This window comes from Ulvibacterium sp. (assembly GCF_028285715.1).
GTDB lineage: Bacteria > Bacteroidota > Bacteroidia > Flavobacteriales > Flavobacteriaceae > Ulvibacterium.
In genome coordinates this window covers 692,058-885,186 of the sequence record NZ_JANQOO010000017.1, presented here as the reverse complement: position 1 = coordinate 885,186, position 193,129 = coordinate 692,058, and the positions used below count along the sequence as shown (strand labels likewise).

Below are 193,129 nucleotides of genomic sequence, written 5' to 3'. Positions count from 1 at the left end.
TACCATCGATGAGTTTACGGCCATCACTTAGTTCTATAGTACATTTTTTGGCCTTCTTTACGGGATAAACGGGCAAAGGTTCGATCATGGAGGTATAGGGGTGCCAAATATGATCTTTGTCGTATTCCAATAACTTTTGCATAGATTTCTCGATTAATTCCCGGGTTCAAATATCATACTTTTTAAGGGTATTTCGTTTTTACAAACGATTATAATGCTTCGTTATATACACTTTTTCTGGAAATCCAAGGTTTGGGAGGTGATCCTGCTCACCGGTATCTTGGGTACCCGAAAGCTTGTAAAATCATTGATCGTAGAGCGCCGATAGATTGAAAGGCGCAACTCCAGCATCGGAATCCGATGGTTTCTTGTCCTTGTCCCCTTGTTTGGATTCCCATTCCTTGATGCTTTTATCCCTTAAGCGAATGGCCCTTTGGGTGGAGCAGCCCATAAAAAGAATGCACGAGAAAGTTAAAGAGCCTACTATAATGGAATAGCGAAGCCGCCTTGATATTGGTTTGGACGCGATACCTGCAAAAGCTTTACTATCTGTATTTAATCTCATTGGAATGAAGCATTAAGGATGGGGCAAAAGTAGATTGCCACCTTCTTCTATCTATTGACCTGGGTCAAGAAATCGCTATAACAAAAAAAATACGAGCCCGGATGTGGACGGGATTTGCCATTAGCATATGGAGATTACAACATTTCCCTTTTTCCGTCCGGTCTCCACATAGCTATGGGCCTGGGCAGTCTGTTCCAAAGGGTAGTATCTGTCTATTACCGGTTTTATTTCCCCTGCCTCTACCAATTCCCTTAAGGCCATGAGGTCCTTTTTAATGATCTTGGCCGATCGGATATACGTGGCTGTGAGGATGGCTTTTTTATGGGGGAACAGGGACGTCCAAAACATATAAAAAAGAGTGGACAGTCCGGCGGCATCAAGATAGATTCCTTTTGGTTTTAAGGTGTTCTTGCAGATAGGAAAAGAATGTTTACCCAAAGTGTCAAAAATAATGTCATAGGTTTTGTCCGTTTGCGTAAAATCCTCTTGGGTGTAATCTATGACGGTATCCGCCCCAAGAGATTTGACCAGTTCCATATTTTTGGTACTGCAAACCCCGGTGACCTCCGCACCAAAATGTTTCGCAATCTGTATGGAAGCCGTACCAACAGATCCTGAGGCACCGTAGACCAGAATCTTCTGCCTTGGACTTATTTTTCCTTTGTTTTTAAGAAAGTTCAAAGCCGTTAAGCCGCCCTCAACGATGGCTACGGACTCTTCGTAGGTCGTATTGTACGGCTTTTTGATTATTGGGGCATCCTGGGGCAGACATATGTATTCGGCATGTGCGCCTAATGAGGGCCCAGTGATTCCAAAAACTTGTTCCCCAATTGTAAACGATCGTACATTCTTTCCAATGGCTTCAATCTCCCCGGCCAGCTCCATTCCCAAGATGCTTTTTTTTGGCCGGGTAAGGCCACTGAACAATCGGGTAAATATCGGTTTCCCTTTTCTACCAATAAGACCGGCCGTGGTTACCGCCGCGGCATGGATCTTTAGTAGCACCTCATCATCCTTTGGAATGGGTTTTTTGACCTCTTGGAGCCGCAGCACATCGGGTGTTCCATATGTGGTACAAATAACTGCCTTCATTTTCATCATTAAATGTGAATCTCATTTTGAGTCGGTAACTTCCAGGCAATTCGGATTATGGCCATGAATGCCGCGAACTCCATGATCATAAAAAATATATCGTCCAGATCTGCGGAGGGGACAAAACTCAATGCACCCAGAGCGGTAAAGGAAACGGCGATGATGTTTGTCCATTTGTTGGCTTTGTCCTTTAATATACGGGATAGGAGTACCATGAGAATCGGAACTTCGATTACAAATCCAAAGACAAGAACAAGTTCCTCGCTTACATCCAAAGACATTATTTCTTTAAGAAACCCCTTGTTTGCGAATTGGTGCAGATCTCTAAAAATCATATTGAACAGCACAAAGATCCACAACGTAGACAGAAGGGATTGGGCTTCAATTTTGTTACTTTTCATAGGTGTTACATTTTAAAGAGCAAAATTGAGGCACTAAAAGCGCTTTTTTATTGACTTGGGTTAAGAAATAACGAGGCTTTGAAATTGTGGATCTGTACTGGGCCAAGGAAGTATCCTAACTGCTTAGGATGCGCTTGCGAATTCTGCTGAGGGATTCCGGTTGAATCCCCAAGTAACTCGCTATTAAATATTGCGGGATTCTATTCAATAAATCCGGAGATTGATCTTGAAGATGTTGATATCGCTTTTCCGGGGTCAATTTTATGAAATTATCATATTTCATTCTTTGGGATGCCAATTCATCCTCCAGCAGGGTTGGACCAAGAGCGGCAAGTCTTGGTAATCTTTTCAGTAGTTCGGCACTTCTTTCTTGGGATCCAATGGATAGGATACAATCTTCCAAACATTCCAAATAATACTCGGAGGGCTTTTTTGTAGTGTAAGCAATTGGGGTAATCGGTTGTTTTTCTACGAAAAACTCGGTTACCTTAATATCGCCTTCCACCAAATAATAACTATAGATACAACCTTTAAGGATAAAAAAACATTCATGGGACATTTCTCCTTCCTGCAATAAGAGGGTGCCTTTTTTGAAGGATTTTATGAATTTTTGCCCGGATAGGATATCCTTCTCTTCCTGGGTGAGATCAATATATTTGGATAAAAAATCAAATATTACGTCGTCCATTGTTAGTAGCTATTGAATCATCCGGTGTTTTAGGGTTTAGCCAAAAATTCGTCGGGTCCGGAACCTTAAAAATAAGGAATTTATTCCTTTGATTTTAGGTGATGCCTTAGGCTTGGGGCAGCGCTTTTTAAGATGGACCAATGCCCAAGGCTTTGGCCGTGATACGCTAGTAATGCCAAAATGATGCAATTTAAAGGCAAATGAACTGTTTTTTTGGGGTAGCCTAAGGAAATGGGTAGGAAAAGCCAACAAAAAACCTTACTTTAAAATCGGTATCCCAAAGAGGGTCGCCCTTCATTGATTTTTTGTAATCCTTTTAAAAAGTGTAGAAAGCAAAACGTGTTCCTCCCATGCCGAAAGACTTATCCATTTATATCGTTTATGGCGTATTCCTATTACTTTCGCTGTCCTTGCCGGCCCAAGAATCAGGCTATATTGTCGGAAAACTTGTGGACGCCACAACCAACGATCCGGTTGTATTTGCCAATATCAGGATCAAGGATAGGGCCTTGGGCGTAATTACCAACGAGGACGGTAGTTTTAGAATTCCCTTACGGTATAAGGAATATGGTGACATTCTTGAGATATCCTCCATGGGATACAGAACCCGGGATATTTCCATTGCGAATTTGGAAGCGGAGAAACTGAACTTGATACGGTTAAATCCCGATGCCATAGTGCTGGACGAGGCCATAGTTAAGGCTAAGGGAAAGCGAAGAAATTATTCCGCGTATTCCATCGTAAAAATGGCCATTGAGGCCATACCCGAAAACTACCCATCAAACTCATTTTCTACAGTGGGCTACTATCGCGATTATCAATGGAAAAATGGGAATTACCTTAATTTAAACGAAGCCATCCTAGAGGTTTTCGACCAGGGTTTTGATCGAGAGGATTTTAGGACTTCCGAAGTACGATTGTTCGATGCGAAAATGAACAAGGATTTTGAGCGGGATACGCTCGCTTCCCAGAAATATGATTATAGTACCGGAAAGAAAATAATAGACAAGGCCTATTTGGAGAATTACGAAGGAAACGAGTTTACGAACTTAAGGATTCATGACGCCTTACGGAACTTTGATATCTATTCCTATGATTATGTGGGCAAGTTGGAAGAAGATTTTTTGGCGAACCACAAATTTTCGAAGAACAAGGAGACCTATTTGGGTAACGAGATATTACACGTAATCGATGGTAATGGGCAGAAACCGGGCTATAGGGCCCATGTAAGACTATATATATCCAAAGCCGATTATGCCATCCATAAAATGGCCTATACCCTATATGATACTACGGAAAAGAATACCTCCGGGATTAAAAATAAGCACGGTCACAAACGTAAAGTGATTTTTGATGTGCTGGTGGAATACAGTAGGTTCAATGAAAAGATGTACTTGAACTACATCTCCTTTCATAATAGTTTTCGGCTTAATCTTCCACCCCTATTTGAAATGACAACGGTAGACCTTTCCCTCTCAGAAGGTCATTTTGGATTAAAATTCAACAGGCCCGTTGATCCGCTTTACGCCAAAATCAAAAACAATTACACCATTACGTTTAAAGGGGTCCAATGGGAAGTCGGTAAAGTGGAGGTGTTCAAGGACTCGGTAAAGGTCTATCCTGATTTAAAAGAAGGAATTTTGTCCAAGACAATGCGGGAAATCGATGTTGCCGTAAAAAAGCGAACCTTTAACAGCGAACTGTTGGACATAAAGGTTAAGGATGTAAAGGATTTTGAGGGGAATCTTGTTAATACCCCAAGAGTTGAGAACTATATGCAATTCCGGGAATTTTTTGTGCAAAGGGTAAAATTGAAGGCTCACGCCCCATTTGATATTGAATACATGGACAAGAGAAAGCCCCTATTCGAAAACCAGCCCATTGAAAGACCAAAGGATTATAAGGAATATTGGATGAATACGCCTTTATTGGAGAAAATCAATTAGTATGGAAAGAAACATTTTTAGGAATTCCTTTTTTCTGCTATTCGTGTTGTTGTCGACTTCGGGCTTTTCGCAGAAGGAAGGTTTCATTTTTGGACAATTGGTAGACGCCACACAAAACGAAACGATCCCATTTGCCAGTATCCGGGTAAAGGATAAGGCTTTGGGTGTTATTACCAATATCGATGGTACCTTCAAGATTCCTATGCGATTCAAGGATTTGGGAGATATCATTGAAATTTCCAGTATGGGCTTTGAAACCAAGGAAGTGTTGATGGAAGACTTAATAGAAGGGGAAAGCAATATAATAACGCTCCGGCCTGGGTTATTTCAACTGAGTGAAGCGGTGGTCACGGCCAAGATTAAAGGGCTAACAGCTAAGGAAATTGTACGTATCGCCGTAAAGAATATTCCCCAAAATTATCCCGAGAGGCGTTTTGAAATCGTAGGGTACTATCGTGATTACCAGGTGAAAAATGGAAATTATATCAACTTAAATGAAGCCATCATTAACGTTCTGGACCCTGGTTTTGGGACCTGGGATATCCTGGAAAGTGAATACCAACTCTATTCGTATACCAAGAATCTTGATTTTGAAGTCGATAGGTTTGCCGGACAACCCTATGATTACAGGGAACAGGAGAAGGTGATTCCCGGCGCCGTAATGAGGAATGATGGTGGGAACGAATTCATAACCCTACGATTGCATGACGTTATTCGGAACTATGGATTAAAGTCATTTTCGTTCATAGATTCCCTCTCCACGGATTTCATAGAGAATCATCAGTTTAACATCCTGCGGAAAACCAACTACAACAAAGAAAGGGTTTACGAAATCGATTTGAAATATGAAAATTACGGCTATCGCGCCGAAGGCAAAATCTTTATCAATATGAATGGTTTTGCCATCCATAAACTGGACTATGCGGTATTCAAGAGAAGGCAACCGCTGTTTACCCGTGTCGCAGAAAATCACAGGGAAAGATTTTCCGATGGCTTTACCAAAATGAACAAGGAAATGCTGTACCATATTCAAATAGAATATGCAAAAGGTGCAGGAGACCAAATGTTCCTGAACTATATTTCCTTTTACAACAAGATTCTCCTTAAAAGACCTGCGATATTCAAGTCCAAACCCCTTATCGATTTGGAGGACAATACCTTCAAAATTCGGTTAAATAAATTTCCAGCCAAACCTCATAGAATAAAGCTAAGGGATTTTAAGGTACTTTATGGAAATGAGTCCCTACCACTAAGGAAATTTACCTTCCTGGAAGATGAAAGAACAATCATATTATATCCTCACTTAAAATATAAAAAAACGGAAGACCAATACAAATACCTATTTATGCCGAAAAAAGGCCTTCAAATTCCTAACTTAAAATTTACTTACCGGAATATCAAGGACAGTCTTGGAAACAAGTTGGATGAAAGAAAAGGGGAATATATCCATCAATATCGTGAGTTTTTTGCACAGGAAGCAAAACTCAGGCCCAAACAAGAATTGGATACACTGAGTCTTATGCAAAAGGTGCTGCCCTTGGATAATGTATTGCAACCCATAAACAAGGAAGGCCTTAAAAAGGAGTATTGGAAAAATACGCCGCTGCCAAACCTAAAAAAGTAGAAAGCCTTTTGGTTTAAAGTTTCGATCAAGTTTTCCCTATGGGGGGATATTTTTCACTTGGAGCCAAATGACTTTTTTTAAGTCCTGTAAACAAGTCAAGCCATAAGGTGCCTATGTTGATGGGGTATACTAAGTAATGCACTTTGGCACTACTGTATTTTGGACGGGCGGACCTAAGTAGTGCTGCCGTCCAAGACCCTATTGGTAATTCTCCTTTATATATGTGAATTTTTGGTTTAAGAGTAGTATATTTTCTTTTGCAAATGCTTTCAAGATAGATTGTTCAACAATCCGGGTATTCTTCCTTTGCCCTTTTTTGATAGCTGTAAGCGATAGTTTTATGGATGTATTGGTTATTCTTGCATATATTGGAATAGGTCAGGGTTTGTATTTGATACTTATCTGTTGGAAACTGACCTTTACCTTCAACACAAAACTTTCACTTTCCATAGTGATGGGGAGCCATATTTTCCTGCTACTTAATGTGATTTTTTATGAAATGGATTGGTTTGCCCTATTTCCTCACTTTATGTTTGTAAGAGTGCCCATACCTCTGTTAATCGGTCCTTCTTTCTATATACTTTATAAGAGCATTTTTTTTAAGGATGAAGGGTTTCGTCCCAAATTGTTGTTCCACTTTGTTCCATTTCTTTTATGCATTGCAGTCTTGGTTCCCTACTACATGCAACCGGCATCCGAAAAACTGGGCGGTCTGGGTCCGGAACATGTAATTGGGGTCAATTATTGGGTAGTGGAGCACTTAAGGATGTTACATTTGGTTGCATATCTCATCTGGATTTTTTACATCAATCGAACCCAGGTGCATGCATTGGATTATCTCAGTTTTCCGTTGCCCTACAAAAGAATGTTTTTGTGGGCATTGGGCTTCTATGCAACCATTGTATGCTTGGGCGTAGCCAATGCTATTATGTTTACTGAGGGGTTCGATTTTCTATATCTTACTGAATTAAGTATTGCAATTATCACCACTTTGTTGGTCTATTGGATAAGTTATGTATTCGTGAGATATGATAAGGAGTGGAGGAAGGTCTTTAAAAGGATAAGCGGTACAAAATCGAAAATTGGTAAGCAAATAATAGAAAAGTTAAAGGGGTTGATGGAAGAACAGAAAATGTATAGGGACTGTGAGCTTAAAATCGGGGATATTGCCGCCCAACTTGGAGTACCAAGACAATTTCTTTCCAAGATCATTAATCAAGAGTTGGGCGTAAACTTCCCGGAATTTGTTAACGGGTACCGGATTAACGAATTCAAATCCAAGGTTCTTGATCCCAAGGAGAGGAATAAAACGATACTAGGAATTGCCTATGAGTCAGGATTTAATAGCAAAACCTCTTTCCAACGTGTCTTTAAGGCAACCACGGGGATGACACCAAGCGCATACAAAAAATCTCAAATTAAAAAGGGCCCAGAATAGATTTTGGACCTTTTGGGGCATAGTATCGTCCTATTTTTGACAAAAATCAAAAAATGTTCAGGAGAGATAAATGCCCTAAGGAAGACCTAAAGAATCTTACTTCCCGTCTTCCATTCAGAAAAAACAGTGTGAAAGCGACTACAATTATACGTACCATGGTATTGGTACTATTGGTTCTATGCACATTAGGTTGCCGGGCCCAGGACAAGGAGTGGCGAGGGGACCTTGAGAAGTTTTATACGTTGGTCTTGAATGAATCGGGCCACATTTTCCAAAACTATGATTTCCGGCAATGGCGTAATGATTACGACCTGCTTTTAAGGCAGTCGGACACAATGTCCAAAAATGAAGTCAGGGTAGCTTTAATGGCCTTGGTCGCCAAATTAAAGGATGGCCATTCCGGTATCTGGATAAGGGATATGGTGTTCCCGGGAAATGGTACAAAATGGTTTCCTATCCGGATGTATTATTTTGAAGAAGGTCTGTATATAATCGCCTCGGACAAAAAGTATGCTGACTATGTAGGGGGCAAAGTAGAACAAATAGGGGCACTTTCGGTATCCGAGGTATCCCGAAAGCTCTTTGAAATATCCAATGGTGAAAATGAATATGGGGATATGTTCAAAGTACCTTTTTTTATGATTTATCCACCCATACTTGCAGGGCTGGGCATATTGGAAGATGAAACTGCGCCACTTACCCTAAAGGTTAGGCTATCCAATGGTTCCTTAGAAAAAGTTCAGGTTAATGCCGAGTCCTATGAAGGAGGTCTGGAGGATTTTTTTGATGAATTTCAGGCTCCTTCTTCCAATTCCGTCCGGTTGGATGAAAAGCTCGGAATTCAGTGGCCCTCTTCCAAATGGGATGTAAATCCTCCCTATCATTTGGAATATCTGGAAGACAAGGCCACCTTATACATGAAGCTTAATGTACTTAAAGATCCACCGAATCATTCAATAACGGATACATATACCGAGTTATGGGAGGTAGTGGAAAAAAAGGAAGTAGACAAGCTAATTGTGGATTTAAGAAATAACGGAGGTGGTAATTTATTCAACGCCTGGCCCTTTGTATTCAAGTTGCGGCAATTTCCAAGATTAAATAAGGAGAATAAACTGATCGTCCTGGTGGGTCGCAAAACGTTTAGTGCGGCTACGGCCTTTCTGAGCATGTTGGAAACACATACCAACGCCATTTTTATTGGTGAACCATCTGGCGGGAGACCCAATCAAACAGAGGGAACACCGGAATTTCCGCCTCCAAGCTTGGAACATATCGGAGTTGATGTACTACTGTCCAGGGGCAGGTGGTCCCACACAAATCCACGTGATGACCGCGAGTATATGGCGCCGGATATTCTGGTGGTTGAATCAATTTCCGATTGGATGAAGGGTGTGGATCGCGCATTTGATGAGGCCATCGGATTGAAGTAGTCGTACGGGCCACAAGATTATTTAGGGACTACTATATGACCGTTGGAGCTAATCTCTCTTTACCCTATAGGTTACCCGCCTATTGGTAATGATGCGTGTGGGGCAGCCTAAGCGCAGGGTATTGTCCTGTGCGGATCCCACAGTTTGCCCGGAACCGGCCGCCAAGGGAATACCATTATTTGGACTCGAAGGGTCGGTATCCACAGCTCCGGCCAATCGGTTGTTGGCATCCAGGTCGTTTTTGGTAAATACGGCACCGCCTTCCACGGCATCCGGGCAGGTATCGGCATCGCTATCCGTGTCCAAATGATCGGCGATACCATCATTATCGGTATCGATTTCCGTACAGGCGTTATTGCAACCATCTGCTTCATATATACTGGCCAATCCAAAGATGGGGCCTATTTCAGGGATTGAGGTGGTAATGGTCCTTCCCGAACTCCCCGTGGTAATATCGTCCAATAGGATGATAGTGTCTAATCCGCCATAAACCACTTGACAGGTCCCGGAAACGGAGGCTCCATACCCCCCTCCTGAAATAAGGGTCGGTGTAGAATGGCTTACGTAGTCATAGGTAACGGGATCTATGTCTATTTCAATCGAATAATTTATTGCGGGATTTCCGGGATGGGCCAGATAGTATAATTGCCCATTGACCAGGGAGAAATCCCCTAACGGAATGAAGCCGGGTACGGAAGCCCATGGCGTAACGGTAAAAGGGGATAGGGTAACCCTGTAAATCATAGGCGTGGTATAAAAACCGACCAGGGCCGACCCATCGGGAAGGAAGGACATGGCAACGGCCCCACCAACGGGGACCGTTCCTATAACGGTCTCCGAACAGCTACTTGTACCCACTCTTCTAATCTCTGAATCCGTGGGGGAAGCACCCCCAAGTTCAATGGTGTATATTTGGCCGTCCGGGGCTATCCCGATATCCCCGGAGATCTGCAGCCCGGAACACAAGACATTCACTGCGTTGGTCTCAAGATCATAGGTGGCAATTTCACCTAAGGCGGTGTTTACATAAACTTCCCCAAGTGTAATACCTGGGCATGTATGCCCCTCGTTTAAGTCTGTTATCCCGTCATTATCATCATCCAGGTCATTACAATCACGTATCCCGTCCCCATCGGTATCATTATCGATGAATAATCTGACCCCATCCAAGGCCATATACTCGTAGTTAAACCCGGTAGCATCGTTATCTACCGTAAAGGTCAGGTTCTGGGAAGTGGCCGTGGCGATAAAGGTCATTTCCTCCTCCATCCATATTTGGTTACCTTCCCCGAGATAGCCCATAGCCGTACTGGTAAAGGTCTGTGTTCCGAAGGTTACGCTCCAGCGTGCCCTTTGGGCAGGGTCTATTGGTGTGTTCCCGTCAATGCCCGCATTGGCCTGGTAAAACTTCAACACATAAATTTGGCCGATGTCCAATCCGGTTATGGTGGTTCTAAAAGATACGCCCAAATTCGAGGTAGTTACGTACCCCCCCACGAAAACGCCTCCATCCGGGGAAGAAGGCATTCCATCCGCGATTCCGGTAAAGAAATTCGACCCGGTAAGGGGCATCGGGGAAACCCATGTACCGCTAAAACCAATAACGGGAGACCATCCTGCTCCAGTAATTACGTTACTTAAGCTAAATGCATCGTTGCTGGCTACCCCGGACAAGGATTCAAAGGAGCCGTCAGCATCCGAACTAAAATTGAAAGGTGACAAGCACTGTCCCAACACGATGGAACAATTGGAAAGAAAAAAAAGAAGGGGAACTACCCAAATATTTTTTGAAAATAGATCTTTTGAGGTCATGGGTCGGTTATGGGGTTATGCCATATGCTTTTCCAGACCCATTAGTATTTGCTGTTTTATGGATTGTGGGACGGGAAAAACATTTTCATGGTCGTTACAAATCTAGCTGGGGAAGCCCGTAGATTTTGGTGCAATCCCCTAATCGGTAGGTTTCTTTAGGTAAACGGTAGCACGCAAAAAACAACGGTAAACCCCTATTTGCAGGGTTTTTTCGGGGTGTTTTCTTTTGTTTTATGAACAAAAATGTCGGTTTATCGGTTTCTTTTATTCTAAGGCTTTTGCAGCTATTTAGTGTTGTAACCCTGGTTGGCAAAATCCATTAGAAATTCCAGATTGCCTTTCCATTGAAGTATTTTTCCCTTATCCGATTCTCTTTCGGTTTCGGAGTTCGTAAAGGTAGACGGATTTTCAAAAGTGATTTGATCCGCTAAAGGAGCCGGGTTCGCTGTAATTTATCTTTACATACATGTTTTTGGTCCGGCCTGTTTCACGTTGGCGATTTGGGAACGGTTTGAAATTAAAAATCTACCACAATACCAATACTGGGAATGATCTGTCCTGTATCACTTTCGATTTCTATCAAACTCCGTGGTTGAATAATTGTGCCATTTGAATCCCTATTCAAACCATATTCCGCGGGTTGGGGAATATCTTGTCCAAGAATATTCTGTGCTTCGGCAAATACATTCAGCGAAAGTTTTGTGAAGTTCCATTTTTTGTCGATTCGTACATCCAACTGGCTAAAGACATTCAAGTTTTCCTCTCCCAATCGGTTATAATCCAGTACCACTTCAGGATAGTTTTCCAAGGTTTCTTCCAGATTTGTGGGCACAAAAGGTGTTTCACCCGCAAAACGGTATCTAGCGCTTATCTCCCAATTTCGTTTTAGCTTATAACCGCCGGTAAACGATATTAAATGTCTGCTGTCCCAGACCGAAGGGAGGAAAACGTTGCGGTCAAAACCTGTAAATTCGCTGTAGAACCAAGTATAGGCAAAAATACCATAGAAATTGTTGGACAGTTTTTGTTGAAACTGAAGTTCGGCTCCATAACTTCTGCCCCTACCTACCGTTTCGACGTCCTCGCTACCCAAAATCTCAAAATCAGCTCCTTTGTTCGCCAAGGAAACACCATCCAAAACGGATACGGGATAATCATCATAGCGTTTATAAAAACCTTCTAGGGAAATACTTGAAGAGGGGCCAAAATAATGTTGCAATCCAATTACAACATGGTCGCTCAAGGTATACTCCGAATCTTGATTGATCAAGATTCCATTGTTGTCCCTAAACCCGAGAATCGTATAGGGCGGTAATTTATAATAGCGACCCAGGGAGCCATTCAGCCTCCAATTTTCTGAAAATTCGTAGGAAAGCGATAACCTTGGGGAAAATGTGGAAAATAGATTGTCTTCTTCCGTAAAAGAGTCGTTATCCATTCTAAAGCCAAAAGAGACATCCAGTTTATCATCAAAAAAAGATTTTGTAAGATTTGAAAAGAAACCATATTTGAAAAAATCGATTTGTGTAGTAAAGGCTAGGCCATCCGTAATGTTCAGGGTCTCATTTTCATAGTCCGAATGTTGCAGATTAAATCCGGAAGTAAGCTTCCAGTCCCCGATAAACTTGGTCAGCGCATATCTAAGCTTTGTTTCCGATTCCCTGGCGTCATTACTGAAGATGACCCCGGTTTCATTTTCCGCGTCTTCGAATCTGGTAAAATCGTTCACCAGCGTATTGTTACTTAGTGTAGTTTCCATAAAACCACTACCATCCTTGAATCTATTTTTCCATGTGACCCCAATGGCATTGGTCCGCTGGTTAATAAAAGGGGCCTGTTCCAGTTGTGCTTGTTGTTCGGCGTCAAAATCATCGGGTGACTCTACCGAAAAGTCATCGATGGATCCAATTCCTATCAGACTGATGTCGTTATAGGTATTGATCTTATGGTTTATTTTATATTGATAATCCCAGTAATTGGGTCTAAAGGGCAATCCTATTGCTTCAAAAAGGAATTGCAGATAACTGCGCCTAACGGACGCCAAGAATGTGGTCTTTCCTTTTTCGCCACTTTTTTTAAATAACGGCCCTTCCAATGTTAGGGCCGCCTCACTTGCGCTAACACGAAAGTTGCCAGTGAAATTTCTACTATTACCATTACGTTGGCTAAACTGCAATACCCCGGAAAGGGGATTATCGTATTGAGCACCAAAGGCCGAAGTGGATAGGGTTACGTTGTCTATGAAGGATACATTGATTAGCCCAACCGGCCCGCCAGCACTACCCTGGGTGCTAAAATGGTTGATGTTGGGTATCTCCATACCATCCAAATAGTATACGGTTTCGTTTGGTGCCCCGCCCCGTATGATCAAGTCGTTACGGAACCCCCCAATAGATGGGGAAACGCCGGGTAAGGTCTGAGCCACCTGCACCACATCATTGTTACTGCCCGGATAGGTGGCAATCTCCACTGCCGATAAGGATTGCGTGGATAGCGGTGTTTCGCGAGGCCTACTGATTTTGTTGGCATTGGACACAACGACCTCTCCCAACTGTTGCACCGATTCCTTGAGAACAAAGTTATAATTGGGCGTTCCCTTGGAACGTACGATTATGTTATATTCGGTTTGGGTTTTGTAGCCTATGTAGCTAACGACCAGGTTGTATGAACCTGGAGTAATATTTTTTATGGTATAATTCCCGTCAAAATCTGTTTGTGCACCTTGTCCGGTGCCTTCAAGAAAAACCGATGCCCCAAAAATGGGCTGCCCAACTTCGTCCACCACAGTGCCGAATAAATTTGACGTAACCTGTGAAGATATTTTGGGGATGTTGCCAAAAAAAAGCGCAGATACGAAGATGGAGAGGGTAATTTTATACATATTGTTTAGTTTATATTTGCAAATATTAAACAAAAAACTATTAAAAAATAGTATATTTAATTAATTTAGTGTTAAATAGTTGTTTATGGAGGCATTTAATTTGGTTAAGGAGTTAGTCCTTTTGGTGGATGATTTTAAAAAAGAGAGTCTTGGTACCGCAACGGATATCGACACTTTTTTGGAATGGCTTGGCTCAAAAAGAGACTTTCCTTCCCAGCAGGAAAACTACAATATAACCGGCCATAGTCTTGAAGTGGAAATTGCCGCTTATATCGGAAGGATGGGTAGATATGGTAACACCTACATAAAAAAGACCCTTGAGGGATTGCCATTTTCGACCGATATGGAATTCACCTTTACGGCCATTCTAGATCGTGCCGGGGAGGTAGGTAAAACTGATTTGATCAGAATGATGGCTTATGATAAATCTTCGGGCATGGGGGTAATCAAACGCCTTTTGAAAAATGGGATTATTGAGGAATTCCCTAATCCGCAGGATAAAAGAGGTAAGCTTTTACGGTTGACAAAGAAAGGTAGGGAAAATGTACGAATCGCCTATCGGAAGGTCCCCAAGGCCGCTCATTTAGTCACTAAGGAACTTCATGTAGGAGAAAAACGGAGGCTACTTCGTTTGTTAAAAAAAATGGATGATTTCCATTACCCTATCTATCTCAATGAAATACTGCCCGCTGACTTACGACAGGACGACTTTTAAGAACTCGGGTAATATATTGATTCGGGTAGGACCCTAAGGAAGATTCTTTTCTGATTCTAGTTTTGATTAAAATACGTTAAAATTCAAACAAGAAACGTCCCCAAAAATTTCAGGGACGTTTCCTTTAGCTAATGGTCAGTTATAAACGGCTCTTAGCTTAGCGTTAATTTATGGGATTCACTTGTACGATTCGTGTATCGGCACTTGCCGGAGTTTCAGCTTCCATATAGGGGCTGGATTGCGGGAACTGGGATATCAGGTATTCCGCTAAGGCCTCTTGCTCGCCACCAGTATAACTAAATGAACTATTGGCTCCGGGATCATTGCCCAAATTGGCATCCGGATAATCAATTTCCTCACCGAAGCCCGTGCCTTCATAGAAATTAACCCGGTTGGGAGCACTCAAATCGGCATCCGTAAACGGATAGGAATCACCGCCATTGGCCAAGAAGTTTAGGGTAACCAGATTAAAGGTACGGGAAGCATCGCCTTGGATTGTACCTCCGGACACTACAACATCGGTACCTACAGTAAGTTCTGAAACCCGGGTGCCGTTACCTGCAGCGGTTCTTGGCATACCAGCGGTATCAAAGGTAAAGGAAAGTCCGGCCACTTGTGGGAACTGTCCTGGGGTAGCCCCGGATTCCGAGCCTGCAACGGCATGCTCCAAGATATCCTTGAGCTCTGCCGCCGTTACCGTTAATCGGACCAATCCATTGTCAAAACGTAATACGGCCCTAAGATTACCTTCGGAAATGTTTTCAGGTGCAGTGAATTCCACATCATTGGGATCCGTAGATCCCGGAGGTAATACGGCCGTGCCGATTTCGGTTCGAATTCCACCCCCATTCTTCAATGAAATCTGTACGGGCTCATCGGAAAGTAGATTGGCATACCACAAATTGGCGTCAGCGGTAAGGTTACCCAAATTGGTCTCCTGGGTCCTTACCTGACTTCTTCTACCATCCAGATACACGTCCGAAAAACCGAGGACATTGCTAAATTGTTCATCAATAACTGAATTCAAGGCATTTTGTAGGGTGGTAACCGTTGAAATCGGTGTCCCGTTCACTTGCGACACCACGGAGGCTATGGATGCGTAGGCACCATTGAGGTATTCGTCCAAGGTATTGGTATCCAAAACGCCATGGGCATCGAATCCGACGACCAATCGTCCCAGATATTTGTAATCTCCGTCTACATTCACCACAAGGGTGGGATTATCGCTGGCATCCTTGGTGATAAAGGGATAGGTTTCCTGAAAACCCCCATCTCCGGAGAATAAGCTGTCATCGTTATCGCCCATGCGGGTATTGGACCCCCCCGCAACGATAATATCCACACCGTCCAAAAGAGTGGCCAGTTCTTTTTCAATGGCAATTTGTTGCATATGGGCCAGAAGGACAATTTTGTTGACTCCCGCCCCCTTGAGGGCATCGACGGCGGGTTGGATCTCTGCGGCAAGGGCCATATTCCCACCTTCTCCGCTGACAATTAATGAACCGGTACTGGTAATGCTCGGTAGAGTGGGCGTGGAGGCCCCGACCAAACCAATTTGCTGTCCATTTACGGTGGCTATGGCATATTTGGCCACTTGGGTGCCCATGGTATTTGCTTCGGAGCCATCGGTGCCTATGGAAAAATCATCATCGGGGGTAAAATCTACATTGGCCGAAAGGAAAGGGAAGGCCGATCCAATAAATTCCGCTCCACCTCCGGCCTCGGCCTGGATGGCATCCGAAAATTCACCGGGACCTGCATCCAATTCATGATTGCCCAAGGCTGAGGCAACCACACCAACGGCATTGGCAAATGCAATATCGGCATGTCCGGGTTCGTTACTCCCCGTAACTGCACGGACGGCGGATTGTTCCGCTGCAAAAAATCGGGAACCTGGAATGATGATATCACCGGAACTGACCATCAAGGTTTGTGACCCGTAATCCGAATCATTGGTGAGGCCATTGACCAATGCAGAGAATTCATCGACGGCATCAAGAGCGGTTTCTTCGTTACCATCCACATCCGCGTAATGTAATAATTGAAGTACAAAATCCGCTTCGTCCAATGCCTTTTGGGCGTCGGGATCTACACCTGTGGGGTCTCCATCATCATCTTTGCCGCCTCCACCGACATAATCATCGGGGTAACAACCGTAAAAGAATGTTAGGACAACGGCGATCAATAGCAATTTATTTTTTCTCATTTTATTAAGGTTTTAGTTATCTAATAAAACTACCGCCTTAAAGACAGGATAATATTTTTGAATGGTTAAATAATCTTTATCAAAAAATGTATTTGGGCCCTAAAAATGATAATGATCGGAAGGTCGTGTCAATTTGGTCTTGATACACTGATTTTAAAGAGGAATTGAACAGATCGGGGCATGCATTGGAATACTATCAAAGGGCCCCCAGAACGTTGAATCTTAGTTTTAAGGAGGTTACGGAATGATACTGAAGGTAGGCTTGGCCAATTTGTATTCCGCTTGCGGTAAGGGATACTGGGAAGTAGAGGAATTTGGGGAGTTCGAGTTTTTAAATATGGTCAGAAATTTTGCTCATGGACCCCTTCCGCACCCCTTTTCATTGTTTAAAGAAGTCGGATAGTGTTAAAATTCATACCCTCGGCAATAGCGGATCTGCCTTTTCCCAATATCCATCATCTTAAAATGGAGTATGGCACAAGGCCTTTGTATGATGGGAGACCATTATTTAAACGAAAACAAACTTTGAACCTTTTCCTGTCTCAACCATAGGGCCAACCATAGGACGATGCCAAAAATTATGGGGAAAACCGTATTGAAAAGTGGATCTCCATTGATGGTATGCGTGGCTACGGCACCACCCAACCATCCCGTAAGTAATACGGCACCCAAACCCGAGGTTTTGGGATATGCATATAAAAGGGTACCTAAGAGCAAGACCAGTCCCATATAGCGCACCGAGGACTCAGGATAGCCCATGGCAACGGCGCCATCTACGGCCTGCTCCGTACCAAGAATATTCATTACCGCTCCCATTAGGAACATGAGCACTATAATGCCCTGAAGGATATAGGGCACCCATAAACGGCCTTTTGATAGTTGTTTTTTTGATTCCATTGGTCAGAAGTTTAAGATTATCAGTGACTTAAAGGTACGCATTATTTTTGCGGTGATCTTGATTATGCCATGCAGACGTTGAACTTCCCCTCCAGGTATTTGCAATAGGGTATCCCTTTAAGCCTTTTATCAATCGGCCCTTTAAATCGTATTGGAAAAATGAAATCACTGGATTTATACCACTAGTGGCCGAGTGCTAGGAAAACATAGATTGTTGCCATTTTTTTGGAGATTCCGGGCAAAAGGCAAATGGCTTTTGAAAACGTTATACCAGGTTTTTATATATTGTAGGGATGCAGGGAATGGATGGCACCTTACCTTTGAAGCTATACATGGGAGAAAAGGTTTTCCAATCCTCTTCTTTTTTTATAGCTTTTATGGCTGGAAATAAATAAGGCTTAATGCGGAAAATGCTCATTTTACAGATGCGGCCCGAAGATGAAGCGGCCGATAGTGAGTTCCAGGCCATTTTACGTGTGGGTGGATTGGGTCTGGATGAGGTGCGGCGTGTCCGATTGGAACAGGGCATTCCTGAGATTGCCATTGACGACTATTCCGCGGTTATTGCCGGGGGAAGCCCTTTTGATGTGAGTATGGACCCAAAAAAAAAGGGTAGAATTCAAAAGAATATTGAGGTCTTTTACGATACCTTGTTCGATCAGGTTGTTCCGGCGGATGTCCCATTTTTTGGGGCTTGTTCGGGCAATGGGCTTTTGGGGCAATATTGTGGGGCCCGGATATCCGGAAAATATTCCGAACCTGTTGGGAGCGTCAAAATAACAGTAACCGAGGAAGGTGCAAACGATCCTCTTCTAAAGGGCTTGGCAAGAACATTTTCTGCGTTGGTGGGTCATAAGGAAGCTTGCGATACGATTCCTCCGGGTGCCGTTCTTTTGGCTTCGTCCCAGACTTGCCCCGTTCAAATGTTCAGGGTCAAAAAGAACATTTACGCCACGCAATTCCATCCCGAGGCCGATGCGAATGAATTCATTTTGCGGATTAAGACCTACAAGGACAATGGTTATTTTACCCCGGAAGAAGCAAATGGACTGATTAAGACTATTCGCCCCACCAAAACCCCAATGGCAAAGGAAATACTCACGCGCTTTGTAAAACGTTACAGGTCACGGAGCCGGGAATAGGCATGTGCAATAGTTAGGGTATGCACCAACAAAGAATCTACAACCACAAATAGAGTAATGATGAAATTTGAACTAGACGAGGCCATTCCGATTTTAGAGAGAACCCCCACCGTTTTAAGGACCCTTTTACAGGGGTTGCCCAAGGAATGGGTTCAGGGAAATGAAGGTGAAGGCACTTGGAGCCCTTTTGATGTCATTGGACATTTGATCCATGGGGAAAAGACCGACTGGATGATACGAACGGCCCTTATTTTGGAAAAAGGCCCAAACCCTACCTTTGAACCTTTCGATAGATTTGCACAATTTGAAAATTCCAAGCACAAAACCCTCAAAAATCTGCTCGATGAGTTTGAAGAACTGCGAAAAGACAATCTTACGGAATTAAGCTCAAGAAACCTTGTTTCAAACGATTACGAACGTACGGGAATCCACCCGGAATTGGGTGAGGTTACGTTGGCCCAGCTTTTATCCGCATGGGTAGTACATGACCTTGGGCATATTGCCCAAATCTCAAGGACCATGGCCAAGCAATATAAGAACGAGGTAGGTCCCTGGCCCAAGTATCTTACGATTCTAAACTATACCCCAAAAGAATGATCAATATGCTCACCTAAGGAATGGAATGAATTACTATACCTTTGGTAAGTTGCAGCTATTGGTGGTTTTCCGTCCAGATTGTTTCAAATCTTTCACAAACGATAAGCATTTCTTCAGTGGGTTTCTTCCCACTCTCTTCCATGGCGTTTGCAAAAAATTCCCAATGTGCTTTTTTCCACTTTTTAAGAGGTTCGTTTTTTGTTCCCATATCCATTTCGGCATAAGCTTTGGAAATTTTATTGAATGGAACCGTATCAACCTTTTTGATCTCGATTATGGCTCGGGCTTTCCCATTGAAATCAGTTATAATATGTTTTGTTCCGACTTTTGGTAAATCTGCTTTAGCTTCCTCGTACCAAAAATATAAGCCGGAAGAAGCTTTCTTCTTTCCATTCAAAGTTAATTCTGCCAGTCGATTGGCATCTTCCTCATTATTATGGAAATACCAAGACTCCGGTAGTTCGTCATTTTTGAATTCGGGATTTGATTTTGTATAGCCGTTCCACATTTCATGAACGGTTCTGTCAATTCCGTCTTCGGCTTCCATTTCATTTTTTGAATCACTTTTACATCCGATTAAAGTCAAAAACAAAATGATGGTTATATATTTCATAGTTTATTTACTTGTACCGGCTACGGTTTTATTAAAGATGAAAATACATGTTTACTCCCCAATATCGATATAAATGTGATTCGTTTCATACTAACATACATAAACTTTCAACTGCGAGATTCGATATCATATCACTTTTCTTTTCTTGGGATATAACTAAATACCCAGCTTTTAGCTTGGGCGTTTGGCAAATATTTAATACGACCCCTATGCATTCGATATAATGGAATTTCGATATTCAGGAGGCAGAGGCAACATATTTAGATATATACTAATTCCAGAAAGTCCAGAAGCCGGAAAATTGAATTATTCAAACTATGAAGCGGTCAAGGCATTTTATAATATGTCTGAATGGCCAAAGAAATCAAACAAAAATCGCTACCTTGAAACGGATGTGCTTTTGAAGTAAATGTTTTGAGAGGCATTCAAGATCCAAGCACTATCCTTTTTCATTGGATTAAATTAGCTACTCAAATGAATATTGATGTTATGTTTAAGGAGCTTAGAAAATCCCTTGTACTCTTATTATTTTCCTTATTTCTTGCTGGATGCGGAAGTGATGATGGTGATAGCAGCGGACCGCCACCGCTTTCTGCATGCGAAACCGGTTCCAATCCCAACCTAAGTTTTACAACCCCTTTTACGGATCTTAACGGTATTGATCATATAGAGCCGCTTGGCGAAATACAAGCCTTTCATAACTTTTCGGCACATTCATACGTGTTCATTAAACCTGATGTAGCTGAGGTGCCCGTATATGCGCCTGTGGATATGGATTTGGTGAACGTTACGGATGACGGGGCGGACTTTGGATTGATGTTCCGCGCTAGCTGTGAGGTGGTACTCCGTTTTGGACATATAACGAATCCCATTACCGCAATCCGAAATCTGGCCACAAATCAAGGAATAAGTATGTTCGAAGGACAACCTCCCATACTGCTGCAAGTTTCGGCCGGAGACTTACTAGGAACCACTTCGGGCACGGTACAAGCCAAAAGCTTTGACTTTGGCGTATATCATAGTGAACGTCCGCTCAGCTTTTTGAACGATGACCGTTTTCATTCTGTAGAGACATTTAAATTCGCTTCTTGCCCCTATGATTACTACACTGGAGACTTGCGAAATCAGATGTACGACCTTTTCGGTCCTAGACCGTTGGTCCAATCCTTAAGTTGTAGGGGGCCAAGAGGGAAGGAAGGCACTATTGCCGGGACTTGGTTTGACACCGTGGAGGTATTTTCGACTCCCTATTTTGGCCAGACCGAATTTTCACCCGTGCATGTAGCAACGGCATTGAACGGGACGGTAAAGATTGTCCGAGGCACGGAATCCACGGTCCATCGGGTACCCTTTGGCGAGGCGACCCATGTAGATCCGGAAGAGGTGACCACGGAGCATTGCTACGAACTGGATTCCGGCGGCTACTTTTATTTCCAGCTACAACCGGATGGTACCTTATACTTGGCAAGGGAAACCACGGGAACTTGCCCTTCTGAATTTCCGGCTTCCGGATTTACGGTATACTATCGTTAGATAATTAATCGAATTGTAAAACCAAAATTTAGGAGTCTTGATTTGCCTGGTTTCCGTACCCTTTGAATGTCAGGGAATGAGCTGGATAAATCTTTGGTGGGGTCATATGCCAATGCTGGCACAATCCCTATCAAATTCAAAAACACTGAAGTAGTTGGTTATATTGAGAAGAATAAGGTATGCTGTAGGATTCAATCGGCCATCCTATTTTTCCAAGGCATTTAAGCAGTATTTCGGTTGTTCACCTTTCGAGTATGTTGAAAACGGATAGGTTATCTAGGGCTGTTATACCATTACTGCATAAGCCGTTGTTCCAAAAGTTGAATTACCTTCTTGTCCTCAACATCAAGACAAATTTTAATTTTAGGTCTGTTGCGCCAGGGCTCCAGGGCCTTGGCACCTTCGTGATCTGTTTCGCCTAAGGAGGGCCATGTCTTGCCTCGGCTGATACTGTGTTGTGTTTCTACGCGAATGGGGTACTCCACAGTTTTGTACAGGCTTCGGTCTATGAGATAGGCAAAAACGGAAGAGTCATGTACAAAGGTCCCATCGATTTTATTGGCTTTCATGAAAAAGTCCTGGTAAAACTGGTAGGCTTCCATTACAAAGTCGTTCAATGGTGAACGAAACAAGGAAATTTTGTTCAGGGTATCCCGGGAAAGTAAGGTTTTATGGGTAACATCCAACCCTACCATAGTCATGGGCCAATTCGCGCCCAGTACCCTATCGGCCGCTTCCGGATCTGAGAGCATGTTCGCTTCGGCGGCAGGCGTTGCATTTCCAGGGCAGAATGCATTTCCACCCATAAATACTACTTCCTTTACCTTATCCTGGATTTCAGGTTTCTTTTCCAAGGCCCGGGCAAGATTGGTCAATGGGCCTAAGGCAGCAAGCCGAACTTGGTTGGGATAGCGTAGTACTTGCTCAATAATAAATTCTTCCGCTCCGATGTCTATCGGTTTTAACGGACCGGCCGGTCTCCAGGTATTCCCCTGCCCATCATCACCATGAACAAAGGGTACCCCGCCAAGGAATTCTCCATAAACTGGTTTGGAAGCACCTTTTGCAACGGGAATATCCGCCCTTTGGGCCAAATGAAGTATACGTAAGGCATTTTTGGTGGTTTGTTCAATATCGACATTTCCGAACACCGTGGTAATTCCTAGAATATGAAACTCTTTTGAGGCCAAGGCAAACTGCAGGGCCATGCTGTCATCCACCCCGGGGTCGGTATCAATAATTAATTTGTCCATAAACGGCGGTTTTGCTAATTTCAAATCACGTACTTTTTTCGTTACCATAAAAGGACAATTGTCCTAAAAACTTACTATGATACGGACGAATAATGAACTACTTGATTTCTTCTCCCAATGGGATGACCGGAAGGAATATGAAACCTTTCGGGAAAGGCAATTTGTTCCCGGACAAAAGTTGATCGTGCAGGGAAAGAAGGGGAGATTGGTCCATATTATAAAAGAAGGGATTGCCAAATGCTATGTCAGCGAGGAAAACGGTAAGGAATTTGTACAGGAATTTTTTGGTGCAGGCGAACTGTTGGGCGAAATAGAGGTTCTAAACAACACTAGGACCTTTGGCAGTGTTATGGCACTTACCGATGTTACTACCTACTGCATAGGGAAGGATAATTTTTGTGCTATGATGAATAATATTCCAGGATTCAATTTGATGGTATCCCGGGCCCTTGCCACAAAATTAAGGGATACCGCAATTCGTACTTCCCGTCAGCAAACCTACTCCACGGCTCATAATTTGAATAAATTATCCCCACTTTTTTCCGAGGAGACCGGGATGTTTTCCAAAAAGGATATTGCGGACTATCTAGGGATAACTTTGCGAAGCCTTAACAGGGCCTTAAAGGAAATGGAACAAATGGACTTCCAAAAGGAATACAAATGAAAATTTTCCGTTCAATGGACCGATTCCCTTTCTAAAATGGGCCCGTTCATCGAAAAGTACCCTATAAAAGTCTCGCGAATAGGGATTTTGGCTATTTTCAACGAAAATTCCTACTTATGAACAACTATATCGCCCTCATCAGCTTTTTTGCCATCTGTTTCGTAGTCTCTTGTTTGGTCATCGCATTTACTTCATCCGATCCCGATTAACAAGCATAGCTTTTGGACATATTTTCAAGAATGAAGACTGCGCAAGGTCGACCTTAAAATGGAAAGGCTTAAGGTCTTAAAAATGCCCTAAACCATTTTCCGGATTTTTTGATAATCCTTTCTTGGGTGGTGAAGTCTACATATACCAGTCCAAATCGGGAGTGGTAGCCTTCGGCCCATTCAAAATTGTCCATAAAGGTCCAGGTAAAATATCCCGAGACCTCTAGCCCCTCTTTCTTCGCCCTCAGCACTTGTTTCAAGTAATCCTGTATGTAGTTTACCCTTTTTGGGTCGTCTACGGATCCGCTTTTTGGCTTATCCTCAAATGCTGCCCCGTTTTCAGTAATGATGATTTTTTTAATACCAGGATATGTGTTGAATTTAGCGATCATTTCATAAATACTGGGAGGATATACTTCCCAATCCATAACCGTAATAGGAACATCCCGTTCGCTGGCCTTTACGATTTTGGCCCGTAAATAAGGAACGCGATAACTGTGTTTTACGACCTCCCTCGTGTAATTCTGAATGCCGATAAAGTCAAACGAAAAAGCCATGTCCTTTTGGTCATTGGGCCCATGGTATCGTTCAAGACGTTTTAAGACGTTTAGATTTTCCATAGGATATCCCAGGCCTAGGGTAGGTTCTATAAATAGACGGTTTAATAGGGTATCCGCTTTTTTTGCCGCCCTCAAGTCCTTCTCATTTTTTGAATACGGGGAAATTTGCGAACATGAAAACGTAGTGCCGATACAGGATTGCTCAATATCTTCCTTTAATATTCTACCTCCAAGAGCCTGGCACAAGGTAGCGTGATGTACTGCCGGCAAAAAGCTTTTTAGCCCCTTACGACCCGGGGCATGGACTCCGAGAAAATATCCGGCGCCCGTAAAAACCATAGGTTCATTTAAAACCATCCAGTGTTTTACCCGATCACCAAAATACTTTGCACAAAGACGTGTATATTCACCAAACCAGCCTAAAATATCTCGGTTTGCCCAGCCTCCTTTGGCTTCCAGTGCTAAAGGTAGGTCCCAATGGTATAGGGTTACCCAAGGAGTGATGCCGCATTCCAGGCAAAAATCGATGACACGATTGTAGAAATCGACCCCGTCCTTATTTACTTCGCCATATCCCTTGGGAATTAATCTGGGCCATGAAATCGAAAATCGGAAGTTTTTGATATGCATGGACTTCATCAAAAGGATATCCTCCCTATAGCGATGGTAAAAGTCACAGGCGATCTGCCCGTGATGTCCTTCGAAAATTGTTTTTGGCTTTGCCGTGAAATCATCCCAGATGGACATTCCCTTGTGGTCTTTCAAATAAGCACCCTCGGTTTGATATGCTGCCGTGGATACGCCCCAAACAAAATCATCACCAAAATCGTTTTTCTTCAAATTGATAGGTTCGTTCTTTGGAATATTGCGCATTCGTGTTTTTAGTGCAGGACACCGGCGGTAGCCTCTTCAAGAATTCGGTCGATAATGGGTTCTGTAATATCGGGATAGTAAACCTCCACTTTTCGATTGCTCTCCACCCAATCCTGAAGCTTGCCAAGGTGTTTCATTTTTAACGATTTTAGTATCGGAACCCCCATTTCTTTCAATGCGGCTGCATTACACTGCTGCTCATACTGGCCTTTCATAGGTATGGCCATAAGCTTTTTGCCCAAATGCAATACTTCCGCAGGGGTTTCAAATCCTGCTCCACAGAGCATGCCTTGGCATGATGCCATACTTTGGATAAAGGCATTATTATTGATTTTACGAACGGAAATGTTGTTTTGAAAAAAATTGGTTCGGGTATGTTTGGAGAAAACTTCCCATTGTATTCCCTTCACTTTGGAGAGCATATTCAGAATCTTTTTATCGCTATAGGAGGGTAAATACACCGTGTAATGACTTTTTAAGCTTCGCGTAGTCTTCCGAATTTCTTGCCGTACAATCGGTGTATATATGTTTTTGTTGTATTCTTTAAAATGTAACCCGTATGATTTTGTTGTCGGGGCATATTTTCGAAGAATAAGCTTTCCCAAAGGGTCACTTTTCTTTGGTCTGGGTACTCCCGGTGCCAAAACGGCAGCTTGGTGGCTAAAACCGATGCATGCCTTGTTTTGCAATTTGCAAGCCCAAGCCGTGACAGGTTCAAAATCATTGATGATAAGGTCGTATTGGGTCACGGGAATGCTTTTTATTTCCTTTTGCAACCGTGCTGTATTGGTTCTTAAATATGTACGCCACATATCCACTCCTCCCTTTTTTCCAAAAATGAAACTCCATCCATTTAACTGATATTTAATGGGATAAGGAATAGGGATATCCGCTTGGGTACCGCTGACAAGGATATCAAGTTCTATTTTTTTTCGTCCAAGGATGGGAATGATATCCCTTGCCCGACTCAAGTGTCCGTTCCCCGTTCCCTGAATAGCATAAAGCACTTTCATTTGGAGTGATTCACATACTGTTTTGCTCAATATTCTTGAATTCCTGCAGTAGATGTTCAAAGAGTACATTTTTCTCCAGGACTTCAACGGGATCTGCGACATCCACCTCCGAGGCCTTGGTCGATACGTCCTCGTTATAACTGTACAGTTTCCATTTACCTCTATGATATTCCAGCGAGGTTAGGTTTTCCACCCAATCCCCCGAATTCAAATACACTACGGAGCCTTTATCGGTTTTTATCCGCTTAATTTCCGGTTGATGGATATGACCGCAGACCACATAATCGAATTTCTTTTCTATCGCAATATCGGCAGCTGTTTTCTCAAAATCGCTAATGAATTTAATGGCCGATTTCACCCCATTTTTAATTCGCTTTGACATGGAAACGGGCCCTTTCCCCATTTTTTTACTAACAAAATTGACAAAACGGTTCAAGAGAATAAGAAAGTCATATCCAATGGCGCCGAGCTTTGCGATCCACTTGGAATGCTGCATGGTTACGTCAAAGACATCTCCATGGAACATCCAAGCTTTTTTTCCTTTTAAAGAGAGTACCACCTTGTTCGATATGGTAAAGGATCCCAAACTAAAACCTACAAATTTCCGTAACATTTCGTCGTGGTTTCCCGTAATATAGTACACCTTGACCCCATTGGAAACCCATTGCATAATCAGTTTCACTACCTTCATATGGGATTTGGGCCAATACCGTTTGCTAAACTGCCAAATGTCTATGATATCACCGTTTAGTACAACTTGCTTGGGTTTTATGGACTTCAAATAGGCCAATAACTCCTTGGCGTGACATCCATATGTACCCAAATGCACATCTGAAATGACCACAAGGTCCACCGATCTTTTTTTCATAGGAAATAGGGGGTGTTGGTGTCTTTATGAAACCTGATTGTCAACGCAGTAGATATAGACCATGAAGCAAAACAGGGGAGGTACAATGACTTGCTGGACGCCAAAATTTGCTGTTTTTTCATGCCAAAACAATCAGGTTATTCAAAGTTTGTAAATAATCCTTTAGACTATTGCAAAGTTGGTTTTAAGGTTGCGTTAACTACAGGTTATCAATGATATCCCCATTTATGGCTTTCAACCATTGTCAAGTTCAGCGAAAAAAAAAGCGAATCCTAATATGTGGTGGGGTTACCGATTATCTAAGAGGCATATTGTGAAGGTGTTTTGCCGAAAAGCTCCTTAAAGCGTTTTGTAAAATAGGAAAGGTTGTTGAACCCTACCTGATAGGCAACTTCCGATACATTTCCGGCTTTGTCCCTTAGCAATTGTGCCGCCCTTTTTAGTCGGTAGTCGCGAACAAAGTCTTGGACGGTTTGATCGGTAAGCGCGCGCATTTTACGAAACAACTGTGTTCTGCCCATGCCTACCTCTCTTGCCAAATCCTCCACTCCAAAGGAGGAGTCGTCCAAGCGCTGTTCCAGGGTATGCATCACTTTTTTGAGAAAACGTTCATCCGTAGAGGTAACGGCCAATGCCTTGGGCTCCAAACGGAGCTGCCTGGTATATTTTTCCCGTAGCAACTGTCGTTGATCGATCAGGTTTTTGACCCGGGCCCTTAGCTCCTTCTTGTCAAAGGGCTTAACAATATAGTCGTCCGCTCCTGTTTCGATGCCTTTGAGCTTGGAGGCTTGAGAGGCCAATGCGGTAAGTAATATCACTGGGATATGACTCGTTTTCTCGTCCTGTTTTAGTTTTTCGCACAGTGTTGTTCCGCTCATTCCGGGCATCATTACATCGCTGATTATAATATCCGGGATTTTCTTTTGGGCCAAATCAAAACCGTCAACTCCATTGTTGGCCTCTTCAATTTCATAGGTGTCTTGCAATTGTTTCCGGATATACATTCGTACATCGGCATTGTCCTCTATAATCAACAAAATGGGAAGTCCCTTGGTTTTGACCTTTGGAACTTTGAAATCGCTGGCAGCCATGGAGGGGAGTATACTGCGCAAGTCCTGGACATTCTGGGGATGTTGATCCTCAAGTACGATGTTCTCTTCCTTGAACCGCTCCCTGGCTATGGGTAGAATAACCGTAAAGGTGGTCCCTTTGTCTTCCTCGCTAGCTACGGCAATATGTCCCTTATGCAATTCTACCAATTCCTTGGTCAAGGCCAAACCGATGCCCGTTCCTGTTTTTTCTTGGGTAGGAGGGCCCTTCACTTGGTAGAAACGATCAAAAATCTTTTCCTGTTCCGGACCTGATATGCCCAAGCCGTCATCCTTTACCGCTATTTTTAAGAAGGTGCCTTCTCCTGAAATTGTACCGTTCCCATCCGTTAATGACGCACTAAAGTCTATTTTTCCTCCTTCCCCAATATATTTAAAGGCATTGGACAAAAGATTGTTGATAATCTTTTCAAGGGCATCGGAATCAAACCAACCCGATGTTATTTCAGGTGCAACGTTTATATGGAATGAAATATCCTGAAAGTCGGCCAGCGAACTAAACGCCGCGGCCCGCGACCTCAAAAAAGTCTTGAGGTCGGCTTCCGTTAAACGCAAGGGCATATTGCCGGCCTCCAGTTTCGCAAGATCAAGTAACTGATTTACCAGATCTAAAAGCTTTTCGCCGTTTTGCTTCATTAATTGATAGCTTTGTTGATGTTCCCTGTTTTCCGGATTCGAGGATAACAAATCGTTCAAGGGCCCAAGAATTAAGGTAAGCGGCGTGCGAAATTCGTGGGATACGTTTGCGAAAAAACGTGATCTAAAGTTTACGAACTCCTGCTGTTTTCTGTTGACAAGTTCACGGGATTTAAGCTTTATAGTATAGTTTCGAAATAAAAGGAGAGAAATAATAATCAATGAGACAATTCCCCACATCAGTAGGTTCCTTTGAACGGAACGCTGCTTGATCAGGGCTTCCTTGGTAGCTACTTCGGCTTGTTGTAACTCCTTTTGCTTAACCAGAAGTTGTATCTGTTGGTCTTTTTTTGCAGTCTCGTATTGGATTTCCCGAGCCACAATGTTTTTGCTTGTTTCCTCATCAAAAATACTGTCCTTTAATACATAAAATTCTTCCAGATAAGAAAGTGCCCTGTTTTTATTTCCCATTTTCTTGTGCAGGTCATATAAGGCATAGGAAAGTTTGCTTTTAATGTCTTTGCTATCGGTTTGTCGGGAGATCTCCCATCCTTGCTCAAAAGCCTTTTTTGCCGCTGCCCATTGTTGCCCATTCGCGTGTAGGGTGCCGAGCTCAAACAGGCTTAGGGCAATGTTATGGTCATCCAACTCAATTGATTTTTTTAAGGAAATACTTTTGTTAAGAAATTCAGCGCCCTTTACCGGATCAGCATCGGCATACAGCACTCCTAAACTGTGGTAATTAAGGCTTACTAAATCCTTGAAATCACCTTCTTCCGATAGCCCCAAGCTTTTATCGAAATAGTAAAGTGCGGAGTCCCTTTGGGAACTTTTATCCATGGCCACACCAAGACTGTGATAGTTGGAGGCCGTAAGTCTTGCATTGCCAACCTCCGTGCTGTTTTCTAATGATGCCCTGTAGTATTTTAGTGCATTTTTATAGTTTTCCATGTTCTCGTATACCCCTGCGATGTTTTCCAAACAACTGGCCAATAGATAACGGTCGCCTTCCTGCTCAAAGATTTCCAATGCAGAGAAAAAATCGGTTAAGGCCAAGTCATAATTGCTATAGTTCCATTGTATGGTTCCAAGATTAAAATTCACCTTGGCTACGGATAAGCTATCACCGGCTTGGGTAAAATAGGGAAGGGAGGCCGTAAAACTTGAGTAGGCATTCTGGTTGTCGCCCTTATACAGGAAGACGGCTCCCATGTTTAAGTAACCATCCGCTATCCCCAAAGTGTCCTTGATTTGGTTTCGATAGTCAAAATCCTTTTGGTAATAGGTGATGGCCTTGTCATACTCGGCCAATGATACATGGAGAAGCCCTAGATTATAGTTAATGTCGTGTACCCCATCCAAATCACCTAATTTTTGAAATAAGTCCTGGCTTCTTTGATAGTAAAAAATGCAGCTATCTGTAATCCCGGAATAAAGAAAATAGGTCCCTCTTATTTTATCCGCCGAGGCCATGCCATATTCATGGTCGCTCGCTGAAGCTAGGTCGTATGCTTTTTTTGCATAGAGATAGGAAGTATCCAAACTAACCCCTCTATAGGCGTTGGCCACATCCAAAAGTAGTTGGATACGGGTAGTATCGCGGTCAGAACTAGCTTCGAGCAATTGTTCCAGACTATCGATTTTTGAGGCAAGCTGGGTATGGGCTGCCCAGCAGTTTAAACAGATAAAGCCAAAAACAATAAGCTTTCTCATATTGACCGGATAGGCGGTTGGTGCACCTACTAAGATAGGGGTAAAATCGGTCTTTTGTATAGCGAATCCTTAGATTTCCTTGATAATGAGTTCGATACGTGTAACATAGGTGTTAAAAATTGGAACATCCGTGGTAAACCCTCGCTTTCTATACAATTACTTTTGAGAAGGCATTGTGATTGTTGAAAGCATACTATTGCGGATAGTTTTATGTTGAATCAAAACAAGTTGAAATAATGAAAAACAAAGTTTTGGATTACTCGAATAGGAAAGTAAGGTCAATATTCTCCTTGGGTATTGTTCTAATAACCATTGCCATATCCCTTTCCTGTAGCAGTGATGATGAGGATCTGTCCATATCCTTGGATGGCCCTGTGCTTTCCGTTTCCGATTTTACTGGAAATTGGGTAGCTATAAGTGCAGTTTTTGAAAGTATTGATGTTTCCGGTACTCGATTGGACATTATTGAGGAGGGCGGAAGTGCTACGCTGACCGTCCAAGCCAATGGCCGATTTGCCATCACCATCAACACTCCCGGGCTAGGCTCGGAAACATTTTCCGGGGAACTTGGTTTTAATGGTGAGGAGTATGGAGACCTATTGATAATCGTCTTTGATGGTGATGCCAGGGACGATTATGAATTGTTCAATATCGCAATCGAAAACAATGTGTTGTTTCTAAGCGGTATAACCACTTTTGATTTTACAGGGAACGGAACGGAAGAATCTGCCGTAATCGATTTGGGTTTGGTAAGAAGTTAGCGAATGTACCTATGTACAGCGCGAAGAATGACCAATTTTTTAAGGGGTAAAAACTACGATTTGGCCTTAATAAAACCAAATACCCTTGCACTAAGTTCTTCAAGCGTGTCTACGATATAGGCTTCTTCCAATAGATTACAGGAATGTACGGAACTTCTTGTTACATCGTTCGTAACGGCAAAGACCTGCATTCCGGCCTTGAGTCCGGCCTTAATGCCATTAACGGAGTCTTCAATGACCAAGCATTCATCTGAATTCAACTGGAGTACATTTTTTGCCTTAAGATAAATCTCGGGATTTGGTTTGCCTTTAGCGACATCGTCCCGTGTAAGTGTCAAGTCAAGTTTATCGGCTATCCCTAGTATGGCGGTCATCCTTTTGGCCTGGGGCAAATGGGACATGGTAGCCAAAACAATTTTAAACTTTTCTGTATGGGCCTTATGTAAAAGTGCAAGGGTAAAGGGGCAAAAATGCTCGGACAAAAGAACTGCATCCTGAAGTATTTCATCATAGATAAACAATCTTTTATTGATGATGCGCTCTTTAATAGTATCGGAATCCTGGGTGCCCAGGTACTGTTCCAATTCCGATTGGAATTCCCCGTAAAGACCTTCCACAACCTTTTCCCGGGATAAACCTACGAATTTTCCAAAAACATCCATTACCTGCTTTTCCCCCACAGCTTGTTCGGTCAACTGTTGTATGGCCTGTGCATACGAAGTTGCCTTCAGTACTTCCGTTTGGATAAGTGTTCCATCCAGGTCAAAAATTAGGGCTTTGATCATTATAGGTCGAATTTAGGAAAATTTAGGGCAAAAATTGCACACAATTTTAAGTGTAGAATTACTTAGCCTGGAAATGAAACCAATACCCTAATTTCTTAGGGATTGGCTATTTTTGGCTACAAAGAATTTTAGAATGAAATCGGCCAGCATGGAACATGAAAAGAAAATTGCGGCTATAGCGTCTGTCTCCTTGGTTAAAAACGGGATGATAGTGGGTCTGGGCTCCGGTTCTACGGCGATACACATGATCCGTAAATTGGGGGAAGAAGTTGAGAAGGGGCTATCTATGAAGGGTGTACCTTCCTCTGAAAAGACTGCCCAATTGGCCCAGGATTTAGGGATACCACTTATACCCTTGGAAAAGGCCGGTAGGTTGGACATCAACATAGACGGGGCGGATGAATTTGATCCGCAATTCCGATTGATAAAAGGTGGCGGCGGTGCACTATTGAGGGAAAAGATTTTGGCATACAATGCGAAACTAAATGTAATCATTACCGATTCTGAAAAGAAGGTCAAAACCTTGGGGAAATTTAAATTGCCTTTGGAAACCATTCCTTTTGCCACTCCAACGCTACATGCCGAACTAAATGAAATGGGTTTGAAGCCTGTGCTCAGGGAACTTGATGGAAAGCCGTACAGAACCGACGAAAATAATTGTATTCTTGATGTCGATATTCTTGAAGTAAGGGATGTGAACGAATTGAATAGAACGCTTATAGAAATACCCGGAGTGGTGGAAACCGGCCTTTTTCTGAAAACCACGGACCTTATCATCATGGGACAGGGCAATGAGATCTTATTTTTTAGGAATGATCGGGAACGGGAACCTAGCTCTACATAGGAGAAGGTAACGGTTTAAGGCGGCAGTAATTCAAATCCGTGACACAAGAAAAGTATGGTTTATAATGTCCATTTTATGCGGGAGACAGGAGATTACGGAAGATAATCGGTGTTTCGGGTTATTTTTTGATTTTTGCCTTATCTTAACACCTTGGTAACCTATTAGAATCATGAATCGATAAAATGGGCAAAAAATTCAATCGAGAAGAATTCAAACACCAATTAAAGAAGGAAGACCCGAAAGTCATTGATAAAGCGTACTTGTTGGCCAATGGGATGATCGAGGTTCACGGATACTCAAAAGAGAAGGCGTTTCGGGAGGCTTTGGCCATAGCAAGAACCTGGCTGGAAAACGGGGAGCAATACCCCATAAAAAGGGAATGGTGAAGACCCCACAATGCCCATCCAAAACAGATTGCCTAGAGATTCTCATTTCTCCCCACCCCTAAAACAAAGGATTAGCAAGTGCTTTCCGGATAGTCATATGTTATACCGTTTGAGGCCTGTAATATTTTTTCCTCAACCAGAAGGCTACCCTTACCAAAAGAATAAGAGCAGGTACTTCCACTAAAGGCCCGATTACCCCGGCGAAGGCTTGGCCGGAATTCAATCCGAAAACCGCTATGGCCACGGCAATGGCCAGTTCAAAATTGTTTCCTGCAGCCGTAAATGCCACCGAAGCTGTTTTGTCGTACTCCGCCCCCATGGCCTTGGTAAAGAAAAAACCGATGATAAACATCAAACTAAAGTACACCAACAAGGGTACGGCAATGATAAGTACATCCATAGGTATCTCGACGATCAGTTCACCCTTTAGTGAAAACATTACTATAATAGTGAACAGCAATGCGATTAAAGTAATTGGCGAAATGGTGGGAATAAATTTTGTTCTGTACCATTCCTCCCCTTTGAGTCTTACTAAAACCAAGCGACTAAGAATACCCAATAAAAATGGAATTCCAAGGTATATAGCGACGCTCTCGGCAATGGTTACTATTGAAATGTCCACAATAGCCCCTTCAAAACCAAAGTACGGGGGGAGAACGGTAATGAATATCCACGCATAAAAACTGTAGGCGAACACCTGAAAGATGCTGTTCAATGCCACCAGTCCCGCACCGTATTCGCTGTTGCCTTCTGCAAGGTCATTCCAGACCAGTACCATGGCGATGCAGCGCGCCAGGCCTATCAGGATGAGTCCCACCATATATTCGGGATAATCCCTCAAAAAAACAATCGCCAGAAAGAACATCAAAATGGGACCGATAATCCAATTTAGGAGCAGTGATATGGATAGTATCCTGGTATTGCGGAACACTTTGGGCAATAAGGCGTAGTTTACTTTAGCCAGCGGTGGATACATCATCAATATTAAGCCTATGGCAATGGGGATATTGGTGGTGCCACTGTTGGCCGTATTTAGCAATTCGGGAAATGACGGGAAGAAGTATCCGATACCAACGCCTAAGGCCATAGCAATGAAAATCCATAGCGTTAAATTTTTATCCAGAAAACTCAGTTTTTTGTTTGCCATGGTTACGCCTTGATTTTAGAAAAAACATAGAATAGTTCGGTCGCTATCTGCAGACTGCGTTCTTGATATTTTTCAGCTTGCTGCGGGGTATTATCAAATGCCTTGGGGTCTTCATAAGTTATCGGAATCCGTTTTTCGGCACCCGCTATGAAGGGACAGCCTTCATCCGCTTGTGAGCAGGTAAGGATGGCCGCAAATTCATTGTTGGGATTAAAATCGTCATCAAAGGTTTTTGAGAATCCAATAACGGGATACGCATTCTCAGCATATTTGATGGCATACACCGGATTTGGGCCTGGGCCTATGGTTTTCACTTGAAAACCGGAATCGGCCAAAGTCTTGGCTGCCATCGGAAAGAGGGCCGTGGCTTCCGTTCCCCCGGAATAGCAGTGCACATTTTTAATATTGAAATAAGCGGCTAAAGTCTGTGCCCAAACCTGTGATAAATGACTTCTTCTGGAGTTATGGGTACAGATAAAGTTGAGCCTTATCTCTTGTCCATGCTCAGCTTTGTTCTGTATAAAGGTGATGAGCGGCTGTAAGGTATCCCTGCGTTCATCGGAAATGGTATTGATCTGTATTGAGGATAGTTCTTGTTCTATTTTTTCGAAAACTATGGTCTTTGTGGTCATTGGTTTTTGTACTTTTTATTTAGCAACAATCATTGTTTGGGGGTAAATCTTGGTTTAAAAAATCGGACATTACCTCCTTCATGGCGGTCCAGTTTTCTTTGTCAATACAATAGCAGACACTTGTGCCTTCCACATTTCCCTTTATTAGACCTAAATGTTTCAGCTCCTTCAAATGTTGTGAAACAGTGGGCTGGGCCAGTCCAATTTCGTCCACCAAGCTCCCACAGAAGCAGGAATCCGTTTTGAACAAGTGTTGGAGTATAGCAACCCGTGCAGGATGCCCGAACGCCTTTGCAAAAACCGCAATCTGGTTTTGTTTATCCGTAAATATTTCAGTCTTGGCTAACCCCATTTCCTTTAGGTATCTATTTATCGCAATATTACGATAAATAAGGTCGATAGCAAGTCGGTGCTAGCCGAATCCTGCTAATCTTAACCATTTCTTAAAATGACTTCTCCTGAAGGTGGGGAAGGGGCAAGGATGGTTTTGACGGGCAAATTCAATCTCCCAGATACCAATTGGCTCCACCGGCAATGACCTTTTCCTTAAATCGTTCTACCGATTTCCCAAAGCCACTGCCTTGTTCAACTTTTAGGAGTTTATGTATCTGTTCTTCCAGATTTCTAAAAGGTTTCATACTCCTTTCCAGGCCCCCTTCCTTGTTCCTAAGGAGCCATAGTCTTCGGTGTTCCTCCTGTATCGAAGTCAGACGATTCAGCATCGCAGTGAGGTAGTCCACTCTTTGGCCGCTGGTCCAATCTTCTTTTTGCTGACCATAGTTTCTGATTTCGGCACCAAGGCGTAGCATTTCTATGCCATTTCTAAGTTCGTTCCTAACTTCGTTCCCCGAGTCGTTTTGGGCCGCAAAACTTGTTTCGTCAACATGGACATTCAAATCAATTTCCAAGTTGTCCAAATGTTGGTTCAGCCCGTCCATTTGGAAATGCTGCTGATTCTCAAAACGGTCTTGGAACAATCTGAACAAGGAATCCCCCACCAGTTCCGGAAGCTTTTTCTCCAAAGCCCCGTAAATGGTCTTTTCCAATACCGGATCGGCGATACCAAATTGGTAGGCCATAAAATTGTGGCTCATATTGGGCAGGTGCCGCTCTTCATAGTGATAGGAACGTCCCATATTTAGGACGATACCCCCAAGATCTTGATTTTTATCATTGAACATATAGGTGTTTAGATACCGCTCCAATGGAAGATTTCGCGAGGTGGCACTATTCCAACTTATGGCACCGGCATATGCAAATCCAGGGTAGCTCACCGGAATATATTGCCAATGTCCCAAATCGCCCCAATCCGTCAACAACATGCCCTTGGCCCCATTTTTAAGACCGTTGATTATGGCATTTTCAATATTACCCAGCATATTGTCCGTTCTACCGGTAAGGGTCATCCAACTGCTGGTTCCCGGGCATACCAAAAAATCAAGCCCCTGCTCCTTTATCCGGCGGGTGTTTTGGTAAAAGGGATGTTCGGCTTCGTATCCCCATTCCAACACGGTAATGTCCCTGGGCATATCTTTCAGTAGTTCTGGGTGCTTACCGATGATATCGCCCCACATCCAGAATTCCTTGCCTTCCGCTTTGGCCAAATCGTACACTTTTAAAACGTGATCCAAATAAATTTGCCCCACCCCGATTTCCGCTGCCAATTCTGCGGTATTACAATGACCCAGTTCAAAAGGTTCGTCCAGATTGGCATTGAATATGTTTGAACTGAAATGCGGCAACATGTCCTTCATCATCTTTTCGATCAATTCAATGCTCTCCTTGTTTGATGGATCTAGGGTAGTTTTTACTTTGCGCATGGGCATTATTTCATATCCGTCAGGACATTCCGCCAAGTGCCCATAGGCCGTGGTTTGTAACCAAGCCTGCATATGCCCCAAGGAATTTTGATTGGGTACAAGCTCAATAAACCGCTCCTTGCAATAGGCGTCCAACTCCCTTATCTCCTCTGGTGTTACGGGCGTTTCCTTGCCTTCCCATAGTTCCCTGAAACTAGGATATCCAAAAGAGAATCCCTCTACATACAATTGTAAGTGATTGTACTTGAGCAGTGAAAGTTGATCTACAAGTTCTTTTAAGGTATGCATTTGGGGTACCTTATCCCGGCTTATATCCAACATCAAACCTCTGACGGTCATATCCGGTTCGTCCTCAATTTTTAGGCAATCGATGGTTTGGGGGAACTGTTTTTTCAAATGATGTAGGGTGATCAGGGCATAATAAGCGCCGGCGGAATTACCGTATCCAATAGTAATACCGCCTGGTAGGATTTCCAGTTCATACCCTTCAGGAGTCAAACCGTTCATTTTTCTAAATAGAATTGGACGTGTGAGCGAGGTTGGTTCATTGTCATTTCCAAGAAGCCTATCCATCCAATTCGCCGCTTCGGGTAGGTCGGTGGAGACCTCCCATCTCTGGGGCCAGCTAAATTGACCTTTTTTCGGAAAAAACTTTTTGGGTAATGGGAGTAGGGACAACCCACTGATCGAATCGTTTTGAAGTTCAAACCGGTAAAAGGATAAATCCTCATCGGTTATTTTAGCTTCGTTTTGACTGAACTCCTTATTTGCTTTGTTGTATTGGGTATTGAAAAAAACAAGAATTCCAATGAGTAGTACGAACAGGCCTAAGAGGATGTAGGCTGCAGTTTTAAACACTTTTTTTATCATTTGAAGGTGATTTAATTAACTGAATTGAAAAGTGGACTGCTCGTATTGTTCCAATTTTTGAACCCCGGTAGGGGTACACATTCCCCTGAGGAATACGAATACGGTACTTTTTACCAAAACCGGGGCCGAGAGGGCCAGATGACCATAAACATTTTCCCTTGTTATTCCGCTATATAGACGCTGGAAGCTTATCCAAGATACGTTTGGATCTACTTCCTGGCGGAACAATCCATTTTGGATACCTCGCTGGAGGATGTCATTGAAAATGGACAGCATTCTATCGTTGGCTTCAAAGATTTCGTCCTGAAGTTTGGGGTAATACTTATTCAATTCAGCGTAGAATTTCGGATTTACATCAAATTCCAATGCTACAATACGATGCATAACCTTGGAAAAAGACTCTATAGCATCTTTGGAATTGAGGCTTATTTTCAATAACTCGTCAAATAGTAATTGATAGTGCTTGTTGAGACATACTCTCAAAAGCCCTGTCTTATCAGCAAACAATTTATAGACTGTTTTGGTCGAAATCCCAGTGAGTTCCGTGAGTTGCTTTATCGTAAAGGCCTGTATGCCGTTCTTTAAAAATTCATGTAGGGCAATTTCCAGGATTTCGTCTTTGGAGATTTCTGTGACCGGCATGGAAAATATTTTAAATCGCATATTTTCCACAAGTATAATGGAAAATATACAAGTACTCAAATTTTCCATATGTTTTTCCTGAATTTATTTTGATTTTAGTAGGATCGGGAAAAAATTTCCCATATACCAATCCATTTAGGGTTTGGTAAAATCATCTGAAAAAGTAGTCGCGCCATTGGCGTTTTTGAGTAGTACATCGTCAATCATACCAATACCATTGAAAAAATAGCTGATCTCCATTATGGGGCCAATAGACTGGTCATAGTTACTGGAAAAGATAGAGGTTCCGTTTAGCTTCAATATCACCTTTTTATTTTCGGTCAAAACATCCACTTTTTGCCATTCATATACTGAAGTTCCGAACATACTTAGGTCTTCGTTCTTTCCATTGTGCATAACATCGCCCAATTGCGTTCCTAATTCGCTCTCGCAACCTTTGTTTCCGAACATGATCCAATAAAACCCATCCATACCCTGTACATGCAAGTTAAAAATAGGGCAGTCTATGGCTTCCAAGGGTTCCATTTTAAATCGGATGCTATGCTCAAAATTATCCCCATCCAGACCAAAATCCGTCACATAATAAAAAGCCAACTGCATTTTCTTGTTTAGGTCGATGCCCTTTTGCGCCAATCTTGATTTTTCGATTCCCAAATAATCCTCCTTTAACCAGAAAGTGGGACTAAACGTGTAGATTTTTTCCATGGGCTGCCGGGCGGCCATAAACCAATCCTCATAGGTTACATGTATAGGCAGTTCTTTAATTATGTTCCCGTCCGCGAACAGCTTGGCCGTAAAATATCCGGGGATATAGTAAATATCCGTCCGTTCATGGGTTCCCTTAAAAATTTCGATTTTTCGGCTAGTATCCCAACTCTGTTGCAAAAAGAATCGGTTAGCGTCCACACCTTCAATATCATAGCTAAAAACAACGGTATTAGGTATTTTGCCTTCAACCGTTTTCTCGTAGGAAAAGGAAACTTCCTCGGCTGCTCTTGATATGGAATTCGAGGACTTGGTACGGTAAAGGTAGGTCCCCAAAACCAATGCTAGGAGTGCTACTAGAAGAATTAAAAAGTAAAACCTAAGGTCTTTGGCTTTCCAAGGCTTTTTCGCGATTTCCCCCTGAAATACGGTTCGTATCTCAGGATTTAATTGCTCCTTTTTAAGGGAATGCCAATCTTTGTTATACGCCAAGTGTGCCAGAATATCCAGGGTAGTGGTATGGGGCAATCTTTCAAACTCGTTTTTCCATATTCTTTTCACCGTGGACAGGCTTAATCGGTGGCCTGTTTGATCCTCAATAAAGAAAACAACAAATTCGTAGTCCTTTTGGACCCAGCCCGGTACGCCGTAAAGACCGGAAGCCTCTTCGATGCGCTTTTTTATGGCTTCTAAAAGATTTTTGTCATTGTCTGATATGTGACTCATCTACAGTGATTTACAAATATGGATCAAAAAAAAATCTAAAACGGTTGAAAAATAAGGGCTTTACTACACATAGCTTCCATTAGTTTAAAATGGTATTTATTTAAAATCATCAATCATGAAATTACAGCATTATTTTTTGAGTTTAGCCTTTCTTTTATCCATACAATCCGTGAGCGGACAGGAAGCTTTATTTGAGCAGGGTAAATGTATTATTCTATCCGAAGAAAACAAACCTACAGCGTATATCGATACTATTTATAAGGGCAAACGCAGTCTTAAACTGGATGGAAGAAAACAGTCCATTGCATTGACAAAGGACAAAAATGTAAGGAACTTTAGAGTAGAAATGGATATCGCCGGAGAGGTTATGTCGGGATTGGGATTTCGGGTACAGGACAAGTTCAACTATCGCTTCATTTATTTTAGGCCGGGAATGGGGGGAACCCGGGAAGCCATACAATATATCCCAATTTACAATGGGGCCCTGAGTTGGGTATTTTATAATTACCCCATTTATGAAACCACGGCGGATGTCAGTTCCTTGGAATGGTTCCATGCAACCTTTGAGGTTAGGGGAACTAATTTAAAAGTCTTTGTAGATCACGGCCCAGAACCGCAAATGGATATTCAGCTTTTGGATTCGGAAGTTTCCGGAGGCAATTTTATGCTAAGGAGCTTGTTCGGGGTTTCCTATTTTGCAAACATTACCTATGAGGAGCTTTCGGAGGATAAGCCCAAAATTTCCAAACCAAGTACAAATACTTTTTTAACATCTTGGGAAATCTCGGAACAATTTCCCAGGGACAGTGTTTCCGGTCATTATGATAGGTTGATTAAGAAAGCGGATAAATCTAAAAATTGGAAGGCGATAGACCATCCACAGGACAAAACTGTAAATTTTGCTAGATACTTTAAATACCCTAAGGGTATTGTGTTGGCCCGAAAGAAGTTGAGTTCCGATAGCGATAAAAATTCCATGTTGAATTTTGATTTTGTCGGCAGGATCAAAGTTATGCTGAATGGCCAAGAGGTTTTCAACTATCAAAAGATAAAATTTGAACGCATGTTCGATGGCACTTTTAGGATAAACCTGAATCTTAAAAAAGGGAATAACGAATTATTGGTCGTCACGGAAGGGGATGCTGGTTTTTTTGGGGAAGGTTTTAAATATCTGGGGAGATTGCAACATACCAATTGGGGATTTATAGCCCGATTAGAAGATTAAAACTGGACTCTTTGCCGTAGTTTACGTAACAAATCCAGTATCCGATGCTATTTTAAAAGATTCCCTTGGAAAGAGAAAAAGCAAACTTATAGCAAAGGAGACCTTTTTTACGCCTACTGAGATGAAAAGTTCGTAGTTGGTGTATTAGGATTGGTTTGAAGGTCGGTTGGCATCACCCTATATTTAAAAAGGAGAGTGGCGCAATGCATTTAAGTTGGAAAATGCCTTGGGTGCCGGGGGGTTGCGGACTACAACCAGAGACTATGCCAAGTTTTTATTGGCCGTTATGGACAATGAACATGTTTCCGAGGACCTTCGCAGAGCGCAATTTCAAATTTCAAGAAATCAATATGAAAAATGTGTTGAGGACGAATCCAAAGAGGGAATCCGCCCTCAAAAATTAGGCTTTGGACTAGGCTGGTATATCTGTGATTTTGAAGATGAACGAATCTTAGGACATACCGTGGCCAATAACGGGGGGCGTACACTTGCCCTGTTTTCTCCCCATAAAAAATCGGGCTTGGTCATAATGACCAATGGTAGGAATGGAAATTACGTCATTTTTACCATCGCGTCGTACTTGAATCCATAATGATTTCATTGCCTTGGAAGGGCTTAAAAAGGCTTATGGTTCCCAAAACTGACTTAAGAGAAATACACCTACTATCTCCGACTTTAGGTATTCCTAGTTTCTTTCCAACTAAAATAAAGTACGTAAAAATAATGAGCTCTCTGTGTAACCTGAGTTACCATGGGGCCTGCTCATATTTCGTAATTTTAGTTTATGAAAAGGCGAAATTGTTTGGTTGATGAGTTGTTTTTAAGGAGCGGTCATTTTTAGAATGGCCGTTTCTTACCCATTTTCCTTATGACTATATAATGTACACTATGTCGTTTTTAAATATTCTTTTTGGAGTACCCAAGAAACACAAAGACAAGATTGAGATTCTGGATGCCCGGGCCTATGCCCAGGCCATATCCGATACAAAAGTACAATTGGTAGATGTCCGTAGTCCGGTGGAATATCAAAACGGACATATCAAAAATGCGGTGAACATCGATTTTTTCGATTCCGTAAATTTTGAAAGATCTTTTGGTATGATGGACAAAGGGAATCCGGTCTATCTATATTGTCGTTCAGGAAGCAGAAGTAGGCAGGCCAGCCATAAATTGGCACGTATGGGATTTGTGAAAATCTATGACCTTAAAGGAGGGTATATGCGATGGAAATGATAGAAAGGTTTCGTAAATTTGGGTAACTAAAATGAAATAGGACTACCGCAAGAAAATAGTTTTTTTTGACCCCTCTATTAAGTCAAAAACCAATAAAGGAATCGAAGATGAAAACCTCAATTATTGTACAGAATTTGAAGTGTAATGGATGTGCAACAACCATCGCCGAAAAGTTATCGGGCATAGATGATATTTCAAAGGTTGAAGTGGATACGGAAAGTTCCACAGTCTCTTTTTTGCACGAAAATAACGAGGATGCCTTAATGGCCAAGAATACCTTGACATCACTAGGATACCCAGCGGTGGATAGTAAAAATAGCCTAGCACACAAGACACGCTCTTTTGTAAGTTGCGCAATGGGGAGACTTGCAAAATCATGAGGAAAGCAATCCTTTTTTTATTGTCATCAACCCTATTGACCTTAGGGTGCAAGGACTTCAAAGCGCGCGAGGAAGTCACTAATAAAACGTCTTCCGGAAAGGAGGCGTTGGAAGTTAAAGCCGAACATCCTGGAAAAGGGCTTATGGAAAGGGAATGTCTTATGTGTCACAACCCTAAGGCCTCAGAGGCCCAAATGATAGCTCCCCCCATGGCTATGATAAAACTACATTATTTAGATTCCAGTACCACCAAGGAACAGTTTACCGAGGCATTGGTACATTGGTTGAATGACCCCGAACAGGAATCGAAGATTCCCAACGCCGTTGAAAGATTTGGTAACATGCCCTATATTCCCTATCCCGAGAAAGTCATTGAACAAATTGCAGCATACATGTACGACTATGAAATGGACCGACCAATTTGGTTCGCCAACTATCTGGAGCATAAGCAGCAAGGTGCTGAAAATTCGTTGAGAAATTATAAATACACTACAACCGACAATGCCGAAAAACGCTATGCCAATAAAGGGTTGGCCCATGCCTTGGCGACCAAGACACAATTAGGTAATAGCTTAATAAAGGCCATTAAGGAAGTAGGTGCCAAAGGAGCTGTGGAATTCTGTAAGGTAAAGGCAATACCATTAACGGACAGTATATCCATTATGCAAAACGCCGTTATACAAAGGGTTACCGATAAACCGAGAAATCCAGATAATGAAGCCAGTGCAAAAGAGTTGGCACATATTAGCTTCTTTAGGGAACAAATGGCTTCCGATGGGAGTGTAGAACCTATCGTGGAGTTACACGATAACGAAGTAAACTTCTACTATCCGATCATTACCAATACCCTATGCCTACAATGTCATGGGACGCCAAACGAACATATTGAACCGGAAACCTTGGCGGCAATACGAAATCTTTATCCAGCGGACAGGGCGATAGGTTATGGGACAAACGAGATAAGGGGTATTTGGAGTATCAATTTTGAAACGGATAGCCAATAAATATGCACCTTCGGTGATTTTTGGATATCTGGAATTAGCTAAGCCCTTCCCATTTTGTGGTGCAATCCTATGTCCTTAATAATCATCGAGTTGCTTATTCATAAGAAAGTGAAGGGGGGATCCGATTTATTTTCGAATAACACGCTGGTAATACTTCGGAGCTTTTGTTATCCTATATATTCCTGAAGTTGGTGTATTGGGCTAAAAGGCTATGGTCTTTAATCTACTGGCAATGGAATCTTCCATGAAATCCAGTTCTTCCAAGGCTTTTTGGGTGAAATCGAACAAGCTAAGACAGCGATCCAGATTTTGATTTTCATAGGCTACCTTATAGTAAATATCTCCGTTAAGGTAGTCGGTCAAGGCCCTAATTCCATGAAGGAATGGCATAAGTACCGCTCCCTTAGGCAATACGTTGATTTCCGCTTGGGTCAGAAACGCTGCATTGGTGGCAAGTCCATCTATAAAGGCATCAAAAAGGTCTCTTCGAAATACGATATTATCATGATTTTGCTCATCTTCGGGTGCAGTGTTCACAATGGTCCGTATGGCATCCCCAAAGTCAAAATGAAAGAATCCGCTCATTAGTGTATCCAAATCTATTAAACAGAGTGGTTGATCGGTCTTTTTTGAAAAAAGGATATTGTTCAGTTTGGTATCGTTGTGACAAATCCGTAGCGGTAGATCAAGATGGTTAAGCTCTTCCAAGGTCTCTAGAGTCTTTCTTGCAAAGGAAATGGCTTTTTCCGCAGTCTGCAGCCGATTTTTGGTTCCTACGGAAAGAGATGCCTTAAATTGATTTTCCCGTAAAGTAAGATCATGGAACTTTGGAATGATGTCAACAAAACTTTCCGGTTTGGCAGAAGAGAGCAACCGGTGGAATTCACCGATAATTTTTCCCGCTCCAAAGGCGATTTTTGGATTTTCGGAGGTGTTATAGGCTAAACTGTTATCCATATAGGTCATTAACCTCCAAAAGGTCACGTCTTCTTTTCCATAGCTATAATAGTTTTGTCCTGATACGGTCCCTATAAGCGAGATATTATGATAGTCATCACTTTTGAGAAAAGAAAATGCCTTTTCAATATTGTTCATTATTCCCGAAACGTTTGGAAATACATCGTGGTTGATGCGTTGCAAAATGTAAACCGGAAGAGCACCGTCCTTTACTAGGAAGGTATCGTTAATATAGCCATGGGTCAAAGGCGAAAGGGAGTACTTTTTCCTTGGAATGGAAAAGTTTTCCAAAAGAAAGCTTGGTTCGGAATGGGAATTACGGTTCATAGTCAAGGCCAAAGGGGTGTTATGTACTGCCCCTTATCTGTTTTTTCCTGCAAATGGGCCACGGCCATCTCACGGTCGCTGGCATAGGTAACCCCAAACCATTCCCCACCTGAAGGAACTACTTTCACTTCTATTTCACCGGTCTGTAGCATTTCTTGAACGGTCTTTGGAATGTAAAGCTCGCTAGTCTTGGCCAATTCTTCATCGGAAAGGAAATGTCTGAATTCACTTTCTATTTTGTCGAATATTGAAGGTTTGCAGATCCAAAAGTTCATACTCACCTGCTCGTCACCGGTATACCTATTGCCAGAATCGTAATCCGTTACACCGTCACCTTCCTGTTCTAACTTCAGACGCTCATCAACGGATAGGAGACGGTCACCGTCTACCTTGCAGACCCCTCTGGAAACGGAACCATGTTCGGAAAGGGTATCCTTTAAGGTGTAGCCTACAAGTGCATAGGTATTGTCATTTTCATGTTCCCGAATAAAGTCGGCGGCATTTTTATAGGCAGGTTGGCCGTAAAAATCATCTGCGTTGATTACGACAAAGGGATTGTTTATGACATGGCGGGCCGTCCAGACAGCATGGGCGGTACCCCAAGGTTTAGGCCGTTCCCCGGAAAAACTACATCCTTCCGGTAGGTCGGTAACTTCCTGTGCCAACACATCTACTTTAACGTTTGCAGGTAATCTATCCTGAAGATGATCTTGCAAAAAAGCGGTATTCTCCTTTTTGGTAATGACCACAATATGGTCAAAACCGTTTTGTAGCGCATCGTATATGGAGAATTCCATTAAAAACTCTCCCTTGGGTCCTAAGTCGTCAAATTGTTTCAGTTTTCCATAGCGGCTCCCACTTCCGGCAGCCATTAAAAGTAAGGTCATTTGTTGTTATGTTTTAGTAGGGTAAAAATAGCCCTTTGAATTTAAAAACGGTTTATAGATCGATATAGATTATAATTAAGGGGATTAATACAAACAATTTTATACAGAATTTCATAATTTGAGCTTCAACACAATATATTCCAAAAACCAATTTTTAGGACAAACGTATGGGTTCAAGAAGAAGATTTATAAAAGAAAGTTCCATAATAGGCGCGGGTATGGTCATGGCTCCCGGATTGGCCTTTGGCGCTTCAGGGAGAGATCAGAATGATAAATTGAATGTGGGACTTATTGGCGCCGGGTTACGGGGCACCAATCACCTTCAAAATTTACTTTTGCGGAAGGATGTAAATGTTACAGCCGTCTGTGACATAGACCCGGCACGCATTTCGATTGCGAAGCAAAAAATTACCGATGCCGGCGGCAAGCCTCCCAAGATCTTTGGCAAGAACAATTATGACTATAGAAATCTATTGGAACTTCAGGAGGTGGATGCCGTAATCATTGCCACACCCTGGCTATGGCATGTTACCATGACCGTTGATGCCATGAAAGCGGGCAAATATGCGGGGACCGAGGTTTCAGCGGCAAACACATTGGAGGAGTGCTGGGATTTAGTGAATACCCATGAAGAGACAGGTACGCATATGATGATTCTTGAGAATGTAAACTACCGGCGCGACATCATGGCGGTACTTAACATGGTAAAACAGAATGTTTTTGGGGAATTGGTACATTTTAGATGTGGTTATCAACACGATCTCAGGGGTGTGAAATTCAATGATGGGACAAATGCTTACGGAAGGGGAGCCGAATTTGGAGATAAGGGAGCTTCGGAGGCCAAGTGGCGCACTCACCATTCCGTAAAGCGCAATGCCGATGTTTATCCAACCCACGGCCTAGGTCCTATTGCCGTTATGGCCGATATTAATCGGGGGAACCGTTTTATTTCCATGACTTCAAGTGCCTCCAAGGCCATTGGACTTCATAACTACATTGTTGAGGTAGGTGGGGAAAACCATCCGAATGCCAAAGTGAGATTCAAACAGGGCGATGTGATTACGTCAACCATTGAAACCGCAAATGGAGAAACCATTATTGTAACCCATGATTGTAATTTGCCCAGGCCATATTCTTTGGGATTCCGTGTTCAAGGAGCTCATGGACTTTGGGAGGTGGATGGTAATAGAATCTATGTTGAAGGTAAATCCAAACCCCATACTTGGGATGTTGCGGATGAGTGGCTAAAGAAATATGATCATCCCCTATGGATAAAATACGGGGAGTATGCGCTCGGAGCAGGACATGGAGGAATGGACTTCTTTGTTTTGAATTCCTTTGTGGAATCAGCCAAGGCGAATGTTGCTCCCCCTATGGATGCCTACGATGCTGCGGCCTGGAGTGCGGTTACCCCGCTTTCGGAAATATCCATAGAGAATAATGGCGCTCCACAGTATTTTCCAGATTTTACCAAGGGACTTTGGATGAAAAGGAAACCCTACAACTGGATCAAGGAAACCTATTGATCAATACATTTTAAAACCCATGACCGTAATATGAGGATTACCTTCTTTATCTTAATGATGTATCTGTGTGCTGCGGCACAAGAGGGTAACCTGTGTGTAGGTCACTACTGGACACCAGATCAGGCCAATTTAAAAATGAAGGAATTTGCTTCCCAATGGAATGATTTGGAGTCTTGGGAAGAAAGGGCCCTTATCATCAAGGAGGGCATAAAAAGTGGAATGGAATGGGAGAAAATACCTCAAGTAACAGGAAATTTTAATCCAATCATCCATAGCCAAAGACAAATGGAGGGTTATGTGGTGGAAAATATTGCTATTGAGAGTTTCCCGGGGTTCTACATTACGGGAAATTTATATAAACCAACCAGTAGTGGGGGAAAGTTTGCAGCGATTCTTAGCCCACACGGACATTTGCCGGACAAAAGATTACGCGAGGATGTGCAGACCAGAGCGGCAGTTTTTGCAAGGATGGGGGCCGTGGTCTTTGCCTATGATATGCTGGGCTTTGGCGAAAGCAAACAGGTGGAACACACTATTCCTATTGCGCTAGCACTACAGACGTATAACAGCAAGCGGGTATTGGACTATTTATTGTCGCGGGATGATGTGGATGCGAACCGGGTCGGTATGACCGGTGGTTCCGGTGGAGCTACCCAAACCTTTATGCTCGCTGCCTTGGATAATCGTATTAAAGTAGTTGCTCCCGTTGTTCAGATTTCGGCGCATTTTTTCGGAGGATGCGTTTGCGAAAGCGGTATGCCGGTTCATAAAGGGGAGAATCATCAGACGAATAATGTTGAGATAGCGGCACTAGCTGCACCAAGGCCCCTTTTATTGGTTTCCAATGGAGCTGATTGGACCCGTAATACCCCCATTATTGAATATCCATATCTACAAAAAGTATACGCCCTATATAACGCGGAACATAAAGTTGAAAATGTACACTTACCTTCTGAAAAACATGATTATGGTTACTCCAAAAGAACGGCAGTTTACAATTTTTTTGGAAACCATCTACAATTAAACCTGGGGGCCATCCCTTATGAAAATGGGTATCGTGAAGATTTTGTGACCTTACTGGATAAGGAAGACCTAAAGGTTTTTAATAATGAGTATCCGATTCCGGAAGATGCCCTTAAAGGAAATCTCACGATCATGAAATCTTTAGGATTCGATTGAGTTGTAAAACAGTAAAATCGGAATTCTAGGGATAGGGCAAGATTCGGGTTAGCTGATAATTATCATATTTTTTTTTGTGGGTGGAAATTAAGTTTGTAATTAAACAAATTACATCCATGTGCAATCTTGTTCAAAAATACAATATTCCAGGTCCCCGCTACACCAGTTATCCTACAGTGCCCTATTGGAATATAGAGACCTTTTCCGGTAAGGAATGGAAATCTACCTTAAGCCGTAGTTTTGAAGAGAGCAATTCATCGGAGGGTATTAGTCTCTATATTCACTTGCCTTTTTGTGAAAGCATGTGCACATTCTGTGGATGCCACAAACGTATTACCAAGCGGCATGATGTTGAAATTCCCTACATTGAAACTGTCTTGAAGGAATGGAGGTTGTACTGTAACCTTTTTTCGGAGAAACCCATAATTAAGGAATTACATTTAGGAGGAGGCACACCTACTTTTTTTTCACCTTTGAACCTAAAAAAGCTTATTGAAGGCATTTTCAGCACGGCCCTAAGGTCCAGAAATTACGAATTTAGCTTTGAGGGGCATCCCAATAACACTACCAAAGAACATCTAAAGGCCTTATATGACGTAGGTTTCAGAAGGGTAAGCTATGGGATACAGGATTATAACCCAACAGTTCAAAAGGCAATTCATAGAATACAATCCTTTGAGAATGTTAAAAATGTAACGGATTGGGCCCGCGAAATCGGTTATGAATCCATTGGCCATGATATCATTTTCGGATTGCCCCATCAGAGCTTGGCCAATATTGAACAGACCATTACCATGACCAGGGCCTTAAAACCAGACCGATTGGCCTTTTATAGTTATGCACATGTTCCATGGCTAAAGGGTAATGGGCAAAGGGGTTATAGGGATGAAGACCTACCTTCTGCGGGTGAGAAACGAAAGCAGTATGAAGCAGGGAAGCGACTTTTGGTCAACGCCGGGTACCATGAGATAGGCATGGATCACTTTGCACTTCCAACAGATAGCCTTTATGCATCGCTGGAGTCAGGAAGGCTACACCGTAATTTTATGGGCTATACGGCCTCCAAGACTCAAATGATGATTGGTCTGGGAGTGTCCAGTATAAGTGATAGTTGGTATAGTTTTGCACAAAATGTAAAAAATCTTGAAGAGTATACCCATCTGGTGGAAAATGCTATTATTCCCATTTATAGGGGTCATATTCTTACCGAAGAGGACCAGATTATTAGAAGGCATATATTGAACTTAATGTGCAGGTTTGAGACCTCATGGAGTAGTATGGATCTACATTTCCCAGCCTTGCCCTCAGTACTGGATCGACTCTACGAAATGGAACAAGATCAATTGATCACCATGCACTCAAATCAAATCATAGTGACCCCTCTGGGAAGACCGTTTATACGTAATATTTGTATGGCATTTGACGTTCTTCTCCATAGAAAGGCGCCGGAGACGCGTTTATTTTCCATGACAGTTTAACCTTAAAAAGTAATATGATGAAAAACATTATAGTACCCATAGACTTTTCGGAACAATCGGAATATGCACTCAAAGTTGCCGCCTCCCTGGCCAAAAAACACGGTTCTGAAATCCTGGCCCTACATATGCTGGAGTTAAACCAAGCCATCATCTCTTCTTCGGAAGGATTTCATCCAGAGCAAACCGTCTTTTTAATTAAATTGGCGGAGAAAAGATTTTCGGAATTTCTGGATAAGCCCTATTTACAGGGAATTTCGATTACCCCGATCGTAAAGCATTTTAAAGTTTTTAGCGAGGTGAACGAAATTGCCGAAAAGCATAATGCGGAACTTATCGTAATGGGCTCCCACGGTACAGATGGGCTCAAGGAAATATTTGTAGGCTCCAATGCAGAAAAGGTAGTAAGGAATGCCACCGTTCCGGTTTTGGTCATTAAGGACGAGTTACCTGATTTTAAAATTGATCGTTTTGTTTTTGCCTGTGATTTTAGGGATGACAATTTATTGGCCTTTCAAAGGGCAAAGGAGTTTGCCGAAATGTTGTCCGCAAAATTGGATTTGGTTTATATCAATACCCCGGGAGATAATTTCTTGAGCAATAAGGACGCCTATGATCGAATAAACACCTTCCTGAGAAAATCCAATACAGGTATGGAAGTCAAGATTTATAATGATTATAGCGTTGAAAAGGGAATCCTTAATTACAGTGAGATGAGCAGTGCGGATATCATTGGGATTTCTACACACGGGCGCAAAGGACTTTCCCATTTCTTTATGGGAAGTATAGGGGAAGACTTGGCCAACCACTCAAAAATTCCGGTAGTTACCTTTAAGATTAATAATGAATGATTTTTATGTTTCGTTGATGTAAAAAGGGGAGGCCAATTTGGTTTCCCTTTTTTGTTTCGTTGGGAATAAAAAAATCCCTAATTTACAGGGGTTGTTCCATTGTCAAATTAGGGTTGTACGATTGGGATACGTATTTATACAAAACAATTTATTCTTTACCACTATGAAGTTTATCACCAACAAACCAAACCGTGCAATGAACGGGGATTCCAAAATGAAAAAAGAAGATGAGGCCAAAAGTAGACGGTCCTTTTTGAAAAAGGCCGGATTGGGAGGTCTAAGTCTGGCGAGCTTTACGGGTGCATCGGCCAGCATAGGGGATCAGATTGCCTACGCTTCCCAGAATGTGAACCGAAATTCTAGCCCTTCCGATCTTAAGATCACCGATTTGAGAATTGCGGAAATTGGTGGTGATGTGGTGTTTCGTACCCCGATTGTGCGCATTTATACCAATCAGGGTATTGTGGGGCATGGTGATGTCCGCGATGGTGCGGCCAAGGAATATGCCTTGTTCTTAAAAAGTAGGTTATTAGGCGAAAATCCCTGTAATGTGGAACGCCTGTTTGGCATTATCAAGCAGTTTGGATATCACGGTCGGCAAGGTGGCGGTGTTTCGGGAGTGGAAATGGCGTTATGGGATTTGGCTGGAAAGGCCTACAACGTTCCCGTGTACCAAATGCTGGGCGGGAAATATCGCGATAAAGTTAGAGTGTACTGTGATACGACGGTTTCCAAAGATCCGGTGGAGTATGCCAATAGGATGCAAGCTAGGGTAGACCAAGGGTATACGGCCTTGAAAATGGATATAGGGATCAACCTGATCAAAGATATTCCTGGGGCACTGGTCAATGCCCCGGAAGCGGATTTTAACCCCTATCAGCACCAGTCCACAAAATATAATATGACAAAACATCCTTTTACAAGGATACAGATTACCGAGAAAGGGGTTGATAAATTGATGGAATATTTGGACGTAATGCGTTCCAAAATAGGATATGACATTCCTATGGGAACGGATCATTGGGGCCATATTGGGGTTAACGAGGCCATTAAGTTGGCAAGGGCTTCCGAACGTTATAATTTGGCCTATATGGAAGACCTTATTCCATGGCAGTATACCGACCAATGGCGAGAAATTACAGAATCTTCTACTACGCCTACCCAGACCGGTGAAGACATTTTTAGGCTTGAGGGTGGTTTCGAGGAACTGATTACCACAAGGGCGGTGGATATTGTACATCCGGATCCCAACACTGCAGGCGGTATCCTGGAAACAAAGCGAATCGGGGATTTTGCTTCCAAACATGGTATAGGCTTTATGCACCATCATGCCGCGGGTCCCGTATCCTTCCTAGGCTGTGTGCATAGCGCCGCGGCTACGGAAAATTTCATGTGGCTGGAGCATCATGCCGTGGATAAAAAGGATTGGGAAAATTTAGTGACCGGTTTTGATGGACCTATTGTAAAGGACGGTTATGTAACCGTACCTGAAAAACCGGGTATCGGGGTAGAACTTAACGAGGAAGTCGTAAAGAAATACCTTGTCAAAGGCGAGAAATTGTTCGCACCGACCCCAGAATGGGACAAGATGCGGGCATGGGACAGGCTATGGAGCTAACTTAAAGCCCTATTCACTGCTTTTTGAGCATGGGAAACAATCTCTGGATTTCGGTTTCGGAAGGTTGTTTCCCATATTCGCATATTTCAAATCCTTCTGCATGCTTTGCATTTAGCGCCTTGGCACCGTACCATTTTTTTAAGCACTCCAAGGTCGCTGTATTGGGCCCACGAGATCGCCAATTGGCCAAAAATTCCAATCGGCCCTTTTCGTCCTTGGGTACCTTATCCAAATTTCCGGAGGTCCAAGGAAGCCAGTCAAAAAATTGGGACTCATGTGCCGCCATGGCGTAGATTTTCTGATTAAAAACATCATCGATGATTATGGCAATATCCGGTTCAAACGGGTTGGGTTTTTGAAATCCATCTTCAGAATACAAAAAGACCGGATTTTTTTCCAAGGGAGGCGTATCGGCCGCGACATTGGGAACAATGACCATGTAGGCCGCATCCTGCACCAAAATAGCTGCGTACCTATGATCTGGATGATAATCGTTGGGTCGAGGTGCTATTACAATATCTGCGTTCCATTTTCGGATTTCACGGATGACCTTTAGTCGATTTTCCAAGGTAGGCATCAATTCCCCGTCGTGATTGCCAAGAACGGTATATTCCACCCCAAATCGTTTTCCAGCTTCCTGTGCCTCCGCAAAACGAATTTTGGCCAATTCCCCACCACCCATGGCATAATGTCCTGCATCGCCATTGGTCAAGGAAACGAATTTTACCTTATGGCCCATTTTTGAGAAAAGAATGGCCGTTCCTCCGGCATCTATATCGCAATCATCAGGGTGCGCCCCGAACACAATAATATTCAACGGATTTTCTTGAGCGGACATAGACCATGAAATTAACAGGGAGCAAATGAAAAACAGTACTTTTTTCATGACTTGTAAAATAGGATTACATTAATTTCATAGCCACCGGATCCCAATCGACCGGTTGTCTTTTGTAGTAACTTTCGTTGGCCAGGAGGGCGGCTCCAGCAGCCCTTAACCCAAAGGTCGGGTCTTGAATTACTTTTCCTTTTTCCCGAATTGCCGTAAAGAAGTTGTAAAAATGGTCATGGTGCCCTCCTTTGTAATTTCTTGGAGCTTCCCAGGTGGTGCTACCCGTGTTTAAAGCCGAATCCCTTTTCTCCAGATTTTGTGCGGCATAGCCTTGGCGAATTTTTTCCTGGGTAGCTTCCGTGTAGGCTACCATGGAGTAACCACCGGGAACCATACCCAATTTGGACCTCCTTACGGTCACCGAATTTTGTCCTACTTCCATTTCGCCCTCTGTTCCTATCAATTTAAATCCACCACCACCACCTGAACCTGCAATGAAATTGATGCGAAAAGCAGCATTGAAAGCGGCATGGGTATCTGTTTTTGGATAGTCGTATAAGGTAATGCTTACATCGGGTACATCACGACCATCGTTCCAGTAGCGTAGTCCACCCGTAGCCAACGCCCGGTTTGGACCATGGGAACCGATAACATGGTTCAAAGTGGAAAAAGCATGTACAAACAGATCACCGGCAACTCCTGTGCCGTAATCCTTATAATTACGCCACCTAAAGAATCGTTTTGGTTCGTAGGAGACCTTTGGGGCATTGCCCAGAAAAGCATCAAAGTCCACGGTGTCAGGATTGGCATCCGGTGGAATAGGATATTGCCAGGCCCCTTCGGCAGAGTAGCGATCGTTGTAAAAGTCCAACATCACAATTTCCCCAATGGCACCATCTTCGTATAACTGTTTGGCCTTTTCATTCCCTAAAGAAGACATGCCCTGACTTCCGATCTGGCAAATTTTTCCAGTGGATTTCTGTGTGGAGATGATTTCTTGCCCGTCTTGCCATTTTTGTACCATTGGTTTCTCACAATAGACATGTTTCCCGGCTTTTAAGGCATCAACGGCTATTTTTTTGTGCCAATGATCTGGCGTAGCCACAATAACGGCATCGACGTCTTTTCGGTTTAAGAGTTTTCGATAATCCCGGGTAACGAAGATGTCTTCCCCCCAAAGCTCCTTGGCGCGATCCAATCTTCCAGAATATAGATCGCAGGCGGCAACCAATTTCACACCAGGGACCGTCAATGCTGATCTCGTATCGTAAATTCCCTGTATCCCCGAACCGATCAGACCTAAGTTAATCTGGTCATTGGCCGAGTATGTCTCGTTGGGATACTCGCGTTGCATCAAAACTCTTTCACCCTCTGCGGCGGAGATTAGGAACGGTGCCGATGTCATCGCAGCGGAACCCAATGTGGCCTTTTTCAAGAATGACCTTCTAGACGGATTTTTCTTCATTATTCTATAGCTTTTGGAATTTAGTTGTAATGGCGATGGAAGTTACGTTTTTTGTTGTTGCGCTCCAAAGCATTTTTAGTTGCGGCAAATAAAAGACCTCTTTATCCTAAATATGATTTTTATCATGTTTTCCCTTGTGGTAGGGGCCTAGATTTGTGCCTATGAAAAGCTATGTAATCCTTTTTGTAGCCATGCTCATGCTCGTGAAGCCGCTCTGGCCCATTGCAGAGTATGTTATGAACTATGATTACATCGTAAATGTCCTCTGTAAGAATAAGGACAAGCCACAATTGAGATGCGATGGAAAATGCTACCTCTCCCAACAATTGGCCAAGGAGGCTGAACAAAACAAAAGCAATCCTTTCGGGGAGGAACAGAATATTGCGGAGATTCAGCATCTTGTTTTTTTCCAGTCCTTGAAAAAAATGGACTTACATCTATTTCTCTCACAGCCCTTAACGGTGAAATCCACATTTGTTGAGGTTCTTCGATCAAGCATTTTCACTTCCGATATCTCCCAACCACCGGAGTTGGCCTAATTCGATTGGCTGTAAGAGTATTTGTAATGGATGGAAAATTCATCCACAAGGCTCGTACCCTTAAACCTTTGTATTAGTCCAAATCACAACAGATGAAAACCATATTGAAAAATAGGCCGAGCCGCCTTTGGGCTACAGGTCTAAAAAGCAAAGCCGTGTTGCTTGTGGTGCTGTTCACCCTAGTATTTCGTTGGCAAGGCATGTCCCAAGAGCCAACTTTGGTCATGGTTAAGGATTCTATACTACCCATCGACTTAAATGAGGTGATTGTAATTTCTTCGTACAAAAGAACGTTGGAGCACAATGCCCACCATAAACCACTCTCCACGTTGGATCAGTATCTGGAGTCCTCCAAAAAAGTAAACATGATAAAGAGGGGAGCGTATGCTTGGGAGCCGGTGCTGAACGATATGACCACGGAACGCCTATCCATAACTATTGACGGAATGCGCATTTTTGGGGCCTGCACGGATAGAATGGATCCCATAACCTCTTACGTCGATGTTTCCAATCTATCCGATATACACGTAGCCTGTGGTCAACAAGGAGCAGAACACGGGGCGACTTTGGGAGGTGCAATCGATCTGCGTGTGGAAAAAAGCAATTTTAAATCGGATGGATGGGTAGGTTCCATAGAAACTGGTGGGGAAACTAACAATGCCTCACAGATTTTTGGTGGGGAACTTAACTATTCGGACGAACGGTTCTATATAGATACGGACATTATCTATCGTAAGGCCGAGAACTACGTTGCCGGAGGTGGTGAGGAGGTAGCCTTTTCCCAATTTGAAAAGTACAACCTCTCCGTTAATTCGGGCTACAAGGTTTCTGAAGACCAGAAACTATTGGCCAGTTTTATTTTTGATGAAGCTCGGGATGTTGGATACCCGGCTTTGCCCATGGATGTTTCTTTGGCCCGAGCCTTTATAGGTTCCGTCAGTTGGGTACAAACAGACTTCATTGGTAATTTTGAAGACTGGGAGACCAAGGTATATGCCAATTCCATTACCCATATTATGGATGATAGCCAAAGGCCCGATGTCCCCATTCGTATGGACATGCCTGGGTGGAGCGATACGTATGGATATTTTTCCCAAGCCACCCTAAAACGGGATAACCACCAATTTCTGTTGAAACTGGATGGGTTTTATAATCGTTCATTGGCTGAAATGACTATGTATCCGAACAATCCCAATGAGCGTGAAATGTTTATGCTTACCTGGCCCGATGTTCGTACCCTGAACAATGGTTTTTATGCAGAAGACGTAATCGACTTTGAGGGGAGTTCCCTGAAGCTATCCACCAGATTGGCTGTACAAGGTTTTAATGTGGCGGATGAACTGGGACTGAACAGCCTCCGGATTTTCTATCCTGAAATGGCCCAAAGGCAGACCCGTTTCCTAAAAAGCTTTTCGGTGCGGTACCATAAAAAACTGAAATCGATGCATTTGGACGGTGGGCTCTCTTATGGAGATAGGGCTCCATCCGTTTCTGAAGGTTTTGGATTTTACCTGTTCAATAGTTTTGACAATCACGATTATGTTGGCGACCCCGATTTAAGAAACGAAAAGGCCATTGAGGTGAACACAAAACTATCGGTGCCTATCGAAAAACTGAAATTTAGTTTGGAAGGAAACTACTTCCACACCATGGACTTTATAGTAGGAGAGGTAAATCCTGCCTTAAGTGTAATGACCATTGGCGCAGAAGGGGTAAAGGTCTACGAAAATCTGGAATATGCCAATTTGTATAATATCTCCTTGGATACCAAGTATCAAATTACCCCCGAATTTACTTGGACCGGGTTGGTTTCCTATCACCGGGGAACCGATCAAGACGGGCGTAATCTGCCCTTTATAAGTCCTTTTACGTATTCTTCCATGTTGCAATACACCCAGGACAAGTTTTCGGGTTCATTGACCATGCGCGGTGCGGCGGATCAGGTGAATTTCAATCCGGAATTTGGTGAAGACCGAACGGACGCCTATACGGTATTCTCTTTATCGTTGGGGAAATCGTTTTCCATACATGACGATGATGTTTATGTTAAAGCGGGAGTGGAGAACATTTTTGATGAATTCTATTCTACCTATACCGACTGGAACAACATTCCCCGTATGGGGCGCAACTTTTTTATGACCGTTTCCTATGCCATAAATTAAAAACAATTAAAACGCTAATTATGAAAACAATAAAATATCTAGCAGCAACTTTCTTACTAACCGTAAGTTTTATTTCCTGTACTAGTGACTCGGATGATCCCATGCCCATTGTGGAGGAGAATCCACTCGCGGAATATACGATGCTAAGTGCTGTGAAGGCCAACAACCATAGCATTGAACTATATTCCGAACAAGAGCAATTTACAATCGGGTATAATGAATTGTTCATTCGTATTAAGGATGAGGCAAGTGATAGTTACATATCCAATGCCGCAATTTCATGGAACCCCGTGATGCACATGACGGAAATGATGCATTCCTGTCCTAAATCTGAAGTGACCAAGACAGAGAACGCCTCTGTGTATACAGGATTTAGCATTTTTCAAATGCCTGGCAACACGGAGGAATATTGGGAGCTTAACCTGGAATATACGATTGCCGGACAAACGTATAATGCCACTGAACGTATAGAGGTTAAATCACCGGCAGATGGTAAGAAAAGAGTAAGTGTTTTTACGGGAACGGATGAAACTCGATATGTGTTGGCCATGATGCCTATGAAGCCAGAGGTAGCGGTAAATGATTTTTCGGCCGTACTCTTTAAAATGGAGAACATGATGACCTTTCCCGCTGTTGAGGATTATAGGATAACGATTGATCCCCGTATGCCCGGTATGGGGAACCACAGTTCTCCCAATAATGAAGATTTGACCTATGATTCGGCGTCAAAAATGTACAACGGAAAATTGTCATTGACCATGACGGGCTATTGGAAGATTAACCTAAAACTGCTGAATGATGGCGGTGAAGTACTGAAAGGAGAAGATATTACCGAAGAAAACGAATCCAGTAGTCTGTTCTTTGAGATAGAATTTTAATGATACTTTTGGTTGTAGTTGTTTTGCTTGAAAAGACTCCCTTAAAAAAGGGGGTCTTTTTCTTAGTTTCTAAATGGGCAAAAACGATTTTCCCAACTTAATGTCCAATATAAGATCTTCCACGGAAGTCTGCCTCAATTTTTCAACAAAACTGGCCTTGGTATCGTCCACAAGATGGTGCATGGGACAAGGATTTTCATAATCACATTTGTGCAGGCTCAATACACAGGAAGTTAATCTATTATCACCATCTATTAAACTGATAATATCGATTAGCCGTGTTTTTCTATTTTCCTCGTTAAGATAGAAGCCCCCTTTAGGACCACGTGTGGACGAAACTATTTGATGTCTGGAAAGTTCCTGAAGAATCTTGGCTATATAGGCGCGCGGAACGTTTATGGGCTTGGTGATATCCTTGGCCAATATTTTGTTTTCCACACTGGAATGCACCGCTAAATAGAGCACGGCCTTCAGCGCATATTTTGAGGAGTTCGATAGCATTTTTGTCGGGATTTTTACAAATATACAGAATAAAAGACTTTTTTATCTTAAATATGATTAATATCATATTTTAAACTTTTTACCTCCTTTATTTTTGCCCCATAACCGGAAAAAGACAACTATGAAAACTGGAAAGCTTAGTAATGGTTTCGTGCTACTTTTTGTCCTAATACTTTTAGGTTGTGGCGGAAAGGAAGAGAAGAAACAAGATGGTTTTAGTATTGAGCGGAAAAAAGCCACCACCGAGAAACAAGTAGAGCCCCCTGCTACAAATCAAGTCAAGGCTTCGGAGCGGATAGATTTGACTTCCAAAGGGGTAGGTCCTATTGATTCTATAACATTGGACGCAGAAATTGACCAGGCCATGGCCGCTCAAGGAGAAGAAGTATTCAACCAAATGTGTATGGCATGTCACCGGGTAGGGAAGAAGTTCATCGGTCCGGCACCCAATGGAATATTGGAAAAAAGAACCCCGGAATGGGTTATGAATATGATTCTTAATCCGGAGGTGATGGTGAAGGAAGACCCCTTGGCTAAAGACCTACTTGTAGAGTTCAATGGGTCACCTATGGCCAATCAAAGCCTTTCGGAAGAACAGGCGAGGGCTATACTGGAATATTTTAGAACCTTAAAGTAGATTCATAATGAAAGCAACTATCAACTTCAAATTGTTGGTTGCCTGTTTTTGTATGCTGTTTTTTTTATTCAGCTGTAAAGACGGCACCAAAACCGAAACAATGACTTCCCAAGCTGAAAAGGCCGAAAGCGGGAAGGTGGAAAAAAAGGGTCAGGCCTTTATTACCGATGATGAGTCCACGCCCAATGTGCTTAACATTGCTGTTGGGTCTCCTGATCATACCACCCTGGTAGCAGCTGTGCAGGCAGCTGACTTGGAAAATGCCTTGGTCAATGCCGGACCATTGATGGTGTTTGCCCCTACCAATGCGGCTTTTGATGCACTTCCCCCAGGTACTGTGGAAGATTTGCTAAAACCTGAGAATAAAAATGCATTGGCCAATATTTTGAAACATCATGTAACTCCGGGAAAATATAGCAAGGACTTTCTAAAGAAGTTTAAAAAACTGGGGCAGGCCAATAATCAAAACACCACTGTGGAGGTTAAGGGAGATGATGTTTACGTGGGTGGTGCAAAAATCGTAGCCAGTATTCCTGCCGGGAACGGCATAGTACACGTAGTGGATAAGGTAATTCTTCCACCAGCCGATGAATAATCTAAAAATCAGAATAACATAAAACAACAACAATGAGAAAGTTTACGTATCCAATGCTGATATTGTTTGGACTCGCCATGGTCTTCAATAGCTGTGGGGACCAAAAGAAGGGAAACAGTGGTGCACTGACTTCCAACGCTGCTGAAAAGGTCTATGTCGCCCCTGGGGAACACGATGAGTTTTACGCTTTTATATCCGGAGGTTTTAGCGGACAGTTATCCGTCTATGGTTTACCTTCGGGAAGACTTTTTAAAGTAATTCCTGTTTTCTCCCAAGATGCCGAGAAGGCGTGGGGCTACAATGAAGAAACCAAGCCCATGCTCAATACCTCCCATGGATTTATACCTTGGGACGATTCCCACCACCCGGATATTTCCCAGACCAATGGGGAACTGGACGGCCGTTACGTTTTTATCAACGGAAACAACACGCCTCGAATAGCCAAGGTAGACCTTTCCGTTTTTGAAACAACGGAGATTATAGAGATTCCCAATAGTGCGGGTAACCACAGTTCCGCTTTTGTAACGGAGAACACGGAATATGTAGTGGCAGGAACCCGGTTTTCGGTTCCGGTACCCCAAAGGGATATGCCTATCAGTGAATACAAGGGAAACTTTAAAGGAGCGCTTACCTTTATTAGCGTTGACCCTGAAGATGGGGGTATGGACATCAAGTTCCAATTAATGATGCCGGGCTTCGATTATGACCTATCGCATCCGGGACGTGGTAAATCCCATGGATGGTTCTTCTTTACTACCTATAATTCCGAGGAGGCCAGTACCTTATTGGAGGTTAACGCTTCACAGAACGACAAGGATTTTATTGCCGCGGTAAACTGGAAAATGATAGAGGAGTATATCAATAATGGTGGAGGCACAAAAATGCCATCCAACTATGCCCATAATGTATATGATGAAGAAACGCATACGGCTACTTCCACGATGAAAAAAGAAGTATTGGTCATAAATCCAACGGATGTTCCTGGTGCCGTTTTCTTCTTACCAACGCCCAAATCACCCCACGGTTGTGATGTAGATCCCACGGGCGAATATATTGTAGGTAATGGCAAACTATCCGCTGACTTGACCGTGCATTCCTTTACCAAAATGCTAGAGGCCATAGAAGGAAAGAAATATGATGGTGACGCCTATGGCATACCCATCCTTAAGTTCGAGGACGTTTTGGCCGGTACCGTAAGCCAGCCCGGTCTTGGGCCATTGCATACCGAATTTGACGGTCAAGGTAATGCCTATACCACCTTCTTTATTTCCTCGGAAGTGGTTAAATGGAGATTGGGTACTTGGGAAGTAGTGGATAGACAACCTTGTTTCTATTCCGTGGGGCACTTAATGATTCCTGGCGGTAATTCAAGAAAACCCTTTGGAAAATATGTGGTGGCCATGAACAAGATTACCAAGGACAGATATTTGCCTACTGGGCCTGAAGTGACACAATCGGCACAACTCTATGACATTTCTGGTGAGAAAATGGAACTTTTATTGGATTTCCCAACGGTTGGAGAGCCTCACTATGCTGCGGGTATTGCAGCGGATATCGTAAAGGCACGGTCCAAAAAAATCTTCGATTTGAAGTCGAACAAACATAAATACGGCATTACTTCCGATGCTGATGTTAGGGTAGAACGCAATGGTAAGGAAGTTCATATTTACATGTCCATGATTCGAAGTCACTTTAATCCGGACAACATTGAAGGAATTAAGTTGGGGGACAAGGTATATTTCCATGTGACCAACCTGGAGCAAGATTATGATGTGCCTCATGGCGTAAGTATAATAGGTGCGAATACCTCCGAATTGTTGATTATGCCCGGACAGACCGAAACTTTTGTATGGGAGCCCAAACAACCGGGCGTATGGCCGTTCTATTGTACGGATTTCTGTTCTGCCTTGCACCAAGAAATGCAGGGGTATGTAAGGGTATCCCCGGCTAACTCCAACATTGACCTTTCATGGTCCTTGGGAGAATGATGTATAACCCTTTACGATTAGTTTTTCAAACTTAAGGCAGGGCCGGCCCTAGGGCCGGCCCATTTTTTAACCGGTTAAAAAGAATTATAGAAATGAAAAAATCACGTATTATCATGGTTTTGGCCGCTTTATTGCCTTTGCTCCTTTTTGTGTTTCCGCTTTGGAAAATTACCCTGGAAGCCCCACAATATCCTACGCCTCTGGGTATGTATATCTACATAAACGATTTTGCCGACGCCAATCCGCATGATATCAAGAACATTAATTTAATGAACCACTACGTGGGAATGAAATACATACCGGATGCCATTCCAGAGTTCAAAATATTCCCGATAGGGATACTAATCACTACGGTTATCGGTCTAATCATTGCATGGAGAGCGAACCATAAGTGGTTCCTCTACTGGTTCATTATGATGGTCCTCGTAAGTACGGCAGGCTTGATCGATTTTTACCTATGGGAGTACGATTATGGCCATAACCTTGACCCCAAGGCCATTATGAAGTTCACCAATCCGGATGGTTCCGTAATGGGATTCCAACCACCCTTCTTTGGTTCTAAGGATATTTTGAATTTTACGGCACATTCCTATCCCCAATTGGGTGCCTATTGTTTGGGTGGAGGAATTGCTTTGGGACTGGTCGCCTATTATTTTGGGAAAAAAGAGAAACAAACCGTAAAAACATAGTTATGCGATTACGTGGGCTTCTTTTTGGTGTTCTGGCATTGTGGTCTGTTGGCTGTACAGTAAAGCCCAAACCCATTGCATACGGTTCTGACGGATGTCACTACTGTAGTATGACCATAGTCGATCGGCAGCACGCTGCCCAGATGGTTACAAAAAAAGGAAAGGTCTTTAAGTTTGACGCGGTGGAGTGTATGATGAACCATCAAAAGGAAGTGGATCAGGAAACGGTAGCCTTGTTTCTTGTAAATGATTATTCCGAACCGGGAGAATTGATTGACGCTAAACAAGCTACTTACCTAATTAGTCCGGGCATACCAAGCCCAATGGGAGAATTCCTGACTGCCTTTGGTGATGAAGCTAAAGCAAAAAGTGCCCATGAAGGCAATGGTGGTGATTTGTATACTTGGGATGAATTGTTGAACCGTTTTAAGCCATAAGGTATGTATGAAATCAGAGAAGATATCAAAACACAACCTTACCACAAACTGCAGATACAAAGGCTTTCCAAAAATAATGCTGTGGAAGTATTAAGCATTAGTCTGGAAGGCGGTACAATTTTTCCGGAACACACGTCTCCCTCGGATGCCTTACTGGTGATTTTGAAAGGTGATGTTGATTTTCACATCGATCAGAATACCTTTCACTTAACGGAACAGGAGTATTTTTCCTTCCCCCGTGAAACGCCACACTGGGTAAAGGCAAACGAAAATTCCAAATTTCTGATAATCCGTTAAGATGTTCCTTAAAGTCATTACTTTCGTCCATATAGTTGCTGCTAGAATTTGGGTCGAAGGCCATTTGGTGTTTGCCCGGGCCGTACATTCCCGGTTTTTCTTGATTCCCAAAAGGCATTTAAAATTGCCGGCGATACCCGTCCTGGCGGTAACCCAAAATACCGCTCTTTGTGTTTTGACGGGATATAGTGCTAGAAGTGGAGGACAATTATGAAGCACACGTTATCATATAGTAAGCTTTTGTTTTTTCTCATCTTGATTGGAGGGGGTCAATTTTTGATGGGGAGAACCATTACCATCTGCCCTACCTGCGATGTATCTTCCATTAAGCAAGGCATAGCTTCGGCCATGGAGTACGATACCCTTTTGATCAAAAAAGGAACCTACAACGAATACAACATTGTTATAGACAAACCCTTGACCCTTCTTGGGGAGGATTATCCTGTAATCGATGGGGAGGATATGGGAGAGATTATTACCATTGTTTCGGACAACGTAACCGTGGAAGGCCTTTTTATCATAAATGTTGGAACAAGCTATACCACGGATTATGCCGCTGTTCGCGTAGTGAAAAGTGAAAATTTTCTAATTAAGCATTTGGTGCTTGAAAAGCTTTTTTTTGGTATTTATTTGGAGAAGGCCAATAATGGCAAGGTATACCATAACAAAATCATTGGCGATGCCGTAGACGAATATAACTCGGGAAATGGCATCCAATTGTGGTACTCACACCACGTTGAGGTAGACCGGAACATTGTACAAGGTACCCGTGATGGTATCTATCTTGAGTTTTCCGACCAAGTTACGATCAACAACAACATCAGTTCCGATAACATACGGTATGGGCTTCATTTTATGTTCTCCAATGACGACACCTATACCAACAACACATTTGAGAACAATGGGGCAGGAGTGGCCGTGATGTTTTCCAAAAATATCAGGATGCGCAACAATACCTTCCGTAAAAATTGGGGTACGGCCTCCTTCGGGATGCTGCTCAAAGAGATTAATGATGCCGAGATTGTCGGGAACACCTTTGAAGAAAATACGATTGGCATTAATATAGAAGGGTCCAATAGGATCGATTATACCCGGAATGATTTCATCAACAACGGATGGGCCATAAAAGTAAGGGGCGCCTGTTACACCAATACGTTTAAGAATAACAACTTTTTATACAATTCCTTTGATATTTCCTACAATAGCAAAGTAAACGACAATATATTCAAGGAGAATTATTGGAGTAGTTATACGGGTTACGATTTGGACAAAAATGGCATTGGTGATGCACCTTACAGACCGGTAAAACTATTCTCGTATATTGTAAATAGAACACCGGAGACCATCGTACTCTTGCGCAGTCTTTTTATGGACATAATTGATTTTTCGGAAAAGGTTTCTCCGGTCTTCACACCGGATAATTTAATGGATTCCAGTCCTTTGATGCAAAAAACAGAATGATTCACATCAAAAATCTACATAAACGATTTGGAAAGAATCAAGTGCTCTCCGGAGTGGAATTGAGCATTAAGAGCGGGGGCATTTATGCAATCCTGGGCCCCAATGGATCGGGAAAAACTACGCTTATCAAAAGTATTTTGGGAATGGTAATCCCCAATGCCGGAACCATAAATGTACTGGATACCAATATCAAAAACCATTGGAGGTACCGCAAGGAAATTGATTATTTGCCACAGATAGCCAATTTTCCGAGTAATATTAAAGTTGGGGAATTGATACGAATGATAAAGGATCTACGGCAAAAGCCCAGTGAGGAGGACCGGTTGATCGGTTTATTTGGACTGGAGCCTTTTTTAGACAAAAAGCTGGGAACGCTATCAGGGGGTACCAAGCAAAAGGTGAACATCCTGCTCACCTTTATGTTCGACAGTCCTTTGATGATTTTGGACGAACCTACCACGGGTTTGGATCCTGGATCATTGATTCAGTTAAAGAAATTGATACGGGAAGAAAGGGAAAAAGGCAAAACCCTATTGATAACCTCGCACATCATGCAATTTGTGGAGGAAGTTGCTGACCAGATTGTGTATTTATTGGAAGGCCAGGTCTATTTTAAGGGCACTATAGAAGAACTGAAACAAAAGACCGATCAAGTTGATGTTGAACATGCCATAGCGGCCATAGCAATGCAGACCACGGATGCTTAAAATTTTAAAATACAGTTTTTATGATTTGATGCGGAGCCGCTGGAGCTATGTATATTTTCTTTTTTACTTGGCCCTGGGCTTTGTACTGCTCTTTCTTAACAATGACCTTTCCAAAGCAGTTATCACCCTAATGAACGTTATCATTGTGTTGGTGCCCTTGATCGGGACCATTTTTGGGGTGATGTATTTTTACAATTCCAAGGAATTTACCGAATTGTTGTTGGCACAACCCTTGCGGCGTTCCACCATCTTTCTGGGGCAGTATTTTGGTGTTGCGGGCTCCTTAACGCTAAGCTTGTTCCTAGGCCTCGGGATTCCCTTTGTCCTCTACGGGCTTTTTAGAAGTGAAGCTATTTTCAATTTTGCACTTTTGCTGATAACCGGGGCCTTTTTGACATTCATATTTACGGCATTGGCCTTCAATATTGCACTTTCCAATGAAAACAGGATAAAAGGTTTTGGGTATGCGGTCTTACTTTGGCTGTTTTTGGCGGTTATTTACGACGGACTTTTTTTACTGTCCCTTATTGTGTTTGAGGAATATCCGTTGGATACATTCTCCTTGGTGGCCACAATGTGTAATCCTATTGATCTGTCCAGGACACTCATCCTTTTGAAATTGGATATTTCAGCACTTCTGGGCTATACCGGGGCGGTCTTCAAAAAATTCTTTGGAACGGACTTTGGCCTTTTGGTTTCCCTTCTTGTGCTGTTACTTTGGACGCTACTTCCCATTTGGCGATTGGCCGTAAAATCAAGACGAAAGGACTTTTAGATATTTAATTGCGGAATCATGTTGATGGCGATTTTAGAAAGTAGTATCTGTCATTTAAAAATGTCCGTAATCTTTAGTCAGTCAATTCAACGACTCTCAAACCTGAACTGCAAGGGAGGACAATCATTTGCTTATGTTTTATATACGGGCGCCTTCAATGGTATTTTTGCCATAGCGTTTGCTTCCAATATTTTCATAAGATCAGGAACGGAGGTAGTACAACGCATATCGCAATGAATACTAAAAAGTATTAGATTTAAGCCAAATTAGAAGGTTGTATGAAATTATCCATATATCCATTGGTTGGCAACAATTTGAAATAATTCAATGAAATATCAATTAGCACAAATAAACGTGGCTAGAATGATCGGAGTTAATATTGAAGATCCGATTATGCAGGAGTTTGTTGATAATTTGGACAACGTAAATGAATTGGCCGAAAATAGTGCTGGATTTATTTGGAGATTAAAAGACGAATCAAATAATGCCTCGAACTTTAACCCCTTCAATGATGAACAAGTGATTATCAATATTTCAGTTTGGAAAGATATTGAGTCATTGGAAAATTTCACATATAAGACATTTCACACAGACTTTTTGAAAAGAAGAAAAGAATGGTTTCATAAATATGGAAAAGCATATTTTGCACTATGGTGGATTGAGGAAGGAAGATACCCGTCAATTGAGGACGCTATGGAGAGACTTGAGTTTTTACAATTAAATGGCGTTACAGAAAGGGCTTTTAACTTTAGGGACAGATTTACAAGACCAAAGAAACAGGAATAATAAAAACTATTGCATCTACGCATAGCCGAGGCCTTTATAAACAATTCAATGAATAGTCCGTGGATAAAATGAAAAAGAAGAGAACCAAACAAATATTCAGAATAGTGTTGTTCCTGGGCACGGCAATCTCCCTGTTCTTTGTGCCGTGGCTTTTGGTAAAGGCATGGATACTGCCACTACCGGATACGGTTCAGGAACAATTGGATGAGGCCATTGGTCATGGATTTGAAGGAATGATCGTTTATGTAGATCAAGCCGGTCAGCCACCTCAGCATTTGGCCTCCGGTTGGCATAATCGGGAATCCGAGATACCTGCCGATCCACACGCATTGTTTAAGATTGCCAGTATTAGCAAGCTATATGATGCTGTGGCCGTTACCAAGTTGGTAAGTGATGGAAGACTCTCCTTGGATAAAACCCTGGCCAATTATTTACCGGAACTTGTGGGAAAAATCGAAAATGCGGAGAAAATTACCCTGAGGTTGATGATACAGCATAGAAGTGGCATTCCCAATTTTACGGACGCTCCGAATTTTTGGGCGGCACCAACCGAGACCTATGAGGAAAGTCTTGCCTTAATTCTAGACCAGCCGGCCAACTTTGAACCTGGTGAGGACTATGAATATTGTAATACAAATTATCTTTTAATCAATAAGATAATGGATGATGTCCTAGGTTATGGCAACTTTCAATTCATACAAGAAGAGGTTTTGACTCCATTACATCTCAACAACACCTTTAGTGCGCTGAGCGAAGTAAATATAGACAATGTAATGAGCGGCTATCATGTAGGATATCCCCTTGATTTAAAGGAAAACGACTATGGCATGCACGCCACGGCAGAAGATGTGGGCACTTTTCTTCGGGCACTGAATGATGGATCATTGTTTAAACCGGGAGAACAGGAAATATACGCTTCCATTTATGAATATGAACACGGCGGTTGGGTTCCCGGTTACCAGAGTTTTGCAAAATATTACAAAGAACTTGATGCAGTGGTTATAGCGTTCTACAGCACAACTGATCCTAAACTGTACAATTGGAACTTGTCAGAAATCATAAATGGTAGGATCGTTAAAATTCTGAAAAGGCAAAAAAACTCATAACACGATTCTAAAAACATTTCGGCTTGCGGGACTGGCAGGAACACTCTTTATTCGAATACATTGTACCCCCATTGAATATAAATTGACACTATGAATCTAAAAAAAAGTACAAACCTCATTTTTTTGATAGGCTTCACTTTTATTTGTATTTCCTTTGTCCCTACCCATGGTAACAACCCCAATTATTGGAATTCCAATGATTCAAAACCATCCGAATTATTTCATATTCCCTATTTCAGTCCAGGAGTATTAAATGACCCGGTAATGGTCTTGGTGTTACATGGAGATGCACCATTCAATAATCCATCCTATCAGTATCTTATCGCAAAAAAAATAGCCGAAGAGAATACTAATGTTGTTGCCGTGGGAATTCTAAGACCAGGATACACCGACAATAAGGGCAATCGTTCAGAAGGAGAACGGGGAGAAGCGACAGGAGATAACTATACATTAGAAGTTCTTGAGTCAATACATAACCTAACTATTGGGCTGGAAAAGGAATACAATCCTTCAAAAGTAGTTTTGGTTGGGCATTCAGGCGGGGGTGCTATATCAGCAAACTTGCTCGCTCGGTATTCTGGCACTTATTCCAATGCTGTACTTGTCTCTTGTCCATGCGATCTTCATCTATGGCGAAAATATATGAAGGAATTACAACCTGATGCTCCAGTTTGGGATATAGAGGTAAATAGCCTCTCGCCAATAGAAGAAGTTAAAAATATGGATGACTCAACACAAATAGCGGTAGTACATGGTGATCATGACAAGATTGTCCCGATAGATATTGCCCGTAAATTTGTCAGAGCATTAGAAATGAATAATAAGAAAACCCATTTTGTTACTCTTAAAAATCAAGGTCATGAAGTGGCTCTAAACAGGAAAATATTTGAAATCGTAAAAAAAATTGTTGAATAGAATACAATATACAAGGGTGTGTAAAAAGCTTTAAAACGTATTTTACATAATCCATTGTGCTACATGTCCAAAACAAAAGAATAAAGGCACTATTATTTTCAATTTTGTTGTTGGCATCATTCCCAAACAATAGTCAAGTGGAATGAGGCAATAATTCATTTGCTTCCCTCCTTGGCCTAATAATTTTAATTGAGTCTATGCCCAATAAATAAATCTGGAAGACGAATTCTATAGTACGCCCCCACACGTCAATTGGCGTTTCGTTGCTGGCAGGAACAAAGCACAACAGAGACTTTTAAGCCTGCATTGGCACGACAATGGCAAAGAAAAGTTAAACTTTGGAAGGATGCATATGCCGCATTTCTGCTTTTAGAAGTACTGCTTGCCCTAAGATATTTCGAAAACGAAGTTCAGCTTTTGCAAAAGTGACTAGGAGTATCACGATTCTTTGTAAACATTGGAAAAATCAAACCTCAAGGCCGAATCGGTTCGTCTCAAGGCAATAGTCTAAGTTTTGTTGTACATTGTGACGAAAATCATATCTTAAGGAGTTCATTTAAAATACATTTGCTCCCAAAAAATTTGGAACCGAAGAATATGAGTTTGGCGAACCAAATCCTGGAATTAAAAAAAAGCAAAAAGGCCATTGTGTTGGCGCACTATTACCAACGGCCGGAAATACAGGAAATTGCCGATTACGTTGGCGATAGTTTAGGGCTTTCCCAAAAAGCTGCGGAAACGGATGCATCCATTATCGTATTTGCCGGGGTGCATTTCATGGCGGAAACGGCCAAAATCTTGAATCCGTCCAAGATGGTGCTGCTTCCCGACCTTGATGCGGGTTGCTCCTTGGCCGAATCCTGTCCACCGGATGCATTTCGTGAATTTACGGCCGCCCATCCGGATCACTTGGTGATTACCTATATCAACTGCTCGGCGGAAATCAAGGCGATGAGCGATATTGTCTGTACTTCTTCCAACGCTTTGAAAATCGTAGAGTCGGTTCCAGAGGATAGACCCATTATCTTTGCTCCAGATAAAAATTTAGGCAGGTTTATCAGTCAAAAAACAGGTCGGAATCTCTTGCTTTGGGACGGTTCCTGTGTTGTACATGAAGCTTTTTCCATAGAAAAACTGTTGGATTTGCATAAGGCAAACCCAGAATCGGTCATCATAGCCCACCCGGAATCCGAAAAGCACATCTTGGATGTTGCCACCTACATTGGTTCTACGGCCGGAATGATCAACTATGTAAAAGAGCACCCCCAGGAGAAGTTTATTGTAGCTACGGAAGCTGGTATATTGCACAAAATGCAGAAGGAGGTGCCCAATACGGAACTTATTCCTGCTCCCGCACAGGAAGATAATACCTGTGCCTGTAGTGAATGTGCTTATATGAAAGTGAACACTATGCAAAAATTATATGATTGTTTGCTTAACGAATCCCCTCAAATCAATATTCCAAAAGCCTTGGCACAGTCTGCACTATTGCCCATAGAAAGGATGTTGGAACTATCAAAGTAAGATGATACGGACGAATTTTCTCGTTATTGGCTCAGGGGTAGCAGGACTTACCTTTGCTTCAAAAATTGCCAAGGCACTTCCGGATAAGACAGTTACAATAGTCACAAAGGCCGATGAGGAAGAATCCAACACAAAATATGCTCAAGGAGGTGTTGCCGTAGTACTGGATCTAGAGGAGGACTCTTTTAAAAAACATATTAAGGATACCCTAGTAGCCGGAGATGGACTTTGTGATCGGGATGTAGTGAAAATGGTGGTAAAAAAAGGTCCAAAACGACTCAAGGAATTGATGGCATGGGGTGCCAATTTTGATATTGATGCTTCCGGAAAATTGGAGCTAGGCAAGGAAGGTGGCCATTCGGAACATAGGGTAGTTCATCATAAGGACATTACCGGACACGAAGTGGAGCGCGCATTGCTGGAAAATCTAAGAAGATTGCCAAATGTTTCCATGTTGCCCTATCATTTTGCCATAGACCTGGTTACGGAGCACCATCTTAAGGTCCCGAAATCAAAGCAAGTGTCATGCTATGGAGCCTATGTTCTAAACGAAAGGACAGGGAAGATCATTACCATCAAGGCGGATAGTACATTATTGGCTACAGGCGGTATTGGTCATGTGTATGGTCATACTACCAATCCCGTAATCGCCACTGGTGACGGTATCGCCATGGCATATAGGGCCAAGGCGGAGATCAGGGACATGGAATTTGTACAATTTCATCCTACGGCCCTTTTTACTACCAAAGAAGGTCCATCATTTTTAATTTCTGAGGCCGTTCGGGGATTTGGAGCCGTATTACGTAATAAAAATGGGCATAGGTTTATGCCTGATTATGATGCAAGGGCTGAATTGGCTTCACGGGATATTGTATCACAAAGTATAGATCAGGAATTAAAAAAATCCGGGGATACTTGTGTTTTTTTAGATTGTACCCATCTGGATATCGACCAGTTCAAAAGGCATTTCCCGACAATTTATAAGGAGTGTCTGGCGAATCATATTGCTATTGAGACAGATTGGATTCCGGTGGTTCCTGCTTCCCATTACCTCTGTGGGGGTATTGTGGTTGATAAGACCGGAAGAACTTCCATAAACCATTTGTTTGCTTGTGGCGAGTGCTCCAGAACAGGATTGCACGGTGCCAACCGGCTGGCTTCCAATTCTTTGTTGGAGGCCCTGGTGTATGCGCACAACATCTACAAGTATCAGGTTGCAAATCCTACCGATTCCGTGAATGTGGCTATTCCGGAATGGAACGATGACGGAACCCGCATTCCTAAGGAACATATCCTAATTCTCCACAATCTTAAGAAGTTACAGGCCTTAATGCGTGATTATGTGGGTATCGTTCGAAGCAACGATCGTTTAGCGAAGGCTATCCTACATCTGGATTTAATCTACAAGGAAGTGGAGGAACTTTATAAAAGCTCAAAAGTGACCACCACACTTTGTGAGTTAAGAAATATGGTCAATGTAGCCCATTTAACAATCGGTCAATCCTTAAAAAGGAAGGAAAACAAAGGAGGGTATTACAATATTGATAATACAGCCTCTTCTTGAAAAACATATTTGAAGCAGGAGATATCCGGTACTGGAACAACATTTTTTTGCTGGCTTACCGGAATGGCCGCCTCTCCCTATGCGCCCCATTTATCATGCCTTTTTTCCCTTGCGGCGAGAAGTATAGTCTTTAAACTGTGATCTAAATTGAACAAAGCTTGGATTTGATGTATTCAAAGCTTCCTTTGACGCTATATAGATTCTTTGGAAGGGATGCCCCAAACGGTTATTTAGCACTGATGCAAATAGAAAATCAAAAAATATTATTATCTATACAATGGTATCCGATGGATTTACCCGACATTTAAACCTTGCGCAAGAAAGGTCGCTATCCGTTTTAATAGTATCCCATTATCCCGTTAACATTCTGGAATAATGCCTCAGACACTCTTCTTAACAACTAATTTGATTCGCATGGATGTCGCATGCCCAGGAAACGTACAGACAATCCAGTATTCTCCTATATCTTTTGGGGCTTCAAAATAAATTTTTTCAGAGGTGTCTGGCTGTAGGATTCCGGTATGTACAATGACCAAGTCGGAATCAGGCACATAGTTGAGGTCTGCACCATCCAGTCCTAATTTAAGGGCCATACCGGCAACTTTATCGACAGCATCCCCTTTTTGGACAACAACGAGGTTATGCAGCATATCATCACTATTATTGAATGTCAGCTCAATCTTTTGGCCAGGTTCAAGTACCAGTTCCTCAATATCAAATTTTAGTCCCGGTATGGTGCCAATGGTTATTTGCCGATCTGGGCCGTCCATCCATGTCAAAGGCATCTCGTTTACTCGCCTTTCTTGAAGGATGGCCTGGGCCGCATCAGAAGTAGTCCCAACTGGCTGTGATTTTAACGCTCCCCCGGGAACTTCGTTCAACGTGTAATATCCGGTATCATGCAATAGTCTTTCCCCTGAGGTAGACCTTAGACCTGGGGCTTTTAATTGGTGGATAAAACCCAATCGCATACCATCCACGGTGAGTTTTACGGACTGACCATTTTCCAAAACCTCGGCTTTTCTGACAATCCCTTTTTTCTGATTGACTATTGGACTACCATATTTGTAGTGGTATTTATAGTCGAAGCTAGTAATCTGGTAGTTTTCTGGATCGGAGGCAATGGATGTATTCAGCGGTTTGGTAAAACCAAGTTCAAAACCATCGTCCAAAGCTTTCATGGTCTTTATCTCAAATGGAGTCTTACCGGTCCATACCAGCCTTTGTAAACCGAACATCTCCTTTCCTGTTGAGGCCCATCCCCTGCTTGTCATTCCAACCAGCACACTTTGGTCGCTGCCCCAGATCATTCTCAAAATCCCGGAAGAAAATCCCTCAACAAAATTGAAAGCCGCTCCTTGATAAACTCCATTAACCTTCTCCATATAAACACGCATAATTTTACTGTGACCTTGATCACCTACAAAGATCTGTCCTTCAAAAGGCCCAAATTTTCCCCCTGTGGTATCGTACAATATATCGGAAGTGGAAATACCCAAGATGGTATGCGGGAACCAAATAGCAGGGGCCTTTAATTCGGGTACTTTTTTGGAATATTCATAGAGGCTCATACCCGATTCCCGTTCAATATCCTCCATCTTTAATTTTAACGGGGAATCTGCTTCTCCTGTCCACACCAGACCTTCGGGATTACCGGCGAAATCCCCCTTCTCCAAATGGGTCATCCGTCCAGATCCCACCCAATCACCTTGGTTTTCGGTATAGAATATATCTCCCGAATCGTTGATCTCAAATCCCGATGGAGAACGCAATCCGGTTGCTATGGGAGTCATCTCCCCCTCAGGGGAAATTTGTAACAACCAACCTCTCCATTTGGAAAGACTGGCCCCATGACCTATCCAGGCCAAATTGAGGGTCACGAGCATATCTCCATTATCCAGAAATTTGGGGCCATAGGAATAGTCATGATAATTGCCCGATAAAGGCCAGGAGTAAATGGTTTTATAGACATCGGCCTTGTCGTCGTTGTTTTTGTCCTCCAATCGCGTCAACTCCCCCCTTTGTGTCAGATAGAAACCATTATCGCGATATGCCAGACCTAGGGGCTCATGCAGGCCATGTGCATATTTGTGGTAAACTGGATTCTTGGAATAGGGCCTGTCTATTAACCAAACCTCACCCCTTCTGGTGGAAACCCCTAATTTATCCTCGCCGGTAAGGGCCAGTCCACCTACTTCAAGAACAACATCATCTGGTATGGGAACATCGACAATTTTGTAATATTCAGCTTCCCTTTTTGCCCTATCCGAGGTCTGGGCAAAAGATCCAAACAAGGATAATGCAAGGGCGAACATCGTTAAGACTTGTTGGTTTCGGTACTTCTTCATTGCTTGCGTTTTTACCAAATAATGGTGTATTCAACTTTGTTCTGGCCTGCCGGAATCTTTAAAAGCAGTTCTTCTTTCCCATTCACATTACGGACAATTGGTTTTAGGCCAAAATTGGACGGAACGGTTATAAAATAGCTCTCATTATTTATGATATAGCTACCGTCTGGCAAATTTACTATGGATTCGCCTTCTGCGATCTTATGCCAGATATCGGTTTCGCCTGAAATTTCAATGATCCGCTTCAAAGCTCTCCTATCTTCCAAGGGAACCATTCGGTCCCTAATATCGACCTTAGTTTTTTGATATACGAAAGTCGGGAAGCCCCCTTCCCCTATTTCATAACCCATGGGCTTAAAGTTTTCGGTTTCCAAAATAGTTTTGGGCCAAATCGAATCTTCTCCCGCCAAGATGGTAAATTCGGGGTCGCCATGAAAGGACACCGTAAAACCGGAAGGTACTCCCAATTGTTTTTCACCTCTCGAAAACCACATTTGTGTGGCATCGATAAAATCTCCATCCCAGACTTTTAAGAGGGCCCCACTGGCCAGGTCGTAGGCATAATGGACACCCTGGGGGGTGCCAACTGAAATGCAGTGGGTGCGTTTAATTTCGTCATGCATCAAAAAACTACGGTGCAACACCACTTCATCGGATACCGTAACCATGATATCCTCCGCAGGCCTACCTTCGTTTACATTAAGTGAGCTCTCGGCATGTAATGCGTGTTTCTCTATGCCTGGCCCCTCTACCTCTAAACTAAAGCCCCGTCGCCACGCCCGGTGCTTGTTATAAATAAGTTGAAAGGGAACTTCGCCGGCCGCCAACGTTTTTTTTCCAAGGCCCAGTGAATCCAAGTTGTAATCCCCATTAAGGTCAACAATCGTATCGCCATCTATAATGAAAAGCCCCCCTGCACTATTCACCTTATAGTCAAAAAGATAATCCCCCGATTCCGGAATTTCTAATTTGCCTGTATAGCTTAGGATCTTTTTAGGTCGATCGCCAGTAGCCATGGTAGCGGAAATACTGTCCGTTTCAATCTCGCGAATGACCGTAAGGCTGTCCATATCGGTTAGTACCATGCCTGCACTTTCAAATTCCTTCATTGTCGTTTCCTGAATTGAAACCCTTTTTGTGCCATACAATTTATACCTCATATTTTTAAGCGCCACTGGCCCATGATCTCCTTGGACCATAAGAGGTCCCAGGGGTTTCTCATCAGTAAAGGCTGCAGCGCGGGTGGGACCGGTCACTTCTACGTTTTTGTGCACAAGCACCCCATTTAGCCATACTTCACTGAATTTGGCATTCCTTATTTTATTCCCGGCAGCATCAAAATGCGGGGCATGGAATATAATCTTAAAATGCTGCCATAAGCCGGGAGTTTTGGCCGCATTTATTTTGGGGGCATGACCTTCAAAACCTTCCTTTCCCTTTTCCCTGGTATCGTCCCAACGTTGGTATATGCCCCCCATATCGCTATGTTCGGGGTCTTTCTTGCCCCAACTGTCAAAAAGCTGGATTTCGTACCGTCCCTGAAAATAAAGACCTGAATTTGAGTTTACGGGCATCATAACGTCTACCTCCAGTTCCATATCCCCATGCTCAATGTTAGTGAACAAATGCTCCATGGAACCTTCCTTTGGGATGTTTACCATTACCCCCGTTCCTTCAGAAAATGAAATAGTACGTTCCATACTTCTGTCCACATATACATTAGCTGCAATTTTCCAATTTTCCCCAGTTGGGGAAAAGGAATCCAGATTTTCAAGTTCTATCGTTTTAAAGGGTAAGAATTTTTGAACTTGAGCCTTGGAACTCTGTGGTTTGGTTTTCCCGGGTTTTTCCTTGCACCCAAGAAAAATTATAAAAAGCAGGGCAATAGAAATGTTGGTCTTCATATTAAAATTTTATTTTGAAGCGCAAGATACAGATAGATTTTCTATGCCTACATAATATGCGGAAGATGACATACCATGGAGATTTTACAAAAACAAAAGCGCAAAGTTGTATTATGAATTTGGAGGTTATACGGCGGCATAAAAAGTTTAATCATTTTGTAGCAATTGTTCCAAAACTAATGACAATAAACAAAAGAACCAATTTACTTCCCAAACCGTTGTATGTAAAATGATAGCACCAAGGGCCATCCACAAAACCAAATATGGGGTATTCCTAAGCCATCCGCTATCGACAAAGTCATCCAGAACCTTTGGATTTCAGATTATATCTGGATGCAGTGAAAGGGAATTTGTAAGGAAATAAAATAATAAACTAATCCTTATATCTTTGGCCAACGGATATGAAATAAATCATAATCACTCCTGAGGCCGACCAAGGTACTTATTGACAAAACTGAAGATTGATGAACTCGGCTAAAAATCATTCATATTGACGAATGATCATAGAGGGCAATAAAAGCAAATAAATACGTACAGATGAAAATTGTTGATGCTAAAGTTATAGTATGTTCTCCCGGTAGAAACTTTGTAACCCTAAAAATAGAGACCGATGAAGGTGTCTATGGGCTTGGGGACGCTACTCTTAACGGTAGGGAGTTGGCGGTGGCCACTTATTTGAAAGAGCATATTATACCTTGTATTATTAATCGAGACCCTTTCGATTCAGAGGATATTTGGCATTACCTGTATCGTGGGGTTTATTGGCGGAGGGGAGCTGTAAACATGACGGCCATTGGCGCTGTAGACATGGCACTTTGGGACATTAAGGGAAAAGCTTTGGGCGTGCCGGTCCATAAATTGCTCGGAGGGAAGAGTAGACACAGGTTGTTGGCCTATACCCATGCACAGGGAAAGGATATGGACGAAACCCTTCAGAAAGTATCGGATATTTTAAATAAGGGATTTAAGGCGATTCGAATACAATCCGGGATACCGGGATTTGAAAAGGTATATGGGATTGCCAAAGACAAAGGAACCTATGAACCAGCGACTACAGGGGGTAAACCCGATGAAGAAATTTGGAATACCGAAAAGTACCTTGCCTACATTCCCGAACTTTTCCAGACCGTAAGAAAGGAATTCGGCAAGGACCTCCATCTACTTCACGATTCGCATCATAGATTATCGTCTATTGAAGCAGCCCGATTGGGCAAGGAATTGGAACCCCATCACTTATTTTGGCTGGAGGATACGGTACCGGCCGAACTTCAACAAAACTTTGAATGGATAAGACGGCATACCACAACCCCGTTGGCCGTTGGGGAAATATTCAATACAATATTCGATTGTCAACACTTGATTACCCAACAGCTTATAGACTACATACGAATGACGGTCGCCCATGGCGGAGGACTCACACCGATGATGAAAATTGCCCATCTAGCCGAATTATACGGAATCCGTACTGGATGTCACGGGCCTTCCGATTTGTCCCCGATCAATTTGGGAGCTTGTTTGCATTTTGGTACGGCGATCAACAATTTTGGTATTCAGGAATATATGGGATACTACCCCATAACCATGGAAGTTTTTGACCTTAAACACAAGTTTGAAGAAGGTTATTTCTACCCCAGTGAAGAGCCGGGACTAGGGGTTGATATGGATTTTGAAAAGGCAGGGAATTATCCCTATAAAAAGGCATTTCTACCTATTAACAGATTAGAGGACGGAACCTTGTTTCATTGGTAGCAGGAATAGATTTAATTAAATCACTATTCCTCGTTGGCTACGGTCGGTGGGTCTGGACCTGTCCAAAAATGCTTTTCCTGTACTGCCTTCATCTTAGGATATTCCAAACCTTCATCATCATAGCGTATCTGGAGTTCTTTCAATTTTCGTTTTAGACTGTCCACAGTGGTTGTATAATTCGGGTCATTGAAGGCGTTATACATTTCCGAAGGATCATTTTTTAAATCGAAGAACTCCCATTCGGGCGGGGTTGGAGACTTGTTGGTCTGCCCAAGGGGCAGACCGTAGTAGAAAATCAGTTTTTTATCTCGGGTTCGAACACCGATATGGGCCGCAACTTCACGATGCAATATATGCTGCCAGTAATGGTAGTAAACGGCTTTCCTCCAATCCCCTGGAGTTTCTCCTTTTAAATTCGGAAAAAAACTCCTACCCTGCACGTCTTTCGGTGTATCTATATCTGCCATATCCAGCATAGTGGGTACAAAGTCGGCATTAATAATCAAATCTCTGTTTATCGAGCCTGGCTCGATAAACTCTGGATATCGTATAATCAAAGGCATTCTCATAGCCTCTTCATACATAAACCGTTTACTGAAAAATCCATGCTCCCCCAGAAAATGACCTTGGTCCGCTGTGTAGATGATTACGGTATTGTCGTACAATCCTTCTTTTTTAAGAAAATCGATAAGCTTTCCTATATTTTCGTCCAGTACTCGGCCACAGCGAAGGAACGACTTGATATATTGCTGATAAATGAACCCCCGCTGTTCGTCACGAGTGGCATTTTCCAGACGTTCGTGGGGATAGGTTCCCTGGTTGATTTGTTCTAGCTTAAGTCCAGTTCTATGGGCGGCCTGTGAGCGGTTTTCATAGGTGTCATAAAGATTTGCAGGTTCGGGAAGATCCTCGTTCGCCCATAGCGTATCATAAGGTGTTCTTGAGGACCATGGGTCATGTGTGGCCTTATAGTGGGTCATTACCAGAAAAGGTTTTGTAGTATCCCTTTTTTTAAGAAACGTGGTAGTAAGTTCCGAAATTATATCGGTAGACCAGCCTTCCCTGGTAATCAAGCTGTCCTCTCCTTTTTCAATAAATTGGGGATTTTTGTATCTACCTTGCACCGGTAAAACCTTAAAATCGTCAAATCCGGTGGGCAAGGTCTCCAGATGCCATTTTCCAAAGAGAGCCGTTTGATAGCCGGCAGATTGAAAAGCACTTTGCACAGTGAATTGCGAACCATCAAAAGCCTGGCGCAGTATCCGTACGCCATTTTTATGACTGTACTTTCCGGTAATAAGGGTAGCCCTACTGGGGCTACAAATGGAATTGGTAGAAAAAACATGCTCAAATCGCATACCTTCTTCGGACAGACGGTCTATATTTTTAGTCTTAGCATATTCCGCCAAAATACCACCATAGGCGCTTATGGCCTGCGTGGTATGATCATCGCCCATGATAAATATGATATTAGGCTTGGTCTCGATAGCCGTTATGCCCTCCTTTTCCTTTTTGAAATCCTTACAAGCCATGCAGGATAGTAGAATGAGAAAAAGTGTTCTATTTTTCATGGTTTAAATTCACTTTTTTCTAATGCTTATGAATCTCGTTTGAGTTTAGTACACGACTAACCAATCTTTTAATAAAAATAAGGTTTTGAAGGCTATTTTCCAGGGGCAGGGCAGTACTGGACTCCCCATTTGGTTCAAAAGGAAAAAGATTGTGCGGCACAAAAACCAAGACTATTGCAACAGGTTACGATTCACTTTGCCTATGCAAGTAGATTTGCATGTACAACATAGTAGACATTTTTTGCGCTCTATTTTTGGCGATCCACGCCGTTTCCCCTTCAAATAGTTCATCCAGGGTTTCGAACCAGAGGTTGAGCCATAATCCAAAATGTTCAGGGGTAATGATCCGGCCCATTTTTGCATCTACTCCTTGATGCGCGGTCACGGGATTACCGTGATACTTTCGCTTTAGGAAAAGCTGGGTCTCCCAGAAATCGGTAAGAAGATTTAAATGGTCTTCCCAGTCGGTAATAATCGCATTAAAAATGGGCCCAAGTATTTCATGGGCCCGTATTTTGTCATAAAATGACCTGACCAAAAAATACACATCTTTTCTGGTTTGTATATTCTTTTTTGCCACAGGCCAATATAGGGGTTCCTATCGTTCGAACCTATCAAAGGCTGCTTTGGACAATTCTTCCCTATGCTCCGGATGGGCAATGGAGATCAAAGCCTTGGCGCGTTGATACAAGTTCTTTCCATAAAGATTCACGACACCATACTCCGTAGCCACATGGTGTACGTGTGCCCTCGTGGTAGTAACCCCGGCCCCTTCCTTTAAAGCGGGAGTAATCTTTGAAATGCCTTTTGGTGTTACGGAGGATATGGCAAAAATGGGTTTTCCGCCTTCCGATAGGGATGCTCCGCGAATAAAATCCATTTGACCTCCTACCCCCGAAAAATGCCGGTAACCTATACTATCCGCGCAAACCTGTCCTGTAAGGTCAATTTCAATGGCACTGTTAATTGCCGTTACCTTAGGATTTTTTCGAATCAAGGCGGTATCATTGGTAAAGGCCGCTTCTTTAAAGTGAACTGAGGGATTATCATCGATAAAGTCATACAACTTTTGGGAACCTGCAGCAAAAGAAGTCACAATTTTTCCGGTTTTTAATGCTTTTTCCTCACCTGTAATTACTCCTTTTTCTACCAAAGGCAAGATACCATCGGAAAACATTTCTGTGTGTATGCCCAGTCTCCTATGATTTTGGAGGTTGGCCAATACGGCATTGGGAATATTGCCAATGCCCAATTGCAAGGTGGCACCATCTTCTATGAGATCGGCTACATGTTTGCCTATCATATGATCCGTTTCGGATAGCTCAGTGGGTTCATAGGTATGTATGGGCATATCCACTTCCACGGCAAAATCAATATTGCTAATATGAATAATACCGTCTCCATGCGTACGGGGGACTTGGGGGTTTATTTGGGCCAGCACTTTTTTGGCCGTCTGAATGGCCGGTAGGGCCACGTCTACGGAAACACCCAAGGAACAATAACCGTGCCTATCAGGTGGGGATACCTGAACAATGGCAACGTCCAAGGGCAAAATATTCTTCCTAAAGAGCAACTGGATTTCACTAAGAAAAATAGGGATATAATCTCCTTGATTGGTGTTAACCGCCTTTCTGACATTGCCGCCGACAAAACAACTGTTTATTTTAAAGGCCTTATTATACGGAGGGAGTGCATATTTGACCTCTCCGTCCGTGTGAATGGAGATGATTTCCACATTCTCCAGTTCGGTGTAGCGCTCCTCGCAAAGGGCATTGATCAAGGTGTTAGGGGTCATTGCCGCACCTTGCACAAAAACTCGGTCTCCCGGTTTTACATAGGATGCAGCTTTTTCTATAGAAACTATTTTCATATGGGCTAAAATTTATAGTACAAAGTTCTTAAGGAAGGCAGGAACTAAACATGATATAACTCATAGTTTGGCCAAGGGTAACCTTTTCTTCATATTGGTAGAGCTCAATGGACATTTTTAAACTAGTCATGACACTCTATCTCGGCCGTAACCATATCCTGCACAGGTTCGGGTGAAATATAGGGTATTCCCAATCCCATTCCCCGGAGGATGAAGAACAGACCGATTACCACCACAAACGCGGGAATCAATTTCTGAACACGATGCCGTATGGTCCCTTTTAGAAATCCGCTGAAGTATATGGCCGAAGTCATTAAAGGAACGGTCCCCAATCCGAACAACATCATGTATACAGAACCTTCCCAGGCACTACCCATGGCAATTGCACCAAATAATGCCATATAGACCAATCCACAGGGTAAGAATCCATTTAGGAATCCAATAGTCAAAAAAGTATCCGGGGTTTTCTTTTTCAATTCTTGACCCAGTCGATTTTTTACCTTGGAAATTACTTTGTAAATGGGCTTGGAAAGATGATAGGAGTTTAAGGCTTTGGCGGGAATAAGTACGAGAATAATCATTAACAGACCGACCCCTATGGATAGCTTTTGTTGCATTCCAAAGATGTATAGACCCCTGCCCAACAACCCGAACACCAGACCGATTAACGCATAGGAGAGCAATCTTCCGAAATGATACAGGGATACCTGAAAAAGTTTTTTAAGATTACTATTTCTATCCACCGGTAGCATAAAGGCAATGGGGCCACACATCCCAATACAGTGTAAGCTTCCCATAAGTCCTAGTATGATTGCCGATAGTAACATTTCTAAGGTATATGACCGGAGACGTGAGACATGGGACGTAAGATATAGGACAATATCCAAATATCTGGTATCTAACGTCTAACATCTGTTTAATACGTTATACTTTCTTTATGCAAAAATTCCTTTCCATTATATTGCCAAATAATCTTAATGTCCCAGCGACCATCCAACAAACGTTTGTCAGGTATGAGCAAATGTGCATTGGATAAACTTACGGATAAGTTAAAATCCAGGTGTTTATTGGATGGTCTATATAGGGACACTGTTCCTTGTATATTTTGTCCTTCAAGATTTTTTGGAAACTTCAATAAAAGGCCTTTGTTCGTTTTTTCTATTTTAATCGGGTCGGCCAAATTCTTGGCATTGGTCTCGGCATCAATTTCCTTCTGATAGGTCAACTCCTGTTTGTAATACTCTTCAGTGACCAAGTCATGATTGGCCTTATTGTCCATGTTCATCCGTACTACAAAAAATAGGATAAATCCAATGAATCCAATGAATGCCAATACAATACCTGTTCCCCAATTAATTTTCATAATCGATATTTTTTTACCGAATCGTTTTAGTTAAAGCTCCTCGGTGCCAAAAAACGTGCCGTGGTCGTTTCAATAAGTTCACTCCCGCTGTAAACACCAATTTTCAACTTATCCTTATCACCTTCCAGGGCGGCGTTGTTTATTTCAATAAACAGTGTGCCTTCTGCCAAATCCTGAGCGGGGACCTCAAAGTTCTCATGCCGTACCAGTTCTATTTTTCCCTGATGGGATAAAAGTTTAAAACTTACGTCGCCAATACTTTTTGTGGTCTTGTTCACCAATTTATAGGTATAGACGTTACTGATTATATTATTATCCTTTCGCTCGTATAGCTGTCCTGGCAACCGTAGAATGTTTGCCTCCAGATCGTTTCTCAAAAAGAGCATCCCTATCAGTACTCCTGTCAAAATGGTCAAAACTGCGGTATATCCCTTTAATCTAGGGTTGAATTTAAATTTTTCCTTTTTTACGATTTCATCCTCACTGGCATATCGGATAAGTCCCTTAGGAAGGTTAACTTTTTCCATAATTGTATCGCATTCATCGATACAGGCCGTGCAGTTAACACACTCAAGCTGTGTTCCGTTTCTAATGTCTATTCCAGTGGGGCATACCACTACGCATTGATTGCAATCGATACAGTCTCCATGGCCCAATGCTTTTCGATCTTCGTTCTTGCGCCATTTTTTTCGTCCGTTTTCTGCTTCCCCACGTTTGTGATCATAGGCCACCACAATGGATTTATTGTCCAACAACACCCCCTGCATCCTCCCATACGGACAAGCGATAATACACACCTGTTCCCGAAACCAAGCAAATACAAAATAAAAGACTGCCGTAAAGATCAATAATGAAACCAAGGTGCTTACATGTTGCAAAGGCCCGTCAGTGATATATTGGATCAATCTATCGCTTCCAATCAGATAGGCCAAAAAAACGTTGGCTATGAGAAAGGATATCAGAAAAAAAACAGTCCATTTTAAGACCCGCTTCCTGATTTTTTCTCCATTCCAGGGCTGTCGGTCCAGTCTTATTTGAGCACCGCGATCACCATCTATCCAGTACTCGATACGCCGGAAGACCATTTCCATAAAAATCGTCTGCGGACACATCCATCCACAGAAAATACGTCCAAAGGCTACGGTAAACAGGGCAATGAATATGACTCCGATAATCATTGAAATCACAAACAGATGAAAGTCCTGCGGCCAAAAAGGGAAACCAAAAATATTAAAACGGCGTTCCAGTACATTGAACATCAAAAACTGATTGCCATCAATTTTAAGAAACGGAGAGGCAAATAAAAAGGCCAAAAGAAAATAACTCACATACTTGCGGTAGGCGTAGAACTTTCCACTGGGCTTTTTTGGAAATACCCAAGCCCGCTTGCCTTCTTCATTGATGGTGCCTATGCTGTCCCTAAAATTTTCTTGGTCCTGTGCCATCTTACACCGCTTTCGTATCCCACCTCGCTTCCATACTATTGGGGGGATTCATATCTCTATAGTATCCGTAACTTAAAATATCTCTAGTTGACGGCCACTGTTGTGGAGTCCGTTTCTATGGTTACCGAGTCTTTTGATTGCTCTGGAAGTTCCATGGCCGGGGCATCCGGGTCGATCCAAATATCCCCTTCCGGAGCTTTTGGATTTGCCGGAGTTGTACCTTGGAAGGTCAATAGATAACTCGCCACCTGGGCCATTTCCGCAGGTTTGAGTACATTTTTCCAGGCCACCATACCTTTACCGTCCCGTCCCCCTTCTGAAATGGTATTGAACACATTTTTGATACCACCTCCAAGAATCCAATTTTGATCGGTTAGGTTAGGGCCTATTCCGCCGCCGCCATCCGCCATATGGCAAGCAACACAATTGGTCTCAAAAATGGTCTTGCCTGCGCTTAGGTCAGAGGCATCCGTTAATAGCTCCACGGTATTGACATCCACCAAATCCTTAGCGGTTTTCTTATACTCTTCTATTTGGGCTTCGGCCAAGGCAACTTCGGTAGTATATTCCTCATCCTGGGTGTAATCCCCAAAAACATGGAAACGGGCAAGATATATTACGCCAAAAACGATAGTGGCGTAGAACATCCAGACCCACCAGGGTGGTAACTTGTTGTCCAACTCCCGGATACCATCATAGTTATGGTCCAAAATAATCTCGCCTTCTGCCTCAATAGGTTTGGAGCCCAATGATCTTTGGTACATTTTTTTACCCCATTTCCACTCCCATCTTTTGGCCTTGGCGGCAAGGTAACGTTCCTTGCCTTCCTCGTTAAGGGTTTGGAACATTACATTTTCTATGGATTGAAGTATTAATTCTATTCCGATCAATATCAGTAATACCATCAGCATAAAGAACTGGGTAATGGGATATTCAATGATTGCAGGTTTATCCCCGGAATCAATGAAATATTCCATCAATCCAAAAATGAGGAAAAAAACTACGGGGATACGGATCCACCATGGTGACATATTTCTCATAATACTTCTTCTTTAGGTTGATTATCTTTTTCCAAGGGCAATTCGCTTACCTCTTTGATATAGTCTTTTCCTGCGGTAAATACCCACCAGAAGAGCAGGGTAAAAAAGACAAAGAAGATAAGTAGCGAAATCATGGGATAGGTGGCAATGCCTTCTATACTTTCCATATGGTTTTTTACAAATTTCAACATGGCCTTATTATTTATTTTCTGATAGTAATCCGTCGGTTTCCTTTACTTTAATATCCGTTCCCAATCTCTGTAGATAGGCGATCATGGCAACAATCTCACGGTCTTTCATTTCTACAAATTCCTGTCCGTTTTCCTGGGCACGTTTTTTAGATGCCTCATAACTGGCCACAAAATCTGGATCGGAATATAGGTTCTTTTCGATTTGGCTTGCCTGTTCTTCCATGGCTTGCGGTGCATTGGCAATATCCTCCTCGGTGTACGGTACCCCTAAGCTTACCATAGCTTCCATCTTATCCTGTACGGCACTTCGGTCGTGCTCGTTATTTATAAGCCATTGGTAAGCGGGCATTATGGATCCCGATGAGGTACTTTGGGGATCGTACATATGGTTAAAGTGCCAGTTATCCGAATATTTTCCGCCGACACGAAGTAAATCCGGTCCGGTACGTTTGCTGCCCCAAAGGAAGGGGTGGTCATACACGAATTCCCCTGCTTTGGCATACTCACCATAACGTTCCACCTCGCTTCGGAAAGGACGTATCATTTGTGAATGGCAGCCCACACATCCCTCTCGTATATAAAGATCCCGGCCTTCCAATTCCAAAGGAGTATAGGGTTTTACACTGGTAATGGTCGGGATGTTCGATTTTACCAAAATGGTAGGTACAATCTGGATAATACCACCGATCAGGATAGCCACTGTGGCCAAGATGGTCAATTGTATCGGCTTGCGCTCCAACCAGGTATGGAAAGTCTCGCCGGCGGTCCTCCTTTTGGAAACCCGTGTCAAGGCCGCAGCTTCTGCAAGTTCATCTTCTACTTTGCTACCTGATTTTATAGTGACGACCACGTTATAGACCATCACTATGGCTCCCACAATATATAAGGTTCCCCCAATGGCACGCATCCAATACATGGGGATGATTTCATTTACGGTTTCCAAGAAATTTCCATAGACCAAGGTACCGTCTGGATTGAAATCCTTCCACATCAATGCCTGGGTAAATCCGGCAACGTACATGGGCAATGCATATAGAATGATACCCAAGGTGCCTATCCAGAAATGAAAATTGGCCAAGGGAGTGGAATGCAATCTTGTCTTGAACATTTTGGGAACCAACCAATAGATCATACCAAAGGTTAGAAAGCCATTCCAGGCCAATGCACCGACATGGACATGGGCAATGATCCAGTCGCTGAAATGGGCAATGGCATTTACGTTCTTCAGGGATAGCATAGGTCCCTCAAATGTGGCCATACCGTAGCCCGTAATTGCTACCACCATGAACTTAAGCGTGGGATCGGTACGTACCTTGTCCCATGCCCCTCGTAGCGTCAATAATCCGTTAATCATACCACCCCAGGATGGTGCAATCAACATTACAGAAAAGGCAACGCCCAAATTCTGAGCCCAATCTGGCAAAGCAGAGTACAATAAGTGGTGTGGTCCAGCCCAGATATAGATGAATATCAAGGACCAGAAGTGTACTATGGATAGTCTATAGGAATAGATGGGCCTGTTCGCGGCCTTAGGTACAAAGTAATACATGAGTCCAAGGAACGGGGTAGTTAAGAAAAATGCCACGGCATTGTGCCCATACCACCACTGGACCAGGGCATCCTGGACCCCGGCATACACAGAATAACTTTTTAAAGCGCTTATGGGGAGTTCAAGGCTATTGAAAATATGAAGTACGGCAACGGTTACGAAAGTAGCCACATAGAACCAAATGGCTACATAGAGATGGCGCTGCCTCCTTTTGATCATGGTTCCTATAAGGTTTACCCCAAAAGCGACCCAAACCAGGGCAATGGCAATATCTATAGGCCATTCCAACTCAGCATATTCCTTAGAGGTAGTATAACCCAAGGGTAGGGTAATAGCAGCTGCTACAATGATCAATTGCCATCCCCAAAAATTGAAATTACTTAGAAAATCATTAAACATCCTCGCCTTGAGCAAACGTTGGGTAGAATAGTAGACCCCGGCGAAAATGGCATTACCAACAAAGGCGAAGATTACCGCGTTGGTATGTAATGGTCGTAAACGACCAAAACTTAACCATGAGATACCATCGGTCAAGTTGGGGAATAGGAACATAAAGGCCAATATCAGCCCTACCAGAAAACCTACTATTCCCCACAACATTGTTGCATAGAGGAATTTTTTTACGATTTTATTATCGTAGTAAAACTGCTGTACTTCCATAATGACTACTGATTTATTTTGGTTGATTTATCCAATTTTAGTTCACCTTTTGATTTTTCTCCGTCCATCGATGTGGGCTTAACCAATTCATCCTCAAAAAGCATACGTACCGATGGGGTATAGGAATCATCGTACTGACCACTCTTGACCGAAACAATAAATGCCGTGAAAAAGATGACCGCAACAACAATGCTTATGGCCAACAATACATATATTACACTCATACCTTACCTGAATTCTGGCGTAAAACTAAGTTGAGCCCTAGCCATAGAAAATGATATTTATCAGGTTTTAATTTAATTTCCTTTTTTTGCCCTGATACTTGCAAAAAGGAATAGTCTATTACTTTAACCTTCGGCCCAATACATTCGTCATTACCGTTGTAAATAGCACGATACTAATTGAGCTCAATGGCATCAAAATGGCCGCTATAACAGGTTGCAATTGTCCCGTTACCGCAAAATAGAGTCCCACTACATTATATAACAGGGACAATACAAAACTAAGTTTGATTATTTTCATGGCTTTTTTGGAGGCCAATATGTACTGATATAACTGCCGGAACTTGGTAGCATCCAAGATACCGTCGCAAGCAGGGGAGAACACGTTTACGTTTTCGGAGACGGCCACGCCTACATCGCTTTGGGCCAAGGCCCCCGCATCATTTAACCCGTCGCCGACCATCATCACTTTTTCACCTTGCTCCTGCAGGGATTTAATGAATTGGAGCTTGTCCTTCGGCTTTTGGTCAAAGTATAAAGGTACTAATTTAGGTAACAGTTTTTCCAAACGCGTTTTTTCACCTTCATTGTCTCCGGAGAGAATGGCCAATTTCAAATCTGCGGACATGGTCTTGAAAAGTTCGGGCACCCCCTCCCGATACATGTTATGGAAAACATAGCGCCCTTTGTAGCTCTCATTGCTACTTACATGTACGGATGTATTCAACTCATTAGTCGATGATTCCGCACCTACAAAATCTGCCGATCCGACTTTTATGTGGTTGTTATCCTTGCTCCCTTCCAGACCTTTGCCCAAGTGTTCCTCATACTCGTCCAGGGGAACAATGTTATTTTCCGCTAGAATGTCGTACAATGCACGACTAAGCGGGTGGTTGGAGGCCCGTAAGGTGTTCTTCAATAACGATTCTTCCGCTACGGTCAAGGGCATACCCTCATAGCTGGCCGTGGTCTTCTGCGTCGTGGTAATGGTTCCTGTCTTATCAAAGATGGCGGCACTAATTCTGGCCAATCGTTCTATGGCCTGGGTATCCTTTACATAGAATTTTTTACGACCAAAGATACGCAACATGTTTCCCAAAGTAAATGGTGCGGCCAAAGCAATGGCACATGGGCAAGCAATAATTAGAACGGCCGTAAAAACATTCAGGGCCTTGCTGGGATCATAATAGAGCCAAAAGGCCGTAGCTATGGATGCAATGGTCAACACGGCCAAAGTAAATCTTTTTCCGATGCTATCCGTTAGTGTCCTGAACCTACTTGGTCTATCCTTTTGAAATACGGTATTGCTCCAAAGCTGGGTGAGGTAACTCTGCGAGACGGATTTTAGGACCTCCATCTCTATAGCACCGTTCAATTGCTTTCCTCCGGCAAAAATCTTGTCCCCGGATATTTTGCGAACAGGTTCCGATTCGCCGGTAACAAAACTGTAATCTATTTGGGCCTCACCGTTTATGAGAATACCATCTGCTGGAACAAGTTCTTGGTTCCGAATAAGCAACCTATCCCCCCGTTTAATTTTATATACCTGAACGGACTCCTCATCTCCATTAGGGCTTATACGGGTAATGGCTATGGGGAAATACGATTTGTAATCCCGTTCAAAGGAAAGAAAGGAATAGGTTTTCTGCTGGAAGAACTTTCCGAGTAAAAGGAAGAAGACAAGCCCTGTAAGGCTATCGAAGAAACCGCTTCCGAAATCGAAAATGATTTCAAAAGTACTGCGCAGAAAAAGAACCAAAATGCCTAAGGCAATGGGGACATCAATGTTTAACAAACGACTTCGCAATCCCTTATAGGCCGATATAAAATAGTCCCGGCCCGCATAAAACACCACGGGTAAAGAGAAGACGAACATCAACCAACGGAAGAGATGTTTGTATCGTTCCAGCCAAAACTCTTCGGTTGCCGATCCGTCCAGGTGCAAATCAAAATATTCCGGAAAGGAAAGGAACATTACATTTCCGAAAGCAAAACCGGCAACTCCGAGTTTGTAGATGAGGCTTCGGTCTACTTTCTTTTTGCCGTTGTCGTAATCCTCCAGCGAAATATAAGGCTCATATCCAATACGTGCTAAAAGGACGACCAGCTCCTTTAAAGAAAATTCTACGGTGGTATAGGTTATGCGCACTGTCTTTTTGGGAAAATCCACCTGTGCAGCAGTTATGGAAGGGTGGAGCTTGTTCAGATTCTCCAGTACCCAAATACAGGAACTACAATGGATATGGGGAATATATAAGGTGATGACCTGGACATCGTTTTCACAGAACTCTGTCAGTCTTTCAACAATAGCAGCAGTATCCAAAAAATCGTACTTTCCTTCAATCTCTTTTGGAGTGGCCCCAGCAGCTGATTGTAGGTCGTAGTAATAGGATAGGTCGTTGCTAGAAAAAATTTCGTATACAGTCTTGCAACCGTTACAACAAAAGTCTTTTTCATCGAACTTTATGGATGTAGCGCCACATGGGTCACCACAGTGATAACACTTTGTCGTTTCCATTCACATTTGCTTACTATACCTTTTGCAAATATTTGCAAGTTTTGCCAACACAGATATGATAATTGTCAGCTTTTCAATATTTTTATACAATTTTCGTAACAATTCAATAAAGATGAGGTATGGACAATGAGGAGCTTGAAAGTAGGTGTGAACAATGTATCATACGCCAGTTTAATGCGTTACGCGCCATGAGCAAGGAGGAACTGAAAAAGGTATCCGATTCCAAAACTACGAGAAAAATAAAAAAAGGGGAATCCATTTTTGAGGAGGGAGATAAACTCAACGGTGTATTTTGTGTTAGAAATGGGGTGTCAAAGCTTTCCAAGCTAAGCGCCAATGGCAAGGATCAGATTGTTAAACTGGCAACCCGAGGAGAGGTAATGGGGCAACGATCTGTAATAGCCGAGGAACATTCCAATCTAAGTGCTGTAGCGGTAAACGATATGGAAGTATGCTTTATTCCCAAAGATAGTATAGTCCATACCTTGAAGTCCAATCCCGACTTCACCGTGGAGGTGCTGCGTCATATGGCCCATGACTTACGGGAGGCCGACGATGTTATCGTGAATATGAGCCAAAAGACCGTAAAGCAGCGGGTAGCCGAAGCCTTCCTATACCTTAAGAATAACTTTGGGGAGGACAAGGAAGGGTTTTTGCAATTGACCCTTTCCCGTGAGGATATTGCTAATGTGGTAGGGACCGCAACGGAAAGCTGTATCCGTATTATCTCTGAATTCAGAAAGAAAGGATTCCTTAAAACCTCAGGAAAGAAAATCGGTATTGCCGATGAGCGTAAACTTCAGGATTTAGTGGAAGGCTTTTAAAAACTGACATATATCATAGTTTGGGCCTATGTACAGGATTAATTTTACCTTGTACAATTAGACTCCGATCTATGAAAAGTATATTATTACCTACCGATTTTTCCGATAATGCGTGGAATGCCACGCAGTATGCCATGGAGCTCTTTAAGGATGAAGAATGTGTTTTTCATTTGCTTAATACATATACGCCCGCAATTGCCAATAGTAGATTTATGGCGGCTACACTTGATGCCGGTAATTTAGGGGATGGGGCACACGTCTGTTCCGAGAACGGGCTACAGGGCGTAGTAAAACGCATACGTGAAAACTACAGTAATCCAAAGCATAGTTTTAGAACGATATCCTCGTTTTGTTTGTTGACCGAGGAAATCAAGGAAGTTGTTGAAGAAGAAGGAATCGACTTAGTCGTCACCGGAACAAAAGGCGCTTCTGGATTGGAGGAGGTCTTTATGGGAAGCAATACGGTCCGAATCATAAAATCGGTCAAGAATTGTCCCGTTCTGGCGGTTCCACAACATTTTAAATTTGCCGCCCCGTCTGAAATTGCCTTTGCGACGGATTTCAACCGTTTTTATACGGAATCTGAGCTTATACCGCTCATTGAACTTGCAAAAACCTTTAAGGCTGCAATTCGTATTGTATACGTCCAATATGAAATCAAGGCCTTGACCGAAATTCAGCAATTTAACCTCAATATGCTAAGGAAATACCTTTCTGATGTGGAGCATTACGTGCACACAGTTTCCGAGCTCAATTCCGTGTCCAAAACCTTGGAAATGTTCGTAAATGAGTTGGACATCCACCTGTTGGCCATGCTGCATTACCAGCATAGTTATATGGAGCGGATGACCCGTGAACCTGTGGTAAAACGAATGGCCTTTCATACTCGTATACCCTTGTTGGTAATTCCGGAATTAGGCATGAGCACACCTTCCAAATATAGGAGGGAACAGGAAATGTCTATTTCCAAATGATTATGGTATAAATAAAACTGATTTTCAGTTCTTTAAAATGAGACAGTCATCAATCTCGGAAAGCCTTTTCGGGAATGGATTCATTGGAGACGCTTGCCTATAGGGTAATCCTCGTAGAAATCCTCAAACGTTTTTTCCGTATGGTAATCTTCCGTTAAGACCTTATAGACCATATAGACGATTAGGATTTGTCCTAAAACGGTCAAATAAAAGACCCAATTAAACGGGAAACCCATAGTAACCATAATAGTTACCGTAATGAGAAGTAAGGTGGTGAGTCCCACCCAAAACATAGCGGTATTTTGCATAACGACTTTTTTATTTTCAAGTTACTACAAATCTCAACGGAAGATTGTTAACGGAACGGTAAAAAAGCAAATAGGTTTCAATATGGGCTTTTTGCAATTACGGCTTCTATGTGTGTTTTGAGGTACTTCTGCCCATAAATTATCATCGCGATATCCTATTTCTTTTATCATTTTTCGGGATGGCCTGTTTTAAAGTCAAAAGACTTCGCTAACCGGCAAAAGAATATGTAATTTTGTACAAAATTGTTGCATGAATCTCCCCAAAACGGACCAAAAAAGAGTGGTCATTATAGGTGGTGGATTTGCCGGGATATCCTTGGCAAAAAAACTTAAAAATCTGGATGTGCAAGTGGTCATGATAGACAAGCACAACTACCACACCTTTCAACCTTTACTCTATCAAGTATCAACCAGTGGCCTGGAACCGGATTCCATTGCTTATCCCATTCGCAAAGTATTAAAACGTCTTAAAAATTTTCATTTTCGTTGGGCGACGGTAGAGCGTGTGGAACCACATAACAGTAGAATAAACACCAATATTGGCAGTCTCTCCTATGATTACCTCATTATTGCCACGGGAACCAAGACCAACTTCTTTGGCAATACAACCGTTGCGGAACATGCCATGGCTATGAAGAATGTACCACAAGCACTTAACATTCGGAGCTTGATGCTCCAAAATTTTGAAAAGGCCGATGATTGTGAAGATTTGGAAGAGCGAAAGGCATTGCTCAACTTTTGTATTGTGGGTGCCGGCCCAACAGGGGTTGAGTTGGCCGGAGCGTTCGCAGAATTGAAACGCCACGTATTTCCTAGGGATTACAGACATCTCAATGTAGATGAAATGGAGATATACCTCTTTGAAGGGGCCGATAGAGTTTTACCTCCAATGAGCGAACAAGCCTCCAAGAAGGCAACTAAATTTTTGGACGAATTGGGTGTGAAAATCCTTTTAAAGACCTTGGTAAAGGATTTTGACGGAGAAACTCTTACTATGAACAATGGTGAGCGCATGCGCACCAAAAATTTTATATGGACGGCAGGAGTAACAGGGGCAATTATTGAGGGTATAGATGCGTCATCCGTAATGGAAAGGCTTAATCGGTTTAAGGTTAATCGATTTAACCAAGTAAAGCATTACAAGAACATATTTGCCATAGGCGACATTGCCTATATGGAGACGGAAAACTATCCAAAGGGGCATCCCCAAGTGGCCCAACCGGCCATACAACAAGGAGAGCTTTTGGCAAAAAACCTAGGAAAACTTTTGAAAGGAAAACCCATGGAACCCTTTACGTATAACGATAAGGGAACCATGGCCACCGTTGGGAGAAACAAGGCTGTTGTAGATTTGCATCGGTTAAAATTTGGTGGATTCTTCGCATGGTTTATTTGGATGTTCGTGCATTTAATGGCTTTGGTGGGTTTCCGAAACAGGGTTATCGTGTTCTTTAACTGGGCGTACAACTACATCAATTATGACAAGGCGGCCCGACTTATCGTCAGGCCCTTTAAACCCAAAACATAAAAGACGGTAGGTTTAGTCGTTTTGTTGAAAACCTTTGCTATATTTGCAATGTTGTGTTGTGACCCATGATCATTAAGGTCTGGGCCAATGAAAGGCTTTCCATAATGGGAGGCTTTTTTTATGGACAATATCTACTTTAAAGATTTGGTGTAAACCAAAATTCTCTCAAAATCTACTTCTAGACCTACATTGTCAATCTTTTGGAAATTCAATGGATTTCCATACAAATTTCCAACGTTTGGCACATTTTTATTAAGTATAATCAGTTGATTGTCAAATGTTTTAATAACATTGCAATTCTCAAATTCAGGAGGATATACTGTGTTATTTGTTGTAATTTTAAAAGAGTTAAAAGTTAGCTGTTATGCCATTGTATCATAAATTGGGCAAGATACCCCAGAAAAGACATACTATTTTTAAAAAGGATAATGGAGACTTACATTACGAACAATTGTTCGGTACTATTGGTTTTGATGGAATGTCTTCCTTGATTTACCATTTGCATAGGCCTACACAGATCAAAACCATTGAAGAGCCCTTGGATATTACTCCCAAAGCGGCGGTGGAATACAATATAACTTCCCGATTACTAGAGGGTTTTCAGATACGACCCGAGGAGGATTACCTGGAAAGCAGGAATACAATTTTGTTCAATTCGGATGTCCATGTGGCTTTGGCTGCACCCAGAAGCTCGGTCTCGGACTATTTCTACAAAAACGCCGATGCCGATGAACTCCTTTTCGTCCACAGGGGAACAGGTACTTTAAAGACCTTTTTGGGGGAAATTCCCTTTGAATATGGGGATTACCTTTTAATCCCTAGGGGGATGATCTATCAAATTGAATTTGACGGTGCGGACAACCGATTGCTTATTGCAGAAAGCTATCATCCCATATACACACCTAAGCGTTATCGAAATTGGTTTGGGCAACATCTGGAACATTCCCCTTTTTGCGAACGGGATTTTAAGCTACCGGGGAACTTAGAGGCCTTTGATGAAAAGGGCGAGTTTTTACTAAAGATTAAGAAGCAGGGGCAATTGCACCATGTGGTTTATGCCACTCATCCCTTTGATGTAGTTGGCTGGGACGGTTATAACTATCCCTATGGATTTTCTATCCATAACTTTGAACCGATTACGGGACGGGTACACCAACCGCCCCCGGTACACCAGACTTTTGAGACCTCGGCTTTTGTGGTCTGTTCCTTTGTACCGCGATTGTATGACTATCATCCGGAGGCGATTCCGGCCCCCTACAACCATTCGAATATCGATTCCGATGAGGTGCTTTACTATGTTGATGGGGATTTTGTGAGCCGCAAGAACATTGATAAGGGATATATTTCCCTCCACCCCGCCGGTATTCCCCATGGGCCACATCCAGGTACCTATGAAGCCAGTATCGGTAAGACCAAGACCGAGGAACTGGCCGTGATGATAGATACCTTTAAACCATTGCAATTAACACAAACCGCTTTGGATATTGATGATGGGAAGTATTATAAGAGCTGGTTGGAATAGCCAATTGACTAGCCTAGCTGTCGCGTAATGTAATGGACTAGTGATGCAGCTAATTTAGCCGTACGATTATCAATATCATATTCCGGATTCATTTCAGCAACATCCATACTAATCAATTTTTGGGATTGTAGAATTACTTTTAGACAAGCCAAAACAATACCTGGTGAAAAACCCATTGGGGAGGCCGCGCTAACCCCAGGGGCATAGGCCGATGAAAATCCGTCCAGGTCAATAGTCACATATAGGTGGTCCACCTTGGAAATAAAGGTGCTGAGTTCCTGTTCGACGGCTTTCCAATGACGAAAATCTAAGCGCTCGTTTTCAATGTATCCCACACCAAGTTTTTCAGACGTTTGGAACAAAACCGTATCGTTGGCATCCTTGCGGATTCCCAGGCACAAGTAGTTGAAATTAAGACCATCGGTCTCACAATCTTGGGCGATTTGGTAGAAAGGTGTTCCAGAATTGTTGCCGTTGGCATTACTGCGTAAATCGAAATGTGCATCAAAATTAATAATACCAATTGACTCGTGTCCATTTAAATGCTTTTTTACACCTTTATAGTGTCCATAGGCCATATCATGTCCTCCGCCCAATAGAATCGGAAATACCCCTTTCTTCAATAGTTGAGCGACTTTCAAAGAAAGTACATTTTGGGTTTCTTCCATGTCCCCATCATCACATTTTATAGATCCCGTGTCAAATAGTTTGGTATTCGGATTCAAATGGTTCGGCATTTTTCCCAATAATTTCCGAATTTCATCCGGGCCTTCTACCGCCCCTATCCTTCCTTGGTTTCGTCTTACCCCTTCATCACAGGCATAACCTAAAATCGCGATGGTTTTTGAAGTAGTGTCCGGAACGATTGAATCCAGATCCTTACATTTTATGATTTCATGCAGGTACAGGTTTTTACCGGATTTCCTCCCCGTCCATAATTCAGGGTTCGTTGGATTGTAGGTGGGCATAATTAATCGAACAATTTTTCAACTATTCCATCTTCCACCAAATAGGGTAGGGTAACCCTTAGTTTTGGGGTTCTTTCCATTTCCCATTGTATAGCAGAAAGCGCTTCCTTGTTTCGTGCCCAACTTCGTCGGGCGATACCGTTGTTTACATCATAAAACAACATATTTTGTACATTTTTTGAGGCTTCCTCGGAGCCGTCGAGCACTAGGCCAAACCCCCCATTGATAACTTCGCCCCATCCAACACCCCCTCCATTGTGGATGGAAACCCAGGTTGCGCCCCGAAAGCTGCCCCCTATAACATTATGTATGGCCATATCCGAAGTAAATTGACTTCCATCATGGATATTGCTGGTTTCTCGAAACGGAGAGTCTGTTCCACTGACATCATGATGATCCCTTCCCAAAACGATGGGTGCTGAAATCTCACCGGTTTTTATGGCACTATTAAATGCCTGCGCTATTTTTACCCTGCCTTCCGCATCGGCATAGAGGATACGAGCTTGGGAGCCCACGACCAATCGGTTCTGTTCTGCCTTGGAAATCCATTGGATATTGTCCTGCATTTGCAGCTGGATTTCCTTTGGTGCGTTCAATTTGATTTTCTTCATTTCCTCCAAGGCCAAGGCATCGGTTTTTCGAAGATCATCCGGCTTGCCCGAGGTGCATACCCATCGGAACGGTCCAAAACCATAATCAAAGCACATGGGTCCCAAGATATCCTGCACATAGCTGGGGTACTTGAAACCAATGCCGTTATCTGCTATTACCTCGGCCCCGGCACGGGAGGCCTCCAGCAAAAAGGCATTTCCATAATCAAAGAAATAGGTCCCTTTTTGGGCATGTTGATTTATAGCATTCACGTGCCGTCTAAGTGACGCCCGTACTTTCTCCTTAAAAAGTGACGGGTCTTCGGCCATTAATTGGTTGGATTCCTCAAAACTGCATCCCACCGGATAATAGCCCCCAGCCCATGGATTGTGCAAGGAGGTCTGATCCGAGCCTAAATGCACAAAAATGTTTTCCTTTAGAAAACATTCCCATACGTCCACCACATTTCCAATATAGGCCAGTGAAATGGTTTCACTATTCTTTTGGGCTTCCTTAGTACGCAAAACTAGGTAGTCCAAATTATCTACTAAAACATCCACCCAGCCTTGATCGTGCCTCTTCTTGGCAGCTACTGGATTTACTTCTGCACAGACGGTGATGCACCCCACGATGTTACCGGCTTTTGGCTGGGCGCCGCTCATACCTCCTAGCCCTGCGGTCAGGAATACTTTTCCCGCTGGGGTTTTGTCTTCTTGCAACACTTTTCGAAAAGCGTTCATGACCGTGATGGCCGTACCATGCACGATGCCCTGTGGCCCGATATACATATAAGAACCTGCCGTCATCTGTCCGTATTGGGTGACACCAAGGGCATTATATTTTTCCCAATCATCCGGTTTGGAGTAATTGGGGATCATCATGCCATTACTAACAACAACCCTAGGAGCCTCCTTAGCTGATGGAAAAAGTCCCATGGGGTGACCCGAGTACATATGCAAAGTTTGTTCTTCTGTCATCGTGGCTAAATATTGCATGGTCAAAAGGTACTGTGCCCAGTTTTGGAAAACCGCACCGTTGCCGCCGTAGGTAATCAATTCTTCGGGATGTTGCGCAACGTTGGGATCCAAATTGTTCTGGATCATCAACATGATGGCTGCCGCCTGCTTTGTTTTTGAAGGATACGCTTCGATTGGTCTGGCATACATTCCGTAGTCCGGCTTAAAACGATACATATAAATTCTACCGTAGGTCTTCAATTCTTCCGCGAATTCCTTGGAGAGCTCGGAATGCCATGCTTTGGGAAAATAGCGCAACGCATTGCGGACGGCCAATTTCTTTTCCAACAAGGATAATACATCTTTTCGCCTCGGCGCATGATTTACGTCTTTTAAATAGTTCCTTTTAGGAGGAAGTTTCGTGGGAATACCCTGAAGTATTTGTTCTTTAAAAGTCATTTTTGTCTCGTCTTGCACTTTCTCTCATGTACTTGGCATTAGCTCACCCTTCGTATTTCGTACCTTGTTCTTCAATCTTTTTGCATATCAAAAATCAATTTCCCGTTTTTCCAAACCATAGAAGGTTTTATGCTCCCCTGGTTGTAAAGGATTTCGGAGTAATCGCTAGTATGGAAAATGGCAAGATCGGCTAAACAACCTTCAGCCAACCGACCCCTATCGGATAGGTTTAGGGCCGCTGCGCCACGAATGGTTATACCTGCCAGTACTTCCGCGTTGGACAGTTTTTCAAAAGTCCCTAAAATGGCAGCTTGGGTCAATAGATTCCCCATAGGGGCCGATCCCGGGTTATGGTCACTTGCGATGGCCAATGCCCCACCCGCATCCAAGATTTTTCGGGCAGGGGCGAAATTGCAGCCCAATCCCAATGAAGCCCCTGGCAAGGCAGTAGCAATGACATTACTTTTGGCCAATAGCTCAATTTCTTTTTGGGTACTTGCCTCAAGGTGATCGGCACTTAGGGCATTGAATTGGAGGGCAACTTCACTACCACCTGTGGAAAACTGATCGGCGTGGATCGTAATATCAAAGCCCATTTCCCGTGCTTTTTTAAAATAAGGCCCGATTTGCTCGGCCGAAAATGCATTTTCCTCAATAAAGGCATCGATGCGATGGGTGAGACGCTTCTCCTTAAGTTTGGGAAAAAGAATGTTTGCGATTTCCGCCAAATAATCTTCTGCATCTCCCTCATAATCCTTGGGAAGCATATGTGCTGCCAGGCAGGTCGGTATTAAATCTATGGCAAGGATTTCGTTGGCCTCCTTTATTGCACGCAGCATTTTCAGTTCTTCATCAATGGATAACCCATAACCACTTTTGACCTCCAAGGTGGTGGTGCCATTTTGTAGATGGCGTTTGGCAAGTTGCACTGTATTTTTTACCAGCTTTTCTTTTGTGGCCTTCCGAGTCTGGGTTACTGTATCCCAAATACCTCCACCAGCCTTGGCGATTTCCAGATACGTTTTTCCCGAATTTCGCAACGCATAGTCCCTGGCTCGGGAACCTCCAAAACAGATGTGCGTATGCGCATCTACCAAACCGGGCAGGCAAACTTGATCACCCTCTAGATGAACCAATTCAATTTTGGCTTCTTCAAAACCCTTTAGTAATCGGGAAAATTTCCCGATAGAATGAATTCTATCGCCCTCAATCGAAATTCCTGCATCAGGTACAACCGTTAGTTCAGTATCGGAAATACCACCCTTTAGGGGCAATCCGGTCATTGGTACGACTTGTCTAAAAGGACCGATCAGCTTTGTAACACCTGTCATTTTAATACGTTTCAAATTCCTCGGAATACGGGGTCTCCAAGGATATATTCTTATTTTTTCGTGTCTCCTCTATAATCGAAATCAAAGACTTTGATCGTATTAATTCGATTCCAATTTCAATATCTTCTGCGAAAACTCTATCCTCCTCGGCAAAAGCCACTGCTTTACGAATCTCTTTATGTACTTCCTCCAGCAAAATACCGGATTTTAAAGGCTTTCGAAATTCAAAGGCCTGTGCAGCGGTCAGTAATTCTATGGCCAATATCTTTTCAACGTTTTCAAGGACCTGTAGTGCCTTTCTTCCAGAAATAGATCCCATGCTTACATGGTCTTCCTGTCCCAGGGATGTAGGGATGCTATCGGCACTTGCGGGAAAGCATAACCCCTTGTTTTCGCTGGCCAAAGCCGCTGCCGTATACTGCAAAATCATATAGCCCGAATTAATACCCGTATCCTCCATTAACAATTTGGGAACCCCGGAACTATTGCCTTCCAAGGCCAAATAGATTCGCCTGTCAGAAATATTGCCTAGTTCGGAAGCTGCAACACAAGCGTAATCCAAGGCCAAGGCCAAGGGTTGGCCGTGAAAATTACCTCCACTGATGGTGAGTTCCTCTTTGATAATGACCGGATTGTCCGTAACTGCATTTAGCTCTATTTCCAATAACTCCTTTAAATGTAACCAAGCATTTCTTGAAGCACCATGTACTTGTGGAATGCAACGAAGGGAATAGGGATCTTGTACCCGTTCACAATCGATATGGTCTTCCATAATTTCAGAACCTTTGAGTAATCGTTTTACTCTTTTGGCCACATGTATGTTGCCCTTAAAAGGGCGTAGGGCGTGGAGTTCATTATAAAAGGGCTTAATGGAACCCTGTAAGCCTTCGATCATCATGGCCCCAATGATATCTGCCTGGGCCAGGCATGCATGCATTTTTTCGATTACGGTAATGGCATGGGCGGCTATAAACTGTGTTCCGTTAATCAATGCCAATCCCTCTTTTGGCCCTAGTTCCAAGGCCACTAAACCCTTTTCTTTATAGAAAGTGGAAGTGTCCAAAACCTCCCCTTTATATGTTACTTTTCCCAATCCGATTAGGGGCAGGAAAAGATGGGCCAAAGGGGCCAGGTCACCGGAGGCACCCACCGAACCTTGAGAAGGAACCATAGGGATAACATCATTTTCCAAGTGCCAAAGGATTCTATTAATTGTAGTCTCCGCAATCCCGGAATACCCTTTGGCCAGAGAGTGCACCTTAAGAATCAACATTAATTTGGCGATTTCCGTATCAATCGGAGGTCCAACACCGACCGCGTGACTTTTAAGGATGTTGGATTGCAGTATTTTGGTTTCCTCCTTGGAAATGCTAGTAGTACACAATGGTCCGAACCCCGTATTGATGCCATACACCGGATGGCCCTGTTCAACGATAGCCCGAACTATCTTTTGGCTGGCCATCAGTTTAGCTCGCGATTCCTCGGAGATTTCGCCTATGATTTCACCTCTAACCAGGGCAAGTGCAATGCCCGTGGTGAGGTGTTCCAGACCAAAAAGGAATTTTTTTGATTTCGATGCCATTCGGACTATATTTCGGAACCCTAAATGTATTCATTAAGTTTGATATTGTTAAATATATAACATATGATCTTCGATTTGATAAAAAAGAGACGCTCGGTATTTCCGGTTCAATATAATGCCAGTCCAATCGCCAAAACAGATATTGAGAAAATCTTGGAAGCCGCTAACTGGGCACCGACCCATAGAAAAACAGAACCCTGGCGGTTTAAGGTATTGCTTGGAACGGCCAAGGAACAATTGGGACAGTTCCTTTTAAAAAAGTATCAGGAGACCGAGGCAAGCCCTAAACAGTTTAAAATCAAAAAGCTTGTGGAGAACCCTCGAAGGGCCGGCGCGGTAATCGCTATTTGCATGCAACGGGACCCCAATGAAAGTGTGCCCGAGTGGGAAGAAATAGCGGCTACGGCAATGGCCGTTCAGAATATGTGGCTCTGTTGTACGGAAATGGGAATCGGTAGCTATTGGAGCTCACCAGGTCTAATACGATATATGGGAGAGTTCCTGGAGTTAAAGGAAGGGGAGAAATGCCTAGGTTTCTTTTATATGGGACATTATGATGAGGAAATTACCCAGCAGACCAGGACTCCAATAGCGGAAAGAACGGTTTGGCACGAATAACTAGATACTAGATTTAGACCTATTCCATTTTATAGTGGTAAACTCCTCCCGCTTGTTTGAGGACCATGGTCTTTTCATCGGGAACAAACTCCAACCGGACTCCGGCTTTTGCGAATTCGAAAATGTCCTTTTCCACAGCTTCCATAGGAAAGGAGGGCTGTCCTGTGGCTTGACCAAAAAGGGTATCCCCATCCTTGGTTATTGTAATCTTTAATGGAAGCTGCTTACTGGCATAGATGCCAAGATATTTGTCCAGATCTTTCGATTGTACTTTTATAGTTTTGAAAGTAGGTATCTCAAAAGGCTTCCCATAATACGCACTTAATACGGCAATGATGATATCGTTATTGGCGTAGCGATTGCCATTGGAAGTTAGCGCTACTGAAACTTTATCCTCAGGCATGTACCCCAGGACCGAGGTAAATCCATCAATTCCACCATTGTGACCATATCCACTTTTGTTGTGGAAGGGTACTGGAAAAATACCCATGCCATAACCATCGGAAATGGTTTTCATCTTGTTGAGACTTTCCTTGGAAAGCAATACACCCGTAAAAAGAGCGTGAATAAATACATTTAAGTCGGTCGGTGTAGAAACCAGTGCGCCGGCCCCCAAGGGGATGGACATATGGGTCTCATCCTTTTTTTCCCAATCTTTTACGTAGGTGTAGGAATGGGCCTCGTTATGATCCAAATTGATGGAACCCCCTACATAAGTGTCTTTTAGACCCAGTGGTAAAGTGATTTTTTCGGATATGAGTTTTGAATACGGTTTCTTTAGGACATCCTCTAGAATAAAGGTCAACAGCACATAGTTGGAGTTACTGTATTCGGCTTTGCTATTGGGTTCAAACACGCTTCCACCATCTCGGATGATTTCAAGGAGTTCTGCTCTGGTCTTAGGTTCGCTATCCCATTCCTGGTAATCGGGGCGACTCGTAAAACTATGAATGCCGCTTCTATGGTTTAGCAGGTTGGCAATAGTAATTTGATTACTATTTTCGATTTCGGGAAAATAAGCATCGAGGGTCTGGTCCAGCTTTAGTTTACCCCCTTCTATCGCCTTAAAGACGAGAACGGAAGTAAACATTTTGGTTATGGAACCTACCCTGTATTTGGTGCTTGTTGTCGGTTTCAGGCTGTTTTTTATATCCCTATACCCAATGGCCTTGGCATATATCGTTCGACCCTCATGGGAAAGGGCCAGACTTCCCATATAACGGTCATTTGCCTCCAAGGTGTTAAATAGGCTATCCAGTTTAGCCGAATCTATCCTTTGCGAAACTGCATAGAGAGTGATAAAACTGGCAACAAGAAAGGTGAAAACGTTTTTTGACATATCTGAGGTTTAAAAGACTAGTCTAAAAAAAAGGAAATAGGGTCGCTTTGTGCTCCCATGCCACAGAAACAAACATTCCCAGGAATATCACAGTGACCAAAAATTTTAGGAAGGTACCCGTCAGAAATCCTAGGAAAGAACCAAAAGCTGCCTTTGTCGCCGTTTTCTTATCCGCTTTGTTGAGTAGTTCCCCTATCAATGCCCCGGCAAAAGGCCAAATAATAATACCAAGAGGGCCCAATATGGGAAAGAAGAGCGCGACCAACAATCCAATAGTGGTTCCTATCATCCCGGCCTTACTACCTCCAAATTTCTTGGTTCCCATTGCCGGGATAATATAATCCAAAGCAACGACTATGAGGGCCACGCCCAAAGTAATGCCCAGTAACCACCAATCTTGGGGAACAGCCTTTGTCAGATACAATAATAATAGGCCTATCCAACTTATAGGGGGTCCCGGGAGTATAGGCAAAAAGCTTCCCAGGATGCCAATGAGCATCAAAATAAACCCTAGGAACAATAAGACAATATCCATGTTTCCATTTTTCTGTTGGACTAAGATACACCGGTTTTGTTACATTTTTTTGGTTAGGCCGGTCAGGTTTTAAAAAATCTGACAAGCTCATATACCGAAGAAATAGTCTACGTTTGTTTTTTTAACTAAATAATTAGTTTAAACTAAAATTTTAGTTATATTTGAATAATAGTTGAACTAAAAACTTAGTTAAATGAAGCAGTTGACCAAAGCAGAGGAGGAGGTAATGCAAATTCTCTGGAAATTGGAAAAATGTAACGTGGCAGCCATTATAGAGGAAGTACCAGAACCCAAACCAGCCTATAATACCGTCTCTACTATCGTACGGATTTTGGAGAGCAAGGGGTTTGTAGATCACGAAAAGGAAGGGAAAGGACATTTGTATTTTCCGTTGATCAAGAAATCGGATTATAGCAATCAGTCCATAAACAAATTGGTGGACGGTTATTTTCAGGGATCTTTTAAAAGTATGGTGTCCTTCTTTATGAAGAAGAACGATATGAGTCTTTCAGAATTAGAATCCATTTTAAAAGAAATCAAAAAAGACGAAAAATGATACAGTATGTCCTAGAATGTGTTGCCTTTCAGTTGGTGTTTTTGGCCATCTATGATTTTTGGTTAAAACGTGAAACTTTTTTTCAATGGAACAGGGTCTATCTTATAGGCACGTATCTTCTTTCACTGATATTGCCTTGGGTAAAAATAGAAGCCTTTAGGACCGGGATGCCTACGGCTTTTCAAGGATATCCCGAATTTCTTTGGAATCTGAATAATACCGCTCCAACGGTCGTCGGGGGCAAAGGGCCAACTTCTGGCATACCTTGGGAGTTTGTTCTTCTTTTTGGAGGTATGATTTTAACCACGGTTTTTTTTGTGTACAAGCTATTTCAGATCTACAAACTAAAACGGCTAGGAAAAGTGCATTATTTCAATGAGTTTACCCGAGTAGTCCTTCCCAACAGCACGGTCGCCTTTTCCTTTTTCAGAGCCATTTTTTTGGGCGATAAGGTCATCGAAAGGGAACATGAAACCATTATTAAACATGAGTTGGTCCATATTCGGCAAGGACATTCGTACGATTTGATGTTTTTTGAGTTGATGCGGATCGTGGGCTGGTTCAATCCATTGGTCTATGTGTATCAAAATAAGGTTTCGGAACTGCACGAATTCATTGCCGATGCCGAGGTGGCCAAAACCAACAAAAACGAACAATACAAATTACTTTTGTCCCAAGTGTTTCAGACCCAAAGTTTTTCATTTATCAATCAATTTTTTAAAGAATCATTAGTCAAAAAACGAATAGTTATGTTACAAAAATCAAGATCTAAACAAATCTGGAAATTGAAATACCTGTTACTAATGCCCCTTGTATTAATTATGTTGTTTTATACATCCTGTGAAAATGAAAGGAAAAATGGCATAGAGGAAACCATAGCCGTTGCCGATATCCAAAATTTGACTGAGATGGAGGAGAAAAAGGTTTTTTCAAGACTAATAGATCTCGCGGAAGGTTTTCGAGATTGGGAATTGCACGTTGAAGATGGTAATTCTACTATACATTTTTCGAGACCCGAAAATGAGGAGTCCTATATTTCAGATCCGGAGGGTAAACCCATTAAGGCCGAAATGCGCATTGAAACGGATGTGGCGGACCTAGATTTAGATTTTTTCAGAGGTAATTCAAAAACATCTTCCGAATATGACCCGGATAGGGCTTTGCCTTTTAGAGAAGTAGAGCAAGTACCAATTTTTTCAGGTTGTGAAAGCGAGGCTGACAAAAGGGCCTGTTTCAATTCAAAACTTCAACGCCATATCAGCAAGCATTTCAATTATCCAAAAGAAGCTATTGAAAAAGAAATAGAGGGGCGCGTGAATGCAATGTTTACAATAGATGAAGATGGGAAAATCGTACACATTAAAACTAAAGGGCCGGATCAGCTTTTGGAAAATGAGGTAGAGCGGATTATCGGGCGCATCCCAGATATGGTGCCCGGCAATCATGGTGGAAAAGATGTAAATGTGATGTATTCCATCCCTATTACGTTTAAACTATAATCTTGAAAGGCCTGGATCAGTATCAGCATCCAGGTCTTTTTATATGGCGTCATTACCATGTTCCGGTCCTTCATTAAAAAATCGTAATTTCCACCCAAGAATTGGTGGGTATGCGACACTTTTGGATGCTCTTGGTTTTTTGTAGTCTGGCTTCCTGTAATCTTTGGGTCTCCCGAGACAAGAAGACCCAGGAAATGGTGAAGCAGGAAATGCAAACCATAGATTGGAACGATGTGGACAACTACCCTTTTTTTGAGAACTGCGACGAGACCGCAACCAAAATGAGACAGAAGGAGTGCTTTGAACAGGAGCTTCTGTCTCGTTTTTCAGCCACCTTGACCCAATTTGAATTTATACTGGATTCGGAAATTGATCCCACCATTACCGTGGATTTTTTGGTGGACAGGAATGGAGAGATTACTATTTTAGAGATTATAAAGGACGATACTATCGATAAGCAAATGCCCGAATTTGAAGGTATTATTCGTCAAAGCCTTAAAAATATGCCTCCTTTGGCTCCGGCCTTAAAGAGGGGAATTCCGGTTTCCGCGAAATTTCGGTTACCCATAGTCTTAAATAGTAAGTAGATGTTAGAAGTTGGATTTGAGATCAGGGTCAAAATCATAAAAAAATGATTATCAATTTATTAGGTGCAATTTTGATTATAAACTATAAACCATAAATTGTTGGCTCACGAAAAAATCATACTTGGTATTGACCCGGGAACGACCATCATGGGTTTTGGGATTATCAAAATTGTGGACAAAAAGATGCAGTTTGTTCAAATGAATGAACTTCAACTCAAAAAATATGCGGACCCCTATACCAAGCTCAAGCTTATTTTTGAACGAACCTTACAACTAATAGATACCTATCATCCGGACGAGATTGCCATTGAGGCCCCTTTTTATGGCAAAAACGTACAAAGTATGCTAAAATTAGGTCGTGCCCAAGGGGTGGCCATGGCGGCCGGACTCTCACGACAAATACCTATCACGGAATACCTCCCCAAAAAAATAAAGATGTCCATAACCGGAAATGGAAATGCGAGCAAGGAACAGGTGGCCAAAATGTTGCAAGGCACTTTGGGCCTAAAATCCCTCCCCAAAAATTTGGATAGTACGGATGGTCTTGCCGCTGCGGTCTGCCATTTTTATAATGAAGGTCGAATAGAAGTAGGCAAAAGCTACTCGGGTTGGGAAGCGTTCGTCAAAGCCAATGAAGGGCGGATTAAGGATTAGGCAATGAACGGTGAAGAGTAAACAATGAACAATTAACAATGAGCAATGTACAATTAGCAAATGGACGTTAACAACAATCCATTATCCAAAAAGTCATATGCGTTTGCACTAAAAATTGTTTTGCTCTACAAATCAATTTTGCAAGAGAAAAAGGAATATGTGTTGTCCAAACAACCCTTGAAGTCGGCAACTTCCATAGGGGCCAACATTGCCGAGGCCAATGGGGCTATTTCAAAAAATGATTTCTCTGCTAAAATATCTATCGCGTACAAAGAAAGTTTGGAGACAAAATATTGGCTCCGTCTGTTGAGCGATTCAAATTTCATTTCCGAAGAAAAGGTAAAAGTATTGATTAAAGATGCTGATGAACTTTCCAGGATCATGTTTTCCATATTAAAAACCACAGGAATAGACCAGAAGTAATATTTTGAATCTTGTTAATTGTATACTGTTAATTGAACATTGAGCTCCATCTACATCCATATTCCTTTTTGCAAACAGGCCTGTCACTACTGCGATTTTCATTTTTCCACTTCCCTGGGTAAAAGGGAGACCATGGTTCAAGCCCTGAGAAAGGAGATTGTTTTGCGAAAAGATGAACTCAGGGGAGAGGTTGTAGAGACCATATATTTTGGAGGGGGAACACCTTCGGTTTTGGAGGTAGCGGAGGTGAATCAACTTATTGACACGGTATACGCCAATTATGAGGTAGTTCGGCATCCAGAAATCACCTTGGAAGCCAATCCGGATGATTTGTCCCCAAATCGAATCCTAGAATTATCTAAGGGTCCCATCAATAGGTTGAGTATTGGCGTTCAGTCCTTTTTTGGTGAAGATTTGAAATTAATGAATCGGGCCCATAATGCGTTAGAGGCCAGACAATCGATCAAGGCGGCATCCCGCTATTTTCAAAACATTTCCATAGACCTAATTTATGGCATCCCTGGAATGACCAACACACGTTGGCTACAGAACATTGAAACGGCATTAGCCTTTAATATTCCCCATATTTCAAGTTATGCCCTCACCGTGGAACCTAAAACGGCCCTCGCACATTTTATAGAACAAGGAGTGGTCCAAAACGTGGATGATGAGGTGGCACAAGAGCATTTTAGTATTTTATGGGATACCCTGACGGATGTAGGCTATAGCTGCTATGAGATTTCCAATTTTGGTAAACCTGGATATTTCTCAAGGAACAATACGGCCTATTGGCAGCAGAAGAAGTATTTAGGCATAGGCCCATCGGCACATTCCTATGATGGGAATCGAAGGGGCTGGAACGTAAGGAGCAATCCCAAGTATATAAGGGCCATTGCCGAAGGTGAACTGCCCATGGAGGTGGAGGTATTATCCAAAACGGATAAATACAATGAATACGTCATGACCGGACTACGAACTATTTGGGGGGTCTCCCTGGAAAAGATCGGGGTTTCCTTTGGGGAAGTCTATAAGAGACATATCGGGGAACGGGCCAAGAAATACCTTGAGGCTCATTTGCTCTATCTGGATGGGGACATATTGTTGGCCACAAGAAAGGGCAAGTTTTTGGTGGACGGAATCGCAAGTGATCTATTTATGGTTAACTTGTCCTGAATCTCATCTGGAAAAAGCTCGGCACATATGCTCGCGAAGATAGAATATAACAACCGGGAGTACCAAATAGACCTGTCCAAACCCTTGGACATTTCAATTCCCCTTAAAGGAGAGGCGAGCAATGTGAATGCTTGGTATTTGGACCATCCCAAAATAGAACCACATAGGGAAGGGAACTTTGTCGCCAAAGTTTCGGAGGGAGCCGCAATTAATTTTAACGATATCTGGTTCAACCCCCATGCCCACGGAACACATACCGAATGTGTTGGGCATATTACCAAGGAATTCCATTCCATAAATTCAAATTTGAACACCTACTTTTTTGCAGCAGAGTTGCTGACCATTGCCCCGGAAAAACGAGGTGATGACTTTGTCATTTCAAAAAAGCAATTAGAATATGTTTTGGGCGAGGGACAAAGGGATGCAGTTGTAATCCGGACCCTGCCGAATACCAAGGCAAAACGCTCCCGGCAATATTCCCATACAAATCCACCCTACATGTTGGAAGAGGCGGCGATATTCTTACGGGAGAAGGGCGTAGGGCATCTATTGATAGATCTCCCATCCGTGGACAAGGAGAAAGACAATGGGGAGTTGTTCGCGCATAGAGCCTTTTGGAACTTCAATGGAGAGCTTAGAAAGTTGGCTACGATTACCGAACTCATCTTTGTGCCTAATCGCATTAAGGACGGAAAGTATTTTTTGAACCTACAGGTGGCCCCTTTCGTCAATGATGCCAGCCCTAGCCGGCCTGTTTTATTTGAGGCGGAAGCGCGATAACCGGAAACGATAACTTCCTTATATTTATCCCATGGACAATATTCTCGAAATATTTCTGGGCCTGGTTTTAGGGGCAATCATGATGTATTGGATCTTTTCTTTCTTCCGTAAAAAGAAAAGCAAGGAGTTAACCCATCATCAGTCCACGGTATTGTTGGAAAAAATAAAAAGTGTTTGCAAGTTGATTTCGGTTGAAGGCGATTTTGCGGAAATCTATAAGTATGAAAATACCAAGGAAGGGTTTATGAACTTGGTAAGTAGCAAAAAGAAAGCGCTGGTCGTTATTAATGCCAAGGCCCAAATAGGTTATGACCTCCAAAAAGTCCTGATGCATTCGGACATCGAGAAGAAAAAAATAATCCTTACCAATTTTCCCCAACCCGAAGTGTTATCCATTGAGCCGGAATTGGAGTTTTATGATATCAAGAACGGGCTTTTCAATTCCTTTACGCCGGACGACCTTACCAGTTTAAATCAAGAGGCCAAAAAGCACATTAAGGAGAAGATTCCGGAAAGCGGTCTTATGGAAACGGCAAAACGGGAGGCCTTGGAGGCCGTTTTGCTCATTGAAAAAATTGTGGAGACCATTGGGTGGACCTTGGATTATTCCGCTTTGGAAATCTCCCAGGAACGGAAAAAATTATTTGAAGACAGCAAAAAATAACACAAGACCAATGAAAAAGTTGATGTATCCTTTAGTATTTTTGACCCTTACCCTAAGCTGTTACAGCCAAACCAAAACGAATATGAAAAAATTTGATCCTCATTTTGCCCACACCGTTTATTTCTGGTTAAAGAATCCGGATAGTCCGGATGATCAAAAAGCTTTTGAGACCTCCCTCCAAAAGTTCCTGGATAATTCGGCGTATGCCAAGACCAACTTCATTGGTAAGCCCCCCAAGGCCAGTCGGGAAGTAGTAGACGGGTCTTTTACCTATTCCCTGATCGTAACCTTTGAGTCCGCTGAGGCGCAGCAAAACTATCAGGATGAGGCCCCACATAAATTGTTCATTGAAGAATCCAGCAATTTATGGGAAAAGGTAATCGTTTATGATTCCAAGGGCATCTAAAACTACGAAAGGTACTTTATCTTCCGAAAGATGAACATTGAAGAGTTTCGAAACTATTGCTTGGTGAAAAAAGGCGTAACCGAAGAACTTCCCTTCGGTCCGGATGCCCTTGTTTTTAAGGTAATGGGTAAAATGTTCGCTTTAAGTGCCCTGGACCGCATTCCTCCGCAGGTAAACCTAAAATGCGATCCCGAGAAGGCCATTGTCTTAAGGGAGGAATATGACGGTACCATTATCCCGGGCTATCATATGAGCAAGAAACACTGGAACACCTTGTATTTGGAACAACTTCCTCCGAAACTGATCAAGGAGTTGATCGATCACTCCTACGACTTGGTGGTTTCCAAATTCACCAAAAAACTAAAGTCCGAGTTGGAGAATTTAAATGCATAAAATGTCGACTAGCAAGCTTATCACAATTCAACATGATTTAAAGGAATGCTTTAATGGTAGGCCTTGGTACGGGGATTCCCTGATGGGGAAATTGGATTCATTGGATTGGCAGCTTGTCAATGAAAGGCGATATGGAAAAAAGTCCATTGCCGTTTTGGTTCGGCATATACTCAATTGGCGCGTGTTTGTCCTAAAAAAGTTGGAAGGCGATTTTGAATACAACCTCATTATCGATGGCCCGAACGATTGGACCGAAGTCAGCATTTCAAAGGAAGAGGAATGGGTAGGATTAAAGTGGGAACTCCAACAGACGCAGGAGGCCATTCTCCATATATTATCCAACAGTTCCGATGATTTGTTGGCGCAAAAGGTACCTGGGAAAAAATACACCTTTGGCAATGTTCTGCCCAGTATCGCCCAGCATGATATTTACCATTTGGGACAGATAGCCATGCTATACGCTATGGGAAAAAGCTAGTACAGAATACATATCTTTGGGTCTTATCATTTTTTTGAATAGTCCATGCAAGATCGTTTCCTGTTCTATACGGAACAAATCCAAAAACATAAGACGGCATTATCCCTGATAAAAAAGCGCCTTTTTGCTTCAAGCATGATTCGTTTGGCAGTATTTACATCTGCCGCCATTGGGGTTTATGTTTTGTTCGGAAACACCCAAATGGTTTTGGGTATTGTACTGGTCACTTTTGTCCTCTTTCTGTTCTTGGTTTCTCGGCATACGGACCTGCAATATCAGCGCAATAAGTTACAGGCTTTGATACAACTGAACGAGACCGAAATAGAAGTTCTGAACCGCAATTTCCATCAGTTACCGGAAGGCAATGAATTTAAGGATTCCGGACATTTCTATAGTCAGGATATCGATTTGTTCGGAAGGGGGTCTTTTTATCAATATTGCAATCGAACCGCACTTCAACAGGGGAGTGAGACCTTGGCGGAAATCTTGACCGGGAATACCTTAGATAACATCCTGCAAAAGCAGGAGGCTTTACAGGAATTGTCCCAAATACCGGAATGGCGGCAGAATTTCTCGGCCATCGCCACTTTGGTAAGGACGGAGACCAAGTATGCTACGATTATCAAATGGATACAGAATTATCGGCCCTTTATACCTGATATAATGAAGATTCTGCCCACTATTTTTAGTGTGCTTTCCCTTATTGTTTGGGTACTTTATTTTTTGGATACGGTTTCTGGATGGTTTTTGTTTGGATGGTTTGTTTTGGGTTTGGGTATTACTGGAAGATTTTTGAGTAGTATAAACAAGCTTTCGGCCAATACGTCCAAAATACAGGGCACTTTTCAACAGTATCAAAAATTGATAACGGAGTTAGAGCAAATGGAATTCACCTCCGAGCTGTTATCCGAAAAAAAGGGCTCGATTATTGAAAAAACGGATAAGGCATCCAAGATCCTAAAAAAGTTTTCCAGACTGTTAAATGCCCTAGATCAGCGGAATAATGTCATTATCGGAGTAGTCGTCAATGCGTTTATGTTACGGGACCTTCAATTGTCCTACGCCATAGAGGAATGGTTCAGATTACACGGTTCCAAGGTAAAAGGTTGGTTCCAGACCATTGCCTTTTTTGATGCCTACAATAGTTTAGGCAATTTCGTTTTTAATCATCCCTCCTATAGCTTTCCATCTTTATCAGAGGAAGAAATTATTTTGGAATCCGAAAAGGCAGGACATCCATTGCTAGATCCCGATAAAGGTGTTCTGAACGATTTTAAAATCGGAAAGGAACAGTTTTTCATAGTTACAGGAGCCAATATGGCGGGTAAAAGTACTTTTTTAAGGACCGTATCGCTCCAAATCGTCATGGCCAATATGGGGCTTCCCGTCTACGCTTCTAAAGTGCGTTATTCTCCCATTAAGCTCATAACGAGTATGCGTACGACCGATTCGTTAACGGATGAGGAGTCCTATTTCTTTTCAGAATTGAAGCGATTAAAATTTATTGTCGACGAGATTCGAAAGGATCGTTATTTTATCGTTTTGGATGAAATCCTAAAAGGCACCAATAGTTCGGACAAGGCCAAGGGCTCGCGAAAGTTTGTCGAGAAATTGGTGCGTTCCCGATCTACCGGTATCATAGCCACACATGATTTGAGCTTATGCGATGCGGCAAAGGAATTCGATCAAATTCACAACTATTATTTCGATGCTGAAATTATCGATAACGAACTCCATTTTGACTACAGGCTCAAAGCCGGTATTTGTCAGAATATGAATGCCTCTTTCCTGTTAAAAAAGATGGAAATTGTGGAGTGACCAGAGGTGGAACTCGGAAAAAGATCATGAGTCATCCAATGCGGTAGGGATGATGCGCTTCCTGCACAACATATAGCATCATCTCAAATGCCGATTTCTTTTATTCAGTACAACGAACAATAAGGCCAGACCTACAAGTCCGACTGTAGATGAAGCCCCTATGATAATGGGATCTAGGGTACATTGAAGCCAATGATACTGTTCTGGTAATTCCCTTAGAAAGGTGCCCCATACTATGATTAGGATACTTAAGGCAACGGATAGCATACCTTGTAACCTGGATATTTTCACGTTGTAGATGGCCAAGAGAAATAACCCCAGGATGCCACCTCCAAAAATACCGGAAATTTGCCACCATACATCCAATGCGCTTTTCGCCTTTATCATCAACAGGGCAAAGCCGATTCCCAATACGCCCCATATGACCGTGGATACTCTTAAAATGAGGAGGCTCTTCTTCTTTGGGGTATGCGGATTTATGTATTTTTTATAAAAATCGATGTACCATACCGTAGCCGAACTGTTTAGGGCGGAGTCCACAGTGCTCATGGAGGCTGCCATAATTGCGGCAATCATTAAACCCTTTATTCCAATGGGAAGTTCCGTGGCTATGAAAAAAGGAAATACCTCATCGCCCTTGGTAATGGTTTCATTCAAAATATGAAGATTTCCATCGTAATAGGAAAATAAAGCCGTACCGATAAAAAGAAAAATGGCGGTCAAAGGCAAATAGATCAACATGGCTATCCATACGGATTTTTTGGCCTCTTTCTCCGTGGCGACCGAACTGTATTTTTGGGTAAAATTCTGATCGGCCATAAGATTCCGCAAATTTTCGGTAACACCATAAATAATCATCACCCAAATGGTGCGGTCACTCAATGAAAAACGGGCATCCCCCAAACTAAATTTCTGTTGGTCGAAAGCCTTTTGAATCAAATAATCAGGCTGCGCGAATACTTCGGTAACCAGCACGTACCCCACAAAGAAAATGCCCCCTATCATAATGACCGATTGCATTACATCGGTCCAAATAACGGCCTCCATGCCTCCCATAAGGGTGTAGATGATGGTTACAATCCCTATAATCAATATGGCGACGCCGATATCGGTGTTGATAAAGGAGATTAGTAGTAAGGACGAAAGATATAGGATTACGGCTACCCTCCCGACCATAAACAATAAGAAGGAAAAGGCAGCATAAATTCTACCCCAGCCCCCTATTTTTTCTTCCAAATAGCTATAGACAGATATTATTTTATGCTTTCGATAATGGGGAATCACAAATTGGGTGACAAACCAGGCCACCGGGATGGCCGAAAGTGCAAATAGCAAAGGGTGCCAGTTGTCATCAAAGGCTTTTCCCGGTACTGCGATATAGGAAATACTGCTGGTATAGGTGCTCATTACCGCAATACCCGCCGCCCAGGCGGGAATATTCCTGCCGGCAACCATAAACTGCTCGGAAGTCTTACTTTTTTTAAAGTAATGGAGGCCCATGACCAATAACACCAAACCATAGCCGATAATAATAATCAAGTCGACCAAGCTAAGATTGTATGTCATCGTGCCGGAATGTATGAAGCATCAGGTGGAAAATGGGTCAGATGGTCCTTGATTTGCTCGCGCTCTGATGAAGTAAATCGACGCAGTGGGGGTGCCACTTGATCCTGGCATAATCCAAATACGGAAAGAACACATTTTGTACTTTTAATATATTTTGATTCTTGTTTTCCAACACTGTATATGGTATTCCCGATCAATTTAACGCTTTTCAAAAGTTCCGAAATGGTTTTGGTATCATCTGCCAAACAGGCATTATACAAAGCTACGAACAAACCCGGGAAAAAATTGGCACCCCCCGCGACCGCTCCATGCCCTCCCTTTGCAATTAATCTTGGCAAGAACAACTCTGTTCCGGTAACGATTGAAAAAGTAGCATCCTCCTTAAATTCCTCGATTAAGGAATTCAAGTAATTCCAATCGCCAGAGCTATCCTTTATACCAATGGCACCAAGTTTCTTTCCTTTTTTTATGGTTTCCAACGACAATTGAAGTTTGGTGCAACTTGGCATGTTGTACAGTAAAAAGGGTAGGGGGAGCAACGGTGCCAGATAATCCAGATACTGTTGCATTTCTCCTTGGGAAATGGGCAAATAATAGGGTGGGGCCACTACTAGGGCATCGGCCCCCATACGTTGGGCATGTTCTGCCAATTCCAAGGATTCCGTACAAGAGGTATCCGTAATGCAGACCAGCATGGGTACACGTTTACGAATCAGGTTACAGGCTTCCGTAACCACTTGTTTTCTTAGCGCATGCGATAAACTAGATCCCTCTCCGGTGGTTCCCAATAGGAATAGTCCATGTACGCCCCCCTCTAGCATATGTTCAATGATATTGCGGAGACCCTGACTGTCCAAATCCCCATTTTCTGATAAGGGGGTAACAATAGGTGGTATAATTCCTCTAATGGGCAGATTCATCTCTTATTGGAATGATGCTAAACAAATAACGAATAAATCGCCCTTTGATACCACCATAATCTTGCATCAAACACATTAAATCTTAACCTTTTTTAAAGCTTTATTTTGTATTTTAAGCCATAGCTGTTAAAATTACCACCAATGGAGTTTGTTTTCGAAAAAATCCATGTGCCCAATAAGCATTCTTTTATCACAAGAAAACTACCCTTGAAAACGAACGACAACGTACATTCCCATAAAAATTTTGAGCTTAATTTTATTGAATCCGGTTCGGGCCGAAGAATCGTGGGAGATCATATTTCCCGGTTTGAAGCAGGTGATTTGGTATTATTGGGCCCCAGTTTGCCTCATTGTTGGGAGTTGCAGGAAGAGGAAAACCCTATACCGTCTTTCTGTATCGTAACCCATTTCTCCGAAGATATCATGAATTCGGATTTTTTCGGAATTCCGGAATTGGAAAAGGTGGTGGCCCTTTTAAAACAGTCGAAAAGAGGGTTACGGTTTAAGATGGAAAATAATGGTCAAATCCGCCGTATTTTGGAAAGAATGACCCATTTGAAAGGTTTGGCCTATTATATTGAAATGCTTAAGGTCTTTCATCTTTTGCTCCGGACAAAGGAGCGGGAAAAGCTATCCAATCCCATGGACCATACCGCGATTTTTAACAAAAACCTGGAGAAAATCAATACGGTATATGCTTACGTATTCCAGAACATTCAGGAAGGTGTTAAATTGGAGGAGGCGGCAGCCCTTTTGAACATGGCGCCCAGTTCGTTTTGCCGGTTTTTTAAGAAGAAGACAGATCTTACTTTTATGGAATATGTAAAACGTGTCCGTGTTGGGATGGCGGCCAAGCTTTTAGCCGAGACGGACAAACAAATTACCCAGATATGTTTTGAAAGCGGCTATAACAATTTGGCTAACTTTAACCACTATTTCAAAAGTATAATGGCAAAAACGCCCTCGGCCTATCGAAAAAGTTTTAACTAAGCAGTGTATTGGATTTACGACAATCCTAAAAATCAACTTGGCAATTTACTATGAGGATACTTCTTGTGTTTACGATAATAGCTACTGCATTTTCGTGTAAGGGACAGTCCCGTAAGCTCGCGAAAGTAGTACCCTTGGACCACCCAGCCGTTGTTTCCGAGGGATTTATTTATGATTTGGAAAAGGCTTTGACTCCGGAGTGCCATGCCTCTACGGTGGAAGTCAGCAATAATGTGGTTGTCGCCGCGTGGTTTGGAGGAACAAAAGAAAAGAACAAAGATGTTGGTATCTGGGTGTCCAGAAAGAGAAACGATAAATGGTCTATTCCCGTTGAGGTAATCAACGGTGTTCAGGAGGATGGTACCCGTCATCCCTGTTGGAATCCGGTACTGTTTAAACCCAAGGACCAACCTTTGTACTTGTTCTATAAGGTAGGGCCAAGTCCTAGGGAGTGGTGGGGACTGTATATGACTTCCGAAGATGATGGGAAAACCTGGTCCAAACCTATAAGGTTGCCTGAAGGTATTCTTGGACCAATCAAAAATCAGCCGATTCAATTGAACAATGGAACCGTGCTTTCGCCATCGAGTACGGAAAGCAAAACGGAGGGTTGGCAAATACATTTGGAATCCAGTTATGATAATTGTGCAAACTGGTCCAAAACCCCTGCTTTGAACGATCCGAAGGAGTTCGGTGCCATACAACCTATAATTCTTAATTATGGTAATGGAAAATTGCAACTACTGAGTAGGACGCAGAACGATGTAATTACCCAGAATTGGTCTACCGACTATGGAAAAACCTGGAGCAAGATGACCGCAACTTCACTCCCGAATCCAAACTCGGGTATTGATGGGGTTACCCTAAGGGATGGCCGCCAACTATTGGTTTATAATCCTACCGAAAAGAATTGGGGGGATCGTGTTCCCCTAAGTATTGCCTTATCCATTGATGGAAGGGAATGGGAACGCGTTCTGGACTTGGAACCTCTTCGGGAAACGACCGATAGGGAAGGAGAGGAGTATTCCTATCCTACCGTGATACAGGCCCCGGATAACAAAGTACACATTGTATATACCTGGAACCGAAAAACGGTAAAACACGTGGTATTGGATGTGGAGAAGCTCTAATGAAAACGGTTATTTTGGATCATAGCGCCCATTTCAACAACGGAGAGCGACATAATTTAGAAGTGGGAAGTGAGAAATGAGAAGTGGTAAGTGGGAAGTCATTTTATCAATTTCATCATACATCAGATATGTCATTCTGAGCGCAGTCGAAGCACCAAACCTTGCTCTAGGACCTACTTCATGAATTAGAATTTAGAAAATGGATTCACTTACACAAATTGTTCTTGGAGCTTCGGTCGGCGAGGCGGTTCTTGGTAAAAAAGTGGGCAATAAGGCCTTGCTTTACGGGGCTATTGCGGGTACGATACCGGATCTGGATGTGCTTTCACGTAATTTTACGGACACGGTTACTGCCATCGAATGGCATCGCGGATTTAGCCATTCCATTTTCTTTTCGTTACTATTTGCTCCGATTTTTGGCTGGCTTATTTCGAGAATAGAGAGAAAATCCGATGCCACATGGCGGGATTGGTCCAGACTTATGTTTTGGGGATTGTTTACCCACCCTATATTGGATGCGTTTACCACTTGGGGTACCCAATTGTTTTGGCCTTTTGATGTACGGCTAGCCTTTCAAACTATTTTTGTTATCGATCCCTTGTATACCCTTCCCTTTTTAGTGTTTGTAATACTTGTTCTGTTTCAAAAACGCACATCGCCCAAAAGATCAAAGTACAACCGTTTAGGATTGCTGATTAGTAGTGGCTATCTGCTATTGACATTGGTCTTAAAAGGACTGGCCTATGCCAAGTTTGCCAATGACTTGAAGGAACAGGGGATAGATTACATCGCCCTGGATACCCGTCCAACCCCATTTAATTCAATACTATGGGCCGCCAATGTAGAAACGCGGGATGCCTATTTGATGGGCAGTTATTCATTTTTTGATTCCCAACCTATACAGTTTTCTTCCTATCCCAAAAATCATCAGCTTTTGGGTAGTTTGACTACCGATAACAAGATAGAGCGCTTAAAACGTATTGTAGAAGGTTGGTATACGATAACCAAAAAGAATGATCAATTGTTTTTTAATGATTTGCGTTTTGGTTTAATCAGCTTGGATTCCGAAGAAGAACGCTTTGCATTCAGCTACCGTATCATTCCAAAAGGGAACGAGGTTATGGTAGAAGAGATTCCAAAATTCAGAACCGATGCCAAAAATCTTCTTGGGGCACTCTGGCTAAGGATTTGGGGAAATTAGTAACCCATTTTTCAGTATCTTAATGCGCATACCAAAACAACCCGGAGCCATGAAAAACTCATTTTTACTGATATCGATGCTGCTATTTCTTTCCTGTGGTGAAAGGGAAGACAAAAAGGCTATAGCGGAATACAAACAATGGCATACGGTTACCTTGTCCTTTGAAGGCCCTGAAACCGCTGAAGGAGCTGACGAGAATCCCTTTTTGAACTATCGATTGTTGGTAACTTTTAAAAATGGCGAAGACCAGTATACGGTACCTGGATTTTACGCTGCGGATGGCAATGCGGCCGAAACCAGTGCGGATTCCGGAAATATTTGGCAAGTACGGTTTACACCGGAGCGAGAGGGCGAGTGGAGTTATATCGCCACATTGCACAATGGTGAAAATATAGCCTTAAGCGATAATTCCAATGATGGGACCCCAGTGGAAATAACGAATGCCAAGGGCGATTTTAAGGTAGTGCCCTCGGATAAAAATGGAGAAGATTTTCGAGCTCATGGCCGTCTCGTAACATCAAATGGCTATTTTCAATTTAAGGGCTCCGGCGAGTATTGGATCAAAGGGGGTGCCAATAGCCCGGAAAACTTGCTGGCCTACAAGGATTTTGATGGCACCTATCGCATGCAGACTTCCAATGATGACGGGGAGGCAAAAACGAATGACACCATTCATAGCTATACACCTCATCTTAAGGATTGGAAGGAAGGCGACCCTACTTGGCAAAATGGTAAGGGCAAAGGCTTAATCGGTGCTTTAAATTACTTGGCTTCCAAGGGAATGAACGTAGTTTATTTCTTGACGAACAATATCAAAGGTGATGGAAAGGATGTATGGCCCTATGTATCCCCGAATGATTTTAACCGATTTGACGTAAGCAAATTGGAACAGTGGGAAATCGCGTTTCAGCACATGCAATCCAAAGGGATTTTGCTCCATATGGTGCTACAGGAAACTGAAAACGAAACCATGTGGGATGGTGGAGATACCGGTCCTTCACGACAACTATACTTAAGGGAACTTCTCGCGCGGTTTGGGCATCATCTCGGAATGAATTTCAATCTGGGGGAAGAAAACGGCCCCGCGGATTTTACACCCATTGCCCAGACCGATGAACAGCGCAAGGAAATGACCCGTTTTATTACAAAGATAGACCCCTATGACCATCCTATTCTCTTGCATACCCATTCCCATGAACCGGCCCGCACCAACGTTCTGGACTCCATCGTTGGTTTTACCGATCTCGATGGATTGTCATTACAGGTGGATAAGCGTGAAGGGGCCGCTGAAGTTGTGGAAACTTGGAAGAACAGATCACGCCAAGCCAATAATGAATGGATGATCACCATGGATGAAATCGGGATGTGGCACACGGGAGCGCGGTCGGATTCCTTGGACGGAAACCACGATACATTAAGGCGCTATGTATTGTGGGGTACCTTATTTTCGGGAGCGGCCGGCGTGGAATGGTATTTTGGGGCAAACAGTCGCTATCATGATCTGAATACCGAGGATTGGCGTTCGCGGGATCGTTTGTGGGAAATCACGGACTATGCCCTGCACTTCTTCAGGACGTATTTGCCGTATTGGGAAATGGGACCTGAACACGGATTGATCAACTCAAAAGAGGCCTATTGTTTTCGAAAAACGGCGGAAACCTATGCAGCTTATCTACCCGATTTTAAACCCTATACTATCGATTTAAGTGGGGTGCAAGGGGAATATACCTTACATTGGTACGATCCCTTAAACGGTGGGGAACTGCAACAAGGGTCGATTAAAACCATTCAGGGAGGCGCAATTCAAGAATTGGGGCTTCCCCCTAATGAAGACAAACAGGATTGGGTGGTCCTTTTACGAACCCGGTAATTACGGGCTATAAGCTCTTCACCTGTAGGTCGTGGAAAGCATCGGCCTGAAGTTTCAAAAGCTCTTCGGCTTTCTGCTTCTTGTAGGCATAGACCGCCTCTTCCTCTTCGATCTCACCATATATTTTTTCGTTTAGGGCGGTATCCGTGGCCAAGATTTTTTCCCGTTGTTCCACTTTTTGCATCACCCAAGTCTTAACGACACTTTCCTCATCCTCCAATTTTAGGTCATATTCACCCTTTGGCGCCAATAACTTGGCAATGATCGGAGCGGTCTCAATGGCCAAAAACAAAAGGAAAATGAAGAATGAAGGGAACCAGGGTAATTTGCCCAAGGCATTTATACGGGCCATAAGCCCATCAAAACCATCGATAATAGGCTGGGAATTTTTTACAACCTCGTTGTACTCAAGGTTTAATGCCTCAATTTGCCCTTCCAGAGACTTGATTTTTTCACTATTGTCCTGCTTCAATTGTTGAAGCTCGGCCAAAGCGGCATCATGCTTTTCACGTTTCTCCTTATATACGGGACCTTTGCCCAAAAGCATGGTTCCTGCCCTTCCCTCGGCCTCTGAAATGTAAATGTCATAAAGTGCATCGGTTTCGGCCTGTTTCGTACCGACTTCATTTTTTAATGCAGCAATATCTTCATTTAACTTTTCAATGGTCGGTGTGTATTGCTGTGCCAATTGTTGTTTATTGGCCAAGGTCATTTCATTTTTTTCTTCCAACAACACTTGGTTGATTTCCTTTTCAAAAATCTTCATTTCCAAGGGTTTTGAGATGACTACTGCAATAATAATGGCCAGCAAAATTCTAGGCGTTGCTTGTAAGAGCTCGCTCCCAAAACTGTTGCGCTTTTTGATAGTGGAAACGATAAATCGATCTAGATTAAAGATCAGTAGTCCCCAGATAAGCCCGAAGAAAATAGCGGTATACACATTGTCAAAAACGGTATAGAGGGCATAACTACTGGCAATAAAGGCCATTACAGCGGTAAAGAAAACGGTGGCGCCTATTCCGGCGTATTTGTTCTGTTCACCTTGGGAACAAGTTTTTAGAATAGAGGTGTCCGCCCCTGAGCAGAGGATAAAAAAACGTTGTAGCATAGTGTTCTGATTTGATCGATGATTTTGATTTCTCTGTTAGAACGTGATTTTCAATGAAATGTTACAACAATTGGCGAGAAATCAGGGCTACAGGACATAATTTATGATTTTGTTTGCTTTAACCAGGCATAGAAGATAGGTGCCTATCCGGATAAAGGTGAAACAGGTTTTATTTGTTACCCTGTAATTTGGAAAGGAAGTCATTGGCTAGCCCCTTAAACCGTTCGTCAGGATTTAAGTCCAGACATTTCTTAAAATTAAACTTGGCATTTCCAAAATCTTCCATTCTAAAATAGCCGATGCCCAGATTAAAATAAGCCTGGTAATTGGTTGGATGCAATTGGGTGTTCAGAATAAAATAGTCTAGGGATTCCTCCCCTTTACCTCCCATGGACAATAGTTGTGCGGTATGGTTCAATTCATAATAATCGAAGTCGCATTTTTCATTTCTCCGGTATACTTCCAAAAACAAGTCCAGCATTTTATCAAAGGTTACATGTTTCAGAACTTTGCTATGAAAAGCTGTCTTATAATTGGATTGATACCAGGCCATAAGCTCTTTTGCTGCGGATACCCCATCCTTTTCTGCAACAAGAAAGATCAACTTTTGCAAATCGGCCTCCGGATAGGGAATATAGGGTTCCTTGGACAAGGATGCGTCCAAAAATGAAACCAGATTCGTTACCTTGCCCTCCATATATTGATTAAAAAGTACATCCACCTTGGGCAGTCCTTTTTTGGCTCTTATCTGTACAAAGGAAGGGTCTGTGTTACTTGTATTGAAGTGTTGCCGGGTCATGTCCCCATAATCAAGCTTATCCCGGAATACCCCGTTAAGAAATCCCAATATATATTGGGTCATTAGGTTATATCCCTTCACTTTTATGGCTACATTTTCCGTAGTATCATTTGAGCCAAAAAGCTTTATGAATTGCGACGCCAGATCCGTGTGCTCCAGTTGAGGTAGGTTGACCATATAGGCATCGCTGTAAACCAATTTATCGAAAAAGGGCAGTTCGTTCATATAGCCCAGGGAATTGATGAACAATGAGGGCTTTGAAAAGCGCCTGTAGTCCTCATAAGGGGAATCCTCAAAGAAATCATAGGCCTCATGTATACTGGGATCGATACCGATCCAGGCATCTACCGAGGAATTTCGGGCCATCATCAGTACATTGGACAATCCGCCCAAGCTAAATCCGCCAATGGCTATCCTGTCCGTGTCGGCGTTGGGCAACGTTTCCAAAATACTAAATAGAAATTCCATATCCCGGGCCTGGGTCTCCACACCAATTCTGGAAATTGGCATTTCCCGTCTTTCAGGGCCTACACTTGGGCTGGAGATAACCACATAACCGTGACTAGTAAGAAATTCGGCAAGCAATGCATTTTCATAGGCGGAGGATGACCAGCTTGGGCCATAAATCAGAACAGGGAACTTTTGTGTTGTTTTCGGAGGAGCCTCTTTTATACCCCTCATGTTTACTTTCAATTCCTTTTCAAGGGTTTTTAGATCCACTGGCTCAATTTTAAGGAAGTTGTCCATTAGACTATCCTTTAAGGTCTTGGACAGTGCCGTTTTTCCTGTCTCATGCGCCATGAGAAAGAAATACTCTGTGTATTTCATCGGGTCTAGACCTACGGCCTCCGCGGGATACCATACGCATACCTGTATGGGCCTGTAAACGGTTTTATGCGGTCCCGAATCTGAACGGCCGCTATCCAAGGAAAAGCTGCGGGATTTATCAAAGGTGTTCCATGTTCGAAACCCAACAGTGTGACTACCATAGGGTTCTGAAATGGAAAGTGACGACTCTTGGGCCATTGCCGTACAGCAATAGAGGATACCGTAAAGAAGCAAACGGGAAACTGCGTTTATCATGATGGTATTACTATAAAATGATCGTTGAGATTTTTTCGGCAATGACATCGTCCTTGGCCCTTCTATACTTATTGGACATGACAATGATTGCTACATCTTCCTGTACAAATCGCCAAAAATCGCCAAAGAATATGCCGTTGCCACCATTGTGCCAAATAGCCGTCCTTCCGGGGCCAAAAGGCATGTGTACCCAACCATAGGCATAGAAGGATTCTCCACTGGCATCTTCCGGTATATGGGGATAAAAGTACTTTTCCTTGGCTTTTTTGTCCAATATAGCATTGCCCAGAAGTGCGGTATGCCATTTAAAGAGATCTTCGGCATTGGATAGGATGCCGCCATTTCCCATAAGGTTCAAAAAAGGGCCATCCTTGCCCCAGTGCTCTTCATTGGGTTTTTTATGTTCCCGCTTTTTGGAATATCCTTTCGCAATGCTATTGGAATCCCAGTTAGGTAATCTATACCCTGTATTTTGCATTCCTGAGGGACGAAAGAGTTCTTTGTTTAGAAAGGTCTCATACCCCATACCGCTTACTTTTTCAATTATAATACTCAATAGGCTATAACCTATATTGGAGTATCTGAATTTTTCCCCTATGTCGGATTTCAGTTGTGATGCGAAAACTCGATGTAAGAAATCCTTCTCGCTGATTTCCTCATAATCACTACCTATACTTGCGACTAAACCGGAGGTATGGGTCAAAAGATGGTGGATGGTAATTTCCTTTTTGTCCATGGGGATTTCCACGAAGTATTTTGAGATTGGGTCGTTTACCGACAGTTTTTTGTGCATCTCCAGTTTTAGAATGGCGGCCGCGGTAAACTGTTTTGTGACCGAACCAATATCATAAATGGTTTTTTTGCCATTTTTTAACCCCCTGGATTTATCGCTCATACCATAGGCGTTATGCACTATGATCTCCCCTTTTTTTGCTATAAGAATGGTTCCAGAGAACCCCTTTTTCTCCAAAGACTGTAGGTACTTTTGCAGACCTATATTCAAAAAGGACGGGTTTGTTTGGAGTTTTTGGGGAGTCACTTTAGGATTGGAGAATCCCAAAACTAAGAGCATAGCTAACCAGGATAACTTCTTTGTTATTGTCAAAAACATAAGTAAGGTTATAGGATTAGTATACTATTGGGAAAGGCTTGCGGATATTTCTACAATGGGCCTATTCCCTTTTGAACCTTTTGAGTTGATCTTGATGTGATCACTGCTTTTTAGCAGTTCAATGGCTTGGTCGGCAGATATTTTTTTCCTTTCATGATAAAAGATAGCATTCTTTTTCTTCATTTTCTTGATGAATTCCAAGGGTGATTCAGGTTCTGGCGGAGGAGGTGGGGGTGGAATATTTTGCTCCAATTTCCGGGCCTGCTTTTGCAGTTCCTGAGATTCCTTTTCCATCAATTTACCCTGTTTTTCCATTTTCTGTGCTTGTTTCTGTAATTTCAGGGACTCCTTTTCCATCTTGCCTCGTTGTTTTTCCAATGCAATTGCAGCTTGCTTCATTTGCTTTTGCTTTCCATTTATTTCGATGTCTACCTCTATCATTTCATTCACATCTTGGTTCACATCTATGTCCACTTCCCGTTCTTCCAATAAGGAAGCCAGCTTTTCCACTTCTTTCTGTATTTCCACTACTTCATCTACGGTTGGTACTGGTGGTACAGGAGGTTCGGGAGGTTCTGGAAAATCAGGAAAAGGTTCCGCCGCGCTTTTTTGATCTTCGGTCATAATACTGTACAGATATTCCAAAAGCTCTATATCGGACTTCTTGATAAAGATGTTTTCCTGAGTGTCGATCATCGTATTGTATTTTTTGGCCAAGGCATTGTATTGTGCAACTTGTTCTTCAGTCGCACCTTCCTGTGATTCCTGAAGGGGATTGGCAAATCTGGGGAGAGGTTCGGCATTGGTTTTCTGAACCTTGGACATTCTGTGGTAGATGTGTTCCATACGCAGTATGTCCTTGGTTTTTACATCCCGCTCATCCATGGCCGGATTATTGTACTTTTTGGCCAAGGCATTGTATTCTTGAAACGTGTCCCAGGTTAGATTTTCTCGGATGCTTTCCATGGGCGTTGGTGTCGCATCGGGAATCGCCGTTTGGATGACTTTTTTACCGCTAAAGCCATAGAGCAATAGGGCCAGCAGAGGTAATACCAGTGTGCTTTTAAGTAAGACTGTTCGTTTTGAAGTTTGTCTTTTCATGATGTTGAATCGTTTTTTAACTTGTGCGTATTGGCTGGAAATCGTAATCTTTTTACCGAATACGGTCAAGTGGATTGATGAATAATTAATGGCGTTGGCCATAGGTAATCGATGGTTTCCATAACCTGAGTCCGATGTATAGGCCAAAAGCATATTTTGATATGACGGAGGGGGAGTACCCTGGTCCAGAACTGCTTGATCCGCCAAAAACTCGTGGTTCAGTTTAATAACACCTTTTAGGATCAAAAGCAACGGGTTAAACCAAAAGAATATTTGCAATAACTCTACAAGAACAATATCCAAACTATGAATTTGTCTGACGTGGGTTTCCTCATGCAGCAAGACTTCCCTTGGGATTTGCTGCGCTTCAACCCGGGTCTTACTCAAGAAAATGTAGTTAAAAAAAGTATGGGGAACGATTTTTTCCCAAAGGAGCACGTGTATGCTATTTTTTGTTTTGAGCTTCGGATTGCTTCGAATGCGGTGAACAATCTCGAATAGATTCCTTGCAAACCGAAGAGTAAAAAACAATGCTCCCAGAAGATAGATGGTCCAAAGGAATAAAGGTATGTAGAAAGTACGTAGACCGGATGTAATCGTTTCGGACGCCCCTTGCGCATTGGAAGTGATATCCAACGTATTTTTTGCGTTCCCGGTTGTAACTTCGATATATTCCGTAAAGGTGATCAAAGGAATGCCAAAGGCCAATACCAAGGATATTAAGAGGTAAAAGCGTTTAAAAACATGTATTTTTTCCCGCTCCAAAAAGATTTTGTAAAAAAGCAGGAAAAAAGCAAGGCATGCACTTGATTTTAAAAAGTATACCAACATAACTACTTCTTTTTAATTTCTTGATCTATCAATTGCTTTAAATCCTCCAACTCTTCTTTGCTAAGTCCCGTTTCCTGAGTAAAGAATGATGCAAATTGACCAGGGCTGTCGTTAAAAAAGTTTTTGATGAGCCCATTGACATGGCGGGAAAAATATTCTTTTTTCTTTACGGTGGGATAGTATTCGCGGGACCGTCCGAAAGGGGTATAGGCCACAAATCCTTTGTCCGTCATTCGTTTTAAAAGCGTAGCGACTGTAGTTGTTGCCGGTTTTGGTTCAGGGTAGGCGTCCAAAAGATCCTTCATAAAAGCCTTTTTTAGCTTCCAGAGTATATTCATCAATTCCTCCTCGGCTTTTGATAGTTGCATTGTTCTACAAAATTAGAATTATCTCTACAAACATAGAATAATTTTTTTAATTCTACAAATGTAGAGTATAAAATTAGTTTTTAGTAGCCAACCCAACTTGGACTTGGTAGTGCCAATAAGACTGCATGGCCCGCCGCTATTGATTTAAACGGAAATTGGCTACCGATTCATTTCGGTAAAATAACGATAAAAATAAGGTATGGTCTCAATACCTTTAAGGTAGTTCCAAACCCCAAAATGTTCATTCGGGGAATGAATGGCGTCACTGTCCAGACCAAATCCCATAAGGACTGTCTTACTTTCCAGCTCTTTTTCAAATAAGGCCACGATGGGAATACTACCACCGCCGCGTTGGGGAACTGGCGGGGTTCCAAAGGTTGTTTCATACGCCTTGGCCGCAGCTTGATATCCTATATGGTCTATGGGCATAACATAGGCCTGTCCCCCGTGATGCGGGGTAATCTTTACCTGTACCCCCTTAGGGGCGATACACTTAAAGTGCTTGCTAAAAAGTTCGGTGATTTCCGTCCAATCCTGCTGGGGTACCAATCGCATTGAAATCTTGGCATAGGCCTTACTGGCAATTACGGTTTTGGCCCCTTCGCCGATATACCCGCCCCATATGCCGTTTACATCCAGCGTTGGCCTAATGGAATTCCGTTCATTAGTGGTGAATCCCTCCTCGCCATAAACGGCGTCGATGTCCAAGGCTTTTTTGTATTCCTCCAGATTAAAGGGAGCCTTGGCCATTTCCATACGCTCGGCTTGTGGGAGTTCTTCTACCTTATCATAAAATCCGGGAATGGTAATATGGTTATTGTCATCATGGAGTGAAGCTATCATTTTGGTAAGGATATTGATCGGATTGGCCACGGCACCCCCATAAAGTCCGGAATGCAAATCACGATTTGGTCCTGTAACCTCGACTTCAACATAGCTCAACCCACGAAGTCCTGTGGTGATGGAAGGTACGTCAGGGGCGATCATTCCAGTATCCGATATTAAAATGATGTCATTGGCCAGTTTTTCCCTGTTTTCGGTAACGAAGGTCGTAAGACTATTGCTCCCTACCTCTTCCTCACCCTCAATCATAAATTTAACATTACAAGGTAATTGACCGGTTTTTACCATAAACTCCAAGGCTTTTACATGCATGTACATTTGTCCTTTGTCATCACTGGATCCCCGGGCAAAAATGGCACCTTTGGGATGTAACTCGGTTTCTTTGATAACGGGTTCAAATGGAGGCGAGTTCCATAGGTCCAAGGGGTCTGGTGGTTGTACATCGTAGTGGCCGTATACCAAAATGGTAGGTAGGGAAGGGTCTACTATTTTTTCACCATAAACAATAGGATAGCCTTCGGTATCGCAAATCTCCACTTGATCGCAGCCCGCTTCTTCCAAAGCTGTTTTAATCGCTTCCGACATGTCAATGACATCTTGGGAAAAGGCTGAGTCCGCGCTTACGGATGGGATTTTAAGGAGTTGGCTAAGTTCATTTAGGAGACGTTCCTTGTTTTGTTCAATGTAGCTCGCAATATCATCCATGGGCCTGGAGTTGAGTTTAAGTCGAAGTTACAAAAAAGAAGTTTTTGCCTATCGAATTATTTAGGGAAAAGGAATTTTGCTTTATATTTGCAGTCCTTTTACGGAATAGAGCCGTAAAGAAATGATTTGAATTGCGGGCGTGGTGGAATTGGTAGACACGCTAGACTTAGGATCTAGTGCCGCGAGGTGTGAGAGTTCGAGTCTCTCCGCCCGCACAAGGAGAAAGCCTCTCAATCTTGAGAGGCTTTTTTATATGGGCAACGTATTTAGCCTTTTTTAATTGGACGGGCAATCCAATTTCTATAAATGTAGCTCAGTAGCAAGCCTATCTAAGGGATAATCCTGTAGTCCCCTTGGGATTCAACATTTTTTACAAAATTTATCTGGATTTATTGTTTATAAAGCTTCTAAAAATTGAGTTAAGACACATCTTCGTTGACTATTCGCCAACCATTATGCGTTAAAATAAGCGTTTGGGCAACTATCATTTCAACTGTAACCATCTTCGCATTCTCCAGTTTTAGCCCAATGACCAAATCAAAAAGTACCACTGCATAATTACCAAAAACATTGGTATTAAAATTTGAGGTCTTAAAGATTTGGGCATCCAAAATGGATTGAGAACTTGGGCTGACCCTCTGCAAAAATGCGTTGAGGGTTTGTATCTTGGTAGGTACTGACTTCTTGGTCTTATGTAGCCCTGGGGTTATTTCTGGAAATCTGCTGGAGTTAAAGTATACGCCATCATCGGCAAATCGATCTGGGGTTTCTTTACTATGTTTTGTCCATAATCTTGCATAATCATTCTGAATGAATCGTTTTATGGTTTTCCTCGCAAAGTCTATCTTTGTTTTTGTAGACATTTCTTTGTGGTTTGTATTTAAATCTTTCCCTTTAGCGCATTTATGGTAATATGGGCTTTCATTAAATCAGCTTGAAGCTCCGCAATAACAATCTCAGCATTTAAGAGGGCGGTTTGCGCATCCCGTAAATCCAGATTGGTCACAGTGCCATTTCTGAAACGTTCCTCCGTCCTATTATAGGCCTCCTGAAATGTGAGTAGATTTCCCTTTTCTCTTACCAATTGTGTTTTTAAAATCTCAATCCGGTTGATTTCTGTGATAGCATCTGTGATAAGCCTATCGGCCAGCTGTATTTCTTGTAGTTCATTTACTTCCTTATTTAATTTTGCTGTCTTGATGGCTGTCTTGGTTTGCCCACCATTAAAAATGTTGAAGGTTAAGCGACCGCCAACCATGTAACCCAAGTTTGTGATTTCGGCCAACTGCTGCAGATCATTTTCTTGATTAAAATAACCATAGTTGGCAAACACGCCCAATCTTGGTAGGTTTCGTGATCTTGCCAAACCTATTTCGTTTTTAGCACTATGAATGCCTTCTTTTACCAATAAAAGACTAGGGTTATTGGCTACAATTTCTGCTTTTATTGTTTCAGGTGACTGCAATTCGTCAATAGTGTATGTTACAGAGACCCAATACCTGCGCTCCGGCTCATAACCAATCAAAAAATTGAGACTCCGCTTGAGGGTGTTCTTGGCCAGAAGTATTTGGTCCAATTGGGTTTGGTCTCGGTTTACATTGCTCTCTACATTCAAAACATCCAATCCTGTGGCTTGTCCAAACAGCTTCTTGTCTTTGAAGCGTTCCTTTCTGTCCTCTGTTATTTGGATGTTTTTCTCCAATAGTTCCTGGCGTCGTTGCAACTTTGCTATTTCTAAAAACAAAGTGCTAACTTCCAAAACAGTATTGTTAATGATAGCTTGCTGCTGGTATTTTGCAATACTGTTCTGGTTCTTCAATAACTTATAGCGATATCGCCCGCTAAAACCCGCGAAGATTGTATAGTCCGCCTGTACAACACCAGAGATGGTGGTTGACGTTACGCCGTTTTCGTCAAAATTCACCGTAGCTGGATTTGGTGGCGGTTGAAAGGTGCGAATCGTTAGGTCCGTTTCATTGTTGGTATAGTTGGCCTCACCTATCAAATTCAATGTAGGCAACAGGCCTGCATTGCCAATACTTACTTGTTCCTCGGTTATGGTAACGAGCTTTTGCTCAATTTGTATGGACTGATTGTTTTCCAATGATAAAGCAATAGCCTGCTCCAAAGACAAGGTTTCCTTTGGCCGATCTTGCGCGGAGAACGTGACTGTTTTCGCAAAAGCACACAGGACCAATGTCCATTTATATAAATAGTTCTTCATTGTTTTTTGGATTATGATAATATGTTCTGTTTTTCCCGTAGCTCTATATCCAGTTCGGTAACCGTGATGTACTTTTTACCCCTTAGGCGTTTGTGATATAATAATTTAAGATTATTCACTAGGGTCAATACAGAAGGCAAAAAAATCAGCGTAAGTACGGTCCCAAAAATGAGTCCATAGGCAATTGCAACTGCAGTAGGCTTTAAGAATTGGGCACTTACCGAATTGTTGAGAAGTAAGGGCGCAAGTCCAAAGACCGTTGTGATTGTTGTAAGGACTATCGGTCGAAAACGGGATATTGAGGCCTCTTTCAGGGCTTCTTTGAAATTCCTATCCGTTTTTAATAGATCATTATATGTTGAAATAAGAACCAGCCCGTTGTTGATAAGAATACCCCAAAGGGCAATCATTCCCAATATTGAAAAAATACTTACTGGGATCCCGTGAAAAAATGAACCCCAAGCAACTCCAATAAAGGCGAAAGGTAGCATTGCTAGAATGGTAATGGCTTTACTGAAAGAACGGTAGCTAAATAAAATTATGGCTATCAGAAGGATCAATACAATAGTGGAGGGTCCCTGACTGCTGGACTGGGTTTCGCCGCTCAAACGGGCTTCTCCTTCCAAAGTATAGCGCAGATTGGGATATTTTTCTTGAATATCCTTGAGAATGGTAGCTTCGGCCTCTGCAAGGACAGCGGGTACAGAGGTTAAAAGACTGGCGACATCCGCTTCAACGCGAACCTCCCGAATACCATTTTGGTGGTTAATTTCCCTAACACCATCTTTTTGTGAAAAGGTGGCTATCTCACCAAACGGATATGAGGCGCCCGATGGAGTAATAAAACGTGCATTTTCCAGTTGGTCAAGACGTTTACGATCTGCTTCGTCATAGCGAAGCCATACCTTTACTTCTTCATCACCGCGCTGCAAACTTTGGGCTTCGAGCCCAAAGAATCCTTTACGTATCTGATTAAACACTTGTCCTTCTGAAAGTCCCAGGAATCGGGCTTTTGATGTCAATTCCATCTCTAATTCGGGCATTCCAACTTTATCTGTGTCAGTGACATCCTTAAGGTCATTCCTATTGGTTAAGTACTCACGAAGCATTTTTTTTGCATCGCGCACTTCTTCAAAATTGGTGCCTAGTAACGCGATTGAAACGGGTTTTCCAAAAACTGCGATGCTTCCATAAGAAAGATTTGTGGCTTCTGGTATGTCACCCACTTCCTGGCGTATGGCATCGGCAATTTCAAAACTGAGAATACCACGTTTATCACCTTCCATCATATAGATGTTCACTAAGCCTTCATCGGAATTTGGACCAACGACCCGCTCCGTATATTTTATGACATCTTGGCCATCTTCACGTTTGCCGGTATAGTCTTCGTTTACTTTCCAGATAGCATTTTCTATTTGCTGTAACTTCTTGTTGGTTATTGATTCATCGGTTCCCAATGGCAATTCAATTTTTGCGGTTATTACATCTTGGTCAATTGTAGGGAAGAAAGTTCCTTTTATCAAACCAGCACTCATTGCACCTACGGTAACAACCATCAACAGGATAACCAAAACAATACCGGAAACCGGGATACGAACAAAAAACCCAATGGCTTTCATATAGATTTTGTCCCTAAACCATAGTAATGAGTTGTTCGTTTTTTGAGTGAGTTTCCAGGGTCTATCTTCTTTGGTCAATGCTTTTGAACGGGCAATATGGATGGGAAGGATAAAAACCGTTTCCATAAATGCAATAAGCAAGGTAGCGCAGACTACGAAAGAAATATCACTGAAGTAATCACCGAGCTGGCCATCCAGAAAAAAGAACAAGGAAAAAGCAAGTGCCGTAGTGGCCAATGAAGCTATGATAGCCGGGACGACTTCGAGGGTTCCCTTTATGGCAGCGTTAAGTGCGCTTGCACCGTCCGTATATTTCTGATAAATGTTCTCCGCCACTACCACACCGTCATCTACGATTACACCAAGGACCACTATCATCCCAAAAAGGGAAACCTGATTGATGGTCAAATCATAAAAGTTGGATAGGATGAACATACCCAACAATGCCACCGGAATTTTAAATGCCACCCAAAATGCCACCCTAGGATTAAGAAAAAGCCCTAAAACAATAAGCACCAATAAAATTCCCTGCCATGCATTGTTTTGTAGCGTGCCTATAGCATCATTAAGGGATATGCTTTTGTCCTCGATTATCTCCGCCTTGATGCCTTCATGAGTTTTATTGAAAGTGTTGAGATAATTGACCACATATTCTGAATTTTCCAGAATATCTTCCTCCGCCCGGGAAAATACCTTTAATATAACGGCTTCCTTTCCATTAATATAAGAGCGGTCTGGTTTATCTGCAAATCGGTCTTTCACTTGGGCCACATCTTCTAGGCGGATTACTTTTCCATCTGCAGTTGTTTTCACGATAATATCACGTAGTCCCTTTGCACTATAAGCTCTGTTGTCTAACCGTAGCAAGATGTTTTCGTTTCCAGTTTTTAATTTTCCTCCAGAGGCTTTGATATTCTCGCGTTGAATAGCTGCATTTACCTCGTCAAAAGTAATCTTGTAGGTCCTGAGGTCGCTTTCCCTAAAGCTTACCTCTATTTCTTCTTCGGGAAAACCTGAAAGGAAAATCTGCGACAACTGTGGCGAATACAACAACTCGTCCTTAATGTTTTTGGCATAATCCTTAAGTTCATTCAAACTCTTGCTGCCTGAAATGGCAACCGTCATCGTATAGTTCAGAATCTCTTCCTTGAGTATAGTTGGACTTTCAACCTCAGGTGGAAAGGTGGTAATACGATCAACTGCATTGGTTACGTCCTGTAGCACTTCGTTCGGGTCCGCATCGTCCAGAATTTCGACACGAACATTGGCAAAGCTTTCTTTGGAGGTAGAGGTGACCCTTCGCACTCCCTTTAATCCATCAAGGTTATCTTCAATTTTATTGACAACATCCGTTTCCAATTCCTGTGGTGAGGCACCGCGATATACCACGTTTACACTAATAAAGCTTACTGGTTCGCCCGGTAAAAAGTTGGACCTCATATTCATCACCGTCAGGAGACCGAGAATAACGATAAGACCCACAAAAAGGTTTGTAAGACGTGGTTTCTGGATTAAATACGTAATTAGTTTCTTCATCTTATTTTGTAATTTTTAAACCCGAAATAGGGTTTTCAAAAGTGGTAAGTACTAGTTGTGAATTGTCCACTAAACCACGTACGGTTACTTGGTCCATACCAGTATTCATTATGAACACTTCCTGTTTTTTGATCACCCCATTCTGTAAGATGTGCACCGTATTGTCCCTTTCCAGAATATCAATGGGAATGGACATCGCGTTTTCATAGGTTTTGGATGGTACCCTTCCTTCTAGGTACATGCCGCTGCGCAAAGCTTTATCCTTTACACTTAGGAAAACAGGGATGTTTTGTGTGTTCGGGTCTACAATATCATTGATCCGAACAACCATAGCGGTAAAGATTTTGTTCAGTTCCTTGCTATTGAATTCTATTTTTTGCCCCACTTTTAAGGCATTGGCAAGTTTTAAGCTTACCGCAGACTCTATTTCATATACCTGATTGCTAATGAACGTTCCCAAAGGTTGACCTGGCGAAACCAAACCACCATTGTCTACCAAGGTAGATGATAAAGAGCCGCTATAGGGAGCTTTTAATGTGAACTTGCTCAACCGCTCTTCTTGTGCTTTTATGGAATAGTAGGTATTATACACTTGCCTGGAGGTCACAAAATACTTTTCGGAATCTGAGGTAGTTTGGGGTAATTCAGGTAAAGCACCCCCAGTTTTATAGTTGGAAACGTAATTGAGCCAATTTTGATAATTATCCGGGTAATCGGCCTTTAAGTCGGGCATCATACCCGTAAGGATATTTAAGAAAGTATTTTTCTGTGACTCCAAAGTAAGGGCAAATTCTTGGCTATCAATACGCAGTAATGTTTGTCCCTTGCCAAATGACGTCCCTTCCTTAAAGGACTTTACACCAAGAAGAATACGCCCCTGCACTTCGGCTACCAGTTGTGTGGAATTTTTAGGGATTACCCTTCCTGTAATGGGCAAATAGGTGGTGACGTTCTCATTTTTGACCGTTTGCAACTTTAGGTCGGATTTTCTAATGACCTGAACGGTACTTTGAGAGTTGTTGGCTGGTTCCCCTTCCTGTGGTTCCGAGGATTCTTTTTCCGCTGTACTCCCACAGGCAATGCCCATTAGACCTATGCCAGCAAGCATAAGCCTCATTTTAATGATGTTTAGTTTTCTCATGTTACTTTTTATTAATTTCTAGATGTGTTTTACTTATGTTATTGTTTAAACAATACTTTGGATTCGTTATTTATAAAATGACCAACAGTCACTTTGGATGCTAAAAAAAAAGTGATCGTTTCACTTGTGTTTTCTGTTGCGGCATTGTCCTTTGGGGTGACAACGAAGGCTTCAATGCTGTTTTCCTTTCCTTTTAGATTATCACATACCATAAGGTTTAAATCGTATTTTTCCGCTACGTTCTTAATATTGGAAACCGAACCCTTGGAGATGATGACATCTGTGTGGTAGTCATGGCATTGCGACAATAATCTAGACGCGGTGTTTAGAACATCACCATGATAAACGAGGTGCCTCACCTCTTTCCCTATTTCGCTTTGTACGACCTCACCACTGTGGATGGAACACTTGAATTTGGGTTGGGTGCCATAGCCTTTTTTGAATGCCTCCTTGTTTTCTTCCAGATAAGCTTTAAAATCTGCAAAAAGTTGGAGTGCTTTTAAATCGGCATTGGAAATATCCATCTCCCAGGTAATTACCGCCTCATCACCTACGTACTGGTAAATTTCAAAGGGCGAAACGTCCACAAGCTCATTCAGAAGTCGAAAACAATCCCTTAGCAGGTTGGCATAATGCTGACTGGAAAGCTTCTCAGCTAGACTGGTAGCGTCATTCAGGTCAATAAACATAAAGCCGCGCCGGACAAGTTTGGGTTTTAGCGAATTTCCCATAGACTGGGACATTAATCGAAACATATTACCCGAACGACGTTCTAGATTTGATATAAAAAACATAAGGATGCTCACCAGTGAAAAAAAGACTATCAATGAGCCGAAAAAAGGACTTAATACGGTATTCGAAATAGCGTTGGTAACACTGTAACTGGCATTTATATGGAAATGAATAGCTAAGAGGAAGATACAGGCCAAAGCGAAAATGAAGATCGAAAGCAAGATCAGGACCACAAACCGAAATGCATTGGAGTAGCCCCATTCCAAGATGGTATCCCCCAGATTTTTGTAGGTTATGCTAAAAAGGGATATAATAATGAGTGCCCCATTTGTGATGGCCATGAATTCATAAAAGTCAAGATTGGTCGTAATCTTTTGTTCAACAGCATGTTGGTCAAGGAGGCACCACATTAGAAAATACACATTGGTGGCAGTGACGGCCATGATGGAAAGGACGATATGGTTTTTAAAAGATCTCATTTTACTCAAACAAAGCCCTTTGGAAAAAATCGTTCATTGGCTTAAGTTTTAGGTAAACCTCTTCTGCTACATCGGCCAAGTCATTTTTGATTAAATATTCCTTAGTTGGATGAATACCCGTACTGAAGTTTTTATACTTCAACAACTCAACGTATTCATGGTTTTTATCATAACCTCTTGGAGGTTTTTTTAACTTTTGGGTATCCTCTTGTAGCCCGCCAAAGAAGGACATAAAAGCGTCATCATTTATGGCATCGTGAAGAATTTCACCTTCATATACGATGGCGGCCCTGACCTCATCCAAGATTTCTTTTTGAGGTCTCCATAAACCGCCTCCTATGTAGGATTCAAATGGGCTGAAAGAGAAGAACAAACGTGCATACCCGTCTTTTTTGGTCATGGGAGAAAAGGCAAAGTGATTTTTATAGATTGGTAAATCAGGGTGAAACATCCTGTTATTGTTGATTCGCATGATCGTGTCCTTGGGAGAAAACTTTTCAAAATGTTTATCGTGCTTTGACAAGCGCTTCAGCATTGATTCAACCTCTTTTAACCAATATGTCTTGGACTGGTTGTAACGCTCTTTATTAGCTTCCATCCAATCTTTTGAGTTATTCTCCGTGAGGTCCTGTAAAAATTTGAAGATATATTCCTTTCCACTCATATACTGATATTTTAAAATGACTGTTAGTCATTATTGGTTAAAAAAATTATTTTGTCATTCCATTTACAAACACTTCCACAAAAGAAGTCATCAATTCTTCTTGTGAGATGTTTTGTTCTTGTTCCAAAAATGCTCTTTTTGAATCTAGGAATTGCATTACGCCCATGCTGCTTCCCCAACACAGGTAATTCATCATCATCGGATTTATATTTTTTTTAAAATAACCTTGTTCTTTTTGAAGCTCTATATGCCCAATAAAAAATTCTTGAATTTTAGTACTGGCCTTACGATGTGATTCGGCTGATGTTTTAAATTCTGGGCGCTCCAGGTACACGATGAGCTCAAAATATTTGGGATAGTCTTTGCTGTAATGATAGCAGGACATAATTACGGCTTTTGTTTTTTCTGGGCCATCAGGACTATTGCGCTCGCTCATCTTAAAGTAATTCAACAACTGATTAAGCGCTTTTGTACTTACCTCGGCCAAAACGTCGTCCTTACTTTGGAAATACTTGTAAACGGTGCCTTTTGCAATACCAAGATATTCAACAACCTTATCAATCGTGAAGTCTTTAACGCCGACATCCAATAAGACAAGGTCAGCGGCATTAATAATTTGCTCTCTTCTAGAAGCTGGTTTAAGATGCTTTTTAGTAGCCACCATTTTAAATTGACTGTTGGTCATTTTGGGCAAATGTATAAATAAATTTTTAAATGTTTAATTATTTTAAGATAAAATTAAACACGTCCACTGTCATTATAAATTCGATTCTTCTGTTTTCCCTATTTTGATTCGTGTTTTGGCGTTATTTGAAAAAGGACAGTGCCGCTGGACCGACGACTTTGCCTATATCCAGCAATTCAAGTAGTTCTTTTTCCACTTGGTTGCAAATGGCCACATCATTATGAGTGCAGTTTTTCAATCGTATCGGATCAAAACTGTTTACCTGAATTTTGGTGGTCCTTAGTTCCCGGGATAGCAGGACCGTAAACATTTCAAGTGCAGCTTTGGCCGTGGCGTAGGCCGTCATTTGGTAATTTGCATAATGAAATCCATCGTCCTTCATTTTGTTTATATCTCCCAAGGCACTTGAAATGTTGATAATTTTTCCCATATCGCTCTTTTTTAATAAGGGAAGCATTGTTTTTGTAATCTCAAGTATGGAGAACAGGTTTACCTCATATAAACTTTTCACATCTTCTTCCATACGGAGTTGGTCTATTTTCTGGCCAAAACCATTTGCTATTTCGCCATTGTTGATAAGCACATCCAGTTTATCGTAACGCTTTTTTATGTAGTCGTGTAGTTGGGTTATGTCCCTCCTTTGGGTCAAATCGGTCTTTAGTATTTCAATATTACCTTGGGTCAACGTTTGCCGTGTGTGATACACTTCACCTTTGGTGGCAATGATAACACTGAATCCGTGGTTCTCTAGAAGTGTGGCAAACTTATGCCCGAAACCGTTCCCTGCCTCTGTTATTAAAGCGATTTTATCCGTATTCATGATTCTGTTTTTAAATCATGACAAAGTTCGGAATAGCGTTGATCAAGAAATAACCACTTTTCACTGGAAAATGGCAAAAATGTTAACTAGAGGGATTTTCGAAACTTGTTGGGGGTGGATCCACTATACTTTTTGAAGAAACGCGTAAAGTGGGTAGGTTCTTGAAAGTTAAGTTGATAGGCAATCTCTGCAACATCCAGACTAGTAAACGAGAGCATTGTCTTACTTTCTAGAAAAACGCGCTCTTGGATAACATCCTTGGCCGATTTCCCCGTCACTTCCTTAACAATAGTCGTCAGATAATTTGGGGTTACATTGAGTTGTTCCGCGTAGTCGCCCACATTTTTTGAATCCACATAGAGCTTATCCACCAGTTGCTGAAATTTTTGGGAAAGAACTTGCTTGCGGCTTAAATGACTCTCCCTGGTCTTGAACCGCTCATAGATGGACTTACAGTTGTATAGTAGTGCCACTAACATCCCTTCCAACATTTTTTCTTGATAGGGGTGGGGATTTTCAAACACGGACAGCATGCGCTCCATATCGGTTTCCAATGATTGTTGCTCCTCAGGAGTCATCAGAAAAACACTATTTTCCGTAATTTTTAAAAAAGGAAAGGTCTCGGTAAGTCGGGGAACGGTTTGAGCAATAAATTCTTTTCGAAACTGTATGTGAATCCCTTTGGTCTCTGGATCTCGTACCCAAGAAAATACTTGTCCAGGTACCACAAACCATAACGGAAATTGTTCCAAATCCACGGCATTGGTATTTAAATTTATACTCGACCCGGCCGATTCGCTCAAAATACCTATTTGATAGTACCCTTGCCGATAGGGCGGCATACAGCGTCTGGCAGTAGGTTCCAGCGATTCCATGGTAAAAATGTCAAATCCGGGGATATGACTGCGATGGTCAAAACCTGTGGCAGCATGTATGTCATTGCTGGTTTCAAATACTGGAATCTCTTTTTTTGCCATATCTAAAAATAGCAAATTCGAACTAATTGGAAAATTACCTTATGTTGTTTAGAGGATGTCACTTACCACTGCGAATCCCACTACCATAACAACAACGGAAACGGTCAAATAGAGTAACGTTATGAGTGCAAACTTTTTCATGATTATTTGATTTTGTTTTATACCCTAAAGGTCCGACTTAAGTGCCCCATGTCGCTAACCTAAAACCTGTAAGAAATGACCAAAATTTAATATTTAAAGCGTTGAGGAAAGAAAAAAGCGACCTTCTTTATCAATAGGTCGCTTTATCTATTTAAGGTGGGTCGCCTTGTATGTGATTTCCCTTATTCTTTTTGTTCCAATTCTATTGACCGATGCTGGCCAATGCCTCTTCCCTGGACATGATTTTGTTCGAATACTTCCCGTATAGTTCAATGTCCAAACTTCGTTCCAGTCCCCCGTAGAATAGGGGTTCAAATCCAATATCCGAGATAAGCCTTTCCGCCAGTTCCTTGTTGATTTCGAAATCAGTAGTGTAAAACACTGCAATGGGATATTCGCGATGTCCCTCTTGCAGCGAAGCCGCGTAATGGGAGGAAAAGGCCTTGATCACTTTGGCTTTGGGTAATATGGCTTGTAGATTCTCCCCCGCAGATTTGCCATTTAGGTTTACTTTGGCCAAGGTTTTGTTTGCTGTCCAGTAAACTGGATTGGTGAGGTCAATTATGGTTTTGTCCCTATCCTTTAGCTTGTCTATGACCTGTTGAAGAGTTCCATAGTTAATGGCCAAAACAATTACATCTCCAAAGTCGATAGTATCTTCCACGGTACCCACTCGGGCATTTTTCAAGTCTTCGACCAGCAGTTTTAAACCTTCGGGATTGCGGGAGCTGAACATGACTTCGTAGCCTGCCTTGGCCCATAAACGACCTAATTGTCCGCCCATATTGCCGGAGCCAATGACTCCGATTCTGTGTGTTTTAGTTTTCATAATACTGTTGTTTAAATTATACTGTGAAAGTAGATTGGAAAAACAGGTTTATGACGACCTTTCTTCATGTTAAAATGACCAAAACCTTATGTTTCGTCTCGCTTCGCTCTTTTCTCACCTTTGGTAGCCGTTCTATGAAGTACTCTCAGCGTATTGCTATAGTTTGGTTTGGCAAGATGGGCTACGGCGTAATTATCGGCAATAACCAAATCCCCTAATTTCCACTTGTGTTCATAATATGTGTTTTCTTTCCACATATGATTGTTTAGAAATCTATGGATTTCTTGGCTCTCATCAAATGATAATGAGTTACTATTGGCACCATCTATAAATCCATTTTTGAATCCTTCACTTATATGCAATAGGTCTATCCGTGTAATGGGATGCTTCCAGACCACAGGGTGTGATCTATACATTTTACCAAAATTTCCTTCAAGCGTCGATAGTCTTTGTTTCATAGTATCAGGTAATCTTTCATAGGCATAATTAAGATTTGAAAAATAGGTCGATGCGCCGTCAATGGGTATTTTATCTATTGAAAAAATGCTGAGGTGCATGCGTTTATTGTAAATTGAGCCATCTGAATGCCAGACTTGACCCGCGTTGGTAAACCCATTTCCTTTTTGATTCGTTACCTTAAAGATTTCGGGATAGTCCTTATACTGGCCAGGAATGTAATCGTAACGCCAAGGCTCTCCCAATTGCTTGGTTAAATTCACTTGTGCTTCCCTTTCAATGGGCTTATCACTCTTCATCAATACCAAGTGGTGTGTATTAATGAGCATGTCGATTTCCTTTGCGGTCTTATGGTCCATAGCCGCATTGGGATCAATATCCAAGATGGTTACACCCAAGTTTGGGGTAATCTTCTGTAACTTAAGTTCTTTGCTTTGTAAAGTTTCCATAACTGACCTTTTACTAGGTTTTTAATGCCATAAAGGTACCTGCAAAATGCGCTTTGGTGTCAACCAAAAACTTGGGGAAAATGACCAAAATTTAATTTTATATGGAATACTTTCGTCCAAAAAGGGATTAGCACATAAACCATCAACGAAACGAATACTGCTGTAAAGCTCTAGGTTCTAAAAAGAATTGGAATTGTATTCGGACAGTCTCCAAAAAAACAAAAGATTTCTGGGACGGGCGGATATATGGCTACCCAAATTACAATTATGGATTTAAGCTTCTTCATATGGTCTGGATTTTAAAGTATAGGATTGCAAATTTTCCATCAAATGCCTTTCGGAGGCGGTACCGGGAATGGATATTACATTGGGCGCAACATCCAACAACCATCTTAAGGATATTTGGTTAATGGTGGATCCCTCTTTTTGTGCTTTTTCAATATCGGTGTTTTCCCAATTGTTCCTGGCAATCGGGGTATGGGCAACAAAAAGGATGTCTTCTTTAGTCGTTTGATCCACCAGGGCTTCGGAACGTCTGTCTTTAAAGCTAAAAGCATTTTGTACGGCATCAATTTTAGCTACCGATTGTGCTTTTTTAAACTGCTGGAGGGTGACATTTGAGATTCCCAGGTGCTTAATTTTGCCCTCTTTTTGAAACGTCGCCAAAGCTCCGACTGATTCCTCAATTGGAATATTTGGATCGGCTTTATGCAAATAGTAGAAATCTATGGATTCCGTTTTTAATCTTCGCAAACTTCCTTCAAGCGCCGTACGCAAATAATACGGATGACCATTGGGAATCACCGCCCCAGGTTGGTATTTAATAAAGCCTCCCTTCGTAGCTACCATTACCTCATCCTTAAAAGGCTCAATAGCTTTCTGGACCAGCAATTCTGAAGTATATGGCCCATAGGCATCGGCGGTATCAATGAAGTTGATACCGTTTTCAATGGCCTTGCGAATGACCTGAATGGCATTTTTTTTATCCGGGGTATCTCCCCAGATTCCTGGGCCTGTTGTAGCTCGCATGGTTCCGAAACCAATCCGGTTGATTTCGAAATCCCCCAATTGAAATGTGTTCTTTGTTTTCATTGCTTTTGTTTTAAAGCGGCCTCCTCTATTAAGAGGCCGCCAATCTTTTTTTGACCTATTTTTGTTTCAAATGTTTTTCCATAAAGGGTACAACGGCATCCACGGCCTGTCGCATTTCAGGATATACATCATAGTAATTGAAATGATACCCCGTACCCCAGACCAATTCCTTTTCGCTCCGTAACAGACTATAAAATTTCTTCGCTTGGTCTGGTATCAGTGCATCGTCCGTTGAAAAAACCAGGGTCGGGATGTTGATGTTTTCTGCCTGACCAATGGGGTCGAACTTCTCCACCCAATCGATCCAAGCAATCCAGGATACCTCGTTTTTCCAGTTTTCTATAGCACCTCCCCTGTTTTTATCAAAGTAGTATTCCCCTGGGGTTAAATTGAAGCCCTCCACTTCCGGAGTGTTGGTAAAGATTTGTGTTTTTTGATTTTCGCCCGTGGCCTCGAAAAGCTTTTGATTGTCCAGAGCACGTTGATGGTTTTTTTCTAGGGTTTCCTTTCCCCAAAAAGGTTCTGCCAAAGCGGGCTCGTACATCCATGGCACTACGGCTGCAATGGCATCAACGCGATTATCGGAAGCTGCCAAATAGGCGGCATTTCCCCCCGAGGTACACACACCTACCATACCTATTTTGTCTACAAAACTTAGATTTTCCAAATAGGTGACTGCAGCAATAAGGTCTTTAAGCTTACCATCTACGCTTTCGTTTTGACGGGGTAGGCCATCGCTTTCCCCCCAACTGACATAATCGAAATTCAAAACCACAAAGCCCTCTTTGACCAGTAGTTGGGCATAGTTATCAGGCATCATTTCCTTTACTGAAGAAACCGACCCCTGTACGATCAATGCAGGATATTGTAACTTTTCATCGAAGCCTTCGGGTTTGAACAAATGTCCAACCAAGGTTAGACCATCACGTTGAAAGCTGATTTCTTCCCTTGATATTATTTCTGTTGTTTTTGCTGTTTTCATTTCTTTGAATTTTAAATTGTTAATGGATTGTTGTGAATGTCCTGAAGGCGATAACAGGAGGGTCGCTAAGAACATTTTTAAAGGATTCATAGGATTTTTCATTGTATTGCTTTTTTATGATTTCATTTTCAATACAAATCTACCTCTGGAACCTCTCTGGAAGGGAACCAAAAAATGTTTTGGGATGACCAATTTCTTGGTTATGTCTAGGACTGCGATTTTCTAAATTGGCCTGGTGTAGTGCCTCGGTGCTTTTTAAAAAATCGATTAAAGTGGGTGGGTTCGTCAAAATTTAGGCGATAACCAATTTCCTTATTGCTTAGGTCAGTATGCATTAAGAGGTAATCGGCCTCCAATAACAGTCTATTGTCGATGATACTTTTGGCATTGGTGCCTACGGTTTGAAGTATGGTCTGGCTTAGATAATTAGGTGTAATATTGAGCATTTCGGCATATCCATTCACCGTACTTACGGCCAAGAAATTTTCGTTGACCAGTTTTCGAAAACGAGCCGTTATACCATCCGTAACTTTTTTTTCCGTTACGTTCTTATTGCGTTCCTCATAAGTCTTATTGCAAAGCCATAAAATTGCCTGGAGGTTTGCTTTAATAAGTTCTCGTTGGGGCTGTTCTGCACTGATATAATTCTCGAAAATCTGCGAATAGTAAAATTCGAATTTTTGGGCGTTTGATTCGTCCAACGCGAACAGGTTGGCTTCGTATATGTTGAAAAACGGAAAATCGCTCAAGGCTCTTTCTTGAAATAGTTCTCCCAAAAAATTGGGATGGAAAAACAGTACATATCCGGATAGATCGCCTTGAATACCCTCCCATTTATGAACTTGCCCGGGAGCATTGAAAACTAAATATTGCTTTGGTGTTTTAAAAGTCTTTTGGTTGATTTGATAGGATAAGCTTGAACCTCCCAGCACTAAAGAGACCTCGTAAAAACTATTTCTAAAGGGCGAAACCTTTCTGGGCAATCTCTCTCGTAATTCTTCGTGTTTGCTTATGTGGAACGTCTCCACAGAGTTTCCCATAACAAGACCCAAGTGCAGATAGAGGTCCTTAATCGTTTTGTGTATGGGTATTTGGGAAGAAATCACTTTTCTAAGGTACGGTTTAGGGATTTACGGGACAAGTAAAAATTTGTGGCGCGCTCCTATAACCGGTTTTGCTTAAAATAGATATATGGCAAAAGCCATCCCTCGTGGATGGCTTTTTTTCTTAAGATTTAACTTCTATTCCGTTTGATCTACGGGATAATCGGTTGGCCTTCCTATCGGTTCATAAGTGGAAAGGTCTTTTAGCGATTGGTTGTAATGTCCAGAAATGGCTTCATAGGCATACTCCCCCAGGGGCAATAGCAAAGGGGGATTTTTCAAATCTACCAGCTCATAGATGGCCTTTGCTCCCTTAGCAGGATCTCCGGCTTGCCTCCCATCGATTGACTTGACCCATTCCATATCCCTGCCAACGGATTCCTGGTAATCCTGTATTTCGGTTTCCTTGTAAGTTGCTGAGTTTCCTGCCCAGTTGGTACGAAAGGGTCCAGGTTCTACGTTCGTTACCTTAATGCCCAAATGGGATACTTGTTTGGCCAAGGAATGCCCAATACCCTCAAGAGCAAATTTTGATCCATTATATATTCCGGAGGATGTAAAGCCTATTACACCACCCACACTGGTAATGTTGATGATATGGCCTTCTCGCCGTTTGCGCATGTGAGGCAATACATTTTTGATCATTGAAATAGGGCCAAAAACGTTGATGTCAAATTGCCTTCTTACCTCTCCTTCGGATACCTCCTCTAAGCTTCCCAAAGAACCATATCCAGCGTTATTGACCAGCACGTCTATCCTGCCGAAATGTTGGATTGCAGTCTCGATGCCAGATTTGACCTGTTTATAGTCGGTAACATCCAGAACAACACCGAATTTCAGTGATTCAATATCAGTAAAGGATTCCGCCTGCTCCTTCTTTCTGAAGGTCCCTATAGCGATATCGCCATTGTTTGCAATGACATTGACCAACTCTTTTCCAAAACCTGTGGATGCCCCGGTTACGAACCATACCTTTTTATTCATTTTTGTTTCCATTTTTGTATTGTTTTAATTTGTATGGTTCAAAAGTATCGTAGGATGGCCCGGAAGGCGTGACCAATTTATGGGCTGGAATGACCATTCTTCATCTAGCACTGCCCATACGACGGGATTGTTCTTCAAGAAAGTCAATAATGGTCCGTACCTGGGAATCAAAGTCCTTTATTTTAATGATGCTATATATAAGGCTCCTTTTCTTTCCATCGGTCAATTTTTGGAATATCTCGTTCGCGTGTGTATCCTGGGTCAAAAAAACCGCAAGTACCTCGGGGATCTCCACTCCCAATGGGTCGGGATCTTCCTCTATTTTCCAAGTTACCTCTTCACCTAATCCTTTTCCCAGTTCCTTTAGGTACTTCCCTGAGATGATAATGAAATAATTGCCATCTCCCAAATGGTTGAGTCCACATCTGTAGGATATCATGCTATCCAGCGTGCATATTAACCTTGTCTTTCTTTTTCTTTCAAAGCTGTCAATGATACTGGAAGAGATGCGGATATAATGGTACCCCCCTTTACGTTTTTCAAGTTGCTTTATGGTTTGGCGTCCATGGTGCTTTGTCATTGGTCTTTCTTTTCCACGAAATTTTTAAGTCCCATTAAGTCTTTTTTATGCATTTTACGGACCCATTTCGGAATACCTCCAAGGTAGGCAATTAGAAACTGTGGGCGCTTCAAGGTCTCATAGAACCATAGATTGATTTCAGTGGATTCCTTTCCCAAGGGTTTCAGTATAAAGTGTAACCTAACATCCTCCTCAAAAGGCGCAACATGACTTTTAAGATAAAAGCTGACCTTTTCGTTTTTTACTAAATCGGTGATTTCCTGATAGCCAAACTTTCTGCCTTTTTGGTTCATGTAAACCATTTGTGCTCCTATCTGGCCATCTACATTATGTACGGCACAACTAGATTTGGTTTCCGAAGGCCATGCCGACCAAGCCATTAACCTTTTCTGATATCGGATGGCATCAAATACCCTTTCCAAGGGAGCGTTTACCTTAATGCTTTCTATATATTGTATTTTTTTGGGTAAAGTAAAAAAAAGAAAGATAAGGGCTGCGATTATCCCAAGTCCAATCGATAAAAATACGGTTACTATCATGTCCTCTATGCTGGTTTGCTCCAAACTTAGGACCATAATCCCGAGAAATTTTTGCCCTATGGCAAAAAATCACTCTCTTTTTGCCCTTAATCGGCTTAATGAACTTTGTGTGACTCCAATGAAACTGGATATGTATTTTAGGGGATATACGGAGAGCCAATTCTTCTCCTTTTCGACCCTACGATATCGTTCTCTTGCATCATCGCTTTGAAAGGAAATAATGTTTCTGGACATTTTGGCGAAGCCTTCCTCAACCGAACGCCGAAGCAACGTATTGTACGCAGGAAGTTCCTTGATGAGTTTTTCACTTTTCTCCTTGGAAATTACGTATACTAGACTATCCTCCAAGCACTGAATGGAGACCAAGGCAGGGGTTTGGTTAAGGTAACTGTCCATTTCGGTAAATAGTTGACCTTCGGTTCCGATCCATACCGTAAAATCCTTGTCATTTTTTAAATAGAAAAGTCGAACGGAACCTTTATGCACAAAAAAGTATTGATTGCAAAAACTACCTTGTTTCAAGAGAAATGCATCCTTTTCCAAGGAGATTAAGGTAAGATTCCCATAAATCTCCGAAACTTCCTTTTCAGTTCCTTCAGAAAGTCTTTTCAACTCATTACGCAGTTTATCCATGATTCAAATTCTTTTTCTCTAGAGAACGACCTAAAAGATAATGTTTTACATTGCATTAGGTTAGACTTTTGTCTTTTGAAAGTTCTAACTTTAATCATCCAATACCAAGGACAGGGATGCAATTTTAAATAATTGATCGGGATCCCTTTTTCCGCAGGCCATAACCGACAGGGATGACTTAATTACGAGATAAACAAATCAAACGTGGACAAAGATTTTCTTTCAGAATTACGATTTGAACCCTTGACCCAAAAGAATTGGGGCAAACTTGTTGAACTCTTTGGCGTTAAGGGAGGATGTGCAGGCTGTTGGTGCATGCATTTTAGGCTGACCAAATCGGATTACGAGGAAGGAAAAGCCAATAACGGAAATAGGGACGCGTTGAAGAAGCTGGTATGGGAAAACAAACCTACAGGGCTTTTGGCTTTTTTCGAGGACATACCAATCGCTTGGTGTGCACTATCACCCCGGGAGGATTTTGTAAGGCTTTCGAAGTCTAGGGTACACAGACCCATTGATCATAAAAAGGTTTGGTCCGTACCTTGTACGTTCGTAAAAAAGGAATTCAGAAAACAAGGAGTTTCAGTGGCCCTCCTAAAGGGTTTGATAACTTACGCAAGACAGGAAGGAATCGAAACGCTTGAAGCTTATCCCACCATTCCCACACAAGAGAAGCTGCCTGATGCATTTGCCTGGATAGGATTGTACAAGTCTTTTGAAAGAGCGGGCTTTCAAATAGTTGACCGTACTTCAAAACACCGACCTATGGTAAGATTCGAAACAGGTATATGACATTTAAGTTCTAATGTGATCATAAACCTTGTCTTTTAGGTCTAGATATCTATTTACAACGATGCTCGGATTTCTATCAAACTCCGTTACAGTCTTACTACGCTCAACGCTAGTTTTCAACGATATTACATTAAATTAAGAATTTGTAGCCCAACTATGAAAACTCTTTGGAGCTCAGGTTTTCTCCTTCCCTTGGCAAATCATATTGGATCCATTCACTGTTTAAATGAACATCAAAAGAATCCAATCGACCAGGACCGATATTTTTATAAGCATGGGGAATATTTGCCGGACCGATAACCAAATCCCCTGCGTTGGCTATGAACTTATTTTTACCCACGGTGAACTCTGCGGAACCCTCAAGGATATGAAAGATTTCGTCATAAGGATGCACGTGCAAGTTGGGGCCTTCCCCAATTTCGTCCACGCTATATCTAATAACGACTACGTTAGTGCCATAAGGATGACCTTCCAGAACACCTTTAGGAGGATCTTGTTTCTTCATCCATTGTGCTTTCGCAATGTGTACGGGCTCTATTCTTGATTCTTTAGGCATGATTGTATTTTTATTGTTACTATGTTGTTGGCCGTAAGGCCTAAATCCTTTTTAAGGTGAGTTCTTAGAAAACTATTCTTTTGAAAAAACCTTGGTCCAAAACGGAATAAGAAAGTATACCATCGTAGGTACTAGAACAAGGGTCAAAACCAAGGTTCTTACTAAAAGGGGCAAATGGTTAAGATATTCCCCAAATATCAATAAGATTGCTGTTATCGCTGGGTAGATAGCTATCCAAACAATAAATGTTGTTTTTATTTTTTTCATCACTAGTAATTTTAAATTCCTGTATGTATATGGGACAAAAGTACATTCGGAAACTGGGCTATACGAAACCAAATTCAAGGGAATAATGACCAAAATCCTAGGCTCAAATATAATACTTCAACAAGGTTTGCGATATCCATTTTAGGGTTCAGCCCAAGAATTCCATATCCTGTTTTGTAAGTGGAATGTGCCCCGCTACTAGATTCTCCTCTAAATGTATTGGGTTGGAAGTTCCCGGAATGGCAATGATGTTGTTGGAATGGTGCAAGAGCCAGGCAAGCGCAATTTGATGTGAACTAAAACCATATTTTGTTGCAATAACCTCCAACTTTTGCCTACCGTATATACTCCCTGCGTCTAACGGGTACCATGGCAAGAAGGCAATATTATGCTGAGCTGTAAATTCCAATACATCGGCCCACTTTCGGTTCCCATAGCTGTACTGGTTCTGTACACTTGCAATGGATGCATAGTCCATTGCCTCTTGTAGTTGTTGCATATTGACTTCAGATAGTCCAATATGTTGTATGAGTCCTTCCCTTTGAACCTCTGTAAGAAATCCAATTTGTTCCGGTAATGGAATTTTGGCATCAATACGATGCAGCTGGTATAGGTAGATCTGTTCAACTTTTAATCGTTTCAAACTCCCTTCCAGAGCATTTCGCATCCGTTTTGGGTCGTTGTTGACGACCCAATTGCCATTGGGGCGTTCGTACCCTACTTTGGTGGCAATTACGGTATTTTTATGATATGGATGCAGGGCCTCGGCAATTAACTCCTCGGAGATAAAAGGACCATAACTGTCTGCCGTATCAATGAAGTTAATTCCCAAACCGTGGATTTTTCTTAATAACTTTACTATCCCTTCTTTGTCCTTGGGTTGTCCATAACCTCCGGGGCCTGTTGTCTTTAAAGCCCCATAGCCAAGACGATTGACTTCAATATCTCCTCCCAGTTGGTAGGTATTATTTTGTGCCAAAACTCTCATATTTCCCTGTTTTATTTGGCCTCAAGTTGCTTTAATAAGCTTAAGTCGTCGGTGAGGCCCCATCTTTCAATGAGTTTACCATTTTGTAAACGATATAAGTGGAATACCTCAAACTTCACTTTCTTATGCGTTGCAGGGTTTCCATTGATTTCTCCGTCATTGGTTCCGGTAATGAAATCTCTTGCCATTATATAATCATCTTCGGAAATAATGTGTGTATAATCTGCTTTTACATCGGAAAAGATTTGGAAAAAAATAGAATACAACCCTCTGAATACTTCAGGTCCTTTTTTGGCCTTGAGCGGAAAAACCTCTTGATGGTTTACAAAATCTGGATGGAGAACTTCATCCAGAACATCTAAATTTCTGTTGTTAAAGGCCTCATCAATAAGTCTCTTTAAAACTTCCTTGTTGTTTTTAATTGCAGTTGCCATTTTTTGATTTTTTATTGTTAAAAGAATTCACGGTAAATGTACCTGTGATACGAGCCGCGGAATAAACCAATTAACAAGACGAAATGACCAATTTTAAGTATTGCGCAATTGAAGAGGCGTCTTACCGGTTTTCTTCTTTACAAAGCGAACAAAATGGGTGGGATTATCAAAGTGGAGGTCGTAGGCAATTTCGCTTACCGTTTTGGAAGTTTGGAATAAGAGTGATTTGGCTTCTTGAAGTTTTCTATTGTGAACCAGCTGCAATGCGGTATTACCGGTAAGACTTTTCACCACATAATTCAAGTGCGTAGGATGTATGGATAGGCCATCCGCAAATTCTTGAACGGTTTTGAGCACATCTTCCTTGGTAGTGCCATACTGTTGCTCGATCAGCTGGTTGTACCTATTAAGAATGCGTTTATCCGAATCTTGCACTACAGCATTGGTACCTATTTTTTCCTCATATAAATTCTTCGATTCCAGCAATACAATGTTCAAATAGGAACGAAAAATGTCCTCTTTGTTGGATAAGGGTTGTTCGGATAGGGTAACGATGTTTTCACAAGTGCGTTTTAAGTGCTCACTCTCTTTTTCGGAAATGGCTATGTTCATGGAAGCATTTTGTGTAAAAAAGGGAAAATCAGAGTGCAGCTTATTCTTCTTGTGAACCGTCGCATAAAAATCCGAGGTGAAATAAAGGACAAATCCGCTCATAGGGGCGATACTTTCCCAAGATTGAATATGTCCCTCGCCTGAAAAGAACAACGTATTGGTTTTCAAATGTCCTTCGTTGTCATTGTTGCGCATATCGATTTCACCACTTAATATGAGCATGATTTTGAAAAATCGCTTGCGGTACGGAGGCATTACCTGGGGGATCACCTTTGCAGATTCCTCTAATCTCCCGATAGCAAAACCATTGAAAACAGGGCATTTGAAATTGATGAAGTCAAAGTACTCCTGAATTGTAGATAGAGTATGGATACCATCAATTTTCACTGCGGCAAGATATTACTTTTGGCATAAAAAAAGCAACCTCCATTGTATGGAAGTTGCTTTTTTTATCGAGTCTCAAAAAGTTTAAAACATGCCTCCATTTACTCGAATGGATTGAGCGGTTACCCAACCCGCTTCAGGACTGGTCAAAAATTGAATGGCGGGCAACACGTCGGAGATTTCCCCCAATCGGTTCTGTACGGACATGTGTTTTAAAAAATCAACCGAATGTTCATTTTCCACAGGGTAGAAGAAAGAGGTATTCAATGGTCCGGGCGCTATGGAGTTTACCGTGATTCCCCTGGAACCGATTTCCTTGGCCACCATTTTCACAAATTGCTCAGAGGCGGCTTTGGCGCCCGCATATACAGAGTAAAAACCAGTGGTGACCGAGGTAAGTGTGGTAGAGATGTTTACGATACGTCCACCATCTTTTACACGCTTGGCTGCCTCGCCAAGGACAAAAAAGGCAGATTTGGCGTGGATGTTGAACATTTGGTCATATTCTTCTTCGGTAACCTCGGAGGCGGGTTTTTTGAGCATGGTCCCTGCGGTGTTTACTACAATGTCTACTTTGCCAAAAGTGTTTTCAGTTTCATCAAATAGACGTTTTATTTCCGATACCCTTCTTAAGTCGGCCTGTACCAGTTTGGCATCGCTTCCTGAAGACTTTATTTTTCCCACAACTTGGGATGCTTCTTCCTTGCTATTGTCACTGAAGTAATGTACAATGACGTTAGCTCCAACATTTCCTAAGTAATAAGCGGTTTCCGCACCCAAATTTTTGGACGCGCCTGTTACGATTGCTACCTTTCCTTTTAACGTTTGATTTAAAGTTTCCATTTTACTAAGATTTTAAAGTGAATAATGATTTGTTTTTTAAATACACTACAAATCTCCAATAAAGGGCAGGGCCGTATTAGGTCACTTTTTAAGGTTTTATGGTCACTTTCTAAGAAGTACGGTATTTTGCAGGAGTAAGTCCTGTTTTTTTCTTGAAAAACCTGGAAAAATTGGAGGGATCTTCAAAAGTTAGGCGGTAGGTAATTTGAGCAACGGACAGGTCCGTATTGTTCAATAGGGATTTTGCCTCGGAAATGATTCGTTCATCGATCCATTGTTTCACCGTTTTGCCTGTTTGGGATTTAATGATTGTACTCAAGTAATTGGGGTGCATTGTAAGTTTGTTGGCATAGTCCTGCACGTTCCAGATGTATTCCGCATTACCTTTTGTAATATCCAAAAGGTTCTTATTCAATGCAGCCTGAAAAGATTTTGCAATTTCCGTTGGGCGGTTTGCCAAAGAAATAGTTGCTTGGTGGGACAGTAGTAATTCTTTGGTTTGGAATAGAAAGGTAACCAATTGGTTGGCCACTATTCTTTTTTTAAACGTGGAATTTCCATTGTACTCTTGAATGAATACCTCGCATAACCTGTTAATCCTCTGGTAATCCTGCTGGCGAAGATACATCACGGGAACGGTTTCCTTTAGTAAAAATGGAAAATCCTGATCGACATTGCCAGGATAGTTGGACCGTAAAAACTCCATGGAAAATGTTAGCATATACCCCTGCCAGTTTTCCTCAATGGTGAATGATTTTAAATGTCCAGGAAGTGTGAAGTAAAAGGATCTCGGTTTTAATTCAAACCAATGCTCATCTATGGTATAATGTCCCTTGCCCGATGCTATGAGCAAGAAGGCTACGTAATTTGTCCTAAAAAAGGGGGATGAAATGGCCTTCTCCCCATGGAGTTTGTCTAGACTGTGAATGGTAAAATCAAAATCCTGTTCAATTTCCAAATTAATGGAATTGAAAAATTCCGATATGGAATGATATATTTTCTGGGAGGACATAGTTTTTAATAAAAATACTTCATTTTAAATAAAAACAGCGACCTCCATTACTGAAAGGTCGCCGTTCTATCCAACACCAAAACCGTTGTGTGTTGTTATTTGGATTCTGCTAATTTCATACTCTTAAATTGTTTATCCAATTTTTCCTCCGAAATGATTTCCCATCCTCCTCCTAGGGCTTTGTAAATGGCTATCAGGGATGTGGCGGAAGCAATCTCGCTAATGGCCAATTGATTTTCTGCCAACAACAGTGTGTTGTCCGCACTGAGGTAATCTATAAAACTATCCAAGCCCGCATTAAATCGTCTTTTTGCAATTCCGGCCGCCTCGGCGCTGGCAATCGAGGATTTTCGTAAGGTTTCCCTACGTTCCAGTTCGTTGGTATAATTGGTCATCGCCGTGCTGATTTCCTCCAGTGCTTCTAAAACGGTCTTTTCGTAATATTGCAGAGCAGCTAGCGTCAAGGCATCGTTCTGATTGATTTGTTGTTTCACTCGACCTAGATTAAAAGCGGCCCAACTTACGTTCGGGATAATGCTCCAGGTAAAGGATGGGTTACTTCCGAAGTTGGAGAAATCTACTGCAGAGAAACCTATAGATCCCCCAAATTGAATATTGGGATAAAGTTCCGCCACGGAAAGATTATAACGCGCTATTTGCTCTTGTAATTGGGCTTCCACTTGTTTTACATCAGGACGTCTTCGTAATAAATCGGTAATGTTTCCCAGGCTCACAGAAAGTGGTAGACTAGGCAGCGGCTTTTTGTTTATGACGGTTCCGTCCAAATTTCCGGGGACCTCCCCGATTAAAACGCTCAAGCTGTTTTTTAGTGCCGCAATTCTGGCCTTTAATGGGGGAATGGTGGCACGCGTATTCTCCAACTGCGCCAAGGCACGGGAAACATCCAAACTATTGCTTGTTCCGGCATCCTTTAACCGAACTGTCAAGTCATAGGTGGCTTGCTGTCCGCTCAAGTTACGTTGTGCAATGTCCAATTGGTACTGGGCGCCACGGAATTCCATATAGTTTCGGGCCACTTCTGCAAAAATGCTCACATATACCCCTTGCACATCGGCAAGCGCAGATTGCTGACTGGCATAAGCGCCTTTAATTCTATTGGAGACCCTGCCAAACACATCCGTTTCCCAGAACGCATCAAAACTTCCATTGTAGGTGGTGAATGTAGGATTGGCCCCGGGAACAAAAATATTTTCGCCCAAACGGGTTCGGGTAACATTGCCATTCGCGGTTACTGTTGGCAATCGGTCCAATTTTGTCCCTTTCAATACCGCACGTGAAGCATGGAAGTTGGCAATAGCTGCATTGATGTCCAAATTGTGCCGTTGTGCTTTTTGGATCAAGGTATCCAGAACGGGATCGTTAAATTCTGACCACCATTCGGTTACTATTTGACCTTGTGATTCTTCAAAAGCGGCATGGTCAGTTACATTTTCCAGGTAATTTTCATCAACTTCAGTTTTTGGGTTGACTTCAAAATCCCTTTTGGTAATTCCACAGGAAACCAGTATTAGGGATAGTACTGTTATTAGTGTTAGATTTTTCATGATTTCTATTTTTTTATTCGTTCTCAAAGTTCGGTCCGAATGGGTGTTCCGGGGTAACCAAAAACACCCATCTTTTGACCAAAATCTAATATGTTAGAGTGCTGCTTGGATTTGATGACGTGTTGTGTCAGTTGCATCGATCTTTTTGGTTTTGGTGGTCCATTTTCTTCCTAGATAATAGAACACCGGTGTCAAGAAAATTCCGAATACAGTAACCCCGAGCATTCCGCTGAAAACTGCAATGCCCAAGGCATTTCTTAGTTCGGCACCGGCACCGGTCGCAATGGCCAAGGGTACTACTCCCAGAATAAAGGCCATGGCGGTCATTAAAATAGGACGTAAGCGTAATTTGGAAGCTTCGATGACGGCCGTTCTCAAATCATTCCCCTGGTCCTCTAACTGTTTTGCGAACTCCACAATTAAGATGGCATTTTTACTGGCAAGACCTACAAGAACCACCAAACCAATTTGCACCATAATGTTGTTGTCCAATCCTGCTAGGTCGATACCTATCATGGCCGATAAAAGTACCATTGGTACAATAAAGATAACGGCCAATGGAAGAACCAAACTTTCAAACTGGGCGGCCAAAAGCAAGAATACAAAGACCACGGCGAGAAGGAAGGCGATTCCCGCGGTATTTCCCGTTTGTTTTTGCTGATAGGCCATTTCGGTCCACTCAAAAGAAATCCCTTGGGGCAAAATGTCGGCGGCCAATTCTTCCATTCTATCCAAAGCCTGTCCTGTGCTGTAGCCTGGCGCAATGTCCCCGACCAAAGATGCGGATGGATATAGGTTGAATCTTGGAATTCTATTGGGTCCGGCGATGTCTTTTTGGGTGCTGATGGTTCCTAATGGCACCATGTCTCCATTTTGGTTTCTCACTTTAATTCGCGAAATGTCATCCGGTGTCAACCTATTGGGGGCATCTGCTTGGGCAGTTACCTGGTAGGTTCTTCCCAAATAGTTGAATTCGTTCACAAAAGCCGACCCTAGATACACTTCCAAGGATTGAAATACCTCAGCGACATCGATACCCAATTGTTCTGCTTTTACACGGTCAATATCCAGATACAATTGTGGAGTCTGGTTATTGAAGAATGTAAACACACTATTAAGTTTAGTGTCCTGATTGGCAGCGGCAGCTAGCTCATAGGTGGCATTCAATAAGGTTTCGTTACCTAGATTGGCCCTATCCTGGACCATCATTCGAAATCCACCTGCGTTACCAATACCACGGACAGATGGGGGAGGGATAACTACTACAAAAGCGTCATCAACCTCTGCCATTTTTGCCCGGAGGGTACCCAGCAAATCCTCATAACCAATTCCTTTTTGGGTTCTTATATCAAAGTCCTCCAGCGTAACGAAAATCGCCGCGGCATTGGAGGCATTGGTAAAGGATGCCCCATCGAAACCGGTAAAGGATACTGTATTGGCAACCCCGTCAACCTCCAATAGGGTGTCTATAGCATCTTGTACCACTTTATCCGTTCTGCTTAATGAAGAGCCTGGGGGCAGTTGAATTGCCGTAATAAAATATTGTTGATCCATGGCAGGCACAAATCCACTGGGAACCCTATTGAACTCAAAGCCGGTAAGAGCAATAAGTCCTCCATAGATTAACATTACCATAGACCCGGTTCTGACCAATTTGCTAACAGCCTTCCCATATCGAATGGACAATCCATCCATGAATCGATTGAAACCGTCACCTACAAATTTGAAAGGCCGTAATAACCAAGGTGTTCTTTTCTGTTCGTCATGAGCTTCATGACGCATTAATAATGCGGCCAATGCAGGACTTAAGGTAAGCGATACAAAAACTGAGATAGCTGTTGCTACTGCAATGGTCAACCCAAATTGTTTGTAGAACTGCCCGGATATCCCCTCAAGAAATGTTGTAGGGATGAATACTGCAATAAGTACCAATCCAATAGCGACCAAGGCACCACCGACTTCATCCATGGTCTTGCGCGCCGCCTCTTTTGGAGATAGCCCCTGGGCCAGGTAGCGTTCCATGTTTTCTACCACTACGATGGCATCGTCAACCACAATACCAATGGCCAATACCAATCCGAATAAGGTGAGGTTGTTCAAGGAGAATCCCAACCCCTGCATTACGGCAAATGTTCCGATTAAGGAGACGGGGATGGCCAAGATGGGGATTATCGCTGCCCGCCAAGATTGCAAGAAGAGCAGTATTACGAATACAACAAGTAAAATCGCCTCAAAAATGGTATGGTATACCTCGTCAACTGATTTTTGTACAAATTCTGTGGGGTTATAGGCAATTTTGTATTCCAGGTCCTCAGGAAAATTCTCTGAAAGCTCCGCTACTTTATCTTGGATGGCTGCGGCAGTTTCAAGTGCATTGCCACCAGGCTGTTGGTAGATGGGCATGGCAATGGCCGGGTCTTTTCCCAAATACCCTTTGGTGGCATAGTTTTGGGCGCCCAACTCCACACGACCGACGTCTTTGAGCTGAACGATTCGACCGTTTTCCTCTGCTTTTATGATGATATTCTCGAACTGCTCTTGAGTAACCAGTTTTCCTTGGGTCTGGATATTGATTTCAAAAGCGGATTGGCTTCCGGACGGTAGAGTGTTTAGGGTACCACTGGCAATTTGAACGTTCTGTGCCCTTAGGGCCGCTACCACTTCGCCCGCGGTCATATCCAAATTGGCAATTCTATCGGGATCTAACCAAATGCGCATGGCATATTCAGCGGCACCAAAGATTTGGATGTCGCCAACCCCCTTGATACGGGCTATTTGATCGATCATCTGCAAAGTAGCATAGTTGCCAATGTAAGTCTGGTCATAGGTTTTATTGGGAGAATACATATTTACCACCAATAAAATATCAGGGGATACCTTGTTGGTGGTAATTCCCAACCTACGGACTGATTCCGGTAATCGAGGTTCGGCTATGGCCACCCTGTTCTGTACCTGGACTTGGGCGCGGTCCAAATCAGTTCCTAGTTCAAAGGCTACCTGAAGGGTAACCAAGCCATCCGCAGAAGATTGGGAGGTCATGTAAATCATTCCCTCAACACCGTTGATTTCCTGTTCCAGGGGAGTGGCAACGGTTTCTGAAAGGGTTTGGGCGTTAGCCCCGGGATATGCGGCTACTACTTGAACGGTTGGTGGTGCAACATCGGGAAATTGTGATACTGGCAAGGAAACGTATGCCAATCCTCCCACGATTACGATCAAGATGCTGAGCACCGCTGCGAATATGGGTCTTTGGATAAAAATGTGACTGAATTTCATGATTTCTATTTTTTTAGTGTTGGACAAGGGTATCCCAGTCTCTCTCATTTTTGCTGTTAATTCAAAGCAATAGAGAGAGAAAAGGGATGTAATATGTTAGGGTTGATTATTCTGCTTCGCTAAAGGCTAGAGCATCGTTATTATTCGTTAAAGATGTTTCAACCGGACTTACCGCAACGCCAGGTCGGATTTTCTGGATGTTATTGGTAATGAGCAGGTCTTTGGGAGATAATCCGTTTCTAACGATTCGCAATCCATTCGTATGCAAAGGACCGAGTTCTATGTTCTTCGTGTTGACGGTATTGTCCTCAGCTACCACATATACGAAACGTACCGATTGATTTGTCCCTATAATCTCATCAGGGATTAGGATGGCCTCGTGCTCTGAACTACCTAGTAATCTGGCTTTACCGAACATACCGGGTTCTATTAAGCCATCCTTGTTTTCCAGTGTGGCCCTACCTTCAATGGTTCCGGTACTTCTGTCAATTTCGTTATCAACAAAGTCCATAACCGCTTCATGTACATATTCATCTTCATCCTGAAGTTTTAAAAAGACTGGATTGGCGGTTGAACGTGAAGAACCTCTTTCGCCATTTTGGGCCAAACGGGAATACTTCAAGTAATCGGACTCACTTCCCCTGAAATAAAAATGAATGGGACTTGTGGCAACTATGGTTGTCAACAAGGTCGAATTGGAAGACCCTCCATCGATTAAATTCCCCTCGTTGACCATATCACGGCTAACACGTCCCGAAATGGGCGCCTTTACTTTGGTGAATTCGAGGTTTAATCTAGCATTGTCTACTGAGGCCTGTGCCAATTGCAATGAGGCTTTGGCGCCTGCTAGAGCTTGTTTACGGCTATCATATTCCTCCGCTGAAACTGCGCCGGATTCCCGTAGTGATTGTACACGGTCATAATTGTCCTGAGCAATAGTCAATCTTGCTTTGGCTTGCCCATAACTGGCCCTTGCTTGGTTCAAGGCAATTTTAAAGGGTCTTTGGTCAATGGTAAATAGAACATCTCCTTTGTTTACGGATTGACCATCCTTAAAGCTTACGTCCTCAATGTAACCGCTTACCCGTGCACGGACCTCAACGCGGTTACTGGCCTCAAAACGACCGGTGTACTCATCCCATTCGGTTATTTTTTCGAATATGGGATAGGATACCTCCACCGGAAGTCCTTGGGGTTCATTCTGAGCAATTTCTTCTTCTTCTTTCTTTTCGAAAGCTGAAAAGATAATTATGGCCATTACGCCGATCATCATGGCGAAGATCATGTAGACCTTGGCATGGAATTTTGCTGTTTTTAAGCTGATTGTTTTCATCGTACTGTATTTAAATTTTATAGTTGTTTAAATTTTACAGTACAAATGTATCTCGACTATACCCCTATGGGTTAACCAAAATCAAAGTGTAAATGACCAAAATGTAAGAAAAGAGATTTTTTATATCGAAATGTCATTGGTTTTGTTCACTCAGGGAATTCCAACTATTCCCATTAATGAACCCTTTAGAAAATGCAAGACTTGGGAATAACCTTAAATGAGGTGCATTCAAAAAGGGAAAAATTCAACAGTTGTTTGAGACTGTTGAAAACATCCTAGGCCTGGTGACCGATGCATTCCGTATCTAATTACAAATTGCGCAATCCGGTTCTCCAATCAATTGACCTTTTTCGTTGCTGACATATTTGCAACAACTCGTGAACCGTTCCTTTAGAATGTGCTTGGCCCTTCGTATCCTTGCTTTGAGGTTAGGGAGGGAAATTCCCAAGTCCTTGGCAACTTCAGCCTGTTTCTTTCCTTGAAAGTAAACGGGTAAAATAACTGCTTTATATATTTCAGGTAACTCTTCAACAAATCTATCGAAACAGCACAGAAAATCCTTAGTTGTTTCATTTACATCGAGGGGTTTAGCATGGGTTTTGTTGCCTTTATGAAAGTTTGCAATTTCATTACGGGTAATTTGAAAAACCCATTGCCTAACCTTGTTCGGTTGTTGCAGCTTATTCAAGTTACGGTGAATCTTTATAAAGCTGTTTTGAAGGATATCGTTCGTTACATCCTTGTTTTTTACCCTTCTCAAGGTAAAAAAATAGAGGTCCGTGTAAAAATCCTCCCAAACTTTTGAAGTGGACAAATCCATACGTGGAAATCTTACTTGGGCAATGGGTTGATTACGATTTAATTGCAGCATGCACATTTTGAGCAGTCGCAAATTTTGCAAGTACAGCTTTTAGGCGAACAACTTGAACATTCACAATTCATACACTTACATTTGGTACAGGTACAATTTCCTTTCATCATGAAATTTTTATGATTTACTATAAAGTAGACAAAAAAATTTGAAAAAGGATACTTTAAAGACCTATAATTATCGCTTTAATGGGCTTAAGGAACTTGCTCGCCCCGTGTTTTTAAAATGTATTGGACAAAAGTGATGGACTTCTTTCCCAGGAGAGGCTTTTTTAAATTCCCAATTTTTTTCGTATCCCATCTTCGTCCGGATTTGAGATCAATTCCTGGAGGTTGGGATACCATCGCTATTGATGACTGAACTCATTTATTTTAAATTCTCGTATGACTCTTTCATCTTTGCTTCAACAACTTTCATTTGGAATTAACAAGTAGGTAGTTGCAGGTCTTCCGCAGTACCATATACTTCACGGATGCAGGAGCGCATCTGAAATTGACTATGTCCATATTTTAAACTGATTTTTTTCTTGCTTCCACTAATTCGTAACTCGCAATTTGAAAAATCGTATCGCCGGTTACAAGATATCTTCAAAATCTTTCAAGAAGAAAACGGGGATTGAAAAATACTTGAGCTTTTCGTCTTTTCACAAAAATGTACTCTTTAGGCTAAAGTTTTGGACATCAGGGGATAATCGATATGAAGACAAAACTGTTAATAAAATTGTTGAGAATCAAAACTTGTCCATGTAAAATCAAGGTAAAGAAATGATGAATTTTACAGGGTTATTCTTTAGAATCATTCCAATCTAATTCTTGTTATTTATGGAAATTACCCAGATTACCAAAAGGGATTTTAGTGCCCAATCCTTTGATTTACATAAGATTACGAATGCCGTCCTAAAGGCTATGACCGCGGTTGAACATGGCCATGCCCAAGACGCCCAAACCATTGCCCTTCAAGTTTATGAAGTTCTTTTAGAGCGAAAAAAACAGGATGGAGATTATATGCCAACAGTAGAGGAAGTGCAGGATGTGGTGGAGCAGAAATTAATGTTGAGCGAGTTCAAGGACGTTGCCAAGGCCTATATCATATATCGAAATGAGCAGGCTAGAAACCGTAGGTCCAATATTTTTGAAAAACGTATCAATCTTAAACCTTATGAATATCCACAACTCTATGAGTATGTGCCGGCCATTCGTCATTCGTATTGGATCCACACCGAATTCAATTTTACAAGTGACGTTCAGGATTTCAAATCAAGATTGACCTCTGTGGAACGTAATGCCATAAAAAATACCATGTTGGCCATTTCGCAGATTGAGGTTGCGGTTAAGACTTTCTGGGGCGATTTATACCATCGCATGCCAAAACCGGAAATCGGTTCAGTGGGAGCCACATTTGCCGAAAGTGAGGTGAGACATCATGACGCCTATTCCCATCTTCTTGAAATTTTGGGGCTAAATGAAGAGTTCAAAGATCTCAAGAAGAAGCCCATAATTATGAAACGGATACAATATCTGGAAACCGCCTTGAAGAATGCCAAGAGCGATAGCAATAAGGAATATGCAGAATCAATTTTACTTTTCTCCCTCTTTATAGAACACGTTTCGCTATTCTCCCAATTTCTGATCATAATGGCCTTCAACAAACACAAGAATATGCTTAAAGGTATATCCAATGTGGTAGAGGCTACTTCCAAAGAGGAACAGATTCATGGGGATTTCGGAATAGATATCATTAACATATTAAGGGAAGAACACCCGGAATGGTTCACTTCGGAATACCACGAAGCTATCCAAAAGATGTGTCAAAAAGCATTTGACGCCGAAAGCTTGATCGTGGATTGGATTTTTGAGGATGGTGAATTGGATTTCTTGCCCAAAGCTGTGGTAAACGAATTCATCAAAAACCGCTTCAATAATTCACTGGAAAGTATTGGTATCAATACCATCTTCGAAGTAGATAACGCCTTACTGGCTCAAACGGAATGGTTTGACGATGAAATCATTGGAACAAAACACGGGGATTTTTTCGTTAAGCGCTCCATCAACTATAGCAAAAGAACCCAAAGTATAACCAGCGACGATTTATTTTAAAAAATGCAAAATACAACTGAAATAGGTGCGACCCAAACAAAAACCGCTGCGCAGAGCAGTCAATTGGTAAATTCCAGAAAGGAGACCCTGGCCAAACTGAAAGAAAGCGCGGAGGGCTTTTCCTGGCTTAATGAAAATAGTCGAAAATTTATGTCTTCCGGCTATTTGACCAAAGGTACCACACCAGAAGCCCGTATACGTGAGATAGCCGATAGGGCCGAGCAAATTTTGAGGTTGCCTGGATATTCGGATAAGTTCTACAATTATATGTCCGAAGGGTTTTTCTCATTGGCTTCCCCGGTTTGGTCCAACTTTGGAAAGGAACGCGGGCTGCCTATAAGTTGTTTTGGGTCCCATATTGATGATGATATGGGCAATATCCTTTATACCCAGTCCGAGGTTGGCATGATGTCCAAATTGGGAGGTGGCACTTCAGGGTATTTTGGTAAAATTAGACATCGCGGAGCCCCGGTAAAGAATAATGGTGAGGCTTCGGGTGCCGTACATATCATGCAACTCTTTGAATCCATGGTCGATGTCGTGAGTCAGGGATCAGTAAGAAGGGGCCGTTTTTCGCCATATTTACCTATTGAGCATAGTGATGTTTTGGAGTTTTTGGAAATTGGTACGGAGGGAAACCCCATTCAGCAATTAACCCATGGCGTAACTGTTACGAGCCAGTGGATGCGGGATATGATCGATGGCGATCGGGAAAAGAGAACCATTTGGGCCAAAGTTCTGCAGCGAAGGGGTGAAATGGGTTATCCCTACATTTTCTTCTCGGACAATGCCAATAAGAACGCGGCCGACGTCTATAAAGACAAACACCATCCTATTTACGCCAGTAATCTGTGTACAGAGATAATGCTACCTTCCAATGACGATTGGTCATTTGTATGTGTGCTTTCCAGTGTTAATCTACTCCATTATGATAAGTGGAAGGATACCGATGCCGTTGAGACCATGGTGTATTTTCTGGATGCTGTGATAACGGAATTCCTAGAAAAATTGGAAAGGTATCGCGATTCACAGGACCGAGATGATCGGCAAACCTTTTTGTTTATGGAACGTGCCTACAATTTTGCCAAGGCAAATCGTGCCTTAGGTCTAGGGGCATTGGGCTGGCATTCATTGCTTCAGTCCAAAATGATAGCATTCGAGAGTCAGGAGGCCTTTAACCTAAACAACGAAATTTTCAAGACCTTAAAAGAGCGCTCCTATAGAGCTTCAGAAGAATTGGCGGCACGTTTTGGAGAACCTGAGTTATTGAAGGGCTACGGTAGAAGAAATGCAACCTTAAACGCGATTGCCCCGACTACCTCTTCAGCCTTTATCCTAGGACAGGTTTCCCAAGGAATAGAGCCCATATGGTCCAATGTTTACGTAAAGGACATCGCAAAACTAAAGACTACCATAAAAAATCCGTTCCTGACCCATTTATTGAAACAGAAGGGGAAAGATGTTCCGGAGATATGGAAGAGTATACGGGATCATGATGGCTCGGTGCAGCACCTCGACTTTTTGAGCAAAGAGGAAAAAGATGTGTTCAAAACCTATTCCGAATTGGATCAATTGGATATTATCTACCAGGCTGCTGCGAGACAGCAATACATAGATCAAGGGCAATCCGTAAACATAATCGTGCACCCAGATATGCCCACAAAGGATATCAATAAAATTCACGTTACGGCTTGGAAGCTCGGCTTAAAGTCCCTTTATTATCAGCATAGTATGAATGCTGCCCAAAAGTTTAAGCAGAAAAAAGCATGTACTAGTTGTGAGGCATAGCTTGTAGTTGTACCGCAAGGGATATAGGTCTTAAAAGTCCAGGTGTCGCAGACGTCGATTCCTAAAAGAATCTTTGCGTAAAGTAGGATATTTGAGAGAGAATGGAAACTTCTTCCAAGGTTCATAGAAAAAATCCTTTGTCCTAAAATGCCGGGAAAGAGACCTTGATTTCTACAATTTAGGGAATGTTTCAAGTCAAAATTGAAAAACACTCCTAATAATTCTATGGAAAACGTGACGTAGCCGTAGAAGAAGTTGGACTTAGGTCCATGAAGGTGCAAAATTACCAATGTAAAAAGCCGGTATCTTTTAAAAAGTCAAGCATTCGTTTTGAATAACCAATAAAAGATCATAACAACGGAAAGTACAAAGGAAATTGTCATCAAACCACCGGAAATCACCACCACATATTTCATCCATAAAATACCATTCCATAAAAAATAAATTCCCCCAAAAGTGGTCAATACGGAAAGTAGGGGCTCAAACAAAAGAAATTGTCTAATAAATCCCTTTATCGGGGTTGTCGTCACTAAAAGGGCCAAAATAAAAAAGATAAGCGCCATGGACAGAATATGGCTATGGACAATATTGAGGAGCTGTTTTTCATTTTTTTTAAACTTCATTTCTTCTGCTTCGAGGTCTTCCTCATTACCCAGATAGTTTTCCTGAATACCCTTGGGACCTGCCTCGGTAGTTACGGAAACGAATCGTAAGGCCGACAAGAATCCAATACTAAGAACCACCAAAAAAATGCCCGTGAGAATCTTCATCTCTTTTGGGAAATGTTGAATAGATCGATAGAATTTCATTTAGCCCGTTCTGCTTACTTAAAATAGGTTTTTGAAATGAAAGGGTGTATATACCGCACTCTTATGATCCATATAGTAGATGGTCCAACTGCAATTGAAACAGTGTCCCTTCCACCAGGTCATCAACGACATTCAACTCTTTTGGACTCACTGCTAGTGTTACCTGAGGTGCCGGCGTGTCCAATAAGAGCGCCCTACGTGATTCATCTTGTGGACAATTCTTACAAAGGGTACTACTCTTTATAGTGCATTTAATGCTTTTTTGAAAATCCGTTAATTCCTTTCTCGAAAGCAATAGGCCCGTATCTCGAAAGACCAATTGTACCTTGTTGGTATCCTTTACATCGTTCTTTTTCCATTGAAAGGCCACACCGAAAGGATTGTGGTAAATAGGATGGATATCTTGTTTATCGTTCATGGCAATAGTTGTTCCTTTTTTAATAAGGCTATACTTTTTAAGGCATCGGCCATAGCCTTTGTCATATTGGAGGCGGAAATAGTCGCCCCAGAGATTGCATCAATGTTTTCTCCGTATATGGGAACATCGATGCTGGAGAGCCCGTTGAACTGTTTTAACCATCTTTGGCTTCCGATTTGTTGTCCATAATCTTCGCGATAAATCAACACCTTTGATTTTTTTACGATCAAGTCGGGATCGAACATAACAATGTAATCGAACATTTGTTTCATACTAGGTGCTTCTCCTAGATATAGGTAGCCGATTACATTGGTGTCCTGTATGATTTCGAAAAGAGAGTCACCATTCAGCAATAAGGGCAGCGTATCCTTTAATTCGACCTCCACGTTTATTTTCCTCAATTCAAAGGCTTCAATTCCATAGGTCGAATGAATCGCAGCATCTATCTTCTTTTGCAACCTAGGAGAAATTTGAGCCTCGGAAAATGAATATAATAGAATAGCGACCAAAAATACGATTACCGAACAAATGGATTTATTTGCCTTGTACATTCTTTATGGATTTATCGGCAACGAATTTTTGAATGACTTCACCGATATCTTTCGTTTTGGCTCTCTCTTTTTCCAACGGATAAAAATGCATGAATAGAGGTTTTCCGTCTACCGCTTTGTTCAAGGTCAATTCTCCCTGTCTATTGTCATATACCTCACTCCAAGAATTGCGGACCTTGCTCCAGAATTTATGGTTGGATTTCCACCAATCCTGGGCAAGTTTACATTTCTCGTCGGCTACCTTGGTATATACATTATAGCCTTTCTCCTGTGCCAGTAGTACATCTTCCTTACCATCTTCCCGAATTATCTTGTCATTGTCCTGTTCGTGTATCCAGCCATAATCGGTAATTTCCTGTCGGTTGCCACGGAGCATCACGTTGTAGTCCTTTCTTTTGCTGTATTCCCTTCTAGGAAGGGGTGCATCGGTCTTGCTTTCCCAATAGTGTTTGCCATCTAAATGGACCCAGGTGGCCGACCCAGAATATCTAGGACTGTCATCTACCTGAAAAACCTTTTGTGTCCATTGCCCTTTTACTGCTTCTGCCGGGAGCCTTTTAAATTTCCACGTATTATCCTTATCATAATAAAAAACATTCCGGTTTTCGTACTCCCAGTCTTGTCGCCAGTGTTTTACCACCATGGTATCATTGACTACTAAAATGTGCTGTATCGATAATTTGTCGTTTTTGTCCTCTATGAGTTCGGCCCATTCCAGAGCGGCGGCCGTATAATCATGATGTTTTTCATAATCGATTTCCGGGGCAAAAGTCTCCGTATACATAAACTTGATCTCATAGCAACCGCACATATCCTTTATGGACTTCATGTCCTGCTGTTTTTTGTTTTCCTGGGCAAGGATCGGGAGACTGAACATAACGAAAAATAATCCGACAAGTGCTAAATTTTTCATAATCATAGGTTTTAATTGATAGCTTAAAATTCTACTCCAAAAATAATATTTTTATTTAGATTGATTAAAAATAACTTATATATTTGTCAAAATATTTATGTGGAATGGATCTAAATAAGGTTTTAACCCTTGTTTTTACTGGGCTTCTGGGAGCTTCAATTTTTAGCCAGGATCTGACCGTGGAAAATGATTCCGTACTAGTTGAGGATTTGGACGAGGTAATCGTTACGGCGACCCGAACGCTGAGACAGCTATCTTCCCTGCCTTTGCCCGTTACCTTAATTTCCAAAACACAATTACAAAAAACCGGGGTCATCCGCTTGGATGAAATCCTTAACGAGCAAACCGGAATTATCACGGTTGCCGATGAAAGCGGATTTGATGGGGTGCAGATTCAGGGTATCGCCTCGGATTACGTTCTCATTCTGATCAATGGAGTACCTCTGGTGGGAAGGTCCTCCGGCAATTTGGATTTGAGCAGGCTCACCATAGGGAACATAAAACAAATAGAGGTGGTTAAGGGGCCCTCTTCCAGTCTATATGGTTCCGAAGCACTTGGTGGGGTTATCAATATCATTACGGAGACTCCTAAAGATGCGGACTTGCACGGTGATGTCTCCTATAGGTTCGCCTCGTTTAATACTCATGATGCCAATATTAACTTGAGCCAAAAATTGAATAAACTGGGCTATTCATTCTTTGCCAATACCTTGCACAGTGATGGTTATGATTTGCAACCTATGGCCCAAGGACAAACGGTTCCTCCATTTAATAATTATACGTTCAACGGTCAGGTATTTTATGATTTTTCAGAGCGGTTAAAACTATTCGCTTCCGGCCGATATTATCAACAACAGCAACAGGCGGATCTATTTGTTGATGGTGAACTATTTGAAGGGGATAGTGATATTGACGAAACCAATGCCCACCTAAGGTTTAATCATAAGGCCGGCGAAAAATGGGCCTTGGAATACGAGTTTTACTTTACCAACTACAAGGCGTCCGAAATCTTGCAAAGCCCTATTACTGATGACGTTTTCAGCCAAAGCAATTTTGACCAAAATCTTTTAAGACCCGAGATTAGGGCCACCTATACATTTAAACCCAAACATGCACTTACTTCTGGGGTGGGTTATAATCATGAAAACCTAAATCGTACATTTTTTGATGAAAAAGTGGTCTTCGATTCACAATATGCCTTTACCCAATATGATTTTTTCCCATGGGAAAAGCTAAACCTGATCCTTGGCGCACGTTTTGACAACCATAGTGAATACCAGTCCCAATTTAGCCCAAAGGCATCGGCAAATTTTCAATTGAGCAACGCTATTTCACTAAAAGGTTCCATCGGTTATGGCTTTAAAGCTCCCGATTTTAGGCAATTGTATTTTGATTTTACCAATTCCGCGGTTGGTTATACGGTATTGGGTTATAATGTTGCCGTGGAAAAGGTCCAGGAATTGGAAACACAGGGACAATTGACCGAAATCCTGTTTGACCTTTCCGAATTGGAAGAACCTTTGGAAGCGGAAAGTTCCATCGGGTACAATTTGGGTGCAGGATATGTGTATGGCAATGTAAAGGTGAACCTTAATTTTTTTAGAAACGATTTTAAAAATCTAATCGATACTAGGGCCATTGCAAGGCGGACCAATGGACAAAATGTATTCAGCTATGCCAATTTTGACCGGATTTATACTAGCGGTCTTGAAATGGATGCCAGTTATAGTCCAAATAAACGACTGACCATTGTCGCTGGCTATCAATTACTATATGCCAAGGATAAGGAAAAAAAGGTGGCTTTGGAACGGGGCGAGGTATTTGCGCGCGACCCCCGAACACTACAGACCGTAGCTTTGGATAACTCCGATTATTTTGGGCTCGTCAACCGTTCCAGGCACACCGCCAACTTCAAGGTATTCTATGATGTGCCGCAATGGGATTTGAATATCAACCTCCGGGTAAATTATAGGAGCAAATACGGGCTTTTCGATGGTAACGGCAATGGGATTTTAGACGATTTTGACACGACCTTCGTCGATGGCTACGCCCTTACCAATTTAACATTGAACAAAACCTTTTCGAAAAAATACACCTTACAATTGGGGGCAAACAACCTGTTTGACTATAAGGATGAGGAGAATATACCCGGCCTTGCCGGAATACAGTTATTTACTAAAATTAATTTTCAATTCTAAAAACAATTCCTATGAGAGCTATGATTAAATTTTGTACGATGCTTTTTGTCGCCTTTACGTTTGTTTCATGTAGCGATGATGATAACGGCCCGGAGCCCCTGGCCGTGGAGAGTGAAACAGCGGCCAACATTCCTGCGCCACAGACCGGAGGACAGCCTAGCCCCGACCCTATTGGCGGTCCGTTTACAAAGTTTAGTTTTTCGACCGGTGAAGTCACAACGAGCGAAACGGAATGGGACATTGCCTTTAGGGGCACAACCATAGCCGTTAATGGTGGGGCCGTTACGGGTACTAACGATGAACCTGAAAGAAATGGCAATGCCGGGGCCTTTATAGCTACGGGTACTTTTGCAAGTATTACGGATGCTGCAAGTTATACCTTTGCACAAGATTCCCAAAGTGGTTTTGCTATCCCTACGGGAAGCGACAATGGATGGTATAACTATACTCCTTTTCCAGTAAATCTAATTTCCCCCATTCCAGGACGGATTTTGGTTATTAGGACCCATGACGGAAAATATGCCAAAGTAGAGATATTAAGTTACTATAGGGACGCACCTGCCGAACCTGATGGCATGGCCGACGAGGCCCGTTTTTATACCTTCAATTACGTATATAATCCCAACGAGGGACAAACTACTCTGGAATAATGGGAAGACCGATTAAAATACTGTTTATCGTTCTTCGCCTGGTCCTAGGGGGAATGATGCTTTATGGAGGCCTGCAAAAATTCCAAAAACCTTTGCCTTCGCCAATCGAAGTGGTGGAAAAAGCCGAAAAGTTCATGACGCCCGAAAAGGAAAATACGTTACAAAAAATATTATATATCAGCGGGGCAAAACAGACTGGATATTTCTGGCAAGTTTTAGGTATTTGTGAATTGTTGTTCGGTCTATTGTTGTTGCTTCAGGGAACCAGTCTGGTCGGCGCCCTATTTCTCTTACCTATAACATTACACATCTTTTTGTTCCATGTATTCCTGGAATCCAATGAGGTGAGGGAACTTTTGCAAACAGGAGGGTTATTCCTTATCAATATCCTTTTGGTACTCAAGGAAAAGGATAAATGGAAACATCTACTATGGATAAAACCGATTTGAGTTTGAGTTAGTTTGGGCCGGGGATTTGTTAGGTTTGGTCTCCGGCCTTTTTTGATTTGGTTCATCGAAATCGACAAAACGAATGACACACTATGGAACTATTATACGAAAATGATTACGGCGTTACTTATAAACTTCTGCATAGTCCGAATCCTTCCTGTGACATCCAATTGGTCATTGATACTGTGGGCCTATTCATGTCCCGATCAGATTTGGACCATCTTCTCAAAATTGTTCTCAAGTCCCATGGGTCATCATGTGCATGTCCGGAGTGCGACGGAGATTGCTGCAACAGAATATGGTGTGCCAATCCCCTAATGGATATCAACCTTAAGGTAAACGAACGCATCCTTTTTTTGTTGGAAGACCTTATCCGAGGTACGCAGTTTATCCTGGACATGGATGCTACCTTAAAGGAAAACCGCGTTAAACCAGGAAATTAACCGAGATATGACCAAAACCATGGCTAGACTTTCATTGGAAGGTTTAAGCCCATGCACTACTATGAATAATGGATTTTTCGTCTAGACCATTCCGGATACATAAACATTTTTTTCGATTTGTTCAAGCCCGAGGTACCTTCGATAATGGCGGAATTGAATTTTAGCATTGGGTTACCTCGTTTCTTGCGATCGATTGGACGAACCCGTATTACGCTTTTCTTTTTTTATCCAAATGTCGATTAGGCAGCTAGAGTAGTACCGCCCTTTACCTGTATCATAGGGGAAAAACCTTGGTAATAGGTTCAGCGGCATGGGCCCAAAGAAAAAAAATGGATAAAACTGTCACTAAATCGAAAAAACGAAGTCTTTACTTATAGGAACTGCAGTTCAATCACATCAATCAATCAAAAAATGATACAGATTCAGAATCTAAGAAAGAGCTTTAGGACCGAGGAAGTGGAGACCTTGGCCTTAAACAATGTAAACATGAAAATTGAAGATGGCGAGTTTGCGGCCATTATGGGACCTTCCGGTTGTGGAAAATCTACACTGCTCAACATTATCGGTATGTTGGACAACCCTACCGAGGGGAGTTATCAATTTGCCGGTAATGAAGTAAGTGGGCTTAAGGAACGCCAACGCACCGAACTACGTAAGGGGAATTTGGGCTTTGTTTTTCAGAGTTTCAACCTTATCGATGAACTAACGGTATTCGAAAATGTGGAACTCCCGCTTATTTATCTAAAGATGAAGAAAGCCGAACGCCGTGAAAAAGTGATGAACGTCCTGGAACGGATGAAAATCGGCCATCGCGAAAAACATTTTCCACACCAATTATCCGGGGGCCAGCAACAGCGGGTTGCAATTTCAAGGGCCGTGGTGACCAATCCGAAATTGATATTGGCGGATGAGCCTACCGGTAATCTGGATTCCAAAAATGGTATCGAGGTTATGAATCTCTTGACTGAACTGAATCAAGAGGATACCACAATAGTTATGGTAACCCACTCGGATCGGGACTCCCATTATGCGCATCGGGTCATTAATTTGTTCGATGGTCAAATCGTAGCCGAAAACCACAATAGGGCCATAGGTGCATTGGTCTAAAAGGGCTTGGCATCCTTTCCTATTCCAAAAAAAGTAGAATAAAAAGCCCTTCAAATTTGAATGGCTTTTTGGCTTTTGTCAAAATCAATACATAAACAATTCATAGGGAAGTCTTAAGTTTGGGGAAATTGAACTTGTGGGTCTAAAAGAATCCAAGGGCTGCCAGAATTAGGCAGACAACTACAGTTAAGAGGATGGCAACCAAAACTACCACCATTACACTGAGGAAGCCGTTCAAGACCCTAACGCCAAAAGTGATTTCCTCTTCCATGATTAGTTTATTTATCACAATGTACAGAATAATTGCCTAAAGACCAAGGTTTTAGAAGAGTATTTCGACCAATTGCGCTGCCTTTAGTATATTCCTTCGGTATACGGTTTGTTTAATCGGTAAAGGGTATTAGGCCCTATTATTCATCACTGTTTTTGCTACCGCTCAGTTTTGAGCTCAATTCCTCAAGGGAAACCCCTTTGGTCTCCGGCATCATAAATAGCACAAAGATCAATTGTAGGACCATCATTCCTGAGAAGAAAATGAAAATGGGCCATGGATTGTCTTTAAAGATACCCTTTTCGGCATCCAGAAAAATAGGGGTCAACAAGGTGATAAGCGCTGCAAATACCCAATGGGTACCTGTTCCCCAGGACTGGCCAAAAGCCCTTACCTTATTTGGAAAAATTTCGGAGATAAAAACCCAGATTACCGCCCCTTGCCCAACAGCGTGGGAAGCGATGAAGATAAGCACAAAAGTTAAGAGCAATCCAGAACTGGCTCCACTGTAAAAGCACCATCCTACCATGGCAAGGCTTACGATATAGCCCACGGAACCTATTTTCATCAATTGTTTTCTACCCAGCCTATCGATTAACCAAACCCCTACAAAAGTGAATATCAGGTTCACGATTCCGATGGAAATGGAGCTGAAAAGTGATTCCTGTGCCGCGAGCCCTGCCCTTTCCAAGATTTCCGGAGCATAGTATAACACAAAATTTATACCCGATAATTGATTGAAAAAGGCAATGAGAAAGGCAAGCATCAAAGGGGTTTTATACTGTCTTGAAAAAAGATTTTCCCCGGTCCGGGTCTCCGGGATACTTTCCTTGATTTCCTGGAGCTTTGCTGGGGCTTCATCTTCGGCGAATAAGAGTTTCAAGGTCCTTAGAGCACCTTCATCGTCCTTTTTTGTAATGGCCAGCCATCGGGGACTATTGGGAATTTTTATGACCATAATTGTATAAAGAACGGCCGGAATGGCCTCCACGCCCAACATCCATCGCCAATCGTTGGAGCCGCCAAAGCCCTGCAAAAGGTAATTGGAGACAAAGGCAACAAGTATTCCCAGTACAAGGTTGAATTGATAGAGTGCCCCGAGTTTTCCGCGATTTTCCGGAGATGAAATTTCTGAAATATAGATGGGTGCCGCTACCGAGGAAGCACCTACCCCCAAGCCTCCAATAAACCTGAAAAAGGAGAAGGTATACGGGTCCGGGGCTATGGCCGATCCCAATGCAGAAGCGGCGTAAAGTACGCCTATCCAGAATAGGGTCTTTTTTCGTCCAAAACGGTCACATGGAATGCCACCAAATAGAGATCCGATAACCGTGCCCCAAAGGGCCATGGACATTATAAAAGTACCATGGAACCATGGCGAAGTATTCCAAAGTTCTTTAATGGGAAGGTTGGCCCCGCTAATGACTACGGTATCAAAACCAAATAAAAACCCGGACAGTGCCGCGGTCAGAGAAATTCGAAAAAGCTTGGAATTCATAGGTTCGGTTTGTCGATTTCGGTAAAGCTAACAAAAAAAAACAAACCGTTTATGAACATCAATCCAATGTGGCAACACTCGGTTTTAGCGTGTCTAGCGCATCGGACTTTTTCTTTTTTTGTAGTATACTATCGGGCGTTGGTTTGGGTACGGATTTTTGGGAGTCCGGTTTTTCGATTGTGGGTTTCGCCCGTTCATCGGGATGCAATTTCCTTCTTTCCCCGAGGTTCTCCCCACAGGAAAACAAGGCTAAGCAAGATAGGGCCAAGAGCATAAAAATTGGGGAAAACTTCATGGGTCAACACAATGGGATTCAAAGTAATTTACGGATGTAACCCATTATTTGGACGCCCGCGCCCCTTTTTTCTCCAACATAGGCAGCATTGATTTGCCCGATCTGATTTAGATATTCCCTGTCCATAATAAGGCGATCAAGTGTGTTGGAAAACTCTATGGCGGTGCCCACAACCAAAATTCCACCAAGGGCCACCAATTCCTCGGCTTCATTGAAACCCTTGTATTCCGGACCTATGACCACAGGGATACCGAATACCGCCGGTTCCAATGTGTTGTGAAGGCCGGTGGCAAAGCCGCCCCCTACATAGGCCATATCCGCGTAGCTGTATATTTTGGCCAATAGGCCTATGGTATCCACTACCAACACCTCAAAACCAGAAAGGTCCCTTTCCTTGATTTCCGAATACAATATGACCTTTTTTTGAATCGACCTCTTTAGATTTTGGATATGACTTTCCTTTATATTATGCGGGGCCAGTACATACTTCATTGGCCTTTGCGAAGTATTGATGAATTCGGTTATGATTTTCTCACCTTCGGGCCAAGTACTCCCCCCTACAAAACAAAGATCGGTGCCTATGAAATCTTCCATAAAGGATAGCTGATTGTCCTGTTTTAAAATTTCCGATACCCTATCGAACCGGGTATCACCACTTACGGAAACATTATCAAAACCAAGGGACCCTAAAAGGCTTTTTGAATGTGCCTCCTGGACAAAAAAATGGGTGAACGTTCTTAGGGCTTTTCGCATGAATCCCCCATAGGCCTTAAAATATATTTTTTCTTTTTTAAAAATCGCGGAAATTAGAAGAGTGGGGGTTTCCCTTTTAGCCAAAAATTTCAAATAATTGGGCCAAATTTCATACTTCACGAAAAGGGCCAACCGGGGATTGACGATTCGCAGGAAACGTTTCACATTTTTTTGGGTGTCCCATGGAAGATAAGTAACAACGTCGGCAGCCGTGGTATTCTTCTTTACTTCATAGCCTGAAGGGGAAAAAAAAGTTACCAAGATTTTAGAATCGGGATATGAAGATTTCAGTTTTTCCAATAGGGGTAGTCCCTGCTCAAACTCCCCCAAAGAGGCCACGTGCATCCAAATAACCTTGTCCTGTTTTGAGATCAATGTTTTAAGGATACCAAAAGTCTGTTTCCTACCCTGTACAAAAAGCCGGATTTTGGGATGGAAAATTGCTGCTATCCCTAAAAAAAACCAAACAATATAAAGGGCAAGATTATAGAGAAAATACACCGGATAATCGTTTACGGCTAAAATACGGTTCTTTCCATAAATGCATAAGCTGGCGTTGCTATTTTTGTACCTTTGCATTTTCAATCCGTTTCCATGCGAAAGATTCAAATGGTAGACCTGGGCGGTCAGTACCAGTCCATCAAGGAACAGATCAATAGTTCCATTACCCAAATTTTAGAAAGTTCGGCCTTTATCAATGGCCCCGAGGTACATGCTTTTCAAAAAGAATTGGAAGACTATCTGGGTGTAAAACACGTTATTCCGTGTGCCAATGGTACCGATGCCCTCCAAATTGCAATGATGGGCTTGGGATTACAGCCTGGTGATGAGGTTATTACGGCAGATTTCACTTTTGCCGCAACAGTGGAGGTCATTGCCTTGTTACAGTTGACTCCTGTTTTAGTAGATGTGGAACAGGATTCCTTTAATATAGATATTGCAGCTGTTGAAAGGGCGATCACCCCAAAGACAAAGGCCATTGTACCGGTACATCTGTTTGGTCAATGTGCCAATATGGATGCCCTGTTGAAATTAGCAGAAAAACATAACCTATATATCATAGAGGACAATGCCCAAGCTATTGGAGCAAATTATATTTTTCCCAATGGTGCAAAACAAAAGGCCGGTACCATGGGGCATGTGGGTTGTACTTCATTTTTTCCCTCTAAAAATTTGGGAGCCTATGGGGATGGGGGTGCTCTATTTACCAATGACGATGATTTGGCGCATACCATCCGGGGCATGGTCAATCATGGCATGTACAAACGGTACCACCATGATGTGGTAGGCGTCAACTCCCGTTTAGATTCCATTCAAGCTGCCGTGCTTAGGGCCAAACTGCCCAAATTGGATGGGTATTGCGATGCCAGAAGGGAAGCGGCACGAAAATATAACAAGGCCTTTGAGCATCAGGAACATATCATTGTTCCCAAAACAATCAACCATTGTGAAGGTATCTGTGATGCCTGTGATTGTCATGTTTTTCATCAGTATACATTGCGGATTACGAATGGAAAAAGAGATGCCTTGGCCCAGCATATGGTGGAAAAAGGAATACCGCATGGCATTTATTACCCGATTCCACTTCACAAACAAAAGGCCTATGCCGACGAACGCTATAATGAAGCCGATTTCCCTGTGACCAATCAATTGGTCCAGGAGGTAATTTCCCTACCCATGCATACGGAATTGGACGATGAACAGATAGCCTATATTTCAGATTCCGTCGTTCAATTTGTAAATGATTGATTTTTGCAGGCCCCAAGAACGAATAACAATCCCTAATTTTAAATAACGCTATACATGAAAATACTTGTAACCGGAGGTCTTGGTTTTATTGGTTCCCATACCGTTGTGGAGCTCCAAAATGAAGGCTTTGAAGTAGTCATAATCGATAACTGTTCCAACGCGGATGAGAAGGTGTTGCAAGGTATTATCTCAATTACGGGGAAGGCACCGATTTTCGAAAAACTGGATTTACGGGAAAAAGAAAAAGTACAGGATTTTTTCAAACAGCATCAAGATATAGAGGGGGTAATCCATTTTGCAGCCTCCAAGGCGGTGGGCGAAAGTGTCGAGAACCCACTACTTTACTATGAGAATAACCTAGGCACCTTGGTATACCTTTTACAGGAACTTACCAAAAAGGGAAAATCGAGCTTTATTTTCAGCTCCTCCTGTACGGTATATGGCCAGGCGGACAAAATGCCCATTACCGAAAATGCCCGGGTAAAACCGGCCGAATCGCCTTATGGAAACACCAAGCAGGTTGGAGAGGAAATTATCCGGGATACCTGTAGGGTAACCCTTGGTTTAAAGGCCATTTCCCTGCGCTATTTCAATCCAATGGGTGCCCATTCCAGTGCGGAAATCGGGGAACTGCCTATCGGGGTGCCACAGAATTTGGTTCCCTTCATTACGCAAACTGCAATGGGACTTCGGGAACAGCTTTCCGTGTTCGGAGACGACTATCCAACCGAAGATGGTACCTGTATCAGGGATTATATCTATGTTGTTGATCTCGCCAAGGCTCATGTGGTTGCCTTGCAACGGCTACTGGAAGGAAAAAATAGGGATAATTATGAGGTGTTTAATGTGGGTACAGGTAAGGGAAGCTCCGTACTAGAGGTCATCCAAAGTTTTGAACGCGTATCCAGTAAAAAACTGAACTACCAAATTGTGGGGAGAAGGGCCGGAGATGTCATCTCGGCCTACGCAGACACTACCAAGGCCAACGAAGTTTTGGGTTGGCAAGCAAAATTTTCCCTGGATGAGGCCATGAAATCCGCCTGGGACTGGGAGCAAAAGGTAAGATCATAAATAATAGCGGCATACGATTCCGGTGGTAGAGTTATAAATCCGGATAGCTCTATGCTATCTCAAGATTTGCTTAAAAAAAGGCCTTTTTTGCTACACATTTTTATTAATTATCCACATAACCTTGATCCCAAGTTCTTTTTGGGTCGTGATTCCGTAAATCGCATTGGAAGTCGGCCACCGCTTTAAGGTTCATCAATACGGATATCCACCCGGCATGAACCTTGGAAAAATAACTTTCAGGTACATTTCCGTTGATTAAGGTAAGGTCGGTTTCGCCATTTTCGGTTTGCTCCAATTGAAATTTTACCAAGCTATCGAAATAGTCCAAATGAAATTCCTTATTGGCAGTTTTCCTTAGTATTCGACTATGGTATGTTTGGCCATTAGGAAACAAGAAATGGATTATGCCGTCCTTTTCCGTGGCTTCTTCGGACCAGAATGTTATCCTTCCCTCAGAAGTAACAAGTAAATCAAAAACCTTCTCGGGGCTGGATTTTAAATGGATTTTCCAAGTAATCGTTTTCATGACCTTATTAAGATTTTTAGTATTTTAAGGTAGTTGTGAAATGACTTTTAAATGGTCCGGGTTTTGCTTGAATTGGATGTTGCAATTCATTCTTTGTTCCATACTGAATTCATTAACTCATAATACGCCATTCTTGTTAATCCATTTCATTCACAAGATTTTATGGACCAAAAACTTCGTTTTTCGCTGTTTGGATAGGTGCTCAGTATCCAATTAAACTAAAACTTTTATGATTTCTACTACTTTCCTCACTTGATGCTAGTTGTGGTACTATTGGTATCATCAATGATGTTCATATTAAGCTTCTAAGTCAATTATTCCTTGAATAGTTTTTTGTACTTTGAAGTGGCGTATTCATCCAGTAATCGTCAAAATTATCAGGTTTTATAATAGGCTGGTCTTTGAAAATAGGCTTCCTCTTTTCCATAAATAAGCTATCGTTTGGACTATTTACACTCGGTTTTACTTCTTGCACAAAAAACTCCCGAAATTGATTGTAGTCCCTAAAAGTCCATTCGTCAATCAAATTGCCGTCCACATCCCTTACGTTGGATACTTTTAAGCTTAACAACAAGGAGTCAACAGATTTTTTACTTGCAGCAGTATACATTGACATAAACTTAGAGGGGTGCATCTTGGGGTATAATAGCACTGTTTTTTTGTTTGGATCACTATTATCAAGTCCAATTTCTGTAAAATCTATTTTTTCGCCCTTGTATTTAAGGATATAGTTGTCCCTGTTCAAAGCATTCTGCAGATTTGGTGTTCGATTAAAAAAGATTACTATACACTTTAGGTTAATATCTATTGTTATGGTCTTCAGTAAAAACTTAGGAGGGTCCCAGATTTGAAATGTATTGTGAAAAGAGATATAATTGAGGTACATCGTTTCATTCTCAGGGCGATATTCCGTGATAATCTCAAAAATCAGTTGGTTATTTGCTTTATGTTTGTTGATAATACCATTTGGCAACTTTTTTTTGCGGTCATATACGGTATACTCCATCTTATGTATGGCTAAATTTCTTTTTGCAATGTACATTGTTCCATACGCACTAAAGTCCAAAAGCAGCTTCTCAAACTTAATGGTATAAATGGGTTCGTCATCTAGATAGGTATCAGGCCCTTTTTTGAACGTGTGCTCAGAGAGAAGGTCGTATTCTAGGCGATGTACGAAAGAGTAAGAATCGATTTTATAATTACGTAAGGCATCATGAACCCTTAGAATGGTAAATTCATTGCCACCATAGGGCGCCAAAAAAGCCTTATCGATAACCTTGCGGCCTTCTTTGAACTGATAGTTGTACGATTGCAACGCTAGGGTATCCCTTTGGAAATTAGTATTTTCCAAATAGTCGAAGATTTTAACTTTGGTGGTTACGGAATCTACCGTATCAAAACCTTCATCAAATACTTTCAATATGGCCTCGTTGAGATTTACATATTGTAAACTGTCCAATTGGTAATCACGATAATAGCCTACGATAGAAAAGGGGTCGATTGGGTAATTCTCAGGTATTGACCTTAGTGCCTTTCGCACTATTTGTCTAGCTGTAAGTTTTTTTTCCCTTTTCTTTTTGGCTGTTATTTGGGCTCCTTCCAATTCAAATGTCGCTGGTTCTAGTCTCACATCGTTCAACCCGTAAATCGAAAAATCTTTAGTCAAGATCTCTTTTGTTTGATATCCCATAGAGGATATCTCGATAATATCACCGTACTCTTTGAACTTTAAGGGGATTTTGAAACTTCCATCAGTATTTGAAATAACACCTAAAGCCCTATCCTTTAGTCGAATACTTGCAAATGCTATGGGTTCTTGTGTTTTGGAATCAATTAGCTTGCCGATGATATATTCAGGTTGTTGGGATAAAACTGAATTTGATGTTAGAAGTTGTAAAAGGAAAAACAAATAAGTAGGGAATCTTTCTCGCATAGTTGGAAAACTTTTACCCGCTCAAACTTGCCTTTTTGTAAGGGTGGGTTTTGATGTATTTTTTTATCTTGCAAAATCCATCAGACTTATCTTCTTCATAATCCTATTGAGACTTTGTCCCTTATCGGCAGAACTAAGATAGAGGATTTTTGATGTTCTTGAATGAAATCACCCGACTTGGATAAAGCGCCCTTTCCTTTCGTGTGCTTAAATTTAACTTGAATTTGATTTTTCTTAAGGGATATTTTAAAGGGGTAAACCAAAGCTTCCAAAAACTCGTAAATAGGATATGGTCATGAATTTCCCGAATAGCACCGAGCTTTTACAAAATGCCAAAGATCAGGGTTTATATGACAAATTGGTAATCCAATTGGAGAAGGATTTTGGGTTGGCCAATATTCCCATAGATTTTTCATTGGATGTAGAACCCGCCGACCTACGGGCCACGCTCCACGAAAAGGTCTATTTTCTCATTCTTGAAAAATTCGTGGACTATCTCAATCTCCTGTATATTGTGGATGTGCCCGAAAAGGATTTTAAGGAAATCCAGGTGACCGATGCGGTGGAAGTAGCGGAACAGGTCTCCTTCCTTATCCTAAAAAGGGAATTGCAAAAGGTGTGGCTAAAGGCAAGATACAGTCACTAAATTAGGTGTATCATTTTGCCATCCTGAGCAATTGTGTTGCTAACTTCATTCTAAAGTTTTCATTAGTTCAAAACCCAATCCGTCTATATTGCTCTGGTTTTTATTGCGGCCCGAAACATTCGATAGTATCACTATGGCGTTTTGAGTTTTTGTATTCATCACAAGAAAAGATTTATAACCCGGTGTGGCTCCGTTATGAAAATACCAAGGTTGCGAACTGGGATTCCTCAAAATTCGCCAGCTTAGACCTCGGTCCGAAGCTTCATCTATCGAAAAAGTCTTTCGTAAAGTCAATTGTAATTCTTTATTCGAATGGTCAAAGTGTGCAATTACAAATTTTGATAAATCTTCAACAGTAGAAAATATACCACCTGCACCAACAAGTGCAGATAAATCTAAATTAGGAACTTCGTTTCCATTTTCATCTAAACCCCTTACAAGGAATGGGACTATCTTGTTGATATTACTGGTCGAATTTTTCATTTGATACCTCCAAAAGATTTTATCCAGGATAAGACTTTCATAGTCTTTTTCGTAAACTTCACATAATGTGTAACCTAGAACCCCTGCGCCTAAATTAGAATACTTGGTTCTTTCGCCTGGCTTGTAGGTTAACCGTAAACCTTCAGTCAAATACTTTTTTAGTTTTTCCTCATCATAATACCGATATTTTGAATTTGGATTACCCAAACCGAATCCCAAATTCGATGGGTTTTTTGGAAGTCCAGAGGTATGATTTGCCAGACTCTGGAAAGTTATTTTAGTATCATCTTTTAGTGGAAAATTAAGATAATCATTAATACTATCTCCGAGTTTCAGTTTATTCTCTACTACCGCATTTACCAGAAGAGTTGAAGTGAAGACTTTAGTTATGGAGCCAATCTCAAAAACACTGTCCTTGTTACCCAGCGAACAGATGATATCGTTTTTTCTTATTACCCCATAAAACCTCGCCAATCCATTTTCTACTATAGAAATCGAAATCTGACTGTTGTTTGGGAAGACTTTGGCTCTATCAAAAATAAGGTTTGCCTGAATATCTGAAATTTGTTCGATCGAATTAATCTGACCGTTTTTGGCCAGTTTGGTTTCGCAAGAAATAAATAAAATCGAAACTACTATAAGAATTCTTTTCATCAATTTTCTCTGATTGCCGATTACCGCAAAAACGCATTCGACCGGAATATTTGTGCAATTTTATTGCACAAAACCAAAGTCGGAAAACCCTAAAAAAACACTCGTACAAAGGGCATCCAGGCATTGGCATAAATGCTTTTATCGTCATCGTAGAGCACATCATAACGGATGCCTAAGGTAAAATTACGGTCCGTATAACCGATACCTAGAAAAAGGGCAGGTGACCAATAGTTGTCCTCCAGTCTAAAGGTGCCGTCATCAAATTCCCTATTGATCCGCAACTGTTCAAATTCAGCGGATAGTTGAAGAAAGGGGATAGGGTTATAGAGCGAAAGTACACTGCCACCATAGGCCAACAACTTATCGTCATTAAACTTGGCGTAGTTAAAGTTAAGACTCATTCCAGTTGCGAATTGATCGTTGAACTGATAAATGGCGCTTGGGGAAATGGAGCCATTAAACCCGCCATTGGTAAAGCCCAATCCAACTCCACCACCGAACCGGACCCGGCTCCAGAAATCATTGCCTCCCAAGGGATTCTGTGCAAAAAGGGTGTGGCTGGCCAACGCGCAAAAAAGAACAACAAACGACTTGAGGAACATTTTGGTCATAATCCCTTAATTTTCTTTGATTACCTAATCTAAGATACGCCTAGATATCGTAAATGTTGTATTTTTGAGCATATTTTATTCTGATTTCAGAGAAACGTTTTATGGATAAATATTCCTTTTTAAATACGGCGCATACTACTTTTTTCGCCGAACTCTACGATAAATACCTTCAGCATCCGGATAGTGTGGAACCGAGTTGGCGGGCCTTTTTCCAAGGTTTTGATTTTGGTATGGAAAGCGCTTTGGACGAGTTGGACATTTCCGCCCAGAATGGGACGGTGTCCCTTGCCAACGGACAGGAGGTGACCATGCCAGAATCGTTGCAAAAGGAATTTCAGGTGGTTCGCCTAATCAACGGGTACCGTAGTCGAGGTCATTTGTTTACGAAGACCAACCCGGTCAGGGAGCGAAGAAAATACGAACCTACACTGGATATCGAGAATTTTGGACTCTCACAAAGCGATATGGATATCGAATTTAATGCGGGAGAGATTATCGGTATCCAAAGAAAGACCTTACGGGAAATCTTGGGCCACCTACAACGCATTTATTGTGATGCCATCGGGGTAGAATACATGTATATCCGTAAGCCCGATAGGGTCGATTGGATACAGGATTGGATCAATGTCAATGACAATCACCCGCAATTCAATATAGATCAAAAAAAGCATATTCTTAAAAAATTGAATCAGGCCGTAGCCTTTGAGTCTTTTTTGCACACCAAATATGTGGGACAAAAACGTTTTTCGTTGGAGGGCAACGAGACCCTGATTCCTGCGTTGGACGCCATTGTGGAAAGAGCGGCAGGATTGGGTGTGGAGCAATTCGTTATGGGGATGGCCCACCGGGGCCGCCTGAATGTATTGACCAATATCTTTGGAAAATCGGCCAAGGACATTTTTAGTGAGTTTGACGGTAAGGATTATGAACAGGAAATCTTTGATGGTGATGTAAAGTACCATTTGGGTTGGACTTCCGTGCGTAAAACGGATAACGGCAACCGCATAAATATGAATATTGCGCCCAACCCTTCCCATCTGGAGACGGTGGGTGCCGTGGTGGAAGGTATTTCACGGGCCAAACAGGACACTCATTTTCCGGATGATTTTTCCAAAGTACTGCCCATTGTGGTACATGGCGATGCGGCAATCTCTGGGCAGGGTATAGCCTATGAGGTGGTACAGATGGCCCAATTGGACGGTTATAAAACCGGTGGTACCATTCATATGGTGGTCAACAACCAGATCGGATTTACCACCAACTATCTGGATGGCCGTTCCTCTACCTACTGTACGGATGTGGGAAAGGTGACCCTAAGTCCGATACTTCATGTAAATGCCGATGATGCGGAGGCTGTGGTCCATGCCTCCTTATTTGCCCTGGAATATCGCATGCAGTTTAAGCGCGACGTTTTCCTGGATCTTTTGGGATATCGAAAATACGGGCATAATGAGGGCGATGAACCGCGCTTTACCCAACCCAAACTCTACAAGATTATTGCAAAACACAAAAACCCCAGGGATATCTATGCGGAACGGCTGCTTTCGGAAGGTGTTATACAGGAGGGCCATGTAAAGGAATTGGAGTTAGAGTACAAAAGCACTTTAGAAGAGGAATTGGAGGATTCCCGAAAAGAAGATAAAACGGAAATCACGCCTTTTATGGCCGATGAGTGGAGGGGCTTTGAAAGTGTTAGGGAATGGGAAATGATGGATCCTGTGGATACCACCTATGACCTTAAGGATTTGACCAAAATCGCCAAGGTCATCACTGAATTACCAGAGGGTAAAAAATTCCTTCGGAAAGTAGAGCGTTTGATTGGTGATCGTAAAAAGATGTTCTTTGAGACCAATACGTTGGATTGGGCCATGGGCGAACTCTTGGCGTACGGTACCCTATTGGAGGAAGGTTATGGTGTGCGCATGTCCGGTCAGGATGTGGAGCGGGGTACCTTTTCCCACCGCCATGCCGTAATGAAGGTTGAGGAAAGCGAGGAAGAAGTGCTATTGCTCAATCATATTTCCGACCAACAAGGTAAGTTCCAGATTTACAATTCCCTTCTTTCCGAATACGGCGTAGTCGGATTTGATTATGGCTACGCCATGGCAAGCCCGAATACCTTAACGATTTGGGAGGCCCAATTTGGGGATTTTAGCAACGGGGCACAGATTATGATCGATCAATATATCTCCGCTGCAGAAGATAAGTGGAAGTTGCAAAATGGACTGGTCATGTTATTGCCTCATGGATATGAAGGTCAAGGAGCCGAGCACTCCTCGGCCCGAATGGAAAGGTATCTACAATTGTGTGCCCGTGACAATATGTACGTTGCGGATGTGACCACTCCGGCGCAAATGTTCCATATTTTGCGGAGACAAATGAAGGTAAGGTTTAGAAAACCCTTGATTATCTTTACCCCCAAAAGTCTTTTGCGCCATCCAAAAGCGGTGTCTACAGTGGAGCAATTGACGTCCGGTAGTTTTCAGGAGGTTATTGATGATACTGCGGCCGATATCAGCAAAGTTAAGAGTGTGGTATTCTGCACAGGAAAATTCTACTATGACCTCTTGGCCGAAAGAGAAAAGCAGGACCGCAATGATGTGGCCCTGGTTCGGGTGGAGCAATTGTTCCCGTTACCGGTGGAACAGATGAGGAATGTCATCAAAAAATACAAGAAGGCGGATGATTTGGTCTGGGCACAGGAGGAACCAAGGAATATGGGGGCCTGGAGCCATATGATGATGCATTTTCCGGAAGCGGGCAAACTTCGGGTAGCTTCCCGGCGCTTCTATGCCTCGCCTTCCGCGGGTAGTGCCGTCCGTTCAAGGATGCGGCACCAACAGGTAATCGATTACGTCTTTGATAAGACCAAGGACAATATGACCCGTCCCAAAAGCAAAACCGAAGCACAAAAATGAAGGGAGTCCTATGTGCCTTGGCCTTTGTAGTAGGTATAACTTCTTCGCATTCGCAAGAGGAACTGGGCAATTATGCCGTTGCCTCTGCAGAGTTCATGGCTTTATACAACAACGCGGACTATGAGGGCATTTTTAATCGCTTTGATGCTGATATGAAAAAGGCATTGCCCCGTGAACGGACCCTTCGATTTTTTACACAGAATGTCAATAACATTATGGGTAATATTCAATCCATGCAGTTTTTTGGATTTAAGAGAGGGGCACATCTCTATCGTACTGTTTTTGACCGTGCCGTGGCGGATGTTTTGATTTCCCTCAACACCAGAAATGAGATTAGTGGGCTGTACATTTCTCCTTCCAAACCATTGGATTTCCCGTTGTTGGAGCGAAATAGCACCCCGATGATACTGCCTTTTAGGGAAGAGTGGTTCGTGTATTGGGGAGGCACCACCTTGGAACAGAATTATCATGTTGCCGAAATAAGTCAGCAATATGCCTATGATCTTTTGATGGTATCCGATGGAAGCTCCTACCAAGGCGATTCAAGGGATAATGAAAGTTACTTGGTGTACGGTAAGGAAATTATTGCACCCTGTGATGCTCGTGTAGCCAAGGTAATTACGGGAGTGCCGGACAATATTCCAGGGGAGACCAATCCAAACCAACTTACTGGAAACACGGTGGTACTGGAAACGCCGGTCGGCGAATATCTACTATTTGCACATTTAAAAAATGGGTCAATTTTAGTTGAGGAAGGTGCGGATGTCCTGCAGGGAGAACCCATAGGACAATGTGGCAACTCGGGAAATTCCACAGAGCCCCATTTACATTTGAGCCTTCAGAACGATGTGGAAATGGAGAATTCCACCGGAGCCCGATTGTATTTTGATCGGATTTTGGTGAATGGTGAAATCATGGAGGATTACCTGCCAGTGAAAGAAGATTTTATACGAAATATAAACTAAATTAGCAGACTAAAAAAAAGGAAAATGATTCTAGAAATGAAAGTTCCTTCCCCGGGGGAATCGATAACCGAAGTGGAAATAGCGGAATGGTTGGTGGAGGATGGTGATTATGTGGAAAAGGACCAGGCCATAGCTGAAGTAGATTCGGACAAGGCCACTTTGGAGCTTCCAGCGGAAGAAAGTGGTACCATTACCCTTAAGGCCGAGGTTGGCGATGCCGTTGCCGTGGGCGAGGTGGTCTGCTTGATTGATACCGCTGCCCCTAAGCTTGAAGGAGCGGTAGCCGTTGAGGAATCAGAGAAAGAAGTGCCCAAGAAAGAAGCTGCTCCGGAAAAGCCAGTCCCGACAAAGGTTTCGGAGGCTCCCAAGACTTATGCCACAGGTTCCCCAAGTCCGGCCGCCAAAAAGATTTTGGACGAGAAAGGTATCTCGGCCGCAAATGTAAACGGTACAGGTAGAGATGGCCGCATTACCAAAGAGGATGCCGTTAATGCCGTTCCGGCTATGGGTACCCCGACTGGAGGAAATCGGGGCGAGACACGTTCCAAACTCTCCATGTTACGGCGTAAGGTGGCCGAAAGACTGGTTTCCGCAAAGAATGAAACAGCTATGTTGACCACCTTTAATGAGGTGGATATGACCCCTATTTTTGAATTGCGGAAAAAATACAAGGAGGATTTCAAGGAAAAGCATGGTGTAAGCCTTGGGTTTATGTCCTTTTTTACCAAGGCTTGTGTACGGGCCCTGGAACTTTTCCCGGCGGTAAATTCCATGATAGATGGTAAGGAAATGATATCGTATGATTTCTGCGATATTAGTATAGCGGTTTCCGGTCCAAAAGGGTTGATGGTACCCGTAATCCGAAACGCGGAGAATTTGACTTTCAGGGGAGTGGAGTCCGAAGTAAAACGTTTGGCCATACGCGCACGGGAAGGTGAGATTACTGTTGATGAAATGACAGGAGGGACCTTTACCATCACCAATGGCGGTGTTTTCGGTTCTATGTTGTCCACCCCTATAATCAACCCTCCTCAAAGCGCTATTTTGGGAATGCATAATATTGTGGAGCGACCCATTGTTCGTGACGGTGCAATTGCCATTGCCCCAATTATGTATGTTGCGCTTTCCTATGACCACCGTATTATTGATGGTAAGGAATCGGTAGGCTTTCTGGTGGCTGTTAAGGAAGCCCTGGAAAATCCTGAAGAATTGTTGATGGAAAATAATGTAGAGCGAGCGTTGGAGATGTGATGCTCCGGAAAACGTATTGGCGAATTAAGATAGGACTACTATTTCCGTTTTAGATAAACGCAACTTTTGCTGTAATCTATAATTGCTTTTGCCTTTTTTAGGATATCGGCACCAATAATCCCATCTACAGGTAAGGCTTTATGTGTAATCAGGGCTTCATTTACATGGACCAGGTCGAACAGCACGATCTTTAGTTTCTTTTTCTTCCAATCCCCTATTTCAATTTTGTTTTTGGTAGAGATCAAGGTTTCCATATTGGTGGCTCCCGCTCCCGCCGCCTTCACCTTGGATTCCTTGGAGGTCAGTTTAAAAAACTCGATCTTATCAAACCCTACACAGGTATTGGAGGCCCCGGTATCCAGAATAAATCGGCCCATTACTCCATTGATCTTGGCCGAAATCTCAAAATGATTCGTATCGGTCAAAACCAGGGGAACCTGGATATAGTTCTTTTTCTTCAGGAACTTTTTAAGGGATGTCATTACTGCTTTTTGACAAAGATAAGCCTATTTTTGCCATATGATTTTGACCGATACACATACCCACCTGTATAGCGAGGCCTTTGATATGGATAGGGACGAGGTTATGCGGAAGGCCTTGGGCCACGGAATTGAACGTTTCTTTATTCCGGCCATCGATTCTACCTATACCCAAGCCATGATGGATTTGGAAAATAGTTACCCCAAGAACGTTTTCTTAATGGCCGGGCTCCATCCCACCCATGTGAAGGAAGACTATGAAAAGGAATTAGATCATGTGGAGCGGCAATTGAGGGAACGTAAGTTTTATGCCGTGGGCGAAATCGGTATAGACCTTTACTGGGACAAAACCTTTTTGAAGCAACAGCAAGATGCTTTTCGCCGTCAGATCAAATGGGCAAAAAAATACCGATTGCCCATTGTAATTCACTGCCGGGAATCCTTTGATGAAATCATTCAAATTCTCGAAAGTGAAAAGGGCGATGATCTATTCGGAATTTTTCATTGCTTTACCGGGAATTTGGAACAGGCGAAAAAAGCTATTTCCTATAATATGAAATTGGGCATTGGAGGGGTGGTTACCTTTAAAAACGGAAAAATAGATAGGTTTCTGGATCAAATCGATTTAAAACACATCGTCCTGGAGACAGATTCACCTTATTTGGCTCCGGTTCCCTATCGTGGCAAACGGAACGAAAGCGCATATCTCATTAACGTATTGGAGAAATTATCCAACGTTTACGGCAAATCAAAAGAGGATATTGCCAAAATTACCACTGAAAATTCAAAGGAGGTTTTCGGAGTTTGACATTGGGGTTTCCAAAATGGATTAATTTTTAAATCTAATGGACTTGAACAGCAAGACACACATATTGCTCATCTATACCGGTGGAACCATTGGTATGGTAAAGGATTATGAATCTGGCGTATTGAGGGCCTTTGATTTTGATAAATTGTCCAAGCATATCCCGGAGCTGGAACAGTTGGATTGCAGAGTAGATACCGTTTCCTTCGAGAGTCCCATTGACTCGTCCAATATGAATCCAGATCATTGGGTTAAAATCGCTACCCTGATCGAGGAAAACTATGAAGGGCACGATGGTTTTGTAGTGTTGCATGGGAGTGATACCATGAGTTACACGGCATCGGCCTTGAGCTTTATGTTGGAAAATCTGGCCAAGCCGGTCATTTTTACCGGATCTCAATTGCCTATCGGGGACTTGCGCACCGATGCCAAGGAGAACCTCATCACCTCCATACAAATTGCTGCCCTGCAGAAGAAAGGGAAACCGGTCATTCAGGAGGTTGGGCTTTATTTTGAATACAAGCTTTACCGTGGTAATAGGACCACTAAAATAAATGCGGAACATTTTCAGGCCTTTGCCTCCTTGAACCATCCGCCTTTGGCCGAATCCGGGGTACACCTTAAGGTGTTTGATGAATATCTAATGCAAAGAAAGAATACGAAGCGGTTCGTGGTGCATAAAGACCTGGATGCCAATGTAGTGATTCTAAAACTTTTCCCCGGTCTTAATCGAGAAGTGATCCGAAGAGTATTGGGAACGCCCAATCTTAAGGCACTGGTATTGGAGACCTACGGCGCAGGCAATGCACCTACCGATCCATGGTTATTGGAAGATTTGGAAGAAGCTTTGGCCAAAGGATTGCATATTGTCAACGTAACGCAATGTTCGGGCGGAAGTGTAATCCCAGGGCGGTATAAGACAAGTGAGCAGCTAAGGCAACTGCAAATTATCAATGGGAAGGATATCACCACAGAGTCCGCCATTACCAAGTTAATGTACCTTTTGGGCAGTGGTGTCTCACATAAATTGTTCAAGACCGTCTTTGAAACTTCACTTCGGGGAGAAATGCAGCAAAAATAGTGGGCTAAATTTTATTAAATAAGTTTTTTTTTGTTATTTGCCCACCCTTGAAAAAGGAATACTAGAGAGGTGGCCGAGTGGTCGAAGGCGCACGCCTGGAAAGTGTGTATACACCAAAAGTGTATCGAGGGTTCGAATCCCTTCCTCTCTGCGAAGACAGAAAGGTTTGTTAGAAATACTTTAACCGAGGTTATTCGAAAATCGGATTTAAATCTTGATTGAATTTTAATTAGGGATACCCTTAACAATGACCCTTTTTGAATTCCCCCTACAATCGTAGAGGTACATGGGCTAATCTAGGATAAACCCTATCTCCAATGCGATTAAGTTTTGCTTTTTTTATTGCGATTTTTTTTTATCTTTAACCCTATTAACTAACTAATTTAAGTTTGAAAAAATGAAAAGATTATTCTCTATCCTGGCTCTAGCTGGGTTGTTTGTTCTAAGTACAAATACAGTAAGTGCAAAAGCGACTGCAGCTACGATGGTGTCCAATTTGTCCAGCACAATAGCTGCAACTGCGGTTATGCTTCAAGATGACGCCCCGGCAGAAGCGCAAGGTTTCACCCAGGTATTAAAGACTCAATTCATACAAGGAGGTGCCGGTTTCATGGGTATCGTTCTTTTGTGTTTAATATTGGGATTGGCAGTGGCCATTGAAAGGATAATTTATCTCAATATGGCAAGCACCAACACCACTAAACTCAAACAACAAGTTGAAGATGCCTTGGCATCAGGAGGGGTAGAGGCTGCAAAGGAAGTTTGCCGAAACACCAAAGGTCCCGTTGCTTCCATATATTATCAGGGACTGGATAGGGCCGGTGAGAGCATCGAGTCAGCAGAAAAAGCGGTGGTTGCCTACGGTGGTGTACAAATGGGACAATTGGAAAAGAATGTATCCTGGTTATCCCTCTTTATTGCCATTGCACCCATGCTTGGGTTCATGGGTACGGTAATTGGTATGATTCAGGCCTTCCAGAAAATTAGTGCGGTAGGTAACTTGAGCGCCTCTCTTATTGCAGGTGATATCCAGGTAGCACTTTTGACTACGGTTTTTGGTCTTATTACGGCTATCATACTTCAAATTTTCTACAACTACATTATTGCAAAAATCGACAGTATCGTTAATGACATGGAAGACTCCTCAATCTCTTTGATTGATATGTTGGTGGACCACAAAAAATAAGTCGGATAATTTAAAATAATGTCATGCATAAAATATTAAAAATAATTCTAATAGTTCTAGGCGTCATTTCCGCAATACTATGGTATTACCTTCCATCAAAGGATATGCCTGCTGCCGAAGCCGCTCAGAGCGGTGCCATGAACGGTATGTTCTGGATTACCTATCTGCTTTTGGCCATAGCCGTATTATTCGCTTTGTTGTTCACCCTTAAAAATCTTTTTTCCAATCCCAAAGGCCTTAAAAAGACCTTGTTCGTTATTGGAGGGTTTTTGTTGGTAGTTGTTATATCGTACGTTCTGTCTAGCGGAACGGATGTAAGCATAGAGGAAATGGCCAATAGGGGGGTAGCTACCTCCGAGAGTACCATTAAGAAAATAGGAATGGGATTGAACGTATTTTTTATTCTTACGGCAGTCGCTATTGTCTTGATGGTTCTACCAGGTCTGAAGAAGTTGTTTAGTAAATAGAAAAACTCATAATTATGGCTAGAAGAGCAGGAGCACCCGAAGTAAATGCGGGATCTATGGCTGACATAGCTTTCTTGTTGCTTATCTTTTTCTTGGTAACTACCACCATAGAAACGGATGCAGGTTTGGATCGTATGTTACCGCCTATTGAACCGCCCGATACTGATGTTATCATCAAGCAAAAGAATATATTTCAGGTCAATATCAACAGAAGTGGGCAACTTTTGGCTGACGAAGAATTGATTGATTTGAAGGATTTACGGTCTAAAGCCATGGCATTCCTGGACAACGGAGGTGATGGTACTTGCAGCTATTGCAAGGGTAAAAGGAATGCCGAATCTTCCGATAACCCTACAAAGGCCATTATTTCTTTGAAGAATGATAGGGAAACCAAATATGGTACCTATATCACCGTTCAAAATGAATTGGTCGGCGCCTACAACGAATTGCGCAATCGTGAGGCGCAACGCTTATTCGGTAGGGACTTTACGGATATGGAAGCGGAGTATTTGAATCCGGAGACATCTTCAAGCCTTAAGGACGAGCTTAAGGAAAAAGTGAAAAGAATCCAGGATTTGTTTCCGCAGAAGTTGTCCGAAGCTGAAACAACCAGTAATTAGTATAAAAGCTTAAAATAATCTGATATGTCAAAATTTGCGAAGAAGAAGGACGGAGACGTCCCAGCGGTGTCCACAGCGTCGTTACCAGATATTGTTTTCATGCTTTTATTCTTTTTTATGACGGTTACGGTGATGAAGGACAGTACGTTAAAGGTAGAGAATACCTTGCCCAATGCCAGCGAGACCAAGAAGTTGGAGAAAAAGGATAGGGTTATCTATATTTATGTGGGTAAACCTACTTCACAGTATGAAAAGGTTTTTGGTTCAGAACCCAAGATTCAACTAAATGATAAGTTTGCCGGTCCATCCGAAGTTGGGGATTACATATTGCAGGAAAGAGCCAAGAAGGCGCAAGAACTCCAAAATGTTTTGACAACGGCCTTGAAGGTAGATAAGAATGCCAACATGGGCCTTATTTCTGACATTAAACAGGAATTGAGAAAGGTAAATGCCCTAAAGGTAAATTACACGACATATGAAGGGGATGCCTTTATGAACCTGAATAGATAG

At 42.3% G+C, this 193,129-nt stretch carries 177 protein-coding genes and 2 tRNA genes; 84 read left to right on the top strand and 95 right to left on the bottom strand.

Annotation, left to right across the window (positions count from 1 at the left end; all coding sequences use genetic code 11):
• Positions 1-304: 304 nt before the first annotated feature.
• The 4 genes from Q0993_RS10920 to Q0993_RS10905 form a co-directional block, all read right to left on the bottom strand.
• Positions 305-565 carry a hypothetical protein gene (locus Q0993_RS10920; protein WP_299532807.1) on the bottom strand — a complete coding sequence of 87 codons (261 nt, stop codon included), beginning with the start codon at positions 563-565 and terminating at the stop codon, positions 305-307.
• Between the two features lie 120 nt (positions 566-685).
• Entirely contained in the window at positions 686-1,657 is a 972-nt protein-coding gene (locus tag Q0993_RS10915; RefSeq protein ID WP_299532804.1) for an NAD(P)-dependent alcohol dehydrogenase, read from the bottom strand.
• Between the two features lie 8 nt (positions 1,658-1,665).
• On the bottom strand, positions 1,666-2,058 hold the full coding sequence (locus Q0993_RS10910) for a DUF6326 family protein (RefSeq protein WP_299532802.1): 393 nt from the start codon (positions 2,056-2,058) through the stop codon (positions 1,666-1,668).
• A gap of 115 nt (positions 2,059-2,173) precedes the next feature.
• Positions 2,174-2,746 (bottom strand): Crp/Fnr family transcriptional regulator, encoded by a 573-nt coding sequence (locus Q0993_RS10905; protein ID WP_299532800.1) that lies wholly within the window; start codon positions 2,744-2,746, stop codon positions 2,174-2,176.
• A gap of 350 nt (positions 2,747-3,096) precedes the next feature.
• On the opposite strand from Q0993_RS10905, the gene Q0993_RS10900 reads away from it, so the two are divergent.
• From Q0993_RS10900 to Q0993_RS10885, 4 genes are all read left to right on the top strand, one after another.
• Positions 3,097-4,692, top strand: coding sequence for a carboxypeptidase-like regulatory domain-containing protein (locus Q0993_RS10900; RefSeq protein ID WP_299532798.1), 1,596 nt, complete (start codon positions 3,097-3,099; stop codon positions 4,690-4,692).
• Between the two features lies 1 nt (position 4,693).
• A complete protein-coding gene (locus Q0993_RS10895) occupies positions 4,694-6,316 on the top strand; it encodes a carboxypeptidase-like regulatory domain-containing protein (protein ID WP_299532796.1) in 1,623 nt (540 codons plus the stop codon).
• A 340-nt stretch (positions 6,317-6,656) separates the two neighbouring features.
• Complete coding sequence (locus tag Q0993_RS10890) at positions 6,657-7,754, top strand: AraC family transcriptional regulator (protein WP_299532794.1); 1,098 nt, start codon at positions 6,657-6,659, stop codon at positions 7,752-7,754.
• Between the two features lie 53 nt (positions 7,755-7,807).
• Positions 7,808-9,187, top strand: a complete 1,380-nt coding sequence (locus tag Q0993_RS10885) for a S41 family peptidase (protein ID WP_299532792.1) — start codon at positions 7,808-7,810, stop codon at positions 9,185-9,187.
• 48 nt (positions 9,188-9,235) lie between these two features.
• On the opposite strand, the gene Q0993_RS10880 is transcribed toward Q0993_RS10885, so the two are convergent.
• Together Q0993_RS10880 and Q0993_RS10875 are read right to left on the bottom strand one after the other, a co-directional pair.
• A complete protein-coding gene (locus tag Q0993_RS10880; protein WP_299532790.1) occupies positions 9,236-10,999 on the bottom strand; it encodes a hypothetical protein in 1,764 nt (587 codons plus the stop codon).
• A 517-nt stretch (positions 11,000-11,516) separates the two neighbouring features.
• Positions 11,517-13,880, bottom strand: coding sequence for a TonB-dependent receptor (locus tag Q0993_RS10875; RefSeq protein WP_299532788.1), 2,364 nt, complete (start codon positions 13,878-13,880; stop codon positions 11,517-11,519).
• A gap of 85 nt (positions 13,881-13,965) precedes the next feature.
• Here Q0993_RS10875 and Q0993_RS10870 point away from each other — a divergent pair, with 85 nt between their 5' ends.
• Positions 13,966-14,595 carry a MarR family winged helix-turn-helix transcriptional regulator gene (locus Q0993_RS10870; RefSeq protein WP_299532786.1) on the top strand — a complete coding sequence of 210 codons (630 nt, stop codon included), beginning with the start codon at positions 13,966-13,968 and terminating at the stop codon, positions 14,593-14,595.
• Positions 14,596-14,758: 163 nt separating this feature from the next.
• On the opposite strand, the gene Q0993_RS10865 is transcribed toward Q0993_RS10870, so the two are convergent.
• Positions 14,759-16,801, bottom strand: coding sequence for a bifunctional metallophosphatase/5'-nucleotidase (locus Q0993_RS10865; protein ID WP_299532784.1), 2,043 nt, complete (start codon positions 16,799-16,801; stop codon positions 14,759-14,761).
• Positions 16,802-17,305: 504 nt separating this feature from the next.
• Complete coding sequence (locus Q0993_RS10860; protein ID WP_299532782.1) at positions 17,306-17,698, bottom strand: DoxX family protein; 393 nt, start codon at positions 17,696-17,698, stop codon at positions 17,306-17,308.
• Between the two features lie 401 nt (positions 17,699-18,099).
• On the opposite strand from Q0993_RS10860, the gene Q0993_RS10855 reads away from it, so the two are divergent.
• The gene (locus Q0993_RS10855; RefSeq protein WP_299532780.1) at positions 18,100-18,840 is read left to right on the top strand and encodes a glutamine amidotransferase; all 741 of its coding nucleotides are present in this window, start codon (positions 18,100-18,102) and stop codon (positions 18,838-18,840) included.
• 57 nt (positions 18,841-18,897) lie between these two features.
• The gene (locus Q0993_RS10850) at positions 18,898-19,437 is read left to right on the top strand and encodes a DinB family protein (protein WP_299532778.1); all 540 of its coding nucleotides are present in this window, start codon (positions 18,898-18,900) and stop codon (positions 19,435-19,437) included.
• Between the two features lie 55 nt (positions 19,438-19,492).
• Here Q0993_RS10850 and Q0993_RS10845 read toward each other — a convergent pair whose 3' ends face one another.
• Positions 19,493-20,050: an ASCH domain-containing protein gene (locus Q0993_RS10845; protein WP_299532776.1), complete on the bottom strand. Its 558-nt coding sequence runs from the start codon at positions 20,048-20,050 to the stop codon at positions 19,493-19,495.
• A 474-nt stretch (positions 20,051-20,524) separates the two neighbouring features.
• Here Q0993_RS10845 and Q0993_RS10840 point away from each other — a divergent pair, with 474 nt between their 5' ends.
• Entirely contained in the window at positions 20,525-21,583 is a 1,059-nt protein-coding gene (locus tag Q0993_RS10840) for a hypothetical protein (protein WP_299532774.1), read from the top strand.
• Positions 21,584-21,737: 154 nt separating this feature from the next.
• Positions 21,738-21,854 (top strand): AraC family transcriptional regulator, encoded by a 117-nt coding sequence (locus tag Q0993_RS21885; protein WP_367279602.1) that lies wholly within the window; start codon positions 21,738-21,740, stop codon positions 21,852-21,854.
• A gap of 22 nt (positions 21,855-21,876) precedes the next feature.
• Here the strand turns inward: Q0993_RS21885 and Q0993_RS10835 are convergent, their stop codons facing one another.
• Complete coding sequence (locus Q0993_RS10835) at positions 21,877-22,836, bottom strand: nucleoside hydrolase (RefSeq protein WP_299532771.1); 960 nt, start codon at positions 22,834-22,836, stop codon at positions 21,877-21,879.
• Between the two features lie 76 nt (positions 22,837-22,912).
• Here Q0993_RS10835 and Q0993_RS10830 point away from each other — a divergent pair, with 76 nt between their 5' ends.
• Complete coding sequence (locus Q0993_RS10830) at positions 22,913-23,500, top strand: Crp/Fnr family transcriptional regulator (protein ID WP_299532768.1); 588 nt, start codon at positions 22,913-22,915, stop codon at positions 23,498-23,500.
• 277 nt (positions 23,501-23,777) lie between these two features.
• Here Q0993_RS10830 and Q0993_RS10825 read toward each other — a convergent pair whose 3' ends face one another.
• From Q0993_RS10825 to Q0993_RS10810, 4 genes are all read right to left on the bottom strand, one after another.
• Positions 23,778-25,142 (bottom strand): GH1 family beta-glucosidase, encoded by a 1,365-nt coding sequence (locus Q0993_RS10825; protein WP_299532765.1) that lies wholly within the window; start codon positions 25,140-25,142, stop codon positions 23,778-23,780.
• A gap of 8 nt (positions 25,143-25,150) precedes the next feature.
• Complete coding sequence (locus tag Q0993_RS10820) at positions 25,151-26,155, bottom strand: glycosyltransferase family protein (RefSeq protein ID WP_299532763.1); 1,005 nt, start codon at positions 26,153-26,155, stop codon at positions 25,151-25,153.
• A 10-nt stretch (positions 26,156-26,165) separates the two neighbouring features.
• On the bottom strand, positions 26,166-27,023 hold the full coding sequence (locus tag Q0993_RS10815; protein WP_299532761.1) for a UDP-2,3-diacylglucosamine diphosphatase: 858 nt from the start codon (positions 27,021-27,023) through the stop codon (positions 26,166-26,168).
• Positions 27,024-27,322: 299 nt separating this feature from the next.
• Positions 27,323-30,481 (bottom strand): response regulator, encoded by a 3,159-nt coding sequence (locus Q0993_RS10810; RefSeq protein ID WP_299532759.1) that lies wholly within the window; start codon positions 30,479-30,481, stop codon positions 27,323-27,325.
• A gap of 236 nt (positions 30,482-30,717) precedes the next feature.
• On the opposite strand from Q0993_RS10810, the gene Q0993_RS10805 reads away from it, so the two are divergent.
• Positions 30,718-31,242: a hypothetical protein gene (locus tag Q0993_RS10805; protein ID WP_299532757.1), complete on the top strand. Its 525-nt coding sequence runs from the start codon at positions 30,718-30,720 to the stop codon at positions 31,240-31,242.
• Positions 31,243-31,295: 53 nt separating this feature from the next.
• Here Q0993_RS10805 and Q0993_RS10800 read toward each other — a convergent pair whose 3' ends face one another.
• Positions 31,296-32,027 carry an HAD family phosphatase gene (locus tag Q0993_RS10800; RefSeq protein ID WP_299532755.1) on the bottom strand — a complete coding sequence of 244 codons (732 nt, stop codon included), beginning with the start codon at positions 32,025-32,027 and terminating at the stop codon, positions 31,296-31,298.
• A gap of 133 nt (positions 32,028-32,160) precedes the next feature.
• On the opposite strand from Q0993_RS10800, the gene rpiA reads away from it, so the two are divergent.
• Together rpiA and Q0993_RS10790 are read left to right on the top strand one after the other, a co-directional pair.
• The gene (gene rpiA, locus Q0993_RS10795) at positions 32,161-32,871 is read left to right on the top strand and encodes a ribose-5-phosphate isomerase RpiA (protein ID WP_299532753.1); all 711 of its coding nucleotides are present in this window, start codon (positions 32,161-32,163) and stop codon (positions 32,869-32,871) included.
• A gap of 182 nt (positions 32,872-33,053) precedes the next feature.
• Positions 33,054-33,257, top strand: a complete 204-nt coding sequence (locus tag Q0993_RS10790) for a hypothetical protein (protein ID WP_299532751.1) — start codon at positions 33,054-33,056, stop codon at positions 33,255-33,257.
• Positions 33,258-33,357: 100 nt separating this feature from the next.
• On the opposite strand, the gene arsB is transcribed toward Q0993_RS10790, so the two are convergent.
• The 6 genes from arsB to Q0993_RS10760 form a co-directional block, all read right to left on the bottom strand.
• Positions 33,358-34,404, bottom strand: coding sequence for an ACR3 family arsenite efflux transporter (arsB, locus tag Q0993_RS10785; RefSeq protein WP_299532748.1), 1,047 nt, complete (start codon positions 34,402-34,404; stop codon positions 33,358-33,360).
• A 2-nt stretch (positions 34,405-34,406) separates the two neighbouring features.
• The gene (locus Q0993_RS10780) at positions 34,407-35,036 is read right to left on the bottom strand and encodes a protein-tyrosine-phosphatase (RefSeq protein ID WP_299532745.1); all 630 of its coding nucleotides are present in this window, start codon (positions 35,034-35,036) and stop codon (positions 34,407-34,409) included.
• A 19-nt stretch (positions 35,037-35,055) separates the two neighbouring features.
• Positions 35,056-35,388 (bottom strand): helix-turn-helix transcriptional regulator, encoded by a 333-nt coding sequence (locus tag Q0993_RS10775; protein ID WP_299532744.1) that lies wholly within the window; start codon positions 35,386-35,388, stop codon positions 35,056-35,058.
• A gap of 148 nt (positions 35,389-35,536) precedes the next feature.
• Positions 35,537-37,726, bottom strand: coding sequence for a family 20 glycosylhydrolase (locus tag Q0993_RS10770; RefSeq protein ID WP_299532742.1), 2,190 nt, complete (start codon positions 37,724-37,726; stop codon positions 35,537-35,539).
• 15 nt (positions 37,727-37,741) lie between these two features.
• Positions 37,742-38,368, bottom strand: coding sequence for a TetR/AcrR family transcriptional regulator (locus Q0993_RS10765; RefSeq protein ID WP_299532739.1), 627 nt, complete (start codon positions 38,366-38,368; stop codon positions 37,742-37,744).
• 135 nt (positions 38,369-38,503) lie between these two features.
• Positions 38,504-39,799, bottom strand: a complete 1,296-nt coding sequence (locus Q0993_RS10760; RefSeq protein ID WP_299532738.1) for a hypothetical protein — start codon at positions 39,797-39,799, stop codon at positions 38,504-38,506.
• A gap of 115 nt (positions 39,800-39,914) precedes the next feature.
• Between Q0993_RS10760 and Q0993_RS10755 the strand changes: the two genes are divergently transcribed.
• From Q0993_RS10755 to Q0993_RS10735, 5 genes are all read left to right on the top strand, one after another.
• Positions 39,915-41,024 (top strand): hypothetical protein, encoded by a 1,110-nt coding sequence (locus Q0993_RS10755; protein ID WP_299532736.1) that lies wholly within the window; start codon positions 39,915-39,917, stop codon positions 41,022-41,024.
• Positions 41,025-41,238: 214 nt separating this feature from the next.
• On the top strand, positions 41,239-41,616 hold the full coding sequence (locus tag Q0993_RS10750; RefSeq protein WP_299532734.1) for a serine hydrolase: 378 nt from the start codon (positions 41,239-41,241) through the stop codon (positions 41,614-41,616).
• Positions 41,617-41,912: 296 nt separating this feature from the next.
• Positions 41,913-42,257 carry a rhodanese-like domain-containing protein gene (locus tag Q0993_RS10745; RefSeq protein ID WP_299532732.1) on the top strand — a complete coding sequence of 115 codons (345 nt, stop codon included), beginning with the start codon at positions 41,913-41,915 and terminating at the stop codon, positions 42,255-42,257.
• Between the two features lie 107 nt (positions 42,258-42,364).
• Complete coding sequence (locus Q0993_RS10740) at positions 42,365-42,637, top strand: heavy-metal-associated domain-containing protein (protein WP_299532731.1); 273 nt, start codon at positions 42,365-42,367, stop codon at positions 42,635-42,637.
• A complete protein-coding gene (locus Q0993_RS10735) occupies positions 42,634-43,641 on the top strand; it encodes a DUF3365 domain-containing protein (RefSeq protein WP_299532729.1) in 1,008 nt (335 codons plus the stop codon). The genes Q0993_RS10740 and Q0993_RS10735 overlap by 4 nt, the downstream gene beginning before the upstream one ends.
• 201 nt (positions 43,642-43,842) lie before the next feature.
• Here the strand turns inward: Q0993_RS10735 and Q0993_RS10730 are convergent, their stop codons facing one another.
• Positions 43,843-44,925 carry a phosphotransferase enzyme family protein gene (locus tag Q0993_RS10730; RefSeq protein ID WP_299532727.1) on the bottom strand — a complete coding sequence of 361 codons (1,083 nt, stop codon included), beginning with the start codon at positions 44,923-44,925 and terminating at the stop codon, positions 43,843-43,845.
• A gap of 2 nt (positions 44,926-44,927) precedes the next feature.
• Entirely contained in the window at positions 44,928-45,812 is an 885-nt protein-coding gene (locus Q0993_RS10725) for a sugar phosphate nucleotidyltransferase (protein WP_299532725.1), read from the bottom strand.
• A 167-nt stretch (positions 45,813-45,979) separates the two neighbouring features.
• On the opposite strand from Q0993_RS10725, the gene Q0993_RS10720 reads away from it, so the two are divergent.
• The 5 genes from Q0993_RS10720 (at position 45,980) to Q0993_RS10700 (ending at position 52,461) form a co-directional block, all read left to right on the top strand.
• Positions 45,980-47,338: a Gfo/Idh/MocA family oxidoreductase gene (locus Q0993_RS10720; RefSeq protein ID WP_299532723.1), complete on the top strand. Its 1,359-nt coding sequence runs from the start codon at positions 45,980-45,982 to the stop codon at positions 47,336-47,338.
• Between the two features lie 30 nt (positions 47,339-47,368).
• A complete protein-coding gene (locus Q0993_RS10715) occupies positions 47,369-48,517 on the top strand; it encodes a CocE/NonD family hydrolase (RefSeq protein WP_299532720.1) in 1,149 nt (382 codons plus the stop codon).
• Between the two features lie 116 nt (positions 48,518-48,633).
• Complete coding sequence (hemN, locus tag Q0993_RS10710) at positions 48,634-49,995, top strand: oxygen-independent coproporphyrinogen III oxidase (protein WP_299532717.1); 1,362 nt, start codon at positions 48,634-48,636, stop codon at positions 49,993-49,995.
• A gap of 17 nt (positions 49,996-50,012) precedes the next feature.
• Complete coding sequence (locus tag Q0993_RS10705) at positions 50,013-50,843, top strand: universal stress protein (protein ID WP_299532855.1); 831 nt, start codon at positions 50,013-50,015, stop codon at positions 50,841-50,843.
• 163 nt (positions 50,844-51,006) lie between these two features.
• A complete protein-coding gene (locus Q0993_RS10700; protein WP_299532714.1) occupies positions 51,007-52,461 on the top strand; it encodes a mandelate racemase/muconate lactonizing enzyme family protein in 1,455 nt (484 codons plus the stop codon).
• A gap of 13 nt (positions 52,462-52,474) precedes the next feature.
• Here the strand turns inward: Q0993_RS10700 and Q0993_RS10695 are convergent, their stop codons facing one another.
• Positions 52,475-53,299 (bottom strand): PIG-L deacetylase family protein, encoded by an 825-nt coding sequence (locus Q0993_RS10695; protein WP_299532711.1) that lies wholly within the window; start codon positions 53,297-53,299, stop codon positions 52,475-52,477.
• 64 nt (positions 53,300-53,363) lie between these two features.
• The gene (locus tag Q0993_RS10690; RefSeq protein ID WP_299532708.1) at positions 53,364-54,755 is read right to left on the bottom strand and encodes a Gfo/Idh/MocA family oxidoreductase; all 1,392 of its coding nucleotides are present in this window, start codon (positions 54,753-54,755) and stop codon (positions 53,364-53,366) included.
• Positions 54,756-54,916: 161 nt separating this feature from the next.
• On the opposite strand from Q0993_RS10690, the gene Q0993_RS10685 reads away from it, so the two are divergent.
• The 3 genes from Q0993_RS10685 to Q0993_RS10675 all read left to right on the top strand — a co-directional run bounded on the left by Q0993_RS10685 (position 54,917) and on the right by Q0993_RS10675 (position 58,334).
• Positions 54,917-55,294, top strand: a complete 378-nt coding sequence (locus Q0993_RS10685) for a hypothetical protein (protein WP_299532705.1) — start codon at positions 54,917-54,919, stop codon at positions 55,292-55,294.
• Positions 55,295-55,386: 92 nt separating this feature from the next.
• Positions 55,387-57,456, top strand: coding sequence for a TonB-dependent receptor (locus Q0993_RS10680; RefSeq protein WP_299532703.1), 2,070 nt, complete (start codon positions 55,387-55,389; stop codon positions 57,454-57,456).
• 20 nt (positions 57,457-57,476) lie between these two features.
• Positions 57,477-58,334 carry a hypothetical protein gene (locus tag Q0993_RS10675; RefSeq protein WP_299532701.1) on the top strand — a complete coding sequence of 286 codons (858 nt, stop codon included), beginning with the start codon at positions 57,477-57,479 and terminating at the stop codon, positions 58,332-58,334.
• A 69-nt stretch (positions 58,335-58,403) separates the two neighbouring features.
• Here Q0993_RS10675 and Q0993_RS10670 read toward each other — a convergent pair whose 3' ends face one another.
• Positions 58,404-58,835, bottom strand: a complete 432-nt coding sequence (locus Q0993_RS10670) for an Rrf2 family transcriptional regulator (protein WP_299532698.1) — start codon at positions 58,833-58,835, stop codon at positions 58,404-58,406.
• 121 nt (positions 58,836-58,956) lie between these two features.
• Between Q0993_RS10670 and Q0993_RS10665 the strand changes: the two genes are divergently transcribed.
• The 14 genes from Q0993_RS10665 (at position 58,957) to nadB (ending at position 72,316) form a co-directional block, all read left to right on the top strand.
• Positions 58,957-59,472 carry a cytochrome c gene (locus Q0993_RS10665; RefSeq protein WP_299532696.1) on the top strand — a complete coding sequence of 172 codons (516 nt, stop codon included), beginning with the start codon at positions 58,957-58,959 and terminating at the stop codon, positions 59,470-59,472.
• Positions 59,473-59,572: 100 nt separating this feature from the next.
• Positions 59,573-60,067, top strand: a complete 495-nt coding sequence (locus Q0993_RS10660; protein ID WP_299532694.1) for a fasciclin domain-containing protein — start codon at positions 59,573-59,575, stop codon at positions 60,065-60,067.
• A gap of 32 nt (positions 60,068-60,099) precedes the next feature.
• Positions 60,100-62,055, top strand: a complete 1,956-nt coding sequence (gene nosZ / locus Q0993_RS10655) for a Sec-dependent nitrous-oxide reductase (RefSeq protein ID WP_299532692.1) — start codon at positions 60,100-60,102, stop codon at positions 62,053-62,055.
• Positions 62,056-62,147: 92 nt separating this feature from the next.
• Complete coding sequence (locus Q0993_RS10650) at positions 62,148-62,744, top strand: hypothetical protein (protein WP_299532691.1); 597 nt, start codon at positions 62,148-62,150, stop codon at positions 62,742-62,744.
• Between the two features lie 2 nt (positions 62,745-62,746).
• On the top strand, positions 62,747-63,181 hold the full coding sequence (locus Q0993_RS10645) for a nitrous oxide reductase accessory protein NosL (protein ID WP_299532688.1): 435 nt from the start codon (positions 62,747-62,749) through the stop codon (positions 63,179-63,181).
• A 3-nt stretch (positions 63,182-63,184) separates the two neighbouring features.
• Entirely contained in the window at positions 63,185-63,478 is a 294-nt protein-coding gene (locus Q0993_RS10640) for a cupin domain-containing protein (RefSeq protein WP_299532685.1), read from the top strand.
• 279 nt (positions 63,479-63,757) lie between these two features.
• Positions 63,758-64,939, top strand: a complete 1,182-nt coding sequence (locus tag Q0993_RS10635) for a nitrous oxide reductase family maturation protein NosD (RefSeq protein WP_299532853.1) — start codon at positions 63,758-63,760, stop codon at positions 64,937-64,939.
• The gene (locus Q0993_RS10630; RefSeq protein ID WP_299532683.1) at positions 64,936-65,646 is read left to right on the top strand and encodes an ABC transporter ATP-binding protein; all 711 of its coding nucleotides are present in this window, start codon (positions 64,936-64,938) and stop codon (positions 65,644-65,646) included. Before Q0993_RS10635 ends, Q0993_RS10630 begins: the two co-directional genes overlap by 4 nt.
• The gene (locus tag Q0993_RS10625; RefSeq protein WP_299532680.1) at positions 65,639-66,421 is read left to right on the top strand and encodes an ABC transporter permease; all 783 of its coding nucleotides are present in this window, start codon (positions 65,639-65,641) and stop codon (positions 66,419-66,421) included. Before Q0993_RS10630 ends, Q0993_RS10625 begins: the two co-directional genes overlap by 8 nt.
• A gap of 327 nt (positions 66,422-66,748) precedes the next feature.
• The gene (locus Q0993_RS10620) at positions 66,749-67,207 is read left to right on the top strand and encodes a DUF3291 domain-containing protein (RefSeq protein ID WP_299532677.1); all 459 of its coding nucleotides are present in this window, start codon (positions 66,749-66,751) and stop codon (positions 67,205-67,207) included.
• 68 nt (positions 67,208-67,275) lie between these two features.
• The gene (locus Q0993_RS10615; protein WP_299532674.1) at positions 67,276-68,313 is read left to right on the top strand and encodes a serine hydrolase; all 1,038 of its coding nucleotides are present in this window, start codon (positions 67,276-67,278) and stop codon (positions 68,311-68,313) included.
• A 90-nt stretch (positions 68,314-68,403) separates the two neighbouring features.
• Positions 68,404-69,228 (top strand): alpha/beta fold hydrolase, encoded by an 825-nt coding sequence (locus Q0993_RS10610; protein ID WP_299532672.1) that lies wholly within the window; start codon positions 68,404-68,406, stop codon positions 69,226-69,228.
• Between the two features lie 597 nt (positions 69,229-69,825).
• Positions 69,826-70,752: a quinolinate synthase NadA gene (gene nadA, locus Q0993_RS10605; protein ID WP_299532670.1), complete on the top strand. Its 927-nt coding sequence runs from the start codon at positions 69,826-69,828 to the stop codon at positions 70,750-70,752.
• Position 70,753: 1 nt separating this feature from the next.
• Positions 70,754-72,316, top strand: coding sequence for an L-aspartate oxidase (nadB, locus tag Q0993_RS10600; protein ID WP_299532668.1), 1,563 nt, complete (start codon positions 70,754-70,756; stop codon positions 72,314-72,316).
• A gap of 380 nt (positions 72,317-72,696) precedes the next feature.
• Here nadB and Q0993_RS10595 read toward each other — a convergent pair whose 3' ends face one another.
• Complete coding sequence (locus Q0993_RS10595; protein WP_299532666.1) at positions 72,697-74,664, bottom strand: sulfocyanin-like copper-binding protein; 1,968 nt, start codon at positions 74,662-74,664, stop codon at positions 72,697-72,699.
• 11 nt (positions 74,665-74,675) lie between these two features.
• The gene (locus tag Q0993_RS10590) at positions 74,676-76,568 is read right to left on the bottom strand and encodes a family 16 glycoside hydrolase (protein ID WP_299532664.1); all 1,893 of its coding nucleotides are present in this window, start codon (positions 76,566-76,568) and stop codon (positions 74,676-74,678) included.
• Between the two features lie 537 nt (positions 76,569-77,105).
• Between Q0993_RS10590 and manD the strand changes: the two genes are divergently transcribed.
• Positions 77,106-78,317, top strand: a complete 1,212-nt coding sequence (gene manD / locus Q0993_RS10585; protein ID WP_299532662.1) for a D-mannonate dehydratase ManD — start codon at positions 77,106-77,108, stop codon at positions 78,315-78,317.
• 23 nt (positions 78,318-78,340) lie between these two features.
• On the opposite strand, the gene Q0993_RS10580 is transcribed toward manD, so the two are convergent.
• From Q0993_RS10580 to Q0993_RS10530, 11 genes are all read right to left on the bottom strand, one after another.
• On the bottom strand, positions 78,341-79,888 hold the full coding sequence (locus Q0993_RS10580) for a sulfatase (RefSeq protein WP_299532660.1): 1,548 nt from the start codon (positions 79,886-79,888) through the stop codon (positions 78,341-78,343).
• A 184-nt stretch (positions 79,889-80,072) separates the two neighbouring features.
• Positions 80,073-80,468, bottom strand: a complete 396-nt coding sequence (locus tag Q0993_RS10575; protein WP_299532658.1) for a group III truncated hemoglobin — start codon at positions 80,466-80,468, stop codon at positions 80,073-80,075.
• A gap of 18 nt (positions 80,469-80,486) precedes the next feature.
• Complete coding sequence (locus Q0993_RS10570) at positions 80,487-81,758, bottom strand: acetyl-CoA hydrolase/transferase C-terminal domain-containing protein (protein WP_299532656.1); 1,272 nt, start codon at positions 81,756-81,758, stop codon at positions 80,487-80,489.
• A 122-nt stretch (positions 81,759-81,880) separates the two neighbouring features.
• Positions 81,881-82,585 (bottom strand): sulfite exporter TauE/SafE family protein, encoded by a 705-nt coding sequence (locus tag Q0993_RS10565; RefSeq protein ID WP_299532654.1) that lies wholly within the window; start codon positions 82,583-82,585, stop codon positions 81,881-81,883.
• An 89-nt stretch (positions 82,586-82,674) separates the two neighbouring features.
• Entirely contained in the window at positions 82,675-83,121 is a 447-nt protein-coding gene (locus Q0993_RS10560) for a FixH family protein (RefSeq protein ID WP_299532652.1), read from the bottom strand.
• 26 nt (positions 83,122-83,147) lie between these two features.
• A complete protein-coding gene (ccoG, locus tag Q0993_RS10555) occupies positions 83,148-84,566 on the bottom strand; it encodes a cytochrome c oxidase accessory protein CcoG (RefSeq protein ID WP_299532650.1) in 1,419 nt (472 codons plus the stop codon).
• An 83-nt stretch (positions 84,567-84,649) separates the two neighbouring features.
• Positions 84,650-85,606 carry a cbb3-type cytochrome c oxidase N-terminal domain-containing protein gene (locus Q0993_RS10550; RefSeq protein WP_299532648.1) on the bottom strand — a complete coding sequence of 319 codons (957 nt, stop codon included), beginning with the start codon at positions 85,604-85,606 and terminating at the stop codon, positions 84,650-84,652.
• The gene (locus tag Q0993_RS10545; protein WP_299532645.1) at positions 85,603-85,797 is read right to left on the bottom strand and encodes a CcoQ/FixQ family Cbb3-type cytochrome c oxidase assembly chaperone; all 195 of its coding nucleotides are present in this window, start codon (positions 85,795-85,797) and stop codon (positions 85,603-85,605) included. The genes Q0993_RS10550 and Q0993_RS10545 overlap by 4 nt, the downstream gene beginning before the upstream one ends.
• 7 nt (positions 85,798-85,804) lie before the next feature.
• A complete protein-coding gene (gene ccoN / locus Q0993_RS10540) occupies positions 85,805-88,006 on the bottom strand; it encodes a cytochrome-c oxidase, cbb3-type subunit I (RefSeq protein WP_299532642.1) in 2,202 nt (733 codons plus the stop codon).
• 5 nt (positions 88,007-88,011) lie between these two features.
• Positions 88,012-88,230: a cbb3-type cytochrome oxidase assembly protein CcoS gene (ccoS, locus tag Q0993_RS10535; protein WP_299532640.1), complete on the bottom strand. Its 219-nt coding sequence runs from the start codon at positions 88,228-88,230 to the stop codon at positions 88,012-88,014.
• 118 nt (positions 88,231-88,348) lie between these two features.
• The gene (locus tag Q0993_RS10530) at positions 88,349-90,745 is read right to left on the bottom strand and encodes a heavy metal translocating P-type ATPase metal-binding domain-containing protein (RefSeq protein ID WP_299532638.1); all 2,397 of its coding nucleotides are present in this window, start codon (positions 90,743-90,745) and stop codon (positions 88,349-88,351) included.
• A 119-nt stretch (positions 90,746-90,864) separates the two neighbouring features.
• Here Q0993_RS10530 and Q0993_RS10525 point away from each other — a divergent pair, with 119 nt between their 5' ends.
• Positions 90,865-91,569 carry a Crp/Fnr family transcriptional regulator gene (locus Q0993_RS10525; RefSeq protein ID WP_299532636.1) on the top strand — a complete coding sequence of 235 codons (705 nt, stop codon included), beginning with the start codon at positions 90,865-90,867 and terminating at the stop codon, positions 91,567-91,569.
• Positions 91,570-91,640: 71 nt separating this feature from the next.
• Positions 91,641-92,543 carry a universal stress protein gene (locus Q0993_RS10520; protein WP_299532633.1) on the top strand — a complete coding sequence of 301 codons (903 nt, stop codon included), beginning with the start codon at positions 91,641-91,643 and terminating at the stop codon, positions 92,541-92,543.
• A gap of 80 nt (positions 92,544-92,623) precedes the next feature.
• Here Q0993_RS10520 and Q0993_RS10515 read toward each other — a convergent pair whose 3' ends face one another.
• Entirely contained in the window at positions 92,624-92,851 is a 228-nt protein-coding gene (locus Q0993_RS10515) for a hypothetical protein (protein WP_299532630.1), read from the bottom strand.
• Positions 92,852-93,101: 250 nt separating this feature from the next.
• On the opposite strand from Q0993_RS10515, the gene Q0993_RS10510 reads away from it, so the two are divergent.
• Positions 93,102-94,379, top strand: a complete 1,278-nt coding sequence (locus Q0993_RS10510; protein WP_299532628.1) for an NAD(P)/FAD-dependent oxidoreductase — start codon at positions 93,102-93,104, stop codon at positions 94,377-94,379.
• Positions 94,380-94,743: 364 nt separating this feature from the next.
• Positions 94,744-95,901 carry a homogentisate 1,2-dioxygenase gene (locus tag Q0993_RS10505; RefSeq protein WP_299532625.1) on the top strand — a complete coding sequence of 386 codons (1,158 nt, stop codon included), beginning with the start codon at positions 94,744-94,746 and terminating at the stop codon, positions 95,899-95,901.
• A gap of 8 nt (positions 95,902-95,909) precedes the next feature.
• Here the strand turns inward: Q0993_RS10505 and hutG are convergent, their stop codons facing one another.
• The 4 genes from hutG to hutH all read right to left on the bottom strand — a co-directional run bounded on the left by hutG (position 95,910) and on the right by hutH (position 101,788).
• On the bottom strand, positions 95,910-96,869 hold the full coding sequence (gene hutG, locus Q0993_RS10500; RefSeq protein ID WP_299532622.1) for a formimidoylglutamase: 960 nt from the start codon (positions 96,867-96,869) through the stop codon (positions 95,910-95,912).
• 2 nt (positions 96,870-96,871) lie between these two features.
• Positions 96,872-98,875, bottom strand: coding sequence for a urocanate hydratase (locus tag Q0993_RS10495; protein WP_299532620.1), 2,004 nt, complete (start codon positions 98,873-98,875; stop codon positions 96,872-96,874).
• 71 nt (positions 98,876-98,946) lie between these two features.
• The gene (hutI, locus tag Q0993_RS10490) at positions 98,947-100,206 is read right to left on the bottom strand and encodes an imidazolonepropionase (protein ID WP_299532617.1); all 1,260 of its coding nucleotides are present in this window, start codon (positions 100,204-100,206) and stop codon (positions 98,947-98,949) included.
• A 1-nt stretch (position 100,207) separates the two neighbouring features.
• Positions 100,208-101,788, bottom strand: coding sequence for a histidine ammonia-lyase (gene hutH / locus Q0993_RS10485; RefSeq protein ID WP_299532615.1), 1,581 nt, complete (start codon positions 101,786-101,788; stop codon positions 100,208-100,210).
• A gap of 63 nt (positions 101,789-101,851) precedes the next feature.
• On the opposite strand from hutH, the gene Q0993_RS10480 reads away from it, so the two are divergent.
• Positions 101,852-102,406, top strand: coding sequence for a nitroreductase (locus Q0993_RS10480; RefSeq protein WP_299532613.1), 555 nt, complete (start codon positions 101,852-101,854; stop codon positions 102,404-102,406).
• A 19-nt stretch (positions 102,407-102,425) separates the two neighbouring features.
• On the opposite strand, the gene Q0993_RS10475 is transcribed toward Q0993_RS10480, so the two are convergent.
• Both Q0993_RS10475 and Q0993_RS10470 read right to left on the bottom strand, forming a co-directional pair.
• Positions 102,426-103,745 (bottom strand): serine hydrolase, encoded by a 1,320-nt coding sequence (locus Q0993_RS10475; protein WP_299532611.1) that lies wholly within the window; start codon positions 103,743-103,745, stop codon positions 102,426-102,428.
• Positions 103,746-103,767: 22 nt separating this feature from the next.
• Positions 103,768-104,280, bottom strand: a complete 513-nt coding sequence (locus Q0993_RS10470; RefSeq protein ID WP_299532608.1) for a DUF456 domain-containing protein — start codon at positions 104,278-104,280, stop codon at positions 103,768-103,770.
• Positions 104,281-104,473: 193 nt separating this feature from the next.
• Between Q0993_RS10470 and Q0993_RS10465 the strand changes: the two genes are divergently transcribed.
• The 12 genes from Q0993_RS10465 (at position 104,474) to Q0993_RS10410 (ending at position 113,711) form a co-directional block, all read left to right on the top strand.
• The gene (locus Q0993_RS10465; protein ID WP_299532605.1) at positions 104,474-104,836 is read left to right on the top strand and encodes a BlaI/MecI/CopY family transcriptional regulator; all 363 of its coding nucleotides are present in this window, start codon (positions 104,474-104,476) and stop codon (positions 104,834-104,836) included.
• The gene (locus tag Q0993_RS10460; RefSeq protein ID WP_299532603.1) at positions 104,833-106,335 is read left to right on the top strand and encodes a M56 family metallopeptidase; all 1,503 of its coding nucleotides are present in this window, start codon (positions 104,833-104,835) and stop codon (positions 106,333-106,335) included. Before Q0993_RS10465 ends, Q0993_RS10460 begins: the two co-directional genes overlap by 4 nt.
• 110 nt (positions 106,336-106,445) lie before the next feature.
• Positions 106,446-106,922, top strand: coding sequence for a hypothetical protein (locus tag Q0993_RS10455; RefSeq protein WP_299532600.1), 477 nt, complete (start codon positions 106,446-106,448; stop codon positions 106,920-106,922).
• Positions 106,923-107,021: 99 nt separating this feature from the next.
• Complete coding sequence (gene ruvC / locus Q0993_RS10450) at positions 107,022-107,576, top strand: crossover junction endodeoxyribonuclease RuvC (protein WP_299532598.1); 555 nt, start codon at positions 107,022-107,024, stop codon at positions 107,574-107,576.
• Between the two features lie 60 nt (positions 107,577-107,636).
• Positions 107,637-107,999 (top strand): four helix bundle protein, encoded by a 363-nt coding sequence (locus Q0993_RS10445; protein WP_299532596.1) that lies wholly within the window; start codon positions 107,637-107,639, stop codon positions 107,997-107,999.
• Positions 108,000-108,038: 39 nt separating this feature from the next.
• The gene (gene hemW / locus Q0993_RS10440) at positions 108,039-109,172 is read left to right on the top strand and encodes a radical SAM family heme chaperone HemW (RefSeq protein WP_299532594.1); all 1,134 of its coding nucleotides are present in this window, start codon (positions 108,039-108,041) and stop codon (positions 109,170-109,172) included.
• A 27-nt stretch (positions 109,173-109,199) separates the two neighbouring features.
• Complete coding sequence (locus Q0993_RS10435) at positions 109,200-109,952, top strand: cyclase family protein (protein WP_299532592.1); 753 nt, start codon at positions 109,200-109,202, stop codon at positions 109,950-109,952.
• A 31-nt stretch (positions 109,953-109,983) separates the two neighbouring features.
• Complete coding sequence (locus Q0993_RS10430; protein WP_299532589.1) at positions 109,984-110,616, top strand: DUF4230 domain-containing protein; 633 nt, start codon at positions 109,984-109,986, stop codon at positions 110,614-110,616.
• 10 nt (positions 110,617-110,626) lie between these two features.
• Entirely contained in the window at positions 110,627-111,022 is a 396-nt protein-coding gene (locus Q0993_RS10425) for a Dabb family protein (RefSeq protein WP_299532587.1), read from the top strand.
• Positions 111,023-111,052: 30 nt separating this feature from the next.
• Entirely contained in the window at positions 111,053-111,415 is a 363-nt protein-coding gene (locus Q0993_RS10420) for an MmcQ/YjbR family DNA-binding protein (protein ID WP_299532585.1), read from the top strand.
• Position 111,416: 1 nt separating this feature from the next.
• A complete protein-coding gene (locus Q0993_RS10415; protein ID WP_299532583.1) occupies positions 111,417-111,893 on the top strand; it encodes a DinB family protein in 477 nt (158 codons plus the stop codon).
• 45 nt (positions 111,894-111,938) lie between these two features.
• Positions 111,939-113,711, top strand: coding sequence for a DNA mismatch repair protein MutS (locus Q0993_RS10410; protein ID WP_299532581.1), 1,773 nt, complete (start codon positions 111,939-111,941; stop codon positions 113,709-113,711).
• 78 nt (positions 113,712-113,789) lie between these two features.
• Here the strand turns inward: Q0993_RS10410 and Q0993_RS10405 are convergent, their stop codons facing one another.
• On the bottom strand, positions 113,790-115,277 hold the full coding sequence (locus Q0993_RS10405) for a sodium/solute symporter (RefSeq protein WP_299532580.1): 1,488 nt from the start codon (positions 115,275-115,277) through the stop codon (positions 113,790-113,792).
• A complete protein-coding gene (locus Q0993_RS10400; protein ID WP_299532578.1) occupies positions 115,274-116,197 on the bottom strand; it encodes a dihydrodipicolinate synthase family protein in 924 nt (307 codons plus the stop codon). The genes Q0993_RS10405 and Q0993_RS10400 overlap by 4 nt, the downstream gene beginning before the upstream one ends.
• Before the next feature lie 141 nt (positions 116,198-116,338).
• Between Q0993_RS10400 and Q0993_RS10395 the strand changes: the two genes are divergently transcribed.
• From Q0993_RS10395 to Q0993_RS10380, 4 genes are all read left to right on the top strand, one after another.
• Complete coding sequence (locus tag Q0993_RS10395; RefSeq protein ID WP_299532576.1) at positions 116,339-117,187, top strand: AraC family transcriptional regulator; 849 nt, start codon at positions 116,339-116,341, stop codon at positions 117,185-117,187.
• Positions 117,188-117,237: 50 nt separating this feature from the next.
• Positions 117,238-118,317 carry an exo-alpha-sialidase gene (locus tag Q0993_RS10390; protein WP_299532574.1) on the top strand — a complete coding sequence of 360 codons (1,080 nt, stop codon included), beginning with the start codon at positions 117,238-117,240 and terminating at the stop codon, positions 118,315-118,317.
• A 199-nt stretch (positions 118,318-118,516) separates the two neighbouring features.
• The gene (locus Q0993_RS10385) at positions 118,517-119,518 is read left to right on the top strand and encodes a metal-dependent hydrolase (protein ID WP_299532572.1); all 1,002 of its coding nucleotides are present in this window, start codon (positions 118,517-118,519) and stop codon (positions 119,516-119,518) included.
• A 49-nt stretch (positions 119,519-119,567) separates the two neighbouring features.
• Entirely contained in the window at positions 119,568-121,388 is a 1,821-nt protein-coding gene (locus tag Q0993_RS10380) for a DUF5060 domain-containing protein (RefSeq protein WP_299532570.1), read from the top strand.
• A 7-nt stretch (positions 121,389-121,395) separates the two neighbouring features.
• Here Q0993_RS10380 and Q0993_RS10375 read toward each other — a convergent pair whose 3' ends face one another.
• The 6 genes from Q0993_RS10375 to Q0993_RS10350 form a co-directional block, all read right to left on the bottom strand.
• Positions 121,396-122,496, bottom strand: a complete 1,101-nt coding sequence (locus tag Q0993_RS10375) for a DUF4407 domain-containing protein (protein ID WP_299532568.1) — start codon at positions 122,494-122,496, stop codon at positions 121,396-121,398.
• Positions 122,497-122,665: 169 nt separating this feature from the next.
• The gene (locus Q0993_RS10370) at positions 122,666-124,378 is read right to left on the bottom strand and encodes a hypothetical protein (RefSeq protein WP_299532566.1); all 1,713 of its coding nucleotides are present in this window, start codon (positions 124,376-124,378) and stop codon (positions 122,666-122,668) included.
• 10 nt (positions 124,379-124,388) lie between these two features.
• Positions 124,389-125,450 carry a serine hydrolase gene (locus tag Q0993_RS10365; protein ID WP_299532563.1) on the bottom strand — a complete coding sequence of 354 codons (1,062 nt, stop codon included), beginning with the start codon at positions 125,448-125,450 and terminating at the stop codon, positions 124,389-124,391.
• 63 nt (positions 125,451-125,513) lie between these two features.
• Positions 125,514-127,421 (bottom strand): M56 family metallopeptidase, encoded by a 1,908-nt coding sequence (locus tag Q0993_RS10360; protein ID WP_299532560.1) that lies wholly within the window; start codon positions 127,419-127,421, stop codon positions 125,514-125,516.
• 2 nt (positions 127,422-127,423) lie between these two features.
• A complete protein-coding gene (locus Q0993_RS10355; RefSeq protein WP_299532558.1) occupies positions 127,424-127,789 on the bottom strand; it encodes a BlaI/MecI/CopY family transcriptional regulator in 366 nt (121 codons plus the stop codon).
• Positions 127,790-127,948: 159 nt separating this feature from the next.
• Positions 127,949-129,337 (bottom strand): dipeptidase, encoded by a 1,389-nt coding sequence (locus tag Q0993_RS10350; RefSeq protein WP_299532556.1) that lies wholly within the window; start codon positions 129,335-129,337, stop codon positions 127,949-127,951.
• A gap of 133 nt (positions 129,338-129,470) precedes the next feature.
• On the opposite strand from Q0993_RS10350, the gene Q0993_RS10345 reads away from it, so the two are divergent.
• Positions 129,471-129,552: transfer RNA gene (locus Q0993_RS10345), tRNA-Leu, on the top strand.
• A 204-nt stretch (positions 129,553-129,756) separates the two neighbouring features.
• Here the strand turns inward: Q0993_RS10345 and Q0993_RS10340 are convergent.
• The 18 genes from Q0993_RS10340 to Q0993_RS10255 form a co-directional block, all read right to left on the bottom strand.
• On the bottom strand, positions 129,757-130,200 hold the full coding sequence (locus Q0993_RS10340; RefSeq protein WP_299532554.1) for a hypothetical protein: 444 nt from the start codon (positions 130,198-130,200) through the stop codon (positions 129,757-129,759).
• Positions 130,201-130,217: 17 nt separating this feature from the next.
• Positions 130,218-131,561 (bottom strand): TolC family protein, encoded by a 1,344-nt coding sequence (locus Q0993_RS10335; RefSeq protein ID WP_299532551.1) that lies wholly within the window; start codon positions 131,559-131,561, stop codon positions 130,218-130,220.
• Between the two features lie 11 nt (positions 131,562-131,572).
• On the bottom strand, positions 131,573-134,716 hold the full coding sequence (locus Q0993_RS10330; RefSeq protein WP_299532549.1) for an efflux RND transporter permease subunit: 3,144 nt from the start codon (positions 134,714-134,716) through the stop codon (positions 131,573-131,575).
• A 1-nt stretch (position 134,717) separates the two neighbouring features.
• Complete coding sequence (locus tag Q0993_RS10325) at positions 134,718-135,857, bottom strand: HlyD family efflux transporter periplasmic adaptor subunit (protein ID WP_299532547.1); 1,140 nt, start codon at positions 135,855-135,857, stop codon at positions 134,718-134,720.
• Between the two features lie 38 nt (positions 135,858-135,895).
• A complete protein-coding gene (locus Q0993_RS10320; protein ID WP_299532545.1) occupies positions 135,896-137,068 on the bottom strand; it encodes an adenylate/guanylate cyclase domain-containing protein in 1,173 nt (390 codons plus the stop codon).
• Between the two features lies 1 nt (position 137,069).
• The gene (locus Q0993_RS10315; protein WP_299532543.1) at positions 137,070-137,732 is read right to left on the bottom strand and encodes a DUF2461 domain-containing protein; all 663 of its coding nucleotides are present in this window, start codon (positions 137,730-137,732) and stop codon (positions 137,070-137,072) included.
• 46 nt (positions 137,733-137,778) lie between these two features.
• A complete protein-coding gene (locus Q0993_RS10310; protein ID WP_299532541.1) occupies positions 137,779-138,417 on the bottom strand; it encodes a TetR/AcrR family transcriptional regulator in 639 nt (212 codons plus the stop codon).
• Between the two features lie 121 nt (positions 138,418-138,538).
• Positions 138,539-139,237: an SDR family NAD(P)-dependent oxidoreductase gene (locus Q0993_RS10305; protein ID WP_299532539.1), complete on the bottom strand. Its 699-nt coding sequence runs from the start codon at positions 139,235-139,237 to the stop codon at positions 138,539-138,541.
• A gap of 86 nt (positions 139,238-139,323) precedes the next feature.
• Positions 139,324-140,214: an AraC family transcriptional regulator gene (locus tag Q0993_RS10300; protein ID WP_299532537.1), complete on the bottom strand. Its 891-nt coding sequence runs from the start codon at positions 140,212-140,214 to the stop codon at positions 139,324-139,326.
• Positions 140,215-140,557: 343 nt separating this feature from the next.
• A complete protein-coding gene (locus Q0993_RS10295) occupies positions 140,558-141,184 on the bottom strand; it encodes an NAD(P)-binding domain-containing protein (RefSeq protein ID WP_299532534.1) in 627 nt (208 codons plus the stop codon).
• Between the two features lie 86 nt (positions 141,185-141,270).
• A complete protein-coding gene (locus tag Q0993_RS10290) occupies positions 141,271-142,089 on the bottom strand; it encodes a TauD/TfdA family dioxygenase (protein WP_299532532.1) in 819 nt (272 codons plus the stop codon).
• A 273-nt stretch (positions 142,090-142,362) separates the two neighbouring features.
• Complete coding sequence (locus Q0993_RS10285) at positions 142,363-143,181, bottom strand: aldo/keto reductase (RefSeq protein WP_299532530.1); 819 nt, start codon at positions 143,179-143,181, stop codon at positions 142,363-142,365.
• 55 nt (positions 143,182-143,236) lie between these two features.
• On the bottom strand, positions 143,237-144,163 hold the full coding sequence (locus Q0993_RS10280) for an alpha/beta hydrolase (RefSeq protein WP_299532528.1): 927 nt from the start codon (positions 144,161-144,163) through the stop codon (positions 143,237-143,239).
• Positions 144,164-144,369: 206 nt separating this feature from the next.
• Positions 144,370-145,269, bottom strand: a complete 900-nt coding sequence (locus Q0993_RS10275; RefSeq protein ID WP_299532526.1) for an AraC family transcriptional regulator — start codon at positions 145,267-145,269, stop codon at positions 144,370-144,372.
• A 135-nt stretch (positions 145,270-145,404) separates the two neighbouring features.
• A complete protein-coding gene (locus Q0993_RS10270) occupies positions 145,405-146,262 on the bottom strand; it encodes an oxidoreductase (RefSeq protein WP_299532523.1) in 858 nt (285 codons plus the stop codon).
• Between the two features lie 88 nt (positions 146,263-146,350).
• Positions 146,351-146,830 carry a DUF1905 domain-containing protein gene (locus Q0993_RS10265; protein WP_299532521.1) on the bottom strand — a complete coding sequence of 160 codons (480 nt, stop codon included), beginning with the start codon at positions 146,828-146,830 and terminating at the stop codon, positions 146,351-146,353.
• Positions 146,827-147,405, bottom strand: coding sequence for an SRPBCC domain-containing protein (locus tag Q0993_RS10260; RefSeq protein WP_299532519.1), 579 nt, complete (start codon positions 147,403-147,405; stop codon positions 146,827-146,829). The genes Q0993_RS10265 and Q0993_RS10260 overlap by 4 nt, the downstream gene beginning before the upstream one ends.
• Before the next feature lie 33 nt (positions 147,406-147,438).
• A complete protein-coding gene (locus Q0993_RS10255; protein ID WP_299532517.1) occupies positions 147,439-148,002 on the bottom strand; it encodes a Crp/Fnr family transcriptional regulator in 564 nt (187 codons plus the stop codon).
• A 204-nt stretch (positions 148,003-148,206) separates the two neighbouring features.
• Between Q0993_RS10255 and Q0993_RS10250 the strand changes: the two genes are divergently transcribed.
• Positions 148,207-148,794 (top strand): GNAT family N-acetyltransferase, encoded by a 588-nt coding sequence (locus tag Q0993_RS10250; protein ID WP_299532515.1) that lies wholly within the window; start codon positions 148,207-148,209, stop codon positions 148,792-148,794.
• A gap of 154 nt (positions 148,795-148,948) precedes the next feature.
• Here Q0993_RS10250 and Q0993_RS10245 read toward each other — a convergent pair whose 3' ends face one another.
• The 10 genes from Q0993_RS10245 to Q0993_RS10200 form a co-directional block, all read right to left on the bottom strand.
• Positions 148,949-149,350, bottom strand: coding sequence for a cupin domain-containing protein (locus Q0993_RS10245; RefSeq protein WP_299532512.1), 402 nt, complete (start codon positions 149,348-149,350; stop codon positions 148,949-148,951).
• 415 nt (positions 149,351-149,765) lie between these two features.
• Positions 149,766-150,605 carry an aldo/keto reductase gene (locus Q0993_RS10240; RefSeq protein ID WP_299532510.1) on the bottom strand — a complete coding sequence of 280 codons (840 nt, stop codon included), beginning with the start codon at positions 150,603-150,605 and terminating at the stop codon, positions 149,766-149,768.
• Positions 150,606-150,616: 11 nt separating this feature from the next.
• The gene (locus Q0993_RS10235; protein WP_299532507.1) at positions 150,617-151,039 is read right to left on the bottom strand and encodes an ester cyclase; all 423 of its coding nucleotides are present in this window, start codon (positions 151,037-151,039) and stop codon (positions 150,617-150,619) included.
• A gap of 93 nt (positions 151,040-151,132) precedes the next feature.
• Positions 151,133-151,873 carry a helix-turn-helix domain-containing protein gene (locus tag Q0993_RS10230; RefSeq protein ID WP_367279601.1) on the bottom strand — a complete coding sequence of 247 codons (741 nt, stop codon included), beginning with the start codon at positions 151,871-151,873 and terminating at the stop codon, positions 151,133-151,135.
• Between the two features lie 246 nt (positions 151,874-152,119).
• Positions 152,120-152,878 (bottom strand): SDR family oxidoreductase, encoded by a 759-nt coding sequence (locus tag Q0993_RS10225; RefSeq protein ID WP_299532505.1) that lies wholly within the window; start codon positions 152,876-152,878, stop codon positions 152,120-152,122.
• 109 nt (positions 152,879-152,987) lie between these two features.
• Positions 152,988-153,890: an AraC family transcriptional regulator gene (locus Q0993_RS10220; protein WP_299532502.1), complete on the bottom strand. Its 903-nt coding sequence runs from the start codon at positions 153,888-153,890 to the stop codon at positions 152,988-152,990.
• 95 nt (positions 153,891-153,985) lie between these two features.
• Positions 153,986-155,455, bottom strand: coding sequence for a TolC family protein (locus tag Q0993_RS10215; protein ID WP_299532499.1), 1,470 nt, complete (start codon positions 155,453-155,455; stop codon positions 153,986-153,988).
• A 93-nt stretch (positions 155,456-155,548) separates the two neighbouring features.
• Complete coding sequence (locus Q0993_RS10210) at positions 155,549-158,731, bottom strand: efflux RND transporter permease subunit (protein ID WP_299532497.1); 3,183 nt, start codon at positions 158,729-158,731, stop codon at positions 155,549-155,551.
• 106 nt (positions 158,732-158,837) lie between these two features.
• Positions 158,838-160,064, bottom strand: a complete 1,227-nt coding sequence (locus Q0993_RS10205; protein WP_299532494.1) for an efflux RND transporter periplasmic adaptor subunit — start codon at positions 160,062-160,064, stop codon at positions 158,838-158,840.
• Between the two features lie 304 nt (positions 160,065-160,368).
• Complete coding sequence (locus Q0993_RS10200) at positions 160,369-160,935, bottom strand: sigma-70 family RNA polymerase sigma factor (RefSeq protein ID WP_299532491.1); 567 nt, start codon at positions 160,933-160,935, stop codon at positions 160,369-160,371.
• A gap of 821 nt (positions 160,936-161,756) precedes the next feature.
• Between Q0993_RS10200 and Q0993_RS10195 the strand changes: the two genes are divergently transcribed.
• Both Q0993_RS10195 and Q0993_RS10190 read left to right on the top strand, forming a co-directional pair.
• Positions 161,757-163,031: a ribonucleotide-diphosphate reductase subunit beta gene (locus Q0993_RS10195; protein WP_299532488.1), complete on the top strand. Its 1,275-nt coding sequence runs from the start codon at positions 161,757-161,759 to the stop codon at positions 163,029-163,031.
• 3 nt (positions 163,032-163,034) lie between these two features.
• Positions 163,035-164,819 (top strand): ribonucleoside-diphosphate reductase subunit alpha, encoded by a 1,785-nt coding sequence (locus Q0993_RS10190; RefSeq protein ID WP_299532485.1) that lies wholly within the window; start codon positions 163,035-163,037, stop codon positions 164,817-164,819.
• Positions 164,820-165,136: 317 nt separating this feature from the next.
• Here Q0993_RS10190 and Q0993_RS10185 read toward each other — a convergent pair whose 3' ends face one another.
• The 4 genes from Q0993_RS10185 to Q0993_RS10170 form a co-directional block, all read right to left on the bottom strand.
• Positions 165,137-165,628 (bottom strand): hypothetical protein, encoded by a 492-nt coding sequence (locus Q0993_RS10185; RefSeq protein WP_299532482.1) that lies wholly within the window; start codon positions 165,626-165,628, stop codon positions 165,137-165,139.
• 61 nt (positions 165,629-165,689) lie between these two features.
• Positions 165,690-166,046 carry a hypothetical protein gene (locus Q0993_RS10180; protein WP_299532479.1) on the bottom strand — a complete coding sequence of 119 codons (357 nt, stop codon included), beginning with the start codon at positions 166,044-166,046 and terminating at the stop codon, positions 165,690-165,692.
• Entirely contained in the window at positions 166,043-166,597 is a 555-nt protein-coding gene (locus tag Q0993_RS10175; protein ID WP_299532476.1) for an FMN-binding protein, read from the bottom strand. Before Q0993_RS10175 ends, Q0993_RS10180 begins: the two co-directional genes overlap by 4 nt.
• Positions 166,581-167,510 (bottom strand): DUF6607 family protein, encoded by a 930-nt coding sequence (locus tag Q0993_RS10170; RefSeq protein ID WP_299532473.1) that lies wholly within the window; start codon positions 167,508-167,510, stop codon positions 166,581-166,583. Before Q0993_RS10170 ends, Q0993_RS10175 begins: the two co-directional genes overlap by 17 nt.
• Before the next feature lie 104 nt (positions 167,511-167,614).
• Here Q0993_RS10170 and Q0993_RS10165 point away from each other — a divergent pair, with 104 nt between their 5' ends.
• The 5 genes from Q0993_RS10165 to Q0993_RS10145 all read left to right on the top strand — a co-directional run bounded on the left by Q0993_RS10165 (position 167,615) and on the right by Q0993_RS10145 (position 172,357).
• Positions 167,615-169,708, top strand: a complete 2,094-nt coding sequence (locus Q0993_RS10165; protein ID WP_299532470.1) for a TonB-dependent receptor — start codon at positions 167,615-167,617, stop codon at positions 169,706-169,708.
• Positions 169,709-169,719: 11 nt separating this feature from the next.
• Positions 169,720-170,358: an HmuY family protein gene (locus Q0993_RS10160; RefSeq protein WP_299532467.1), complete on the top strand. Its 639-nt coding sequence runs from the start codon at positions 169,720-169,722 to the stop codon at positions 170,356-170,358.
• The gene (locus Q0993_RS10155) at positions 170,358-170,807 is read left to right on the top strand and encodes a DoxX family membrane protein (RefSeq protein WP_299532465.1); all 450 of its coding nucleotides are present in this window, start codon (positions 170,358-170,360) and stop codon (positions 170,805-170,807) included. Before Q0993_RS10160 ends, Q0993_RS10155 begins: the two co-directional genes overlap by 1 nt.
• 92 nt (positions 170,808-170,899) lie before the next feature.
• Entirely contained in the window at positions 170,900-171,250 is a 351-nt protein-coding gene (locus Q0993_RS10150) for a hypothetical protein (RefSeq protein ID WP_299532463.1), read from the top strand.
• 411 nt (positions 171,251-171,661) lie between these two features.
• Positions 171,662-172,357: an ABC transporter ATP-binding protein gene (locus Q0993_RS10145; protein ID WP_299532461.1), complete on the top strand. Its 696-nt coding sequence runs from the start codon at positions 171,662-171,664 to the stop codon at positions 172,355-172,357.
• Between the two features lie 142 nt (positions 172,358-172,499).
• Here the strand turns inward: Q0993_RS10145 and Q0993_RS10140 are convergent, their stop codons facing one another.
• From Q0993_RS10140 to Q0993_RS10125, 4 genes are all read right to left on the bottom strand, one after another.
• Entirely contained in the window at positions 172,500-172,646 is a 147-nt protein-coding gene (locus Q0993_RS10140) for a hypothetical protein (protein WP_299532458.1), read from the bottom strand.
• A 121-nt stretch (positions 172,647-172,767) separates the two neighbouring features.
• Positions 172,768-174,126, bottom strand: a complete 1,359-nt coding sequence (locus Q0993_RS10135) for a sugar porter family MFS transporter (protein ID WP_299532456.1) — start codon at positions 174,124-174,126, stop codon at positions 172,768-172,770.
• 58 nt (positions 174,127-174,184) lie between these two features.
• Positions 174,185-174,421 carry a hypothetical protein gene (locus Q0993_RS10130; protein WP_299532454.1) on the bottom strand — a complete coding sequence of 79 codons (237 nt, stop codon included), beginning with the start codon at positions 174,419-174,421 and terminating at the stop codon, positions 174,185-174,187.
• 18 nt (positions 174,422-174,439) lie between these two features.
• Complete coding sequence (locus tag Q0993_RS10125) at positions 174,440-175,753, bottom strand: 3-deoxy-D-manno-octulosonic acid transferase (protein ID WP_367279600.1); 1,314 nt, start codon at positions 175,751-175,753, stop codon at positions 174,440-174,442.
• A 15-nt stretch (positions 175,754-175,768) separates the two neighbouring features.
• Here Q0993_RS10125 and Q0993_RS10120 point away from each other — a divergent pair, with 15 nt between their 5' ends.
• Together Q0993_RS10120 and galE are read left to right on the top strand one after the other, a co-directional pair.
• Positions 175,769-176,923, top strand: a complete 1,155-nt coding sequence (locus Q0993_RS10120; RefSeq protein ID WP_299532452.1) for a DegT/DnrJ/EryC1/StrS aminotransferase family protein — start codon at positions 175,769-175,771, stop codon at positions 176,921-176,923.
• A gap of 54 nt (positions 176,924-176,977) precedes the next feature.
• Positions 176,978-177,994: a UDP-glucose 4-epimerase GalE gene (galE, locus tag Q0993_RS10115; protein ID WP_299532450.1), complete on the top strand. Its 1,017-nt coding sequence runs from the start codon at positions 176,978-176,980 to the stop codon at positions 177,992-177,994.
• Positions 177,995-178,097: 103 nt separating this feature from the next.
• Here galE and Q0993_RS10110 read toward each other — a convergent pair whose 3' ends face one another.
• Complete coding sequence (locus Q0993_RS10110; RefSeq protein ID WP_299532447.1) at positions 178,098-178,520, bottom strand: SRPBCC domain-containing protein; 423 nt, start codon at positions 178,518-178,520, stop codon at positions 178,098-178,100.
• Positions 178,521-178,830: 310 nt separating this feature from the next.
• Positions 178,831-180,453 carry a carboxypeptidase-like regulatory domain-containing protein gene (locus tag Q0993_RS10105; RefSeq protein ID WP_299532445.1) on the bottom strand — a complete coding sequence of 541 codons (1,623 nt, stop codon included), beginning with the start codon at positions 180,451-180,453 and terminating at the stop codon, positions 178,831-178,833.
• A 295-nt stretch (positions 180,454-180,748) separates the two neighbouring features.
• Here Q0993_RS10105 and Q0993_RS10100 point away from each other — a divergent pair, with 295 nt between their 5' ends.
• Positions 180,749-181,099, top strand: a complete 351-nt coding sequence (locus tag Q0993_RS10100) for a hypothetical protein (RefSeq protein WP_367279599.1) — start codon at positions 180,749-180,751, stop codon at positions 181,097-181,099.
• Positions 181,100-181,144: 45 nt separating this feature from the next.
• On the opposite strand, the gene Q0993_RS10095 is transcribed toward Q0993_RS10100, so the two are convergent.
• Complete coding sequence (locus Q0993_RS10095; RefSeq protein ID WP_299532441.1) at positions 181,145-182,236, bottom strand: serine hydrolase; 1,092 nt, start codon at positions 182,234-182,236, stop codon at positions 181,145-181,147.
• Positions 182,237-182,325: 89 nt separating this feature from the next.
• On the bottom strand, positions 182,326-182,847 hold the full coding sequence (locus Q0993_RS10090; protein ID WP_299532438.1) for an alpha-ketoglutarate decarboxylase: 522 nt from the start codon (positions 182,845-182,847) through the stop codon (positions 182,326-182,328).
• Between the two features lie 101 nt (positions 182,848-182,948).
• Here Q0993_RS10090 and Q0993_RS10085 point away from each other — a divergent pair, with 101 nt between their 5' ends.
• From Q0993_RS10085 to odhB, 3 genes are read left to right on the top strand one after another with little or no spacing between them, the layout of a single operon-like run.
• On the top strand, positions 182,949-185,765 hold the full coding sequence (locus Q0993_RS10085) for a 2-oxoglutarate dehydrogenase E1 component (protein ID WP_299532436.1): 2,817 nt from the start codon (positions 182,949-182,951) through the stop codon (positions 185,763-185,765).
• A complete protein-coding gene (locus Q0993_RS10080; protein WP_299532434.1) occupies positions 185,762-186,730 on the top strand; it encodes a peptidoglycan DD-metalloendopeptidase family protein in 969 nt (322 codons plus the stop codon). Before Q0993_RS10085 ends, Q0993_RS10080 begins: the two co-directional genes overlap by 4 nt.
• Before the next feature lie 24 nt (positions 186,731-186,754).
• Entirely contained in the window at positions 186,755-187,981 is a 1,227-nt protein-coding gene (odhB, locus tag Q0993_RS10075; protein WP_299532432.1) for a 2-oxoglutarate dehydrogenase complex dihydrolipoyllysine-residue succinyltransferase, read from the top strand.
• A gap of 38 nt (positions 187,982-188,019) precedes the next feature.
• Here odhB and Q0993_RS10070 read toward each other — a convergent pair whose 3' ends face one another.
• On the bottom strand, positions 188,020-188,463 hold the full coding sequence (locus Q0993_RS10070; RefSeq protein WP_299532430.1) for a TIGR02281 family clan AA aspartic protease: 444 nt from the start codon (positions 188,461-188,463) through the stop codon (positions 188,020-188,022).
• Positions 188,464-188,500: 37 nt separating this feature from the next.
• Between Q0993_RS10070 and Q0993_RS10065 the strand changes: the two genes are divergently transcribed.
• The 7 genes from Q0993_RS10065 to Q0993_RS10035 all read left to right on the top strand — a co-directional run bounded on the left by Q0993_RS10065 (position 188,501) and on the right by Q0993_RS10035 (position 193,129).
• Complete coding sequence (locus tag Q0993_RS10065; RefSeq protein WP_299532427.1) at positions 188,501-189,268, top strand: TatD family hydrolase; 768 nt, start codon at positions 188,501-188,503, stop codon at positions 189,266-189,268.
• A gap of 43 nt (positions 189,269-189,311) precedes the next feature.
• Positions 189,312-190,346: an asparaginase gene (locus Q0993_RS10060; protein ID WP_299532425.1), complete on the top strand. Its 1,035-nt coding sequence runs from the start codon at positions 189,312-189,314 to the stop codon at positions 190,344-190,346.
• Between the two features lie 63 nt (positions 190,347-190,409).
• Positions 190,410-190,497, top strand: a tRNA-Ser gene (locus tag Q0993_RS10055).
• A 246-nt stretch (positions 190,498-190,743) separates the two neighbouring features.
• Positions 190,744-191,532, top strand: coding sequence for a MotA/TolQ/ExbB proton channel family protein (locus tag Q0993_RS10050; RefSeq protein WP_299532423.1), 789 nt, complete (start codon positions 190,744-190,746; stop codon positions 191,530-191,532).
• Between the two features lie 23 nt (positions 191,533-191,555).
• A complete protein-coding gene (locus Q0993_RS10045) occupies positions 191,556-191,999 on the top strand; it encodes a hypothetical protein (protein WP_299532420.1) in 444 nt (147 codons plus the stop codon).
• A gap of 14 nt (positions 192,000-192,013) precedes the next feature.
• A complete protein-coding gene (locus Q0993_RS10040; RefSeq protein ID WP_299532418.1) occupies positions 192,014-192,619 on the top strand; it encodes a biopolymer transporter ExbD in 606 nt (201 codons plus the stop codon).
• 24 nt (positions 192,620-192,643) lie between these two features.
• Positions 192,644-193,129, top strand: coding sequence for a biopolymer transporter ExbD (locus Q0993_RS10035; RefSeq protein WP_120712272.1), 486 nt, complete (start codon positions 192,644-192,646; stop codon positions 193,127-193,129).

Coding starts and splice junctions, on each gene's coding strand:
- Q0993_RS10920 (WP_299532807.1), bottom strand. CDS start 565: ATGAGATTAAATACAGATAGTAAAGCTTTTGCAGGTATCGCGTCCAAA.
- Q0993_RS10915 (WP_299532804.1), bottom strand. CDS start 1,657: ATGAAGGCAGTTATTTGTACCACATATGGAACACCCGATGTGCTGCGG.
- Q0993_RS10910 (WP_299532802.1), bottom strand. CDS start 2,058: ATGAAAAGTAACAAAATTGAAGCCCAATCCCTTCTGTCTACGTTGTGG.
- Q0993_RS10905 (WP_299532800.1), bottom strand. CDS start 2,746: ATGGACGACGTAATATTTGATTTTTTATCCAAATATATTGATCTCACC.
- Q0993_RS10900 (WP_299532798.1), top strand. CDS start 3,097: ATGCCGAAAGACTTATCCATTTATATCGTTTATGGCGTATTCCTATTA.
- Q0993_RS10895 (WP_299532796.1), top strand. CDS start 4,694: ATGGAAAGAAACATTTTTAGGAATTCCTTTTTTCTGCTATTCGTGTTG.
- Q0993_RS10890 (WP_299532794.1), top strand. CDS start 6,657: ATGGATGTATTGGTTATTCTTGCATATATTGGAATAGGTCAGGGTTTG.
- Q0993_RS10885 (WP_299532792.1), top strand. CDS start 7,808: ATGTTCAGGAGAGATAAATGCCCTAAGGAAGACCTAAAGAATCTTACT.
- Q0993_RS10880 (WP_299532790.1), bottom strand. CDS start 10,999: ATGACCTCAAAAGATCTATTTTCAAAAAATATTTGGGTAGTTCCCCTT.
- Q0993_RS10875 (WP_299532788.1), bottom strand. CDS start 13,880: ATGTATAAAATTACCCTCTCCATCTTCGTATCTGCGCTTTTTTTTGGC.
- Q0993_RS10870 (WP_299532786.1), top strand. CDS start 13,966: ATGGAGGCATTTAATTTGGTTAAGGAGTTAGTCCTTTTGGTGGATGAT.
- Q0993_RS10865 (WP_299532784.1), bottom strand. CDS start 16,801: ATGAGAAAAAATAAATTGCTATTGATCGCCGTTGTCCTAACATTCTTT.
- Q0993_RS10860 (WP_299532782.1), bottom strand. CDS start 17,698: ATGGAATCAAAAAAACAACTATCAAAAGGCCGTTTATGGGTGCCCTAT.
- Q0993_RS10855 (WP_299532780.1), top strand. CDS start 18,100: ATGCGGAAAATGCTCATTTTACAGATGCGGCCCGAAGATGAAGCGGCC.
- Q0993_RS10850 (WP_299532778.1), top strand. CDS start 18,898: ATGATGAAATTTGAACTAGACGAGGCCATTCCGATTTTAGAGAGAACC.
- Q0993_RS10845 (WP_299532776.1), bottom strand. CDS start 20,050: ATGAAATATATAACCATCATTTTGTTTTTGACTTTAATCGGATGTAAA.
- Q0993_RS10840 (WP_299532774.1), top strand. CDS start 20,525: ATGAATATTGATGTTATGTTTAAGGAGCTTAGAAAATCCCTTGTACTC.
- Q0993_RS10835 (WP_299532771.1), bottom strand. CDS start 22,836: ATGGACAAATTAATTATTGATACCGACCCCGGGGTGGATGACAGCATG.
- Q0993_RS10830 (WP_299532768.1), top strand. CDS start 22,913: ATGATACGGACGAATAATGAACTACTTGATTTCTTCTCCCAATGGGAT.
- Q0993_RS10825 (WP_299532765.1), bottom strand. CDS start 25,142: ATGCGCAATATTCCAAAGAACGAACCTATCAATTTGAAGAAAAACGAT.
- Q0993_RS10820 (WP_299532763.1), bottom strand. CDS start 26,155: ATGAAAGTGCTTTATGCTATTCAGGGAACGGGGAACGGACACTTGAGT.
- Q0993_RS10815 (WP_299532761.1), bottom strand. CDS start 27,023: ATGAAAAAAAGATCGGTGGACCTTGTGGTCATTTCAGATGTGCATTTG.
- Q0993_RS10810 (WP_299532759.1), bottom strand. CDS start 30,481: ATGAGAAAGCTTATTGTTTTTGGCTTTATCTGTTTAAACTGCTGGGCA.
- Q0993_RS10805 (WP_299532757.1), top strand. CDS start 30,718: ATGAAAAACAAAGTTTTGGATTACTCGAATAGGAAAGTAAGGTCAATA.
- Q0993_RS10800 (WP_299532755.1), bottom strand. CDS start 32,027: ATGATCAAAGCCCTAATTTTTGACCTGGATGGAACACTTATCCAAACG.
- rpiA (WP_299532753.1), top strand. CDS start 32,161: ATGAAATCGGCCAGCATGGAACATGAAAAGAAAATTGCGGCTATAGCG.
- Q0993_RS10790 (WP_299532751.1), top strand. CDS start 33,054: ATGGGCAAAAAATTCAATCGAGAAGAATTCAAACACCAATTAAAGAAG.
- arsB (WP_299532748.1), bottom strand. CDS start 34,404: ATGGCAAACAAAAAACTGAGTTTTCTGGATAAAAATTTAACGCTATGG.
- Q0993_RS10780 (WP_299532745.1), bottom strand. CDS start 35,036: ATGACCACAAAGACCATAGTTTTCGAAAAAATAGAACAAGAACTATCC.
- Q0993_RS10775 (WP_299532744.1), bottom strand. CDS start 35,388: ATGGGGTTAGCCAAGACTGAAATATTTACGGATAAACAAAACCAGATT.
- Q0993_RS10770 (WP_299532742.1), bottom strand. CDS start 37,726: ATGATAAAAAAAGTGTTTAAAACTGCAGCCTACATCCTCTTAGGCCTG.
- Q0993_RS10765 (WP_299532739.1), bottom strand. CDS start 38,368: ATGCCGGTCACAGAAATCTCCAAAGACGAAATCCTGGAAATTGCCCTA.
- Q0993_RS10760 (WP_299532738.1), bottom strand. CDS start 39,799: ATGAGTCACATATCAGACAATGACAAAAATCTTTTAGAAGCCATAAAA.
- Q0993_RS10755 (WP_299532736.1), top strand. CDS start 39,915: ATGAAATTACAGCATTATTTTTTGAGTTTAGCCTTTCTTTTATCCATA.
- Q0993_RS10745 (WP_299532732.1), top strand. CDS start 41,913: ATGTCGTTTTTAAATATTCTTTTTGGAGTACCCAAGAAACACAAAGAC.
- Q0993_RS10740 (WP_299532731.1), top strand. CDS start 42,365: ATGAAAACCTCAATTATTGTACAGAATTTGAAGTGTAATGGATGTGCA.
- Q0993_RS10735 (WP_299532729.1), top strand. CDS start 42,634: ATGAGGAAAGCAATCCTTTTTTTATTGTCATCAACCCTATTGACCTTA.
- Q0993_RS10730 (WP_299532727.1), bottom strand. CDS start 44,925: ATGAACCGTAATTCCCATTCCGAACCAAGCTTTCTTTTGGAAAACTTT.
- Q0993_RS10725 (WP_299532725.1), bottom strand. CDS start 45,812: ATGACCTTACTTTTAATGGCTGCCGGAAGTGGGAGCCGCTATGGAAAA.
- Q0993_RS10720 (WP_299532723.1), top strand. CDS start 45,980: ATGGGTTCAAGAAGAAGATTTATAAAAGAAAGTTCCATAATAGGCGCG.
- Q0993_RS10715 (WP_299532720.1), top strand. CDS start 47,369: ATGAGGATTACCTTCTTTATCTTAATGATGTATCTGTGTGCTGCGGCA.
- hemN (WP_299532717.1), top strand. CDS start 48,634: ATGTGCAATCTTGTTCAAAAATACAATATTCCAGGTCCCCGCTACACC.
- Q0993_RS10705 (WP_299532855.1), top strand. CDS start 50,013: ATGAAAAACATTATAGTACCCATAGACTTTTCGGAACAATCGGAATAT.
- Q0993_RS10700 (WP_299532714.1), top strand. CDS start 51,007: ATGAAGTTTATCACCAACAAACCAAACCGTGCAATGAACGGGGATTCC.
- Q0993_RS10695 (WP_299532711.1), bottom strand. CDS start 53,299: ATGTCCGCTCAAGAAAATCCGTTGAATATTATTGTGTTCGGGGCGCAC.
- Q0993_RS10690 (WP_299532708.1), bottom strand. CDS start 54,755: ATGAAGAAAAATCCGTCTAGAAGGTCATTCTTGAAAAAGGCCACATTG.
- Q0993_RS10685 (WP_299532705.1), top strand. CDS start 54,917: ATGAAAAGCTATGTAATCCTTTTTGTAGCCATGCTCATGCTCGTGAAG.
- Q0993_RS10680 (WP_299532703.1), top strand. CDS start 55,387: ATGAAAACCATATTGAAAAATAGGCCGAGCCGCCTTTGGGCTACAGGT.
- Q0993_RS10675 (WP_299532701.1), top strand. CDS start 57,477: ATGAAAACAATAAAATATCTAGCAGCAACTTTCTTACTAACCGTAAGT.
- Q0993_RS10670 (WP_299532698.1), bottom strand. CDS start 58,835: ATGCTATCGAACTCCTCAAAATATGCGCTGAAGGCCGTGCTCTATTTA.
- Q0993_RS10665 (WP_299532696.1), top strand. CDS start 58,957: ATGAAAACTGGAAAGCTTAGTAATGGTTTCGTGCTACTTTTTGTCCTA.
- Q0993_RS10660 (WP_299532694.1), top strand. CDS start 59,573: ATGACTTCCCAAGCTGAAAAGGCCGAAAGCGGGAAGGTGGAAAAAAAG.
- nosZ (WP_299532692.1), top strand. CDS start 60,100: ATGAGAAAGTTTACGTATCCAATGCTGATATTGTTTGGACTCGCCATG.
- Q0993_RS10650 (WP_299532691.1), top strand. CDS start 62,148: ATGAAAAAATCACGTATTATCATGGTTTTGGCCGCTTTATTGCCTTTG.
- Q0993_RS10645 (WP_299532688.1), top strand. CDS start 62,747: ATGCGATTACGTGGGCTTCTTTTTGGTGTTCTGGCATTGTGGTCTGTT.
- Q0993_RS10640 (WP_299532685.1), top strand. CDS start 63,185: ATGTATGAAATCAGAGAAGATATCAAAACACAACCTTACCACAAACTG.
- Q0993_RS10635 (WP_299532853.1), top strand. CDS start 63,758: ATGGGGAGAACCATTACCATCTGCCCTACCTGCGATGTATCTTCCATT.
- Q0993_RS10630 (WP_299532683.1), top strand. CDS start 64,936: ATGATTCACATCAAAAATCTACATAAACGATTTGGAAAGAATCAAGTG.
- Q0993_RS10625 (WP_299532680.1), top strand. CDS start 65,639: ATGCTTAAAATTTTAAAATACAGTTTTTATGATTTGATGCGGAGCCGC.
- Q0993_RS10620 (WP_299532677.1), top strand. CDS start 66,749: ATGAAATATCAATTAGCACAAATAAACGTGGCTAGAATGATCGGAGTT.
- Q0993_RS10615 (WP_299532674.1), top strand. CDS start 67,276: ATGAAAAAGAAGAGAACCAAACAAATATTCAGAATAGTGTTGTTCCTG.
- Q0993_RS10610 (WP_299532672.1), top strand. CDS start 68,404: ATGAATCTAAAAAAAAGTACAAACCTCATTTTTTTGATAGGCTTCACT.
- nadA (WP_299532670.1), top strand. CDS start 69,826: ATGAGTTTGGCGAACCAAATCCTGGAATTAAAAAAAAGCAAAAAGGCC.
- nadB (WP_299532668.1), top strand. CDS start 70,754: ATGATACGGACGAATTTTCTCGTTATTGGCTCAGGGGTAGCAGGACTT.
- Q0993_RS10595 (WP_299532666.1), bottom strand. CDS start 74,664: ATGAAGAAGTACCGAAACCAACAAGTCTTAACGATGTTCGCCCTTGCA.
- Q0993_RS10590 (WP_299532664.1), bottom strand. CDS start 76,568: ATGAAGACCAACATTTCTATTGCCCTGCTTTTTATAATTTTTCTTGGG.
- manD (WP_299532662.1), top strand. CDS start 77,106: ATGAAAATTGTTGATGCTAAAGTTATAGTATGTTCTCCCGGTAGAAAC.
- Q0993_RS10580 (WP_299532660.1), bottom strand. CDS start 79,888: ATGAAAAATAGAACACTTTTTCTCATTCTACTATCCTGCATGGCTTGT.
- Q0993_RS10570 (WP_299532656.1), bottom strand. CDS start 81,758: ATGAAAATAGTTTCTATAGAAAAAGCTGCATCCTATGTAAAACCGGGA.
- Q0993_RS10565 (WP_299532654.1), bottom strand. CDS start 82,585: ATGTTACTATCGGCAATCATACTAGGACTTATGGGAAGCTTACACTGT.
- Q0993_RS10560 (WP_299532652.1), bottom strand. CDS start 83,121: ATGAAAATTAATTGGGGAACAGGTATTGTATTGGCATTCATTGGATTC.
- ccoG (WP_299532650.1), bottom strand. CDS start 84,566: ATGGCACAGGACCAAGAAAATTTTAGGGACAGCATAGGCACCATCAAT.
- Q0993_RS10550 (WP_299532648.1), bottom strand. CDS start 85,606: ATGAGAAATATGTCACCATGGTGGATCCGTATCCCCGTAGTTTTTTTC.
- Q0993_RS10545 (WP_299532645.1), bottom strand. CDS start 85,797: ATGTTGAAATTTGTAAAAAACCATATGGAAAGTATAGAAGGCATTGCC.
- ccoN (WP_299532642.1), bottom strand. CDS start 88,006: ATGGAAGTACAGCAGTTTTACTACGATAATAAAATCGTAAAAAAATTC.
- ccoS (WP_299532640.1), bottom strand. CDS start 88,230: ATGAGTGTAATATATGTATTGTTGGCCATAAGCATTGTTGTTGCGGTC.
- Q0993_RS10530 (WP_299532638.1), bottom strand. CDS start 90,745: ATGGAAACGACAAAGTGTTATCACTGTGGTGACCCATGTGGCGCTACA.
- Q0993_RS10525 (WP_299532636.1), top strand. CDS start 90,865: ATGGACAATGAGGAGCTTGAAAGTAGGTGTGAACAATGTATCATACGC.
- Q0993_RS10520 (WP_299532633.1), top strand. CDS start 91,641: ATGAAAAGTATATTATTACCTACCGATTTTTCCGATAATGCGTGGAAT.
- Q0993_RS10515 (WP_299532630.1), bottom strand. CDS start 92,851: ATGCAAAATACCGCTATGTTTTGGGTGGGACTCACCACCTTACTTCTC.
- Q0993_RS10510 (WP_299532628.1), top strand. CDS start 93,102: ATGAATCTCCCCAAAACGGACCAAAAAAGAGTGGTCATTATAGGTGGT.
- Q0993_RS10505 (WP_299532625.1), top strand. CDS start 94,744: ATGCCATTGTATCATAAATTGGGCAAGATACCCCAGAAAAGACATACT.
- hutG (WP_299532622.1), bottom strand. CDS start 96,869: ATGCCCACCTACAATCCAACGAACCCTGAATTATGGACGGGGAGGAAA.
- Q0993_RS10495 (WP_299532620.1), bottom strand. CDS start 98,875: ATGACTTTTAAAGAACAAATACTTCAGGGTATTCCCACGAAACTTCCT.
- hutI (WP_299532617.1), bottom strand. CDS start 100,206: ATGACAGGTGTTACAAAGCTGATCGGTCCTTTTAGACAAGTCGTACCA.
- hutH (WP_299532615.1), bottom strand. CDS start 101,788: ATGGCATCGAAATCAAAAAAATTCCTTTTTGGTCTGGAACACCTCACC.
- Q0993_RS10480 (WP_299532613.1), top strand. CDS start 101,852: ATGATCTTCGATTTGATAAAAAAGAGACGCTCGGTATTTCCGGTTCAA.
- Q0993_RS10475 (WP_299532611.1), bottom strand. CDS start 103,745: ATGTCAAAAAACGTTTTCACCTTTCTTGTTGCCAGTTTTATCACTCTC.
- Q0993_RS10470 (WP_299532608.1), bottom strand. CDS start 104,280: ATGGATATTGTCTTATTGTTCCTAGGGTTTATTTTGATGCTCATTGGC.
- Q0993_RS10465 (WP_299532605.1), top strand. CDS start 104,474: ATGAAGCAGTTGACCAAAGCAGAGGAGGAGGTAATGCAAATTCTCTGG.
- Q0993_RS10460 (WP_299532603.1), top strand. CDS start 104,833: ATGATACAGTATGTCCTAGAATGTGTTGCCTTTCAGTTGGTGTTTTTG.
- Q0993_RS10455 (WP_299532600.1), top strand. CDS start 106,446: ATGCGACACTTTTGGATGCTCTTGGTTTTTTGTAGTCTGGCTTCCTGT.
- Q0993_RS10445 (WP_299532596.1), top strand. CDS start 107,637: ATGGACGTTAACAACAATCCATTATCCAAAAAGTCATATGCGTTTGCA.
- Q0993_RS10435 (WP_299532592.1), top strand. CDS start 109,200: ATGCTCGCGAAGATAGAATATAACAACCGGGAGTACCAAATAGACCTG.
- Q0993_RS10430 (WP_299532589.1), top strand. CDS start 109,984: ATGGACAATATTCTCGAAATATTTCTGGGCCTGGTTTTAGGGGCAATC.
- Q0993_RS10425 (WP_299532587.1), top strand. CDS start 110,627: ATGAAAAAGTTGATGTATCCTTTAGTATTTTTGACCCTTACCCTAAGC.
- Q0993_RS10420 (WP_299532585.1), top strand. CDS start 111,053: ATGAACATTGAAGAGTTTCGAAACTATTGCTTGGTGAAAAAAGGCGTA.
- Q0993_RS10415 (WP_299532583.1), top strand. CDS start 111,417: ATGTCGACTAGCAAGCTTATCACAATTCAACATGATTTAAAGGAATGC.
- Q0993_RS10410 (WP_299532581.1), top strand. CDS start 111,939: ATGCAAGATCGTTTCCTGTTCTATACGGAACAAATCCAAAAACATAAG.
- Q0993_RS10405 (WP_299532580.1), bottom strand. CDS start 115,277: ATGACATACAATCTTAGCTTGGTCGACTTGATTATTATTATCGGCTAT.
- Q0993_RS10400 (WP_299532578.1), bottom strand. CDS start 116,197: ATGAATCTGCCCATTAGAGGAATTATACCACCTATTGTTACCCCCTTA.
- Q0993_RS10395 (WP_299532576.1), top strand. CDS start 116,339: ATGGAGTTTGTTTTCGAAAAAATCCATGTGCCCAATAAGCATTCTTTT.
- Q0993_RS10390 (WP_299532574.1), top strand. CDS start 117,238: ATGAGGATACTTCTTGTGTTTACGATAATAGCTACTGCATTTTCGTGT.
- Q0993_RS10385 (WP_299532572.1), top strand. CDS start 118,517: ATGGATTCACTTACACAAATTGTTCTTGGAGCTTCGGTCGGCGAGGCG.
- Q0993_RS10380 (WP_299532570.1), top strand. CDS start 119,568: ATGAAAAACTCATTTTTACTGATATCGATGCTGCTATTTCTTTCCTGT.
- Q0993_RS10375 (WP_299532568.1), bottom strand. CDS start 122,496: ATGCTACAACGTTTTTTTATCCTCTGCTCAGGGGCGGACACCTCTATT.
- Q0993_RS10370 (WP_299532566.1), bottom strand. CDS start 124,378: ATGATAAACGCAGTTTCCCGTTTGCTTCTTTACGGTATCCTCTATTGC.
- Q0993_RS10365 (WP_299532563.1), bottom strand. CDS start 125,450: ATGCTCTTAGTTTTGGGATTCTCCAATCCTAAAGTGACTCCCCAAAAA.
- Q0993_RS10360 (WP_299532560.1), bottom strand. CDS start 127,421: ATGTTGGTATACTTTTTAAAATCAAGTGCATGCCTTGCTTTTTTCCTG.
- Q0993_RS10355 (WP_299532558.1), bottom strand. CDS start 127,789: ATGCAACTATCAAAAGCCGAGGAGGAATTGATGAATATACTCTGGAAG.
- Q0993_RS10350 (WP_299532556.1), bottom strand. CDS start 129,337: ATGGATGATATTGCGAGCTACATTGAACAAAACAAGGAACGTCTCCTA.
- Q0993_RS10340 (WP_299532554.1), bottom strand. CDS start 130,200: ATGTCTACAAAAACAAAGATAGACTTTGCGAGGAAAACCATAAAACGA.
- Q0993_RS10335 (WP_299532551.1), bottom strand. CDS start 131,561: ATGAAGAACTATTTATATAAATGGACATTGGTCCTGTGTGCTTTTGCG.
- Q0993_RS10330 (WP_299532549.1), bottom strand. CDS start 134,716: ATGAAGAAACTAATTACGTATTTAATCCAGAAACCACGTCTTACAAAC.
- Q0993_RS10325 (WP_299532547.1), bottom strand. CDS start 135,857: ATGAGAAAACTAAACATCATTAAAATGAGGCTTATGCTTGCTGGCATA.
- Q0993_RS10320 (WP_299532545.1), bottom strand. CDS start 137,068: ATGAGATCTTTTAAAAACCATATCGTCCTTTCCATCATGGCCGTCACT.
- Q0993_RS10315 (WP_299532543.1), bottom strand. CDS start 137,732: ATGAGTGGAAAGGAATATATCTTCAAATTTTTACAGGACCTCACGGAG.
- Q0993_RS10310 (WP_299532541.1), bottom strand. CDS start 138,417: ATGACCAACAGTCAATTTAAAATGGTGGCTACTAAAAAGCATCTTAAA.
- Q0993_RS10305 (WP_299532539.1), bottom strand. CDS start 139,237: ATGAATACGGATAAAATCGCTTTAATAACAGAGGCAGGGAACGGTTTC.
- Q0993_RS10300 (WP_299532537.1), bottom strand. CDS start 140,214: ATGGCAAAAAAAGAGATTCCAGTATTTGAAACCAGCAATGACATACAT.
- Q0993_RS10295 (WP_299532534.1), bottom strand. CDS start 141,184: ATGAAAACTAAAACACACAGAATCGGAGTCATTGGCTCCGGCAATATG.
- Q0993_RS10290 (WP_299532532.1), bottom strand. CDS start 142,089: ATGGAAACTTTACAAAGCAAAGAACTTAAGTTACAGAAGATTACCCCA.
- Q0993_RS10285 (WP_299532530.1), bottom strand. CDS start 143,181: ATGAAAACAAAGAACACATTTCAATTGGGGGATTTCGAAATCAACCGG.
- Q0993_RS10280 (WP_299532528.1), bottom strand. CDS start 144,163: ATGAAAACAGCAAAAACAACAGAAATAATATCAAGGGAAGAAATCAGC.
- Q0993_RS10270 (WP_299532523.1), bottom strand. CDS start 146,262: ATGGAAACAAAAATGAATAAAAAGGTATGGTTCGTAACCGGGGCATCC.
- Q0993_RS10265 (WP_299532521.1), bottom strand. CDS start 146,830: ATGACAAAGCACCATGGACGCCAAACCATAAAGCAACTTGAAAAACGT.
- Q0993_RS10260 (WP_299532519.1), bottom strand. CDS start 147,405: ATGGTCCTAAGTTTGGAGCAAACCAGCATAGAGGACATGATAGTAACC.
- Q0993_RS10255 (WP_299532517.1), bottom strand. CDS start 148,002: ATGGATAAACTGCGTAATGAGTTGAAAAGACTTTCTGAAGGAACTGAA.
- Q0993_RS10245 (WP_299532512.1), bottom strand. CDS start 149,350: ATGCCTAAAGAATCAAGAATAGAGCCCGTACACATTGCGAAAGCACAA.
- Q0993_RS10240 (WP_299532510.1), bottom strand. CDS start 150,605: ATGAGAGTTTTGGCACAAAATAATACCTACCAACTGGGAGGAGATATT.
- Q0993_RS10235 (WP_299532507.1), bottom strand. CDS start 151,039: ATGGCAACTGCAATTAAAAACAACAAGGAAGTTTTAAAGAGACTTATT.
- Q0993_RS10230 (WP_367279601.1), bottom strand. CDS start 151,873: ATGCTCATATTAAGTGGTGAAATCGATATGCGCAACAATGACAACGAA.
- Q0993_RS10225 (WP_299532505.1), bottom strand. CDS start 152,878: ATGGAAACTTTAAATCAAACGTTAAAAGGAAAGGTAGCAATCGTAACA.
- Q0993_RS10220 (WP_299532502.1), bottom strand. CDS start 153,890: ATGTCCTCCCAGAAAATATATCATTCCATATCGGAATTTTTCAATTCC.
- Q0993_RS10215 (WP_299532499.1), bottom strand. CDS start 155,455: ATGAAAAATCTAACACTAATAACAGTACTATCCCTAATACTGGTTTCC.
- Q0993_RS10210 (WP_299532497.1), bottom strand. CDS start 158,731: ATGAAATTCAGTCACATTTTTATCCAAAGACCCATATTCGCAGCGGTG.
- Q0993_RS10205 (WP_299532494.1), bottom strand. CDS start 160,064: ATGAAAACAATCAGCTTAAAAACAGCAAAATTCCATGCCAAGGTCTAC.
- Q0993_RS10200 (WP_299532491.1), bottom strand. CDS start 160,935: ATGCTGCAATTAAATCGTAATCAACCCATTGCCCAAGTAAGATTTCCA.
- Q0993_RS10195 (WP_299532488.1), top strand. CDS start 161,757: ATGGAAATTACCCAGATTACCAAAAGGGATTTTAGTGCCCAATCCTTT.
- Q0993_RS10190 (WP_299532485.1), top strand. CDS start 163,035: ATGCAAAATACAACTGAAATAGGTGCGACCCAAACAAAAACCGCTGCG.
- Q0993_RS10185 (WP_299532482.1), bottom strand. CDS start 165,628: ATGAAATTCTATCGATCTATTCAACATTTCCCAAAAGAGATGAAGATT.
- Q0993_RS10180 (WP_299532479.1), bottom strand. CDS start 166,046: ATGAACGATAAACAAGATATCCATCCTATTTACCACAATCCTTTCGGT.
- Q0993_RS10175 (WP_299532476.1), bottom strand. CDS start 166,597: ATGTACAAGGCAAATAAATCCATTTGTTCGGTAATCGTATTTTTGGTC.
- Q0993_RS10170 (WP_299532473.1), bottom strand. CDS start 167,510: ATGAAAAATTTAGCACTTGTCGGATTATTTTTCGTTATGTTCAGTCTC.
- Q0993_RS10165 (WP_299532470.1), top strand. CDS start 167,615: ATGGATCTAAATAAGGTTTTAACCCTTGTTTTTACTGGGCTTCTGGGA.
- Q0993_RS10160 (WP_299532467.1), top strand. CDS start 169,720: ATGAGAGCTATGATTAAATTTTGTACGATGCTTTTTGTCGCCTTTACG.
- Q0993_RS10155 (WP_299532465.1), top strand. CDS start 170,358: ATGGGAAGACCGATTAAAATACTGTTTATCGTTCTTCGCCTGGTCCTA.
- Q0993_RS10150 (WP_299532463.1), top strand. CDS start 170,900: ATGGAACTATTATACGAAAATGATTACGGCGTTACTTATAAACTTCTG.
- Q0993_RS10145 (WP_299532461.1), top strand. CDS start 171,662: ATGATACAGATTCAGAATCTAAGAAAGAGCTTTAGGACCGAGGAAGTG.
- Q0993_RS10135 (WP_299532456.1), bottom strand. CDS start 174,126: ATGAATTCCAAGCTTTTTCGAATTTCTCTGACCGCGGCACTGTCCGGG.
- Q0993_RS10130 (WP_299532454.1), bottom strand. CDS start 174,421: ATGAAGTTTTCCCCAATTTTTATGCTCTTGGCCCTATCTTGCTTAGCC.
- Q0993_RS10125 (WP_367279600.1), bottom strand. CDS start 175,753: ATGCAAAGGTACAAAAATAGCAACGCCAGCTTATGCATTTATGGAAAG.
- Q0993_RS10120 (WP_299532452.1), top strand. CDS start 175,769: ATGCGAAAGATTCAAATGGTAGACCTGGGCGGTCAGTACCAGTCCATC.
- galE (WP_299532450.1), top strand. CDS start 176,978: ATGAAAATACTTGTAACCGGAGGTCTTGGTTTTATTGGTTCCCATACC.
- Q0993_RS10110 (WP_299532447.1), bottom strand. CDS start 178,520: ATGAAAACGATTACTTGGAAAATCCATTTAAAATCCAGCCCCGAGAAG.
- Q0993_RS10105 (WP_299532445.1), bottom strand. CDS start 180,453: ATGCGAGAAAGATTCCCTACTTATTTGTTTTTCCTTTTACAACTTCTA.
- Q0993_RS10100 (WP_367279599.1), top strand. CDS start 180,749: ATGAATTTCCCGAATAGCACCGAGCTTTTACAAAATGCCAAAGATCAG.
- Q0993_RS10095 (WP_299532441.1), bottom strand. CDS start 182,236: ATGAAAAGAATTCTTATAGTAGTTTCGATTTTATTTATTTCTTGCGAA.
- Q0993_RS10090 (WP_299532438.1), bottom strand. CDS start 182,847: ATGACCAAAATGTTCCTCAAGTCGTTTGTTGTTCTTTTTTGCGCGTTG.
- Q0993_RS10085 (WP_299532436.1), top strand. CDS start 182,949: ATGGATAAATATTCCTTTTTAAATACGGCGCATACTACTTTTTTCGCC.
- Q0993_RS10080 (WP_299532434.1), top strand. CDS start 185,762: ATGAAGGGAGTCCTATGTGCCTTGGCCTTTGTAGTAGGTATAACTTCT.
- odhB (WP_299532432.1), top strand. CDS start 186,755: ATGATTCTAGAAATGAAAGTTCCTTCCCCGGGGGAATCGATAACCGAA.
- Q0993_RS10070 (WP_299532430.1), bottom strand. CDS start 188,463: ATGACATCCCTTAAAAAGTTCCTGAAGAAAAAGAACTATATCCAGGTT.
- Q0993_RS10065 (WP_299532427.1), top strand. CDS start 188,501: ATGATTTTGACCGATACACATACCCACCTGTATAGCGAGGCCTTTGAT.
- Q0993_RS10050 (WP_299532423.1), top strand. CDS start 190,744: ATGAAAAGATTATTCTCTATCCTGGCTCTAGCTGGGTTGTTTGTTCTA.
- Q0993_RS10045 (WP_299532420.1), top strand. CDS start 191,556: ATGCATAAAATATTAAAAATAATTCTAATAGTTCTAGGCGTCATTTCC.
- Q0993_RS10040 (WP_299532418.1), top strand. CDS start 192,014: ATGGCTAGAAGAGCAGGAGCACCCGAAGTAAATGCGGGATCTATGGCT.
- Q0993_RS10035 (WP_120712272.1), top strand. CDS start 192,644: ATGTCAAAATTTGCGAAGAAGAAGGACGGAGACGTCCCAGCGGTGTCC.